Below are 230686 nucleotides of genomic sequence, written 5' to 3'. Positions count from 1 at the left end.
TGCAGGGCCTGTGCGGCCTGGTCCCAGTTGTTGACGTAAACGTTATTGTACCAGTCAGGGTGGCTGCTGAGCTTTCTCCGCCAGTTGTATTTGGAAGAATTATTCCCCCCGCTCTCCCTGAAAAACCGCACACCCGCATCACGAAGCCGGATCAAATCGCTTTCGGGCAAAGTCCAGTTGGGATCTGTGGACGAAAATGAGTTGTTGCGGCCGTAGAGATACGGGGAAATTGGCTTGACCTCGGCTGCTGCGTCGATAGCGACCTGGATTTGCCCGAAGGTGATTTGGGAAATGAAGAGCAGGAAAAAGACCTTGTCCATGTAGATTCTCTCTGATAATGTTTTGACGACGTCGCCCTGAGCGAACGGGCTGCCCCAGCGATCGAAGGTACACTACGTGTCACCCTGAGCGCAGTCGAAGGGCATGCACATCGTTGCGGTACGGACTGTCTTCGGCTACGCTCAGACTGACATTTCGGCTGCGCTCAGACTGATATTTCGACTGCGCTCAGACTGACATTTCCGCTTCGCTCAGACTCACATTTTGCATAGTGCATCACCCTGAACGGACGGGCTGCCCCAGCGATCGATGTTACACTATATGTCACCCTGCGCAGTCGAAGGGTATGCTACGTGTCACCCTGAGCGCAGTCGAAGGGCATGCACATCGTTGCGGTACGGACTGTCTTCGGCTGCGCTCAGACTGACATTTCCACTGCGCTCAGACTGGCATTTTGCATAGTGCATCACCCTGAGTGGACGGGCTGCCCCAACGATCGATGCTACACTATATGTCACCCTGAGCGCAATCGAAGGGTATGCTACGTGTCACCCTGAGCGCAGTCGAAGGGCATGCTACGTATCACCCTGAGCGCAGTCGAAGGGGGCATCACTTTTTCACAATCCTGAAATTATCTACACTACCATTAAAGGACGCAATGGCCACATCCGGCGTGCCGAACGACACTTTCAGGTCGGTGACTTTGGAAACGTCCGCAATGGTTGCGCCTGAGGCGTTTTTGAATTCGGTGAGTTCGATGACCGCCGTTCTCCACCCGTTAGTTTGATAGCCCGTAGAGGCATATACGGTGGAATTCCATGGTTGGAAAGCATACACATATTCGCTGCCGTCGGCGGTAATGGTGATGTCGTACTTTCCTGCCTTCCAGGGCTCGGCGATGTTATGTTCGAACTTGAACTGCCTGTCCGCCGCGGCGCCTGCCGGCAATTTAAAATCAAAATAACAGGTGGAGAACACCCAGGCATCGGCATAGCCGGTTTTGGGCAAATTCGTGCCTTTGATCCGCGAATATTTGCCCGCGATCGCACCGGCATCCGTGGCCGGAATGATCGGTGCCGCGCCCCAGCATACCTCCGAGCCCCAGGTAGTGGCCGGAACATCAAAATTGACCAAATGGCCGGCCAGGTCGTTCAATTTAAAGGTGGTCTTCGCCATCCCGAACTCGCCTTCCACGGTAATGATATCAACTGCCGCGGTAGCCGGCATTTTAGCAGTAATTTGCTTTGCCGTACTGCTAACAACCTGCAAAGCAGTTGTGCCGAGTTTCACAGATTTGATATTATAAAAATAATCCCCGTTGATCACGACCGTCCCATTCGCTTTCACAAACTCCGAATATAATCCCGAAATCACCGGCGTAGGCGCTGTAAGCACGAAATCGTAGGTCGCCTCGCCGCCTTTGGTCAGCACTTTGATCTTATTGGGAACCGCCGCATCCACCGCCTTCGTGGGCGCATTGACGGGTATGGTCACAATGATATTCGAGTTGCTGCCCAATGCCGCATTAAAACTCGCTTCGAAATCATTGAAATACACTTTTAAAACACTTCCCAGGTTCTGGCCCTGGATCACGATCAGGCTGCCGGGTTCAGCCGCATTCAGCGAGCTGTCGGCCTTGGTCGGATCGAGCAGACGTACATTACTGATCGCCGGTGCGCCGTCGACGTCATCATCGTTGCAGCTCTGGAACGTTAGCAGCATTCCCGCCGCCAGCAAAAGCCCCAGCGCTGTTTTGCATATATTTTTAAAATTCATGTTCATCATAGATTTGGGTTAATCAACAAGTTTGCTGAAATCGAAAGCGACCGGCTCGTTCTTCAACGAAGGTGCATTCACGATCTCGGCTTCCGGGAATGGCAGGTAAAGCGTAGCAGCCGATAATGGATAATACTCAGCCGGTGAATACACTACATTGTATTTCTTCGGATTAGTCGAACCCGCCACATAGGTCATGGTATAGTTCTCCTTATGCTGAGCAGCGGTGTAGGCGATCGCTTTGGTTGGGTTAAAATAGAACCAGCGAACGACCTCGTTCCATGAATTGCCTTCGAAGATCGTCTCAATGCGCCTTTCCTGGAAAATATCCTCAAAAGTCAGCGTGGCTTTGACAGGCATACCGGCCCGTTTGCGTACCGCGTTGAAATACTCAAGTGCTTTGGCGTCGGAAGTATTTGCGCTGTTGCCCAAAACGGCGTCGGCGTAGATCAGGTACACTTCTGCCAGGCGCAACATGTAGGAATTGATATTGGCCGCCATAAACCCGCCAAGCCCGCCATTATCCGCCGGAGAGCCGATAATGTACTTTTTAATCGCCGACAATGCCGTTGGCCGGTTGTATTTCAGCCCACCCGTCGATTTCTGAATATTGGTATAAACATCGCCATCGAACATCCCAATGGCCTTTCTCCGCAAAGAATCCGCTGGGTTTTCCGTAAAATATTTCACAAGATCCGCCGAGATACCCTGCGCCGCACCCCAGCCATCACCCGTTCCGGTGATGTTGGCATCATAAGCGAAATAGGCTTGAAACGAGTTGTTGACGCCCCAAGGGCTGCTTATCGGCATCCATTGCAGCGAGAAAAGGCTCTCAGGATTGTTTTTGGAAGCATTGTGGTTTGCACTTTCAAACAACTCGGCATAAGTGGCTGCCAGCGACAGGCCGCTTTTGGTGATCACGCTTTCGGCATAATACTTCGCGCTGTCCAGATCCGACTGGTTGCGGGTGCCGTTCTGATTAAGTCCTGCACGCATCAGGTACATCCGGGCCAGCATGCCTTCTGCGGAATATTTGGTCAAACGCCCCTGATCTGCCGTAACAGGCAGGTTTTCAGCCGCGAAACGATAATCCTGAACAAGCAGCTTCCACACGTCCTCAATGCGGTTACGAACCGGCGCTTCGTTGAGCTGCGCCACATTGTCGTACACGATCGGTACCGCGCCCCAGTTGGTTACCAGGTAATAATAGGCCGTAGCACGCATAAAGCGGCATTCACCCAGCCCCTGCGCCTTCACAGCAGCCGAAGCAGTGCTTCCCTGCGCTTCGTTGATCGCCTTGTAAGCGTTGTTGCTCTGCGCGATGATCTTGTAAAAAGACTTGTAACCCGGCAAAAGCGTGCCCACGTCCGTGGAAGAGATTGCGTGCTTGATGTACGAGGTACGGTCGTTGGAATTCAGGTTACCGGCACGGGCCTCCTGGAACGCCATGTTAGCCTTGTCGTTGAAATCGAACCACACGATGTTGTAGAGTGGAGCAGTCCCGGCCAGGATCTCTGCATCTGTTTTATAAAAATTACCCGAAGTAAGTGCGTCCAGCGGTGGGCGGTCGAGAAAATCCTCGCCGCATCCCTGCATGAGCATCAGTGCTCCGATAGCGGCTATGAGTCTGTATTTGAATTGCATATGAAATGTTTTTGAAATTGGACGAAAGGCTATCTACTTAAAAGTCAGCCATCAAACCGAATGAATACATGCGCACGGACGGGTAACGGCCTGTGTCAATACCGGCCATTACAGTACCGCCGTAGTTGACCATCCCGATCTCAGGATCATATCCTTTGTATTTCGTAATGGTAAACAGGTTCTGCGCACCCACGGAGGCTTTCAATCCCTGGATAAAGAGGCCTTTCAGCACCGACTTCGGGAAGTTGTAGCTGAGCGTGATGTTTTTCAGGCGCACATAGCTGCCGTCTTCAATGAAGTTGGTGTTCATCCGGTTGTTACCATTCGGATCGCCCGGGGCAATGCGCGGGATGGTGTAGCCGGGGTTGGTCAAAGTGGCGGTTTCGGCGTCCGCCACGTTGTAGCTGCTTGGACGTGCGTAATTCGCCACCGATTTCCACTGGTTACCAAACACACCGCCATTACCCGGCACTTCGGCGCGGTAGCGGGGATAGTTGAGAATGTCGTTCTTGAAGCTTCCGGTCAGGAATGCATTAAGTTCGAAATTCTTGTAAGTCATGTTGCTGTTAAAACCGAGCGTGAATTTCGGCCACGGGTTACCGATCACCGTCCGGTCTTCGGCGTCGATCAGCCCGTCGCCATTCAGGTCGCGGAACTTCGTATCACCTATCCAGGAGCCAGTAGCCGGATTGACCGTCATTTGACCATTGGAAGTCTGGATCGCGTGGTTTTTGATGTCGTTGCCATCCTGGAACAGACCGTCGGCAATGTAGCCGGTGATCATACTCGCAGGCTGACCTACCTCCGTTTTGAAACCAACTGAAGTGGCATTCCAAACAGGCGTGATCGGGTTGAGCAGCGAAGTCACCTTGTTGCGGTCGAACGAGAGATTAATGCCCGTCCGCCAGTAAAAGCCGCCTTTGTCGATATTGACGGTATTCAATGTAAAACCAATACCACGGTTTTTCATCGAACCGGCGTTCACAGCCGGCCAGCTCAGGTAGCCCGGCGAGTAAGCAATGTCGCCACCGTACGTGAATGGATAGGAGTTGACGGTGATCAGGCTGGTAATGTTTTTGATATAAGCATCCACGATCAGCTCCACGCGGTTGCTGAACATATGCAGGTCCAGACCTCCGTTGATCACATCATCCTTTTCCCAGGTCAGGAACTCGTTGGCAAAATTGGAAGCCAGAAAACCCGTTCCCCAGCCCGTCGGCACGGTTTGCAGGGTCGAGAAAATGGCATTGCCGCCGCTTCCCTGGTTACCCGAGCGACCGATCTCAAACCGCAGTTTCAGGTCATTGATCTCATTCACACTCTTCAAGAACGGCTCTTCCGAAAGGCGCCATGCTACCGAAACGGCTGGGAAGTTACCCCACCGGCGGCCTTCGCGGAAGGCAGACGAGCCATCCATCCGGTAAGTTCCCTGCAAGAAATAGCGCTCGTTGAAGCTGTAATTGACACGCGCAAAATACGATTCGCGTGAGCCTGCACCCTTGCCGCTGTTGTTGCTTACATTCGAGATTACCGAAGCATCACCACCGGAAAGCTCCTCAATGGTATTGGTAATGAATTTCTTACGCGTACCAGTCAACGACTCGTAGGTGTATTGTTGCGCTTCGTGGCCGGCCATGAGGTTAATGCCGTGGCGACCGAGTTTTAAATCATAGGTCAACCGGCTGTGCAAGCTCCACCAGTTGTTGGTGTTCACCGAGCGCGTCGAGGTGGCCGCATCCTGCGATACCACATAACCTCCGATTGTATACGATGGATGGAAGGAGTAGTACTTCAAAAATTCCGCGCTACCATTGGCTTCGGTGTGCCATACCAGGTTTTTGGCGAGTTTTACATCCGCGTAAAGACTTCCGAGAATCGAGGTCCGGCGGTTATAATCGTTGTAGATCTTTGAGATCATCACCGGGTTGGTAAATTGGAACTGCGTCGAAACGGGTCCGCCCCAGCTGCCATCGGGATTGGTCACCGGTACGCTTGGGTTTTGATCCAAGGCAAGCTGAATAATGCCGCCGTTATTCACATTCACCTTTTCCTCCGTAAGCCCCACGTTGATGTTCGCACCGATTTTCAGCCAGTTACGGGTCTGGTTTTCCAGGTTCAAACGGCCATTGTAACGTTTGAAACCCGATCCTTCCACAATACCTTTCTGGTTGAAATACTCGCCGGAGAGATAGTAGGTCGTCTTTTCGGTACCGCCACTCAGGCCGATCGAATACTTTTGCAGCGTTGTAGGGCGGAAAAGAGCGCTTTGCCAATCGGTACCTTCTCCCAGCACCGACGGATCTGCAAACTGGGGTTCGGTAGCGGTGCTGCCCACAGCAGCAGCCTCATTTCTGAACTGCGCATACTCCCGCAGGTTCATCACGTTAATATGCTTAGGCTCTGCCTGCAAAGTTACCAGTGAGTTGAAGGTAATTTTGGCTTCGCCTGCCTTACCGCGCTTGGTGGTGATCATCACCACCCCATTGGCACCAACCGCACCATAAATAGCCGTGGCAGAAGGCCCTTGCAACACGTTAATGGTCTCAATATCATCCGGGTTAATGGACGAGAGGATATTGGAAAAACCCGTCGGACGGTTGTTCGGGTCGTCTTTCATATTGTCGGGTTTGATCTGCACGCCGTCTATGACATACAATGGCTGCGTCGTACCCGTGAGGGAGCTCAAACCGCGGATCAGTACGGATGGTGCCGCGCCGGGTTGTCCGGAGTTTTGCTGCACCATTACGTTCGCCGCCCGGCCCTGTAGCCCTTGTTCAAGTGAAGTATTGATGGTCTTGCTAAGGTCTTTGCCCGAAACGGTGACCTGCGAGCTCGAAACATCCGTCTTTTTCATTTCCCCATAACCCACTACCACCACCTCGTCGAGGGCCGAAATGCTTTCTTTTAGTTTAATGTCGATTTTCGTCTTGTTGCCAATCGCCACTTCCTGGGTTTCGTAACCAATGAACGAAAAGACCAGCGTGTTACCCGAAGCAGCCTCGATGGAAAACTGGCCCTCGGTGTTCGTAGTCGTTCCGTTGGAAGTGCCTTTGATGACCACGCTCGCGCCCGGGATTCCGTCACCGCGTTCGACAGAAGTTACCGTACCCGTAATGGTGCGTTTTGCGTCGGTTTGCGCGAAGGCGCCTACCGCAGCACCCAGGATTCCCACTGACAGAAGAAGAGGTCGCAGCAACCCGGCCAGGTAGCGCAAGCCCCGCTTTGCCCGCCTTGTTTCGTAAAAATTGTGTTGCATGTTGTTTGATTTTAAAATGACTATCTGCTCCAACCCGACTTAGACTTTTCCGATGCCAAAGGACAGCGCACAGGATTTGGTACAAATCGAATGAATAGTTGGACAAATGTGTCACCAAAAAACATGTAGCAAGGGCTCCATATGTTTACAATTAGGGTGTCATTTGTAAACCGGGACGAAAAAACAGGCTATTTTTTCACTATTTATTCCATTTTGGAAGCCAACGGAGGAAAATCCGATGAGCAAGTATTGAGCAGGTGATTGCCGGGCCATATGAGAGGATCACACTGATATATTGCACTATTCTCATTTACTCCTGCCCGACGTGCTGCTTTCGGTATTCGGTCGGCAGCATCTGATACTCCTCTTTGAAGAGCTTGGCGAAGTATTTGGGATTGTTGAAGCCGATCTGATAGGCGATCTCCGCGACGGTGAGCTGGCTCTTTTCGAGCAAGCTTGCTCCCCTTCGCATGCGGATAATGCGGATGAATTCGATAGGTGTTTTGCCAGTCAGCGAGAGGATTTTTTTATAAAGGTAAACCCGGCTCATCGACATGGCGTCGCTCAGCTCCTCTACCGTAAACTCGGGGTTGGCCAGGTTTGCCTCGACGGCTTTTACGGCGTTGTTGACAAACTGCTCATCGAGCGAGCGAATGGCGACCTCACTCGGACGGATCTCCACATGCTGCTGGAATTGCCGTTGTAGCTGCTCACGCTGCCGGATCAGGTTGGCGATCCTGACCCGCAATATATCCAGGCGGAAAGGTTTGGTCACGTAGGCGTCCGCCCCGGTCTGGTAACCTTGGAGCTGCTGCTCTTCCTCCGCGCGGGCCGTGAGCAGCACCACCGGGATATGCGAAATGCGCCGGTCGGTTTTGATGGTGCGGCACAGCTCGATACCGTCCATTTCCGGCATCATGACATCGCTCACGATCAGTTCCGGTATTTGTTCCAAGGTTATATCGAGGCCTATCCTGCCGTTCGCGGCTTCGAGCACCTGATATTCTTTTTGAAATACTTCTTTTAAATACTCCCTGAACTCATCGTTGTCTTCCACGAGCAGCAGCACAGGTTTGGCTTTCGTGCCCTTTTCTCCTGGAAGGTCTATTTCAATACTCGCCTCTTGCACCGGCAATACGTCCGTGAGCGGGATCGGTGCCGAACGTGCCTCGCTCTCGCGTAAGGGCAAGGTCACGATAAAAGTACTGCCTTTGCCTACTTCGCTTTCCAGCTGGATGCTCCCGTCATGCATCTTAACAAACTCTCCGGCTATGGAAAGGCCGATGCCGCTGCCCTGGTTCATGATATTTTCGGGCATGGGATGCTGGTAAAACCTTTCGAAAACCTTCGCCTGCGCCTCCACGGGAATGCCAATGCCCGAGTCCTCGACCCTGATTTCCAATGCATCTCCATTCTCCGAGGGCATTGTACGCAGGCGGACAGTCACCTGGCCATTCTCCGGCGTGAATTTGAATGCATTCGACAGCAGGTTGTACATTACTTTGGACAACTTATCCTGGTCAAAATCCGCATACCGCGATTCCACCGCGCTTTCGAAGCGGTAACGGATGTGCTTGTGTTCCGACAGCTCCGAGAACGTCTGGGCGATTTGGCGCACAAAACGTACAATGTCGCCCCGTTCGGGCATAAAACGCGTTTCTTCTACTTCCAGCTTCTTGAAATCCAGCATCTGCGTTACCAGGTTGAAAAGCCGCTGGGCGTTCCGGTGAATGAGCGATAATTGCCGGTGTACCGTGTGATCGGACCGAATGTTTTTAAGCAGATTTTCAAGCGGGGTGAGCATGAGCGTGAGCGGCGTGCGGAACTCGTGGCTCACATTGGTGAAAAACTTGATCTTCATCATATCCAGCTCGTGCATTTGCTGGGCATAACGGCGCTCCTGTTCCAGCTTGAAATTCATTCGCTCGCGTTCGATCAGTACCCAGCGTGCGACCATCAGCGCCCCCGCCACGAGCAGGAAATAGAGAATATATGCCCACGGCGTCCGCCAGAAAGGCGGCAGGATCACCACTTGCAGGCTCCGTTCGGTAGCGAGGCCCGCCCCTTTCATTTTTACTTTGAAAGTGTAGGTGCCAGGGTCAAGGTTGGTGTAGGTAACCCTGCGGGTGTCGTCGGCCTCAAACCATTGGTCGTTAAAACCTTTGAGACTGTACAGGTAATTATTTTTCTCCGGATGAAGGAAATTCAATGCTGCGAATTCGATCGAAAAAACATTCTGACTGTATTTCAGCTCAATGCGATCGGTCAGCGATATCGATTGATCCAGCACCGATTCCCCGTTGTACAACTCGCCCGGCCTGATGCTTTTGTTGAAAATCTGGAAATCGGTGAGCGTTATTTTCGCAGCCGCCCGGTCGTCGGTGATCTCCGCGGGGTCAAAGATGGAAAAACCATTGGCACCACCAAACACTAGTTCGCCACTATGAAGACGGAAAGCTGCATTTTCGTTGAAGCCGCGCCCCTGCAACCCATCGACCTCATTGAACGTACGCACCTGAAATGCGGTAGGCACTCCGCCCGTACGCCTGGTAACCGCGCAATTGACCAGCCCTTTGGGCGTTCCAAGCCACAGGTTTTGCATATCATCTACAACTACCGTCAAAATGTGGTTGTCCGGCAGCCCGTGGCGGGTGTCGTAGGTCACGAATGCATTGCGGCGGGCATCGTAGCGGTTGAGGCCCTCCGAAGTACCGATCCAGATGTTGCCGAACCGGTCCTGTGCCAATGCGGTGATCGCATCGCTGCTCAGGCCGTCCTGATTGCCTTCTCGGTAGGCATAGTGGACGAAACGGCCGGTTTTACGCATCAGCACATCGATACCATTGGCAGTGCCGATCCAGAGATTGCCGTCCCGGTCTTCCAGCATGGCCGAAATGTAATCCGAGCTGACGGAATTCGGCGCCAGCCGCCTGTAATGCCTGAATGTGCTTTTGTCCCGGTCGAGCAGGTCCAGCCCGTCGGCCATGGTACCTACCCACAAACGTCGCTGCGAATCCTCGAAGATTTCCCACACCCGGTCGTCGATTAAACTTGTAGAATCGGCTGGGTTATGCAGGTAACGGGTGAAGTTTTTTCCGTCAAACCGGTTGAGGCCGCCAAAATAAGTACCTATCCAAAGCACATTGGCCCTATCCAGGAACAAACTGACAATCACATCGTTACTCAAACTACTGCGATCGCCAGGGATATTCCGGTATTGCCGGAAGCTGTTATTGGTGCGATCATAATGGATGAGGCCGCCACCGTTCGTGCCGATCCAGAGATTCCCGCTGCGGTCCTCGGTGAACACATTGACGTCATCATAAGGCAGGCTGCGCGCATCACCCGGCGAGTGCTTAACGAGGGAAAATTTGAAGATATTCCGATGATAGGCGCAAAACCCTTTTTTGAATGTCCCTGCCCAGATCATCCCGGTCGGGTCTTTGTACAATGCCTGGATTGTATTCTGGCTGATGGTACGGGCATCGCCGGGATCGAACAGCAATGTGGAAACCGTCCCGCGCTCTTTGTCCAGCACATTAACTCCCCCATGGTCGGTCCCAACCCATATTTTGCCGTCCGGACCAGAGAGCATGGTTGTTACGGCGTTGTTATTCAGCTTGAAATCGGATGCGGCGGTATGGGCAACGCGCAAAGTGTTGTTTTTGTAATCGAAATTAAATGCGCCTGTCGCCGCTTTGACGATATACACCCAAGGTTCGCCATCGTCGTCTACAAAAACCTTGTGATTGGACAAATTGCCCAGCTTTCGGTTTTGCAGCAAGGCGCTTTGTATCGTTATGCTATGCGTGCCGGCATCCACACGCGCCAGGTAACCGTCGTCGCAAACCACCCAGAGATTACCTTCGGAATCTTCATCGAAATCGGAGATCATGCGCTTCACCGGCCCCGACGAATCCTCGGAAGGACCAAACCTGACTTTCAGAAGCTTTTTGGAGGCCGTCAGGTATTTCAACAGCCCGAGCCTGTTATGGTTGACCCAGTAGTCGCCGGAGCGGGTTTTGATAATGCGGTTAAAATTGGCGTCGGGAAGCCCAAAACGCCGGGCTGCCTGGTCGGCATTGCGATCGATACGCTCTGCAACCGGGTCGTAGATGTTGAACCCGACGCGGGTATTGATCCAGATAGAACCTTGCGGATCTTCGAAGAGCGCATTGATCTGATGGTCCGAAATACTTGTTGAATCGGCCTGATCGTGCTTGAAAACCCGGAAAGAATATCCATCGAAGCGGTTGAGGCCGTTGGCTGTGCCGATCCACACAAAACCCCGGCTGTCTTTCAGGAAGCAATTCACCTGGTTATGCGAGAGCCCCTGTTCGGTGTTATAACGCGCAAACTGGTACCCGCCGGACTGGGCCGCACCATGCTGCATCCATCCCAACAGACCTACCAGAACCATCCAAAAACATCGGCACCACATTCGCATTGAGGGAAAACAAGAACCTGAAATTAATCTACCCGTTCTAATCCTCAAAATACGCGAGGGCGTTGTTTGTTGGTGGAATTTTGAATGAGTGAATGACTGAATGATTGAATGTACTGTTTATTTTCCATTTCAAAATTCCTCCATTCACTCATTCACTCATTCAATCATTCAATCATTCAGTCATTCAAAATTCACTATTGCACAACCACCTTCACGGTATCATTTACTCCTGATCCCGTTGTGAAATTGACATAGTACAAACCGGGTAGCAGACGGGTTTTGGCAGTAACGACCAGCTCGTCGCCGGATTCTGCGGGAGAAACGGTTACTTGAATCTGCTCTCCCAAAACGCTGAACATTTTTACAGAAGCCTTATTCACGTCCTTGCCAGAAAGTGTGAACTGACCTGCGCCCGGATTAGGAAACACGATAACGCTCTTGTCCGAAGAAGCCGTTTTAACGGCGATAACGCGTGACATTTCCATATTTCCATTGAGATCCATTTGTTTAAGCCGATAGTAGTAGATCTTGCCTGATTCGATCTGATGGTCGTCAAAGCTATATGTGCTTTGCTGCGTAGTGGTAGCATTTCCTTCCACGTAACCAATGGCTTCGAAATCACGTCCGTTTCCGCTTCTCAGCACTTCAAAACCTTCGTTATCTGTTTCCTGGGAGGTTTTCCAATTCAGAGTGACCTTGCCGCCATTCAGATTTCCGGAAAACGAAATGTAGGTAACCGGCAACGACTTATCCAGAAAAAGACCGACTAACACCGGGTCGTGATCGGCCGCTCGATAGTGGTCGCCACTGTACAGGCTGGCGACCTGACCGGTTGATTTGAACTCCGTATTGTAATCCAGCACGCTTGGCTCATCGGCATTGATGTGCCATTTGGCTGCGCCCGTAACCTGGTTCGAAAGTGACTTGCTGGCCAGTGCGTGGTCCAGCGAGCCAAATTGCCCGTCGAAAACATATGAATAAGATGAAGCGGGAAGCAAATTACCGTAACCTGCCGTTTCGAGAATCGTGATCGGGTTCTCCTTGGCGTAAGCATTCAAATCGCCGAGGATCAGATAATCCGGGTCGGTGGTTCCGGTCGGCCGCGTGGCCAGCCAGCTCGCAAGGTCCGTCGCCTGGCGGCTGCGCGTTCCGTTGGAGAATCCCTGCCCGTCATTGGCGTCGGCATCACCTTCGCCGCCCGAGCTTGATCCTTTCGACTTAAAGTGATTGACAACCACTGAGAACACTTCCCCATTTGAATTCTGGGTGAATGTCTGCGCCAGCGGACGGCGGCCGACCAGGTCAAATGCTGGGCTGGTGGTCAATGTGGCCGCATTGCCAAGCGGGGTGACTTTATCTTTTTTATACAAAATACCTACGGTAATTGCATCTGTCGAAATCGATGCGCCGGTGGTAGCGGGGTCAATGAAAGCATAAGTACCGCTGCCTTCCGGATCTGCATTCAGGCCGTTTTCCAAATCCTTCAATGCGGTGATTGGCGTAGCTCCGTTTGACTGGATTTCCATCAAGCCGATCACATCGCCCTGAGAGCGTATCAGCGCTTTTACGATTTTAGCTTTTTGACGCTCAAATTCCGCTGCCGTGTTCGCGCCGCGGTATTCATCTCCCGAAACGTCGAGGTTCACGAAGTAGTTAAGCACATTGGCACTTGCTATTCTCAGCGATGGCGTAGTTCCGCTGGCTGCAAGGCCTGGAATGGTCGCCGGACGTTCGTTGGCGGGTTGGAAATTAATGCCGGTAGCCGACTGGATGCGGTAGCCTTCGAGGCGCTCGTCGAGAATGCCGATGATGTTGGAAACCAGGTCGCCGCCGCGCAGTGTATTGCCCGCGCTCAACGGGTTTCCACCACGACCGAAAATGATCGGGTCCGGGTTCTGGCGGGTGCTGCCGTCGTCAAGGATGATTTGTCTTTTAGCCAATTCGCCCATATAAGCCGCATAGCCACTCACACTCGGCGCATTGAACTGCGTATACTGATCGAGACGGGCGTCGGTACCCGGCTGGTTGGTGGCACCATCCACCGATAGCAGTACCTGACCATAGCGTCCCAGTTCGAAGAATTCCGTCACTGCCAGGTTTCCGCTGTTTGCACTGAGGTCTGCCAACATACCTTCGTAACGTTCCAGATCGGCTACATTGGCAACTGGCAGTTTCACGGCTACCGGCGTTGGCAAGGACGAAGCGCCCAGGTTTTCAAATGTGGTAAGAGTTTTTATTTCGGTCAAACGCGTCGTAACGCCGCTGGTGGTAGATACGAAATCAATCACCTCTCCTGTCAAACGAACTTTGTCGCCCTGGCTCGGGCTTACTTCACCCACGGGGTCGGCCGATACATTGTACACAAAGATCGCTTCGGAAGTCAGCGGATCGCCGTCGGCGTCCGCATCTTCCTCCTGCACGTAGAAACCGCTCAATCCGGTAGCGCCCGGGAAGGTGCGGGTGACGATTCCTTCAATGGTGTATTCGCCTGTCAGCGCGGCAAGTTGTCCGCTTCCCTGGATAGCGCTGATTTTGGTGACGGTTCCCGGAGGTGCGATCGTGGTGAAATTCCACGTTTGCGCATCCGCGATCCCGGCAAAATCATTACCCGCCTCGTCGGCAAAGGAATTGGCTGTGAGTGTAATGTGATAGGAAGTCGAATTTACAAGCGTAACGCCCGAGATCGACACCTTTGCACCGGCCACCGTTACATTGGCCGAGGCGACATCGATCACCTGTGTAGTATTATCATTTGCATTGGTAATGGTAAAAGATCCTGTGTTTTTCACCACATTCTCTGAAAAAGTCAGGCTCAATGCGGCTGTCGTCTGTACATTGATTGCATTGTCGGCGGGAGCTAGCGCGCTGATTGTCGGAGCCGTAATGTCCGGCCCTGTTACTTCCTCTTCGATCGAAACATCGTCCAGTGCAATCCTGTCTCGGCTGCCACTACTTCCTGCCGACTCCCAGTATACCCATCTTAGTTGCAGTAGTTCTATCCCGGCCAGTGAGTCCGGAAGCGCCAGTGAATACGATGCGGAGTCTCCAACGGTATTGTAGGTTGTGGTGGAAAAAACTTCACTCACGCTTCCCAAATTTGTAAAGTTGCCGGTATTACCTATTCGGGCCTGAATGGCAAGACTGTTATCACGACTGCCCTGCAAATATCTGATCCTGGCTTTCCATTTTACTACTAGTCCCGACTTGTCCCTTGTATCCAAAGCCACTACCACCGCTCCGGCGGGTGCGCTGTTAGAGGCCAGCATTCCTATTCCCAGGATCCCGTTTGTGCCTTCGCTGCGCCATCCGCCTGCGTTCTCACCGGCATTGGAGGCGAGCGCAACAAGATCAGCGGTGCCGGGAGATACCGGGCGTGTTGTTTGTACACTGGCAAAACGGTGTACCGCAACACCGGCCGGCAAAACCTGTGGCTGGACAGATGTTAAAGAAAATGGGATCGTTTGCGCTGTCGGCGCCGTCTGCGCAAATGTGGTAAAACAGGCCCCGGACAGGAGCACGGCCCGTAGAAATGCCGCTGTAATGGTTGATAGTAGTGTCTTTCTCATTGATCAAACGTGAGTTATGTGATATTCAAACCACCAAAGCTACCGCCCGCCCGTTTTCCCGGCGTGACCTCAACTTTAAATAGCTGTTAAGAAAACCCACGCCATCCGCAACTTAACATTGGGTTAACACCGCCGGATGTAGCTTTGCCGAAAGTCAGAAAACCGCTTAAAGCATTTGATCCACCACATGAAAAGAAGGGATTTTTTTACCAATACCGCCGCCAGTTTAGCATTGGGGCCGATGGCTATTTTTGGAAATGAAAAGGGTAATGCCGCTACGCTCAAATCCAGGTACTCTGCCAAAAACATCATTTTTATGGTGAGCGACGGCATGAGCACCGGCACGCTGAACATGGCCGATCTGCTACTCAAAAGAAAGGAAGGACGCGAGAGTGCCTGGATGAAATTGTATACCGAAAAAACGGGCCGGCGCGCATTCATGGAAACTTCTTCTTCCAACGCGATTGTGACCGATTCGGCAGCGGGAAGCTCAGCCTGGGGCGGCGGCCGGAAGGTGCCCAACGGCAACCTGAATGTAAATGCCGACGGAAGCTTCAACAAACCCATTTTACAGAAATTCAAAGAGGCCGGCAAATCCGTAGGCTGCGTGACCTCGGTGACCATTACGCACGCGACGCCGGCCGGTTTTTGCATTAACAACAAATCGCGCGGCGACGAGTCCGAAATCGCGGACCAATATCTCGACCTGAAATTCGACGTGATGATGGGCGGCGGTGCCGAGTTTTTCCAGGCCGATCACCGGAAAGACAAGAAGGACCTTTTGGGGGATTATCAAAAAGCGGGCTACCATGTGGCGCGAAACCGGGACGATCTGATGGCATTATCAAATTTGCAGAAACCGATTATGGGCGTGTTCTGTGAAGGCGCACTGCCCTATTCGCTGGATACATTCGAAAATGCGGAACTTCAAAAGGCAGTCCCGTCACTGGCAGAAATGACGCGCAAGACGCTCGAATTGCTATCGAAAAATCCGAAAGGCTTCGCCGTGCAGATCGAAGGTGGAAAAGTGGATTGGGCGGCGCATTCCAACGATGCGGGCGGGCTCATCTATGACCAGATCGCGTTTGACCAGGCGATTCAAATTGCCCTGGATTTTGCCGCAAAAGACAAGGAAACGCTGGTAATTATCACCACCGACCACGGCAATGCGAATCCCGGACTTTTCGGAAGCGATAAGCAATTCGACCTGTTCCAAAAATACAAGCACACCAACAACTGGATCATGGGCGACCTGAAAGAGATGCCTTCGGCTTCACAGCTGATCGAGCGGATCGAGTTTGCGCAGGGCTATGCTATCAAAAAAGAGGAAGCGGAAAAATTGATCGGTTTGCTGGGATCGAAAAATGAAAAAGGACTTTACATTGCCAACAAGCCGCTTTTCAGAGAATTTGCGATCATACAGTCGCGTTACACCGGCATTGGATGGGCGGGAATGGACCACTCGGCCGATTATGTGGAGCTCGCCATGTTCGGTCCGGGGAGTGAAAACCTGAACCCGTTTGTCAAAAACACCGAGCTGCATCATTTCATGCTCGATGCGACCGGCATTGCGAAAGTATAAGAATCGTCGGGGCAATGCAGCATTGCCCCGACCTTCCTATCTGATCAAATCCCTATACTGCAAATCACTGCATTAGTAACCCGGATTCTGCGTCAGGCCCGGGTTCAGTTCCCTTTCGGACTGCGGGATCGGCAACAGCAGCTTGTCTGGCGTTACATTGTACGAATCCGAGGTGAGATAGCTGTACTGCTTTTTCAGCTTCGCCCCATGTGCGGTCATCACCTCGATAGCCTTGCCGGTACGCACCAGGTCCAGCCAGCGGTGGTTTTCAAAAGCGAGCTCCACACGTCTTTCATGCGCGATAATGTCACGCAATGCCGGCTGTGCGGTCTGCGTAATGCCCGCAAGCCCTGCCCGCTTTCTCACTTCGTTAAGCGGCACTAGTGCATCGGCCGATTTCCCTTGTTCATTCAACGACTCAGCCAACAGCAGCAATGCATCCGAATACCGGTAAATAGGCCAGTTGTTATTGGTATTGTTTGGATTGGAATGCGGCCCGAGGAATTTCCTGATATATGGCACGCCTGTCTTACCGGTCTCGGGTACATATCCTACGATGCTTTTGCTGGCTGTAATGTTGAGATAGCTGCTCGTGTTATAAGTCCCCTCGGCGATCCCGATTGACGCATCGAGGCGCTTGTCGCCGGGCTCATAGGCCTCAATCATATCCTGGGTCGGGGTGTTCCATCCACCGTTGCCGGTGTTGTTGGTGGAAACAACCGTCGTGCCAAAAGTGGTGATCAGCCGCGTGTTGGTCGTTCTTGGCAGGAACTGGTAGACAAACGTACTAGGCTGCGAACCGGCCACTGTGCCTTCGAGATACTGTATTTCAAAAATCGACTCCTTACTGTTTTTGTTAGTGACCGAAAATGCATCCTCGTAATTCGCGTTCAGCCCGTAACCCATGGCGGGTAATGTATTGAGGAGCTGTGCTGCTTCTGCATATTTCTTTTGCGTCATATAAACCTCGGCAAGCAGCATGGTAGCGGCCCCTTTCGTAGCCTGGCCATTCTGCGGGAAACTCGCCGGCGCCGCAAGTTTGGCGATCGCATCAGTAGCATCCGCGATCACCTGGTTATAAACGGCATCGACCGGCGAACGGTCCACAAATGTATCTTCCACCTTTTCTATTTCTCTCAGGTAAAGCGGCACTTGCCCGAAATATCTCACCAACCTGAAATAATTGAATGCCCGGAGAAACTTTGCCTGCCCCTCGACCTCCGCTTTCGCAGCTTCGGGAATCGTAGCGCCAGCCAGCCTCGTCAGCACGATATTGGCTTTTGAAATAACGTTATAACAATGAAAGTAGACGGCATTGGTGTAGGAGTTGGTCGACTGGTCGGTGAAATCGCCAATGTTTTCGCGGTGAACGATCGCCGTCCCGCGGTTGCCCGCCACATATTCGTAATGCGAATTATCTGAACGCATTTCGGCTACGTAAAAATCATTGTCCAGCAAATCGCGCATCGGCACGTAGGCAGCGGTTACCGCCTGTCGGAACTGCGCTTCGGTCTGGTAAAATGTGCCTGCGGAAAACTGGTCTTTCGGCGAGAGGTCGATGAAACTGTCATTGCAGGATGTCAGGACAAACGCCAGCAGGGAAAGCCCGAGCAAATTGTTCTTTTTCATATTTTTTAGATTAAAATCATCATTTGAATGTCATTGTAAGACCCAGGGAGAATGTTCTCGGGATCGGATAAGCATTCTCGTCGATACCGATACCATTCGTCGCATTCAGACCGTCGAAACTGATCTCGGGGTTCATGCCGGTGTACTTCGTAAGCACGAAAGCCTGTTGAACGGAGGCATACATACGCAACTTTCTCAGTGCTAGTTTGCCTTTCATATCCATGGTGTAGCCGAGCGAGATGTTTTTCAGGGTCAGGTAGCTGCCGTCCTCGACCCACTGGCTGTTCACTGAGCGACCAATGCCCGTGGTACCGGATTTGGTCCTGGGATAAACGCCTGAGCCAGGGTTTTCCGGCGACCGCCAGCGGTCGGACACTGCTGCAAGTGGCAAACGCGAACCATCCATGTTCGTCGAATAGGCCCATTTGGCGGCATTCAGAATTTCACCACCCACGGCACCGGACATGGTCATGCTTAGATCAAAATTTTTGTATTTAAAATCATTGATAAATCCGAAGCTAAAATCAGGCGTCGGGTCGCCTATGAACGTGCGGTCGGCTACGTCGTCTATCTTGCCGTCCCCATTCAGGTCGCGCACTTTGATCGTGCCGACATCGGAGGCACTTCCGTATTTGGCGGAGTTTGCGAGATCTTCCTGGTTTTTATATAATCCTTCAAATATAAAACCGTAAAACTCACCCAGGCTGTGCCCTGCCTGCTGGCGGAAGTAATCGGAAGTTACCGTGTTGTTACGGCGGATAAAGCCCGGGGCCACGAGCGATTTGATGATATTCCGGTCGAACGAAATGTTGAGCGTCGAATTCCACGTCAGCGGACCAGTCAGGTTTTTGGTATTGATCCCGATTTCATGCCCCCAGAATTTGAACACCCCGACATTGTACTTAATGGTCGAAAAGCCGGAAGCACGCGGTATCGGCCGGTCCTGGATCAGCCCGTCGGTGATCTTGTTGTAATAATCGTAAGTAAGCATCACGCGGTCGTTGAACAATCCAAGATCAAGGCCCACATTGAATTGCTTGTTGCGCTCCCAGGCCAGATCCGGGTTACCGAGCGTATTAATGGTAAGCCCCGGTACCAGCACGCCGTTGAGAATGTAATTAAACTCCCCGAGGTTGGCGATGGACACGAAGTTGCCGAAGAAGTTATTCCCCGTTACACCATAGCTGGCGCGCAGTTTCAGCAAACTGATTTTGGGAATAGCCTGTACAAACGCCTCGTCACTCACGACCCAGCCGGCAGAAACGGAAGGAAAAAACCCATACTTACGATCGGCACCAAACTTGGAGGAACCGTCGCGGCGCACGGCACCGGAAAGCAGGTATTTCCCTTTGTAGTTGTAGTTCAAACGGGCAATCTGCGAGAGCAGCGAATATTGCGTCGTGTTCGAAGCCCCCGCGCTGATCACCGTTGCGGCGCTCAGATAAGGCACGTCGTCGCTGGGAAAGCCCGTTCCGGAAACCGAATTGCTGACTGAATTAAACTTCTGCGCCGAGTAACCTAGCAACGCATCAATGTTGTGGTCATTGAAAAAGGTTTTGTTATACTGCAAATTCGCCTCGGCTGTCCACGAATAGTTATCGACCGAGCTGCTCAATCCCGTCGCGACGGAATTGGTGGTGACGATCGAAGGCGAAAATTGGTTTCTCGTCTCCGCACCTTTATCGATCCCTACATTCGTTTTAAAACTCAAACCATCCAGAAACTCGTAGTCAAAATGGGTATTGCCCAGGATGCGCGTCGTAATGTAATCGTCTTTCGTGCGTGTGAGCTGTGCGTACGGGTTCAGGTAAGACACCATTCCCGGCGAGTTTACAAATTGAGGCATGGTGCCATCAGGGTTCACCGGCGCGAATAGCGGACTGGCTTCCAGCGTCTTCTGGAACAAACCACCCACACCATCGGTCGTCAGCCGGTTGTTGTGATCGATCCGGTAACTGGGTGCGATATTGAAACCGATTTTGATCTTGTTGTTGCTCAGCGAAAGGTCCTGGTTAAGGCGCAGCGAGAACAGCTTGCTGGAATTGTTGATCATCACCCCCTGCTGCTCCTGGTAACCCGCAATCACAGCCGATGAGGACCTATCCCGCGCCGACCTGACCGTCAGGTCGTAGGATTGGACCGGTGCCGAGCGGGTTAGCACGTCAAACCAGTTGGTCCCTATCCCATTGGATGCCGGATCCTGGTATTCCTTGTCGAGCGGTGTAGTTGCGGGGTTCAATCCTTCGTACTTCACGCGGTCCTCATATCGCTCTTTCATAAACTGTGCGAATTCCGTTGCGTTCATGGTCCTCGGAATACGGTTTTGCGGGATTTTCTGAATGCCGTAATTCGCATTGAACTCGATGATCGAATCACCCGGGCGGGCGTGCTTGGTGGTGATCAGGATTACCCCGTTTGCTGCGCGGGAACCGTATAAAGCGGTCGCCGAAGCATCTTTCAGGATCGAAAAGGACTCAATTTCCGATGGGTTGATGTTATTGATACTTCCTGTCACCGGCATGCCGTCCACTACAAAAAGCGGCTGTGCTTCCGAAAACAATGAGGCCGCTCCCCTGATCCTGAACGACATTCCCCTGCCTGGCTGACCGCTCGTCTGGGCGATCTGCACACCCGGCGCCCGGCCCTGCAATTGCTGGGCGAATTGCGTCACAGGCATATCCTGCAATCCATCCGCATTCACCTGCACAATGGCACCGGTCACCTCTTTGGTCTTTTGTTTACCATACGTAACCGTGACTTCCTTCAAAAGGCCGGCGTCACGCAAACTGAAATTGACGGTCAGGGTCTGCCCGCCGGTTACGACCACGTTACCGTTCAGCGCGCTCTGATAACCGATGAAAGACGCTTCGAGTGCATAAGTACCTTCCGGGATATTCAGTGTAAAAACACCCTGATCGTTCGCCATTGCACCTATGGAACGGTCGGTACCGCTGCCGTTGGTCCTGACGATCCGGATGCTCGCGCCGGGCAGGATCTCGCCCTTTTCGTCGGTTACCTTGCCCGAAACCTTCCCTTGCTCCGCGCTCTTGCGGGTATTTGCCCGGCTCACCGCAATCGTGTTGTTGACTTGTTCAAAGCGAAGCTGATAGTTTTCTTCCAGGTGTTTGAGTGCCTTGCCGAGCGGGGTATTTGTCACATTCAAACTAATGGAACCAGTCTTGCCTAATTCCTCGGAATACACAAAATTGATCCCCGATTGCTTGGAAACCGCCGACAATACCTCATGCAAGGTACCTTTGGAAATATGGATGGATACCTTCGCCGGGTCCTGCTGGCGCCCGTCGTGGTGGGTTGCAAATACCGCCGTTGATGCGGTCGCGAGCATTGCAACCAATGCCGTTCGTCGCCAGAACCGGTAAACGGAGTGAAATGAATAGGTCATGGAATTCATGATGTGAATAGATTGGTAAATTCGGTTGAGTGAAATAAGGGATGAGTGAAAATCAGGTGGATAGTATTATTCGATGATCACGACCTTGTCCTGGATTTTATAGGAAAAGCCGTCGCCCGAAATGCTGAGCAGTTTGAGGATATTGGCAAGCGATTCATTTTTGACTCTCAGCTGAAACCTTTTCCCGGCAAGCTGCGTATCGCGGATATCGAAGGTGACCCCGTAAACCCTCCCCAGCTCGGCGCTGATGTCCCGCAGGGTTTGGAATTCAAAAGACAGGGCCTGCTGTTGCCAGTCTGCCGCTTCTTTTGGATCAACCTTGCGCAGGCTGAATGAAGATAAAACATGATCGAAAATGAGCTGGTCACCGGGTAGAAGTATAGCCGGAGCGCCGGGCGCCGGAGCGCCGGGCGTCGGAACGCCGGGCGACGAAGCTTGCTTCTGCACGCCTACTTTACCGGTAGCGACAGTGACGCGTGAAACCGCGTCGTTTTGATAGGCTTTTACATTGAATGAAGTTCCTAAAACCTTCACGTCTATTTCCCCGCTATGCACGACAAAAGGATGAGCGGTATCACGCTTCACCTTGAAAAATGCCTCGCCGGAAAGACGGACTTCACGGGTTTCCCCGAAATGCGCGGGATAAGTAATGTCTGAGGCCGCATTTAGCTCGGCAACCGAACCATCGGGAAGGGTCACACGCCTGCGTTCGCCTGCCTTTGTTGCGACAGTGAACACCTGCGGCGCAGAAGGTTTTGATTTCAGGAAGAAGTAAAAGGCAAGTGATGAAGCGACCGCCACCAATGCCGCCACTTTCATAGCGGGCACCAGGGCCATAATCCGGCCGACGCGCTCTTGCCTTTGCATTGTGGCCACCTGGCCGATCGCCTTCCGGGCCGCTTCGAGGGATGCCCGCTCGATATCGTCCTCGCCGGGCAATTTGTAATGTTGTTCGTCAGATTGATTTTCCATACACCCATATCATCCGCGAAATGACAATGAGGTACCATTAAACAATCGTTAACAAACCTGTTAATTGTTAATAAAATATTTAAATGCATTCAAAGCGTGCATCAGGAAAGCAGGATACCGACGCCGATGTAGAACAGCGCCTGTTCCTTCCTGAGTGTCTCCTGCAATGCCCGGAGCGCCAGGCTGATGTAGTTTTTAACAGTTTGTTCGGAAAGGGACAACTGAGCGGCAATCTCCCTGACACTCAACCCTTCCTGCCGGCTTAATGCAAATACCTGCTGAACCACCGGCGACAATTTTCGCAACCTGTCTGCAAACCGGGATTCAAGATCGGCGGCAAGGATATCCTCTTCCGCCGACCATTGTTGCTCGCCGCCCACGGCAAGGATCGAGGCGTGGGCCGCCTTCTTTTTCTCACGTGCCAGGTACTCGTCCACGACCCTATAATGTGCCGCTTTGGATAAATACGGCAGGAAAGAATTGTCAATTTGAATGGTCGAACGGTTCTTCCAGAGCGAGATATAAATTTCCTGCAAAATATCCTTGGCAGTTTCCTCACAACCGGTTTTTCTGTAAATCTGGCTGTAAAGCTGCCTCCTGTGTCGGTGGACCACTGCTGCGAAAGCTTTCTGGCTATTTCCCTGGATCAACACAAGCAATTCAGTATCTGATAAATTCTCCACTTTGCGGGACAAGACGTTTCAGTTACTAAAAGTAAGGCGCGAGGATTAACTGAATATTAAAACAGTTTAATTCTGTTAAAATTTCTTACAAAAACTTTCAGCTACTAACGATTGTCCGATCTGATAACAGTGGGGCAGGAATAAACGAATCCTTAGTAAGACACAGGCATTCGAAATTACATTCGAATGCCTGTGTTTCACACCTAGTTAAATTTTAATTTCTGCGTCACGTTCTGCGCCACTTTCTTCCCGTGAACGAGACTTACCTCACAGGTTTTGCGGTAATGAATGCCCGCATACACCCGCGAGACGGCCGCCTCGGCTGCTGCCTCTTCAAAGGAATTGAAATGGCGCGGTGCAAAGGCAGGCAGATTGTAAGGTACATCGGTGAATGCATAGTTTTGGCCAAACAAAGAGGACAAAGTCTCTGCCGCTGCGGCCGACATTACCGAATGTCCGGAGGGAAATTCGGGATGCGGGGGCGTCGGGATGACAGTATTCCAACTTGGGCGGTTCATCACGCTACGTATAAAAGTCACCGGCCGCACGCCCTGGTGAACGTATTTTTCCTTGCATAGGCTAATGGCGGCATCGGACATGGCGATGCCCAACTGCGCAAATGCAACTGCCGCCTTGCCGAGTTTGGGCTTTTCTTTGGCCAATACCTGGCTCAGGATATTGTGCCAGGAATTATCGGGCCAATAGGTGGCGATGTTACGCTGCTCGGTGGTGAGGCTTTGCGAGATATTGTAAAGCTCTTCCGCTTGCTTGAAATAGGGCGAAGCCGGGTCCTCCGAATACGGGATCGGTGCGCCTTGCGGGGCATCCTGGTCGCTGTTGGCTACCAGCAGGCGTACTTTCCCCCAGTTGGAAAGAATGGCCGGGGCGAATGCGGGTGGTGTGGGCTTCCAATAGCTCGGCCCGGAGAGCGGTGTGTAAGGGGTGGCGTTGTCATATCCATCGGTTTTCGACCAGTTGAATATGGCCAATGCAATGCTGCGCCCGAATGCCGCCGATCTTTCCAGTTCTTCGATCGGGCGACTTTGCTTGTATACTTCCAGGTTGGCTGCTTCAAGCGAGTCGATTTTCGCCTTGTTCACGGCGGAAAGTCCCGGATGGATCGAGCGGTTGATCTCCGCCAGGGCTGCATTGGCACTGGCGGGCCAGTAATAAGTGCCTGACGTGATCTGAGGAAGCGCGGGCAGGTTGCTAAGCTGCGGGGCAATCGATTGGTAACCGGCCAATCCCGGCACGACGGATTCGTAGAGCGTAATACCGGAATAAGCAAACCGTCGTGCCAGAACGGGAGGCGGGGCAGGCATCGACTGGGCTATTTTCAGTTGCATGGTCAGCCAGGAAGCGGCTATTTCGGCGGAAAAACTACCGGCGTCGGGATTGTTTGTCGGTTCGTGGTCCGTGCAGGAAGTGGCCCAGAGCGTAGCCGCGAAGGCAAGCATCAAAATGCGCGATGCGCGTGTCAATTGTTTCATTTGTTTCATGGACTTTTGCATTGTTTTGGATTAAAAAAAATTGGAATGTAAGATGGTCATCAGGCTATCGCCCGGATATTTCGGTTAAATCAAAAGCTGCATACGGCGCCCTGTAGGTTCGTTTCAGCAGTTTCTGGCCTTCGTTATTGTTCAAAATCGACATTGTGTCCGCATCGATCCGGAGGTGCGCTTTTACCTGGTAGGCGATATCGGCGTAGATCACGGCGGCCGTGGTCCGATAGGCGTCTTCCAGCGAATTGGTAATGCCGTCATTGGAGTTTTTGCCGATCTGTATGGCAAATTCTTCCCACAGGCTGGTCGTCATCGCCAGGTATTCGTTCCAGACTTTTGGATCACCGGGATTGAATCGGATATCCCCATAGCTCGTCTTCGCGGAGCTGCCGACCGGGTGGACTTCCCATCCCATGTCACCGGCAAAAATGGTCGCTTTCTCTCCATAATAGTAGATGCCGTAGTTGCGATCGGGGTCCGGCGATACATAACCCCAGGTTTTGTGTGACCAGGTTACCGGCAGGCCGCCGAAATCAAAGCGTACGTCGAGATGGTCGGGATTATCGATCGCATCGTGGCCGACAATCCCGCCGGCCGCCGAGACCTCTCCGGGCAGACCAAGGCCCAGCACTTTCCTGGCGTTGTGTATATAATGTATTCCCCAATCAAACAAGATCCCTCTGCTAAAAGCACGCTGGCCCCGCCACATGGGAATGCTCTGGTCTGGTTCACACAAAAACTTCGATTTCGGTGCCGGGCCGCAAAAAGCGTCGAAGTCGATCGTCGCGGGAATGGGTTTTTCGACCAACCGGCCCTCATGATGATAAATATTGGCGTGTGCTCCCCGTATCTTCCCGGCTTCGCCGCTGGCGATGAATGCGCTCACCTCGTCGTTGACCCGCCCTTTTACCCTGGGAAAGTCGACCTGTACGACATTGCGGGCTTGCCTGTGGGCTTGCAGCATTGCCTGCCCTTCGCGGATATCGTAGCTGATCGGCTTTTCGAGAAACACATGCAAGCCTGCCCGGCACGCTGCAACAAAATGGAGCGCGTGCCAATGCGTGGGCGTGACGATCGCGACTGCCCCAAGGCCCTGCATTTGATAAAGCTGTTGATAGGAAGTAAACATTTCGGGCCGCTTCCCTCCTAGCCTGACCACTTCCTCTGCTGCATGTTTCGATGCTTCGAGGTTGACGTCGCACAAGGCAACGATGTCGAACTGTCCCGAAGCCAGCGCGCTTGGAATGATGACATTGGTACCCCAATTACCGGTTCCCAGAATGGCCAGCCTGATCTTTTTCCGGTTCTCCTGCCGTGAAAAGGGTATGATCACCGAGCCGGCCACGATGGCGCCGGATTTGATAAAGTCTCTGCGTTGCATTTGTTTTGTTTATGTTAAAGGTTAATTAATCCTGCCGCGCTCCTCATCGGAAGCTGACTTCAACGGCACTGATTTCAGTTTTCCGTTACCAAAATTTCTGTTGAAGGTGATCCTGATAAACCGGTTGTGCCAATCATAGCGGAAGTACAAATCCAGGTTTTGTTCGGGAAGATTGGAGCTGACCCTCCACAAATTGGTGTACAGGATATCGTCCATCGCCAGTTTCAGCGACGCTTTTTGCCCGAAATTTTTACGGATGCCGGCATTCAGTGATCCGGAAGGCAGAAATACCGATATACCGGATAAGGTTTTGGATTGATGTGTTCCCGAAATCTCAACAGCCAGTTGCCAGGGTAACTGTATGATGCTTGTTAAATTCAGGTTTGCACTGTACAGCTTGCGGCGCACATGGCCGGATGCCCTATCTGTTTTACCGGCCTGATACTGAGTCGTCAGCCCGCATTGCACGTCCCACCAGGAAGCCAGTTTGGCTGCATAGGCAGTGGTTAGGCCTGTTGAATTCAGAAATGCAAGGTTCTGCGAACGCATGATCAGATTGCCCGTCGCGTCTACTTCGGGCTGCATGAACGCAATTTCGTTTGCCGAATGGGAATGATAGGCCGCCACCGTCCAGCGACCAATGCGGTAACCCAGCCTCACCGCATCGGATACCGCCGGAAGCAATGCTGTATTGCCTGCGGAAAATGATTGGGTGCCCCAGAAAAAAACATATGGCGCGATATCATTATAGGTCGGACGTGTGATCCGGCGGGCGTAGGAAAGTTGTACTTCCTTTTCGGTGCCTAGCATGCGGGTGGCCGAGAAACTGGGAAAAAGGTATCCGTAATGCCTGTTGCGCTGGTTCAATCGCTGAGCGGTATATTCGTACCGGAAGCCTCCCGAGAGCTGCCACTGGCTTACGGGCTGCCATTTCGAAGAGATATAAATGGCGCCTGTCGTTTCATCGAGCCGTGCGTGAGAGCTAAAGTCCGGGTCGGTTATCCACCGGCTTTGTTCCAGCCGTTTTACCAGCACATCATTTTTCAGCACCGAAAACACACCTTTTAGGCCTGCCTCCAAAGAAAACGACTGGTTTTCTACGTGATAAAAATCCGCTTTCGCTACCAGGATCCTGATGGGCGTATCCTTGCTCAGGTCGATCATCGAACGTGATTCCTTGTGGTTGGTTTCAAACAAAACCATGTCGTAGTCCGAAGGATTGTCATTGTGATAATACAAATAGTCGACCCCGGCACCGATACCGCTTTTCGGACTTAGTTTGACCTGCACTCCGACAGCCGCTGCAAAGCTTTGCCATACATTGGACTCGCGGATACCGATTTGACTGTCCACGGCTGAATCCGGTTTCAGTTGGTTGATACCGTTTGTGATTGCGTCGAGCTGCCAGTTCCGTTTGTAACCTGTAAGCCCAACATTCAAAGTGCTGGCATTAGTCATCTTCCATTCGAGCCCTGCGCTGAGATTTTGCTGAACGGTCACATTTTTACGCCGACTTTTGTCCATGACCAAAATCCCGATCGCGTCATTCGCCGCTTTCCGTTCAAGGAGCATTGTATGCAGGTTACCATCACGTACAAGCGAATAGTCTGCAAACCAGGCCCGACGTTGTCCGCGATGATGCAGCGTAAAATTGGTCCCGAAGTTTTCCGCACCTTTCATTCCCAGCGTGAGCCCCGCAGAGCCGCTTGTACCCAGTTCCGCATTGCTTTTTGTCATGATGTGAATAATGCCTGCATTTCCCTCCGCGTCGTAGCGGGCTCCGGGCGTATGGATCAACTCGATTCGCTCGACATTTGCCGCACTCATCCCTGCCAGCATTTGTATCGCGGCATCTGCCGCCACCTGTACCATTTTTCCATTGATCATCAGCTGCACACCTGCCCTGCCATTCATCAAAATGCTGCCGCTTTGCCGGTTGACCGTCACACCGGGCGATTTCTGAAGTATTTCCAGCAAAGTATTTCCCGAAGAGCTGAGGCTGCTTCCTAGGTTCAAGACCATCCGGTCGCCCTGCTGTTCAAAAACCGGTTTGATGCCCCTGACAAGCAATTCATCCAATTCGCGGGGCTCGTTTTTATAGACGGTATCAGCTGGTTGCGCGCCGGTCTGCCCGTAGGCACCATTCAGCACGGAACACAATATGAGTGTCACTACCCGGAAAACCGGGTGCGGTAGGATGTAAAGTGTTTTCATGATTTCAGTTTCCGAGTCTGCCCCGCTCTTCTTCCGAGCCGGATTTCACTTTGAGGGTCCGAAGCTTGCTGTTCCCGATGTTCCGGGCGTAGGTAATGCGCAGAAATTGGTTATGCCAGTCGTAACGGAAACGAAGGTCCAGGCCGACCTCGGGGTGGTAAGTCCGGATGCGCCATTTGTTGGTATACAAAATGTCGTCCATCGCCAGTTTGACCGTACCATGCTTTCCCCATTTCTTTTGGATACCCGCATTAAGCGAGCCGGAAGGCAGGTATTCGGAGATCCCCGACATGTACCTTGAAATGAAGATGCCGGATAATTCGACGGAGAAGTCTTCTGGCAGCGAATAAACGGTCGTGAGGTTGGCATTCAACCCGACAAGGTCTTTGCTGATTTTATGGGACAAATGCATAATCCGGATTGTCTGGTAGTGCAATGTAAAGTTGCCCTGTATCTCCCAGCTGCTGGTCAGTTTCAACCCCTGCGAGCCCGATAAACTGATTGTTTTGGAAGAGGGTACGTTTTCCGACCGATAAATTAAAGTGCCCAGGCTATCGATTTGCGGCTGCAATGTGGCGACCTCATTTTTTACATGGTTGGCCTGGATGGAAATAGCGGACCTGCCTGCCACATACGACAATCGTAACGCATCGGCGATAGCGGGCCATAGCGAGGTATTTCCGGCGATGAATGTGTTGGAACTCCAGAATACACTATATGGGGCAATGTCGCTGTAAGTCGGACGGGTGATGCGCCTGGAATATGATATTTGCAGGTCGTGACCGGGTTTCAGCTCCTTTTTGATGAGCAAGCTCGGGAAGAAATAGCCATAGCGCCGATCGATCCGCCCGCTGGCCGTGCGTATGAACGTATGTGTATATTCGTAACGCATGCCGCCGGTCAACAGCCAGCGCCGCCCGCCCTGCCAGGTAGCAGATACATAAGCTGCGCCTACCTGCTCGTCCAGCAGCGAACGTTCGCTAAAAGCGGGATCTACCACCCAATCGGACGCAATCAGTCGTTGAACGACGACATCATTATCTAGCCCCGATACAAAGAATTTTACGCCCGTTTCCATGGTAAGAACCCGAAAAGCTTTCCGTTTATAATCTGCCCGTCCCACCCAGAAACGGATTGGCGTGGTTTTAGAGAGCTCGGTTTTTCGCGAATATTTCGATTGGCTTTGCTCGTGCAGTAGGGTCTGGTCGTAAGAGGAAGGGTTATCATTGTGGTAATACAGGTAGTCAACTCCAATACTCAGTTCGCTCCCGGTACCAACTTTCGCCACCATTCCGATGCTTCCCGCCAAACTTTGCCAAATGTTGGATTGCCTTACCCGCGTGTCAGCGATAGCCGTCGAATCCGGCAATACGCGGTCGGTATCGTGGATTCCGGCGGTCATTTGCCAATTTCTTTTGTAACCCGAAAACCCGAGGCTGAAAAGCACTTTTTCACTGGCCTGCCATTCCAACCCTGCATTCAGGTTTTGCTGGGTGGTCACATTATGGCGACGATTGCGAACGGTTATTTTCCGTCTGAAATCGGATGTCGGCGAGTTCCGCTCAATTTCCATGATATGCAGATTATGATTTCGGAGAAGCGCATAATCGGCCGACCAGCTCCATTTCCGATTGCGGTAGGTAATGCTGCCATTTGCGCCCAGTGTCTCAGCCCATCGTTGTCCCAAAGTCAGCCCGATGTTGGCGTTCAAGCCATGCTCGGCACCATGGCTGGTGACAATATTGATAATCCCGCCATTTCCTTCGGCATCGTGCTTTGCGGAGGGCGAATGGATCAGTTCAATCTTTTCGATATTACCGGCCATCATTCCGTCGAGCATCTGGATGGCCACATCCGCGGCAACCTGCATCATTTTTCCATTCACCATCAGCTGCACGCCCGTTCTGCCGTTCATCGCGATGCTACCACTTTGCCGGTTGATTGTCACGCCCGGCGCTTTTTGCAGGATTTCCAACACCGTACTGCCCGATGAGGAAATGCTGTTGCGGATGTTGAGGACAAGCCGGTCTGCCCTTTCCTCGACAAATGGCTTTCCCGCTTTCACCGACACCTCGGCCAGCGACTGAGCCGTACGTTCCAATACGAAGTCGGAAAATGTCGCATTGCCTTTCAAATTATAAGGTCCTGACACCCATCGTTCGTAACCAACGGCTGATGCGGCAATGAGGTAATGGCCCGGAAGCAGCCCATCGAGCATGAAATTTCCGCTGTCGCTGGCTATGACGCCCTTAACGAAAGCTGAGTCTGGCTTTAACAACTGCACCGTGGCGTAAGGCACATGTTCTTGCCCATCCGTAATCCTGCCCGCAATACGCACCTGCCCATAGAGCAAGGCCGGCGCGCAGGACAACAGCACCATAATTCCAGGCGGGCTGAGTAATAGAAACATTTCTTTCATTTTTCATGACTTTTTTGCCTACAAAAGTCATCCCCTAAAAGCTCCTGCACTTGTATTGTCGATTCAAATCCAGGTATTTCTGAGACAATGAGAAATGGGCTATTTCCCGGGGCTCACCATTACCTGGATCTGCATCCATAATACAATCCGACGCCCATTACTCCCGCTAATTTTGCTACCAGATTATTCATTTACTCTTTTCTCATTTATCTTTTAAACCATGAAAAAATTAGTCTTCTTAATGTATGGCATTGTCTCATATGTCATCTTCTTTGCTACCTTTTGCTACGCGATGGGTTTTGTGAGCACATTTTTGGTGCCCAAACACATCGACAGCACTCCACAAAGTCCGCTGGGTTACGCCTTGCTTGTCGACGCGGGCTTGCTTGCCGTTTTCGCGCTTCAACACAGCATTATGGCCCGGCCTGCGTTTAAAAAGTGGTGGACACGCTTTGTCCCCGAACCCATTGAACGGAGTACGTATGTGCTGCTGGCAAGCCTCTGTTTGATATTACTGTTCTGGAAATGGGAGCCGATCGGCGGCGTGATCTGGTCGGTCGAATCCGAAACGGCACGGCTCGTGCTTCAATTGACGTCCATGTTTGGTTTCACGATCGTGCTGGTGAGTACGTTTCTGATCAATCACTTCGACTTGTTCGGGTTACGACAGGTTGGATTGTATTTTACTGGTAAAACGTATCAATCGCTGTCTTTCAGGACGCCTTTCTTTTACAAGTACGTACGTCACCCGTTGTATCTGGGCTTTATGATCGCGTTCTGGTCTACCCCTGTCATGACGGCCGCTCATTTGTTTTTTGCCTTTATGACGACTACCTATATGCTGATCGCCATTCGGTTTGAAGAAAAAGACCTGGTGGATCATTTCGGGGCCAGGTACCAGGACTACAAGCGCACTGCCCCGATGATTATCCCTTTTGTCAACCGCGCCGACCGCAAAAAGAAATCGTTTGAATCCCATTCGCAGGCACTGAAATAATTGATAGTAAGCACCCATTTACCGTTTTTGGACCAACCCACTAATTCTTCTCCTGTGAAACCCTTATGGAGTATTCCGTAGGGGTTTCACCAAATTCTTTTTTAAAGCATTTACTAAAATACGACTGGTCATTGAAGCCCACGGCATATCCTATCTGCGTAATAGTGTCCGCTTTCTGCCGGATCAATTCAGCCGCCTTCTGCAAGCGCAGGTCACGGATGAAGTCGTTGGGGGCGAGTCCCGTCAACGCTTTCAATTTCCGAAGCAACTGCGTACGGCTAAGGCTCATTTCTTCCGACATCTTCTCAACAGAAAAGGAAACATCTTCCATATTTGCCTCAACGATTTCTTTCGCTTTCAGCAGAAACCGGTCGTCGATCGACATCTCCTCTGAGGAAGTAACGTGCACCCGTATACGCTCACGATATTTGTCGGCGAGTCTTTTCCGCAGTAAAATCAGGTTCCTGACCCGCACCGATAGTTCTTCCATCGAAAACGGTTTAATCAAATAATCGTCAGCGCCGGTTTTCAGTCCATCTATACGCGATTCCTGACCGCCTTTTGCTGTCAGGAGTATCACCGGAATGTGACTTGTCCGTTCATCCGATTTCACACGGCTCGTCAACTCCATTCCATCCAGGCCGGGCATCATCAAATCACTGATAATTAAGCCCGGCATCATCCTTTTTGCCTCATCCAGGCCAGCTGTTCCATCCGCGGCGGTATAGACGGTGAATTCGCTCTCCAGCTGTTTTGCCATGTAATTGCGCAGCTCGGGGTTATCCTCCACGATCAGTATCGAGTCCCTTTGCTCCGGATACTGAACCTCTTTTTCCGGATTTTCGGCCAACACTTCGGTAGCCATTTCGTTTACGGCATTGGCAGTTTCCGCACTGAATTCCTCCATGGGCAAATCGACAATCTGATCGGGCGAATAAGCTTCCCTGTCGACCGCCAATGCTACCGTAAATGTGGTGCCCTTACCCACTTCGCTTTGAAGCGCAATGTGCCCGTGATGCAAATTGACGAGCTCCTTTACCAGCGCGAGCCCCAGCCCGGTACCGCCCTGATGATCTTCCACAGTTTGCCGGGATTGATAGAAGGATTCGAAAATCCGTTCTTGCTCGCCGGGTGCAATGCCTTGTCCCGTATCGGAAACCTTGATCTGCAACCAGTTTCGATCTTCTTTCTCGATCATATAGGCCGAAAAAACCACTTCCCCACGGGAAGGCGTGAACTTGAATGCATTCGAGAGCAGATTGATGACAATTTTTTCGAGCTTGTCGGCATCGAACCAGAAGGAGTGCCCGTGAAGGTCCTGGTTATTGGTGAATTTGATCTGCTTATGCTGGGCCAGCGATTCGAAAGACGTCGCCAGGATGTACAGGAACTGTGCGAGATCGCCCTGCCGGATTCGCAATTCCATTTTGCCGGCTTCCAGCCTGGACAGGTTCAGCAACTGATTGACCAGCTCCGCAAGCCGGCTGGCATAACGCTTCATGATCAGCAATCCTTCCCGCTCTGCTGGCGGCGTCTTTTTGATTTGCTCTTCCAGCGGCGTAAGAATGAGCGTCAGGGGCGTGCGGAATTCATGCGACAGATTGGCAAAGAACCGCGACTTGATCCGGTCCATTTCTTTCAGCTCTTCTGTTTGCACCAGGATTTTCTCTGTTCTCTCCCTGACTATCTTTTCGAGCGCCAACTTTTCATTTTGCAGGTTTCTTTCCCGAAAACGGATAAACAGGATCGTCAGGCCGGCAATGGCCAGTGCATAGCAAGCATATGCCCACCATGCACGGTACCAGGGCGGCAGTACCGTGAATGCCAACTGATCTTCGGCACCCGTTTCTCCGTATACATTTTTGCCCCGGACCCGGAAAATATAGTCGCCCTCCGGCAGGTTTGTAAAATCCGCAAACGCTTCCGGCGACCACGCCGACCAGCCTTTGTCGAATCCTTCAAGATAATACTGAAACTGATTCTTTGCCGAAAGATCGTAGCTGGGCAACGCAAACTGGAAACGCAGTACATCCTGCCCAAATGGCAGGGACATTTGAGCACCGGCCCCCTGCCGGAATTCGATCAGCGAGTCCTTTTTGATAAATACCTGGCGGATCAATGTTTTAAAACCGGGTAAGGGCTCGTTTTGCCATTGCTCATTGAAAAGTGCGATCCATTTGTTGGAGCCCAGAAACACAATGCCTTTCCCGGTATCGTGTATTTTGGTAATCAGCGCGTCCGAAAATCTTCCCGAAACCGGCAATTCATGGATTTGGCCGTTATCATACTGAAATACGGGGCTCCGGGAGTTGTCATAAAGTGTGAACCACATTTTGCCGCCACCACCCTCGACAATTTCGTTGATCCATGCGCCCTGATAACGCCGCATAACAGCCGTAAGCTTCGAGTCTTTCTGAAATCTGCGTTTTTGCACCTCGTAGCGGAATGCGGCTTCGTCCGTCGAAGCGTAAACCGTGTTCCCTACCCTTTCCATTGCCCTGATTTTGTTAGAGGAAAGACCAGTGGAAGTGTCATGGTGAATGACAGTAAAATTTTCTGAGAGCGTATTGGGCCCGTCCTTCCAGGTTAATTCATAAATGCCGTTACGCCGGGTATTGACGAATAGATTGCCACCACGCCCACGGGCAAAGTTTTCGGCATAACCTTTGAAATCCATTCTTTTTTTGCCCGGCTTCCACTTGCCGTCGGTATAAATGAGTTCGGTCAAGCCCAGGCCTTCCAGGCCGACAAACAAATGACCGGGGGGCGTCTCACCGTGATACTCCTCTGTCCTCACCACATTTTCCTTCGCCACATGATCCAGCCGCCCGTTGGTGCCCAGCACAAAAATACCGTCGTAATTGGATACAACCAGCTGGTTCCCGATAGCCTGACAATGCATCGTCAGGTTGTCGATACCGGGTATTTTTTGAAACCGATACTTGGAAGCGCCGTTCGATGCGAACTGGTTCAGCTGAAACAATCCCTTGCTGTTGACCGCATAAATTTTGTCATTGAAATACTCAATATCAAACGGGTTCTCGTCCAATCCGTTGTTTTCGTTCAGTACCCTCACCGGCGAGTTAATTTCCAAACGGCTGATACCATTGTCGGTAGCCAGCCATAAATCCTTTTCAGCATCTTCGAACACGTAATATACTGCGTCGCTCGTGAGTCCCTCCTTCCGGCTTACATTACTTCGGATATGGCCGCTGCTGTCCATTAAATAGAGACCGGTGCCGGTGGTGGCGAGTGCATACAACCCATTCGAAAGCAATGCGCCATGGTAAACCGCATCCGCTATGCCGACAACCCCGTGCTCCGTCGTGAATGGTTTGAGGCTTTGTCCGTCATAAAGATAAAATTGCTTGCTTTGCCCCATGGCGAGCATACTGCTTTTGCCGTAAGGCAGCAACGCACTCAAACCCATTCCGTTGAATTGCGCCCCTCCCGGTGCTTGTTTCAATGAATCGGGCCCCATTTTCATGAGTCCTACCTCGCTTACGCCCACGTACAGCTCGTCACGGATCATCCATGCAAAGCCAAGCGTCCCGATGCCGCTCCGCCATACCTTAAATCGGCCACCCGACCATTCCAGAATGTGCAGGTCACAAACAAAGTAGACCGAATTCCGGTTGGCAAAGGTGAACCAAACGTTACCAAAATCGTGGTAGGCACGGTTGATCTTATTTTTGAGAGAATGAAAAACCATTTCATTCCTGCCGTTGGGGGCCAGGTACCCTATTTCGCCGGAGCCTCCCACGTAAATCCTGCCAGACGCGTCCTTGGCCAGCGACCTCACCGGGTTGCCTTCCGTTGTTTTGATCAACTTCCAGCGGGAACCGTCAAATTCGAGCACACCAAAGTTATTGGCTGTGTAAATGATCCCATTGTCGCTCTGCACCAACGCCCAGTTTTGCATAGCAGCCTTATAGTCGTCGGGGGTGTATTTTGAAATAAAGGGAACGCTCTGCTCCCAAACAGCGTGCAGGGGCCGACTGGCAATCTGTGCAAATATATGGGGACTAGTCGCCAAGGCGACCAGCAGCAGGATGTGCTTCATAGGTTAGACAGGAATAGTGCTGCAAATTAGAACTATCCGGCGCCGGAACTTAGCGCTCGTTCGTATTTTTACTTAATGGAAAAAATAGACGGCTTTCTTGATCGCTTTAAACAGAACCGAACACTGCCTGTCAGGGTGGTGTCGCCCGGCTTTGGGCATGTGCCGCCAGAAGAAGCCAAAAAGTTTGGTACGACAGTCCGTACGTCCTATTACTTCTTTTTATTCATGATGGACGGAAGCAGCCGGCACGGTGTTGATCTGCAAGATTTCGAGGTGAATAGCAACGAGCTCCTGTTTGTATTACCACACCAGGTACACCGGTTCCCCGTTACTAAAAAAGGGTCCGATTATTTCAAAATCGGCTTCGAAGAAAGCTGCCTGTCGTTGCTACCAAGGCAATATCCCTTTCTCATTAATCCATCAAACAACCCGAAAATCAGGTTTTCGCCGGCTGCTGCTGTGCGCGTGAAATCCATTTTTGAGAATCTTCTTGAATTGTTAAGTAGCTGGGAAACGGAAGCGGACCTGATCCTGGCGCATTTAAACAGCCTGCTGACAGAAATCAACGCAGCTTATTTTGCCGCCGGCAAAAGCCCGGTCGACCACAGGCTTTCCAAGTTTATCGATTTCAAGCTTTTTGTGGAGAATAACCTGACCGAGCATCCCAAGGTCGAGGCTATCGCAGCGCAGTTGCTGCTAAGCCCCAATACGCTGTATGGCATTGTTAAATACTATTCCGGCTTTTCGCCAAAGGAGTTTATCATCAACCGGCTCATTCTGGAAGCACGCCGACGGCTTTATTACAGTGAAAACTTCTCAGTGAAAGAGTTGGCATTTGACCTTGGCTTCAACGACCCCGAATACTTTTCCCGTCTGTTCAAAAAGGTAACCGGCAAAACCATCGCTGCGTTTTTCCAGGATTTGTCCGGAACCTAAGTCGTTTTGTCCGGCCCTGTTCATTTTTCCCGGCGGACCTTTGTAGAAACGCTAAAAACTACAATAATGAACAGAGAACTTGGAAAAAATGGCCCCCTCGTATCAGCGGTTGGCCTGGGATGTATGGGAATGTCGGGTGCCTACGGGCAAGCTGATGAAAAGGAATCTATTGCAACCATTGAAAGGGCCCTTGATCTCGGACATAATTTCCTGGACACGGCGGATTACTACCGGGTCGGCCATAATGAGGAATTGATATCGCAAGCGATCAACGGAAAGCGCGAAAAGGCTTTCTTGTCGGTAAAAACCGGGCAATTGATTACTCCCGGACCTAATGGCGTTATGGGGCCCGGCCCTGTGAGCGGCCGCCCTGAGTATATCCGTAATGCAGTCTTTTACAGTCTGCGCCGCCTGAAAACGGATTACATCGATCTTTACACCCAGGCCCGCGTAGACCCGGATGTTCCGATCGAGGAAACCGTCGGTGCGCTGGGGGAGCTGGTACAAAAAGGGTTGGTACGCTACATTGGTTTATCCGAAGCATCTGCGGGTTCCATCCGCAAGGCCGCTGCCGTGCACCCTATTACCGCCTTGCAGATCGAATATTCGCTGTGGACGAGGGATATTGAGGCTGAGATTTTGCCAACCATTCGTGAGCTGGGCATTGGTTTGGTGGCTTATGCACCGCTTAGCAGGGGATTTTTGAGTGGAGAAATCCAAACGCCGGAAGATCTCAAAGACAGCCGCGTAAACATGCCTCGCTACCAGGGTGAAAACTTTTATAAGAATCTTGAACTGGTTGAAAAAATAAAGGCGCTTGCCTCAGAAAAGAGTTGCACGTCGTCACAGCTAGCCATTGCCTGGGTGCTGGCACAAGGCAACGACATTATTACCATTCCCGGCACCAGGCGCATTCAATATCTTCAGGAAAACATTGCCGCCGAACATCTGACGCTCACCCCGGACGATCTGCAAAGCATTGAAGACATGATGCCTGCCGGCATTGTCTCGGGCAAGCGTTATCCCGAAAAATTCATGAATGCTTTGAACAGGTAACGACCACTTTCTGATCCGTACAGGCAAGTAATTTGAGCCGTGGAGGAAATCGGCCGGGGGCGATAACAGCTCACCTTTGTATCGTTAAAATCAAAACAAAGATGACAACGACCATAAACCTCGGCCAGAACGGCCCTCTTGTTTCTAAACTTGGATTAGGCTGTATGCGCATGTCGCCCGTGTGGGGAGGCCCGGCCAATGACGAAGCTGAAAGCATCGCAACCATTCAAAACGCATTGGACAGCGGCATTAACTTTCTAAACACGGGCGACTTTTACGGTGCCGGGCACAACGAGCTCCTTGTCGGCAAAGCCATCAAAGGCCGCCGCGACGACACTTTCATCAGTGTCAAGTTTGGGGCGATCTTTTACAATGGTCAATGGCTTGGGCTGGACCTCCGTCCGATAGCGATCAAGAATTTCATCAACTATTCGCTTGTACGTTTGGGAATAGAGACGATCGATCTCTATCAGCCTTGTCGGCTCGATAACAGTGTTCCGGTAGAAGATGTGATCGGCACCGTGGGCGACCTGATCAAGGAAGGTAAGGTCCGTTACCTCGGCGTTTCCGAAATTACCGCCGACCAGTTGCGCAAGGCGCATAGCATTCATCCCGTGACGGCACTGGAAATCGGCTATTCACTCGCTGACCGGCAAATTGAAAGCGACCTGCTTCCTGCCGCCAAAGAACTGGGCATTGGGGTCGTGGCCTTTGCCAACACGGCGGAAGGCCTGCTCACCGGCAACTTGCAGGCACCTCTTCCTACCGACGACTATCGCCTTCATTTTTCCCGGTTCCAGGGCGAGAACCTGCTCCGGAATCTTGAAAAAGTTGAACTATTGAAGCAAATGGCTAAGGAAAAAGATTGCACACCTACACAGCTGGCCATCGCCTGGGTCAATGCGCAGGGCGACCATATTATGCCGTTGGTGAGCATGAGCCGCAGATCAAGGTTGCCAGAAAACATGCAGGCGATGGACATCGCCCTCAGCACGGAGGAGATCAGTACGCTCGACACCCATTTTGCGCCCGGTGCGATACTTGGCGGCACCTATCTTCAGCGATAGCAGGCAATAACCAAAGCAGGGCATTAAAAAAGCCCTGCTTTTGATATATTTACGGTGTGACAAATCCAACTGAAATACTTCCGGGCGTCATTTTCTATTCTTATCTCTCAAAGGAGAGAAAAGACAAAGTGGCGTTTCTCGAAAACAATACACTGGTCATGCAGGTATCGGGTCGTTTTTCGCTCCAAACTGCTACACAAAAGATTTCAATGGGCGCGGGCGAGATGCTGCTGATCCAAAAGAATCAATTGGGAGAAATTACCAAAACCCCGCTCGACGGCGAGGATTACCAGACGATCGTGATCTCGTTACAGGAGCATTTGCTCCGGACTATTGCCCTGGAAGAGCAGGTGGAAATCGGGCATAAGTATTCAGGGCCTCCTAATGTGCACATTCCGGCAAACGACTTTCTGCGGGCATTCTTCCAGTCGGTAGTGCCTTACGTCCGCAATCCGGAAGGGGCCATTACCGCGCGGCTCGGCATGCTCAAAGTGAAAGAGGCCGTATATCTGCTCATGCATACCAAACCCGAGCTGGAAGAATTGTTGTTCGATTTTTCAGAACCCTACAAAATGGACCTGGAAAAATTCATGCTCAGTAATTTTCATTACAACATCCCGGTCGAAAAATTTGCCCGATTGACCGGAAGAAGCCTCGCCGGCTTCAAGCGCGATTTTCAAAGGGCATTCGGCATGGCCCCAAGGCATTGGCTCCAAGAAAGAAGGCTTGCTGAAGCCAGGCACCTTATCGAAACCAAGCACAAAAAGCCGTCGGCAATTTATCTCGACCTTGGATTTGAAAGCCTATCCCATTTCTCCCATTCATTCAAGAAAAAATTCGGCAAGGCACCTACTGAATGGTTGGTTTAGATACGGAGTAAGTATGGATATTTACAAACCTTATCCATAGATGTTATGCCAAACTCTACCACATCAGCCTTTGTTGTCAGGGGTAACAACTCAAATGCCTCGTTTCAATTAACCATTTGGCGCGGAGAGGGCATGTGCCTCCTGGCCATGAACTGGAAGAACGGTTCCCCTCCTGATGATTTCGTAGGATTCGCACTGGAATTCCGGGAACCTGATAAAGACCGGTTCTTTTCTATCAAGAACAGACTGTCTTTTCCCGGAAGCGGCAGCGACGGTAAAAGTCTCTCGACCAGGCTGTCCCCGATCCAGAAATTCCGTTGGGTCCATTTTCCATTCAATGCGGAGATGGATGGTGAATTCACTTACCGGGTGACTCCGGTATTTATGAATTCCAGTGATGAACTGAGCTACGGCGAGTTCCAGGAGGCAAAAGTTGCTTTGAAGCGCCACACTTATGAGGGACAACTCAATGTAGCATTTACCAGGGGATTTGTCTCCTCTCAGGCATTTGTGGACAACTTCGTCTCGGAGGGCACATCGCTTACGGATCTGATCCCCGAACTGGCGCGGGATGGCCTGGACTTTACACCTTCACACCCCAAGACGGACGTGGCCTTACCCTGGATGGGCTTTGAAGCCCGACGGGAAATTCTGAGGCTTCTGGATGATGCGATCGCGGATGAATCTGCCCGGGTGAAGGTGATAGCCTATGATCTTAATCTCCCTGAAATGGTCGACAAGCTTGTTGAACTGGGAGACCGTGTTCAGGTCATCATCGACGATAACAGTCAGGATCACGGTGAAGAAGGTTCTGCTGAAAATAAAGCGGAAATGCGGCTGGCTGTCAGCGCCGGAGCGGCGAATGTGAAGCGGCAGCACATGGGCCAGCTTCAACACAACAAAACGATCATAGTCAACTCAGATACTGTTAAGGTGGCTGTCGGCGGCTCGACCAATTTTTCATGGAGAGGTTTCTATATTCAGGCAAACAATGCATTGTTTGTTTATGGCGCACAAGCCATCAAACCTTTTGAAGACGCATTCGATCAATACTGGCTTTCGGACAGTGTCTCCGAGTTCGGACAACACGGCGCGGCAACATGGACGGCATTGGGACTTGCGGACGTTGACGCCCAGGTGACGTTTTCGCCTCACTCACAAAACAATGCTGTACTGAATTGGGTGGCTAATGATATCAGCAACCATGTTTCTTCCAGCTTGTTGTTTTCCATCGCCTTCCTTTATCAGACACCCGGCGCTATCAAAAATGCCGTGATAAAAGTGACGGCCGACAGTACCAAATTCGTCTATGGGATGTCAGATAAAAAAGTGGGAGGTATAGAGGTGTTGAAGCCGGATGGAAATCTGGCACCACTTTCCCCCAGCGCATTGGAGAAGAACGTACCTGTACCTTTTAAAGCGGAAATTGCCGGCGGTGGCGGCGTACGTATGCATCACAAATTTGTTGTCATCGATTTCGACAAGCCTACGGCAAGGGTTTATCTCGGATCCTATAACTTCTCAAAGGCTGCTGATAATACCAACGGAGAGAACCTGTTCCTCATCAAAGACAGGCGCGTTGCAGTGGCATATATGGTGGAGGCGATCCGACTATTTGACCACTATCATTTCCGGGCACTTCAACGCGACCGAACGACCCGCACTAACAAACTGGAGCTGAAAAAACCTCCCCGGCAACCCGGAGAACTTCCATGGTGGTCGGACGACTATACTGATCCCAGGCGGATCAAGGACCGGTTGCTATTTTCAAAATAGGGGGTGATACAATTTTGTACCAACCCCCTGCGTGCCTTCGAAAATCATTTTAAGCATCGATAGCGTCATACACGATCACTTTTTCCCAAAGATGACTGCAATCCTTGATGAACTGCTGGTGGATCGGGTGCGTCTGGTAGCTGGCCTGACCGGCCAGATCTTCAAAGAACATCAGCTCGGACACTCCCCAGCTGTTGTCCACCACATCCCGTTTTTCAGTACTCGCCACTACCCCAATGCGTAATTCCTTGATGGCTTCGATCTTTCTCAGCGTTCTTAGCCCTTCAATGATCCTGTCGCGGTCGGCGATGGAGCCGGGGTTTTTAAGCCAAAAAAAGACGTGGTGAACGAGTGGGTATTTGGCTTTTCCGACGTTCATTGGAGCTGCTATTGCCGCGGCCGTACCAGCTGCTATCGTAACGGAGCTTGCGAGAAATGTCCGACGCGTGTTGTTCATAACTAATGTTGAGGTATAATGAAAAATAAAAAATTGACTAAATGATAAGCAGCTCGATTTTCTTGTCAAGGATAAAGCTGGTCTCGCTGGAAGAGTCCGCGATGAGAGCTTCGAAACCTATGGAACAAAATCTATGGCTAAGAGTGTGTCGATGAAACGACCAAGATAGAAAGGAAACTTGGCTACTAAAAGTCCGGAAGGTCATTTCTAAGATTGAGCACCGGTTTCCATTCGAAGAATCGCAACCATTGCTATTCTCGGAACCGGAAACAGAGATCTCCTTCCCCAATGATCTGATCATCGCTTTGCGTAATCCAGTCGTCATATTTATAGGCAAAGACAACTTTACCAACGCGGCGATTTACAGATCCGCTGCTAACAGCATCGAGAGGTTCGTTTATGGTGCTTGCCTTCATTTCGCAAGGGCTGGGCCATTCAAACCTACAAACGGTAGCGCAGTTACCTTGCTTCATTTGAATACAAGCAGACGAGGAAGTATTTGAATCCTTTTATACCTTGAAAACAAGAAAATAGCGATATTTAAACCATCAATGAGAGAGCGTCAACTCCTGATAGTTATGGAAAGCAAAACATATAGTCAAGATAGAAAGAGATCGACCGACCCGGGCATAGTGAGTCGATCTGTGCTAGAGATGTTTTTACATTTCATACTATCTTTCCTGAAATAAGCTATATCAGGAAAATCTCAATGATTAAACAAAACGCCACAAATTCCCTCTGAATGCACGGAAGCAGGAATAAATGAAGCCGGGCCGTTTCCTTCAACCGGATCCGACACTTTGAGCAACCCGTAAAAACAGTCACTCTCCTCATCGTAGTCCAATGGGCGGAATTCAAGAGTTTCATAACCTTCGGTTTGGGGATCTCGGTCATATTCAGCTCGCAAAAGCATAATCTTCACGATCCTCGATTCGCGAATCGCCTCCTTCAATTCTGATCGATTCCTGGCGATGTCTTTGGCGTCCATAATAATTGCGAGAAACTATTAAATTAAGGCAAAATGATCATCTATAATAATTTGCCGCCAAAACCCGCTTAATAATTGCCGGTCAGATATCGACTCTTTCATTTGCGCATTCATGCTGCATTTAACCGCCGCGGCGCAAAGGCCGCAAACGATAGCATGTATACGCACTATAAAAGTTGGTGGCACAACGCCCGTATGTGCCGAGCCGGGAAGAGGAGGAGAAGACGTTACCACCGCGGTCTTCGAGATGCTTTGCAGAACACGACTATTTTTTCATAAAGTCATCCACATTCACTTTCTGAAAATACACCCGTTCTTTGTCCTCAGCCGTTCCGCTGCCCGCGTAGGCGATCAGCAACTCGTTGTTAACCAATTTGACGACCGGAAATGTTGCATAGCCCAATTTGGAGGTCAGATGTGCCGTTTTGAGCTTCTCGCCATTGGGCGAACGCACCTCCAGGCCAATGAGGCTCCCGTTTTCGGTATGCTCGTCCCAGACAATCGCCTGGTTCCCGTTCTTCAAAAGCTGGATTTGCGGATGCTTGCCAGCGGTGCTGTTGCCTACGGCGTTTTTAGCGGAGAATGTTTTGCCATTATCTTCCGAGGAAGCAAAGAATACACCTTTTCCTGCGCCCATCGTGTACCATACGAACGACAATGCGGAGTCCGTCTGCACGATGGCCGGGCCGGTGTGCGGGCAGGCGCTGATCACCCAGTTATCGGGGCTGATACGCTCCGGAGTCGAAAAGCTCTTGCCATTGTCCAGCGAAACAATGTGGACCATGTCGCGGATGGAATCGTTCAGGATCTTGCGGTAAGCCACGTGCAGGCCGCCGGTTTTGTCAACGAACAGGTCGGTGCGGCAGCATTGGCATACGGTTTCATCAATGGGCTTTTCGCCTTCGAATGTATTGCTTTGGCCAAAAGTGGCAAAGTAGAGCGATGATCCTTCGTGTTTGGTATTCTTCCGACTGTCGAGCCAAACGGCGCCCACGGTCCCGCCTGGCAGAATTTCCAGGTCGAAATAGCGCTGGTCGATGCTGTTCTCGGCAGGGCTTAGCGGCGCGGGCGTTGTCCAGTTTTCACCGCCGTCGGCCGATGAGCTGTAAAAAATGAGGCCGGAATATTTGTTTTCCGGGTTCGGATTGGCTACCCCCCAGGCTGCGATGATCCTGCCATCGGGTGACAGGATTACCTTCGAGAGATTTTCACCATGCGGTTTCACTTTCCCGCTGCCCGGCACCGTGATGGTCTTACCAAAACCATTTCCATTTGAAACTTTAAAACACAACACCGCCTCCGAATCCGACAAGGTGCGTATCCAGCTGAAAACCGCCGCCGTATCCCCGCTCGTAAACAGATAGGGACAAGCACCTGTAAATGTGCTATCTACGGTGTTTTCAGCCCCCGCAATGGCCTTTTTGTCCGATTTTCTCTCAGCAGCGCACGCTGCCACCAGTAACAAGCCAATGCAATAAATAATGTTTCTCATCCGGATTTTCAATTGATTTTATAGGCGATGCCAACATTCCTGCTACGCAACTGTCCGGGCCGGTAAGTGGTTCCCCAAACGCTCTTCTCGATCGTAGACGCGTAGTTTACATTGCCAATATTCAGGCAATTTACCCAAAGTTCTACGTTTTTGTACGGGTAACCGTCCCGTACATTGAAAACATTGCAGCCTTTGTATTTCCCGTGTTTTAGCTGCCGATTGCTCACAATGCGGGAAAAGACTCTTCGAGGAGCGGGAAGTCACACGCCGCTTTACCGGAAGAACCAATAAAGCCCTGCCATCAGCACAGCAATACACGCCCAGCCCAACCAGACTTTCCGACGGTCGTAGCTTGGCTGGGAGGCGTATGTTTCTGTCAGCGTTGGTAATGAAGTGCCGGTGTGCCCTTCGGGAAACAGCAGGGAAACGGTTATCATAAAAACCATCAGAATGGCCGTTAGCAGGAATGTCAATAGCATGAAGTGAGGCCAGAAAGCCTTGCTGGGAAAATCGGCGATCTGCATAGTCCCCACGCAGATGCAGAGGACAGAGCCAAAGTACAAGGTCAGGTCCGCAGCGCGGCTGGTAGCCTTTTTCCATGCGACGCCCAGTAAAAACACCGTTGTCATCGGTGGCGCCAGGTAAGTTCCTACGGCTTGCGAGAGATCAAAGAGCCCTTTATCGACCTTCGACAGCAGGACTGACATCAGTAATGCAATGAACGAAGAGACGATGATGACCAGCCGGCCCACCGCCCGTAATTTGCCAGGGGAAGCGTTGGGCTCAATGATTTTTGAATAAACATTTAACGAAAAAACCGTACTGAATGCATTGATACCCACGGCAACATCGTATACCAGCGCGGCGATCAATGCAGCGAGTGTAATACCCACCAGTCCGACAGGAAGCAGATTGGCCGTCATGACCAGATAAGCATGGTCGGGGTTAGTGAGGTTGGGAAAGAGAATAAGGCAGTAAATGCCCGGTAGCAAAAAAATGAAGGGTACCACGGCTTTCAGGGCAGCGACCAGCATAACGCCGTACTGGCCGTGCCGGATGTTTTTGGCCGCTAACGTCTGCTGGACGATCGTTTGGTCGGTACACCAATACCATATCCCTACGACCGGATAGCCGAGGAGAACCGCATGCCAGGGATAAACCGGATCGCTCGCCGGGCGGAAAATCGTCCAGAACTCTTTTGGCGACCGGCTGACCACCTCCCCTATCCCACCGATCCGGTCAATGGCGATCACACCGACGATCAGCGCTGCTACTGTCACCACCACGGATTGCAGCACGCCGGCTTTGGCAATCGCCCCGAGGCCTCCTGTGGCAGTAAAGCCGGTAGCCAGCAACGTGGCGCCTGTGGCCGCTATCCAAAACGGGACATCGAGGATCTGCGCGATCACAAGTCCGCCGGTAAGCAGCACAAAACTGACCGATACGATCAGTGTCGAAATCATGGAATAATAAGTGAGGAACGTGAACGAACGCTGGCCATACCGCCGCAGCAGGAACTCCGGCATCGTGCTTACCTTCGTCGCGAAGTAATGCGGGACGAATACCATGGCGAGCAAAAGCAGGAACCACCAGGCAAGCCAGTCGAAGTTGGCCGCTACCATGCCAGTGGTGTAGGCCATTCCCCCATAACCCACCAGCATTACGGGACTTACATTGCAACTGAAAATGGACAGGCCTACATTATACCATTTCGATGACCTGCCGCCGAGAAAGAGGTCGCTGGCCGTTTCAATGCGTCGTTTGCGGGAAAGGTAAAGACCCAACCCGAGGAGCGTAACCAGATAGAGCATGATAACGCCCGCATCGATTCCACTAAGGACCACTTTTTCCTGCATAGGCCCGTCACAAAGTTTTTCTTCTGATCAGCGCATTGGGCAGAATGACCTGGATCTTCTGCTTTTGCATGATGGCCTGGCCCGCCAATTTACCCATCAGGGCAAAGTCGGTAGAGTAAGTGGTAATATCAACAAACTCCTTGGCAGGCTCATCGTTGACCGACAACAGGCCAACATCTGTGCCCATGAGCAGCTTTTTGCTCTTGCATTCTTTCAGGATCGACCACATCGTGTAGTTGTCGAGGGTAAAATAGGCCTTCCCTTTTTCGACCGAGCCCGGCACGAATTCGCTGATGATCTGCCCCTGAATACTATAATCGTGCAGGAAACGCTTGAAAGAAAACACAATCTCTTTCGGGTCGAGGGATTTGGGGGAATGATAGAAAATAATCTCGTCGAACGTCCTGATCTTGTCTGCCAATGTCTCAAGCGCCGTGTAGGTCGATCGCTCAAATTCCTGTGCGATGTAGCTCACGTCACCGTCCAAAGGCTCGAAACGGTCAAATAGCAGCAGGTTGCTCCGGGGAATGGTTTCCAGGATCTCGCGCGTTTTGCGGTGCGGAATCGGGGCCACCACGTACATACCATATTTTCCCTTAATCTGAAACAATGTGCTTTCCAGAACATCGACGCTGCCGTGATGGAAAAATACATCCAGATGTACTTTCTTGCCAAGTTCCTGCCTGAAATTCCTGTAAAAAAGTTCTTCAAATGTATCGAGGTTGTACATAACCAGCGCTACTTTCATGAACTGGCTCGTCTGGGCGTTGGTCACATAATAGCCGATCCTGTTTTTGGATTCGACCACGCCCCTGTCTACCAGTTCCCCATAACCCTTTCGGATGGTTTCGCGGGAAAAACTCAGTTCCTGAATCATCTGATTGACCGACGGCAGCAAGTCGTTCGGAGAGACGATCTTCTGGTCGATCGCATTGATGATCCCCACCACGATCTGGTCGTGTTTGGAATAGGAAGTCACCTCACGCAATTCCTTTATTTTATCAAATATGCTATCCATTCGGCGGTTATTACTTTCGTTCGGAGTTTGATCCGGACCAATTCGTAAAGCTAAAACTTATTTATTGACTGAAAACTACCCGCTATGCACGCCTAAACGAAAAATATACCCCTGTAACCGACCATCGACGATCACAGGGGCTGGTCGCTAGTCGACCCGCGCAGCAACCTGCTGGTTGGCGGCCACGCTCACATCCACGTACGACACCGCGCGCGAACCTTTGACGACCGTCTGGCTGGCTTTTCGTCTTGCTCCGTTCACTGTAATGAACGGATGCTTCCCGGCAAACATCACCCGCCATTGGATCGTCCCGGAACCTGCATTGTGCAGCGATGCCCGCTTTTGGCTCTCGGTAAGCGATATGGTCCGCTGTAAAACAGGCAGGTTATCGATGGTATGGGTATCGGCTGCACGCCCGTTGAACAAAGTCGTGATCCTGTTCACACGGGCATCCGCATCGATTCCCATGATACCCTGGACAATGCCCTGGACAGCCCCGTAGGATACCTCCGGGTATTCCCTTCGCTTCGTGGCAGGGTCAGTCAGATGGAGCACCTGGCTACGGATCTGTTCTGGATAACCATATTGGCCGAGCACGTAGGGGAAATAGGATTGATTTTCCATATTCCAATCCCGCGCCAGGATCTGCCCGATCACTTTGCGCGTTCGGGTGGTGTCCTTCAATACATCGAACCAGAGCAGGAACGTTTCGCCTTCGGTATAACCAAACTTTCCTGCCGACGAATAGTAAGTGAAATACTTATCTTCTTTATCACTCCACCATTGCTTTTCGATATGTTGCCGGTATTGTTCGGCCTTTTGGTCAAATATGGCAGCTTCGGCGGTTTTGCCATCGAGGCGAAGCATATCAGCGTAGGTTTTCATGCCACGGGAGAGCGCAGCCACCAGGTCCACCCCCATTTTCAGGTCGTGCACGCCCTCCGAGTACGAAGCCAGTCCCCGGCAGCGGTGAAAGGAATCATCGTCGTTATAGGCTGCATGGGCATTCGGGTGAAGTGGCCTCGATAGGAGCGAATCCGGCTGCAATACCCACCGCTCCACATACTCCCGGACCGATTTCCGGTGAAAATCCGCAAATTGAGGCCCATTGACATAGCGCTTGTCTCCCGTCCACAAATAGAGCTTCCAGGCTGCATTCAGCACATCGAAGTTGGCATTGAGGTTATACCAAAACTCTTCATCGTTGCGGTAATCTTCCGGCGCGGGCTTTCCTTCCTTGTTGATTTCCCAGTAGGAGCACCAGTCTTTGCCGTCGGATACATTTTTTGCAAACTGTGAAAACATATTCTGGTTTGCCTTGCCCAAGCCGAGCATTTCCGCCGCCATGGCCTGGTGCGACACATCCCGCATGCAGAATGCGAACCGCGTGGGCAGTGCGGCTTCATACCAGTCGCCCACCGGATCGGACGGGTTGCCACGATGGCTGAGCGCCATTTCACGGGCCCTTTCGAATGCGGTTTGCAATGCGGTATCCGTCGACCTGAACCCGAGGGTTTCGCTTTGCGCCAGACAGCCCTGATGCATAGCCAGGCATATGGACGCGGTTGCGATCAATCTGATCATTCTTTTCGTTTTTATTTAAAATACAATCTTTGAATAAAATCTCCTTTCGGAATATTGTTACCTCAATTATAATTCGGATTCTGGACCAGCGACGGGTTTCGTTGCAGCTCGGTGCGCGGTATCGGATAAAAATACAGCGCAGGTTGCCAAACCCTTTTCTGCACATTGGCCGACTGGTAGGTAAATGTGCCGTCGGGCTGCTTCGTGATGATCACGCCCAGGGCATCTTTCGAACCGGTTTCCGCAATTCCCCACCTTCTGATATCAAAGTACCGGTGGCCTTCAAAGCACAGCTCGATGCGCCGCTCCTGCCGGATTTTCTCCATCAATGCCGCCCCGGACGCATTCACGGCAGGCATTCCTGCCTTTTGCGCCCGCAATTTGTTCAGATAGGCAAGCGCCTCGCCGTCTTCACCCAAAGCCGCGCAAGCTTCCATATAGTTTAAGTAAATCTCCGAAAGCCTGAAAGCTACCCATTGCGATGCCGCATAATCCTGCTTTTGCCAGTCGACAGACTCATCCACCATTTTCCGCATCACATAACGCGTCTTGGATGCATTCCAGGGCGAATAGGGACTCTGCGGAGAATCGTCCCCCCCTTCGAAAAACTGCGTAGTACGGCCTTTAAACTGCTGGTTGTTCGCCAGAATGGTCGCATAAAACCTCGGATCACGGTTAGCGTAAGGATTTTTGGCATGCACGGGGTTAGTCCAGCTAAAAGGCGTCCCGTCGGCCATTTCGAACGCATCGACCATTTGCTGGATCACATTATAAGCGCTGTATCCTTCATAACCATTGGGGCTAAGGTCGCGACTCACGGTGTTGTAGCGGTCGGCTTTCACCAGGCCGCTGTATACCCTCGCGAAAATCACCTCCGGGTTGAAGAAATCCAGGTAAGTCTTATTGTAAGTACCATTGGCTGCATTACCGTACAGCGCATAGGACACACCCTTAAAATCAATCACGGCCTTAGCGGCTTCCCTGGCCTGTTGCCAGAGCTGTCTATCACCCGAAGTATTGAAATAAGGGCTTGCCGCGTATAGCAGCAATCGTGATTTGAGGGCCAATGCAGCCCCGGTAGTGGCGCGGCCTTTGTCCAGATCTGCCGAGTAGGCCGCGGGTAAAAGCTGCAATGCCTGCCCGATGTCGGCCAGGATAAAATCCTTCGTTTCAGCCCAGGTGGCACGTTTTTCATCGAAGGTTTGGTCGTTGACATCATACACTTTGGTAATCAGCGGAACGCCTCCAAAGCGTTTCAACAGCTCGAAATAAGCCAATGCCCGCAGGAAATGGACTTCGCCGCGCATTGTGCGTACGGCCTGTCCATTAGCCACGGTATCCAGCTGGCCTACGTTCGTCAGGAACACATTGCAATTGCGGACCGACGAATACAGGTCGCCCCAGCGGTTCAGCGATGAAGATGATTGGTTGTCGGGAGTGGCTTCGCCTTGCACATAACTGTTTTCGTTCGTCCAGTTGAAGTTGCCATAGAGCTCGTCGGTCTGCGCGCCCCAGCCGAAGCCGCCGTCCTTGTAAGCCAGCACGGTCTGGTCGTAAATGCCGTTGACAAATACCTGGGCCAGGTTCGGGTCTGTCCATACGTCGGATTCTGAATAGGCATTCAGGGGTTTCAGGTCGAGCACATCCTTGCAGGAGCCCATCATGAGCATGCTGGCCGCAAGGGAGATGTTCAGGAATATTTTATAGGTAGTTTGAGGTTTCATTTGGGCAAAGGATTTGGGTTAAAAGCTGATATTCGCGCCCAGGTTCACGACGCGCTGCTGCGGGTAATAGTAACCTGAACTGTTAGGGATCTCGGGGTCAAAAGACGGCCCGAATTGGTCAATGGAAAACAGGTTACTGCCATTGATATAGATCCGCGCGCTGTGCATTTTTGCCTTTTTCAGCAAGCCGGAAGGCACCGCAAAACCCAGCTCCACATTTTTTAGCCGAAGGAACGACGCATTGCGAAGCCAGAAATCCGAAGTCAGCGTGTTCACGCCCCTCGACGCGCCGGTAGGGCCATTGAAATTGCGCGGGAACTGGTTGTCGCCCTCCTGTTGCCAGCGACCATCGAAAAACTCGCGTGCCATATTCAGCCCCGCCGGTGCGAGGTACGATTGTGCCCTGGCCTGTCCCTGCACAAAAAGCGAAAGGTCCAGATTACGCCATGAGAAACCCAGCGATGTGCCATAGATCAGCTCCGGCGTGCGGACTGAGGATTGTCTTACCTGATCCAGGCCATTGATCGCGCCGTCGCCATTGATATCCTTGTAACGGATGTCGCCGGGCGCGGTATTGGCAGGGTGCGGAGTCGCGTCGATCTCCGCCTGGTTCTGGTACAAGCCATCGGATTCATACACGAGCCAGGAGTCGATCGGGATGTTTGTTTTGCACTGATAGGAAGGCACACTTGCGGCTTCATCCATGAAAATGACCTTGTTACGGGCGAAAGTAAGGTTGCCCCGGATATTGTAACCAAAGCTCGTCCCAATCGTGCCATTGTAATAGGCTTCCACCTCAATACCCCGGTTGAGTACCTTTCCAAGGTTCTGGTTCGGCAATGTCAGTCCCGTGTAGCCCGGCACGGACTCGCTGCGTGTGATGAGGATCCCCGACCGCATGGAACGGAAATAGTCGACGGTCAGCCCAAGTTTTCCTTTCAGAAATTGGGCGTCCAATGCCACATCGGTAGTGGTGGCCACTTCCCAGGTAATGTCTTTATTAGGGGTCGGGCCGGGTACCAATGAGCTGACCTGAGAGGCATTCGGCCCAAGCGAGTAACCGAAACCGCTTCCCAGCAGGTAAGTTTGGATGTAGTTGAATGCAGAAACGGCATCATTACCGGTCTTACCCCACGATCCGCGCAGTTTCAGCTCGGTAATGCCTTTTGCATTGAAAAAATCCTCCTGCGAAATACGCCATGCCGCCGAAACTGCCGGGAAAAAGCCATAACGTTTGCCTTCCGGGAAGTTCTGTGAGCCGTCGTAGCGCATGTTGTAGTCAAAAAGGTATCTGTTTTTGAAACCATAAGATGCCCGCGCAATAAAATTGTTACGGCCCGTCTGCGCCGCCGTGGAATTGTTCTGCTGGCCGATCAGGCTTCCCGCCGAAAGTTGGTCGAGCGAGTTGCTGAGGAAATTCGACCTGAATGCGCTGATCTCGTCGGCATTGCCCTCGAAACGTTCATAAGCCGCGAAGCCTTCTACCGAATGATCGCCAAACCGGTTGTTATAGCCCAGCCGGATGTTCAACAGGTTCTGCTTCAAATTGCCGCGCAGCTCCGACAAGCTGGGTTTGGTCGCCGAATTGATCTGGGTGTAAGTGCCGGAAGCGCCGTCATAACGGAAAGCGGGGGGAGGCGTTTTGGTAAATGACCTGGTTTTTGAAAAAGTAAGGTCATAGGCATAATAACCATCTACAAACAGACCATCGGCGAGTTTGGAAAGGTCCCATTTGAAATAGGTTTTGGTTTGCAGGAAATCGTTGGTAGCCCGGCTGTATCCCGCTTCCCCTCCTGTGATATACACCATGCTGTTGTTAGGCCCGCCGCCGATCCCGGGCCCCACGAGGCCATTCGGGTATACGGGAACGAGGTACGGATAAGCAAGCCAAAGCTCCCGGAAAATCGCCCCGGCATTGTAATTGCCCACGGCGGAATTACGGAATTCGTTGCGGTAAAGCACGTCTACGCCTATTTTCAGGTTATCGGTAACGGCAATATCCACATTGGCGCGTGCCTGGGCTTGTTTGTAGTAGGCCGCGTCTTTTTTGTAAATACCATCCTGCTTCTGGTACTGGCCGGAAAGAAAATAGGTGACCTTGTCGGTGCCGCCCCGGAGAGAAATTACCTGGTTGTGCTGTAATGCCTGCTTTTTCATGATCGCATCCCACCAGTTGGTGCTGGGGAACGATAACGGATCGGAACCGTCTTTGAATTTCTGCAAGGATGCGTCGGGCCAGGTCTGCGTTTGGCCGATCATCTTATCGTACTCGTTGGTTGCCACCGCATACTCATAAGAGTTCAGCATTTGCGGGACGCGCGTGGCCTGCGTGAGCGACCAGTTGGTACCAATGGACAGCACCGGTTTCCCAGCCTGCCCGCGTTTCGTGGTGATCAGGATCACACCATTTGCCGACCGCGCCCCGTAGATCGCCGCCGTCGCGTCTTTAATCACCGTGAACGACTCGATGTCGGCGGGATTGAGCCGCGCGAAGCCTCCCGAACGGTCGGGAATGCCGTCGATCACGACCAGCGCGCCGGTGCTGCCGAGCGTTGCCTTCCCGCGGACGAATATTTCGGCATTGTCGTTCCCGGGCTCGCCACTTCTGGTATTGGCGATCAGGCCGGGTACGCGGCCGGCGATGGAGTTGGTAAGGTTGCTGGCAGGCGACTTTTCCAGTTCAGATCCTTTGATCGTCGATACCGATCCGGTGAGGTCTGCCCGTGTTTTTGTTCCGTAGCCTACCACTACCACTTCATCGAGCGCCTTGGTATCGGCCTCCAATAGCACGTCCAGTTTACTTTGCTTCCCCACCTGGATCTCGCGGGGAATGTAGCCGATATAAGAAAAGACGAGGATAGCATCGGCAGAGGGCACATTGATCGAGAAGTTACCGTCCGCATTGGTAGATGTACCACCGTTTGCGCCCTTGATGATCACACTTACACCGACCAGCGGGCCGGAAGCGTCCGTTACCCGGCCCGAGACCGGAACCTGGGCCCTGACCGTCGCGGTGCAAACGAGCAGCACGGCCAGGAGCAGTGGAAAAAAGCGCGTAGAGATAGTCATATGAAAAAGGGTTATGAGTGAATCTGGACTGCCCAGACCGGTCTCCGGATACCGCCTGGCACACTCCTACTGTCTAATTTTTTATCAAAAGAACACAATTTTTATTTATTCTATACTATTCTATACTATTTTTGGTAAAATATTTTTCACATTAGTGCAAATCGGCCTCATAAGTACTAAACTGGCTATATCACTATTATTAAGTATCATTCTGACACATATATCTTGCTCATTCCTACATCTTCTTAGCCTATACTATTCTATGCTTTTAAATTATTGGTACATTTACCCCCAGATGACATTTTTAATAATACACAGCGCAAGCGGCACCATAGGCAATGAGTCGTCTCATTCATTTTTAAATCAATCCAACTTCATGAAGCACCTATTTCTGAATATCCTGCGCGCGGCCTGCATGCTCACCGCACTTGCCGGCAACGGGCAACCCGCACAGGATAACCGATGGACGATCCGTCAGAACGGCGGGATACAATGGAACGTGACCGGGCGGCTGCCGCACAGCGACCACATCGAAATGAGCGGCGAACAGGTATCGCTCTGGCTGGAATATGGGGTTGATACACTGGGCCAGCCGACAGTCCGGAGAACCGTCATATTTCCCTCTTTCCGGCTGAAACCCAATGACACCCACGCCAGCCTCATGCGCACATTCACGGACGCGGACCTGCCTGCGTTCCTGGTCGACGGCCAGCCATTGAAGCCCCGGTTACTGAATGGCTCGCATCTGCCCGGCCTTCGGGAAACGGTCGGGCAAATCGTGTTCGACGGGGTTCTTGAAATCCAGAGCTTGTTAAAGCCAGTGAAGGCAGCCAGTTCTTCAAAAGGATTGGTGCTGAAAAGAAAGCTGTTTCCGTCCGTCAAACGGGCGGCCGCTTTCGAGCGATTTGTGTTTATTAACCAGAGCGAGCGAGCGGTAACGGTCGCAATGGAATATAAATACACCGAAACGAGAACAGACACTTTGCTCAGCGTCGACGGCCCGCTTGCCGTCGTTCAAAGCACAGGCGACGATGGCTCGAAAAGCATTCAGCCCGGCGATTCGGCGGCTTTTCAGGTCACTTACCAGGCCGTCCGCCATTTGGAAAAACCCACGTTGCCCGACGCCTGGCAGGAAGAGCAGCAGCGGCGGGAAAGAGTGGCCGCGATATGGAACGGGCTCGAAATCCAAACTCCCGATCCTGTGCTGAACACCGCATTCGCATTTGCAAAACTACGTGCGACCGAAAGTATATTCAAGACAAAAAATGGCTATGTAAACAGTCCCGGTGGCCTGACCTACTACGCGGGGATCTGGGCGAACGACCAGGCGGAATATGCAGGTCCGTATTTCGCATACGCAGGCGACCCGCTCGGCGCGGAAGCATCGGTTACGGCCTACGACTGGTTTGCCCGGTATATGAACCCCGCGTACAAGCCTATTCCGAGTTCGATCATCGCCGAAGGCACGGGTTACTGGAACGGCGCAGGCGACCGGGGCGACCAGGCAATGATTGCTTATGGTGCAGCCAGGTTTGCCCTGGCCCGGGGAGATGCCAAAACGGCGAACAGGCTCTGGCCGCTGATCGAATGGTGCCTTGCTTTTTGCTACAAGAAGATCAACGCGGAAGGGGTGGTGGATTCCGACAGCGACGAGCTCGAAGGCCGTTTTCCTGCCGGGAAGGCGAATCTGGCTACGAGTTGCCTGTATTATGACGCCCTGTTGTCGGCCGCGATGCTCAGCAAGGACCTTGGTAAACCGAAAGCACAAACAAATTTATACCTCGAACAAGCCGGAAAGCTCAGAAAAGCCATTGAGGCGTTCTTCGGTGCGGATGTGGCAGGCTACCCTACCTACCGGTACTATAATGGCAACACCACTTTGCGATCGTGGATATGTATGCCGCTCACCGTGGGCTTATTCGAGCGGAAAGAGGGCACCGTCAATGCCCTGTTCTCACCCACATTATGGACTTCGGACGGCCTAGCCACCGAGGCCGGAAGCACCGTTTTCTGGGACCGCTCCACGCTTTACGCACTTCGTGGTGTACTTGCATCCGGCGCCACCAACAAAGGCATCGATTACCTTACTTATTATTCCAACAGGCGATTGCTCGGAGAACATGTACCCTACCCTGTGGAGGCCTATCCAGAGGGGAATCAGCGACATCTTGCGACGGAAAGCGCGTTGTATTGCAGGATATACACCGAAGGTCTTTTCGGCCTGCGCCCAACCGGCCTGCATTCATTTGCGATCAGCCCCACGCTGCCGTCCAAGTGGAATTTTATGCGATTGCAGAACGTCGATGCCTTTGGTGAGAAATTCGATATCGTTGTCGACCGGCAGGCCAGAGACACCAAGGTAACCATTCTCAGACCGGGCAAAGAGACACTTTCATTCGACTGGAATGGGAAGAAACCCATCCAGGTCAATCTTCATCAATGATTCCGGGATCGGATAAATTTTTTGAAATGGCGCCGGCCCGTAGCTCTACTTCAAAATTTTCCGATGTAATTTCTTACGATTTGCTTCCAGCGATGGGATCAACTAATGCATTATAAAAAATAGCTCTGCTCTACTTTCTCCACATTACTTGCGTAAAGCTGCACTTCATATCGCTTCCCATTGAGCGCCAGAATACAAACCGGCCTGCTTCCCTTCTGAATAAACCGTATCGCCGACCTGTTCAGGATATGGCTCTTGCCAATGCGCAAAAACCGGTCGTCGGGAAGCAGCTTTTCGATCGCATCAAGCGTTGTATTGGGGACATTGATATGCTCGAACTGTGTACAATAAACGTTGATCTGCCGGTTAGCCGATTCACAATACAAAATGTCATCAATATCGATGCAATGAAAAAGCTGGGAGTTCTGAAAGACGAGATGGTTGGCCTTGTAACTGGCTTGAATACCCGTTTCCAGTAAGCCGGAAAGTTCATTCTCCTGCTCCTTTGCGGCTTGCCATTTGTTAAAGAAGATCGAAAACTTCTGTTGCAGCATCTCGGGATCGATCGGCTTCACTACGAAGTCGGAATGGAAATAGGGAGCCGCTTTTTGAACGGCCGTCAATGCTTCATCGGGATAGCCCGAAACAAAAATCAAACCATAGGATCGCTGCCTGTTTGTCAATTCTTCGAGCAGGTCAAAACCGCTTCGGACCGGCATTTTAATGTCGAGCAAAATTAGATCCGGCTCTTTTTCCAGGATCAGTTCGATGCCGCTGCCGACGTCCTCTGCTTCGCCCACGACGACGGCATTCGGAATACCGGCCAGCATGCTCACCAGTGTTTCCCTTACAAAAAATTCATCGTCGATAATGGCGACTTTCGCAACTAATTGTTTCGTATTCATCATTTAATTGAGTGACTGATCATTGGTAACTGCTACCAGTTCCTCCGGTGGCAGTATCGGATACAGCGGCAGAAATGCTTCTGCGCAAACTCCGTCTTCGCCAGCCTCCCGGCGGTCGGAATGTACTTGGTAACTTTGGGGAATATTGTATTGATTTAGCTGGTCGAAAAGCGCTTCGTTGATCGCCAGGCCCCTACCGGTGGACCTGCGGTTGTACTTCTTCGCATTTTCAAGGCCCACGCCGTCGTCCTTTACCGTGATGTGCAACCGGCTTCCCGCTACTGCTATGCCGATATGCACCGTACCCCCCTCGGGCTTGTTTTCCAGCCCATGTTTGATCGCGTTCGAAACGTACCCCTGGATCAGCATCTTCGGGATGATGGTGTCCATCGGCACATTGACGTCCACTTCCGTCTCTGACTGGATGCGATGCCGGAAACGCACTTTTTCCAGCTCGAGATAGTTGCCGACGAAATCCATTTCTTCTCCCAAAGTCCAGAAAACCTGACTGCCGCTCAACAGCTTATGCCTGAAAATACTCCCGAACTTGGCCAGGTAATGCACGACTTTTTCGGACTCATTCTTGTAAAGCATGGATTGCACGGCGGTCAGGAAATTAGATACGAAGTGCGGATCGATCTGATTGGTGATCGCCCTCATTTCCAGCAATGCGCGCTCGCGCCCGGCTTCGGCCAGCTCACGGCTCATGCCCGCTTCGACATTCCGCTGCTCCGATGCTTCCAGTTCCAGCTCTGTAACCCGTTGCTTGGCACGCAGGATCTCCTGCTGGCGACGCGCCTGTTTCTGTACCTCCCTGAGAATGAAATAGAAAATACAACCTGCAATAGCCAATGCAAGTAGCGTTCGAAACCACATTGTCGCATACCAGAAAGGCGCTATTTCAAATTCCTGCACGATATCTTTTGTGTTCCACATGCCATTAGCGCGCAGCACTTTCAGCGTGATCCGGTATTTACCGTCCGAGAGGTTTTTCAATGGAATACTGCTCCGCTGCACCGGGTCCGACCATTCCAGCTTAGGGTCAGGGTTGTCGAGCCGCTCAATTTTGTAGGTGTAAACCGAATTGGCCAGCAAGTTCTGGTGATTCGGTTCGAGCAATTGTATTTCCAGGTCTTTTAAATAGGGGCTCAGTCTGAGCGGGCCGTTTCCTGGTCGGTAAACGCTGGCCGACTGCACATCCCGGAACGCCCTGATACCCGTAGGAACGCGGTTCAGAAGGTTTAAGAGGTCGTTTTCGGGAATCATCATCAGCCTGTCGTGTGTCGCCATCCACCATCTTCCGCAATTATCCCGAAAGCAGGCGTGCGATACGCTTTGCCCTTCATAGCCATTTTTATGGTCAAACCAGCTGATCCATTCCTCCCCATTCCGATAATATTTGTCCAGATCCAGCACATACAATCCCTCAATAGCCCCGAGGAGCAGGTACGATCCGCCAAGAGGCTGGCAAAAATTGATAACCCTTCTCAAATGCGAACCAGCTACGCGCCGGAAGTGCTTGTAATCGTAAATCCACAATCCTTCATCGGTAGCGAGCCACATATTGCCGCGTGCATCGCGGTGAAGGTCAAAAACCATCCAGGAAGAAAACTGCTGCGCGGCATAATGCATCGTTTCGAACTTCGCAGACTTGCCGTCCCAGATCACGCAGCTGTTTTGCCCTGCAATCCAAAACCGGCCGAAGCGGTCCTTCTCAATGTCATAATAACCCGTCGAAGGAAGCGCCATCCGGCCAACGAGCGCTAATGTGCGCCGGTTGTAAATCAGCAGCATTTTGCTGCATGCAAACAGGTAACGGTTATTGGCTACGTCGTCGTAAAAACCCCGGATATTGTTACCTGTCTCACTGGCGGGCAGCTTGCGGTAATTTTGACCGTCAAACCAGAGCAATCCTTTACCCCCTACCGAGGAAAAGATCAGGTTCCCGTCTGCGTCGCGGTTGGTAGCGGCGATAAAATCTTTGACCGGAAAGGTGCCAAAATAGGTGCTGTCCGCAACAATCGTCCCGTTTACGAGCCTGCTCAGCCCCTGGCCGCGAGACGCGAACCACATCGTGCCGTTCCGGTCTTCGGTTACCGACACGGTTTCCTCGGGTAGCCCCACGGAATGATCGAAATAGCGCCAGCCGCCACGGATAATGCGGTTGATACCATTGATGGTCCCGGCCCAGAGGTCACCGTTTTTGTCAAAAATCATACTGCGTACAGTCGCCGTTTTGACGCCGGAATTGAAAACGTCGTCGCCATCGTACCAGCATATATGGCCATCCTCTCCTGGAAATGCGATTTCGAGTTTGTCGCTGATTGCGAATACTTCCATTTTGCGGATATCTGCCGGAATGCTGACCACTAACTCAACACCCTCCGGTTTAAGCCGGAAAGCGGCCGAGTTGGTCAATGCGAAAAGCTGACCGGAAGGGCTTTGCAAGATTCGCCTAACGGTTCCTTCGATTGCTATTAAAGACATTTTTTCATCTTTCCATTGCCAGAGCCGCCCGTCTTTGGTCACAACCAGCAAACGTTTTCCGGCCCAGTCGGCACGCATATCCACGATCTCCGGTTTGCGGCCGGCGAACATCCGGCTAGTCATGTCCTGCACTTTGTCTCCCTGCAAGCAGGAAATGCCGTTTTCGGTAAAAGGCGAATCGGGCAGGCCGGCAAACCAGGCGCGGTTTTGATGATCGACGGTCAGAAAAGAGGTCCCAACCCTATTGTAATGTGGCGCATAACCGACCACCGTGGTATCGACGTGCAGTTTGAGGTCTGCCGACATTTTCAACTTGTACAGCTTATTCCCGGCCACCCATATCGTCCCATCCGGGCCGACAGCCAGGTCATTAATGAGTCCCTTGGGCAATTTCGGCAACTTCGCGGAAGCGATCAGCTGCTGTTCCTGGTCAAAAAAATCCAGCCCCCAATCGGTTGCTACCCAAATGCGGCTTGCGTTATCAGGTTGTAAAAAGTAAACCCTGACATTATCCAGTCCGTCGGCAATCGTATAATGCTGTTGCGCGAGTTTGTGCGCACAAGCGATCATTGGAAGAATGATCATCAAAAAGACAGGAAAAACCTTCCGCAGGTAATGTCGCCGGGCCATGGACGTAAAATCTTGTGTGGCACTAAGTTACCAAAAAAAGAAGCTCCACCAAGCCCCCCGGGTCCCAACCGCGCCAAACCCCCGATTGACCGTTCCAAGTTGCGATTTCGCGGGTTAAAAGTTGAGCGCACCTCTTTTCCGGTGTGTCTTCCAAGGGCATTATACCGCCCGCAGACCTTGGGTCAGTATTCACCCTAAATTTTCCATTCTCCATTTTCCTGCAATACTTTTCTCAACTGATAATGAACTTATTAAGCGGTAAATACGAAAAAGCACCGATAGGAATTCATACATCCAGACCCCGGTTTGATGAGCCGTTTCCGGCATTTCGTCCGTTCCCGAAAACCGGCTGCTGCATTGTGCATTTCGCCGCTATAATTTTGGGGCAGTCAAACAACAAAAATTTATTAGTCATGAAAAATCTAAAACGATTCGGCTTCCTGCCGGGAGCTCCTGCGCAGCTATCATCCTGTGAATCTGATGATATACAAGAGGAAATACCAGTACCGGTGATCCGTTTCACAGAAGTGCTAGGTAGCGGCGACATTGCTGTGAAACCAGCGGAGTTCCGGGCGCTACGCCACTAACAAGGCTGCAACGGCTGTCTCCCGAAATAATACATTTTAAGCACCCGAGTTTTTATCCGAAACCGCACAAAACGTGCGTCCAATCCATTTGCCACATTTAAAACAAAACCATAATACAATGAAAAATTTACGATTATTAGCCATTTTAACACTAGTATCATTCTTCGCAGCCTGCAACCGTTCCAACGGCGTAGACCCGGACGACAACGTTCCTTTTTTAAAGGAATATTCCAATAAGGTTATTCTGGATTGGAACCAGGTAGCATTCAATGCAATGGGCGGTGCCACTTACCAGCACTCGCTGGTAGCATCCCGCGTAAATGCCATGGTGCATCTGGCGATGCATGACGCCTTGAATGGCGTTGCCCCCGCTTTTAAAACTTACGCATTACAAACCCGCGACGCCGCAGCCGACCCGATCGCCGCAGCCGCCACAGCGGCATACGATGTGCTGCTGGTTTCGTTTCCCGACAAAAAGACCATGCTCGATTCCGCACTGACGGTTTCCCTCGCGACCGTGAAGGATACCGATAAACTTGCCCGTGGAAAAGCCCTCGGCAAGGAAGCCGCGGCTGGGATTATCGGTTTGCGTAAAAATGATGGTGAATTACAGGACCCGATCGCGCCTGTAGAGCCTTCGACGGTGCCGGGGATTTTCCAGGGTGTGCCGCCTATGAGCTTTATTTTTGCGCCTTTCTGGAAAACCATGAAGCCGTTCGGGTTAACTAAGGCAGACCAGTTCCGTGTTGCCCCACAACCCGCGCTGACCAGCAAGGCCTACGCAGATGGGCTGGAAGAAGTGAAGAAAATGGGCGACCTTGCCAGCAAGAACCGGTCGGTGGAACAAACTTCCTACGCCAAATTCTGGTATGAGTTTTCAGAGATCGGCTGGAACCGCGTCGCCAGGGTTGCTGTCATCAAACAAGACCTCGACCTGATTGGTACCGCACGGCTGTTCGCATTGCTGAATATGGCCCTGGCCGATTCGTACACGGCTGGTTGGGATTCAAAATTCCATTACAATTTCTGGCGTCCGTATACTGCTATCCGTGAGGCTGAAAACGACGGGAATAATGCAACCAGTCCAAACAAAACCTGGGAACCGCTGATGGCCACTCCACCCGTGCAGGATTACCCATCCACGCACAGCGCGCTCGGTAATGCCGCAGCAACCGTTCTGGCGGGCATTCTTGGCGACAAGGTTTCATTCACGATGAGTTCCACCACCGCCGAACCGGCCAAGCCTACAAGAACTTTTGAAAGTTTTAGCCAGGCCGCAAAGGAGAATGCCGATTCGCGCGTGATGGCCGGGCTTCATTTCCGCTTTTCCTGCGAGGCAGGCCTCAGTTTGGGGAGCGACATTGGCGGCTGGATTTTGAAAAACCACTTGCAGCCGCAAGCCAGATAATTTCCCGTTTGCGGGGGCGAGCATGCTCCCGCAAACCCTTATCGGATTTAACATGAAACAAATTATCCCTTTTATCATAAACCTGCCGGTTTACCTGGCATGGATCGCCTGCACACTGGGTTCCATCGACCTCATGGCACAAACAGACACTGCAAACGCCGGCAAGCAACGTGTGCATTTGCTCCGTGAGCTGAACGTCACCGATTACCGCAGCCGTTTGAGCGAGTCCCTTCCGGAAGTAAAGGGAACCTATTTATTCGCCGGGAAGCGCAGCGAGGTTGTCCGGCTGGGCGACATTGATGCAAACATCGCAGAAAAAAATGGCCGGCAACTCTTCGCGCGGATACCGGGCGTGTTCGTATACGATATGGATGGCACGGGCAATCAGCTCAACATCGCCACGCGCGGCCTCGACCCACACCGCTCGTGGGAGCTGAATGTACGGCAGAACGGTGTGATCACTAATTCGGACATGTATGGCTACCCTGCGAGCCACTATTCGGCACCCATGGAGAGCATCTCGCAAATCGAAGTCGTACGCGGCACGGCATCGTTGCAATATGGCGCGCAGTTTGGCGGTATGGTCAATTATGTGACCAAACAGCCCGATACTACCCGGAAAATCAGTTTTCAAAGCATCAATTCGGCCGGTACGTACGGGTTGCTGAGTTCTTACAATGCATTAGGAGGCCGGGTTGGCAAGTGGACTTATTACATTTACCATTACAACCGGCATTCGGCAGGTTACCGCGAGGGCAGCCGCTCCGATGCGAATGCGCAGTTTGCCAGCTTGCGTTATCAGGCCACCCAAAGACTGGCATTGAAGGCCGAAGTTGGCCGATCGGCCTACACTTACAAGATCCCGGGACCGCTTACGGATTCCATGTTTCATCAAAACCCAAAGCAGGCCACACGCGAGCGAAATTACTTCCATCCCGATATTTGGGTACCCTCCATTCAGCTCGATTGGAAAATCTCGGACCGCACTCAGCTGGCGATCGTGAATTCGGCAGTATTCGGAACGCGAAGTAGCGTCCAATTTGATGCCCTCGCCAATATCAGAGACACCATTAATCCACAAACCGGACAGTTCAAGCCGCGGCAGGTCGATATGGACGGTTTTAAAAGCCTGACTTCGGAAGTGCGGTTGCTTTATAAATACAGCCTGTTCCAAATTCCGTCCACGCTTGCGGCCGGGTTTCAGGTCATGCGCAACGATTTGCATCGCCGGCAGCTCGGGCAGGGAACCACCGGCTCCGATTATGACCTCACCTTAACCAAACCGTTTGCAAGGGATTTACATTACAAGACTGAAAATGCCTCCATTTCTATCGAAAACCAGTTTAGGCTTACCTCGCGAGTAATCGTTTCGCCAGGCTTGCGTATTGAGAGCGGTACGACCAGGATGTCGGGCAGGATCAGCTATTACAGGCCGGAAAATGTTCCGAACAAGATCCGGCACCGTTTTGTATTGCTGGGAATAAATGGCCAATATAACCTGGGCGACGAAGTGCAGCTTTATGGCGGCTGGTCGCAGGCTTACCGGCCTGTTTTGTTCAAAGATATTATCCCGGCTAGCGTTTATGAAAAGGTGGCCGATAACCTCAAAGATGCATCGGGTTATAATGCGGAATTTGGTTTTAAGGGAAAATGGCGGGGTTTCTATTTCAATATCGGGCTGTTTGACCTGATGTACCGCAACCGCATGGGCAGCCTGGTGATGAACGGGGAAAATGGCGACACCTATATTCTCAGGACCAACGTGGGCGACAGCAGGCACATGGGTGTGGAAGCCCTGGTCGAAGGCCCGCTTTTGAATGTCGGCAAGTTCCGGATGACCTGGTTTTCTTCGACCTCGCATATGGACGCCCGCTATCGCAACGCCCGTATTTCCGCCGGAGCGGACAACAAATCCATTGACGGCAATAAAGTGGAATCGGCGCCCGACTGGACCAGCCGCAACGGAGTGACAGCCGCATTCAGAACTATCAGGCTGACGGTACAATACAGCTACGTGAGCCAAACCTTCTCCGATGCCCTGAACACACCCGTCGCACAGCCCACAGGTGCAAAAGGTCCGGTACCCGCATATAGTTTGTGGGATCTGAATGCCAGCTGGCAGATCAGCCCGGCCATTTCTGCGAGAATGAGCGTCAATAACCTTTTGAACAACCACTATTTTACCAAAAGACCGGTATTCTACCCCGGCCCGGGAATCTGGCCTTCGGATGGAAGGAGTGCGGTGTTTTCGGTAGAGATTAACTTGGGTGGTTGAGGCCGCCCCCGCTGTGGCAGGAGGCTCCCACCAACCTCCCGCTAGCGGCTGGAAGGGCTCACACCATACGTTTTACCCGGGGCCGCACCCATATAGAATACCAGTTCACCGCCTGCGATCACGTCTTTGTGCAGGATGTAGGTGTAAGGGTAAGGTTTTCCGTTATATTCTATTTTTTGGATGTATTTATTCCCGGCACTGTTATTATTGGTTTTGATCGCAAACGTCTTTCCGTTTTCGAGGTGAAGTTTAGCCGAATCGAACAAGGGCGAGCCGAAAAAATATTTTCCCTCCATCGGATTAACAGAGTACATTCCCAATGCACTGAAAGCGTACCAGGCGCTCATCTGCCCGACGTCCTCGTTGCCGGCCAGGCCGTCCGGACTGGCTTTGTAGAATTTCCCGATCACTTCACGGACCAGGTCGGCAGTTTTCCAGGGCTCTCCCAGGTAGTTATACAGATAGGTAATATGGTGGCTGGGCTCGTTGCCGTGCGCATACTGTCCGATCAGGCCGGAAATGTCAGGCGCGGTGCCCTCGTGCAATTTGGAAGATATGGTAAACAGGCTATCCAACCGCGTTTTGAAGGCTTTCTGACCACCGAGCAGGGTAATTAACCCGTTTACATCCTGTGGCACCAGGAAGAGGTACTGCCATGCATTACCCTCCGTATAATCGGAAGTCACAGGCACCGAATACAATGGATCGAAAGGCCTGCGGAATTTCCCGTCTGCAAAGCGGCCGTTGAAAAAGCCGGTCTGCTTATCGTAATAAAGCTTGTACAACTGACTTCTTTTTGTGAAATATTCCGCGTCCGCTTTTTTTCCCAATGCCGAGGCTACCCTGGCAACACCTGCGTCGGCTATGGCATATTCCATCGCCCAGGCAACGGACTCGTGCATTTTGTCGGCCGGTATGTAGCTGAGTTTTTTCAGGTATTCGAGCCCCATGGAATCCCTCAGGGCCGTGTGCTTCATCGCCTGATAAACCAGCTCGCGCTGATCGGCCGGAATGATCCCCTTTCCAAAGGCGTCCGCCAGGATAATAATGGCCGGATTGCCCACCATACAATCCGTTTCACTGCCCACGAGCGGCCATACCGGAAGACGCCCCTGCTGCTGGTGAATCGCCAGCATGGATGCCGTAATGTCCTTCACCAGGCTTGGCCGGACGATCGACATAAACGGGCCCCATCCCCGGTAAATGTCCCATAACGACATGGTGGTGTAGTTCTTGAAAGGGGCATTTTTGTATACCTTCTTGTCGGTTCCGAGATAGTCGTTATTGGCGTCGTTGAACAATGTCGGTCCCAGGAACATATGGTAGAGGGACGTGTAAAAGATTTCCTTGTCGGTGTCGTTTTTTGTTTCCACTTCGATAGCACCCAGCGTTTTCTCCCAAACCTGGTCCGCCCGGAGGCGAAAAGCGTCAAAGCTGCCTGACGGAGCTTCCGCATTCATATTCGCCAACGCATTTTCCTCGCTTATCGGGGATAGCGCCACTTTTAAAACCATATCCGGGTTGCTTGCGGCGTCGAAATACAAGGCTGCCCTGGCGCGTTTGCTTTCGACTTCCCGGCCGCTTTGGAGCGTGCTATCGTTGTAAAATGCGGCTTTCAGAATGGGCTGCGATGTCCGGATGGCAAAATACAGTCGCTGATCTTTGGACCAACCGGTTGAAAAACGGTAGCCGGTGAAAGTAGAGTCGTTGACCTGCCTGATAAAGGTCTTGACGGGACTGTCCCAGTTCATGGCAAAGCCGAGATCTACCAGAATATGGGCATTTTCGGTCTTATTGTAATGATATTGATGAATGCCAACCCGCTCGGTGGCGGTCAGTTTTGCGTCTACCCCGTATTTATCTAAATGTACCTGATAAAACCCGGGATGGCACACTTCCGATTTTTTGGAAAACAGCGAACCGTATCCTGTTTCAGGCTTTTCAAACTGCATCGGACGCAGTTGCAACGGCCCATTCGCTGGAACGATCATGATGTCGTTGAGGTCGCCGATACCCGTCCCGCTCAGGTGCGTATGCGTAAAACCCAGTATTTCCTGGCTGATGTAATTGTAACCCGAACACCAGTCCCAGCCGTTGAACTCATCCCAGCTGCGTCCTATCTGGGTTGGCCCAAGCTGTACAGCGCCAAACGGCACATTCGCACCCACGAAAACATGCCCGTGCTCTTCTGAGCCGATGAATGGATTGACATAACCGGTTAAGGGTCTGGCTTGTGCATGTATCGAATGGTTTGCCACCAAACCGATCAGGCCCGCTGCGATAACATGCTTCACTAACTGCTTCATCTAAGAGGAATTATTTGTACTGGAACTTCAAGCGGTGTGCGTATCCGGGAAGGCTATATTTACAAAGTATTTAAAAAAAGCCGGTTTAATTGAAATATTTTTTAAAAATACAGAATTTCGATGAATTGATGTGTCAATGCGTGAAGAGAGAATTGCTGAAAGGGTGATGGGTGAGGCCGGGCTTTCACGGGAATTGGCGTGTGATGTAATTTGTTTCCAACTGTTTTGCCTGTTTTGTTATCTATGTAGCCAGATCACAACTAATTTCATTCCCGTGAAAAAGCTATACTACTTCCTGATAATCCTCTCCATTATAACGTCCTGCAAAGACAAAGAAATCGAGACGTTCGAAGGCGTCCCCGGGCCCAATGTTGGGGATACTAGCATTTATAATTTAAATAATTACCGGTTGACGAAGATTTTAAATTTCAGCAAATCGGATTCCGAACAGCCTTACGGATTTGTAGAATTCATCTACGATGCAAATGGAAATCTGACACGAGAATCCTTCATCGATAATCCTGATTTACTATCTACTTATAAAACATATACTTACCAAAATGGGCTAATGGCCACGCAGAAAATATTCGATGGTGTAGTCAACAGTCTCACGTTATCAAGAACAATCAAATATATCTATCAGGACGGCCTGCTGGTGCAAGAAGATGCCGTCGGGGCCAGCGGTGAATTGCAGCAATCGGTTTACTATGTTTATACTAATCGGAGACTTTCCGAAACTTACAAATGGACCGAGTCATTGGGAAAACATCATCATTACAAATATGCTTACGACGGCCGGGGGAATGTGATAAAACTACAAGTGTACATGTATTACGCTGAACTTTCATATACCGAAAACTACACTTACGACGCCCTGAACCGGAAGATTAAAACGGAAAGATCTAACCATCAGAACATTCCCGAATCGATTACAGTAGCCGAATATAAAGACAACAATACGTTGCCTTCCGCAGAAATTAATCAGGATGCGCAGGGGAATGAAAGGTCCAGACGAACTTTCGCGCTGGATGTTGCCGGAAACCAAATTCAAACTTTAATGGGAAACAACATCGCCAGTAAGAGAAAGTATTATGGAAAACTCCTTCGCGAAGAAATCCGGTATTCCCGTCAATTTGGTTTTGCCGAGTTTGGCATGACCCGGTATGAGTACGAGAAAAAATAGCCAAGTAGTTATAGAACAATTGCTCGTGAATGTTTTTTCCGTCTTGCCATTACTAGAACTGATACCGCGTATAGTTGCGGACGTCCCATTCTTTATGGTGTGATCGTAATGCCAAGTAACATAAGAAATAACCTCGCCGATTGCTGCTTGCGGTTTGGGACTCAACCGAAATTTAATCAGGATGACTTGGGATGTTGCCGGACCGGATTGCGGTCAACAACTTTTCTCCCGCCTCAACTACTGATTTTGTCGATTTTTCTCAGTTAGTTTGCCCTGTTTACCGGCAAACCCATGACACTTGTAGAGCGATCGGATTCACTTGATTTTCTGACGGCGCAACTCCGGAAGGCTTCTGAAAGCGAAGGGCATTGCGTGTTGATCTGCGGGGAAGCCGGGATTGGGAAGACTTCCCTGACGAAGGCTTTTTACCATGAGCATAGTCCCACGCACAAAGTCTTCACCGGTACCTGTGACGCATTGTTCTCTCCCCGCCCGCTGGCCCCGCTGTACGACATCGCCATGCAAATGGGCTATGATCTGCACCAAAGCAGGGAAAAAGCCGAAGACCGCGTCGACCTTTTTACGAAATTCTTTCACGCCATAACCGCGACGAAGGAGCAGACCATCGTGGTATTCGAAGATATTCACTGGGCAGACGAGGCGACGCTGGATTTTGTCAAATTCTTCTCCCGGCGCATTGCCCAGACCAGGTGCCTGTTCCTGCTCACTTATCGCGATAATGAGATTTCATCCCGGCATCCGCTCCGGAATGTGCTCGGCGAGATGGTTGCCGGAACATACAGCCGGTTGCCATTGTACCCGCTCTCGAAGGAGGCGGTCGACAAGCTGGCGGAGGCAAAAGGTCACCGGGGAGAGGATGTGCATGGCATTTCGGGAGGTAACCCTTTCTATGTCAACGAAATTCTGGCAAGTTACAGCCCCGGCGTGCCCGACAAGGTCAAGGATTCCATTCTGTCGGTATATTTGAAACAGAATGAAAGCACCCAACGTGTTTGGGAGATCCTTTCGGTAATGCCTACCGGGCTCGAATTTGATCATTTGCTCAATCTGGACCCGGCGTTCGAGCCGGCCATTGAGGACTCGTTGTCATCCCGCATCCTGAATCTGGATAAGGGAAACCTGGTTTTTAAACATGAATTATACCGGCGGACAATAGAACAATCCCTTTCCCCTCTCCGAAGAATCGCCCTGAACAAGCAGATATTGCAATCTTTCCGCGGTGTTTTTGAAGAACGCGGGCAGATCGAGCGGATCATTCACCTTGCAAAAAATGCGAATGCGCACGACCTCGTGGTGCATTACGCGCCTGTGGCAGCGGCCCGCGCAGCCACAATCGGCGCCCATATTGAAGCTTCCAGGCTGTACTTGTCGGCCATTGAATACTACCAGGGCAATGATATGGATATGTTGGTGCGATGGTATGAAGCCTATGCTTATGAATGCTATCTGACCAACCAGATCAAAGATGCGATCCTTTATCAGGGAAAAGCACTGGCTGTCTGGAAAGACAAAAACGACCTTTTGAAAATGGCCAACAGCCTGCGGTTTCTTTCGCGGCTGTGGTGGTTTGAGGGCAACCGCGAACAGGCCGAAAAGTTTGGTTTTGAGGCGATCGATGCGTTGGAAGGCCAACCGGTATCGGCTGTAAAGGCAACGACGTACAGCAATATGTCGCAACTGAAAATGCTTTCCGACGAGGTCGACGATTGTTTATTCTGGGGTGAGAATGCGATCGCGATGGCACAGGAACTGCATAATGAAGAAATACTTTGCCATGCACTAAACAATGTCGGCACCGTTTTGCTCGGCAAGAAGGACACGTCCCTGAGAGGCTCGGAGCTATTGAACAACAGTCTTGAAATCGCATTAAAAAACGCCTACCCCGAACACGTAGCGCGGGCTTACACCAATTTGGGCAGTACCCAGGTAATCAGCCGCGACTACGACACTGCACGTGTATGGCTGGATAAAGGTATTGCCTACTGCCGGGAACGCGAACTGGACTCGTGGGTGAAATACATGCTGTCTTTTAAAGCGCGGCTTGCCCTCGAAACCGGCGAATGGGACGAGGCCCACCGGATTGCTACCGGCCTGCTCGAAAATGAGCATCAAACACCGGTCGTAAAAATCAGTGCATTGACGGCACTGGCCACCGTTAAAATGCGCAGACGGGAAGCCGGCGCACCGGCTTTGCTCGCGGACATGAAGGCAACCGCATTCCTGATGCAGGAAGCGCAACGGATCATTCCGGTACTGACCGCATTTCTGGAATACGAATGGATCACCGGCGAAAACCTCATCGAACAGGAAACGCTCGCCAATGCAATCCGGCTGATTGAACAGACTGACAATAGCTTTCATAGCAGCGAGTTCCGATTTTGGCTAAAAAAAGCAAGAAATCAGCATTTGAACCTTCCCCAGGTATTTTCCGGATTTGATGTAACCACAACGGCTGCCATTAGTGAGGCTGCACTGTTCTGGGAACAGGCGGGGTGCGCGTACCAGCAGGCACAAATGCTATTTGAGGGTACAGAAAAACAAAAGAAACAGGCATTGATCCTCGTGCAAGATTTGAGCGCGGTGGCTGTGTACGAAAAAATGAAACAGCAAATGCAGGCCGAGGGAATCCAGCAAATTCCGCGCGGGATGCAACAGGCTACCCGGCGGAATCCCGCACAGCTGACGAACCGCGAACTGGATATCCTCCAAATGCTCGCCAGGAACCTTCAATACAAGGAAATTGCGGATTCACTTTTTATTTCCGTTAAAACAGTAGGCCATCACATTTCTTCCATTTTTCTCAAACTCGGCGTGAATTCAAGAGGAAAGGCCATTTCGGAGGCGCACCGGCTTGGAATTATCAAAAGCTGAACTTTCTTTTCCCTACAAGACCGAAAAATAGGGAATTCCCGATCGTAAAATAGGGAAAAGCATCCAGAACGCCCCGGACGCGACAGGCTTACTTTGCAGAAAACAAATCATCTAAAAGTTATGAAAAAAATGATCCTTTCTGCACTGGCATTCAGCGCCTTTGCTTTTTCTTGCGGCAACGATTCCAGCAAAGTCATCGACAACCCGGATCAATCTGCAAAACAAAATCTTTATCTGGACGTCCATAACCTGGAACCGGGAAAAGTGACGTTCGAAGCCGTAGCCGAGGCGCACGCCAAGGACCTGAAGACGCAGGGCAAATACGGCGTTAAATTCATCAAATACTGGGTGGATGAGAAAGAAGGCAAAGTATACTGCCTGGCCCAATCCCCGGATTCCGCTTCGTTGTACCACACGCATAAGGAAGCGCACGGGCTGGTACCCGACCTCGTACATGCAGTGTCCGATGGCGTGGAAGCCGCACCCGGTGCTGGCGCCGACCTCTACCTGGATATCCACTACCTCGGGGCAGGCAAGGTTACCGCAAAGGCCGTGGAAGAGGCCCATGTAAAAGACCTGGCCACACAGGGCAAGTACGGCGTGAACTTCATCAACTACTGGGTCGATGAGAAAGCCGGAGCGGTAATGTGCCTCTCCAATGCCAAAGACGGCAGCGACGTTGTGAAAACCCATAAAGAAGCTCACGGGCTACTTCCCGACGAAGTGCACCGCGTGAAGCAAGGACAATAGCAATAGGTTAGGTTTGTAAGGCAGTTTTTGCTGCCCCGGCATTAGACCAGGGCAGCAAACTTTGTTTTACCAGCGTGATCGTCTGCCCTTATACCTGCGAATACTCCGTCGCAACCAAAAACGCATTGCTGATCTTGGAAATCGTATCCGCATACTGCGCATCCCCGACCAACTTTTCCCATTCCGGATCAGCCACAAACGCGCCCCACCCTTTATCGCGTTCCTCCATATTGTCGCATGCAATCAGGTAGGTAAGGCGAGGCAGCTTATCCCCGGCGATTACCTCTCCGAAAAACACAGGATCCAATTTCGCTCTTTTGAAAATGGGATACTCCCCGTCATTGAACATCTTGATCTTTCTTTTGACGGCATCCTCACTGTAACCTTCGTAAGTCCGTAATTCAAATATCTTGGATTTTCCCGGGGCGACCAATGAAGGCCAACCATCGAAAGCAACCATTAATGAGGAGGTGAAGCGGCTGTACAAGGCTTTGCCCGCAGGTACGCTATTGTAGGCGGCGCTGTTTTTAATGTAATCCGCGTCGGTTTTTAGTTTGAGGTTGATAGAAAAGTAGCTTTCAATGGAAGAATATGGTGTCAGCAAATAGATTTTTGCCGGGTCCGACGGGTGCCATTCCTTGAAAACGCCCACGGTTTTTACACCATGCTTGTTCAGTGCAGGAATCAGGGCTGTTTTGAAATAATTTTCCAGTTGCGTCTGATCAGCGCCGAAGCGCATTTCGTATTCGCGCCATTCGTATACTTCCTTTTGTGCCAGATGATTGCTGCCTGCTAATGCGGTGTTGGCTGTGGATGCGGCCGCCGCGGTAACTGCCAGCGAGGACTGGATAAATTTTCTGCGTTGCATATTGGAAATGGTTTTATTGGTTGATTACTCGTCTAATAACTGGGTTTGAAAAGCGCATCGGCAGCATGGCTTAAAACAATAAATCGAATGTGCTTTTTGCATTGAGCACGGCCGGGCCGATAAGGTTTAGCATGGCGAATGTCAGGAATTTCATCTGCGACAACCTGATGGAGGTCGTCCCCCAGGTCATCCGAAAATTCCTGACATTTCTTTCACGTATCACTCAACGGTCAGTACCAGCCGGGCTCGCCGCATTCTCTACCACGTCGCTGATCATCTTGTTCACCAAGAGCCATTTACCTTCTATTTTATGAAAAGATAGGTATTCATGATAAAGGAAATCATACATTTTTACCCTTACCTCAGCCACGGCAATGGAATTGGTAACCCTTATGTTGAGCACTTCTCCTTTGAATGGTTTGCCCGAATCTTTTGGGCTCTGGCGATGCGCTACACCATCCAGGTATTCCGGCAGCGTTTTCGCATAAGGTTGTCCCTTTACATCGCCCCAAAGCAGGGTTCCAGGATGATAAATACTACGAAGCTGTTCCACATCGCCGGTATAAATCCCATTGAAATAGTCGTTTTCCAATGTTTGTGAAATGATCAATGAATCTTCATTTGACGTTTTCATTGTCTTCGGATTTTGAGCCTTGCCATTGTAATGCAACAACAGCAAGGCGATGAATATTAAATTTCTCATTTGATGGATAATCCTTGTTTTCCGCGAAGTGATTGAAACGCTGCGCGTAATTCATCAGTAAAAGCCTCTGGCTGTTCCCAGGCCGCAAAATGCCCGCCTTTATTCAGCTTATTAAAATAGATCAGTTTGGGATAAGCCCGTTCCGCCCAAGTGCGGGGCACCGCATAAATCTCGTCGGGAAAAGCACTCACGGCCACGGGGATCTTCAAACCTCTTGGATCGAAAAAGCCGCCCGTAGCTCCCTGCGAAGCCTCCCAATATAACCGGGCCGAAGTAATGCCAGTGCGGGTAAGCCAGTACAAGGTAATGTTGTCCAGGATATCATCCCGCGTAAGACCCTCCTCTTTTCCGGCAAATACCCGCGTAATGAGTTTATAGCTCCGGTCGTCATGATCCAGCATCCAAGCGGCGAGGCCTACTGGCGAATCATCAATGGCGTACAGGGTTTGCGGCCGGAGGCTCATTTCACTGGCATAGCCCAATCCTTTCTTGTAAAAGAAATCCAGTTGCGCATAGGCATTTCGTTCATCTGCCGAAAGCCCGACGGGCAAGGTACCGGTAGCCAATGCTTTCGAAATTTCGGCAGGGACAGCGGCTGCCATATTGGTGTGGATACCGAGCAATCCGGGAGGGGCGATCAGCGCCATATTTTCGGAGATCGCATTACCCCAGTCGCCACCCTGTGCCACGTACTCCTTGTAACCCAGCCGGTTCATTAGCGTTATCCACGCTTTTGCCACCCGCACAGGGTTCCATCCCAAATCGGAGGGCTTGCCAGAAAAACCGTGGCCAGGTATTGAGGGAATCACCACATCAAAAGCATCTTCCGCTTTGCCGCCATATTGCACGGGATCCGTCAGCGGACCGATGATTTTAAGCTGTTCAATGACAGAGCCCGGCCAACCGTGGGTAATGATTACCGGTAATGCATTCCTGTTCTTTGAACGAACATGGATAAAGTGAATATCCACGCCGTCAATGTTGGTGACGAACTGGGGAAGGGCATTCAGCCTGGTTTCAATTTTGCGCCAGTCATATTTTGTGGCCCAGTAGTCGGCAAGGGCCTTCATGGTGGCGCTTTGCACGCCCTGCGTTTCGTCTTTTACTAATTCCTTGTCAGGCCACCTGGTCGCGGCTATGCGATGTTTGAGGTCAGCGAGCTCCGCATTGGGAATATGCACCTGATATGGACGGATGGCTGTATCCGCAACCGTGGTGGTCTGGGCGGTTACCGGGGCAGCTATCGCTAATGCGCCAGCCAGCAAACCCGTGGTAATCAAGAATTCGGCTGCCACCCGAAGGCTAAGCGCCCGGAGGGCGCCCGCCATTAAAATTATTTGCTTTTTCATTTTGTTTCGTATCTAAATTCTGACACAAAGGAATAGCATGACAAAGGCGGCATTACGTGACCTATGTCACAAATCGAAGGCCTTTCCTAATTCTCCCAATTAGCGGCTGCCAGGTAGGTCATGCCCGTACAGCCACCTCCTGCGAAAGGATCTCTGTCGGGCCGGGTGTGCTCAAAACCATATGCTAATTAACTGTATCGTCTATAAAGAAAAGCGGTCGGTCTTTCCTTCGAATACATTCTTGTAATAACCATTACCGGGCCACAACGGCTTGATAAGGCCGCTTTCCCAGTCTGAGAGATCCTTTTTTAATTCGCCTACCTTGGCTGCATTCGCCGCTGCGAGGTTATGTAGTTCTGCCTTGTCATTTTTGAGATTAAACAGTGCCGTTATCTTGTCTGTTTGGTTGATAACCAACTTCCAGTCACCTTTGCGAATCGCCTTGTTGCCGCCGGAACGCCAGCACAATGCAGAGTGGGGAGCTGGACCTCCGTCGGTATTCAAATAAGAAACCAGATCTACGCCATCATAGCGTCTGTCTTTGGGTAGTTCCGAGGCAGACACCGCAGCGGCGGTCGCGAAAATGTCCAGCGAACTTACCGGCGTTTCGACCACGCTTGCGGGCTTCACCTTGCCCTTCCATTTCAAAACGAACGGCACATTTACGCCGCCTTCATAAAGAGACATTTTGCCTCCGCGCAGGGGCGCGTTGTCGGTCGCGTGCGTGTAAGTTGCGCCGCCATTATCGCTTAGAAAGAAGATCAGGGTGTTTTCTTCCAGGTTCAGTGCCTTTACCTTGTCGTTAATTTCCCCGATTGCTTTGTCCAATCCGGTAATTAATGAATAATAAACTGCCTTGTTAAGGTCGTTTACGCCCTTGGACCGGTAGTGATCAACATCCTTTTGATAAGCCTGAAATGGCGTATGCGGCGCGTTGAAAGGAACATACAGGAAAAATGGCTTGTCTTTATTTTGTTCAATATACTGCACCGCTTCTTTTGCCAGGGCATCGGTATAAAATTCTTTCACCTCGATGATCTTGTCGTTACGGCGCTTGGCGGCCGCGCCGGTGGTACCGGTCTCCCATATATGTGAGTCCATCACGCCCGGATGGTGGACGTTAATCGTTTTTGTACTGTCATCGAAATACGAATAGGCCTCATAAAACCCATAATGGTAGTCGAATCCCCGACGCAACGGCAAAAACTGCTCGCTGAATCCCTGATGCCATTTACCGACGATACCTGTTTGATAACCGTTCTTTTTTAATAGATCGGCGATCGTGATTTCCTGCACCGGCAACCCTTGCTGCGCAATGGCCTTTTCGCTGGGCACCTCGTCGTAGTCGATAAATTCAAGCTCCTGAAGGTCGATGAGATTGTTGGCCGCCCATTTGATGAAACGGTTACTACGATACCGGTTTACCGGTTGCAGCTCGTAACCAAACCGCTGCTGATACCGGCCGGTAAGAAGTCCCGCGCGTGAAGGCGAACAGATCGGCGCGGTCACGTAGGCTTCATTGAACAGCGCACCTTCCTGCGATAGCGCGGTAATGTTGGGCGCGTCCACGATTTGGTTACCATAAATCGGGAGGTCTGTCTTACCCAGGTCGTCGGCTACCAAAACGATAATGTTGGGCCTGCGCAGACTGGTGTCTTTTATCGGCTCTTTCAGAAATATCTCTTTCGCTTTGATCGCCTCTTCATCCTGTGGGATCTCGAACCGGTCGCTGCCCAGCGGCCAGAATGCCCAAAATGCCAGGGCGGTCAGGATCAATGCGATTGCAAGAAGCGGTTTGCGGAATTTTTTCATGATTTGACTACTTAAAGGAGGGATATAACCGGAACATTACTCGGCAAAACTCGACCGCAATTTCACCGCCCAGCGGCCATCTTCCCGGGTGAGCACGTACAAGCTTTCGTATGAGCCCACTGCACTGCCATCCTTGCGGTAACGTGTAAATTTGGTATCCACGTGCACCTTATCGGCCGAAGCCTGGATGATGTTCCGGTGGTCCCATTTGCTGTAATCCCAACCCGCCTTAATGAGCGGGCCGAATACCTTGGCGGAGTCGCGCAGCCCGGCCTTTTCCAGCACCGACATTTTGCCGCTGGCCAACCGGTAATGCGGAAAATGATAGGTCCCCTCCCAACCTTTCAGGTCTTTGGCATTAAAGGTTGAAAGGTAGGCATCCAGCACGGCATTAATTTGTGCGGTTTCCTCCTTGGGCAGCTTGTGAGATCCATCGCGCTGCGCCCAGGCTGTCAGAGTATTAATGAGGAAAAAAGTAATAACAAGGTAGAGGTTTTTGCGCTTCATTGATGGATAGGATAAGTTTTTGAAATCATGCCGGACCTGGCTGATTTCAAAGAAAGTTAAAAATTATATTAATCCATAGACTTAGTATATTAATATTTTCATGTTATTTCTGACCACTCATTGCTTTGCTCAATCGCAGAAACGAAGAACTTTTTTGTTGTTCACGGCGGTTGGGATTATGCCAAGAAGAAGCTGGACGAGGTCTTGGGTTTTCCAACGGTACGGCATTAGGCCAGTCGTTTCAAAATCCAAAGGCACTTGCGGGACCTTGTTTTTAGTTAAGATGTATTGTTTTCGCTTTGGGGTGAGAACTGGTCGAATGGCAATCTGATCAGGCCGTGAGCATACCGGACATACAGCAACTGCACCCGACTGCCAGCCCGGAGACATACTCGAATACAGTGATGGGGTGCAGTGATGCTGCACACTACCGTTGCCAGTTACAGACCCGGATAACTAGCCGAGCTCAGGATCGACCTGCTCGATCAAGTTTTCTGACGGCTTTCTCAATCCATTCTCTTTCAAAATTTCCCCAATTGCACGCGCCATATCGATCGAAGCTTCGATCTCCGCTTTGCGAATGGCGACACTTTCAATGTTGAAGCCGAAAGGAATATTGCGTTCCAAGCAAAATGCGGTAAGCTGTGAGACGATTTCAAGACAAATGCCTACCGATTTTTCCAGCATATCCTCTGCCGCTTTCAACTCCTGCTTTAACTGGTCTGGTATATGGATGCCCAACCAGGTCATAAAATCCAGCGTCTTTTCGGAGCCGCACGCGGTGATTGTAAATATGATAGTCGGTGGCGCAATTTGTTTGCTTTGGCAGCTGGCATAAAGGTCTTCAACTACCTGCTTCGCGTAATCCAGGTTAAACACACACTGTGAGATGAAGTAGGACACCCCGCAGTTCATCTTGTCGAGAATCCTGACATCCTCGTCCTTCAAGACTTCGTGCCGCTCGGGAATGGTTACCGCGCCGATAACCGACGTATCACGATGCTTTTCCCAGATCTGGTATGCTTCCGGCAGACTGGTTTTGACCGGAAAATCCGGGGCAGGCACGCCTACAAAAACAGGGTAGAATTGTCGCCCATGCAGTTCTTCCAGCCACGCGGTGAGCTCTGTGGGAGAAAATTTGCCGGCAGGACGGTAAATGATTTTTGGAATATTCAGCTGACCCAAATGCTCCGACGCAAAGGCAAGAGGATCGAGGGCGTTGATAAACGGAAACGGCCTCTCCTCTGTGGTCCTGGCCGATTCATCCTGCACGTCATACACCACGAGCGCGTCGATATCGAGGGAAGACAAGCGATCGACGGTTCGCTGTGCAATTTCCGCAACGCGTTCGGGGGCGGTACCGGCCTTGGGAGGTGTGATGCCGTAAAGCATCACGCCAGATTCTGCTGATTTAATCTTTTGTAGAAACATGATGGTATTTGAATTACGGCTTAAAGCTGTCTCTTCTTTCTTTTTACTATTAATGGTGTGGAATATACCCTTCTCAATGCGTGACCGGCCATGGCTACTGTCCGAAGTATTCCGCGGAATTATTTTCTGTTTCATGCAGCCTCACCGAATGCAGGAACACGCCGTCATAACTTTCCACCGGCGTTTTCAACTGATAGAATATCTGCGCGCACAGCATTTCGGTGGTGGCCATTTTACCTTTCATAAAATCAACGTCCAGGTTGAGGTTTCTGTGATCAACCTTTTCGATCACATACTCGTGGATAATCACTTTTAGCTCCTTTAAATCGATCAGGTAACCTTTCTGGTCATCGATTTCACCTTTGACTGTCACAAAAAGCGTGAAGTTGTGTCCATGCCAATTCTGGTTGGCGCACTTGCCGAACACTTCTTCATTTTTTTCGGCGCTCCATTCCTCCCGGTACATCCTGTGCGCGGCGTTAAATGTTTCCCTGCGCGTAACATAAATGAACATGGTTACTTTGTTGGTGAGAAGGCAGGCATTACCGCCCGCCTTCTCTTTGTTAAATAATGCTGGCAGTTTCGATTTGCTCGCGGGCTTGTCTGGCGGCAGCTACCATGTTTTCAAGGGCAGCTTTCGTCTCTGGCCATTTACGTGTTTTCAAACCGCAATCGGGGTTCACCCATAGGTTTTGCGCAGGCAACAGGCCTGCCGCCTTGGCCAGTAGGGAGGTCATCTCGTCGGTGGTTGGTACGCGTGGGGAGTGAATGTCATACACACCGGGACCGATTTCGTTCGGATATTCGAAATGGGCGAATGCCTGCAACAGTTCCATTTGCGAACGCGAAGTTTCGATCGTGATCACATCGGCGTCCATCGCCGCGATATGCTCGATAATATCATTGAACTCGCTGTAACACATGTGCGTATGGATTTGCGTACGGTCTTCAACCCCGCTTGCTGTGATCCTGAATGCGCGGACAGCCCAATCCAGGTAATACGGGCGTTTGGACTTCCTGAGCGGCAACCCTTCCCGGATCGCAGCCTCGTCAATCTGGATAATTCCGATCCCCGCCTTTTCCAATGCCAGCACTTCGTCGTGAATTGCCAATGCGATCTGGTTGGTAGTGACCTCACGCGGCTGATCGTCGCGCACGAACGACCATTGCAGGATCGTCACCGGGCCGGTGAGCATGCCTTTCATTGGCTTGTCGGTCTGGGCCGCGGCAAATGTGCTCCAACGAACGGTCATATCCTCAGGCCGGCTCACATCGCCGTAGATAACCGGCGGCTTCACGCAGCGGCTGCCATAGCTCTGCACCCAGCCGTTTTTCGTAAACAGGAAACCTTCCAGTTGCTCGCCGAAATATTCCACCATATCGTTCCGCTCAAATTCACCGTGGACCAGGACGTCGATCCCGATTTCTTCCTGCCAGCGGATGGCATCGATGGTCGCCTGCTCGATCGATTGCTCATACTGCTCAACAGTAAGGTCGCCTTTCTTGAATTTGGCGCGCAGCTGACGGATGTCGTCCGTTTGCGGGAACGAACCGATCGTAGTGGTCGGGAAGGAAGGCAAATTGAAACGCTCGCGCTGAATTTGCTGACGTACCGGAAATGCACTCATGCGTGTAGCACCCGCTTCGCTAATGGCTGCCACGCGATCTTTCACCACCTGCTTGTGTACCTTCTCAGAGGATCTTCTGCTTGCGATAGCCTTTTTGTTGGCTTCCAGCAAGGTGTTGTTTCCTTCGGCAATTTGTCTCAGGTCGCTCACCTCAGCGAGTTTTTGCCTGGCAAATGCCATCCAGTTTTTAATTTCCGGGTCGAGCTCAGTTTCCAGGTCCAGGTCGATCGGGCTATGCAGCAGTGAGCAGGACGGCGCGATAATCAAACGGTCCGCACCCAATTTTTTAACCGCCCGATTGATAAGACCCAATGATTTTTCATAGTCGTTCTTCCACACATTACGCCCGTCGACTACGCCCACGGACAGCATAAGCTGATCCGGAACCAATGCGAGCACTTCATCAAGCTGCTCCGGCGCGCGGACCAGATCCACGTGCAATGCGTGGACCGGAAGGCCTACCGCCAGCCGGGTATTATCCAGCAATGCTTCGAAGTAGGTGGCCACCAGTAGTTTCACACCACTTACCTGCTCCGCAATGCTGCGGTAAGCAAATTCAAACGCCTCTTTCTCCTTTTTAGAAAGATCGAGCGCCAGCGTTGGTTCATCCAGCTGTACCCACTCAGCGCCGAGCTTGCCCAGGCGGTCGATGATCTCAACGTAAACAGGAACCAGGTTCTTGATCAGATCGATGCGCTCGAAGCCTTCTTCTTTTTCTTTACCCAAAAGCAGATAGCTCACCGGGCCAATAAGCACTGGCTTGGCTTTTTGCCCAACCACCTGTATGGCCTTTGTGTATTCATTAAAAATGTTTTCGTTAGAAATCCGGAATTGCTGATCGGCTTTAAATTCCGGTACGATATAGTGGTAATTGGTATCGAGCCACTTCGTCATTTCCATCGCCGTGATATCGAGTCCGTTTTTCTGATAGCCGCGGGCCATAGCAAAATAAAGATCGACTTCCCTATTGTCGCCTGACTGAGAAAGCACCGCCTGGTAACGCTGTGGAATGGCGCCCAACAACAGGCTTGTATCCAGCGTCTGATCGTAAAGACTGAAATCGTTACATGGAATGAGATCGATGCCGGCATCCAGTTGTGTTTGCCAGTTTTCTACTTTGATCTTCTCCGCAATATGGCTTAGCGCTGCGAAACCTATCTTGCCTGCCCAGTATTGTTCACAGGCTTTTTTGAGTTGTCTTTGTCCACCTATCCGTGGGTAGCCCAAATTTTGTGTTAGCATTTCCTCGATTGTTTAAATAGTTAAAGTGGTTTGCTGGCTTGGCAATGATTGAATGAGTGAATGAGTGAATTGTTAAGGTTTGTGTTTGAATTTTGCAAAGGATTAAACATCTACGCAAAGCTATAAACGCAAGATTTAATTTCTAAAAATTGTAATTATTTTAGATAAAAAATACAATTTACTCAACATGACTAGATTATTTATCTTTTTGGAATGTACAATATCAGCCATAATAGATGAAAATTCTACGACCGAATTAGGGTAAGCCACTTAAAACAAAAGAGGGCCGTCTTGCGACGGCCCTCTTCATTATTCGATAATTTAAACGACTACTACGATTCGCACGACTGGCAGGTTACCAGGCTGGTCACCAGCTCTTTGGACACACTTTGGCTGCGCTGGTAATACAACGTTTTTACACCCAGCTTCCAGGCTTCGATCAAAAGCTTGTTAACCTCCTTCACAGGCAGATTGGAAGGGATGTTCAAATTTAGGCTCTGCGCCTGATCCACATACTTTTGGCGGATCGAAGCCTGCTGGATGATCTCCAACTGACTGATCTCCTTGAAGGTCTTGAAAACATCTTTTTCCTCGCGGGTAAGTTCGTCCAAATGCTGCACGCTGCCGTGGTTGAGCATGATGGTCCGCCAGGTTTCCTCATTATCAATGCCCTTTTCGGCCAGCAAGGCTTTCAGGTATTTGTTTTTGCGCATGAAGTTGCCCTTCGCGAGGCCAGCCTTATAATAGTTGCTTGCAAATGGCTCGATTCCCGGCGATGTCTGACCCAGAATGGCCGAAGAAGAAGTGGTAGGCGCAATGGCCAGCAAGGTCGTGTTCCGGCGGCCATAGCCTTTCAAAAGCTCAGGCTCTCCGTAAATCAGCGCCAGTTCCTGTGTTGCCTTTTCCGCCTTTTGCTGAATACCCTTGAATATCTGCGTAGTCAGTTGCTTGGCCTGCATGCCTTCGAATGGGATCATATTCTTTTGCAGATAGGAGTGCCATCCCAAAACGCCAAGGCCCAAGGCACGGTGACGTCTTGCAAAACGGTTGGCAGCGGCCAGGAAGTGGTTGCCTTCTGTTTTCTGGATAAACTCTTGCAGCACCGCATCCAGGAAAAAGATCGCCAGCCGCACCGCGTCCGTGTCCTTCCATTCATCGTAAAGCTCCAAATTCATCGAAGACAGACAGCAGATGAAAGATTCGTCTTCGCTGGAAGGCAGCATGATCTCCGAACACAGATTGCTCGCATTAATACGCAGATTATGGTCTTTATACACCTGCGGCTTGTTGCTGTTCACATTGTCGGAGAAGAAAATGTAAGGCAAGCCTTTCTGCTGGCGGGATTGCAAGACCTTCGCCCAGATTTCCCGTTTCTCCATATCCCCGTCGATCATCTCCTGCATCCAGTAATCGGGCACGCAAACACCAGAGAAGAGGTTCTGGATCGGGTGGCCAATATCTTTGATCTGCAAAAACTCCTCGATGTCGTCGTGATCAATGTCCATATAGGCTGCAAACGCACCTCGGCGGACGCCGCCCTGCGAAATGGTGTCCATTGCCGTATCAAACAACCGCATAAAGCTCACCGCCCCGCTGCTTTTTCCATTGTCGGTCACCGCACTCCCGCGGGCACGCAGGTCACCAAAATAGGCAGAGGTACCCCCTCCAATCTTGGTTTGCATGATCACCTCTCCAAGCTTATGGGTAATGCCTTCGATATTGTCCGGCACGTGCACATTAAAACAGGAGATCGGTAAACCGCGCTCGGTGCCCATATTTGCCCAAATGGGCGAGCTGAGGCTCATCCAGCCCCTTTCTATCATTTCCTGGAACGCCTCTTTCAACTCCGGGCGGTACAATCGCCTGGCGGCTGCGGCGCAAATGCGTTCGATCGCGCCTTCAACGGTTTCTCCTTTCAGCAGGTAACCGCGGTTGAGTACCTGTTCGCTTTCGGTGTTTTTCCACCAAAGCTTTTCCATTTCGTATCGGCTGCTCACCCCTTCGAGCAAACCTGGCTCTGCTACTTCCATTTAATTTCTTTGATTGATGTCTTGTTGAATATCGATGTGCTAAAACAGATCGTAGGCAGAAATGCTTTTGTCGTGTTTGGTGTAGTCTACCGGCCGTTTCGCGAAGAAATCGTCGAGACTGTTGGCGAAAACTTCTTCCTCGAACCATTGCAGCAAGTGCACGTCGGCGATGGCGAGGTTGAACTGGCGGTCGATGCCGATCTTTTGCAAGCTGTCGTCGGCACGGTACTTCATGAAGTCGACCAGGTCATTCTTTTTAATCGTGTCGATTTCCTCTTCCGCGAAAATCCAGTCGATAATGCGCGACTCGACTTCGATCGACGCGCGCACCAGCCGGGTGATCTCGCCCACCATCTGCTCGTCGAACATTTCCGGAAATTCTTCCTTGATCTTGTTGACCAGGTAAATGCCGGCATTGGCATGTATCTGTTCGTCAATGGAAGTCCAGGCGATAATGTTGCTCACATTCTTCATCAGGCCCTTGAAGCGTGTGAAGGATAAAATAATAGCAAACTGGCTGAAAAGGCTCACATTTTCGATCAGGATAGAAAACAGGATCAGTGAAAAAGCATAGTCCTTTTTGTCGGTCGATTTAGCATTTCCTAATGCCTCGGTGAGGTAGTCGATGCGCTCGCGGATCACCGGCACCTTCACCAGCGCTTCGAACTCGTGGGTATACCCGAGCACGTCAAGCAGGCGGGAATAGGCCTCCGAATGACGGAACTCGCATTCGGCAAAGGTGGTACCCAGGCCATTGAACTCAGGCTTGGGCAAATGCTGGAACAAATTTCCCCAGAAAGATTTTACCGCCACCTCGATCTGCGCGATCGCCAGCAGGCTGTTCTTCACTGCACTGCGGTCTGCCAGCGACAAATGAGAATGAAAGTCCTGCACGTCCGCGGTAAAATCAACTTCGGAATGCACCCAGTAGGCTTTATTAATCGCTTCTGTAAATTGTAATATTTCGGGATATTCGAAAGGCTTGTATTGTAACCGTTTGTCGAAGATGCTCATATATTGGGCCAGTTTTTTTGTTTTTAATCGTCGAAGCCACTCACTAACAGCTCCCTTATAGCGAAGTAATTGCTATCAGCACTAGTCGTCAAATCACAATTTTCATTGAAAATTGACCGCAGAAGAGTGGGGATTCAGTGGCGAATTCGGTCAACAATGTTACAAAATTGAAAATATAATCGAAAATTTTTGTTAACTTTTTTAATTTTAAAAAAGATTAACACACTGTTTATAAATGTTTTAACATAAAATATTTGTAAACTTTTCCTCAGAAATAGAAAAACAGAAGGTTTCAATATTTACTATTGAAATTATTGACAGTAACAGCACCATACCTGTCACATGGCTGAATACATATTACTCTAAACGTCAATGGGATACCATTGCGACTAAGTAGCGCATTAGCGTGCGCGGGAGCACGTGAGGAAGAGTAAGTCGCAACGAGCGTCGGCGATAATTGTACAAATTGACTATTAAGTTGAGGAATGCGGTTCGATATCAGTTGAGCAGACAATCAACGCCAACCCACACCTATACCCACACCGGCATGTGAAGCCAGAACATGAGGCAACAATGGCGGTGTATAGCATATTTTTAGCGCATAAATCCATTTACTGGTCACCATATTGAAGCGAAAACCGGCCAGGCCGCATGCCCGCACACGCGTGTAGTATGGCTGCGCGGCGGCATATTGAGCACAGAAGAAGAGGATCAAAAAATATCTCGGGAACACGTGTTGCGGCTTTGCCTCTTAACGGTTGAAGAAGATATGTAACTATGTTATCGGTTACATTTTTGATCTGTGCAATTAGTTGCATGCTTTATTTGTAAGATGACGGTTGTGGACCTGTAATTTGACCTATCCAATCCGACATTACCTTCAAAGCCATGGGCGAAAATGTCTGTGTACTCCGCCGATATTCCTCTGGACCACCGGTCTTACATTCCTGAAACAAATGGTTCAGGCCAGGTAATTCAACCAGCTTAACGTTTTTGTTCCCGTTTTTCCGGGTGGCATTGGCTATTCCTCTGAGGTGTTCTTTTGGAGGCACCTGATAGTCTTTTTCACCATTCAATGCCAGTATGGGACATGCCACTTTTTCGAGGGCAGGTATCGGATCATACTTTACCAGTGACTGTGTCCAGATTGACGACAGGTTATTAATGGTTGCAGTGCGCGACTGTTCAAGCGATGCGCTATCCGTAGTGAATGCAGATACACTGTCCAGATTTGCCCTGATGTAACGCGTCAATTCCTGGCGCAAAGCGACCCGATCGGTGGATTGCTTTACGATTGCCAATGCACCCGCAAAAACTTCCTGTGCTTGTCGGATTCGTGCTTCGGGATATTTACGGACGCGATGTAAAGCGGCGATCTGTAACAATATGGCAGAATCAACCGGCATTCCAGGTCCCGCAAGCATGATGATAAATGCAATGTCCTTCGACCGCGCGGCGACCATTGGGGCAATCATTCCTCCTTCACTATGGCCCGCCAGCCCGATCTGACCGGGGTTAATCTCCTTCCTCGTTTTTAGATAGTCAACCGCACTTTCGGCGTCGGTGGCAAAATCGGCGGTGGTGGCCGCCAGATGGTCGCCTTGCGATTGATTGATACCCCGGTCATCAAATCTCAGCACGGCAATGCCGTTTCTGGTCAAATAGTCGGCTATAACGAGGAAAGGTTTGTGTCCCAGAAACGCTTCGTTCCGGTCGCTGGCGCCACCTCCGCTGAGCAAGACTACCGCTGGAAAGATGCCCTCGCGCGTCGGCAATGTCAGTGTGCCCGCAAGCTTGATCCCGGCTCCCGGATTTTCAAACCTTACTTCTTCCTGATAATATGGAAAAGGCGGCTTCGGCTCCTGTGGCCGAAGATTGACGGTTTCCTTGCTAAGAATGGATCGGTCCAGAAAGAAAAGGAATGCAGCCGACGCAAGCACGATCGCTGCCAATTCAAACGAAGAAATTTTTTTCATGACCAGAACCGGACTATATTACTGCAAAGCAGTTACTTAGTCCGGTTTACTATTAAAATTGCGACTTCTTACCCCGTCTTCCCGGTTCATTACCCCTCACCTACCAATTCTTGAATGTCCTCAATCAACGTCTGTAAAGAATTGGTTTTTTCAATAAATCGATCAACACCTATTTTCGAAAGTTTGTCGCGCCAATGGTCGGGAATAGCAGTAGAATAGATAACAATCTGAGGGCTGTCGAACCTTTGGAGCCTTTGAAGGTGCTGCAGACACTGGTCACCTTCAATTCGAGGCAGCCTTAAGTCGATCAGAACATAACCGGGCGACACGACTGAGCTTTTGCTAAAATGTGCAATAGCTGATTCACAATCTGAGAAAAACAACGAATGCAGTGGCCGGTCAAGCTCGCCAATAGCCATTTTGAGTATTTCCTGATCATCGGTGTCATCATCAATCATTACCAACAAGCCCTTATTTCCCATATATCTAATTGCGGTCAGTTCCAAGTTTCGGCGATAAGCGCTAAAATCATGCCCAAAAAATCAGGGAAGTGTCTGTGATTTCAAATATCAATTTTTCAACCTTTTTGATCTTGAAATTTCACAGCCCGCCATTCACCCTCTTTAATTCCGAAAACCCGGTTATGGCGAGCGTTTAGCAAACGGTTTCGAAATCCGCGACGACTGAAACTAGGTGTGGTAGTTTTGAATCAGTATATTAGAGACAATATGGACTATCCAAAAAGTGACTTCGCCCAGGACATCCGACGGGTGTCCCAAATCCAGATCGTTCCCACTCTGCTTGACGTAATCTGCGAAACCACCGGGATGGGCTTTGCCGCAGTTGCAAGGGTAACCGAAGACCGGTGGATCACCTGCAGTGTCCGCGACGATATTCAGTTTGGCTTGGTCCCCGGCAGCGAGTTAGAGATTAAAACCACGATTTGTAATGAAATCCGTGATTCGGGGCAGCCCGTAGTCATTGATCACGTACAGGCAAATGCCCTATTTTGCAGGCACCACACTCCTTTGACGTACGGATTTCAAAGTTATATCTCCTATCCTATTTTTCTGAAAACAGGGTCATTCTTTGGCACCCTTTGTGCGATAGATCCAAGTCCCGCCCAACTGGATAACCACAAAATAAGGGGCATGTTTGCAGCATTTGCGGATCTGATCTCATTTCATTTGCAGCAAATAGAACTTTTGGAACATAGTGACCACGCTGTCCGAAACCTAAGCCGTCAACTCATCAACTCGCTGGACGAAAACAGACAATACAGGCATATTTCAAGTCACACGCTCCAAGAACCACTTCGCAAGTTGCGGATCTTCAGCGGAATGCTTGTAGACTCAATCAGAGGCCAGCACCTCGAAAAGGCCGAGCAACTGGCGCTCAGGATAAATAGCGGGGCAGAAAGGTTTTCAACGCTGATCAAGAACCTTTCAAGTTTTGCGAGCCTGGAAACAAGCGAAAGCAAAATCCAGCCTACCGACCTGGAATATATTGTTGGATTGGTTTGTGCACAAATGCGTTCGGAGCTCGAAGAAAAGAAAGCTACTATCCAAGTGGGCGTTCTCCCAACCGTTACCGGGATACCCGACCAGCTTGAACAACTATTCCATCATTTATTTGAAAACGCGCTTAAATTCGCTAAGGATAGCGTTCCACTGACACTTTCAATTCACTGTAAAGCAATTGTTTACTATGAAAACGCGGGAGGTGGCTTGCCTGACGGACAGTATGTCGAGATTTTGATCACCGACAATGGTATAGGAATAGAACAGTCACAGCTTGAAAAGATTTTTGATATGTTTTCACAACTGACGCCTGACCCCCGTGAGCTGAGCGAAGGGATTGGCCTGACGATCTGTCGAAAAATAGTCAGAAACCACTCCGGCCAAATATCGATCACTTCGCAGGAGAACGTCGGAACGACCGTTTCTTTGACCCTGCCTGTTGAACAGACATTTAACGAATATCACACTATCCAATTTTGAAGAGGTGACTCTCGTCAAGCTCCCAAAAGTTCCTTCCGAAATAGGTCTTTTCTGAAATAGGTCCATTTTGCCTTATTTTTTGACCCCTTCAGATTTATTCAAACTGACCAGATTCTTCCCAAAAATGATATTTTCGCAAGCCGGCGAGAGCGCCATGTCTGGAATTAATTAATACTAAAAGAACTAACAATGAAGATCATCAGCATAGTACTTATCTTAATATCGGCATATCTGAGCCTGAAACACGGTTGGGACGCTTTCCGGCCAGCCACTCCTGAACAGGCTAAAATGATGGCGGACCTGGGTATCAGTAAAAGTTTTGTTCCGTATGCAGGCGCATTGTCTATAATTGTCGGACTATTGCTAATTTTCCCGCAAACCTTCTTTATCAGCAATGTTCTGAATGCAGTTATTATTCTTCTGATCATGGCTTTTTCCCTAAGGGCAGGAAATGTCAAAACAGCCTTGATCGAAATACCTTTTCTAGCTCTTCCGTTGCTGTTAATCTGGTTGAAGTACCCGTTTAAAAATTGAACTTGTAAAACGGTCGATACAAAACCATATAGGATAAAATCGATCATGAGAATTTCGTCGATATTAACCACAGTATTCCGTACTAATCGAATCGTGGGAAACTTGTGTTATTTTCAGATCTATGGAGCCTATCACCCTTACCAAAACGCAGGCAAGGAATATCATTATTAATGCTGCCGGACTCGCCCGGAAGGGGCAGTTCGGAACGGGTATCGAAGCTGTTTACCGGTTGATCGACCATCTGGGTTTTGTTCAGCTGGATACGAACTACGTTGTGGAGCGTGCCCACCATCACGTCATGGCCGCCCGCATTCCTGACTATCAAATTGAATGGCTGGCCGAGCTTTGTAAGGATGGCAGTATCTTCGAGTACTTCACCTCGGATGCCGGCTATCTTCCCATGCACGATTTTCGGTTTTCACTGCCTGTTAAAAAAGCCTTCAAGACGCAGCGCCAACCGCTCACTTCACAGGAAGTTAATTTAATGAAAGAGGTTCTTGACCGGGCGGAACGGGAAGAGTCGCTCATGGTCGGTGATTTTGAAAACGACCGCCTGGAAGCCAGCTCCGGCTGGTGGGACTGGCGACCGGCCAAAGTGGCCCTCGAACGACTTTATCTCGATGGAGACCTGATGATCAATCGCACGAAAGGGTTCCAGAAGGTATATGTACTGCCGGCTAACACAGTGCCGCGGGACACAGACCTCACCATGCCTGACGGCGAGGAATACGCCCGCTTTGTGATCCGGCGTACGTTGGGAGCGCTAGGTATTGCTTACGCCAAGGAAATGGCTTGGCGTGCCCGTCATGTAAAAGGTAACCTGGTTAAGAAGGAACTGGAGAGAATGGTATCGACCGGAGAGATAAAAACAGTAATCGTAGAAGGCCTGAAAGGTCCGCTCTACATGTTGCCCGATCAGGAAATGGATGTTCAAATATCCCGGGACGTTTTCATTCTTTCACCATTTGACATACTTAACGTTTTCCGTCATCGCTTAAAGGACTTCTTTAATTTTGATTACCAGATTGAATGCTTTGTCCCTGCACCGAAACGCCAATACGGCTATTTTTCGCTACCTGTTCTGGCGGGGGAAACATTTATCGCCAGAATGGACGCCAAGGCAGATCGTAAACGAAAGGTATTGATCGTCCATAACCTGCATTTTGAACCCGTTGACCTGGATCAAACCACTATTGAAAAGTTCATCCATTCGCTTAGGGCATTTATTCGGTTCAATCAATGTCGGGACATTGTTTTTAAGAAATCGAATCATGAAAACTACCTGGAAGCGATCATCGAAAGTTTTTCTGAATAGTTTATTTAAAGCATCAAAATGCCCAAGGCAATAAGCATTATCAAAAGGCAACACAGCTAACCGCTAAACCTTTCAAAGAAATGAATAAAAAAATAACTGGCCAGCATATCGTTGATGACATTCGTTATTCCAATAGCCGGTTTTTGGGCTGAACATTACATTCAAAACGCTACGATGACACCTGCTCTCTTTGCCAGGTGGTTCATTTTTTAATTTGTTTAGAGAACTGATTCACTACTTCCTTATCGTAGCCGTAGAGCACGACGTTAAAAGTTGTTTATATAAAATGATTTACCAATGAATATAAAACAGTTTATTCGTATCATTGAGGAAAAGCATTTTATCACTTAAACAAAAACAAACTATGAGACAGACAATCTTTGCATCACTGCTTTTCCTCTCTGCATTATTTATCTCTGCCTGTAAAGAAAATCCGGTGGAAACACCCGAATCCGAAAGCGCTAAATTGATAGATACAAATCCAGAAGCAACAGCCCGGATAAAAGCTATAATAGGCGCTAATATCACCAAGAAAGACGCCCCTGGCAACGCCAGGACTTATGGTTCTGCTACCTGGTATTTTACCCAATATGGATATCAATATACAGGTTCTGTGACAGCATATAGCTTCCCTGCAAATGTATATGTCAGCAATAATAATAGTTATCCGATTATAATAGCTGTTACAGGGCAACTTCAAATTATGAACCCGTCACTATCTTGTTCGGGCGGTGGCACTTGCATGTATGATGACAGCCCTGTTTATTACAATAGTAACGGCTATACTGGCGGAAGAATAATTTTAGGTCCCGGAGTCTCAGCGACTCTAAATTTTGGCGCAAAAATTAAAACTACGAGTGGAGTTGAGGGTTGGCTGCAACTCGAACACATCGCGCCATCCTTTGTTTCCGCGAACTATACGGACGATTATCTTTATGTAATCAGAGGCTCACTCTGACCATCATGTTTTCGTAACACTCATATGTATCCCGGGATACCAAGCCCGGGATACAAACAAGCAGGGCGTCGCGCACCGGGGCAAGCCGCATTGCTCCTCAGAACTGACTCCCTCCGGGCCCGCTCTGCAACAACGGTAACTTCTGTGCCTTCAATCGACAGTGGCAGAGATCCATCGGCCTTAGCCTTCATTGTTCTGTCCCGGTTCGAAAAGCATTGCTGTACAAAAGCAGTTCTTACAGTTTTTGCTGATCAATGTCGCGTGGTTCACGCAACTTTTGCAACCTTCCCAAAACCTTGAATCTTTGGTTATCTCAGCATAAGAAACGGGTTCGAACCCAAGTTTCGAATTCATTTTCATGACTGCACTACCAGTGGTAATGCTGAAAATTTTGGCATTCGGGTAAATTGTTCTCGAAAGGTCAAAAATCCTTTGCTTGATTTCCCAGGCTACCCCACGCTTTCTATACGCTGGTGAGACGATAAGACCGGAGTTGGACACGTACTGGCCATTCTCATACACTTCAATATATGAAAAGCCTACCCATTGATTGTCGCCATTAATAGCGATAACAGCTTTTCCTTCCATTATCTTGTCAATGAGCTGCGAGGGCTCCCTTTTTGAGATCCCACAGCCACGGGCAATGGCAGAATCATGCATTTCCTGACAAATTTGTTCGGTATAAATAAGGTCGGCCTCGGTTGCAAGCCGGTAAACGATTGGATCTTCCGTCGCTTTTTCCGGCTCTGGTTTCGACACCGTCCTCTGGGTATCAGTGATTTTGGGGTTCAAGAAAAGGCTGTAAAAGTCGGCGGGTACAAAAAACCGGAGCCTTTGTCTCTTTTGGTCACTTTCAGTCAGGAAGTGTCCGAAAGTGTTTATGAAACTCAATTTTGTAAATAGCCTGATCTGATGATTTCCGTGGTGAAGCAAAACATGCGCAAGCGCAAAACATCTGTGTGAAAGCTTTAAATCGTCTGCCTCAATGGCAAGTTTTGTAATATAAAAAAGACGCTCGATAGACAAGCGAACTTCGGAGGCTATGATTTGGTGTTGGTTGTCTGAACGAAAATGGGCAAGCCTTCCAAACATCAGCGGCAGCCCTTTACCTAAATAGTCCATTGTTAGTAGTTACATGTTGATCCGGATACTACAAAACCAAGACCCAAAAATCACCACATTTATAACTCGTTTTCTATCAGCGACATACTTGCAATGCCAGGCATTCCGAAGCTCTTGCTACCCGATCAAAATGATAATTCGTCTCAATTTGAAAGCGATTTGATCATTACGGTCACGCATTCGCAGCCACCTCTACCGCCGCCAGTTTGAAATAGAAAATACTGCCGATACCCAACTCACTTTCGACACCGATTGACCCGCCCTGCGCCTCGATAAATTCCTTGCTGATAGCCAGGCCCAAACCGGTTCCCGACTTCTGGCTGCCAGGTACCTGAAAATACCGATTGAAAATCTTTTCACGATACTTCTCATCAATACCCTGCCCGCGGTCTTCCACCGAAAAATTTACATACTGGCGATCTGAACTCACCAAAATCGCAATCTCCGCTCCCTCGGTTGAATAGCGGATGGCATTGGTCAGAAAATTGATCAACACCCAGGAAGTTTTTTCCAGGTCGGCGCGGACGGTCGGTAAATTGGGTTCGATCCTGGCAGCGAGTGTGATATTTTTTTGCTCTGCCTGGAAATGCACCGCATCTAGTGCGTAATGCCAGATGGCTTCCGGATCTGCTATCTGGATATTGAGCTGAATATTTCCTGTTTCAACCTGCGACATATTTAATAGCTCACCAGTTATTTTCAGCAGGCGCTCGCTATCATCCCTGATCGACTCTATCAATTGGGCCTGCTCGCTGTTGAGATTACCAACATCGGGGCTTTGCAATAGTTGAAGACTCATTTTGATGGATGAAATAGGTGTTTTGAGCTCATGTGAAACGGTCGCAATAAAATTGGTCTTGGCCGAATCGAGTTCTTTAAAGGGCGTAACGTTTTTCAAAAGGATTACTTTTCCAATGCAAACACGGTCTTTTTCCCCCGTCGGTACGATGCTGATATCGATCACCTCCTTCTCAAAATAACTTTCCTTCTCATCCGCATATATTTTGAGCGTATTACCGTCCTTCAAAAGCGTCCCTTCAACAGGCTTGCCCTGCCCGGTCAGCGCCCTTACAAGATCGTTCCTTTCGGAAAGCTCCTGAACCGAACGCCCGATCATTTCGCTCATGGACAGGCCCGTGATTTTGATTGCCTCCTGATTTGCAAACAACACAATGCCCTTCTGGTCCAGGCCAATCACAGGCTCGTGCATATTGTTGATCAGCGCCTCGGTTCTTTTCTTTTCGATCAATAGCCGCGCCAGGTTGCTGTCGTCATACTCTTCCAGCTTTTCGGCCATGGCATTGAAAGACAGTCCAAGCTGGCCAAACTCATCCTTGCGGTCAAAACTGACCCGGCGCGAATAATTCTTGGCCGCGATCTGCCTGATACTCTCGCTGAGCTCGACAATCGGATTGGCGATATTTCCTGGCAGGTTTACAAATAAGGTCAGTGAAATGATCGTGCAGGCTGTCGCCGTCAGCACGATCCAGAGAATGGCCGAATCAACCGTCCCGTTAGCGACATCGTTTTTTGCCCTGATCGCCTCCATATTGATCTTGATCAGTCCCAAAATATCCTTGCGGAGCACCGCGGGAAGCGTATCAGGCCGGGTGCTGGTGCCCAACAGGTTAAAATGTGTTTTGATCCGCTCTGTGGCCTGCTCCTCCCCCGGTTCGGTCAGGTTACCGAACTGTTTTTGCAGGTTCATTTCAAACGAAACCCTTGCCGAGGGCTCCCTGATCTGGTCCAGGGCCAGCATCATGTTCCGCGAATACTCCAGGGTATTATAATTGTCCATCAGGATGTTCGCGGTCTCATCTTTGAGCTGGTACACATGGCGCGAGGCAACCAACGATTGCAGCAGGATCAGCACGAACAAAATGCCCAGGCTTAATCTTAATTTAGGTTTGATATTCATCATTTTCACAGTTGAAAATTCAGGACAGGATGACAAGATCGATGTCCGAACTCGTTAGCTTTTTCAATAGATTATTGAACAGGTTCGTCGCCAGGATCACCCTGATCAGGGTAATGTGCGGTTTTCCGATACAGATGGTGGTGACCTGCCGCTGCTCGGCAGTTTCGATGATCGCACGCGAGACATTCGAGCTGGAAACACGTATGATCTCAGCACCCATTTCGGTGGCCAGCTTGAAATTATTGATCAGATGCCGCTGTTTGTCGAGCGGTATCCGGTCACGGCTTTCCGCGGGAGTCTGCACATACAAAAGCAGCCATTTGCTGTTGTAGTAACTGGCCAGCCTTGCGGTTTTCCGGATCACGTGTTTAGCGGTAATTTCATTTGAACTAATGCAAGCCAGAAATTTTTCCCTGCGCTGCGCGGTGGGCTTGGGCACTTCGGTGTCCACCTTGCGCTCGACCTGGCTTGCCACTTCTTTCAGGGCCAGCTCACGCAACTGCAGAATGTGATCCGAACGGAAAAAATTGGTGAGCGCAGTTTGGATCTTGTCTTGCCGGTAAATCCGGCCTTCCTTTAAGCGGGTGATCAGCTCGTCGGCAGTAAGGTCGATGTTAACCACCTCATCGGCCGCTGCCAGCACACTGTCGGGAATGCGCTCCCGCACCTCCACACCGGTAATTTGCTTAACCTCTTCGTTCAGGCTTTCGATATGCTGGATATTGACCGCGCTGATCACATTGATGCCCGCATCGAGAATTTCCATCACATCCTGCCAGCGCTTTTCATTTTTGCTGCCCTCGATATTGGTATGGGCCAGCTCGTCGACGATCACGATCTCGGGCCTTAAACCGATCACAGCCGGCATATCGAGCTCCTCCAATTCCTTGCCTTTGTAAAAAAGCTTACGTCTTGGAATGACCGGCAAGCCGTCGAGCAGATCATGTGTTTCCTTCCGGTTGTGCGTCTCGATGTAGCCAATCTTGACATCAATCCCGTTTCTGAGCAGGGTATGCGCCTCTTGCAGCATGCGGTAAGTTTTACCGACGCCGGCACTCATCCCGATGTATATTTTAAATTTTCCCCGCCGCGATTTTTTAATCAGGTCAAGGAAATGCTGGGCACTGGGGTTGGACTCGGACATATCTGAACTAAATGGAGGTTGGAAACAAAACAGCCTTTCGGGTGTTTGCCCGAAAGGAATTCGATTTTTAGCTGTTGCTGGCAGTATTCTATGTCAATTTACTAAAATGAAATAGCGAGTGAGGTAGTTACGAAAGTATCGTTTTGGGCCGTTGAGCTGTCGCGCTCTGTAAAGATTGCGTCCTTGCTGCTCAGCGTACGCGCTTCAATTCTCCAAAGCACATTAGGCATCACCGCGTAGTCCAGGTTGGCCGAAAGTCCCCAGGTTTTGAATCCCTCTGGCGTCCCTGTTGCGATGATCACCCCTTTCTTGTCCTGAAAATATTCGCCCCTTAAAGCTACATTGACTTTCGATGAAGGGGAATAACGGACGATCATCACCGGCACCAGCCAATGGTTGGAGCTGCTGCTTCCTTTCTGCTTTTGCTCGGTACCATAATCCACCCCGGCAGTAATGCCCCACCTCTGGCTTAGCTGAAAAATGCCGTACACATTGTGATAGTACCGCATCTGGCGGACGCTATCGGGCTTGTCGTTACCGATGAATGTACTGTAATTGAGCGTTACGGCTGCCGATGGCTTATAGGTAACCTGGGTACCGAATGCGGGTGTTGTGTTGCCATCCACCCTTTGAATGCGCTGCCAGCCGTTCAGGTAGAGCGCAGCCAGGTACAGTTTACTGTCATCGGTTGTGTAGCTGAGTCTGGCTCCGGACTCAAAATACGGTGAGTTTTCAGCGACCAGGCTCCGGGTCAATGTCCAGTTATCCTTGCCGATAGCGCTTTCAAATCCGATATGAGAAGACATAATGCCCGCATCAAGCCATAGGTTTGCTTTTTTGGCAAGCTTGATCCCGGCATTGGCCTCATAGATGTTGCGCAGCACACCCGGCTCGGCAGCATAGTTGGCATTCATGTAAGTACCTACCGCCAGCGCCAGATTGGCCCTTACGCGCTCGCTGGTGTAGGCTCCTTTGATAAAACCCAGGTTCAGGTTTACCTCTCCCGCGCGGTTGAAATTGTACAAGAAAGAGGGGGCCGTATTGTTTCTGGGGCGATTAAAATCATGGTTGTAATAGGCTTCCAGGTACCCACTTATTGTAAAGGACGGGACAGTACTGGTCGAATCCTGGGCTTGCGCAGTCTGGAAAAAGGCCAGCACCAGGGCCATTAAGAGAAATTTTTTCATCGGTTGGTATGGAATGGGTGAACCGGAAAGCCTTGCGGCGTTTCCGGCCACAGTATTGGTTAAATGCTGCGAATGCCTGCCAGCAACAGCATTATTTGATCTGATCCAACGCCAGGTTCAGCTTCAATACATTCACATGGGACGGGCCGAAGATTCCCAAAAGCGGCCCTTGGGTATGTTTTTCAATCAGGTCGGCGACTGTGTTTTCGGAAACCCCACGCACTTTGGCAATGCGCGCTGCCTGCACCCTCGCACCGGCTGGGGAAATATCCGGATCCAGGCCGCTACCACTGGCAGTCACCAGCTCAACAGGAACATCCTCTTTGTTCACACCCGGATTGTGTACCAACAATGTATCAAGACGCGTCTGAACGGTTTGCAGATACTCCGGATTGGACGGGCCTTTGTTACTGCCCGCACTACCAGCCGCATTGTAATCGACTGCCGACGGACGGGAATTGAAATACTTGTCATCCGTAAACTGCTGGCCGACATTGGCGTAATATTTCTTACCACCAGAGACGACAACCTCCCCTTTTCCATTGTTGGGGGCAAGCTGGGCGATCGCCCAGACGATCGCAGGGTATACCACGCAGAAAAGGACTAGCGTGGCCACGGTAAGCCTGATTGCAGGCAAGATATTCGTTTTCATTTTCTTGTAATCTTAATTTTTGGGAAGACCGCCCCTGTTTGGACCGGCTTGTTTTATTAAATCCAGATGCTGACCACCAGGTCGATGAGCTTGATGCCGACAAACGGGATCAACACGCCACCCAATCCGTAAATCAGCAGGTTTCTGCGCAGCAGCGCGCTCGCTCCGATGGGCGTGTATTTCACCCCTTTAAGCGCCAGAGGAATCAGGATCGGGATAATCACCGCATTGAAAATGATCGCCGAAAGGATCGCACTTTCAGGGCTGTGCAGGTGCATGATATTCAGGCCTTGCAGCGCGGGAATGCTGGCGATGAACAGCGCCGGGATAATGGCGAAATATTTGGCCACGTCGTTTGCAATCGAGAAGGTCGTCAGCGTACCGCGGGTCATTAGAAGCTGCTTACCGATTTCGACGATTTCGATCAGCTTGGTCGGGTCATTGTCCAGATCGACCATGTTCCCCGCTTCCTTGGCAGCCTGTGTACCACTGTTCATCGCCACGCCTACATCGGCCTGCGCCAGGGCAGGCGCGTCATTGGTCCCATCCCCCATCATCGCGACCAGGCGACCTCCTTCCTGCTCTTTCTTGATGTAGTTCATCTTATCCTCAGGCTTAGCCTCGGCGATAAAATCGTCGACACCGGCTTTCTGCGCGATAAATCTGGCTGTGAGCGGGTTATCACCAGTTACCATCACGGTTTTGACACCCATTTTGCGCAGGCGCTCGAAACGCTCGCTGATACCTGTTTTGATAATATCCTGTAACTCAATCACCCCGATGACACGCTCATTTTCGGAGACCACAAGCGGCGTACCACCATTGTTTGAAATTTCCTTCACTTTCGATTCTATTTCCTCGGGGAAACGGTTACCAGCACCTTCGGTCAATTTACGGATCGAATCGAAGGCCCCTTTCCTGATGCGGGTGTCATCGAAATCTACACCCGAGCTGCGGGTTTCGGCAGTGAACTGGATAAAAGTAGGATTGTTCAGATTATAGCTTGAAGGCGTCGCATTGGCCAGTTCCAGGATAGACTTGCCTTCGGGTGTTTCATCGGCAATCGAGCTCAGTGCAGCGGATTTTATAAAATGAGCCTCCGTAATGCCACGGGCGGGATAAAAGTTGGTCGCTTTACGGTTGCCGATGGTAATAGTCCCGGTTTTGTCGAGCAACAACACATCGACGTCACCGGCCGTCTCGACCGCCTTACCGGATTTGGTGATCACATTCGCCCGAAGCGCACGGTCCATACCGGCAATACCGATGGCTGAGAGAAGTCCGCCAATGGTGGTCGGGATCAGACAAACGAATAGTGAGATAAATGCTGCAATTGTGATCGGCGTATTGGCATAGGTAGCAAATGGCTGCAAGGTGATACAGACGATCACGAATACCAGGGTGAAGCCTGCCAAAAGGATCGTCAATGCGATCTCATTGGGCGTCTTCTGACGGGTTGCACCTTCTACGAGCGCGATCATTTTATCCAGGAAGCTTTCACCCGGCGCGGTCGTCACCCGCACTTTGATGCGGTCGGAAAGCACCTTAGTTCCTCCGGTGACACTGCTCTTATCCCCGCCCGATTCACGGATGACAGGCGCAGATTCACCAGTGATCGCACTTTCATCGATCGTGGCAAGCCCTTCGATGATCTCGCCGTCCATAGGAATGTTGTCTCCGGCTTCGCAAATGAACACATCGCCTTTCTTCATTTGAGCGGACATCACCTCGCGGGTGGCCACATCAAAACCGCGGGCATCGCCGATCACCAGCTTGGCACGGGTCTCCTCGCGCGCCTTGCGGAGGCTGTCGGCCTGGGCCTTACCCCTGGCTTCGGCGATCGCCTCTGCGAAGTTGGCAAATAATAGCGTGGCGAAAAGGATCAGAAAGACTATAAAGTTGTAGGCAAAGGAGCCCTGCGCGTTTTCACCGGCCACGATCCAGAGACTAACGACGAGCATTACTACCGTTCCGATCTCCACAGTGAACATCACCGGGTTGCGGAACAACAGACGAGGATTGAGTTTAACGAACGATTGCTTTATCGCTTCGTTGACAAGCTCCTTTTGAAATAAGGATGCACTTTGATTTTTCATTTCAATATTGATATTACTTCATGGAGAAATATTCAGCGATCGGGCCGAGTGTCAGGGCAGGGAAGAATGAAAGGGCAGCAATGATAACGATCACCGCAAGAACCATCACACCGAAAGTAGCCGAATCAGTTGGCAAGGTACCCGCACTTTCGGGGACGAATTTCTTCTTCGCCAGAAGCCCTGCAATGGCAACCGGACCAATAATAGGCAGGTAACGCGACAAGATCAGTACGATACCGGTGGTAATGTTCCACCATGGATTGTTGTCGCCAAGGCCTTCAAAACCACTGCCATTGTTAGCCGCCGACGAGGTGTATTCGTATAACATCTCGCTGAACCCGTGAAAACCGGGGTTATTCAAATTGGCGGAGGTAATCCCGGGGAATGCTGCTGCCAGCGCGGTGCCAGCCAGGATCATCAGCGGGTGCAGCAGGGCCACGATCATGGCAATTTTCATTTCGCGCGCCTCAATTTTCTTTCCAAAAAGCTCCGGTGTACGGCCTACCATCAGACCACTGATGAAGACTGCAAGAATGATAAAGATGAAGAAGTTGAGGATACCCGCGCCGCAACCGCCGTAGAAAGCATTGGTCATCATCGCAAGCAGCTGGGTCATTCCCGAGAGCGGCATGGTGCTGTCGTGCATGGAATTGACCGAGCCCGTCGAAATAACGGTAGTGGCTATACTCCAAAACGCAGACGTTGCGCTGCCGAACCGGACCTCCTTGCCTTCCATCACCCCCGATGAGATATCGACGCCCATTTTACCAAGAGCCGGGTTACCGTTGATCTCCCAGACCATCGTTGGGACAACCAGGAGTAAAAAGCCCGCAGTCATTACCCCAAATACCATCCAGCCAAATTTCTTTCTTTTCAGGAAATACCCGAATGAGAATATCATGGCCAGCGGAATGATCATCTGCGAGAACATTTCCAGCATATTGGTGAAGTAGTTGGGGTTTTCAAGCGGGTGTGCCGAGTTGGTGCCGTAGAACCCACCGCCATTGGTACCGAGGTGCTTGATGGCCACAAAACCGGCAACCGGGCCCGTCGAAACCTGAACGGTGTCACCCTGCATATTGACGATTGTATCCTTGCCTTCGAAAGTCATAGGTATTCCGTTGAATGCAAGGATACTACCAACCAGGATTGAAAGAGGCAGCAGAATCCTTGTACACGACTTGACGAGCAGCGCCCAAAAGTTACCCAGCTTCTCGGTGGTGCGGTTTTTCAGTGCGATAAAAACGATCGCGGCCGCAGCCATACCTGTTCCCGCACTTACGAATTGAAGGAACATCAAAAACAGCTGAGAAAGGTAACTAACTCCGCTTTCACCCGAATAGTGTTGCAGGTTACAGTTGACGATAAAGGAGATGCTGGTATTAAAAGCGAGGTCGGCTGTTTGGTCGGGGTTAGCGTCCGGGTTGAGTGGTAACCAGCTTTGGTTCATTAAAACAAAAATCCCCAGCAGGAACCATACTACGTTGATCGTCAGCAATGCGAACATATGCTGCTTCCAGTTCATTTCACGCTTTTCATCGATACCGCTCACTTTATAAAGGAGCTTGTCAAGAGGATTAAAGACCGGGTCGAGCAGCGTTTTGTCCCCGGCGTAAACTTTCGCAATGTAAGATCCGAATGGGATTGCCAAAACCACCGTGATGGCAAACATGGCAATGACGCCCAATAATTCTGTATTCATTTATCAGAGGTTTAGTCCGGTCCTGGCCCTAGTTTCCTTGGTTGCCATTTCCGGTCAGGTTAAAATTTTTCAGGTTTGACAAGTACATAGCACATGTACACAAACACGAGGATCGCGACGATCAATAGCGCTGCCATAATCAGATTTTTTCAAAGTAGTTTACCGAACCATAGAAGATTGCAAAGCACAATAGCCCGGCAAGAATTAAGAGGATTGTTAACATGATTAAAATGGATTGGATGAATATTAAGAGCATTTTTTTCGATTATCTAAACTGTCATTACCAGTATCTAACAAGACGGTGCCCAGAAAAAAACAAAAACACAACTACTTGTTTTACAATGAAATACCTTCAAAACACAGACTCAGACGCCTCGAAGACCTTATCAAAATGATAGGGTGTTCTCATTTTTTGATAGGACGTCTGATAATGGTCCGTCAGGATAATGTTGCTGATATATTTGACCGATAGGCTGCTGGTTGGTTGCCACTGCAACCAGCACGGCAGACCGCATTTCGGCCGGCATTGCGCCTAGCATGAGGACCGCCGACAGACCGTCGAGTGCAAGGACCTGTCTTCGGATACGTTTCATTGCATTCATTTCCAGGGCATTTAATGTTCATCTTCTGACTCATTCTCCCTCTCCCCCGCCTCATCATCGGACGGGCCGGGGTCATCCCTGCTGAGAATATCCATGGCTGTAATAGGTTTGTTGTAACCCTTCCGGGATAATGCGTTCTCACGAAATTCTTTGCGTAACAGTTTCGGGAGCTGCCCGATGAAGTAAGAATAGACTTGAAACCGGGTAATCATAATCGTAACTGAAATCTGTGTCAACGCTGGCCGGCAACTTGCCATGCCAAATCTGCTTACAGTGAAGCCAAACCCGTGCCCACGCTCAGTTTCGAAAACAAATTACCTGCAAATGAAGTATTTACATTTTTATACTAATTACAACCGGCTATCAAAATGATACAGGACTATCAAAAAGATCGGGTCGGGCGGGAAATATTTGCGGGCTTATTTCTCTGTGCCTAATTTTTAAATATAAATACCTGATTTTAAGAAAAATAAACTAGCTTGACCTCTAATCTTGCCAGGCTACCATGGTGCAGGTCGCATTACGCTTCTCGCTTGCCGCTTTGCTCTTCTTTACGGGAGTAATGAATCTTTCTGCACAAAATCCAAAACTTGAAACGGTTAGTATGCCCCCGGGCATTGATCCTCATGAGATCGCGGATATTCGTCAGGATGAGAGAGGTTACCTTTGGCTTGCCACCGGTTCGGGACTACTCCGCTTTGATGGCTATACCTGGAATGTTTACCAACACGACCCGAAAAATCCCAAGTCTGTGGCCGGGGATAATGTCCGCACCGTTTGCCCCACCCGCGACGGACTGATCTGGATCGGTGGGTGGAGCGCGGGACTGGATTGTCTTAACCCGGAAACAGGAGAGGTCAGGCATTATCAGGTTATCAAACGAAAAGACTACAAGTATGAAGACAACGCTATCAGTGCGCTCCTGGAAGACCATTTGGGCAATCTCTGGATCGGGACGGCCGGCGGGTTGTATCGTTTTGAGAAAGCAACCCAAAAGTTTATTCCATACTTATCTGTTGCCAACAATCCCCGGACTTTAAGCGACCCACACGTCAGCCGTATTTACGAAGACAGACAAGGTACGATCTGGGTCGGAACGGGCGATCAGGGCAGTACCAAAATCATGGATGGCGGCCTCAACAAGCTCGACCGGAAAACGGACACATTCACGCGGTACCGGCACAGTCGCACCGATTCGAGTAGTCTGGTAGAAAACAGGGTATTGGCTATTTTTGAAGATAGCCGGGGAACCTTCTGGGTCGGAACAGGCGGGGATGGCTTACACATACTTGATCGCAAAACAGGTAAATTCACACGATACCCTTTTCAGGAAGCACATACTGACAGACTCAGCAGGCCTTTTCACAAAGAAAAGAACCTTCGTCAATTCGCCTCAAACGGAATCCGGTTTATCACGGAAGATGCGGCAGGTGCGATCTGGATAGGAACACTCGACGCGGGTGCAAACCGGTACGATCCGAAATCGGGACTTGTAACATCATTCAAAACACCCGCGGAAGGCTTGCCGGATTTTAACCTTTTTTCCGCCTGTCGCGCGCGTGACGGTACGCTTTGGATGGGGACCATTCCAGGGCATCTGATCAAGATCACGACAACCGACGGCCCGATCAAACTAGTAAAAATGCGTTCGGGTGTCCATTATTTTGAGGAGGATTCCACGGCTACGCTTTGGATCGGCACGATTGCCGGGTTGACGACCGGTGATTTTATCTCGAAAAAAGCCGATAACTGGTTAGCTCAGGCCGCAAAACAGACAACACTCCTGACCGATCATGTGACGCGGTTAAATTCTGACGGACAAGGAGATCGCTGGATTTCAACCTGGAATAACGGATTATATCGTTACCAGCACTCTTCCCGCAGATTTACCCACTATCGGCACGATCCATCCAATGCATTCAGCATCAGCCCCGGAGAAGCTGCCGGTTTTTATCAGGACCGCGCCGGGACAAACTGGGTTTTAACTGCCGGCGGCCTGGACAGGCTGGATAGTAAAACCGGGACATTCAGCCACTATCGCCATCAAGACAAGGATAGTAGTTCCATTAGTAATAATTACATACTCACCGTTTTAGAAGACCATAACGGGGCATTCTGGGTTGGGACTAATGGCGGCGGGCTCAATTTGATGGACCGGGCGACAGGTAAGTTCAAACACTTCCTGCCATGGAGCACCGTGACCGATCTTGTCGAAGACGCTGCGGGTACGCTCTGGGTGGCCTCAACAACGGGACTGCATTATTATGACCGCAAACACGGCTTTTTTGTGGCGTTTAAAGATCCCGGGTCGGCCAAGCCGCTCCCATTTGTAAAAGCGTTGTTGGAAGACGACAATGGCGTTCTCTGGGCGGCGATGTCTACCGGTATTGGGGCCATAAGTGCCAATCGCCGGTCTTTACGCTTGTTTGGGATTAACTACGGTATTTCGCCCGGGGAAGATTTCTTCTTTGGGGCTGGCTACAAAAGGCGTGACGGCCGGATTTATTTCGGAAGTATGGAGCGGTACTTTCATTTCCATCCGGAAGAATTACTGAGAGAGCGCCCAATCGCCCCGATACTGAACTTCTCTGCTTTTCGGGTTCGTAACCAGGTGATCACGTTTCATGGCAACTCCATCGAGCTGGGCCATGATCAGAATATTTTTTCCATTGATTTTGCGGCAATCGACTTTCGCCACCCCGAACTTCATTTATACGCCTACAAACTCGAAGATTACGACCCGGAATGGCATTCTGTGAGCGCCGAACGTACCGCCAATTATGCGAATGTGCCGCCCGGTAAATTCAAATTCCGGGTGCGGGCAGCCAACAGTGACGGAATTTGGGTCGAAAAGTCCATTACCATCCTGATTTCACCTCCGTGGTGGCGCACCGGATGGGCTTATGCATTATATGCGTTGATGCTCGCAGGGCTTTTCTTCGCTGGGTGGCAGTTTTTGCTCCGGCGAGAACGCACCAAAACGGCATTGAAGATCCGCGAGATAAAAGCACAGCAGCTACTGGAAATCAACCGTCTTAAATCTGATTTCTTTGCCAATATCACACACGAATTCCGCACGCCGCTTACGCTCATTCTCAGCCCATTGGAACACTGGCTTACCAATATGCCGGATTCCGACCCCTACGCGTCCCCGTTCCGGAGTATGCAAAGAAACGGAAGGCGATTGCTGCATTTGGTCAATCAATTGCTTGACCTGTCAAAACTCGAAGCAGGCAGGATGCAACTGGATGTGCAACCCGGGGACCTGATCCATTTTGTAAAGCGCGTAGCCGGTTCGTTTGTGTCTATTGCCGGCCGGAGCGGCATCACATTCCGGATCGTAGTCCCGGAAGGAAGCCTTTGGTTAAGTTTTGATGGCGATAAACTGGAAAAAGTTCTGAACAATCTGCTTTCCAATGCCTTCAAGTTTACACCCAGCCATGGTCAGATTTTCATATCGCTGCAAATATCGCCAATACCGGAAATTCAGCGCGAGCCGTCTGAAAAACCTTTTGTTTGGGTTGAATTAAAAGTGACAGACAATGGTCCGGGACTGCCGGCCGACCAGCTTGAACGGATTTTCGACCGCTTTCATCAGATTGACAATTCGCTCGCCCGCGAGCACGAGGGTTCCGGAATTGGCCTCGCCCTCGCACGTGAACTGGTTGAATTGCACCAGGGGCGCATTACCGCATCCAGTTCTCTGGGGCAGGGAAGCGAGTTTGTCGTTTCCCTGCCGCTGGAAATGCTTCATGCTGCTCAATTTGTTCAGCAAAGTACAGCGCCAATCGAAGCAATGAGCATTCAATCCGATGAAGCTGCCGACGCGCCGGTGTCCGATGAACCGGCATCAATAATTTCGAATCAAGATCCGGAAACTCCGCTGGTGCTCATTGTGGAGGATCATGCAGATCTTCGTGATTTTATAAAACACGCACTTACAGAACATTCTGGCTGCCGAACAGTCGAAGCAATCAATGGTGCCGAAGGATATCAACTGGCGCAGGAGCAAATTCCGGATCTGATCATTTCCGATATAATGATGCCCAAAATGGATGGCATCGAGCTGTGTCAACGTCTGAAAACGCACCAGAACACGAGCCACATTCCAGTGATTTTATTGACGGCCAAAACTTCGGTAGAAAACAGATTGCAGGGACTGGAAACCGGTGCAGACGATTACCTTACCAAACCATTTGAAGTGAAGGAGCTATTAATCCGCGTCGGCAACCTCATCGAAGGCCGTCGCCGGCTCAAAGAACGATACAGCCGCGAGGTGGTTTTGCAGCCTGTCAACATCGCCATATCTTCCGTCGACGAGCAATTTCTGAGTCGTGCCATGGCTGTTATTGAGCAATTTATGTCTGATGAGAATTTCAATGTAGAAACCTTCGGGAAGGAGATTGGCATGAGCCGGATGCAATTGTACCGCAAACTGCAAGCTCTAACCGGCCAATCGCCCAGTGATTTCGTGAAGACGATCCGTCTGCAACGTGCAGCGCAATTGCTGTCGGCCAACAGCGGTACGGTATCCCAAATTGCCGATCAGGTCGGTTTTACCTCGCATTCCTATTTTTCCAAATGCTTCCAGGAGCAGTACGGCAAGACGCCATCTGCATTTGCCGCCGAGCTGGACCGCAGCCATTAACTGGCACCTGCACCAAGACGTATAGCCATTATCGGTTACCAGTTTGACAGCTTTTGTTACAAGCGTTACAAGATTTTCCCATTCCAAATTTTCTGGTTTCTGCACGTGACGAGATTGCCACATTGAGGGCTGATCTTGCTAGCTCCTGGCTGTGTGAGACAGTTACCTTCGTGAATACTTATCACGGATCGAAAAATGAAAACTTACCCGCGCAATCAGGAACAGGCATTATTGCTAATCCTGACCATCACCTACTGGATCGTTTTCCTGGCAATCTGCTGGTTTTCGTTCGACAGTGTGTTACGGTTCTTCATTTACATTCTGTCCCAAACAGATATCACCCTACCTCGGCCATAATCACCCTACATTCCGAGAATGAGCATTCAGTATATCAAATCGAACCTCTAACACCTGCATCATGGAAATTCAATTAGAACATAAAAATCCCCAAAGCATCACCATCCATAAAGGCCGCTACTTTTTTGTTTCAATGGCCATTCTATTCCCTATTCTGGTTGCACTCGGGTTTGTCCCGGACTATCAGATGATCATCCAAGAGGAAATAAAAGTGCATTGGTTTTTACATGTGCATGGCCTGATCATGACGGCGTGGATGGGTATTTTTCTGGCCCAAACCCTGCTGGTAGCAAATGGCAATATCAAACGTCACAAACAGCTAGGACAGACCGGTTTTGTATTTGGCATACTTGTCTGGGTATCGCTGGTAGTCGTCACGGTCCGTGCGCTGATCGTCAATAATCCGCCGGAGCCTGGCGGACAGTTTGATATTCTGTTCATTCAGTTGTACTTACAAATTCTGTTCGGAATTTTCTTTTCCTGGGGAATGCTGGTCAGGAAGAGGGCGGCGGCTCACAAACGACTGCTTTTCCTGGCGACGATGATCGTCATACAAGCCGGTATTGACCGGATCCGCTTCTTGCCGGGCATTCAGGAAATCCTTTTTATCCGCTTTATTTATTTGGACATATTACTGATCCCCTTGTTCGTTTACGACTGGCTCAGCTTAAAACGCATTCACTTTATCACATGGTTTGGCACTTTGCTCATCTGTACATTGCAAACCGGCATTGTGTTTGGCTGGGGCTCGCCGGCCTGGCACCGGTTCTGGTACAATGCGATCACGCCATTGGTGGAGCGGGTGGTAGAAGTGAAACTTACCGAGGCGCAAAGTAACTTGCTTTTGGGTAACTACGGCGACGACAAATGGCACTTAACCGTCAGCCGCGAAGCCGGAAAACTCTATTTGCAGCTTCCCGGACAGCCCAAGTGGGAGCTCGGCGCCGCATCAGAAACGGACTTATTCCTCCGGGCCGATTCCTGGAAACTCCATTTTGAAAAAGGGCCCGGGGGGAAAGTGACCAAGTTGGTGAACGATCAGATTTTCAAGGTTTGGGAAGTGCCGAGAATGCGCTGAGCCGGGCGAGTTGCCGCGCCTACCGCTTTCGGCCGATCGCCTCCCCAATGTTGGCTATTTATTGATATCATCGTTTTTAATTCCTCGCTTATTCTTTTTAATCGCATCTTTCAGCCTGCCAAAGTTATAAGTGAGGTTGATGTTGAACGAACGAAAATAGTCCCTGCTACTGCGGTACTGGGTGAATGTTGTCCCGACCGCCCGAACCGCGTTGGTCCGGTAGGTAGTAAACGGGTTGGCGACCATGACAGACAACGATAGCTTTCCTTCGATGATCTCTTTTGTGACACCGAACGATGATGCAAGCAGGCCATTGGCCTTTTCCTGCGGGGACCTGAAACTGCGGCTCACCGGATTCAGACTGGCGTTGATTCTCCATCCTTTTCCTAACCGATATGCCGTGGACAGCGTAACGTTGTATTGAACGATCCGGGTACTTATTCGCGACGGCGGGTTGCCCACGGCTGCAGATATAAAGGTGAGCATACCGTTGACATTGATATCCCAGTTTTTGGTGACGGGATACCGGGTACTCAATGAAAAGTCAACCGCATCGCCCGAGCCGGTGTTTTCGTAGGTACTACGGCTGATATTGGCAGAAGAATCAAACCTTGTAATGCGAAAATCAATGTTGCGCACAAATGTGTAGTCCAGACCTAGATTCAGCGAAACCTTTGCCGACACGCCATAGCTTAGCTGAATGCGGTTGAAAGTATATGGACGCAAGTTCGGGTTACCGCTCGTTTCCACATTGGGGTTTGAACGGTCGACGAAAGGGTTAAGACGTTGGATACTGGGTCTGGATATCTGCCGGACAAAGCCGATCTTTACCATTCCATTATTTTTTAGTTTGCGGCTTACAGCCAGTGAAGGTATGACATTGGTATAACGCTGAGCGACCGTGGAATTGGTTGAAAGGAAATCAGCCTTGATCAACGTCTGCTCTACTCTCACACCGGCACGCAAACCCCAGTTACCCAGTGCGTATTCATAGGAGTTGTAAGCACTCAACACATCCTGGTTGTAACTGAACCGATTGCTTAGGTCAGGATCCATTTCGAACTGGCCGTCGTTGAACGAGCGGTACTCAAAATTACTGTTGTTCCGGCGCAGAATGGCCTTTAAACCAATCTCAGCATTGACCTTTTTGACAGGCGAAACATAGTCGAGCTGAAACGACTGCTCGTCAAAACGCTGGTCATTCAGCTGCTGGTAGTCAGGAGATTCATAATTCCTCCTATTAGTCAATGCAACCTGGTCATGCTGGTCATCATCATAGCCATAATACCGATAAGATATCGTCAAGAGCCGGTCCTTGCCTGCCTTAAAACCCAGCTGATAGTTAAATGCAGCGTCGAACGAACTTCCCGACAAGGCGTTAGCTGCATTCAGGTCGTAACCTTGCAATGCACCTGCGTCGAGCAATGACCTTTGGCTGACGGTTGCCCGTGTCCGGCTACCGTTGATGTTAAGCTGGCCCGTTAGTAAATGCCGGTCGTTGATTTCATAACTTACTTCATAGCCAAGGTACCCGCTTCGCTGCCTGGACCGTCTTTTTCCAGCCTGATTAAGCATGGTCGGCTCCGGGCCAGGTGTCACCCGGTCGAGTTCGTTATCCGTTAACGGTATCCTGTATAGGCTTGCGCCGCCCAGTACAGATATGCCAAGCTTCCCCCTTTGGGCCGACACGGATCCACCCAGCCCAGGCCCACCTACCGGAAAACGTTCGCTAAGGGTTATCGAGCCCTTAACGCCATTTTCGAGGCTTTTGCTGGTAACAATGTTGATAATACCGGCCATTCCTTCCGCATCGTATTTGGCAGGCGGATTGGTGATGACTTCAATCCGCACAATACTTGAAGCAGGCATGGTGCGCAGGACATCTTTGGGGTTTCGCTCGACCAAACCGGAGGGCCTGCCATTAATAAACACCCGGTAGTTACGGCTGCCTTTCAGCAAAATGTTCTCATCTCCGTCCAGCGATAAGAACGGCACCTTACGCATCATTTCCAATGCATTGTACACCTTGCTGTCGGGATCAGCCTGCAAATCATAGGTAAGCCGGTCGATTTGCTGGGTAACAATGGGCCTGGCGGCTTTCACGAGCACTTCTGTTAAGCCGATCGCCTGGGGGACCAATAAAACAACACCCAGATCACGTCCCATACCGACACTATCGTTCAGAATAATGGGCATTATGACTGTCTTATAGCCAACCATCGTCAACACCAGCGAGTATACTCCCGGCTTGATATCCGCTAACAAGAAGGAGCCGTCGGCTTTCGAATAATCAGCTTTCATTGTTTGACTACTATCGGAAATCAGCGATACCGTGACAAATTCCAGTGCTTGCTGCGAGGTGGAATCGGCCACTTTGCCTGAAAGCCTGTATTCAGTTGACGCAATCTGACCGCGGCAGGTTATAGGCCATGCCAGCACTGTGGATATTATGATAAAAGCCAGTATGGCTAGTTGTTTTGTTTTCATAGCTATGATAGTGATTGTGATAAAAGCCGTTTCGATGAGGCACAGAAGCCCTGTGTCAGCGCTTTGCGAGGACTGGTGAGAAACTGGAAAATTGCGGTGGGTTATACTGCCGGTCAGCGCCTTGGCATGCGCAACATGTAATGGTAGGTCAGAAAGCCGATGGCAAGAAAAATCGCCTCGACGCCGTACGGCAAAGGCGACTCATTTAATTTAAAAGGTAAAAATTCGATCACAACCAGACCGATACCTCCGAACAGACTTAAGACGCCCCATTTGAGCGGTTCCGGCGGTCCGAAAGACGCCAGACTTTTCAGAAATTCCAATGCATTATCGTCAATAGGCCCTGAATCCAAAACTTGTTTGCGAAGGAAGAAATTAAATATTGCCGAAATGACGTAGGCAATTGCTATAAATAAGACGATCCCGCCCATAAGATTCGATGTTAGATTGCTTAATGGCCAGTAGACGGGCGCTACCGCTGAGAGGTTGCAATATATTTGCCTTTATTTCTGCAACTTTTGGAAGCAAGCCCCCGTCTACTGCGCATGTTCAATGAAAAGGAGGTCGTCCTGAAGATACAACATGGGGATATCAAAGCTTTTGCGTTACTGGTCAATCAGTACGAACGGCTGGTCTTTCACGTGGTTCACCGGCTGACCCTGGATCAGGCTGACGCCGAAGATATTTGCCAGGATGTATTCCTGAAAGTCCACAATCATTTGAAGATGTTTGCCTTTCAGTCGAAGTTATCCACCTGGATAGCCCGCATTGCTTACCTGACTGCGATAGACTATCTGAGAAAGTACCGAAAAATGAGAACTTCCGAGCTTACTGACGACCTGGAACACTTTCATCTTACAACCGTGACACCCGAGCAGGTGCTGGCCGAAAAGGACATAACCCATTATGTACATCAATTGATTGCACAGCTGCCGCTTCAATACAGAACAGTCTTAACCTTATATCACCTGGATGAGTTTTCATATCCGGAGATAGAACTGATTACAGGTATGCCGGAAGGAACTGTAAAAAACTATCTTTTCCGTGCCCGAAAACTGCTTAAAGAAAGCGTTGAACTTTATCTTAAACACGAAAATAAATGAATGAACGGGACAAACGTATCCAGGCATGGCTGGATCTTAATTCACCGGCACCTTTGGATTCAGATAATGCCACAAAAGAAGATTTGAAGGCCTACGAACTGGTTTTTGGTGCACTGAACAAAGAACCCGCCAAGGGCTTGTCCTACGGGCTTTCATTCCGGGTGGAACGGCTTATTTTCAAGAAAAAGCAGCAGGCAAGGCAAAAATTGCTCTATATGCTGCTTAGCCTGGTAGCCCTCCTGCTGATCATCGGCGCAGCATTCATTTGGCAACATCCATCGATTGCCAACCTGCCACAAATACTTCCCGGCACCTATCTCTGGCCACTTTGTTTTGGAACGGGCACAGCGCTATTGATCCAATTTCTGGAATACAGGCGTTTGAGAAAGAAGTGGTTAGCCAGCTCGATGGATTGATGCAGGAGAACGTGCCGCAGGAAATGCCGGGATGAGAACTGGTCAGAAACAGTTGCTCCGGCTGTAAATTCAAATGTGGTAGCGTAAAATAATTTCGCATCTTGTGTCATATCCATGCAGCGAGACCTCACAATTATGTGTAGGTTGGATGATTAAACCAATTATCCGACGATATGAAAAGAAGTAGTCTTGCTATTGCTTTGTTGCTGGTTGCATTCATTCAGGGATGTTCTCTTCAGGACCACGTTATACCTGAGCCTGGTATGCTCCCGGATGCGATCAAAAATACCATTGATGAACGTTATCCCGGGCATACCGAACTGGATCCATCCGTACTTGAAAAGGACAAAGTGTATCTGATCCGGTTCAGCCAGCATGGGGTACCATTTACGCTTATCTCCAACCGGAGCGATATTCTGGAAGCCCAACGAAAGGTAAATGGTGATTTGTCGGATTCCTTGAAGGCATTATTTGATGGAACAAGCGTTCAGGGGGGCACTTTCTTCAACGTGCGCGTTGCAGACGACCTGTTTCAGTCGGCTCCGGCATTTCCTCAGTATAATTTTGCCGATTATCAGCTCAATGGAGTAACCTATACCGCGAAAATAGTCGGTAAATATCCGCAGTTGATGGACCACATCGAGCATGTTTACCAGACACGCCATATCGACGACCTTCCCGACAAGATCAAGCAGTTTGTAAGCGATCGAAATACGCCGAACCCTGCCGCAATAGCCGCATTGCCGCTGCTCAACGACACCGATAAGGGTCACCTGTCCTCAAAGAATGAATTGCAGTTTGTGCAGGCAACAGTAACGATCCTTCATGGCGGCAAACGGTATTACGAGGTGGCGGTGACGTATTACGGCATGACACAGCTGCCGCTCCTGTTTGATGAAAATGGCGATCTGGTCTGGACTTCGTCATTCAATTTCCTCGAACGCTGGGAGAACCTGACTGCACCGACGTCGTTTGATACCAACCTGTCGTCCGGAGATATCGATGATTTAAAAAGCAGGTTCAGTCCGTCGGATCTGATCACCGGGTTCGATGCAAAGCAGCAGTTCGATTCGTGGAAGAACCGGTTCGCCAATGTCGATTCGTACAGCCTCGTCCTGGAACATACCTTGCCGGATACGAGGAAGGAATCGTGGACATTACGCTATGGCGCAGCTAAAAATGTGCTTTTGAAGAACTATTATGTCAATTAAAAACGCAACGGGATTCCTTTGAAGGCGTATGTCCAGCAACTGCATCAATGACTTTCCTAAAAAACCGGCTCCCCGGACAATTGCCGGGGAGCCGATTTTTGGAGCACCAGACGTGAGTGCATCAAAAATAATTGGGGTTAATCATGCATCGATCAATCAATTAATACCATGAAGCTGCCGATCAACGCAATTCTTGCTATGCTCACCATCCTGATATTGTCCTGTTCAGGCGACAGCACAAAATTGGGAAAACAGGTCGCGGGCACGGAAAAATTGCTCTCCGACTTTCCGCATTGGTGGGATTACCATTCCAAAAACATCAAGTTTTACAAGCATTTCACACCTTTCGATACCGATGCACAAGTGATTCCGCTGGACTCGTTTATGCAGAAATATAGCACAGGCGAATATGCGGTTTTGAAATACACCCAGGAGGATACAGCCATTCAGTATCAACTTAAAAAGTTAGACGTCGACACGGAGGAAACCATCCGCAACCAGCTTCGTGCGACGGCCTACAGTGATTTCGCAGATTTTCTCAAAATTGGCAAACCGCTGCAAGGCTTCGGATACAAAACGATCGATGGCCAGATTTTCGACGCGGCGACTACCGGCAACAAATTCGTCGTTATGAAATTCTGGTTTATCGGATGCCTGCCCTGCATTGCTGAAATGCCCGAGCTGAATGAGATTGTGGCAAGTAACCGCGCGCGAAAAGATGTGGTATTTCTGAGCATCGCCATGGATCCACGGAGCGCATTGCAGAAGTTTCTGAAAAATAGAAAATTCGATTATGCTGTTGTTGGCGATAAGAAGAGTTACCTGAACGACACCCTGAACATTAATGCATATCCCACGCACATGCTCATCGATAAACATGGTCGCGTTGCAGGCGTATGTAGCAATGTGAACGACTTGAAGGAAATGTTAGCCGCCCATGCTATTTCCCATTGATATAACCACTTTCCTGCATTGAACCGATTAAAATGCCTTCTGTAATTCTGCACAGGTATTTCAATCCATTATGCACTATCTATGCACAAAAACCAGCTTATGTCGAAACTGATTCCTTGTCGTGCCTGCAACCAGCCCGTCTCCCGGACGGCTGAGTTTTGCCCTAATTGCGGAGAAAAAGAGCCGAACCAAACCGTATTTAGAATTCAGTCCATATTTACAACCGTCATCTTTTTCATCGCACTGATATTTATTCTGTATCAATGCATTTCGTAGTCGTCTGGTTATTGCTTTTGACTAATGAATGCCAGGAACCCCATCGTAAACCAGTAAACGCAACGCGTCGGCATCCCGTAAGTGCCAGCTTCCCCAAGATATAGGGGTATCGCCGTTTGCATCTTTCGCTGAAGGGTTGGCGCCCGCATCTAATAACATTTTGATAATCGTCGTGCTTCCGTACGCTGCGGACCTGTGTAGTGGAGTCTCCCCTTTGAGATAAGCGTCACGCATGAAGCAGAGAGTTGTCTCACCTGGGAATGTTTTTTTATTTACATCAATGCCCGCCGCTATTAAAATCCGCACAATGTCCTCCCGCTCGTGCATTTCACTTCTTTTAGAAATGGTGTAATGCAAGGCATTCTCTCCGGTCTTTGTGAATGAGAAATTTACGTCCTCACCTTTATCCAATAGCCATTTTACCGAATTCGGTTTCCCATTGTACGCCGCATTACAAAGTAGGTTAGCATCCTCATATGCAACTTTGGCTCCCAACTCGTGAAATAAATCCAATGCCGTTATATTACCTTCCCACGCAGCGGTAAACATCGCAAAATTGCCCCATTGATCAGTATGGTTTATATCTGCTCCCAAGTTGACCATTCTTTCGACAGTCTTCAGATCACCAGCAGCCGCTGCCATTAACATCTGCTTGTTCAAATTATCCATAGGTATCAGGTTTTTGACAATGCCTTGAAAAACAAGTCAAGCCTTTCCAACATCCCGTGTTTCGTATTGCGTTCTCAGAGGGAAAGCGCCAGAGTACACTGTTAATTTACGCTACTTTTCCCGAACATACCAGGTATAGCTTCCATCGCACTCTATTGCCAGCACGTTTGGGTCCGACATTGGCGTGGTTATTTTCATTTCCATGCAAGGATTACATAGAACTAGACTACAATCGGCAGGATCCACAGTGGCTGCTGGTTTCGGAATAAACTCTTTACCATTGAACAAATACTTTGAAGGCGAGCAGCATCGCTGTCTACCTTGTTCATCAGCAATGACACCGTCATGACGTATCACCATGATAATTGTTTCATCTTTTAACACCGATTCAGTAATTAATGAATCCCCCACTGTCCGGCTGTAAGCAGTTACCTTCCATTTGCCTACAATGGAGGCAATTTCCGGTACCGGTTCCAGATCATTCGTCTTGCATTGACCAAACGCAATCAAGACTAAAATAAATAGCGATACTTTATTCATAATTCACTGATTTTTAATAGCAAGATGCCCGCCAAGCGCAAACAGTTGTAACCGGGAAACAAATAAAAAATTTCCTTGCGGGTGTAATGTTTTTCAAAATCGGCCACTAATAACACAAGGTCGCACTCAAAAAACGCATCGGGCATTGCGGCCAGAGCAATACAAACCAGGTGAGTACAGATTTTTACCACATATCGATTTCACCCTTTGCCGCCATCATCATCAAGATCTGTCGGGCGTATACTAATTCGCAGGAGGATTTTGAGGACTATTACCAGGAGGTTTGTCTGCAAATTTGGCGAACCAGGGATAACTTCCACGATCAATGCAAATGGTCAACCTGGGTTTACCGCATTTCGCTTAACGTGTGCCTGACACTGCTCAAAAAGAAGAAAAGCAATGGCCGAACGTTTTTCACATCGGATGTTTTACCGGATATGATCATTACGGAAAACCGGGCGTTTTGAGGACGAATCTCTCAACCAATTGTATGCTGCCATAAAATGCTTGTCGGAAGTCGACAGGGCGGTGATCCTGCTCTATTTGGACGAAAAGACTTATCAGGAAATTGCCGAAATTCTGGACACAAATGCGAACAATATTGGTGTCCGGGTGAACAGAATCAGGGAGCGTTTAAAAAAGATACTCGATGAAAAATTCGATTGAGGCCATTTGGAAGGAGGGCTTTCTGAATGAGACCAGCCTGGTTGCGCCCAAAATTAATGATTTATACAATCAGAAATCGAAGCACCTGGTTGACAAAATGGAAAGGATGTTCAGGATCAATTTGGTTGTGATTATTGGCACGGCCATTGTTTTCCCCTTGATATATTACGTGCTGGATGCCGTTTGGGAAGGTGCTGCCGGATCTTTATTACTGTTGCTAACGGCATGGTACAACAAAAGGCAAATAGATAGCATCAAATCTTTGGATCAGGGAGCAACCAGTCTGGAATATCTCAAATCTTTGGATCGATGGCTAAGGGACGTCTTCCTGAAAAGTGAAAAAATAGCCCGTTTCTCTTATCCGCTCTATTATCTGATTGCGATCAGTACAATATGGTCTGCCTGGAATAACCAGGGTCTGAACCTGAAAATACGTCACAGATTTCCGGACCTGCTAATTATCGGGGATATCTCATTGATAGCACTGCTGTTCGCAGGATTGACAATCCTGCTGATGTTCTATTTTTCAGCTAAGATTTACAGATGGGAAGTGCGCTTGATGTATGGGCGTGTGCTCGATAAACTGAAAGAAACGATCGCCGAAATGGAAAAATTGAAACAGGGTTTATAGTCAGATACATTACCTAATCAAAACAATAGCAAGATCATGGCAGACTATCAAGCAAAATCGACCAGCTCCTTGTCGTTTGATTTGACTCAAAACGGCGGATTAATTGGCAAACTTTCTTACAAAAGTTGGTTTACCTTCCATGCATTAGTTGAAATGGCAAATCATCCAACCTATCAACTTGAACCCAAAGGTTTTTGGGGCACAACCATTGAGTTAAAAGAAGCCGACAACCGGTTGCTAACCTTCACAATGAATTGGGACGGGGACATTGTTCTGCAAACCTATTTTAACAGGCAGGAGAAAGGCTACCTTTTTAAGCACCGGGGTATTTTCAAGGAATCGTTTGTACTTATTGACCAGGACAGCAATGAGCTTTTAGTAATGAAACCTGAACTGAAATGGAAAAACCTGACCTATGACTACCAGCTCACTACCGCTGACCGCTTTGAGTCGCTCGCCAGGAAGGAACTTTTTTTGTTGACTTGTCTGCATTGCGCCAACTATTATGTGTTCATGATTGCAAATGTTGCGGGTGCGTAACAAACTTGAATTTCAACCGATCGTGCGCCCGAGCATGTTACCTCGGGTCATTACATCAACAAATGAATCGCCACGAAGCACTGTATCCAGTGCCCGTTGTTGCTCGGTGAGTTGAGCATTAGTCGCCAGGATTCCATTTACACCAACTGCCAGATAATCGAACAGTTTCTGCTCATCGTGCCTGAACTGCGAATAAACCAGAAATTTAGCTTTCCCGGCCAGGGCCTTTACCCGCAGAAACTTCTTGCCTAGCCGTCCAACCGAGCGTGGGGCGTAAATAATAAGGTCGGGGCTTGCGCCCGATTGTAAGTATGCGGTAAGATCCTCACAGCCGACTTCATTGACTGCCGCGTCCAAATACGAATCGGATAAGAGTCGTTTAATGCCGGTAAGTTTCAGGTTTCGACCTGTTACAAGTAGTATTGTTCTCATAGGTGAATTTTATAGTATCAAAGGGCGCTGGTAATTTAAATTTTGTAAAGAAAAAATTCAACTTTTCAAGTAACGCTATGGTATAGCTGGCCCCTGGGAAAATGCGCCAAAAGACTATCAATCCCTTAAATTAGAAGCGTAGACCACTTTATGACCAAAAGTGCGTAGCGAAAATTCGACATTAAATCATATTAATTTTAGAAACTACTTCGTTCAAAAAGGGCCGTTTGATCAAATCACACAAGAAAAATTCATCGTAATATTGCAATTAATAACTTGTCTCCTATATTTGCAGCATGGGAGTTACGAAAACCGAAATATTCACTGAGCAGCAAAACCGGATCGCGGATCTGGCCAAAGCGTTCTCACATCCGGCCAGGGTTGCGATCCTGCAACTGCTGATCGCCAGAAAGTCCTGTGTTTGTGGAGACCTGGTCGATGAGCTCGAACTTGCCCAAGCCACAGTTTCCCAACATTTGAAAGAGCTGAAACGGATCGGCATCATTCACGGTGAAATCAATCCACCGCGGGTTTGCTATTGCATTAACCCAATTGTGTGGTCAGAAGCACAACAAGCATTTGGAACATTGCTGGACACCTTTACACTTACCACCTCCTGCTGTAACTAGGCAGGGTGTTTTTTTGAGCAAATTAATCGTAATATTACATTTAACCAATAGAAACCATGAGCCAACCGAGTCCGATGACATGGGGTGATTTCAAAAACACCCTCGAACAAAATCCAGATTTACACCTTCAATTCCAATACGAAGAAGGCAGGTTTGTCGATAGTTCTTACCACATCACCGAAATCAAGCAAGCCCCGATTGTCTCTGTGGACTGCGGCGGGCAAATGAACAGCTGGACAGAAGTAATTGTCCAACTCTGGGAGCCTTCTGTAAAAGCGGCAGACCGTTCCATGAAAGTGGGTAAGGCACTAAAAATCGTGAACCTGGTTGAGAAAACCTTGCCCCTGAACCCCAATGCAACCGTTAAGATCGAATTTGGAAATTCAAAGTTCGATACACGGCAAATGTATCCTGGTGAGTTTATTGCCGACGGTGAAGCATTCACGGTTAACCTTGTTCCGGACTTCACACAATGCAAGGCGCTCACCCGCAACCAAAGCTGTGGCACAACGTCAGCAGAAGCATCATGCTGTGCCCCTGCAAAACAAGAACTGGAATTAGTTACCTCGGATGGAGCCAGCTGCCAGCCTGGCTCCGGATGCTGCTAAGCAACCAACAAACACGATGACACTACAAATTGAAAATGCCCGGCCGGAAGAAAAAGAGTTGGTGATCAGCTTGCTCAAAGAAGCTGACCTTCTTACCGAAGATCTGCCAAATGGCCTGCCCGATTTCCTTTTGGCCAAAGAGGGCGGGGTTCTTGTTGGTGTCGCCGGCCTAGAACTGTTAGGATCCCTTGGCTTGCTGCGTTCGGTCGCTGTCAGTCCTTCTCATCAAGGCCAAGGTATTGCCGGCCAAATGGTTGAACAGCTTCTAGTCAATGCTGACCAGCAGGGATTACAAGCAGTTTATCTGATCACAAACACAGCAGTCCATTATTTTGACCGGTATGGTTTCATGCCTGTGGATCGCGAGCAAGTTCCGGAAGCAATTCAGCAAACCCGGCAGTTTAGCGGCCTTTGCCCTTCATCCGCTGTCGTCATGAAACGGAATTTAAAGCATCAAACCGCATGAATAACCCACGTCTTTCTTTTTTAGACCACTATCTGACCCTGTGGATCTTTCTTGCCATGCTGCTCGGCGTGTCAATCGGCTATTTTTTGCCTGGGACACCTGATTTCATCAACCAGTTTAATTCAGGTTCAACCGGTGCGCCGGGCGTCAATGTTCCACTCGCTATTGGCCTTGTACTGATGATGTACCCACCCCTGGCCAAGGTGCGTTATGCGGAGCTGCCAAAGGTGTTTAATAACACTAAAATCCTGGGGCTATCCCTGGTTCAAAATTGGATTATCGGGCCGCTGCTGATGTTTGGCCTGGCCGTGATTTTTTTGCCAGATAAGCCAGAATATATGACCGGGCTGATCATGATCGGCATTGCCCGCTGCATTGCGATGGTCATTGTCTGGAATGACCTGGCGAATGGCGACCGCCTGTATGCGGCAGGACTTGTTGCATTCAACAGCATTTTTCAAGTCTTGTTTTATTCGGTGTACGCCTATGTGTTCGTAACGGTTTTGCCACCTCTTTTCGGACTGAAAGGTTTTGATGTAAATATTACCATCGGCCAGGTCGCCCAGAGCGTTTTTATTTACCTGGGCATCCCCTTTTTGGCCGGTATTATTTCCCGGATTGTATTAAGCACGCTTTTTAGCAAAGACTGGTACGAGAAAAAATTCCTTCCGGCCATCAGTCCGATTACTTTAATTGCCTTGCTTTTCACGATTGTGGTGATGTTCAGTTTGAAAGGGCAGCTGATTGTGAGCATACCATTTGATGTCCTGCGCATTGCGCTTCCGCTGACGATCTATTTTGCGATCATGTTTTTCTCGGCTTTCTATTTGTCCAAGCGTGCAGGTGCGGATTATGCCAAATCGACTTCCCTGGCCTTCACTGCGGCAGGTAACAATTTTGAGCTCGGGATCGCGGTCGCTATCGCAGTATTCGGGATTGATTCCGGGGCGGCATTCGCTGCGGTGATCGGCCCGCTAATTGAAGTGCCTGTATTGATCCTGATGGTCAATTTCGCACTGAAACAACAGCACAAGTTTTCCAATTAACTAATTATTAAATGAGAATTGCCCTTTTTTCAGACATTCACGCCAACCTTCCGGCATTGGAGGCGTTTTTCAAAGATGTTGAAACCAGAGATACGGACGCTATCTATTGTTTGGGTGATCTGGTCGGTTATAACATCTGGCCCAATGAAGTTATCGACCTGATCAGAAAGCGGGGAATCCCTACCATTGCCGGCAATTACGACTTCGGGATCGGAAAAAGCAGCGACGACTGCGGCTGCGCTTACAAAACAGATGATGAAAAAGAGAACGGTAAAGTATCGATTGCCTTTACAAATGAAATCATCAAAGACGAGCAGCGGGCTTACCTGCGTACGCTGCCGGCACACATCCGTTTGGACTTCCAGCTGAACGACAAGCCCCTTTCGGTGCTTCTGGTGCACGGCAGCCCCCGCCGGATCAACGAATACCTTTTTGAAGACCGCGACGAAAAAAGCACTCTGCGGATTATGGAGCAGGCCAGTGCAGATGTGATGCTTTTTGGTCATACCCACAAACCTTACCACAGGGTGCTCGATTCAACACAAGCCGACGGCACCCATCATTTCCGCCACGCGATCAACATTGGATCGATAGGTAAACCAAAGGATGGCGATCCCAGGGGCGGATATGTAATCCTTCATATTAATGCAGATACATCAACATCAAGCAAAGAAGGTATTACGGTAGAATTTATACGCTTTGAATATGATGTTGAAAAAGCGGCCAAAGCGGTGGAAAACAGCATCCTTCCCAATGCCTATGCAGAATCATTACGGTTGGCAAAATGAACCCTTCCGTTTTGCGCAGTTTGCATCCTGCGGCATGGATGTTTTAAGGAAAGGAGCATTAACTAGCTTTATTCATCAAACTTATTTGTGTTATGTCCAAGACAGTCATAGGAATTTTCGAATATGAAAGTGATGCGCAAAATGCACAAAGTTACCTGCTCGCAAACGGCTTTGGGGAAGGCAATGTGGATTTTAAAACCGCCTCATACAAGGCGGGAGATAGTCCTTCGTCCGACGAAACGGATGACAGCTTTTTTGAAACAGTCGCTAATTTCTTTAAAGAATTGTTTAATGTAGATCATGACGAGACTGAACGCTACATCGAGGCAGGCAAACGGGGAACGATCGTCACGGTCCATGCCGCGAGTGCAGACGAGGCGGTGGCTGCCGCCCATATTATGGATGAGTACGGCGCTATCGATGTGACCAACAGCAGGTTTAATCCGCAGCCAGGCCAGGAATATGAAGATCCGATTGTCAATCCCCCCAGTGTCTCGAATGGTGAGGAAGCAACCCCCAAAAGTGTAGAGGCACGCGGGTTGTACCTAAAAAGCCGGATCATTGACCGGCCGTTACCGCATGAACGTCGCCTTCGCCACCAGCCCTACGCTGCTGGCGGTCCCGCAGGTACAGACCCCGAGCAGCAGGCAACAGAGCTAAACCAAACAATCGCTCAACGCGATGCGTTGATCAATGAAATAATTGATAACGACGAAACGAGGGTAAAGTAATATCAAAAAACCGCGGCTAGTTGAGCTAGTCGCGGTCTCATCTGAATGAAAGTTCCTCCAAGTGCGGCAATCTTACGAAAGTCGTACTGAATAAATCGGCTTTTGAATTCTGGGGCGCTTTCCCCCTTTTGTCGGATGCAGGCGGCTATTACCACTTTCACTGTCTTTCACAGCAAACGGATTTGTGCTAATATATACCTGGTCTGAGTTTGGATTTGAATTGAATTCCATTGCTTTAAATTTGTTGAGATGAAGTTATTTGCTGAACTACATATTTCGGATTAAAAATCATGCCAAAAGAGTCGTTGGCCCGCAGCTCCGTTATGCCAGCCACGCTACGATCAGCTTTTAGTAACCGGCAATGATTTCGTGCCGCTGACCGCCGGGAAAGACGTTACTTTGTTTCTCAATATGACTTTTAACGAGATTACTTCCAACGAGACACTGGTGACCCTATAACCCAGGTTCCCGCTGTTCCCGGCCAGACAAGCATTTCATCACCAATCCACTCAAAGCCATGACCAATCTCAACGCCGAAACCGAGTTCGTTAACCTGATGACGGTAGGCTCGGCTGCACTTCGAAAAGCAGCGGTCAGCGATCAGGCCAAGCAGTACATTCTTGGCAACAACACACTATACCAACTGTTTAGCAAAGCCGCTCACAGATATGTCGCCGGTGAAACGCTGGAAGATGCCATAGCGCGCGCTGCGCATTACAATCGGCAAGGGCTTGCCGCATCCATCGAATTTATGGGCGAGAATGTGGGGAATGAGCAGGAAGCGGTCACAGCAACCGGCGAGTTTCTGGCAATTTGCGAAAACATTGCGAGCAACGGGCTAACGTCCAGTGTGTCGCTGGATCTGTCGCATATTGGTCTGGCGCTTTCCCGGGAGCTCTGTCAGCGGCATTTGGATCAAATCTGTCAGAAGGCGAAAGAGTCGGGTATCGAAGTGATGATCAGCGCGGAAGATGCCGGGAAAACCGATGATGTGCTTGACATGTACCTTGGCGCGGCAGGCCGCCATGAAAACCTGGGGATCACCTTGCAGGCATATCTGCACCGGACGAAGGAGGATTTCAAAAAAGTAGTCGAAAAACCGAATCGCATCCGGCTTGTCAAAGGCGCATTTCAGACGGAAGAAGGCCTGTCGCTACCGCGCGGGGCCGAGCTGAATCGGACATACCTGGGTTACCTGGACTTGCTGCTAACAAACCACCATAAATGCTCGATTGCAACGCATGACCCGCTCATTCAGCAAGAAGCAGGCAAACTGATTTCGCAGCACCAAATGCCGGGCCATTTATATGAATTTGAAAGCTTGCTGGGGATTGCCACCAACCAACTGAACGAGCTAATGCAGTCGGGCCATCCGGCCAAAATTTACATTGTGTATGGCCACGAGTGGTATTTGTACTTGTGCAACCGCATCGCGGAGAATCCGATGAGCATATTTCTTGCCTTAGAGGATATGGTACAAAATTGAATTATAAGGGACAAATGAGATCAGGTTGAACATCAGGACAATTGATTTCCCTCAAGAATCACTCCAAAATTCTTTAAGAACCTTTCGCCCACCGGAATCTCCTTTCGGGCGATCCATACTTTCCTCTTTTGGAAGGCTTCCACTTTGTTGACGGACACAATAAAGGACTGGTGTATGCGGCAAAAGGTATCGCCGGGCAGGCGGGCCTCAATACTTTTTACGTTCATCCGTGTCAGCACCGGATTGGTTTTTCCTACCATAAATATCTTGACATAATCTTTCATGCCTTCGATGTACAAAATATCGTCAAACGGAATTTTAATGGTCTGATATTCTGACTTGACATACAGACTGGCACAGGCCTTCGTGAGGTCCGCTTTGGAAGAATCACTTTTGAGGGCATACAGGGCCTGAGCCCTGTCGACGGAAGCGACCAGTCGTTTGAAAGCAATGGGTTTCAGCAAGTAATCGAGTGCATTCAAGTCGAATGCGGAAACGGCAAACTGTTCGAAGGCAGTTGTAAAAATGATCAGTGGCGGATTTTCAAGTTCTGCAATAAACTGTAAGCCGGTGATACCAGGCATTTGAATGTCCAGAAAGATCAGGTCTATTGGAATAAGCTCCAATATTCTCATCGCTTCGAAGGGGCTTCTGCAAGTTTTTACAAGTTCCAGACCTGGAATCCGCCCCACGTCATCGGCAAGGATTTCCAGTGCGAAGGGCTCGTCATCCACGATCAGGCATCGCATTTTACCCATGGATCAAATTGTTAATTCTTAATTCAACTAAAAATATGCGTCCCAGATCATCGACCCGCAAACTGTGGTTACGGGGGTAATACATATCGAGCCTTTTACGCACATTCCGGATTCCAATGCCGCTTTGGGGCTCGGGCCGGTAGGCATTAAACTTTTCAAATATGCGGTTCTGACAGGTGAACAGCAGATCATTTCCTGCCAAACTAAGCCTAATGGATATCACCGATGACTGCTCGGAATCGATCCCGAATTTGAATGCATTTTCAACAAAAGGGATAAACAACAACGGCTCGATCTCTACCGCCTGGAAGTTGCCCTCCCATTCAAATTCGATCCGGGCCTCGGGATGAATCCGGAGCCGCTGCAAATTGACATATCTGCTTAAATAAGTGATTTCATCGGCTAGAAATACCTTGTCGCTACCCGCCTGATAGAGCATGTACCTGAGAATTTCCGACAGTTCAATGATCGAATCCTCCGCGCGATCGGATTTTACGCGGGTAAGCCAGCGGATGTTATTGAGCGTATTAAAAAGGAAATGCGGACTGATCTGCTGTCTGAGCAATGCCAGTTCAGCACTGGTCTTTTCTAAAAGAATACGCTGAGCAAATTCCTGCTGATGCAGCCGGTCGGCAACAACGGCCCAAAGAGAGCTGGCAAGAATGATCAGCGCAAATAACAATACGGTCGCAGCGAGCTGAAACGGCCTGAAAAACTCCTGACGTGGCAGCTCCTGCAATGTCGGATCGGTTTTCCGGGCCGTTTGCATGAACTTGGCCAGGTCGTCATGAATCCCCCAGAGAAATGTATTGTCGATGAGTAGTACCAATGCGAGGAGTATGCCTATGTACAGTGCAAAGCGCCCCAGATTGCGCGTGAGCAGCAGTTGGGGCGTGAACCTGTACAGGTTCAGGTAAAATATGGCGATCAACACCAGGTTGAAGGCGATTTTGGTTGCGACGAGGTAATAGAAATAGTAGGCCGGCAACTGATTGAACAACGGAGCCGGCAGAATAAACGGTGTAGCAAAAAAGGCCAGCCAGCCGCTGACATGCAGCCAAAAGCGGTGGTTCAAAAAAATCGGAATGAAGGCACGCTCAAAGTGGCTATCATATAGGAAATAACGGCAATTGTGAACTTGTACAGGAAAATGTACGCCTTTGTTGCATCGTTTTAGAAATAGAACTTTTTTCCGCGCCCGGATACAGCCGCAACGTTGAAGAAACCGACTACTGCGGACCCGTTCGCATTCGTGTTTACAATGTTTGTGGAGACATTGGCCAGCGGTGCCGATGTAAAAAGCTCCGAAATACCGCCCATCCGGTTAGCCTGCGAAACCACCTCGGCCAGGTAATTGAATGCAACCAGATTAATGGAATGCAGCTCGACATACACCGAATCTCCGTTCACCAATGGCGAAGTGGGCCGGTCGTCGTCATCTACATCGTTGGCATTGATCCCCATGCGTACAGGTGTGATAAAAGTGACCCCGTCAAACCCGCTTCCCGAACTTGTACCGGCGTCGTAAGCACTTGTAATTTCACTCGCTTTGTTAAGAAGACGGCCATTTTTGTAGGCACGTAACCAGTAGGTATCGCCTTTCCCGGCAATATCCTTTGCCCAAAATTCGGCCCGGTACATATCGTCCATCATTCCCACACCCTCCTGAAAGGATAATGTGAGGCTGTCCACCGGCGGGACGCGTTTCATCGTCGAGGTAGCGATAAAGGTTTCTCCATGATATTCTACTTCCAATGTATAGGCCGTGCCCACGCTACCGAGCACCTCGCCGTTTTGCGGCTGCCAGGTGTAAGCGCCGGTTTGGCTGGTTGCATCCTCGACAAACTCGTAAACACGCCCGTTGCTGTCAGTTACTTTTACTTTTGCCCCCGAAGCCACCGGTGGGAGGTTTTTATTATCGAAGTAATCCTGCGAAAGCGTGAGATGAATGCGCTGCGGCTCCGGTTTGTTGTTGATCCACGCGTCGATATTCAGCAAAGGGTCTGCCGATCCGGTGTCGATCGCGACCTCATCATCGCAAGACCAGCAAAACCATGCACAAATACATATGGCCATATGCCAAAAAGGTCGGGTATTGATGGGTAAATGCATATTGTCACTTAAAATTTGAAGTTATATGACGCCGACGGCACCATCGATCCGATGATCGAGACCCGGTGGGCTTGCGTTTGAATCGGTTGCAGGGCCGTTACCCGGTCGGATGACTGGCTGAAATAGGTCGAAAAGGCATTCCTGCGGCCATAGACATTGTAAACAGAGAACACCCAATAGCTCTTGTTCTTCCTCGGCCTACCATTGTTACGGACGGTCCGCCCCTCCATGCGCAGTGCCAGATCGAGCCGGTGATAAGCGCTTAGCCTGGCATCGTTACGGGTATTGTTGGTATTATAGGGTATTAAAACTCCCTGGGAAAGGTACCGTTGGTTGGGATACGTTGTCGGTGTCCCGGTCATGTATGCGAAATCCGCCGTGGTAGACCATTTTTCGTTGATCGTGTAAGAACCGACCACTTTCAGGTTGTGGGTTTGATCGAACCGTGTGGGGTACCAGCTGCCTTTGTTGATACCATCAACTTTCAGCTCCGAACGGCTGAGGGTGTAACTGACCCACCCGGTGATCAGCCCCTTTTTCTTTTGCAGGTACAATTCGAGCCCATAAGCCCGTCCTTTCCCGCTGAGCAGGTCCCCTTCCAGCCGGTCATTATTGAGCAGTTCGGCCCCGTTGATGTAATCGATCTCGTTGGACGTATTACGGTAAAACGTCTCTGCGGAAAATTCGTAATTCGCGTCGCGCCCCAGATCGGTGAAATAACCGAGGGTGTACTGGTTTCCGACTGCCGGCTTGATATTGTTCGTTGTCGGCGTCCAGATGTTCAGGGGGTTGGAAGCGCTGGTATTGGAAATGAAATGCACGTACTGCGCCGTCCGGCTGAAACTCGCTTTAATCGATGTCCGGTCGTCGAGCTGGTATTTGGTTGAAATGCGGGGCTCGGGATTGCTGTATGAAGCTATGGACTCACCACTGCCATAATGCTGCTCGGCAATAGCCGTGCGCTTTCTGCCGGGAATGGTGTCGTTGTAGGTATAGGCCGTACCGGGGCCCAGGTAATTGAAGTATGAAAAGCGGAGTCCATACTGTAATTCCAGACGGGAGCTCAACGCGACTTTGTGGCTAATGTATCCCGCCATTTCAAGCGCGTATTTCTTTGGCTGACTGCTGTCGACCGTCTCGCCGTTGGTCGTTCCGATGGTCGTCGAAGGATTGAATTGATAGTAAGAACTTTCAAGCCCGAATTTTAGCTCAGAATTCCTGCCGGTAAAATAGCTAAAATCAGGTTTTAAGACATAATTAGTGATCGATGATCGCCAGTCGTATTGATTGTTTTCGTCCTCGTTAAAGCCCAGGTTGTAATTATAATTGCTGAAAACGGCGGAGACATTGGAAAACCATTTGCTGTTGATGACCGAGTTCCACCTCAGCGTAGCCGACTTGTTTCCCCAGTTGAACTTCGCGTCATCGGACAAGCCGAAGTTGTCCCTTCCCAGAAAGCCCGACAAATACAACCTGTTTTTCTGGTTAAGGGTGTAGTTCGTTTTGACGGTGACATCATAAAAATTCAATCCGAAATTATTGCTCGTTAAGAGCGTGGACAATGCATCCACATACGACCTGCGCACCGCGATCAGGTACGAAGCCTTATCCTCGATCAATGGCCCCTGAACGGCCAGTCTGCTGAAAATAAACCCGATCCCGCCATCCACTTCGGTCTTTTTATTGTTCCCTTCTTTGAGCCGCACATCGAGTACGGAGCTGACGCGTCCACCAAATTCCGAAGGGATCGCCCCTTTGTACAGTTTGACATCTTTGACCGCATCGGGATTGAAAACCGAGAAAAAACCCAGCATATGCGACGAATTGTAAACCGGCGCCTCATCGAGCAGCACCAGGTTCTGCCCTACGCTGCCGCCCCTGACATTAAATCCAGATGAACCCTCCCCTACCTGGCTCACGCCTGGCAGGAATTGCAGGCTTTTGATCACATCCACCTCTCCCATTAATGCCGGCAGCTTCTGGATCGTCTTGATATCAAGCTTATTGACACTCATTTCCAGGTTCTTTGCACCGGAACTGCGGCTTTCATCGACGATCTTCACCTCTTCCAGCACTTTCGATAAGGGCGGCAATGCAATGTCCAGCGCCATGTTACCACGCAGGTCGACTTGCTTCACTATCCTTTCAAAACCCATATAGCTGTACTCAATGTGATAATTCCCCTGCGGAAGGGTGATCGAATAGAAGCCATAGGCATTAGTGACCGCGCCACTGGCTTTATTCTCGATCACAAAAATGGTGGCCCCGATCAGCGTCTCCCCATTCGAAAGATCCTTGATTGTGCCGCTGATGGTGAACCTGTTTTGCCCATGGGCCGCGAGGCTCGCAAGAAGAAGCAGTAGTAGTATTTGAATGCCGGGCCGGAAGGAAGTATTAAAAGTCATTTTACAGAAGTAAGTGGGAACGGTAATTTTTTCAGGCTGTTGGCATTCAGGATATACCCCAAACCGAAATTGAGGTTAAAACCGCGGATGGCGTCGACTTTGGCGGCGCTCTTGAACTGAGCCGAATGAATGTATCGAAGATGTGCCCCGACCATAAACCGCTTGGCGAGACGGAGATCGATACCCGTACCGATGGTCGTATGGAACACCATCCGCATTTCGGCATCGAAGTTGGGGCGAGTGCCCGAACTCATAGCGCCGGGATTCATACGCCCGCCAAATGCCATGGCCTGGATAAAGCCTGAACCCAGCAGGAAATAGGGGTTGCCGATCATTCGTGGCAGCGCATACTTAAAGCCCAATGTCAGTGGCATGATCATCCCGCCCCCGCTCCGGATTACGCCGCTTTCGGTCATCTCCTGGGTCATCGGCACTTTTAGCCGCCCGATGTCCAGGAACCACGCAATGGAGTCGTTCATCCATTTGGTAAGGTGTATATCGATAAATGAGTGCGCCTTGAAGAAGTCAGTGTAGGTACCATCTGTTTTCCAGGTCCTGACCGAACCCATCATGGCAACTCCGCCATACCGGACGTCGATCACCAGCCTGTTGTGCAGCCGGTAGCCTTTCAATGAATCGATCGGATCCAGTTTTCTGGGAAGTGACGGGTCTATCCAGAGCGCGTAGGTGGTATCTGCCTGGCCACGCGTTTTGAGGACATCGGCTACATGGCCCAGCGCCGCCAGTGAGTCGGTGCGGCCCGCCGTCCATGGCGAGAACGTCAGGGGTGTTTTCGGGTTTCCCGATCTGAACCTGTCTACCAAACACTCATTTTTCCCACTGCCAAGCACATAAACCCTGTTCCTGTCGCTGTGAAAATTGGCGTAGGTGTCGGTGATAATAGATTGAATGAACTGTATATCGTTCGCAGAGGAACTGTCGTTGCTGCAATCCCATTGGCCTTTGAGTGCATTCGGGAAAATGAATATAGCAGGCTCTCTGACCGACTTCCACGGAGCCTTCGCGAATGCCTCCCTGGCGCTTTGGCCGTTTTCATGTAAGACTATTACAACCGGTTTGTTGCTGTTCAGATCATAGTTTGTCGTGTTGGAATAAAAAAGATAGCTTCTGTTCAGCCCTTCGATCCTATTGACGAAGACGCGCTGGGCTCTTCCCTGTGAAAACAGGGTTAGCGAAAGCAAACATATGATCCAATAACTTTTCCATTCTAAAAATAACTGCATACACAAAGCGGGAGTGATAAACGGTCCGAATGACCATGATTACCCGTTCCGCAAAGCTCAGCGAAGGTATTTGCCGATATTCATGCACTTTTTGTATACATTCAAGGCTCTTTTTAAAATTCCGTATTCTTCAACCTTCTCATTTACCATTTTAATTTCCACGTTATGACGTGACCGTACTTTCACGCTGAACGCCTTTCAGGACTTCGTAGCTGTGAATACGTGCCTCAGGATCGTAGATGTGACTGGTAACCATCAACTCGTCGAGCTGTGTACGTTGTTGAAAATAGGCCAGATCCCTGCTGATTGTCTTTCCGTCACCGATAAATGTGTACTTCATCATTTGTCTCACTGCCGCCTCCTCATATTCTCCCCAAAGTCCGTCCATGTTTTCTACCGGTGGCTGCAAAGCCCGGCGTCTGCCAGTAATAATTCCGGTAGCCAGCTGGAAGAAAGAGGTTGCAAGCCGCTCGGCCTCCTCGTTAGTATCGGCGGCGATCACATTTACACAAGCCATTACATAAGGCTGGTCAAGATATTTCGATGGTCTGAAATTCTGGCGGTAAAGTTCTATGGCGGTCAGGAAATGTGTGGGTGCAAAGTGGCTTGCAAAAGCATAGGGTAACCCCAGATGGGCAGCCAGTCGGGCACTGTCGGTACTCGAACCTAAAATCCAGATCGGTATGTCGAGCCCTTCTCCGGGGATAGCGCGTACCTTGGAGCTTCCATTTTCTGCTGAAAAATAGGTTTGCAACGCCATCACATCATCGGGAAAATCCTGGGCGGATTCCATGTAGTTACGCCTGAGCGCGCGGGCGGTAACCTGATCTGTTCCGGGGGCACGCCCAAGTCCCAGGTCGATGCGGCCCGGGTAAAGTGACGCAAGGGTGCCGAACTGCTCGGCAACTACCAGCGGCGCATGATTTGGCAACATGATGCCGCCGCTGCCGACACGGATTGTATTTGTGCCGCCCGCAATGTAGCCGATCAGTACCGAGGTGGCCGAGCTGGCGACACTTTCCATATTGTGGTGTTCGGCGAGCCAGTACCGTTTATAGCCCAGTTCTTCAACGCGCTGCGCAAGCCGGAGACTATTCCTGAATGTGGTGGCTGCATTATTTCCCTCTGTGATCGGCGCGAGATCAAGAATGGAAAATGGTATATCTTGAACAAGTTTGTCTGCCATGTCGATTTATAAACTGTAAGAATGTCGCTAGTAAAAACATTTAATCAGCTTGTGAGTTCCTTTTACAAAAAGTAACGGCTCACCGGTACAACTGCTCACTGGCCGGGTACAGATTTCCCAGGCCCCACCAATGGCTAAACGGCATACCATTGAGGCGTATACCACGGCTTCCCCCAGTTACCAGGGCAACTTTGTTCCTAACTTTTTCATTTTATAGTATCTATTGCTGAATTATGTGAGCAACTTAGGTTCGGCGCCTATATATTTGCAAGTAAGTAACGAAATAGCAGGTACTAACAAAAAGGTAAGAAATGAGAAAAGAGACATCCACCAACGCTATAAATGAGAAGCGTATTATCGACACTTGCGGTATGGCCGTATCATTGCGGGTAATGGGCGGCAGATGGAAACCTGCTATTTTGTGCCGGCTGGTCTGCGGCACAATGCGCTACAGTGAATTAAGAAAATCCATCGAAGGTATTTCCGAAAGAATGCTGGTCGCTCAGTTGCGTGAACTTGAGCAGGATGGCATTGTCCGCCGGGTTGTATACGCCGAAGTTCCACCGCGGGTAGAATACGAGATCACCGAACTTGGTAACACCATGCGACCTATGCTTGACGCTATGGCCGAATGGGGTACAATGCACCGCGATTTTAGTGAACGCCAACCGGTCGACGAATTTAAGTTTTGAAAACCCATCTCTATCGCTTCGTATGACCGTCGCCCTGTCGGTCCCCGCCTAACTTTCCATTTTTGATCGCAGTCGAGACGTGCGAGACCTTATCGTCAAGGCCCCGATGTTCCGGAGTTAAGTCCGTCTTATCGCCTAACTGTCATTTGCCGCTCTGAGCCTTTGGGCGGAAATTCTTGCCACGGATATTGAGCAAACAGCCCCCGGCGATGCGCTTTGCGGGTCAGCAACAAACCCGGGTTGGTTTTTGGTGGCACAATTTTATAGGGCAGGCGGTCGAATTGACGAAAACTAACTGATCCGGAAAATGATGGAAACGAGTAAAACCAACCAGGAAAGCTATTTCCAGGTCGCCGACGGTGTCTGGGGAATGAAGGACATCTTCGTGAATGTATATTTTGTGTCCACTGCGGAGGGATGGGTACTCGTTGATGCGGGTCTCAAAAGCGCTTACAAGAAAATAAAAGAGGTGGCAGCAATGCTTTTTGGTGAAGGCGTTGCCCCGCTGGCAATCGTGCTAACCCACGGGCATTTTGACCATACCGGTTCTTTGGAAGATCTCCTTAGCGACTGGGAAATACCGGTCTACACGCACCACCTGGAAATGCCGTACCTGACGGGCAAATCGGCATACCCGCCAGCCGACTCGTCCGTGGGCGGTGGCTTAATGTCCGCCATGGCCGACCTTTACCCAATTGAACCCAATAACCTGACCGGAGAAGTTAAATCCCTGCCTTTCAGCGGTGAAATCCCACCACTTCCGCAGTGGCGCTACATCCATACACCCGGCCATTCACCCGGCCATATCAGCTTGTGGCGTGAAGAAGATAAGGTAATGATTGTTGGCGACGCATTTGTTACCACAAAACAGGAATCGGCCTTCTCCACACTGACCCAGACGAGGGTTTTATCCGGCCCGCCTAAATACTTTACCTGTGACTGGCAACTTGCGAAACGTTCGGTAGAGACATTAGCTTCATTGCAACCCGAGGTGGTCGCGACCGGCCATGGAAAACCTATGCAGGGACAACAGATGCAACAGGACTTAAGGAGGCTAGCTTCTGATTTTGATCGCAAAGCTGTGCCGGCGCGTGGCAGGTACGTGCGCGAGCCAGCCATCACCAACGAGTACGGAGTTGTATCGCTGCCACCCAAGACGCTCGGCTTGCCTGAGAGGATCGCAATCGGCGCCGCGCTGGTAGCCATCGCCGGATTGGGCTACGTCATCGGGACTGACGTTGCCAGAAAAAGAAAGCTTGTATTGTAACCAACCACCACCATGCCATCAGAATTAATTAATCATTGCGGTCAGATCCTGAAAGAACAAGGGCTGACCATTGCTTTTGCAGAAAGTGTTACTGCCGGGCGGCTGGCCGCCGAGTTTTCGTTAACGGAATATTCGGGCAGCATCTTGAAAGGCGGGCTCGTCTGCTATGACGCAGAAGTAAAAAAAGATGTTCTGGGCATTAGTCCCTACTTAATCGAAGAATTTACCCCCGAATCGGCGGAGGTTACAAAAGAACTGGCCAATCGCCTGAAAGACCTGATTAAGTCGGACGTTCAGGTAGCGGTGACGGGGCTTACCACGCCCGGTGGAAGTGAAACGCCACAAAAGCCGGTTGGCACAATCTTCATTCATATACTGATAAGGGGTGGCTCGCTGGCGGTGAGAGATGTGTTTGAAGGTACGCCGGAGCAAATAGTTCTGCTGGCGGCCGACCTGGCTGCCTCAACGATCACCAATGAATTGAAACAGACAACAATATGACCAAGATCCATATAGGTTACCACGCTTCTCACGAGCAGTTCAAACCAAGTGAGCTGACGACATATGTCAGGCAGGCCCAGCAGGCGGGTTTTACAAGTGCGCTCAGCTCCGACCATTTCTTTCCGTGGAGTGAAACGCAGGGTGAAAGCGGCTTCGCGTGGAGTTGGCTTGGAGCGGCTATGCAGGCAACGGACCTGCATTACGGAATCGTCAATGCACCCGGCCAGCGCTATCACCCCGCTATTATCGCGCAGGCAGTCGCCACGCTGTGCGAAATGTTTCCGCAGCGGTTCTGGATCGCGGTGGGCAGCGGACAATTTCTGAACGAGCACATCACCGCAGAAAGGTGGCCAGCCAAAGGCGATCGCAACCGAAGGCTTAAAGAATGCGTCGATATCATGCGCGCATTATGGGCAGGAGAAACGGTGACGCACGACGGTCTGGTGCAGGTTTATGACGCGAAGTTATACACACTGCCCGGCTACATGCCTGACATCGTAGGCGCTGCGCTCACGGAGCAAACGGCGCGGTGGGTCGGTGGCTGGGCCGACGCGATGATCACCACATCGCGGCCGCAGGTGGAATTGAAAAGAATGATCGACGCATTCCGGTCAGGAGGCGGGGAGGGCAAACCAGTTTACCTTAAAGTACAATTGTCGTACGATACGACCCTGGAAAAAGCTACACAGGGGGCTCACCAGCAATGGCGAAACAACGTATTTGCGTCATCGCTCCTATCTGATATTCGATCTCCGGTGGGTTTCGATGCAGCCGGAACCGTAGTAAGGCCCGAGGATATGGCGTCGGGTGTCAGGATCTCCGACAGTGCGGAGCAGCATGTGGAGTGGTTGTCCAAAGACATCGAGGCGGGCGTATCGCAGCTTTACCTCCACAATGTAAACCTGAACCAGTCTTACTTTATTGACGAGTTTGGAAGAAACGTGATCTCTCATTTAAACCGCCTCGCCTGAAAAATTGCTGTCCCGATCACCAGACTGATGATTGTGGTGAGCACAAAATCTGCTGCCAGCTATTGACTTTATAATGCATTTCATGGATCACTGGCCAGGAATATCGGGTTACGTATATTGGTCACGGCCGCTACCGCTCCGGCTGTCAGTGTTTTGCCACACATGATGGCTGCATCGGCTTCATGTGTACCTTCCGAGGTGAAAACCGAGCCTTTGCCTGCGTTGAACAATGGATTGTTTTCCAAAGCCATCACCGACTTTTCTACTACTTCAATGGCATTGCGCAATATTTTCTACGAAAAATATAAAAACTATTGCTTTCCTGAGTAAGAGCCGCCACTTGACAGGTCCAAATCTGCTGGCACATTTATTCATACCCGCCTCCATCCGATTTTCAAGTTAGTGATCATCCATAATTATTTAAGTTTTTGCAAACGTTATGAAAATCATTGATATCCGTTACATGCGTGGCCCTAATATAGGGTCGGTTCGCAAGAACAGGTTGGTAGTCATGAAGTTGGACCTTGAGGAGCTTGAAGAGATGCCAACCAACAGGATCGAGGGATTCTACCACAGATTAAAGTTGGCAATGCCAAGCCTTCAAAGCCATTATTGCTCAGAAGGCCATGCCGGCGGCTTTTTTGAAAGGGTAAAAGACGGGACTTGGAAAGGTCACGTCGTCGAGCATAGGGCGCTTGAAAGAATTACTCGGCGGGGCAGGAATGCTTGTTCCGGCCGGCATGACCGTGAGCAGTGAAGAAGAGGTTTTGCAGGCAGTAGCCGAGCTCGGCTACCCGCTGGTGGTCAAACCGCTGGACGCCAATCAGAAACCGGGTCACATTTGATCCCCATTTACGCGACCCATGGTGATCCGGTGCACCTATTACAGGGTATTTCGGCAAAGTTCAATATTTGACAGATAACGGCGCGGTTTTTGTAGCATTTATGGCCTTGCTTCACTGGCGCTGATCGTCCTGCCCTGCACCGGGCTCACCTGACTTTTAATCCTCTGGATTTTTCAACTAAACAGGACGGACATGGATTTACAAAACTCTCATTGCGATAAGGTTAAGGTGGTTTACTATACCTATCCACAGTGCGCAGCCAGTTGGGCTATGCAGCGAACCTGGGAAGAACTTCTAACAAATTTTAAAGAGTTTGTAAGCCTTCAGATTTGCATGACAGGCGTTCCCCAACTTCCCGCTTTGGGTCACGAAACTGCCAGAACTGCGAAGGTTCCGCGTGATATGGCCTGCCTGGCGGTGAAAGCAGCATCACTACAGTCCCAATGGACTGCTGATCTTTACCTGGCAGAACTCAGGAAAGCATGTATGGTCGAGCACCAGGATATTTCGAAGCTAGACGTGCTGGTGCAGATCGCCCGGCAAGTAAGCAAAAACAACCGTGGAATATTTGATCTGCATCGTTTCGGACAAGACTTCGATAGCAGAGCATGCCGTCAATCCCTTTATGAAGACCAGCAAAAAATCAGGATAAACAATATCACAGAATCACCTACCCTGACCTTTACAATAGATGGTAAGGGGATTAAAGTTAGTGGTTACCAACGCTATCAAAGGTTTGCTGATATCTTACATAGTCTCTCTGCTCGGGTGCAATTCGCAGGCAGTGAACGGCCTGAGGCGCAAAAGTACCCGGTATGGCGCCAATAAACGCTTTCTTTTGTAGCAGCCATTTCAGAGCAGCTGTGCAAAGAATACCATCACTTATTCGTCCCCGCCCGTTTGGTCTCTTCCAGGGACTTAACAAAAAGTTCGAACCCACTTTTGACCGATTGCGGTGCATGCTTAAATGTGTCCGAAGAAATCACCTCTGTTAACCTGCTGTGGGCATGGAGAATGGAAGCAATCTGCACCCCAACCGACTCATCGAAGGATTCGAGTTCTTTGCAAAGCTCTTTAATACTCCCGTTCGCATGTTTATACAATTTATTCGCGTAGTCATACGCGCTCGTTTTCCTTGAATCGCCATCGGCATCTACCCACACAGCACCGGAAGAACCTATCACCTGAGGGTTCCACACACTGGAAACACGTGAATAGGGTTTCGGGATGATCCAGAATGGGTGGGATGGATCGGGCCCTTCCGCGATGGCTACGAAATACGTGTCCTGGGAGCCGGCTGGCACCGTCCAGCTTCCCTCCCATTTCACACCATTCTTTCCATTTTGGTTAATGCGGGCTTCACGTATCTTTTTTCCGTTGGCATACAATGTAATCCGGTCCGCTTTGATCCAGGAAGGCGCCAGCACCCGGGCGGAAATTTTCAAATCTTTGCCTGATAACGGCGCAATGTCGCCCGGGCCGTATTTCCCATTCACCTTGATTTCGGCCAGGAGCCCGAAGCTTACCATTACCCGGCCGGCCAAAAGTTGATCGGTCGCTTCACCAACGTCGATTTTTCCGGTTTTGCTATCCTCGCACCGGATATAGGTTCTCCCCTGCCCCACCAGATACCGCATTACATCATGGGAATCACTCGAACCGATTGGCGTCAGGAAATGCCCTCTGTTGAGCAGGCCAAACCAGTCCCTGTACAACTGCATAATGTCCCTTTGCTGCGCACTCGAATTCATCACCTCCATTGCATTCGCTGGCAATTGCCAGCCATCCAGATCCTGTCCGGCTATCGAAATGTGCCGTGATGGGCCAAATGGCTGGAAATTGTAGAAAATATTGCGGCCATGATTTAAGACGATCACCTGTTTATTGCTGCCCAAAGCTTTGGAGACCGATGTCCAGTCTTTCACCTGATGATCCGCCGTCTTAGCATCGTCTGCCAGGGGAAAAACATTAAAATGGCCCACCTTGGTGGTAAACTCGTTGCCGGTGATTGGAGTAAACACCGTGTCCAGCCCCATTTTTCGAATCAATGGCTTGGCATCGTATACCATATTATGATCCGTAAACACAGGCAGATCGATGCCTTCGCCGGCAATGCTCAGCAACCGCTCCTCCACCGTCGCGTCTCCATGGCCCGAGTTCGTGAAGGTATGAATGTGGGTATCCGAAGATACCCATCCTTGCGTAGGCACTTCTTTGCTGAGGATGAATTGATAGTTTACAGGTTTGTCCTTTTTAACTTCCAGCAATAGGGAATCCACGCTGTACTCAAATCCACGGCTTGCATACAGTTTGTATTTTCCCTCGGGTAAGGAGAATGATGCCTTTCCGTTCCCAGTATAAATACACCCTGTCCGTACCGCCAATGGCTGCCCTGGTGTCACCCGAACAGGTTGCAGTGCCATTTGTAATGTAGTAATGGTAATCCTTGAAGGAACCGGATGGTTAAGTCCTTTATCCAAAACGCTCACGTTAACCTGCACTTCTTCCAGTAGCCGCTGCTCCGGGCGATCGAGCAACTGAATGTCACCGACCAGAATATCATCCGGCAACAGCTCCGCTTTTCCGGATAAATCGATGCATTGAATGGTGAGAATGTTGCCGGTTGCCTTCAAAGCATTCGGCGGAACAGATAAATACCGCACCCGCGCATTTTCATCCTGATCCAGCTTTCCAAGTTCGTGGCCGTTCAGGTTTACAACCCACCGGGCCTTCACGTCCTGCTGCCTGAGGCTAAGCGTTGTCTCGGATGAATATTCTTTTGCGTCAAAAGTGATAGTGAGCTGCTTTTGCGGTGTTCCGGTGAAACTATCCCATTCACGCTCCGCACCTGCCCGCAGGTGGTGAATCCGTTGATCCACCACCGAACCTGCAGCGATTACCTGCCGGTTGGCCAAAAGCAAAAAAAACGCAATCAGGCTAATTTGAATGATATGCATATGTTTCAGATTACCAGTTCGGATTTTGTGTCAATGCAGGGTTCAGGTCACGCTCTTTCTGGGGAATTGGCCAGAGATAATCCCTATTCTTATTGAAAGCCCTTTCAAAGGCAGGTGCTTCAATGGTTTTCAGGCTTCCATTGTCGACATAGGTCATACCGTATACCTTGCCGGGAAGTACCTCTTCTGCCATGCGCCACCGGCGTAAATCGAAGAAGCGGAAACCCTCGAAGGCCAACTCGACCAATCGTTCTTTCCGCACGATTTGCCGCATGATCTGCTGGGAAGCCAAATCTTTCATTGGAGGCATGTTGACGTCGCCTCTTTGACGAACCAGGTTAATTGCGTCCAGCACACTTTGATCCAATTGGTTCAGCTCGATCTTCGCCTCAGCGTAAGTCAACAATATCTCTGCATAGCGCATCAACACGATATTGATCCCGCAATTAGCAGGCTGCGCCAGGTCCTGGGGGTTAATATACTTCTTCAAAGTGAAGCCTGTGGTTGAGGTTATATAACTGTAACCCACTGCATCAGCTGTGCCGCTGCCAGGATTGGGATTATAAATCTTCCCATCCGGCAGCTTTTCCCCCGTTACAAAAACGGAGTATCTAAGCCGCGGATCCCTGTTCGAATAGGGGCTTTTAGGATCAAAAGCACTTTCCGGATCTGTAATGTCCTTCCCATTGTTCATTGCATATGCATCGACAAGGTTTTTGGTTGGTACAAATGAATTGGTACTAGCCTGCTGGCTGTAAGGAGCCATAGTTGCAAACACATTATTGTTATAATTATCCTTAATAAACTGTTTGTCAAGAATTACTTCCTGGTTGTTCTCAGCTTCATAAGTAAACAATTTTTCGTAGGAAGGATATAAGCTATAAACTTTTAGATCCATCACTTCCCTGGCCGCTGCGGCTGAGCCTTCGTAACGCCCTGCATACAACAACGCCCTGGCTTTCAGACCCAACGCGGCCCCCTTGGTGATACGTCCTTTCTGCTGCGGAGCAGATGCCAGCAAGCCAGCAGATTCGGTCAGTTCTGAGGTAACAAAATCCCAAATCGCTTCCACCGGAGCGCGTTTAACCTGTCGGCTTTCTTCCAAAGAAATTTCATCGGTGATCAGCGGAACATCGCCGTACAAACTGGCCAGTTTCAAATACAGGTATGCCCTTAAAAACTTTACTTCGCCTTTCAGCAGACTAATTTTCTTCGGGTCGGCACTTTGCACCTTATCAATATTGCTGAAAAAACTGTTTGCAGCCCGGATCCCTTTGTAGGCATTGGTCCATTCCGACAGTATTTTCGCATTCAATGCGTCGGTCTGTCCTTTTTCGATCAGCGCCTCGGTGGCAAAACTCTGGTTTGTATGCCCGATGTCAGTCATTCCGTCCCAGCTAAAAATGCCGGGGCCTTCCAGGTAAGTGTAGATCGCATTGGCTGCCATGGTAGCATCCTGCTCCGTTTTCCAGAACAGCTCGACCGGCAAACGGTCATTGGGTATGGTTTCCAACAGCTCCCTGTCACAGCCTGACGCGGCTGTCAGTAGCGTAATTGCAATGATATTTCGTAAGAATGTATACATGACCTTTTTGAAGTTTTCGGTTTTCACATTAAAAAGAAAGATTGACGCCTAAAGTGTAGAGCGAGGTTTGCGGATAAACCGCTCCCCTTCCCGACACCGTTTCGGGGTCAAGGTTCCATTCATTCAGTTTGGAAAAAGTCAGGAGGTTCGTTCCGGACACGTAGACGTTCATTCGCTGGATGAAAGCCTTCTCGGTCAGTTTCGAAGGCAATTGATAAACAAGCTGAATGTTTTTCATCCGTAGGTAAGATCCGTCGATCATCATTCGGTCGGAGGACGAAAGGTTTCTGAGATCCGACTTCAATGGGCGCGGAAAGCGCGCATCGCGATGCTCGGGCGTCCAGTAGTTATCGGTGTAAATGGCGTGGGTAAAGCCTTCATTATTCCCCATTTCAGCCAATGCACCGGCCAGCCGCGTTTTTACCTGGGCAGCTCCCTGAAACAAGATGTCCAGAGAAAGGCTTTTGTAAGAAAGGTTAATAGAGGTCCCGAACGTGTATTTTGGAAAACTGTTTCCCAGATACTTCCGGTCGCTGGGGTTAATGATGCCATCTCCATTGGAATCAACATATTTGACATCTCCCGGTTTGGTACCCGCTACAAGGGTGGGGTATTTGGCTATTTCATCTGCTGTTTGAAACAATCCGTCGGTTTCATATCCCCAATGCGAGTTAATGGGGTAACCTTCACCGATGATAAAAATGGGGTCGGTTTCATCTGCACTGATATAAGGACCTGTTCCTGCAAGGCTCACCACTTTATTCTTGTTGATATTCAGATTGGCATTCACATCCAATGCGAACTGCCCCCATTTGTTTTGAACCCCCACCGAGAATTCCCAGCCGTTATTATCGACCACTCCTGCATTCCTTGCCGATGGATTCAAGCCCAGCGTTCCAGGAACGGGGAGCACCAGAAGAATGTTGTCGGTGCGCTTTCTGTAATAATCTATGGTAAGTGAAACCTTATTGCTAAATAGCTGCGCATCCAAACCGACATTGGTCTGGGTAGTTGTTTCCCAGGTCAGATCGGGATCGGCGAGGTTGAGCTGGGCATAACCGGATGCCGGCGTGCCGTCAAAGGTGTAATTGACAAGGCTCAACGTCGGGAAGTAACTGTAAAGCGCGACGGCCTGATTACCGTTTTTGCCCCACGAGCCTCTCAGTTTGAAATCATTTACATAAGCCCCAAGCTTCTCCCAAAACTTTTCGTTGGAAGCGCGCCACCCCAGTGACATCGACGGAAAATAGCCATATCGCCTGTTTTGCATGAAACGTGACGAGCCGTCATACCGGCTGTTGACTTCTAAAAGGTATTTGTTCTGATACGCGTAATTGATCCGGCCGAAAAATGAACGCAGGCCCCATTGATAGTCAGCCCCGCCATTGTTTTTGGTATTGTCGTTGGCGCCCTGACTGAGTGACTGAATGTCGTTGTTATAAAAGTTCTGACGAAATGCATTGACATTGTTTCCCTCATTACTAATCTGCGAATAACCCCCTAAAACGCTGAATTCATGGCCGCCAAACACTTTGGAATAGGTCAGCAGATTATTAATCGTGATCTCACGCGAAAAGATCCTGTCCTCGGTCAGGGAATTCATCAGGACATTTTTCTTGACGATATCCTTATTATAGTAATCCCGCACCTCATATTTGTTGGCGAAAGATTTGGTCATTGTGTTGTTAAACCGTGCTGCAAACTGGGTGGAAAACATCAAATCCTTCGTAATGGCCCAGTTCCCTTTGAAATTACCGATAATATAATCGTCATTGGTTTTGGAAACGCCTGCAATCTCCGCATACATCAAGGGATTATGGCCCTGCGCGCTTAGTCCGTAAGTCCCATCCGGATATTTCGGAACGGCCCATTGGCTCGAATGGAACATGCGGTTGTAAATATTCTCGTAGCGGTTGTTGTCATTGACCAGCGATGTGAAGTAGGTGTAGCGGTAGTTTAGGTCTGTATTCAATGTGATTTTGGAAGACAACTTAAAATCCGTATTCAGCCTTATCTCACTGATTTTCGACCCCGAATTGGGGACGATGGCGTCCTGGTTCTGGTGACGCAAACTCAGCCGTGACTTCACGCCTTCACTTCCCCCGCTAATTGATAGTGAATGATTTTGCTGAGGCGCGACGCTGTAAAGTGTATTAAACCACGTGTTAGGCAGCGGATATTTGAGCCTGTCGGTCGCATTTACATATTCCTGGATATACTCTTCGGTATACTTGGGTGCCACTCCTGCATTGACAGCCCCCACGTTCAGCATACGCATGAAGGCCTCCAGACCCATGTGCTCCGGTTTGTTATTCGCCTGCTGCAAGGCGTAATATCCATGGTAATTGACCGCCAACTTCCCCGACCTGCCTTGCACGGTGGTCACCAGAATGACGCCGTTCGCTGCCCGGGAGCCATAAATCGCTGCCGACGAGGCATCTTTCAGAACAGACACCGACTCAATGTCATTGGGATTGATATCTGCCAGTCGCTGCTCAATGCCGTCCACAATCACCAAAGGATTATTGTCGCTTAATGTTGTAATTCCCCGTACCCGGACGGTCGTGTTAGATTTCCCCGGCGCGCCACCGTTGTCCACGATAGTAAGGCCCGGCAGCTGTCCCTGTAAAGCCTGTTGGATATTAGAAACCGGCCTTCTGACCAGGTTTTCCTTCTTAATGGTACCCACCGCGCCCGTCATGCTTCCTTTCTTTTGCGTCCCATATCCCACCACGACCACTTCGTCCAAAACCTGTTTGTTTTCCTGTAATACCACATTCAAAACCGACTGCGCCTGAACCGCTATTTCCTGCGAGACATAGCCGATGTAAGAAAACACGAGGGTGCCGGATGCCTCGGGCAGATCCAGGGCATAATTCCCTTCGACGTCGGTGGGAGTGCCGATGTTGGTGCCCTTCAATACGATATTGACGCCCGGAATTGCGCTGCCAGAAGCGGATGTGACCTTGCCCGAAATTCTGAAGGCATGAACCTGCGTCTGCCCCGCCGGGCTTTCAAGTGAACCGCTTTCCTGTTTGGGTGGAATGCGGTAAATGATGACACTTTTATCCAGTTGCTTATAGGCGAACGGCATTCCTTTCAACGTAAGGTCCAGCGCCTCACTCACTTTATAGCTTCCCCTGGGCAAGCTCACCGATTTGTAGGAACTGATGTCATACTCGTTGTAAGCGAAATTCAGCTGGGTTTGTTCTTCAATTTTTTGAAACAGCGATTTGAGCTTCTCGTTGCGCAGTTCTAACGTAACACGTATGTCTTCAAGCTTTTGACTGCTAGCCGGCTTAGCCAGCAGCAGCCCTATGCTCATCAAAAGCAGAAACACATAACAAAAACTCGCCCGCATTATGAATTGCAGATTACGGTTGTGAAAAAGAGCGTACAACCCTCCCTTTCCCAAACCCTTGGGTTCAGTAACAAAAAAATTCATACTTTGCATTGCTTTTAAGATTGGAACATGATTTTACAAGCACTCCGATCCATCCGGCCGCAATCCGGGTGGATTTTTTGCTTTCCAGTCCGGAACGGACTGGCGTTAAACAAGGCTAACTATCATTAATATACGTCATCATAAAATATATTCCTTCTGATATTTACTGGCATGATGTTCCTCCATCCAATGTGACCGACCCGTCGGCCTGGAAGGTGTAGGATATTTGATTTACTGCTGCAAGCACTTTGAGAATATGTTCCAAATCTTCGCCGTTTAGAAAAGAGGCGCTGACATGGCACTCTTCCAGCTTTTGATTGGTTAATGCCATCTTCACATTAAACCTTTCACTTATGATAGAGATGGCCTCCCGCATCGTCGTGTTGTCCAGAATGACGAATCGGTCTTTCCATCCTGCAATGAGCCTTGCATTCACATTTTCTTTCGTAAAATCGTTGGTAGATGTGTTGACAACGATCTGCTGATCAGGCGTTATCACATCGTATGTTCTGCTCTGATCCCCTACTTTCACCTTCCCTCTTGTCACCGTTACCCGCACTTGCTGCTTACCCGCAGAGGTGGCAATATTGAAAGCGGTCCCAAGAACCGTTGTTTTGATCTTTCCCGTATGCACCACAAATGGCCTGGCCGGATCATGTTTTACATCGAAAAAGCCTTCCCCGGAAAGTGTAACCTCACGCCCGTCTTTTCCAAAATTATCCTGACTGTAAGTCAATTCACCGCCATTGTTCAGCAGCACCGTACTCCCATCAGGTAGGTGTATCCATTGCTTGTCGGTGAACTTCGCAAGATGCATATCAGCCGCCGGAGCACTGCTCACTTTACGCTCAATGCTTACAGATTCATTACTGGAACGTCCGTTCAAAAACCACCAGGATCCGAATGTAACACCGGCAACAACCGCCGCCGCAGCGAGCCAGCTTTTCATATGTAATACCCTCACTTTCCCAACATTCTCCACGCCGATCCTACTCCTTAGCTTTTCATCATAGATGCTATCCATCCGATTTTTCTCTTCCTCGGAAGCAGGCAAAACCATCTCATTGTGAATGGCTTGTAATATGTCATATCCTATTATATCATCATATTCCCCGGTGCCGATAAGCCGGAATAGTTCAGCTGTCTCGCTTTTTGAAGCAGTCTGATTCAGGTAACGGTTGAGTAAAGTCTCGAATCTATTCATGAATTTTTCGCTGGCTCGCCCGCCAATCCAATGTTAACAGACCGGCTTCAACAACCCGGTTTATGTATAAGAGAATAAAAAGGAAAATGGTAACTAGTGGCTGAGGTTTTTTTTCTCCAAAAATTATTGAAGGAGCAATGAAATCAAATACACTAACCCGATCGTGTATTGTTGCAGGCGTAATTTGATGGATTTAAGCGCAGCTGTGATGTGGTTATTTACGGTACTTGCCGACAGGTTCAGAATTCCTGCAACCATTTCATGGCTCAGCCCCTGAATCTTCGCAAGTTCAAAAGCGCGTTTCTGCTGAGGTGGAAGCTGTTGAAGGGCTTTGTCAAGAAGTTCCTGATAATGGCCGGTAGCATCGGGTTCATCGACGTTCACCCTTTCAGCAAATTCGGAATTCGCTGTTAATTCCTTCGCCAGGTCTTTAATATGTTTCAAACAAAGATTTTTTGTCATGAAGAACAGGTAACTCTGAAAAGCCCTGATTTCCCGAAAATCAGAACGCTTATTCCAAATTGCAAGAAAAATCTCCTGCACGACATCCTCTGCCATGTCGGCAGATTGAAGATATCGGTAGGCTACCCTGTATATGGTGGTTGAATAATGGTCGTACAGCTGCTTATAGGCATTTTCGTCCCCGCAGCTCACCCGAATCAGCAAATCTGCTTCATTAGGTAGTGGTTTCTTATCCAATTCAATGTTGATTTAGGCCTGTCAAAAATATTGAAATAGCCAAAAAAAACAATAAAATACTGATAACATATAACAATAATATAACACGTCGGGCGGACAAACTGGTAAAGTCAGATTGAAGTCAGAGCCGTTGTACAATCAACAGCAGCAAGGCTAATAGCGCATTAATGCAATTCCTTTCGCATTTTGAAATTTGTAATCCATACATCGTGTACCCAATTTGTGTTTTCTGACACAACCCTGAAGCCTTGCTTCTCAAAGAACGGCCGCGCTGTTTTACTTACATCAGATGTCAGTGACATTGAACCGAGCTCGATAGCTCTTGCCTCCAGTTGGCCGTAAATAATTTGAGCAACACCCTGGCGAAGGTAATTTTTGCTGGTGTACATAAAATCGATATAGGAGCCGTTTTCCAGTGAACCAAATCCGGCCAGGTTCCCATCGACTTCCGCGACAATGAAATACTGCGTCTGGATTGCAGCCGTCCACCGTTCCTGGTTTTCTGTGCCCCGCTTCCACGCGTTACGTTGGTCGCGGTCATAGTCGCTGGCACAAGTGTAGTCAATTGTCTCGATGTATAAATTCTGCATCATTGTACAGTCTCCCAAGGTTGCCTTCCGCAGTGTCATTGATCCCACTGGATTTCCTTCTCTCATGATTTGTGCCTTTATGGACGTTGCAGCCCCATAGTTATCTGTATGTCATTTCACCAGTTTGACCGGCGTTGCCGACAGCTGAATAAAGCGGCACTGATTTGCCTTGAAACAAACCAGTGCTCGCTTTATGATCATCTCTCCCTATAAACCTTGAACGTACCTTCCAGCGGAACCTGCTCTTTCCAAACACCCTTTTCGGCGAGCATGGTCTTGAAGCTGCCTTCCACATAGCCACCGGGCCCGTCGAACCGGGTAATGGTGATACTGCCGGCGGGGTATGCGGCATTGCATCCGTAGCAGGTATATGATACCGACTCGAATACCTTATTCTCATAGCCCCGGCCCCGGCACAGCTCGATGCGGTTTTCGGACGAGATCTTGAACTCGCCAATGCCAGCCGGTGCACCTACATATATTTCGATGTAACGGTTGCCCGAGTGGTTGCCGCGGATAAGCAGCTTATCGGCTTCCAGCCGGATACAGCCGGTTGCATCGCAGTCGCCTTTATTGATGGATTTTTCCCCCATAAACTGAAAGGTTAACAACTGCTCAATTCCACCGGACGGCGTTGCGAGTAATGTAAAATTTAAAAACAATAAGTGAAAAATGGTGGTAAGCATCATGGCCAGGTATAGATTGTGGATTAAAAATTAACTGGGAGGTAAATCTAGCTGATTGCTTGGGTGCCCGGAAGACGGAATGTTTTTAACTGCCGGTTTTAGTAGTCAGGCCATCGGGAAATTATCCTGAATTGTGGCCAGCGTCGTTTCGTCGGCCTGTATCACAGGGAAATTTGATATCTGGATCTGCTTAAAGTCCTCAAAACGGTGCTGACCTGCGATGTCGTCGAAATAGATTGTGGGGGACGGTTTTCTGTATGACGAGCAAATAAAAGAAGGAATCGGTACCGACCGGAGCTTTGAGAAAGGCTTATACCATGATTGCTAGTCACATTAAATGGAATTACCTTGCAAGCATATCTGCATCGCACGAAGGAGGATATCTGACGAGCTGCCATTATGCCAAACCGCATTCGGCTTAATGGCTGTAAATCCTCCCTTCCGGTGAGTTAATACTTTCTTAAAAATGGGGTAATGGGCCGCGCCCCTGTTTGCTCGTGATTTGCGTATGAAAAGATCAATAGCCCTGATCCTGGCGATAACCAGCCTTATTTTTTCTGCCTCGACCGTTCGTATTCCGGTTGATTCTTCCATCGGGATTACGCATACACTGGTATATTTCAAGGAAGGGGTTAATGATTTTGTGGTGGCTAATGAAAAATTGTACTCGGCGGTCGAGGGATTGAATGCTGAGCTTTCAACACTCGCTCAGGCACGCGAGGCGCTGGTTGCATGCAGGCGCAGCTATAAGCGGATTTCATTTTTCACCACTTATTTTTTTCATAGCGAAACGCGCTTTTACAATGCGGCCCCTAAATTTGAAGTTGAAGAGCCGACACTGGAGCTGATAGAGCCCATGGGTTTGCAACAGATCGAAACGCTGCTTTTTGACGACGATGTACTGGTCAACAAAAGTACGCTGCTCGTACAATCCGAGGCAATGCTTACTTCCGCCCGGGATATTCGCTCGTTGCTTTACGGCCTTGAAATTGACGACGCCCGGATTCTGGAAAGCGTTCGCCTCGAATTGATCCGGATAGCTGCATTGTACATTTCCGGTTATGATGCGCCATTGCTAAAAACCGGTATAGCAGAGACCATGGACGCGACGGAAGCATTGCAGGCTATCCTGAAACCTTATTTGAAGGCTGATCCGGAGCAAGGCAAACAGCTTAATTCTTTAATGCGTACATCCCTAGACTATTTAAACACCCACCTGGATTTTGATTCATTCAACAGAATGGAATTCCTCACCCGGTTTGCATTACCGATGCAGGAAGAACTGAACAAATTCATTGCCAGGCTGGGGCTAGCGATCAATACAACACAATATCTGAACTACGGGGCACCGCATATTTACAGCAAGAATGCGCTGAAAAGCTGGGCTATTAACGGAACCGATTCGGTGCAAAGAAAGGCGCTGGCAGATTTGGGCAGGACGTTGTTTTTCGATAAGTCGCTGTCGGGAAACGCCTCTACCAGCTGCGCCACCTGCCACCAACCACAGAACTACTTTGCCGATTTACAAAAGAAAAGCCCTTCGCTCGTCCGCGACTCGGTCCTGAAAAGGAACACCCCTACCCTTTTATATGCAGGCCGGCAGCACACGCAGTTTTGGGATGGCCGTGCTGCGAATCTCGAAGATCAAATCCACAATGTGGTTTTTAATCCACTGGAAATGAATGGAAGTGAGGAGTTGAGCAAAAAAGTGTTCCAAAAGGATGAATACAAATCGCTTTTTAACGCTTCATTCCCCGGCAGGCATGTGCGGGATTGGGGCATTAAGGAAGTGTCAGAGGCGCTTGCGGCTTTCGTCGATCAGCTGGGCCCGATGAATTCGCCTTTTGACCGGCATATCAATGGACAGCACACTGCGTTGACAGACCGGCAGGTAAATGGCTTTAATCTCTTCATGGGCAAAGCGCAATGTGGCACCTGCCATTTCCCTCCGTTTTTCAACTCGCTGCTTCCTCCGCTTTTTGACTTATCGGAGGTTGAGGTTCTGGGCGTTACAGCCACGGATGATCTTAAGAGCCCGCTACTCGACCCCGATTTAGGCCGCTTCGATCTGTACAAGATCCCGTTCTACAAAGGAGCTTTCAAAACGCCGACTGTACGCAACGCTGCCAAAACAGCTCCGTATATGCACAACGGTTCCTTTAAATCTTTGGCAGGCGTAGTCGATTTTTACAACAAGGGCGGAGGCAGAGGGTTAGCACTGCCCGTGGAAGAACAAACACTATCCGCCAAACCATTAAACTTGTCCGAAAAGGAGAGCGAAGACATTATCCTGTTCCTCGAATCGCTGACGGATTTTAATCCTGAATACCATTCTCTTTCAAATTAATCCAATATGAAAACAGTCAGAATTTTACTTTTCACCCTACTCTTTCCATTATTATCCATTGCCCAGGAGACCCAACCCGCCAAAAAACCGGCGTCTAAGAAAAAAGGGCCATTGGGAATCCAGGCCGATCTGCTCAGGGGACCTTATCTGCAAATGGCGACACCGACCAGTATGACGGTACGCTGGAGAACCAACGTGTATGATCGCAGCCGGGTAAAGTATGGTCTGACAAGCGACAATCTGAATATGCAAACCGACGACTCCACGCTGGTCAATGAGCATATCGTGACTTTGAAAGGCCTCAAACCGTCCACAAGGTATTATTATACAGTGGGTAACCTGGCCGACACCACTTTGCAGGGCGATGAGGACAATTACTTTTATACCTTTCCTGAAACGGGCAGTGATCAGCCGATTCGCGTTGCCGGTTTCGGGGATTGCGGAAATAACTCCATCAACCAGCGGGCGGTAAGGGACCAGGTTGTCAAGTACCTTGGCGATAAATATCTGAATGCGTGGATTTTAATGGGTGACAATGCATATTCGGACGGAACAGATGCCGAGTTCCAGGCAAAGTTCTTCAACCTATACAAAGACAAGATGCTGAAAAAGTATCCTTTGTATCCTGTGCCTGGAAACCACGATTACCATGATTTTAATTCGTCCCCGGCCAATGACCAGAACAAAATAGCCTATTATCAGAACTTTTCCCTTCCAACGAACGGCGAAGCGGGCGGTGTGGCCTCCCACACGGAGTCATACTATTCCTATGACCTGGGTAACGTCCACTTTCTTGCCCTGGACTCCTATGGGCCCGATAAAAAAGGGCAGCACCTATTCGATCAACTGGGTGAGCAGGCCGAATGGGTCAAAAAAGATCTTCAAGCCAACAAGAACAAAAAATGGGTCGTGGCCTATTGGCACCACCCACCCTACACGATGGGTTCGCACGATTCGGACAAGGAATCATTGCTGGTTAAAATCAGGGAGAATTTCATCAAAATTCTGGAAGACGAAGGGGTGGACCTCATTCTTTGTGGTCACAGCCATGTGTACGAACGTACGAAGCTTATCAAGGGATATTATGGAAAAGAGGCAGATTTCGATTCCAAAAAACATGAGCTCAGCACATCGACGGCCTTGTACGATGGTAGCAAGAACTCGGCGCCGTATTTGAAAAGCAAAACCAACACCGATGGCACCGTATACGTCGTAAGCGGGTCGGCCGGCGCATTGGGCGGGCATAAGGAAACCTATCCGCATAATGCCATGTACTATTCCAATAATGAAGTGGGTGGCGCAGTGATGCTGGAAATAGAAGGTAACAGGCTGGACCTGAAATGGATTTGTTCTGATGGGAAAATTGGCGACCACTTTACCATGATGAAGGACATCAGCAAAAACGACGAAAAAATACTGAAACAGGACAAAATGCTTCCAAAGCAATAACAGGCCGTCACTGGCATAATTTTCGAAGGCCGTCGAACCGTTTTGACGATTTGCCCATTTTTACGGTCTCGATTTATGCCATTTCTTCGCTTATCCCAAATTTACCCGACAGCATTTAGTCTGCTCATTTTAAACAGTCCCGGCCATTGCCAGCAGGCCGGGACAGAAAAATTCAACAAAAAGGTCATCGCCAATGGCCTTTCCGACCCGTGGGAGATCATATTCGGGCCGGACCTTCATTTGTGGGTGACGGAATCAAAAGGTTACCGCGTGCTCAGAATCGATCCGGCGACCGGTGCCAAATGAAGCCGCTTTTGGCACGCTTTTTAAAGCAGCGCGCGATCAATACCATCAAACAAAAACCATTTATGAAAAAGTTAATCATGGCTATCGTTGCGTTAGCCGTATCGACAGCGGTCACTTTTGCACAATCCACCACCAATTCGACTAATCCGAACATCCGTTCGGACGATACAAGTAAACAAAACACATCGTCTGACAGAAGTACAGTTGGCCCACGCAATACCAGCGATGGCACCGGACACAGGCGGCAGGGCAAACCCGAAAAGGCCACGCAGGCTGGCAGGGCAAGCAATGCGGGTAGCAGGAGTAATGCAAATAATGAATCGAAGGTAAGTACGGGTGGCAAAGCCACCCAAGGGTACCAGTCGAAAGGCACAGCTGATCCTGCCAACCAGCCGGCCCAAAGCCGGATCGGTACGCGCCCATCGGGAGACAGCAGCGCCGTCCGCAAAGGTGGCGCCAAGAAGGGAGGTGACATAAAGCCGTCGCAGCAAAATGATTAAAAACAGGTGATTGTTGTTAGAGTTCGTTTCAGTAAACAAACAGGCTTCGAGCTATGCTCAAAGCCTGTTTTCTTTTTTACGATGGAACGGTTTTTATAAGGCGGCTGGCTGCTTAACTGATTATTTACTAAAATCACAAGTCAATGGAAACCAAAACAATTTATATCGCAGCAGTACTGCTTCTTACAGCTGGCGCACTCTCGGCGCAATCCACCTCAGGCCAGACCAAACCCAAGCAATCCGGTTCGGAGCAAAAAAGCACGGCCACAGACGAGGCTGCCAAGCCATCTAAAGGTAGCAAATCGAGCGCCATTACCAGTGAGGCTACCACCGGCACACCTCCTACCCACATCGACAAAACCAACAGCGTCCCCCCTGCTAGCAACCCGCAAAATACGGGCGTGAATGCAGCAAACAGGAAAAAGGCTGACTCCACAGTTCAGGGGCGCCTGGATAGAAACGGCAACGCATCGAAGAAACAGGGTCAGCCGTCTCCCAAACAGCAGGAGCGAGAAAAAGCACAGCCTTGAAAAGGACAGGCCCTACCTTTCAGGTTCGTCGGAATTTGTCGTATCCCTGCCCGGTAGGGTCAATTTTTGCTCGTCACTGTTTTCGATATCCTTCCTTGTACTAACCGGGCTGGTATCTTTCCCTACAACGGACGTGTCAATTGGTGTTCCCGTTCCCGCCGCTTCTTTTGCATTATCGTTTTTTGTGCAGCCCACCACAAGGAGCGAGGCTATTATCAAGGTTGCGAATGTCTTGGTTTTCATCTTTACAAATTTTTAATGAAAAATATGAAGACCTGTTTAAAAGGTAGAACCGTTCACACCGTCGGCATTGGGGTCCACCACTGCATGCGCATTGTGGTCAGGCGAGTACTTTGTCGTCAGTAGCCCGGCAGATATCTCGAACAGACCCATGATCAAATGGGGTAAATAGACCTGATCTGCGAACCCAAATAGCCACGGCGATGCTGCCAATAGCGCTCCGGTCAATATGTCTACGATCAGGTGAATCCGCATTGGGATACTTCTTATCATGCCTCCTTCATAATCGGTAAAAATTGACATGGTAAGAGCCGTCGCAGCTACCGCAATTACCGTCCATACCGCCGGCACCGACTCGGTAAAATCGAAAATCCATGGAGATGCCAAAAAGAAGATTCCTGCGATATAGTCGATCTTGGCATGCATACTTGTGCTGAATACTTTCATTGCGAGCGGAATTTATGGTGAGTAATTGTCGGCATTTGAACAGCCGTAAACGTCAGAGCAGCGCCACTGTAAAAATCCGTTCCAGGCCAATGCTATTGGTACGGTTTTTATCATTCCGCCGTGCGGTATTATTGGGTTAACGAGCTGACGGGAATCAGCGAGACATTATGAAAAAAAGTTCTAGTAGAAAGCTACTGCAAATTTCACTGGCGATTTGTGCACTGGTTCCTATTTTTACCGGCCTGCTGGGTATGGCCGGAAATAATAACCCAATTTATCCCGAAGCCGAACGGCCTGCCGGTCTGCTGCTGGATAGCAATCTTCGTTTTCTAAATGGCCTTTCGGTCGGCATCGGAGTTTGCACTCTGTCGATTATTCCCGACATAAAAGGAAGGTCCACAGAATTGAGGATCATCTGCACTGTCATATTTTTCGGTGCGATCGGCCGCATACTGTCAGTTGCCAGTTTCGGATTTCCACCGCCTCCCTTCGGCATTGTTGCGTTTTTCGAACTAATAATCCCTCCGTTGCTCGCATATTGGCAATCCCGGATTGCCAATTGAGTGACACGGGCTAGCCATAATAAAGAAGATAGGCGAATGGCGACCAAAGGATTCGGCAAAAGTGCCGAATCCGAAGCGATTTAAATAGTTAGAAGTAAGTATTTCGGGACCAGACAGATATAGGGATTTTTGTGCACAACAGCCCAACTTCTTATACCCGTTTTTTATGAAACCGCCCCTCAAAAAATCGCTTCTCCCATTCATTTTTCTTCTTGGCCTGTTGTGCCCATATCTTCTCAAAGCGCAATGGCAGTCCATTGGCAGCGAAGGATTTTCCACAGGTACTATCTTTCGGAACAGCATTGCATTCGCATCGGACAATACGCTGTATGTAGCCTATTCCGACGCTGCGAATGGTCAGCGTATAACTGTGAAGAAATTCGTTTCGGGAGCGTGGACAACCGTCGGAAATACTGCGTTTGCGGGAGGTCAGGGCGGGCAGATATGCTCTATGGTACTTACCAAGGCCAATATTCCATATGTGGGCGTAGTGAGCGGGACCGATCTTCAGGCGTCGGTATGGAAGCTGAACGGCAGTGTCTGGGAAAAAGTAGGAACCGACATTTCGGATAATATGGCCGGCGGCATTGAAATCGCGATCAATAGCGCGGACGAAGTTTACGCGATGTATAAGGACGAGTTTCGTTTGGGTAAGGCAACTGTCAAAAAGTACAATGGTGTCGTCTGGGAAACAGTGGGCGCTGCCGGTTTTTCTGAGGACGGCATTCAATCGTTTGATTTTGCCATCGACGGCAACGGTATCCTTTATGCTGCCTACGAAGACCTTGCCCATTCGCTCAAAGGAACTGTTCAGAAATTCAACGGTACAGCCTGGGAGGTTGTAGGTACTGCGGGTTTTACAACAGACTGGGCCAAATGCATTTCACTGGCGATCAAGAGCGATAATGTCCCTTATTTTGCTTTCCGCGACTCAGGTACTTTCAATCGTGCCAATTGTATGTGGTTCAATGGCACAGCATGGGAACTGGTTGGGCCTGCTACGGGCATTTCACCTTCTGCGATAGATAATCCCGGCGGGTACATTGCGCTAACTTTTGACCGCAACGACAAACCTTATCTTGCCTACCACATTAATTCAAGCCCTTTTTCAATCACCGTAAAAAGCTTTTCCGGCACGACCTGGGACCTGGTGGGCATCGCGAATTTCACCGGCACTACCGTGGGGGACCTGAGCATCGCCATGGACGCATTCGATAATCCATACGTGTCTTTTCAGGATGGCAGAAACGGTTTTAAAGCAACAGTTGCAGCATTTATCGTCAATAATCCCATGCCTGTGAAGCTTACGGCTTTTACCGGAAAGTACATACCATCGGAAAAAGCCGTGTCCCTCGAATGGACAACTTCGGAGGAGTCAAACAGCGACCGTTTTGAAATTGAGGCTGGTGCCGAACCAACCAAGCTGCATAAGGTTGGTGAAGTTGCCGCCAGAGGAGAACATACAGGCATTACTAACTATGTTTTTTCAGATCGTGAAACAGCAGGGAGCACACTGTACTACCGCCTCAAGCAGATCGACCTCGACGGCAGTTTCGTTCATTCCAAAATAATCAGCATTTCAAAACCGGACAGCGATGATCTCCTAGTATTAGAAAATCCCGTCCGGAACGATATAATCAGGATCAACACCAGCTACCAGCAGGGCAAAAAGGTAAAGTTGGAACTCCTGAATACTTCGGGACAGCTGTTAAGGAAATGGGTAATTCCTTCTCAACCGGAATTCCGGCTCGACGCTAGCGGACTGGCTTCCGGGCTCTATATCTTGAAGTTTGAAGATCAGGATGATATCCGGAATATACGGGTCGTGAAACAATAGGTAAACGTCAATACCCGCAGAGTCTGGAAAGCCAAATCCGGCCAACAGCGAAAGGTTTGCTTATCATTCGCTCCGCAATGATTTCACTGGATTCATAAGGGCCGCTTTCACACTTTGGAAACTTACAGTGAGCAGCGCTACGGCAATAGTTGCTATTAACGCCAGCAGAAAAATGACCGGACTGAGAGAAATCTTATACTCAAAATTCTTCAGCCAGCTGGCCATTACCCACCACGCCACGGGCGTGGACAATACAAATGCGACGCTAACTAACTGTATAAATTCCCGGCTGAACAGCCACAGAATACTACTCACGCTGGCCCCAAGTACCTTTCGAACGCCAACTTCCTTCGTTCGTTGCGCCACCATGAACAAGACAAGCCCATACAACCCCATACAACCAATAAGCAAGGCAATTCCGGCAAAGAAGTTGATGAGCCTACCCATCGTCTGCTCCTGCTGGTAGGCTTGCTGAACCTGATCATCTACAAATTCCGCGTCGAAAAAGCTATCGGCATACACTCGATTGTAGGCCCTCTCCAACTGACTCAACGCCCGGCTGTAGTGGGTGGAACGCAGCTGAATGTTGGCCGAATAAAAGCCACTGGCCAACGTGGTCAGAAACAGCGGCTCGATCTTTTTCCTGAGGTCCGACTGATTGTAATCTTTCAAAACACCGACAATTTCCAGGGGAGCAAAACCACCTTTATGCAAGAACTTGCCCACCACATCCTCTGGTCGGCGGAAGCCCAGCCGGTGCATGAATGTTTCGTTGATGAGCGCTTCGCGCATCGTGTCGGAAGGTTGCAGGTTGCGTCCGGCAGCTAATTTCAAACCATACAAACCCACATAATTGGCATCAATCCAGGTCTGTTGCGGTGCATATGGCTCTTCACCAGGGCGGGTGTCGAAGCGGACGCTTGTTTGGCTGGTCCAACCCGACTGGGGAGGTCCGCCCATTGAGTAGCTGAACTGGCTTACATCGGGCAGAGCCGTAGCCAGGTTACGAAATGCACTCATTTTACTAAGATCCTGCGCCGGCAGGTTCGGCAGGCTCACCCTCAGGATAGCCTCCTTGCGGAAGCCCAAATCCTTCGTCTGAACATAGCTAAGCTGGTTGGCCACAACAATCAACCCGACGATGAGCATTTGAGAGATTGCGAACTGCGTCACAACCAGTCCCCGTCTGAGAGAAAAACCACCTACTTGCTGCGTGGTGAGCTTTCCAGCTAATGCAACTACCGGACGGAAACCCGCCACGACCAACGCCGGGTAAAGACCCGCCAGCAAAATGACCATCGCCACCAGAAGGAGCAGCCATCCTATTACCGACGGTGAAAAGTAGAATGTAAACCGGAAAGGGCCGTGCAGGTAACTATGTGCCAGTGTATGACCGTACTGAAATATAACCATCGCCAAGGCCACGGCGGCTAGCACAATGAGCGTTGTTTCGCCCATGAATTGCCAGAATAGCTGGGTTTTTGTACTGCCCAATACCTTCCGGACGCCTACTTCCCGTGCCCGGTTGAGCGCTTGTGCCGTAGCCAGGTTCACAAAATTGATGCTCGCCGTACCGATCAGCAATAGGCCAATCAGCGCCAAGGACAGTAACAACCCCCGGCTAACACCCCCATATTCCGCCGATAAGTGCATCGTGCTGAAGGGTATGGCCGGGTAGGACGTTTCCTTAATGTTCTTGGGATTATATTTTTTGACGAACGATCGGACCTGTTGGTTCCAATCAGCAGCCGTAAAGCGGTCGTTGAAAAGGGCGTAACAGTGGGTACTGCCATTGGTATTGTCAAAGGGTTGATCTTCGGGGCGGGCACCGAGCTGCTCTTTTACTGAGCCCCAGGAGGCCATAATCGAGTAAGCCAGATCGGTATCATCCCGGTAGTCGGCGAACACACCTACCACGCGGGCAGGAATACGGGCATCCAGCCGGACCGTCCGGCCTATCACGTTCGTTGTCGTACCAAAGCATTTGCGGGCCATCTCGGCGCTCATAACCACGGTGCCCGGCTGGCCAAGGTCATCCGGGCCGCCCGCTATCCAGTTGTAATCGAAGATGCGGAAATAGGCCGGTTCAACAAACGCGCCCTCGTGACTTTTGTCCTTAATTTTCTTATCTGCCTGGTTTGGAACGGGCACTACTACCAGAGGTGAGTACCACTCTTCCAGCATGGCAACGTGTTCAAGACCGGGATAGTCGTTGCGAACTGCCTGACCGAGTGGATAAGGGACGCCCTGAATATTGAACTGACCGGAAGACGATGTAAATCGGGATGTGAATTGATAGATCCGGTCGTAATTTCGATGGTGACGGTCGGTTTGGTAGTGGAAGCGAACAAGCGCAAAAATCAGCAGTGCACAGCCTATTCCAAGTGCCAATCCTGTTATGTTAATGAAAGCGTACGCTTGATTCTTGCGCAAGTTTCGCCAGGCGATTTTAAGATAGTTTAGTAGCATATTCGTCAATCGTGATGCTTTGGTTACACCCAACAGAGGTTTCCTACCCTACTGATTCAATTATCATACCACTATCCTAAAACTAGGCTATAATGACCGGAAGGCCGTTAAGCTAGCCGAAATGTACGATTTCGGACAATGTATGTCCATTATTACAAGGCTTATAAAACATATTTTCTAGAGACGATTTCTGCTGACGGGAATCATCATTTGTCAGGAAAGCGATGCATTCCCCTGGATGGTAATTTTGACAAGCCGGTTGACAACGGCGTCACGGCAAGTACATAACCGTGGCAGACAGGGATTGGCGTTTTTCCTGACTTCAAACTATTGAAATATTTCCCTGCGGTGGTTGAGCCCCCAATCCCGCATGGCTTCGATAATCTGACCAAACGTGCGGCCATAGTCGGTAATGGAATACTCGACACCAATGGGTTTAGCGTCGATCACGGTGCGGTCCAGGAGTTTGTTTATTTCCATATCCTGCAATTCTCTGGAAAGCATCCGGGGCGAAATGCCAATTTCCTGAGCCAGGGCTTTGAACCGGTAGGGCCGCTCTTTGAGTGTCAGTAGAATCAGCACCTTCCATTTTCCTCCGATCAGATCGAGCGTATCCTGTACAGCCCTTCGGTTGCGGCTGCATTCCTGTTTGCTTAATTGCTCCATGCTACATTTTATTATCGGTATACTATATGTAACCGATAACAAAAGTATATCATATCAGGCTTATCATTGCACATTAATGTAGAACAGATAGATATGGAAACTTACTTATGGATTTTACGGGCTGTTTCACCCCTGTTTTTCCTGATGCCCGGCATTAGGAAACTTAAAATGTGGCAAGAAGAAATGGTCAGAACAGGCAATATCACCCAGGATCAATCGGTGTATTTCCCCCGATTCATTGGTGCATTGTTGGTCACAGTAGCTTCACACATCTTTTGAAACCATGAAAATCCAAATATTAAAATCGGCAGACCGCGGACAAATGCGGAACGCAGTATTCGAAGGCTGCACCTTGTTCAGCAACGGAATGACCAGTACGAAGCTGCCGCAGAGCTTCGGGGCACTCTATGTTTTTAACGATGATATCCTGTACCCGAAAAGCCATCTGGGCATGCACCCGCATAAAAATGTGGAGATTGTTACGGTGATGATTTCCGGCACCGAATCACACCGGGATACACTGGGAGCGCATGAGGAGTACCATGCCGGTGATGTGCAATTGATCAGCAGCGGAAAAGGTTTACATCATGAAGGGGGCAATGTTTCGGATACCGACAATGCACGACATTTGCAGATATGGGTGGCACCCCGCGAGCTTGATTTGATGCCGTCGGTGCAAGTGCTAAAATTCGGGCAAATGTCTGACAGAGCAGGAGAGAAACTGCTCGTTTCGCCGGATGGTGCCGCCGATTCGTTGACGATCCACCAGGATGTATGGATATATCAGACAGGCATTCAACAGGATCGCCCCTACACATATCGATTAAATGATGGTCAAAACGGGGTACTGATTTATGTGCTTCAAGGAGGCGTTACGATCAACGGCGTTGAATTGCAAAAGCATGACACGGCCTTTGTTACCGACACCAACGCTCTGGCAGTGAGCTCCCTGTCGGCCACCTCAGATATGATCCTGACCGAGACCATTCTTTAAGAGGTTGCCTTATCTCCCCCAAACACGTGTAAGGGTAATTTAGGCGAAACATATAAAGTGAAATAATCTTTTAAATTGCAGACTGATTCTGAAAAAATACGAACCTGGGGACGCTTGATGAAGAAAATAGGATTTTTATCGTTCGGGCATTGGTCTAACCACCAGGCTTACAGGACCCGGACAGCGAGTGACACGTTGCTTCAATCTATTGACCTGGCGGTTGCTGCCGAAGAAATCGGTTTAGACGGCGCTTATTTCCGCGTACATCATTTTGCAGCTCAGTTAGCATCGCCATTCCCTTTGCTTTCCGCTATCGGTGCCAAGACAAGCAAGATAGAAATTGGGACAGGTGTAATCGACATGCGTTATGAAAATCCACTGTACATGGTGGAAGATGCCGGCGCTGCGGATTTAATTTCGGAGGGGCGACTGCAGTTGGGAATCAGTAGAGGTTCGCCGGAACAGGTAATCGATGGGTGGCGCTATTTTGGGTATGAACCTGCTGACGGAGAAACCGACGGAGATATGGGGCGTCGCAAGGCGTTGGAATTCCTTGATAAGCTCAAAGGTGTAGGATTTGCGCAGCCAAATCCGTACCCGATGTTTCCGAACCCACCGGGCTTACTAAGGCTGGAACCATACTCAGAAGGACTGCGGGAACGTATTTGGTGGGGAGCCGCTTCTAATGCCACTGCTGTTTGGGCGGCCGAAAACGGAATGTACCTTCAAAGCTCAACTTTAAAAATCGATGAAAGCGGCAAGCCCTTTCATGTGCAGCAAGCCGAGCAAATCAGGTTGTATAAAGAAGCCTGGAAAAACGCCGGACACCAGCGTGAGCCGAGAATTTCGGTAAGTCGGTCTATTTTTGCTTTGGTGACCGATCAAGACCGCTATTTCTTTGGCCAGGAAGCCGATCGGCGCGACAAAATTGGAATGATTGAACAGGACAAACGCGCGATTTTCGGTAGAAGTTATGCTGCGGAACCAGAGCAACTCATAAAACAATTGGCAGAGGATGAAGCCATTCAGGAAGCGGACACGGTTCTTTTGACAATACCCAATACATTAGGAGTTGATTACAACGTGCATGTGCTGTCTTCCATTTTAAAGCATGTGGCCCCCGGACTGGGGTGGCGCTAATCTTGGCCTGGCAACAATTGCCATTCTTTTAGATTGTGAAAGAATGGCAATTGTTGCTTTTGTCCTGCCAGCGCAGCTGAGCACGCAGCGCAGTAAATGTCATAGCGATTGTTATTTGTAATCTGGAAAGCCTGCTTATTAAGTTGACAGATGCAATGATGCTACATAGCACTTAAAATACGCGCTAATAGCGAGATGATGATAATAGCGCCGGTTGTCCAGACCTTAACTTTCCAAGGACGATACCGAAGTGCATAGAAGATTCCAATAGTCAAACCAATCGCAATTAAAAACGAAATAAGATGGTGGCCAAATGAATTCTCGTCACTATGCAGTACCGTTCGGAGTAGTAACCGGAAAATTGAATCCAGGCTGAAAAAATTCAGCATATAAAGCCACAAACCCCATTTTTTCTCTCGCTGCTGCGTCTGTTCCATATATCAGTTACTCTCCAAAATACAACCAAGCGACATCACACGGCCCGAGAAAGGCCAGCGCCCCGGGCGCAGAAATATACTTCTATTTGCAAGTCTTAAAGAACCCGATCCAATTTAAGCTTTTTCTATTGTTCTACCACTAGTGGAAGTCACTGTCATTTGATTGCCAAAGTACCGTACAACGATCATCATTCGCCCTGGGGTGCCTCCGGACCAAGAGCGTTTAACTGTATGGTATGGACGGAGGATCAAACTATTTCATCCGAAAGGTTATAAACTACCCGACCTGCGGGGCTATTTGTAACCGGCGCAGGCAAGGTGCCTGTGGGCACCGTATTGGAAAGTCCCAAGACAGGACTTCCGGTTAACCCGGTCATTACCACAACTGACGGAGATCATACTCATATGAGACGTGGAGTCAAGGCCGGTTAATGTTTTTGTAAACTACATCATTCGGTGTGAATGGTCATAATCTTATGATATCCATTTAGTTTGAGCTTTCAATGCTGTCAGCTCTGCCATATGCTTAATTTCCAGCAAACTGTCTTCGATGTCTTTTTTGCACCGACGATCTTTTGTGTGGATGTTACTAAAAGAAGAGCCGCCCTTTACAAGGCAGCTCTTCTTTGGTACTTTACAACTAAGCTTTTGCTATGTTACAATTAAGCTTTTGCTACGTCGCGTAAAGCTTTGATCTTGTCGTGTGCCGCGTTGATCCCCTGCGCCTGGCTTCTCACAATTTCCTGCGCTTGCAAAGGGAGTTCGCTGCTGCTCAAAGCATCCTGATATGCTTTTTTAATCGCATCTTCACCACGTTCGGCTTCCGACAAGATGCTAGCCCGATCGCTTCCGCCAAACAAGGATTTCACGTCGATCCACACCCGGTGCAGCGCGCCACTAACACTTTTATCGTCTTCCAGATGCGGGGCAGAACCGGCTATTGCAGAAAGCTCCTGCACATTTTTACGGCTTTGCTGGGCATATTCTGCAAAGAGCGTTTTCAAATCTACATTTTCATCATTGATATCTTCAATCACTTTGTCAAAGCCAGCTACCCGGTCATTATTAATTTCAATCAGATCGCTGAGGATACCATTTGCACTTTCAATAGTTGCCATGTTGATTATAGTTTGTTTCAGCCAAACCCGAACGAATACCGTGCCAGACATTCAAGTTTGCATGCTGGCCCAGATGCCGAGAAAGCTTTTGATAGTATCACAGCGCTGGGCTGAGCTCGACGTATGTGCAGCGTAACCGCCTCCGTTTGCTCAATAGTTCTACCGTTTGCACAAATGCCTCCTGTTGAGCTTTGATTTCCATTTAGTTTTGGGCAAATCTATAAACCAACAGGAAATGAAGCGTTTAAACTATTTTAGCTTGCTCTTATTCATTTGTCTAACGTTTCCGTCTTTCGGGCAGGAAAAGCTCTGGACAGAAACAGACCGTCAGTTCACCATCGACCAGTTCAATCGGACCCGCGATGAATTGGTAAAAGAAACTGAAAATCTCACACCCGAACAATGGGCATTTCGCGAGTCTGCGGATCGGTGGTCTATCGGGGAAATTGTGGAACACCTCGCCTTATGGGAAATTATCTGGGCGCGGGAAATCAGCATGGGGACGCGGAGTAAGCCGCAACCGGAACTGAACAAATCGACCAGGCCCGACAGCTACTATTCGGAATTTATTATGGAAACAAATCCCCACGTGGCAGCAGATATTTCCGTTCCGACAGGTTTTATCAAAGGAAAGGATAATCTTAAGTTTTTTCTGAGCCGCCGTGAGCAGAACGTTGCGTTTTTAAAAAAGACAGAAGTAGATATGAGGGCACACTTTGAGCTGACAGCTACGCCGAACCCAAGAAATATGCATCAGGTATATATCTATCAATGGGGGCATGTTGACAGACATTTAAGGCAGATCCGGAAAGTAAAAGCGGACCCAAACTTTCCGAAGTAGATATTATTTAAAAAACATCGGCGGCTTGGGGCATCTTGCAGATGGAAACCCTTCGGGCCCGCCCAGCATCCTGGAACCAAGATGTAAGTCGGGCCCGGTAGCCGGTTAGCGTTCAACTTTTATGAATGCAACACCTCTACCCCGTTAATTTGCCCACTCGGGATTTTGCAGAAGCACGCCGTCTGAATTATCTATTTCTATTTGTGGCAACGGTTGATAGTAGTTTTTGGGCCTCACCCATTTAGTTCTTCCTATATCCGCGGGAAATACTTTTTCCGTCTTCAACAAAAAGGTTGTAAGGTCGTAAATCCCCGCTTTGTCCCAACGCAACAAATTCTGGTACCTGCAATTTTCCCCTGCCAGCTCGACCCTTGATTCGTGGATCAACGCATGGATATCTGCGCCAGCGACCGGATTAAGGCCTGCCCTTTTTCGTATCAGATTAATTTCGGCATCTCCTGCGCCCTTACCGTTGAGCCGAATCTTGGCCTCCGCAACTAAAAGATAAGTTTCCGCCGCCCTCAGAAAAGGAATGTTGAGCCCATGGTTAAATGTTTCGGGAGTAACCCAATCCATAAATTTAAAATAACTGTGACCTGTGTTAGAAAGCCCGGGAATGTGTTCAACCCTTACACCGGCCTGGCTAACAAACTCCCCGTCGGAAACAATCGTTGTCGTTTTACGCTTATCACCCTTTTCAAACTCCTTCACCAGATCAGTCATTGGTTCATTGAAACCATACATACCCCAAGGCCGGGGCCCACGGTGTTTTGACATCAGTTCCTGGTTGATCCAGGACATATCGTTCATCATCAGAAAAAGATTTTCCCCGATATTCTCATTTCCTGTTCTGAAAAGCGTCAGGTAATCGCTGGCCAGTGGGTAGTTATCAATTACGTTCTTTCCGCTGGCAATAGCCAGGTTCAGGTTCTCACTGTCTGCATAATTTTTCGCCAGACTCATATAAACAGAAGTCATCAGCGCCCAGGCCGCTCCCTTCCCTACGCTGCCAGCAACATTGCGCAAGGGCAACAGGCCGACAGCGGTATTCAGGTCTTCCAAAATGAACTTTGCCAAAACCTCCGGTGACTCGCACTTGGGCAGATTATATTCGTTTTTCAAGACATTTTCTTCTTTAATGATAGGGACCTGTCCATGAATAATATACAACCTGTAATAAGCGTAAGCCCGCAGGAAGTAAGCTTGCCCCATAATGGAATTGTAGGATTCGTCGCTGATGGCACCGGCTGCTTTTACTTTTGGCCCATTGATAATCACACCGTTCGCCCGGCTGATCACCTCGTATTTATATTGATAGGTATCCTTAATTTTAGAATTGGACGGATCGGTGTTGTAGGTTTCGATTTCTTCGTCCTCGGCATGGTCACCGGCCCGCCAGTGATCGTCACTCTGATTGTCGAAAAAGAGCTCGTCCATACCTAATGCGCGCGTGGCCCAAGGCCCGTATACACCAGCAATCGCATCCCGCAAGTCGGCCTCGGTCTGCCAGTAATCTTCGTCCGTGCGGCTACCCACCAACTGCTGGTCGAGGATACTATCACAAGAAAAAAGCAGTAGCCCAATTACTACCAATATTGTATAGTTTTTCATTTTAAGTAAGGCTAGATTGTTTTAGAATGTGATATCAACTCCAAATACAAGGCTTTTGGACTGAGGCGTGTTATTCAGGATTACACCCCGGTTCAAATTGTCGCTACCGCTTTCTTCCGGATCAACGCCATCAAACTTCGTGAATGTCAAAAGATTACGTCCGGATAAATACAGCCTCAGGCGGGACATACCCATTTTCCTGGATGCAAACTCAGGGATTGTGTATCCGAGGGTCGCATCTTTCATTCTCACATAATCTCCATTTTTAAGGCCCAGCTCCGAAACACGGTAATTGTTGTTGGCACGAATGGTCGACATCCTGGGATATTTATTTGTTGAACCTTCCCCTGTCCACCTTTCGTACGATATCGCGTCCATATTGCCACTCTGGGTCGGGTCGATCCCGCGCACCATCATGGCATCATAAACCTGGTGTCCCAAAGAGCCGCTGAAAACGGTCGAAAGATTAAAACCTTTGTAGCTGACACCCAAATTGAACCCCAGCAGTACTTTCGGGTTTGGATTCCCGATGTTTACCCGGTCTTTTTCGTCTACGATATGGTCCCCGTTGACGTCAACGAAACGCACGTCACCGGGCGTAATGTAAACCTTCCGGGGATCCTCTGATATGTTGGGATCGCCGTCTACTTCTCCTTGGTTCTGATATATCCCGTCCGTTTTCCAGCCGTAAAAGGTGCCAACTGCCTGGCCCTGATAAGTCCTGTTGTATTCGTTCGAGGAGATGTATTTGGCTTCACCATACAATTTGGTCACCTCATTTTGCAGGAATGTCAGGTTCAGGCCCAGGTCGAAGTTAAATTTACCCACCTTGCCGTTGTAAGACGGCTCAATTTCAAGCCCGTAATTCCGCATTTCCCCAGCATTGAAATCGGGAATTGACACGGTCCCCGATGCCAGAAGACTTGGAAGGGGGATCAGCATATTCTTTGTCCGTTTGTCGAAATACGCGATGTCCATGTTGAGTTTATTATTGAACAGACCCAGTTCGAGGAGCACGTTCAGCGAGCTGGTCGTTTCCCAGGTGATGTCGGCATTCGCAAACGAAGCCAGCCTGGTCCCCGTTAGATTGGTACCTCCCAGCACGTATTTGACGTCTTTTTGGTATACGTTCAGATATTGAAACGCGTCGACGTTCTGATTTCCCAGCTGGCCCCAACCCACGTTAAGCTTCATGTTGGATACCATTGCATTGTCTTTCAGGAAGTTTTCATTTGAGATACGCCATCCAGCAGAAATCGAAGGAAAATAACCCCATCTTTTCCCCTCCGCAAATCTCGACGAACCATCGGCCCTGAAAATACCTGACACATAGTATTTGTCCCTGAAACTATATGTCCCGCGAAAAAAAGCGGAGGTCAGTCCGGTCGTCGGATATTCACTGCCTTCCACTCTTGTAGATGCCGCATTCGACATGACCAACTGGCTCTTGATCGTCGAGGCAAATCCCAGACCGGTCATTCTGTTCCAGTTGCTGTTATCGATCTGGCCCGAAATACCCAGCGTCGCTCCAATGTGGTGGTCGCCAATGGACCTGTCATAATTGGCGAATACTTCCCCCAACTTGGTTACGGCTTCATTGTTCGCATCTTCAAGCGTTGGTGCCGACTCACTTCTCGACTGCTCAGGCGTAATGTTCTGGAACCTGTCGGTACCCGATGTGGTCCGCTGGTAGGATGCTCTGGCGCTCAATGTAAGTGCTTTGGTTACGTCGAAATCCACCTTGGCAGTGATGATCGTTCTGATCTCATCGGTATACCACCATTCTTCTTTCGCCTTGTAAACAGGGTTCCACATGTCGCCGAGTTGCGTGCTGGCCTTTCCTGAACCATAATTACCATCGTCGTATTTGATCGGGATAGCAGGCATAAAGCGGTAAGCTGAGTAAATCGTCGTTGAAGTTCCCGAGCTTCCGAGATCATCCTGCACAATCCTGTTCTTCCTGCCCGAGATCCTTACATTCTCTTCCACCCTCAGGCGATTCGATATTTTTTGGGTGCTTCTCAGGGAAAGCCCCAGGCGTTTCATGTCGGTGGTGATGAGCGTGCCCTCTTCGCCCCGGTAAAAGATATTGGCATTAATTGTTGCATTCTCTGAGCCTCCGCCAATGGTTACATTGTAATCGGTAAATAATCCGGTGCGGAACATGGCGTCCTGCCAATCGGTACGTGTCTTATTATAGTACTCGTCTGCCCACGGAGAATTCTGGTCCAGAGGAAGCCCGTCCATCGCATATCTCTCACGTTTAAGCTCATACAGCTTTTCTGCATTCAGGACAGGATATTTTTTGATAAGACTATTGAATCCGGTTGAAGCATTTAACCGCACAGTCGTTTTCTGGTTAAAACCCGCTTTTTTCGAAGTCACCAGTACCACACCGTTGGCAGCTCGTGTACCATAGATGGCTCCGGATGCTGCGTCCTTCAATATTTCGATAGACTCAATCTCTGCCGGGGCCAGTTGCCCCAGAATATCAGCACTTACCGGCACTCCATCCAGTACGATCAGCGGCTGCGTATTGTTGATCGTGCCCACTCCCCGAATCCTGATACTAGGCGTTTTTCCGGGAAGCCCCGACGACACAAATTCAACGCCCGAAGCCCTGCCCTGCAAAGACAAAGCGACATTTGACGCGGTAGAGGTTTCAATATCCTTGCCATCAATTTTGGCGATAGAGGAGGTTATTTCACTCTTTTTCTGAGTTCCGTACCCTACCACCACCACCTCACCCAGCGCTTTAATGTCTGGCTTCAAGATCACATCCAGCGAAGGCACATTTCCAACTGCCAGTTCCTGGCTTTCATAGCCCACAAAACTGAAAATCAAAACAGCTGAATTGTCAGGCACATCGATCTGGTAATTTCCTTCTCCGTCCGTAGTCATTCCCCTGGAACTGCCTTTGACGACAATGCTAACACCCGGGAGGCCAACTCCATCCTGGCCCTTAACTGTTCCCTTGATACTGATATCAGCCTCTTTTGCATATGTTTTTTCAATCAGCTCTTTTTCGGTGCCGAATCCTGTCGGTTGCGTGTCACCTGCCGGGGCAATTTTTCTGGTCAGAACGACCTGGTTGCTTCTGATAACCTTATATTGTATACGTCTCGGAGCAAGTACCTGCCGGAGAATCTCATCCAGCGTTTCATTTGTGAATTCAAAGTTGAGGCGCTCATCACTGGAAACGACATCCTTCTGGTAAGAAAAAATGACGTCCACTTCTTTTTCAAGGCTTTTCAAAAAGGATTTCAAGGTGCCACCTTTAACGGTCAGCGTCAACCTTTCTTTAAGGAGCTCCTGCGAGAATGCGGGTGCCGCCAGGCTGCTGCCAGCCAGTACGCACAAGAGAATAAGCTGAATGGAAGTGATCCTCATGACCCTGAAAACCTCTTTTCTGGTAAACAATATTTTCATACTTTTGAATAGTTTGTTTTCTAAGACAAAACTGTTTGTCAACAGCCGTTCAGGCGTTGGCTGAAGGAAAGGGATGTCCCCACATTCTTTTCCTTTTTTATTACATCTTCGCAAGGGTGCTTTCTACTTCATAGGCAGATGGATTAATCCTACAGAGGGTTCATATTTAACGTATTATTACAAACAACCGGTTGATTCAATAATGATCTGCGCATCTATTTCCTTGTGCGTCGCACCAATAGTCTGACAAATTAAGTCAAGCTTGTCGTTGAGTGATTCACTTCCAAAAACGGTACTGATAATGCACGATGCCAGTATCTCTTCATTATAAATGATCTTGATGCCATATAACGCTTCGAGCTCCGCCAGAACCTGGCCCACAGGCACTTCCTCAAACCGCGTTCTCTGATCCCCCGCCTGAGGTCTGAGCGGGACAGGACGGTCCGACAGACGTTTAGAGAGAAACTCTTTTTTACGGTCAAACACAGCCTTTTGATTAGGTAGCAATACCACGCCGTTGGCTTCGCCTCTGTCGACGCCCATATGCTTTGGGTTGAACACGGATACTTGTCCGATACGGACATCTACACTTGCAATCCGCTCAGAATCAAATGACTTAACCACAAAACTAGTACCCAATACCCTGGTTACAAGTTCATTAGAATACACATAAAACGGTTTATCAGGATTTCTGGCCACTTCAAAAAAGGCTTCCCCGCTCAGGAACGTTTCGCGGCTGTCCCGTCCGAAATGCAGGGGATAACTCAACCTGCTGTTTTTTTGCAGGGTTACCACTGTACCATCTTCCAACCTTATTCTGACTGGATTTAGGGATTTGTTTACCTTTTCGGTCATCTCATACCGATTTTTCGCCCTGGAAACCAGGTCACCGTAGCTCGTTTCCTGCGGAAATCTGCCATTCCAAAGCATCCATCCAATTCCTGCAAAAATAAAAACAGCAGCAGCCCACTTTAACCAGCCGGCGCTCCAACGCCTTTTTACCGGCCATTCAAAAACCGAATCCTGCAATTCGATCTCTCTCAGGATACGCCTTAAGACGTCCTCCTCATTCAATTCCAGCGTTCTGTTTTCCTCCTCGTCCCGCAACTGGCAAACTATCCCGCGTGCTTTTTCAATCAGGCCCTTCTGTAACGGAGATACCAGCAGGACATGCTGCCAGTAGGCGTCATCTTTCCCTGTCAATGCCCATTGGACAAAGGAATCATCATTAAGAAAATCCTGTAATTCAAAGTTTTTGTAATCCATTGGTATAGTGCAAGTCCGTAATAATACAGAGACATGCATTTTCAGAAATTAACCCACCGTCCCAAAAAATATTTTCATTTTTTTCAGGGATAATACCAGAACTAAAATTCGAGCGAATTCAGGCGGTACGAAAGTGAGAGGCAAAAGCGATCAGCAGTGGGGAGATCAATTTAAGCGTAAGGCGAAGGACGGTATAAGCCTTGAAAAGCATATTACTGGCAGCCTGTTTATTAATTCCCATGACCTGGGCAATTTGGTCAAGGCTCATCCCATGATAAAATCTTAGGTTGATCGCTTCCTGCTGTCTGGGGCTGAGATTAGAAATGGCATATTTTACTTTTTGGGCCTGATCCAATGTATGTTCGTCATCAATCATTTGCTGCTCGGAAGACAGTGATACAAGGTGGTCCAGGAAATCGTCCATATTCTCGGCCTGATCGAAGATATCATTGCGTGAATTCCGTGTCAGCTGATTCCGCAGGGCCCGGAGCAAATAAAACTTTGGGCTTTCTACATGCCCCAGGTTGCCGAGCTGCTCTCTTCTCCGCCAGAGCGACACAAAAAGATCCTGGACTGCATCTTCCAGTAAAAGCACGTCGGAGGTAAACCTGGACCCATAATTGGCCAGAATTTTGAAATAATATTGATAGATTAACACAAAGGCCTCCTTGTCGCCATTTTTAAACGACTGCCAAAGTTCGGCCTCCTTCAAATTGCCTAATGAGTTATCAGACCTCATGCTGCCCACAAATAATATCGATAGAAAACAATGTTACAAACGTTGGCCGCTCTGAGGGCATCCACCATCGACAAGTCCCGGGAAATTTAAACCTACTCAAAAAGAGCAAATTAAATCTTCAACAGGTTTTATCTTCCGCGCAAGCAGACCATTGTGAAATGCGATGATTCGAGTCATTCTGTTTAGCGCAAAGTTTCCAGATAGTTCTTCAACTCGTTCAGGTAAGGCAGGTATATATCTTTGCTTCTCTCAAGTTTGCCAAAGTTGCGGATTCCCCAGTAGCCCGACATGACAAACATCGTTACTTGCATGGCGTTTACATCTTTACGAACAACGCCGTTCGCTTTCCCCAGCTCAATCGAGTCGGTCATTGTTTTGGTCCATTGCCGGGTCAGCTCATTTAATGCTGTATTGAAATCTGCATTCCAGGATGTCATCTCGTGGGTCAAATTAGAAGCCGGGCAACCATACTCAACTTTGAGAAATTCGTTTTCTATCAGAAGGTGATACATTAACTGATAAATAGCCACTAAGGGGTCCTCGCCAGTTTGCAGGGGGCCGATAAAGCTGCTGGAGAGTGTCGGCTTCAAAAGCTCGTTGATAATCGATACGCCCATTTCGTCTTTGTTTTTGAAATGGTAGTAGAAAGCTCCCTTTGTAACCTTGGTGGTCGCAATGATATCGTCGACGCTGGTAGTTTGATAACCCTTCGCGTATATCAGCTCAAATGCTTTTTCCAGAATAGTCAGTCTGGTCGCTTCTGCCTTTGTCATTTGATAAATCAAATATTTAGTCGTCAATGATCCTGCAATTTCTAAAAGAAAATGGATCACTGGTCATTATGCAGACTTTTGATATACTCTTTGATCAGCCGAACACCTTCTTCGTCACGGGTGGTGGTACCGATCTTAGGCATGTGGTATTCGCCCATGGTGCTCATCCGGATGAGCATGTTTTCTTTGTTATAGGCAATACCCGTCTCTTCAAATGGCGTCGCATAGTTTAGGTTTAACGACGTGCTTTCAGCAGAACCCGTTTCACGATGGCAATGGGCACAATTCATTTCCAGATAGGCCCTGGCCCGCGTCGTTAATGCCTGTGAGGAATCCCTGTAATCCGGAAGAGAAGCAATTCCCGAAATGGCCGCATGTCCAAATATCCCTCTGTTGATCAGGTAGGTTAACTGGTTAACACTTTTGCCTTCCACCTGAATATCGATATTCAGGTTCCGGGCCTGTGGGCCGAGCGGGACCAGTTCATCACCCGACCGATGACAGGTCCCGCAATCTTTTTGCGTTGGAATTTTGTATTCCAAATGGCGGTGTTTCCCCAATTGGTCCTCAAAATAAACTGGCACGATGGCCCCCTCCGTCAACAGCTCCGCGTCCGTTTGCCCGGCGTTCCACCGGTAAGTAGCAGCATTCCATTTCTGATCGGAATACAGCAGCAGCCGGGTTTCGATAATCTTCCTTCCGCCGTTCCCGGACTTTGAATAATAGAATGTCTTCGCGATGAGCGTTCCGTTTGGAAATACAGGCAGTCCCTCTCCGGCGACGACCACCTTTGTACCATCCGGAATTTTTATCAGCCGCTGCTTTTCGGCATAGTCCGTGAACAACGGCGAGCCTATCTGCAGCGGCACCACGTTTCCGGCTGGTACCATGTCCGATAAATTGCCTTTGAACAATTCATATTCCGACAGCTTCCCTTTGAAAGAAATATTGTTGCTGATTGCTTGCGTACCATGGTGGCACGCCGACAGTAAAATCCCGGCCAAAATCAGCCATAGCAAATCGCCCCGTCTCGCGCGCTGTTTGGCTGCTATTTTCGAAAAGGCCACTTCAATCTTTACGGTTTTCCCAGATAGATTGCTCACGGGCGAGGATATACCTATCAACATAAAAAGTCCCGAATGGAACGATGCAGGCAATAAGGACCTTCCACGAAGTTTCCGAAAACTTCCAACGATAGGTCACACCGGCACTTAAAGTTGTCAGCACAAACAGCGTGAAAAGCAGGCCGTGTATGGGCCCGATTAATTTGACGAGCGCGGGCTGGCCGCCCCAGTATTTTAAGGGGACGGCGATGAAAACCAACACGATCAATGAAATCCCTTCGAGAAAGCCGAGTATTCTCAGGCGTCCTATGGGCGTTTTAAGCAGTTGAAACATAAGCAGCAGGTGTAAATTTAAAATGATCTGAAATAAGGACGGTTGGCCAGTGGAGAGAATGGCCAGGGAATCGCTGCGAGGATGATCAGCAAAGCAATTGCAAACCAGATAAGCATAGTCCTGAATTTTTGCTGGTCTGAAACCGCCCGCTTCGCTCTGGCCGATCCGATTGTGATTACCACCACCGCAATGAGCATTAAGGCAATGTGCACCAGCCGAAAGAAGGTGTGTTCGCTCACGAGCCTGTTAACTGCGGCTTCGGCAACATTGAACTTTACTACCGGGCTTATCATATACAATGAAAGGCCTAACAGTAGCTGAATGTGGGCGATAGTGGCCGTAATATGCCTGACGGCATTGTTGGGGCCAGAAAACACCCTGTCCGACCGCAGACCGGTCCAGGCAATCCAGATCGCATAGAAAAGACTTGCGAGGACTAACCATCTGTTGATTGAGTGTAGGGAAAGAAGCGTCTGATGCATTGGCGTATTTTTTTCAATGCAAAGCTAATCCCAAAACATACTATTTAGTATGTTTTAATGACCAGATCATTAAACTTATTTTCAATACCCTAATAACCAAAAGGATACAAGCCAGCTGAGATGTTTTAGTTTTGGAAAAAGCAGGCCTTCGCATAGGCCGTATTACCAAAGATTGCTACGCACCCGGCCTTGCGCCACGACAAGGTTCCGGAACCCGATGTGCTTTTAATAAATAGCGCAAAACACGACGTCATCGCATTATCGGTCTTCTATTTTGCTATTTTTACAAAACCACAATGATGCGGAAGCAGCGCATCGGAATTAAATATCTGCCCTTATGATTGAAAAGTCCTCAACTCCTACCCTATTTGAATGGGCTGGCGGAATGCCTGTTTTCGAAAGGCTGACAGAATTGTTCTATCAAAAAGTCCTGAATGACCCGCTTTTGGAGCCGGTCTTCAAGCATATGTCGCCGGAACATCAGCTGCATGTCGCACATTTCATCGCGGAGGTACTAGGCGGCCCTACCTGGTACAGTACAGCGGAGGGCAGCCATTTCAGAATGGTTCAAAAGCACCTGGCCAAACATCTCACCGAGCAACACCGCAGACGCTGGGTTTCGCTCCTTTTGGAGACCGCAGATGAAATTAACCTGCCTGACGATCCGGAGTTCCGTTCTGCATTTGTCGCATATGTCGAATGGGGTACACGAATCGCGGTCATCAATTCCAACAGCGACAACCTGCAAATGGAGCCCGACGAACCGATGCCTAAATGGGGTTGGGGTGTTCCCGGAGGTCCTTATCAGGGATGATTCTCCCTGTCACGAAAAGTTTTTTCGAGCTCACGGTCGACAGTCAATAAAAACCTGGTAAAGTTGAATACGAGCTTACTCCTTTGGGTAAGTCACGGATACCGGTTATAGAGGTTACGGCCCGGCGGGGAGAAACCAACCGCGTCACGCGGGAACCTTTAATTCAGCAACCTGTGGCACCCTTAAAGTAGTCGCAGCTGGATGTTGCAAAACAATGGATTTTATCTGCGAAACGGCTTTGAAGTATCGGCCGACTTGATTGCGGTCGACCAGAAATTGAGCAAATTCTCGAAATAAAAACGCCACCCGGTGATGTCCAGCGGTTTGACAAGGTAAGCGTTTGCGTCATGCCGGTAACAGTCATCGATGTCCTGAGCACTATTTGAATAAGTGAAAACAACGATTGGCGTGTTTTCCAAATGATTGGCCTGCATCGATTTTCGAATGCTTGATAACAGTTGCAATCCATCCTCGCGCTCGGGCAGGTAGAGGTCTATCAGGATCATATCTACTTTCGGCAGAAAAGCAACCAGTTCATGATGAGCAAAAGCCAGTGCCCTCTCCTTGGTGCTGATCCTAACCAAGTTGTATCTCATCGAGCTATTTCTCATCGCGGCATCGAGAAGGTACCAGTGATCGTCGTTGTCTTCAACAACAATAATTGTTTTGCAGTCAGCACTTTCAAATGCAGGCGTCGAAGCGGCCCATCGGTAGTTATTCAAAAAACATAGCCCCACACCACGGGCAACATGCTCATATTCGGCGAAGGATACGGGCTTAACAATAAATGCGTTAGCCCCCAGATCATATGCTCGGCTGATCATCGCCTGATTGGTAGTGGTTGAGATCATGACCACCGGAATATGCTTATGCGGTTTGTCACTCTTAAGGTGGACAAGCATTTGAAGGCCGTCTATCCGTGGCATGTTCATGTCCATCAGGATCAATTTGGGACCATTAGGAGCGTTCTCTAAAAACCGCAATAGGTCATGGCTATGTGCGACATCGACAATCGTAATCGGGCTGATTGACTTTTCAAGCGCTTCGCGCATCAACATCCGATCGTCTTCATCGTCATCTACAAGAAAGATCGTTTTATACTCTTGCATATTGTAAAGTTACGGTCGGCCAGGATGATAGTTCGCGAGACTATTTGTAACGCTTATGGGATTCACAGCTGATTTTTCCGAGGAGGCTTACATTGCAATAACTATGCCAGTAAAAAGAAGTTCAGAAATTGATAGTTACCGGGCCTGCCTCTGAAATTACTTTCGGCGAACTATGGAACTTCCGCCACATTTTTCCATCCGGAACAGTTACTTGTGTTGTGGGTTCTAGACAAAGTGATCTAATGGTTCAATTATTTCCTTAAAGCGCCTATTGAAACCGGCTTTAAGCTCGGCCAGGAAAGTAGTTAAGGTTTTTACCTACCTTAACGCTCGTAAAGTTGACCCGGATAACCACTTGACTGGATGGACAAACGAAATATAATTGTCATATAGAGAGAATGGAAGACAGCCTTTAATGCGCCATCCGTGGAGTAGACGAAAGCATTATGCTGCTTAATCATTTGGGTGACCATTTCGCCGAAGCTAACCAGACCAGGCTTGCAGCACGGTATTTTCAAAAGGCCCAGCAGGCCGGGCAGCGCACGGAACTTGTGCGGCAAGCAGTGCTTCTGAAAGGACAACTGAGCATCGAAATACTGACCCAACAAGACGAAGAGAATTGAAGAGGAGACGGCAAGACAATCAATTACCCATTGGGAATATTAATACAGTAAACAAAGTTAAACTGGACCAGTAAGTGAGCAAGAAAGAGTCAAAAAAAGCGGAAACCAACGAAAAAGAGGCTGACTCCGGACAAGATATGCAGCTTCTTGTTGTCGGCATCGGGGCCTCAGCCGGTGGCGTTGAGGCACTGATCGAGTTTTTCGAGCAGGTAGCCGCAGATTCGGGCATGGCTTACGTGGTCATCCTGCACTTATCACCAGACTACGACAGCCGCCTGACAGAAATTCTCAGCCAGGTTTCATTAATTCCTGTCACCCAGGTTATAGAAAACGTGCATATACAAGCCGACCATGTTTATGTAGTGCCACCCAATAAGCATTTGCACATGCAGGATGGGCAGATCATTGTATCCCCTAACTTGCATCAGGAGGAACGTAGGGCGCCCGTGGACATCTTTTTCCGTTCCCTGGCGGATTCCCATGGGCCGATGGCAGTCGGGGTAATCTTGTCGGGCACAGGCGCAAATGGATCGATGGGCTTGAAGCGGATCAAGGAGAATGGGGGCGCTGTTTTTGTACAAAACCCCCGCGAAGCCGTCTTCAATGAAATGCCGCGTCAGGCGATTGCGACGAACCTGGTCGATGATGTTCTTTCGGTGGCCCAAATCCCCGAAAAACTTGTCTCCTACCGTGATAGCCTCAGAACGGTGTCAATCCGGGCGGAAGCCGAGCTGCGCCCGGAAGACCAGCAACAGGCGATGCGGGAGGTGTTCGCCCATTTGCGGCTTCGAACCGGCCACGACTTTTCCAATTACAAAAGGCCGACGCTTATGCGCCGCTTCGAAAGGCGAATTAATGTCCGTAATCTTGCCGACCTTCCGGCCTATGCGACCTTTTTGCGCGAACATCCTGAGGAAACCCAGGCTTTGCTTAAAGACCTGTTGATTTCTGTCACCAACTTTTTCAGGGACAACAAGCCTTTTTTGGCCTTGGAGCGGGATATTATTCCGATACTTATCCGGGAGTCAAATATGGATGTTATCCGTATTTGGGTGGCTGGCTGTGCCACGGGTGAAGAGGCGTATTCGTTGGCCATGCTGATGGCCGAAAAAACAATGGATATAATCGACGCGCCTAAGGTGCAGATATTCGCAACGGATATCGACGAGGCTGCGATTGCCATTGCGCGGGAAGGCCGCTACACCCTGAATGATGCCGCGGATATTCCACCCGAGCGGCTGCGCAGGTTCCTGGTGCCGGACGGCGACGATTTCAAGGTTCGCCAGGAGATCCGCGAGATGGTCCTCTTTGCCCACCATAATGTATTAAAAGACCCGCCTTTTTCGAGAATTGACCTGGTCACGTGCCGCAATCTTTTGATCTATTTCAACCATGCGGCACAGGAGCGGGTGATGGAAACTTTCCATTTCGCTCTAAGACCGGGTGGCTACCTGATGCTCGGGCTATCGGAGACAACTGACGGGGCTGGCGATTTGTTTGCTACTGTAAGCCGGGAAAACCACATTTACCAGAGCCGCCCCGTTTCGGTCCGCTCCTACCCCGTGCCGGACAATAGCTTGCTGATACCTTCCGGAAAAAAAACGATGCAGGATGCTCCAATACCAAAAGACAACCGGCCCCTGCAAAGCCGGATCAGCTTTGGCGATCTGCATCAGCAGCTCTTGGAACAATATGCCCCGCCATCGATCATTGTCAATGAGGATTACGAAATTCTACACATATCAGAACGTGCAGGGCTGTACTTACATGTTGCCGGAGGAGAACCGTCGAAAAACCTGCTAAAACTGATCCGTCCAGAGCTGCGCCTTGAACTCAGAACTGCCTTTTATCAGGCTGTTCAGCAGAAGGCAAATGTAGAGGCACCCAATCTTAAAGTAAGGATTGACGAGAAGACACAAACCCTGACAATGCATGTGCGTCCGGTACTGGATGAAGATGGCAATGCCAGGAGCAACCCAGCCAGGGGATTTTTACTCGTAATCTTTGAACCGACCGGGCAGCAAACCGGAGCGACGACCAGTGTCCTCGCCTCGGAGGAGCCAATGGCGCGGCAACTGGAAGAAGAACTCGTCCGGATCAAGGCGCAGCTACGCAGTTCAAATGAGCAGCACGAAACACAGGCCGAAGAGCTGAAAGCCTCCAACGAAGAGTTGCAGGCCATGAACGAGGAACTGCGCTCAGCGGCGGAAGAACTTGAAACCAGCAAGGAAGAGCTGCAGTCGATCAACGAGGAACTGTCGACGGTCAACCAGGAATTGAAGGTGAAGGTAGAGGAAATCTCCATGACGAGGAATAATCTGCAGAACCTGATCAACTCCACTGACCTTGCAACCCTGTTTTTAGACCGGAGCCTTCGGGTCAACCTGTTTACCCCCGCTGCCCGCAATATTTTCAATTTGATCCCGTCCGACAGTGGCCGACCTTTAACCGATATTACCAACCGGCTGGCATATGATGAACTGGTGCAGGATGCAGAAGGTGTACTCCAGAAGCTCCAACCAGTCGAGCGCGAAGTCGAGACCACCGACGGCAGATTGTTTTTAATGCGCGTGCTTCCATACCGTACCGCCGAGGACCGGATCAATGGTGTTGTGCTGACTTTTGTTGACATTTCACGGCGCAAGGCGGCGGAAGAAGCCGTCCGCCAGTCAGAAGAGCGGATGCGGCTGGTTTTTGAAAGTGCCAGGGACTACGCTATTCTTACGCTTGATTTTCAACGCAATATCACCAGCTGGAGCCCAGGGGCGCAACATATAATGGGATATCCGGAAGCAGAAATACTTGGCAAGTCCGGTGACATTCTCTTTACTCCGGAAGACCGGCAAAACGGCGTTCCTGACTATGAGCAGCAAACCGCTCGCGACCATGGACATGCCGAGAATGAGCGCTGGCATGTGCGCAAGAATGGTACCCGCTTCTGGGGCTCAGGATCAATGTCGTCCCTGATGGATGCGCATGGCAAAATACTGGGATTTGTAAAGATCATGCGGGACCTGACCGAGAAGCGGGCCGCTGAGGAAGCAAGCTCTTTTCTGGCCGCCATCGTCGAATCCTCTCAGGACGCGATCATGACTGTCAATTTTGAAGGCGTCATCACCAGTTGGAACCGTGCCGCCCAGGAACTATACGGCTACTCAGCGGTTCAGGCCATCGGCCACCCATTGACCATGCTTACCTTGCCGGAAGATCTCGACCAATTGCTAAAGGACACAGAGAAAATCAAAATTTCTAACAGAGTTGAGATTTTTGATGCGGTCAGGATCAATAAAAACGGCAGGGAAATGCACCTGGAAGTAGTTATGTCCCCGGTAAAGAATGCCACAGGGCAAATTATCGGTGTTTCTACCATTGCCCGCGATATCACATTGCGCAAGCAGGCCGAACATGCCCAGGCACTCAAAAACCTTACCCTTCAGCAGCAAACCGAGTCACTGGCCCGCACCGGCAGCTGGGAGTTTGATAGGGCAACTGCGGAGTTCATCTGGTCGGAAGGCATGTACCAATTATTTGGCTTGCAAACGGGGGTACCGGTCCATCCGGGCATTTATGAGGACTTTACAGTAACTGCCGACAAGCAAGTGGCCCAGCAGTTCACCGACTGGCTCAAAGACGGTCGGGATCCTATCGATGTAGTGCTGCGCATTCAGGCCGACAATCTTGTTAAGTACTTAAAAATAAGAGGCGTCCCACTGCCAAGTGAAAGCGGACCACCCGTCAAAATGTTAGGGATCGATTGGGACATTACCGACCAGGTGCTGGCCCAGGAACAGATCAGGCAAAGTGAAGCACAACTCAGGACCCTGGTTGAAAACACGCCCGATGTGATTACGCGCTGGGATTCGAACCTTCGTCTGCTCTTTGCGAACAGTGCTTTTATCAGCAAATCCGGGCAAGAGCTTGAAAACCTGCTCGGCAAAACCAACACCCAAATGGGACAACCTGACGAAATTGCGGGCCCATACATGGACAAACTTCGTCAGACCTTTGAAAGCGGCCAGCCGCAGGAGCATTATAACTCGTTTCCAACACCAAAAGGGCATTTTGACTATTACTCACGGATGGTACCCGAGCGGGGATCCGACGGTTCGGTCAAAAGCGTACTTGCGATAGCGCGCGATATAACTGAGCTGCAAAGCGCCCAAAGGCAAACACGGCAGTTGGCCGAAAACCTGCAGGCTGTACTGGACGCCTCGCCAGCCTGCATTGGGCTGTTGAAAGCCATCAAGTCTGAGGCGGGTGATGGTAGTGTGACCGGGTTTCAATTGGCCGTAGGAAATCAGAAGCTCGCCGAGTTCTTTGCCGAGCCGCTTCATGAGCTGCTTGGTAAACCAGCTGAACATTTCGAGACGTTGCTGTGGGGCTCTGAAACGCTTGAATTTCTGATGCAGGTCTATCACGAAAACACCCCGCGTTACGATGAAAAACATCTTCGTACGGACGGACAAGAGCGTTGGCTTGCGGTGGCCGTCAGCCGGCAAGATGATGGTGTGGTGCTGACCGGCCTTGACATTACCCAGCTCAAAGAAGCTCAGGCACAGCAGCAGTTCTGGCTGGGTGAGTTGGAGAATGCCAGCGAAAATGCTCAGTCGGTGGCCCATCTTCGCGATGCGCTAAAAGAACGGGGCGAGTTGCTTAGGTCCGCCTCTCATGATCTGCGAGGGCAAGTCGGTGTGATCGCTTCGGCCGCCCAGCTCCTGGGGATGTCCGGTAGTGAAGCCGATAACGGCGCTCTGATCCAGATGATCCAGCGGAATACAAAGCAGATGACCCAGCTTATGAGCAGTCTATTGGATTTTGCCCGACTAGAAGCCGCTCAGGAAGTTATTCACGTAACCCACTTTGATGTGTCAGCACTCCTGCACGAGCTCGTTCAAAATACGCAGCCATTTGCAGATGAGCGCGGGTTACGCCTGGATGCCCAGGGACCGGCCGACCTGAATGTGCTTAGCGACCCAATACATATCCGCCGCATTGCGCAGAACTTACTGCTAAATGCCTTGAAGTACACCAATGAGGGCGGGGTAACGGTCAGTTGGGAAAGGCTGACTGAATTTCCGGGCTGGTGCTTAACAGTTGTCGATACCGGGCCGGGCTTAACTGCCAAGCTACTTGCCCGGTTTAGAGGTGAAATTGAAGAGCTGGTGGAGGATGAACTTGTCATTACACCGAGCCGATCCGCTGGTGAAGGCATTGGTCTGGCTATTGTCACCCGCCTCTGCGTGTTGCTTGGCGGCCAGCTTGAGGTTGACAGTAATCCTGATGAAGGCACCCGCTTCAAAATCAGCTTCATTGAACTGCCTTCAAATGATAACGACAAGAAATAGCTTTAAAACTGCTGACGACATACTATATCCATTGATCAATGCTCAATCCAAACCTGATTTATTTAGTAGACGATGACGCGGACTATCGCTTTTTAGTCGAGCAAGTTTTCAAAATGTTTTTACCGAATCATCAGGTGTGGTTCTTTACCGACGGTTCCGAGCTGGTTGATAACATGGACCCGCTAGCCAATCAGCATTCTGATACTCCCCGCGTAATTATCCTGGATATAGACATGCCTGTGTTAAATGGCTTTCAGACACTTTCGAAATTGAAACGTCATGAATACTGGCAGGCAGTACCTGTGATCATGATGACCAACCGCGATCAAGCAGAGTTTCGGGAAGAAAGCTTCCGTTTAAGGGCAAGCGCGGTTTCATTGAAGCCGATGAACATAGTTGAAATCAAAGCTATAATGACCAAAATTTGCGACCATGAAGGCGACTTTACGGCAATATTCGCCCAGTGAACGCTAGTCAGTACTTGGGAGCCGGGCCGTCAAAACTGAGAGCTGGTCTGGTTCGGGAGCCGTAAAAAGAGCCTTTGTATCGTCACTAATCAATAGCGTTTTAGGCTTTGCTCCATCCAAACTTTTAGGGCAAATGAAATAAGGGGCACGAGAACCCTTAAGTTAGAATAGCTCAACTAAATCCCTCCCCTTCCGGCGCATTTTCGCTGTAATCTTCGATAACGGGCAGATGTTCACCTTCTGTATACCCACTTTTGGACTGGGTGTACCTTTTGTATACCCGTGCGATTAGGATGGCTAACGCCACCATTCCTAAGTTTGCATCAGTCGAATCTGAGCAGCTTTGCATCCGTTGATCATGAGGATTTTCACAAACAATTATCGGTAACAAGGGAGCACCATTCGCAATGCTCTAGGTCGGATATTGACTAGAACAATTCCAGTTCAAACAATTTAAACAAGAAGACAATTGCCATGAAAAATGTTCTCACGAGTACCACAGTCCTTTCACTTTCTATTTTTAGCTGCGAAAAACCGAATGACGTAACGGCCGATGGCGGCGTTACACCCACAATGGCTGGTTATGAGGCCGTGCCAAACGCAACTACGGCAGCGATGCAGGTTGGCGGCACGACGCCGAAACGAAAAACACCTGTTCCGCAATTTAATTGGAAATATGTCCACACGGCAACCGTTCCGCTACTCAAAGGACTGAAACTGACCAGTCCGTTTTCGATCGTGGATGAGCATGCAGGAGATATCAGCTGGGGAGTGGGGTCCAATTGCTATTATGCGATCAATACCTAATCGATGCATTTGGCCTACCAAACTCTCACGCACCGATAGCACTGACAATGATCGTCTTCTGGGTTCTTTGGACTTTTTGTGCAGGCATACTGATCGTCCTACTTTATTTTTTCAGAGACAGCGTATATACGACACCGGGAGGCCCGCCGCCATCCTTTTATCGGGCAGCGATCGTAGTCATCGGATTGCCGGTCATCGTGTTGCCGACAAGTTTGTGGCTGGTTAACCGTGGCTTTTACGTGTCAGCAAATTTGTTGCTCGCGATACCAGATTTACCGGGGCTGGCATATCTGCTTTGGCTGCTGTTATACCAAATCTCAAATGGTCGTAAAAATTAGTTCGCGACTATTTCGCTGACAGTACCATTCTCATTTTTTTCTCAAATACAAATAAGAATTAGTCATGAAAATCTCTATCTCTACAAGACCAACTATTTACTTCCCATCTAAACTGGTAACCCTGCTGCTGTTTGTCCAGATTTTCGCCGCCCACGCACAGATTGATTGGACGAGCCGCCAGATATTGCCCGACATTACGCTTTATGATGTGGCTTATGGCTCCGGAAAGTATGTAGCAGTGGGCCAGTCAGGAATGATCCGGACCTCACCCGATGGCATTAACTGGACAGAACAAACATCGCCGGTCGGCAAGACCAGAAATTTGAGGCATATTGTATTTGCCAATGGATTTTTCGTGGTGGTGGGAGACAGCGGCACAACTATGACCTCAACGGACGGCCTGAACTGGTACCAGCATAATTCAGGAACAGACCGGAATCTGTACAGCATTGCTTACGGCGCCGGCACTTTCGTCGCCGTGGGAACACTCGGCTGCCGGTTAACTTCGACAAATGGCATTGACTGGACCAATAGATCAGATGCCCAGCAATACAGTATCAATGACGTGGTTTACGGCAACGGACTTTTTGCAACGGTAGGCGAAAATGGTATTTTGAAAACATCCAATGATCATGGCGCAACATGGACTGCCAGGGTTTCGGGAACAACAAACACATTGCTTGGCATCGCTATCAACAAGTTCGGACGATTTGTAGCAGTGGGAATCAAAGGCACCATCATTTCCTCGGTAGTTGGCAATGTGTGGAGCTCACATCAACTCGCTGATCAGACATTGATCCTGAAAGCGATCGCATCGAATCCAAACAGCGGAAAGTTTGTGGTCATGATCCAAAACAGAAATAAGATCCTCACCTCACCAGACGGTGTTTCCTGGAATAACCCACTCATTTCAACCGCAATTGATCAGAGCCTTTTCGGCGTGCGCTATCTCCAGAACCAGTTCCTGGCCACCGGTGCCGGTTGCATGTTCCGCTCATCGAATAATGACGGCGTCAGCTGGACATCCGCAACAATTAATTACTGGAAATTCCAAACCGGTGGTTCCGCTTATGGAAACGGCCGCCTCGTACTGGTTGGCGGTACGAATAATGGCGAATTTTATGGAACTCAGCGCAACCTGATCGTGACCACGACAGATGGTGTAACTTATAAGCCGTCGGAAACCATTCACTTGAACTCTGGCGCTAAATTTTTTACCTCTGTTACATTTGGTAACGGGTTATTTGTTGCAGTGGGCACTGATGCAATCATCCAAACCTCGACCGACGGTTTGAAATGGAGTTATAGTCGCGTAGAATTTGGACAAGAGCTTAACAGCGTGGCATACGGTGGTGGCAAATTCGTTGCAGTCGGCGAGAATGGCCTCATTCTATACTCCTCCGATGGCAAAAGCTGGTTTAAGGCCGTAAGCAAGAGCAGCTACCATTACAAAGGTGTGGCTTATGCGAACGGAATGTTCGTGCTGGTCGGGTTACAGGGAGTGGTGGCAACCTCAACGGATGGGAACAAATGGACATTCAGAGCCAGCGGCACGGCGTATCCACTGGAAAGTGTAACGTATGGAAATGGTAAATGGGTAGCTGTGGGCCTAGGCCAGTCCGTTGCTACATCGTCCGATGGCAAGCTTTGGACGGCAACCAGTAATGCCAACAGCGATATCGACTACCTGGATGTGGTGTATGCCAATAACCAGTTCGTGATTTGTGGAAGGGATGGTAAACTGTTCCGATATGTTCCAGGTGTAGCGTGGACTGCCCTGAAAAGCAAACTTGCCATTGACCTGGTGACCATTACCTATGGAAACGGCATTTTTATCACCGGCGGAATGGGAGCATTGCAAACGTCTCCTGGCACCGGCTCTCCTGCCCCGGCACAACAAAATGCATTTTTAGCTGACCAAAATACGCGTCAGACTTTCGCCAGCGACAGCACAGGCATTGAGAACTTTGCGTCCGAAGTTGAATTCAAGGCTACTACTTTTCCGAATCCGATATCAGATCAATTTTCAGTGAATGTGGAAGGCGCAACCGGCGAAACGATACGCCTTCAATTGTCCGACCTCTCGGGCCGGACGATATTCGACAAAGTAGTGAACGCCCAAAACGGAGCTTATCAGGAAACGATCCCCATGCCACAAAAACAAACCGGACTATACCTCATGCGGGTGAGCACACCCACCCAAACGCAAACTTTGAAGATTTTGAAGAAATAGCGCTCATACGAGGGAGTTACCCTGGGAGGGGACCTGCCGAAAGTCAGCGGGAGTCCAAGGACCTATCCGGGCGACAGATACGTTAAATAAGCTTATTGGTCATTTAGGTGCGAATCACTTATTAGTCTTTGCAGTTACAACTATATTCGCAAAATAAACAGACCGGCGGCTACGTCTCAATGAAAATATCGCTCTACTTCCTACTCCTTGCTACTTTACCTGTTTTTGCACAGTCTCCCAAAATTGACAGCCTCGAAAATCTCTTGACCAAAGCGCAATCGGACACCACCCGTGTGAACCTGATCTTTGAAATCGCAATGGAGTACTGGAGTACTGCTCCAGAAAAGACATTGGCCAATGCAGAAACCGTGTTATCGGTTTCTCGCAAGATAAAGTACCGGAAAGGGGAAGCGGACGGTGAATATGCACTGGGTGTTTACTACTGGCAAAAAAACAAATACCCCGAAGCGCTCGCTCATTATTCGAAAAGCGTAAAGATTTCGCAGGACATCAAAAATCAGATTGGTGTCGGCAAAGCCATTGCGAGTGCAGGGATCATCTATGGAGAACAAGGGAACTACGGTCAGGCGCTGGATAATTATTTACAAGCCCTGGCCATTTTCCAGGCGCTCAGGGATCAGAAACGCAGTTCCAACATTCTCAACAGCATCGGCAATGTCCATAAAAACCAGAAGAACTATGACGAGGCGCTGAACTTCTACAAGCAGGCGCAGGCGATTTGGGTCAAGGCGGGTGACCGCAAGTCGCTTGCGGGCTCCTACATCAATATCGCTTCCATCCATATCCGAAAAAAGGATTTCGATGCGGCACTCGCCAGTGCGAAAAAAGGATTGGATCTCTTCGACCAGTTCAAGGACACAAATGGCCAGATCATTTGCCACAACAATCTTGGCGAGATTTACTTCCAGACAGGGAAATATGACTTAGCCGAGGCGGAATATGAAAAGGCACTGGCTATCAATCAGGAATTTCAGCGGAAACCCGCGATGGTCAGCTCCTATAATGGTTTAGGCCATGTGTATTCCAAAACCAATGCTTTTCAAAAGGCGCTTACGAGCTATCATCAGGCGGAGGTGCTGGCCAGGGCCAATGGGATACGACCGGCATTGCAGCTGGCTTACGAAGGTTTAGCGCACGTTTACGGGCAGACAGGCAATTTCGCCCGTGCATTTCGCTTTCAGGAATTGGCGATGGTTTTAAAAGACTCGCTATTCAACGAAGAGAATACTGCGAAAATGACCAACCTCCGGGTGCATTATGAAAACGAGCGGAAGGAATCGGAGATTAAACTGCTGCAAAATGAAAAAGACCTGGGAGATGCCACCCGGAACACCATTATGGTGGCATTGGCCGCGATACTCACATTGGTGGCCCTGGCTTTTAACAGACAACGGCTTAAAGTTGCCAAAAACAAGGAACTACATGCTGCTCAAAGGGCCCTTGCAGACATTCAGATCCAGAATGGTCTTGAAAAAGAGCAGCACCTCCAAACCGAACTGGAATTCCGGAACAAGGCGTTGACCACCCATACTTTGAACCTGATCCAGAAAAACAGTATTCTGGAAGATATTCGCCAAACGGTTTCGCAGGCATTGAAGACCGGGCCCAGGGATGAAAACACACCGCTATTCAGCAAGCTTATCAATCTGATCGATTACAGTTTCAACCTCGATAAGGATTGGGACGAGTTCAAGACCTATTTCGAAGGGGTTCACCCCGATTTTTTCTCTAAACTTAAAAAAGCCAATCCCGAACTAAGTGCAGGCGAGCTCCGGCTTTGTGCGCTCATCAGGCTAAACCTCAATTTAAAGGAATCGGCGGGGCTGCTCGGCATTTCGCCGGATAGCGTGAAAACTGCCCGCCACAGGCTTCGAAAAAAGCTGAAACTGGGTGAGGAAGGCAATTTGCTGGATTATTTGATGAGCATTTAAACCCTGATCACCTATTGTATACCTCGTTTTCTTGGTGTTGCCGATTAAAATCAATCTCTTTGATCAGGCAAAATCTTCGTAGTTTATAAACAGACAAACCGTGACAGACCGAAAAATATTGATCATCAAAACAACTTGGAGCTACGCCATTTCGCAGCCGGAAATAACGGGTGAAATGTTCTATGAGGCGCTCTTTGAAATCGATCCCAGCTTGCAGGCCATGTTTCCCCGCGATATGGAGCAGCAGGTAAGAAAACTTACCGACATGATCACCTACATGGTGAGCCGGTTGCAAACGATGTCCGAAATTCAGAAAGACATCGATGCCATGGCTATCAGGCATGCCGGATACGGCGTGCAGGATGCGCATTATGAGACGGTGGGAAAGGCGTTGTTACAAGTGCTGGAACAGCGTCTCGAAGACCAATGGGATGACGAGGCCAGCCAGGCGTGGAACGACCTTTACGATATGTGGGCGACGTCCATGATCAAGGCTGCACATCAGGCACGATAGTACCGTTTAGTATGGACCATAGGCCCTGCCCGGCGATCGATGGTCGGACGTCGCACGTCGCACGTCGCACGTCGGTAATCCTAGCTCCTTGCCCAGAGATAGCCGACGATAAATGCAATGATAAAACCGATTGGCCCGTAAACGAAAATACAGGTCATGCTGGCTTCAACACCCCTATCGTGGCCATTGGAAGAAAACTTCCCTAACAAATAATAGCTGAGGGCCGCCAGAATCGCGTAGCCCAGTAAACCGGCAAGAAATGCAATCCCAAAGTTTTTCATGGTGTAAAATGTGATTAATGAATATTCCTGTTAATCTGCAAACCAGCGAAGGACCAGTAGGAGCAACGACACGAGCGCGAGCGCGGTGATCTTTGTCCATAGGTAAGGTGCCACATTGAGCCCGATCATCGCCAATAAAAGCAAAAAGCCGACAATTTTAATGATCCATTCCGCCCCCGGCATTTCATGGCTGGGGTTATTGGCCTGCAAAAAAGCCCACACTACCGATGACCCATATAGGACGATCAATATCCAATTAAGATAAGTAATGAGTTTGATAGTTGACATGTGCGGTTCGATAAATGTAAATATGCCTGAGGGCCTAAAAAAAGGTCTTCTCTGCTCCTTCTCGCCCTATGGCCGAAGGCGATACAAACGTAGAAAGGAACGGAAGCGATGGCAACTTTTGTAGGTATACAAAAGGTGATCACGACCGTTTATCTTTCGTATATCCTATTTTTGGGCTATTGACCTTTTTGCGCACTCGTCAAATTTGCTACCGGTTTTTGCCCAGCCAAGGCTTGCATGGCATTCAGAAGCAGGCATTTCTGTTGGCTAAGGATATTGTGATCGGATTCTTTAAGCGGTATACCAGAATTGCGGAAATGCAAACCACCATTTACTTTCCTGAATGGATCGTTTGGGAGGATCAACCGCGTGCGCTGATTTCCTCGCTATAAAAGGTTCGAAGCCAAACCTTCGATATTGATAAACATCAATGAGTTTCGGAATCAGGGCAGATAGCTTTGTCACACTCCATGGAAGGACAATGCTAATCAAACCTGAAACAAATGAAATTCAAATATCAAAAATTAACACAGGCCCCAACAGGGCTAACAATTTCTCGCCTACCTACCTGTCATGCAAGTGGCTTGACCATGCTGTTCATGCTTTTAGCCGGATTAAGCTTCGGCCAGGGATATATCGAAGGAGTGAATGTAAGTTATGAGCACATGCCTATGAAGATTAAAACGGAGGCAGGGGATCAGAAATTTACAGGCAGCAATCTAAAGATCGCTACCACGATACCCATCTTTCTTACACCCAACAAATCCAAATACCTGCTGGTTGGTGGCAACCTGGAAGCTTTCCACTTCTCTGGCACCCATCCCGATTTTGAAGTGAAAAAGGTTTACAGCATCTCGCCCACACTGGGTTACAGCACAACGGTCAGCAAGAATTTCAACCTCACAGCATTGCTCATGCCATTTTTGAGCAGCGATTATAAAAATGTAAAAAGCTCTGATATCAAGTTCGGCGCTATCGTAAGAGGAAGCTGGAAGGTGAGTGACAACCTGACCTGGAAGGGTATAGTTGGTTACCGGAGGCAGTTCTATGGCCCGCAATATATCGTGTTGGTTGGTATGGACTGGAAGGTCAATGCTAAGTTGTGGATATTTGGCGATTTGCCGCATAGTGCTACTGTCAGTTATGCGGTTAACAAAAAGGTCAATGCCGGTTTCAATCTGTTTGTACAGAATTCGACCTACCGGTTAAACGATCAACGGCGCTATTTCGAATACAACACCGTAAATCCCGGCCTTTTCGCCGAATACTATATTTCACCTGACTGGGCAATCCGGGCCACTGCGGCGTATACCCTGATCCGGAATATGGAGATCTATCATAAAAATGATAAGGCGGATGGCTTTATTGACTTCTACGAACTCGGCAACCGCAAAGACCCCATCAACCCCGAGGTAGCCGGCGGCCTTAGTTTCAAAGTAGGCCTGAGTTATCGAATCGTTCCGGGAAAACACTAACCCTTCATTTTACAAATTGTTATTATGAACAGTACATTGATCGGCCTGGCCCTGGGCGGCATGCTAAGCTTATTTGAAATTGATCCCGCACATTCTCGTTTTTTACCTGCATCGACTTTAAAAAGTCGCAGGCATCTTGCTGAGATTGTGATAGATACCGTGGCTGAAATAAGCGTCTTTCAAAAAACAGGTAAGATTTTAAAATCACCGGAAGATGCCCTCTCGCTAGCCAGGTTTGATAAAGGCGGGCAGGTACACACCCTCGCAGTACTTGAAGATGACGGCGAACACGTAACGGGCGTAGATATAAGTTCTGAATTAAAGCGCTACGATCCGAATTCGTTTAATGTTATAAAAGATTTGGAATTCAATGATGTTGTACGGCTGATCCGCGCCAGTACAAACAAGGTCGCAGTGAAATACGAAGACTTGCTGCCCAGTGTGGCGGGGGATACCCATTTGGCGATTGGAATAAATTATGCGGATCATGGCAAGGAAACCAACCAGGTCCGACCGTTTATGTTTCCAAAATATGTGAATACCGATCCAGTCGTCCACCAGTTGACTTATACCAAAGGTTGGCTTTTGGACCATGAAGTCGAGCTTGGTGTTGTATTCCCGAAGGCCGTCTGTTCACCCGCAGACCTTAACCAAATCATGATCGGCTTTTTGGTTGTCAATGACTTTACCGACAGGGCTACATTGATGCGGAAAATGGATAGTCAGAATGTAACAGGTGGTAAAGGTTTTCCTGATGCTAAAAGCAAAAAAGGATTCTTGCCGACCGGCCCCTACTTGGTGATTCCAAGAGATTGGCGCGCATTTGTAAACCAACTGGAACTGAAACTATCAGTCAATGGGCAGCAGCGCCAGCATGGAAGTGCAAAAGATATGGTGTGGAACATTGAAAAGATCGTCGAACAATCACTATCTGTAAAGGGAGAAAAGAAAAGTTACTATCAGGATAAAATGGTCAACCTATTTGAAGGAAACTGCATTCCGGCGAATAGTATCATTATCACCGGAACGCCGTCAGGAGTTGTATTCAATGCCCCGGCCAAAGGCTTCATTATCGGGACGGTCACCAAATACATATTCACCGGTGGATTTTTCAGGGCGAAAATGCATCCCTATATTTTGCAGCAATATTTGAAAAGGGAGTTAAAAAATCCGCGCTATCTTAAACCCGGGGATGATGTAGAAACGTCAATTACGTTTTTAGGCGCGATTAAGACCCACGTTAAAGAGTAATTGATAGTCAAGTGATTTAGGTTAAATTAGATGTGAACTTCCGGTCTTCAAAATCGAAGGTTTACATGCTAATGACCAATTATCAACAAAGTAGATGCATATGACCGATCCTGGATCCCTGCTAAAAATAGAGTCTTTTATTCGAACGATCGTTCAACCTAATGAGCAGGAATGGGAAGATTTTACCAGGATTGTGAGATTGAAGAAATTGAAAAAGAGGGACTTGCTACTGGAAGAAGGCCAAGTCTGCAATTTTATTGCTTTTTTGAATTCTGGCGTCTTGCGCGAATATTCCTTTCAGAACGGGAAAGAAACTACCGTGGACTTTGTCAGCGAAAATCAGTTTACCAGTGACTATCAAAGTTTTATCATGCAGGTTCCATCGAAACAATACCTGGAGGCGCTGACAGACGTGGATCTGCTGATTCTGAAAAAAGACTCGATCAATGCACTTTTTGACAAATACAAGATTTGGGAACGATTCGGCAGACTAATCATTGAAAGGGTTTTTTGCAGCGCAGAGGCAAAACGCAAAAACATTCTTTCGACTACGCATGAAGAGCAATATCGTGATTTCACCGCCAACTATCCGCAAATAGTCCAGCAAGTGCCACAATACTACATAGCGTCATATCTGGGCCTTAGCCCGGAGCATCTCAGCAGGATCAGAAAGAAGATTTAACATACGACTATCCAATCCTTCGCCTGAAACGCTGTATTACAATAGCGAAATTCATTGCCGGGTTTAAAGTCTGACGCTCGTTTACAGCAGCGAAGCAGGTAGTACAGTCCGGTTTTGATGATGGTGTCCGGATTACTTGCTCAACTTTACCTGACATTTTAAACAAAGGAAATTGACGTTTTGAACAAAGCGGCTGCGCCAATGACCAGGTAGTTTTGTCCTATCATATTTAACTATAAAATGACATGGGACAAAACAATTATCAGGGAGCCTTACAGCAGCCGATAGGTTCTGGGTTCGACGCTACATCCACAGCTGGTGATGTGATCACGGGGGTTGACCTTACCGGAAAAATCGCGATCGTGACCGGCGGAAATGCAGGCATTGGCTTAGAGACCACAAAGGTTTTGGCCGCAGCCGGGGCTACTGTGATCGCTGCTGGCAGGGACATAGAAAAGGCACGGAAACATCTGGAAGGAATTCCGAATGTGGAATTGGGGAAAATTGATTTCATGGACCCTGCTTCTATTGATGCATTTGCCGAATCTTTTCTCGCAACAGGCCGGCCACTACATTTGCTGATTAACAATGCGGGCATCATGTGGGTGCCTTTGCGCAGGGATGGTCGTGGTATCGAATCGCAGTTGGCCACCAATTACTTGGGTCAATTTCAGCTTACCGCCCGTTTATGGCCTGCGCTGAAAAAGGCTAATGGCGCGCGGGTTATCAATGTATCTTCGCTCGGCCACCAAATGGCCCCATTCAACTTCGAAGACCCCAATTTTCTGCACCGTGAGTACCAAACATTGCAAGCTTACGGACAATCTAAAACAGCAAGCAATTTGTTTTCCGTTGAGCTGGATCGCATTGGTAAACAGTTCAATATAAGAACATACTCGTTGCATCCAGGCTCCATACACGGGACCGAACTGGGCAGAGAAGCGTCACTGGAACTTTTTCAGCAAATGGGCTTTGTGGATTCAGAAGGTAATCTCTTGCCAGAAGTATTAGCATCTTTAAAAACGATCCCCCAGGGGGCAGCCACTACGGTTTGGTGCGCTACCAGCCCGATGCTCGGCAATATCGGTGGTGTTTATTGTGAAGATGCGGATGTGGCTGAGCTGAGCCTGGGAAGCGAAGGGGGACAGCACGGTGTGAAACCCTATTCACTGGACGAGATTAATGCGAAGAACCTATGGAGGTGGAGCGAACAAATAACCGGCATTACATTTGAACGTGCAGACGAAAACGGTATCTTGTAGCCAATCACATGGACCACATTTCAAAATATCTAACCAAAGAGATCAAGCTTTCCAGCTATGAGGATAAGCTTTTTAAATCCGACCTGATTTTCGACGATCACATGCTTATCTGGTTTATTTCCGGTGAGACCAAGATCATACAGGCACACGCAACCTCTTATTTTAAAACAGGCGACATATTTTTGATTCCCAGAAACCAGCTGGCGACCATTGTTAATTATCCCAAAAACGGACAGCCTCACAAAACAGTGGTCATGCATTTATCTACCGAGCGGCTGAAACGGTTTTACGAAAAAATAGATGTAAGCCCCAAAAGTAGTGCAGAGCCAAAAATTTTCAGTTTTACCAATCATCCACTTCTGGAAAGCTGCCTAACTTCATTAATACCGTATTTTGATGTGAGTGGCGAATTTCCCGAGAGCATCGCCACACTGAAAATTACCGAAGCAATTACAATCCTTAGGGAAATTGACAAGACAGTTGACAGCGTGCTGGCAAACTTTGATGAACCCGGGAAAATTGATCTGATCGATTTTATGCAGCGAAATTTTATGTTCAATATGCCGATGGAAAAGTTAGGTTATTTAACCGGCCGGAGTTTGTCGACATTTAACAGGGATTTCAGGAAACTTTTTAATGCGACGCCACAGAAATGGCTAACAGAAAAAAGGCTGGAACTGGCTTATTATCAGCTTGCGGAAAAGAAGAAAAGACCCACAGAGGTGTACCTCGAAGTAGGTTTTGAAGATCTCTCTCATTTTTCTTTTGCATTTAAAAAAAAGTACGGGATTGCTCCAACTCAATTTGCGGCATACAGGAAACTGAACAGCCCCAACTGATGAAGCACTTCCACCAGGCCAGCCTGGCATACGCTACGCGTCATCAACTCAGGCGAACGTCTCCGCACGCGTATGGCGCGGAGACGTTCACAGCAATGCGTCAGTTTCAATACCCCGGGTTTTGAACCAGCGCCGGGTTAAGCAGCATCGCCGAGTTGGGGATTGGAAAAATGCGCTTGTTTATATCCGAATCGGTTTTGAAGCCCCATTTGCCTTCATACTTGCCGTACCGGATCATATCGTTGCGGTGCCACATTTCGGAAGCGAATTCCCGGATACGTTCTTCGTAAACGTTTTCCAGCGTAAGGCCCGTAAGTGCGGCCGCTCCGCGCGTCGTGCGCACGGTGTTCACCAGTCCCAGCGCAGTCGCTCCCAACGTAGGTGATCCGCCGCGCTGAATGGCCTCGGCTTTCATCAGAAGGGCGTCTGCGTAGCGGAAAATCGGCACATCGTTGTTCTGGTTACGGTTAAGCGAAGAAGCGTCGGGGTAGAACTTGATGTTCCGGTAACCCATGTTCCAGGCCAATTCGTCATTACCCACGTCAAATGATGCTACGTCCTGACGCAGCTTTACCTCCGGAGTAATGTTTACCTGGTACGTAAGTGGCGCCGACGGGTCAGAGCCTGCATAGAATTGGTCGTACCCCTTCTTGGTAGTGGTCACCATCACCGGCGAGCCGTCGGCAAAGTACTGTGGCCCTGTGAGCCATTCCTTGTTACGGATGTCGCCGGCATTGTTGAAATGCTTGTAAAATTCAGGCAGCGTGGAAACAGCCGCATCCGGCGTAAACGGCATTTTGTACTTAGCCACCAGCCCGCGCGGAATATCGTAGCGTGAATGCAAGTTCGTAGCACGGAACGGGAAACTGTTGGTTGCCGTCGCATCGAACGCGACCGCGAAGATGAATTCCTTCATTTGCGGCCCGTTGTTGGGGTAGAACATTTGCAGGTAGGAAGCGGACGGTTCCAATGCAAACTTGCCGGAGCTGATGATCGCGTCACAGGCAGCGATACAGTCGTTGTTGCGGTTGGTACCCGTGTAGATCTCCGCGTTCAGGTACATTTTCGCCAGCAATGCGTGCGCCAGGTACTTCGTAGGCCTGCCGTAAGTCGACACGTCCACGGTTTCACTCAAGTCGGGCAATGCGGCTTTGATTTCGCCTTCTACAAATGTAAAAACTTCGGCGCGAGGCACATTCGGATGCGGGCTGTAATCGCCATATTCAGTAATGATGGGAATATTGCCAAAGCTGTCCATCATCCAGAAATAGGCCAGCGCCCGCACCATTCTCAGCTCTGCCAGCATTTGCTTTTTGGAAGCACCTTCGGGCATGTTATTGCCGAGGATCGAAAGCGATTGGTTGACAGTCCCTATAATCGTACTCAGCCAAACCCAGTTACCGTTCACGGTACTGTGATCTTTGGTCCAGGTATGGTAATGCAGGTCTTTAAACTCCGCCCCATTATACCAGTTACCGCCTTTGGCAGGAAAAATGGCTTCATCGGTCGTGAGGGTTTGCAAATGGAAATACTCGACGGAAATATTACCGCGCAGGGCCACATAGGCAGGACCGGCAGCGCTCACAAACTGTGCATCCGTGGTCGGAAAAACTTCGGGTGTAAGCTCGGAAGTAACAGGAACATCCAGGTCATGACAGGCGAAAAGGGTTCCGAGGGCCATGACGGAGCAAATGGATTTGATATAAGATCTTTTCATGATAACTCGCATTTTAAATCAGAATGACACATTTACGCCTAGCAGGAAAGTCCGGGTTTTGGGATAGAAATTGTTGTAATCCACCCCCGGTGCAATACCGCCCTGGTTAATCTCCGGATCGACACCCTTATAGCCAGTGATCACGAACAGGTTGTTCACAGATGTATACACGCGCAGGTTTTTGAGTGACGGGCCGAGGTTTTTGAAGTTGTAGGCCAAAGTCGCATTGTCGAAACGCAGGTAACTTCCGCTTTCCACAAACCGCGAAGAGTAAAGGTACGAGTTGAAATCGGCCATAGACTCGCCCCCGGCGTCGGCCAGGATGTTGGTGTACTGAGCGGTGTTCGGGCGGTAAAGGTCGGCGCGGGTCGCGTTGAAGATCTTGTTGCCGAACGCACCGCGGAGGAACACATTCAGATCGAAATTCTTGTATTTAAAATTGTTGGTCCACCCGGCCAGTAGCTTTGGCTGTGCGTTGCCGATGTATTTGTAGTCCACCCCGATGATTGGCGTGGTGGTCAGATTACCGTCGCCGCCCACATATTGCGATACGCCCGCCGCATTCTTGCCTGCATATTGCAGCGAAAAGAACTGGCCCAATGGCTTGCCGGCTTTCAGGATTTCCAGCGAGTGACTCGATTGCCCCAAACCTTCCGGATAAGCCAGCAGTACCGAATCACCACCCGCAAAAAGCGGGTTGGAAAGACTGGTAACAGTATTCTTGTTATGCGCCAGGTTCAGGCCGGTGTTCCAGCTGAAACTGTTTTTGTTTACAATGCTGGCATTGATATTCAGCTCGATACCTTTGTTACTGATACTGCCGCCATTGGTGGTGATCTTGCCGGTAGGAACCAGGATCGGATCCACATTGTAGGAATAGATCATCCCGGTGGTGTTCTTGTTGTACAGTTCGAGGGTACCGCTCAGTTTGCCGCCTAGCAATGCGAAATCGATCCCCAGGTTGCTGGTGGCTGTCTTTTCCCACTTTAAATCCGGGTTTGCCGCCTGAGTGGGTCCCAGTGCCGCGGTAAGTGCGCCCTGATAGTAGTAGGTCCCAAGACTGCCCGAAAGGAACTGCGTGGTGTAGGCACCGAAGCCGGTGGCATTACCCGTTACGCCGTAGCTGGCGCGCAGTTTCAGTTCCGTAAAGAGTTTCTGGCTGGCCATGAAGTCCTCCTCTGTCACCCGCCAGGCCACACCAGCGGATGGGAAGTAGCCCCATTGGTTATTCGCCCCGAACACCGAGCTGCCATCCCTGCGGACCGAGCCCTGCACAAGGTATTTGTCTTTATAATTGTAATTAAAACGCGCGAAGTCCGATATCAGGCGGGTTTGCTGGTAAATACCGTCAGGCCCGAAACCGACCTGAAAGCCTGAAATGCCGTACGGATTGCTCAGCGCTAGGTTGTTGTAACCGATGTTGTCTACCGGCAGGTTGCTCGTCGTCACCTGAAACCCTTCACCGATTATATAGTCCTGCCACGAATAACCTACCACCGCATTGATGTTATGGTCGCCGAAATCCCGGTTCCAGGTCAGGAATGTTTCCAGGATCTTGCTCGAATTGCGGTAGGAAGTCCTGCCCGCCTGTCCATTGGTCCCGAACGACTGCTGGGAGTGGTATCCCAGTCCCGGCTCGGGATTGTCGTACATGTTGTTGTAGTGACTGGTAAAATACTTGTTATAGTAGGTACCTCCCAGCGATGTGGTGTTCAGGTAGGAAAAATTCAGGTCGTAGGTCAATCCGAAGGGAAGTTTTACCTGCGAGGTGAAGCTTCCTGTCAGGTTGTTGGTCTTTGTCTTAGACTCGCTGTTGTTGAGCATCGCCACCGGATTGTAGTAATCGGTGTGTTCCAGGTTTTCGAACCAGGTGCCGTCCGCGTTCCTCACGGGCGATACAGGCAGGTACAAGGCCGATTGCAACAATACCGTGTTGCGGAAAGGAATGTCTTTCGCGGTGCTACTGGAGTTGGTGACCGTAAGCCCAAGCTTCAATTTGTCCTTGAACGCATATTGCTCAACGGCCAGCCGACCGATCACCCGCTGCAACGAACTGTTGAGCAAGATACCCTGCTTATCGACATAGTTCAGGCTCGCGCTGTAAGTACTCCTCTCCGTTCCACCGCTGAACGAGAGGTTATGGTTGGTAGAAACCGCCGTTTTCCGTTGAATGGCCGACTGCCAATCTGTATCGGCTCCGAGGTCGTCTTTGGGTGAAAGGCCGATTCCATTCTCGTCGAGAAACGAGCGCAGTTGCCTACCAGTCATCATTTCGAGCTTATTGGAAACCTTTTCAATGCCTACAAAACCATTGTAGGAAATCTTCAAATCGCCCTTTTTGCCACGCTTGGTGGTCACCATGATTACCCCATTAGCGGCCCGGTTACCGTAAATAGCTGTTGCCGCCGCGTCTTTGAGAACGTCGATAGAGGCGATGTCATCCGGCGCAATGGTAGCGATGTCCGCGCCCGGCACGTTATCGATTACGTAGAACGGGCCTTGCGAACTGTTGATGGTCGACGCACCACGGAGCACTACGGCTGCCGGTTTGTTGGGGTCTCCGCTGGCTGTAATGTTCAAACCCGCCACTTTTCCTTGTAAAAGCTGGCCTACATCGGTGATGGCGCCCTTGTTCAACTCCTCCGACTTCACGGTGCTCACCGCACTGGTCAGTGTCTTACGCGATTGCGTTCCATAACCGATTACCGCCACTTCACCCAATGTCGTATTGCTTTCGGTCAATGTCACGGCAAAACTCGTCTGCTTCCCCACGGGCACTTCCTTGGTCGTGAAGCCGATGTAGGAAAATACGAGCACGTCGTCGGTACCGGCATTGATCTCAAACTGACCGTCGGTATCCGTGGTTGTACCCATTTTGCTGGCTTTCACAACTACCGTCACTCCGATAAGCGGTTTGCCGTCCGGGCCCAGCACCTGGCCTTTAATAATTTCCAGAATACGTACCGGTAGCGTAGGCTTCGGCAACTTTTTGGCCTGCAAAACCACCGTCTTGTCCACGATCGAATATTCCAGCGGTTGGTTCACCAGGCATTTGGCCAGCACTTCTTCGAGCGAGCTTTCCCGCATGGAAACCGTCACCTTTTCCGATTTCCGGATCAGCTCGGTCTTGTACCAGAACGAGTAGCCGCTCTGTTTTTCAATTTCCTTCAATACCTTTTCCAGCGGCGCATTCTTCGCCAGAATGGTGATCTTCTGCGAAAAGCTGCTGGCGCTTACCTGCATGCAGAATGCGAGCGATATCATAAAGATCAGTTTCATAATCCGAATGGCCCTGAAAAAGGGAGAGCAGGGAGGTCCTTCATGGGCATACGAGGGCCTTATCCCCTTTTGGATAAAAGAGTTGTGGTTCATACTTTTGTCTTGAGAGTTGGTACTAAACAGTAGGACATTGTTTACAAGTGCCGGGCTCTTGCAGGATCGGGAGCGGTTGCAACGTTCCCGATCTTTTTTTACCAGAGGCCGGCGGAGAAAGTCGCTATTCGGTCATAGGCAGAGGGGTTATGGTGTTACAATAATGGTGTTGTCTTCAATTCTGAATTTCACCCCGCTCAGCGAGAGAATTTTCATCACAGCCGATACATTGGAGTTGCGCGGGAGCCGCCCCGTGAAGTTCTCACCCCGGCTATTGCCCTCGTATCGCACCCGCACATCATACCAGCGCGAAACCTGCCGCATAATGCTTTCCAGGCTCTCGTCTTCAAACTGGAAATAGCCGTTCTTCCACGAAAGCTCCTTTTCCATATTCACATCATCCACGACGCGCACGCTACCCGTGGCCGCGCTGATCCGCGCCTGCTGGCCGGGTGCGAGCATTGCTTCCCGCCCGTCGTGTGTCACTTTCACAGCGCCTTCGAATAATGTCGTCCGCATGATCTTCTCGTCGTCATAGGCCATTACATTGAAGTGCGTCCCGAGCACGACGATCTCCGTAGCCCCATTTTTTACGACAAAAGGCATTTGCCGGTTGTGCGCTACCTCGAAATATACCTCTCCGGTAACCTCCACATTTCGCTGCTTGCCGGAGAATGCTGTCGGGAAGCGCAGGCTGGAAGCCGCATTGAGCCATACGCCGGTCCCGTCGGGTAATACGATGTGAAACTGACCGCCCTTGGGCGTCGAAACAGTATTGAATACCGGCTCGTTTTCGGGAATCTCGCTGGATTTGTACACCAGCTGCCCTTTTCCCGACTGGGTGACGCTCGTACCGCCCTGGCTGGCGAGCAGTCCGTTGCCGGCGCTATCGAGGGTAATGCTCGATCCGTCGCCAAGCGTGAGAATCGCCCTGTTACCGCCGGGCGGGATGTCGGCTAACTGGACTTTCGCGACTCTCCCCTGCTGCACCACATCGCGGCTGCCGCGGTAGCTCGCCCACCAGTATACGCCGAAGCCGATCACCAATGCCGCGGCGACCAGCTTCGGCCACAACCAAGTAATACCACTTCTTTGTCCCACCTCGTCTGCCTGCTCCCAAACCGTGTCGGCCGACGGGAAAATATTGGCTAAGATACGGTCGGAGACAGCTTCGGGCATGGCTTGCTCCGGCTCGAACCGCTCCCAGGCATGTTCCAGCGCCTGGACAAAGCGCTCGTCGTCCGGGTTCAGCCGAACCCATTCAGCCAGTTCCCGTTTCTCCGGCGCGTCCAACGTTCCGTCGATCAGTTTTTTTATTAAATTTTTGATCCGCTCGTCAAGCATAAAATTTCTTAGTTCCGCCCACCGCCATTATTTAATTTGGCTATTCAGGTATTCTTTTAATTCAGTTGCAAGCAATTTTTTCGATTGCCAAATAAAAGACAACTGGCGGAAGGCCAGGGACTAGTCATTGGGGAAATTTTTTGATTTATTTTTTCAGTGAGAGCAGCATCGCGGCGACAAGCAGCGAATCGGCATGGCGGCGGAGTTGGGTACGGATGGTCGCCATAGCCTGTACAATGTGGTTTTTGACCGTATTGGGGGATATTTTGAGCAGGTCAGCGATTTCTTCGTGACTTTTCTCCTCCTCTCGGCTCAGGCGATACACAGCCCGCTGCTGGGGTGGCAAGGTATCCACCACCGACCGCAAAACCTGTTCAACCTCTCTGGCGGCCAGCATTTCATGTACATTATTGTTCCCCGGCTCCCCATTCCTGAACATTTCCGAAACAATGGCCGTTTCATGCGCCACTCGTTTGAAGTGGTTGAGCACATGATTTTTGGACATGCGAAAAAGGTAGCTGTCGAAATTGTCGATCGAAGCCAGCGAGATGTGATCCGCCCAAAGTTTCATAAAAACATCCTGCACAATATCTTCGGCCAGCATTTCCGAGCCGGTGAGCCGAAGCGTGTAGCCATAGAGTTTGCTTTTGTAACGATAAAAAAGCGCGACGAAAGCAGCCTGACTGCCCTGTGAGGCAGAGAGGACCAGGTATTTGTCGCTATCCGAATATGTCTCGCTCAAATCTCAAACAGAACTAATAACCAATAAGTAACCAGCAGACAATATATTGTTTGGAAAATTACGAAAAGTTAAGCGAAAAACCCCCATCGACCTAACTAAGAACCAAACAAAAGAACGACTACCCCAATTCGATGGAGCAGCCATTCGCCACATTTTATGGCCATGCATTTCAAGACGGCATTACTGCGGGCGAACCACTACTGAGGCTCCCTTATTAATATTCAGTGTGGTAACGTATCCATTTCCGGCCTTCGTGCTTTTTATCTGCATACCCGATACCGCAATGGGAACGCTGGTCCGCAGCCGGCATGGCTGGCCGCTCAGCGATTTGATGCGCGCCTCAGTGAGTTTGCCCGCTTTCCAGGCAATGTCGAGCTCAAATCCCGACCGGACTTTCAAACCGCTTACCTGACCCTGCTTCCATGCAGCCGGCAGCGCCGGCAGCATTACTACCTCCGACAAATGGCTCTGAACGAGCATTTCGGCCATTCCGGCGGTACCGGCGAAGTTTCCATCGATCTGGAATGGCGGATGCGCATCGAAAAAATTGGGATAGGTCCCGCCGCCGCGTGAGCTGCCCTTGCTGTTATCGGTGTATTGCATAAGCTGTCGGATCAGCTTGTAGGCGTGATCGCCATCCAGCAGCCGTGCCCAGAAGTTAATCTTCCAGCCTTTGCTCCAACCGGTGCCCACGTCGCCACGCACTTCCAGCGTTTTTTTGGCAGCTTCGAAAAACTCCGGCGTTTCGGTGGAGATCCGATGCCCGGGATGCAAGGCAAACAAATGCGAGACATGCCGGTGGAGGGTGTCGGTCTCCTCAAAATCCTTAAACCATTCTTGTAACCTGCCCCTTTTGTCGATTTTGAGCGGATACAGCTTTTTGCGCTTTGCAATCAGCAGGTTCCTGAACTCGGCATCGGTCCCGAGTACTTGGCTGGCGTCAATGAGGCTCGAAAAAAGGTCGTCGATGATGGAAATATCCATTGTTGTCGCGATCGAAACCGCCGCCTCTCCACCTTTGGGATCTTTGAACAGGTTCTCCGGGGAAGTCGCCGGTGCCGTTACCAGGTAGCCATCCGGGTCTTCGACCAGCCAGTCGAGCGTAAAGATCGCGGCTTGTTTCATCACCGGATAGGCTTTGTCTTTGAGAAAATCCTTATCCTGCGTGAACCGATAATGCTCCCAGAGGTGCTGGCAAAGCCAGTCGGCACCCATAAACCAGTTGGCCCATACCGGATCGCCGTCGCCCACGTTACCCACCGGGTTCGACTGGCCCCAGATGTCCGAATTGTGGTGCGCAACCCAGCCTTTTGCACCGTAAAACTCCTTCGCGGTGGTTGCACCGGTTTTGGAAAGGTCCTGAATCCAGGCTAGCAACGGTTCGTGCATTTCCGACAGGTTGGTCACCTCAGCCGGCCAGTAGTTCATTTGGGTATTGATGTTTATCGTATAGTTGGAGCTCCAGGGCGGGCGCATTTCCTTGTTCCAAATCCCCTGTAAGTTGGCAGGCGGGCCAGCCGGGACGCCCGGAAGCGCCGGCCGCGAGGAGGAAATCAGCAGATACCTGCCGAACTGGAAATAAAGCGTTTCCGATCCAGGGTCGTATGCACCTTTTGAATAGGATTTCAAACGTTCATCGGATGGTAAAAACGTGTTTTGATTGACACCTGTCGTGTCTTCAATATTGAAACTCACCCGGTTAAAAAACGACTTAAAATCCTTTAAATGGTTATTTTTAATCAGATTATAGCCCTTGGGCAATGCCTTTTGCATAAAGCCGGCAGAGAGCGCCTTCTCATCTTTGCCGTCGCTATCGGGACATTTATCGAAACCATTGAAACTGGTCGCGGCAGAAAGATAGATAATCACTTCGGAAGCATCTTTCACCTGAATGCCGGAGGAAGATGTCACAACCTCCCCATCTTTGCTCACTGCCTTGATCCTAAACTGGAACCGCATGCCGTTACAGCCAGTAGTATCTTCGTACACGATCGGCTGACGTCCGGGCGGGTTGTAGTAGTTCGGATCCACATGTGCAGGTGCTTTCCCGCTTACCACGAGCTCTTTGATCTTGGAAACTTCTGTTTGATAACGCAACTTGCTGCATGCGGACACTTTGAAATTCAACTGCCCGGCCTTACTTGCAGACAAGCGAATGGCGAGGATATTGTCCGGGGCCGAGACGAGGATTTCCCTTTTATATTCAACGCCGTTCACGGTGAATACGGTACTCGCCAATGCGTTACCGATAAGCAGGTCGCGGTAATAGCGGGAGGGTTTGGCGCCTTTGAAATCGTGGGTGATTTTTAAATCACCCATTGGCATATACGACTCGGTGTACAGGCCCTGCATTTTCTTCAGCAACTCATTGGCGAGCTGGTAGTCCTGACTTTCGAGTAATGCCTTGCGGACTTGCGGCAGATAGGAAGCCGAGCCCGGATTGACATTGGTTTTAACAGGCCCGCCCGACCACAGCGTACTTTCGTTCAGTTGAATAAGCTCCTCCTCCACCCCACCAAAAACCATGGCACCTATATGCCCATTCCCGACCGGCAGGGCCTCTATCCATTCATTGGCCGGTTGGGCGTACCAGAGTTTTAGCGAATCGGCTTTTTGAGCAGCCACTGCTGGAATGCACCAGCCTGAAATAGCCAGCGAGAGTGCTATTCTTTTAAGCGCGATTTTCATCCGTTTACGTGATCTTTGGTTAAAAGTCCTGGAAATTGGGCACGGCATCTCCGCCGGCGCTACCTATAAAAGGTGACCCAACTTAACACATTGATTTCTATAAATAAAACGCGGAGCAGATAATGGAAGGCAAAAGGTTACCGGCTTGGAGCCGGCTAGCGGCCAATCCGGGTTTCAATTATTCTTAATTTTTGAGTCGATGTCAGCCAAAATCAACGATTGGCGACATCCATTTTTTATTTTGGTTTATACTGTAAACTAATTTATATTTGCAACAGACTATTAACAATCATATCATGAAAAAGCTCTTTACAATCATTTTGCTTTTCGGCGGCTTTCATGCTGCCACTGCTCAGGACGATTCGCAGCCTGCGCGCAAGTTCGCTTTCCTGGTCGGCTCGTGGCACGGTACGGCGTCTGTCAATCTCGGCCCCAACTCGTGGAAGACAATCCAACAGTCGGAGGATGTGAGCTTGCGGCTAAATGACAACGTCATGTATGTGTCGGGCACAGGAACCGAAGACCAAAAGGTCGTTTTTGAGGCAATCGGCCTCATGTCCTTTAATAAAACTACAAAAAAGTATAACTTTCGGGCTTACCGCGAAAATGGCATGACAACTGATGCATATGTGGAGTTTAAAGGTGAGAAATGGTTTGAGTGGGGTTTTCAGTTAGCGAACGGGGCAAAAATGCGGTACAATACGCAAGTTAGGGCTGACGGTCAGTGGCACGAGCTGGGTGAGTACAGTCCGGACGGTGTCAAATGGTATAAAAACTTTGAAATGACCCTTACCAAAGCCAACTAACCTAACCGCGACAATTGTTTCGACAGCAAATGGAAAATGAAAATGTAATGTCTGAAAAAGATAGTCTCCGGATTATCCAGGACATGATCGACGCCACCAAACACTCTCTTCTTCAGGACGGGGTCATATACATTTATTGGGGTTGGATTATTCTGTTTTGCAGCCTTGGCGAGTATCTGTTGATGCTGACCACTTTCAAGTACCCTTATCTGACCTGGCTTGTGATGCCGTTCGCCGTTTTTCGTTATATGCACTATGTAAAACAAAGAAGGGCTGGTAGCCGGGTCAAATCTTACATCGACGAATACATGTCGGTGCTGTGGCGTGCATTTATCATTTCCGCTTCAACAATCCTTTGCCTGTTCCCGGTTATCGGCTATGAAAGGGTCCTTCCCTTGATCATCATTCTTTATGGTATCGGGACGTATACCTCGGGAGGCGTGCTGCGCTTTCCTCCCCTGACTTACGGTGGCCTTGCGAACTATCCTCTTGCTATCGCGGCCTTTTTCACTTCATTTCAGAATCAATTGATCATACTTTCTATTGCGGTACTAGTCAGTTATATCATTCCCGGATATCTATTGAAGGCGAACTTTAAGAGCCGTAATGTTTGAAAATTTAGACCCTTTACTTCATCAACAACTCAGGTTGGCCATCATTTCCCTTCTCATGAATGTAAGGGAGGCGGAATTTACCTACATCCGGGAAAAGACCGGAGCGACTGCGGGAAACCTGAGCGTGCAGTTATCGAAGTTAAAAGAAGCCAATTACATCGAAATCAATAAGAGTTTCAAGGATAATTACCCGATGACTGTCTGCTCGATCACGGACACCGGCAAAGCGGCGTTTGACACGTATGTTGCCGCTCTTACAAAATACATAGGAAAACACCAGTAGATATAAAAAGGAGTCGGCCTGCGCGGGTTAAGACGGAATTTCCGCCGAATGGGGGAACGTCAATGAAAGGAGCGTTCCCTTACAGACGGACAGTTCGATTTTTGCGCCCAGACAACCCGACAGCTTCTTGACAAGAACAAGCCCCACTCCTATTTCCTGCGTAAGTTCGCGGGCACCGCAGAGCCAGTCGGCGATAGCCGCGGGCATTCCGTCGCCATGATCTTTCACGACTATCCTGGTAGCATGTTCCGTTTCCTCGGCACTGATTTCAATGTCACAACCCACGCAGTGCTTGCTGGCATTATCCAGTATGTTGTGAACTACAATGGACACCAGTGAAGGGTTCGAAAACAGGCACACAGCCTCCGGCACGGTGACTACTATCCGGTTCCTGTTTTGACTGAAAACACCCGAAAGACCGTTCACAATGCCCGTAATGAGGGAACCGACATCAAATTGCGTGGCTGCAATAGCATTTTCCGTCAGATAGGTCTGATAGAAACTGGTCAGCTCTTCAAGCCTACCACATATGGCTGACAATGATTGCCCGATTCCGTTCGCAATCAAGAAGGCCAGGTTGGTATCGTTGCCAAGAAGCGCCTGCTTCAATTTACCCACCGCACAGTCCATAAAATTCAACGGCGACTTGATGTCGTGTGATAATGAAGCCAGGATATATTCACTAAGGTCCTCTTTTTCGCCATCCTTATGAGGTGACATAAACCCGGCATTACCGGGAAAGGCTGAAATGTAGTTTTGCTGTGAACGCATGAGTGGGGCTAGTCCGGGACGGAGAATTATGGGGGAATTATCAATATCGATTCAGTATCACAGGTTGTGAACACTCACGGGCGGCCGGATAATTTTCGATGAGCCCGCAAAGGTCGACCAGGTTGTTAGCGCCCACTTTCTGCATGATCCGTTTTTTATGTGCGCTAACTGTGGAAAGTTTTAGCCGAAGCCGTCTGGATATTTCCGTATTCTGCTTTCCTTCAATCAGCAGGTTCATCACTTCAAGCTCTCTGGGTGTGAGCGAATCAGTAAAAGGTATCACCAGTTCATTCGAAGCGAGCAGCGATTGAACCAGCATTTCCTGTAAGGCATCACTCAGATAGCGTTTACCTCCCAGAACCTTTCGCAGCGCTTCGCGGAATTCGCTATCGCCGGCATTTTTTGAAACATATCCGTCCGCCCCTTCTTTCAAAAAGGTCATCGCATGATGTTTTTCACTCAGCCCGGACGAGATTAATATCCCTACGTTTTTTTGGATACTTCGCAGCTTCGGTATCATCTTCGCCCCTCCTCCACCCGGCACCTTCACATCCAGGATAATTAAATCTATTTCCTTGGTAGTAAGCACATCGATAGCATCCGGAAATGTCCGCGTTTGAACTATATCACATTCCCCGACCACGTCCCTGGCGACTAATGCAATTCCGATACTCACCACCGGATGGTCTTCGACAATTAAAACATGCTTCATAACGCTAAAATGTATGTTTTGTAAGATCTGAATGCGATTACAGCACCTCCGGCGGACATCCTCTTAACAAATATAAACTACTTTATGATATAAACCAAATGCTCACTTTCGTGAATCAGCTTCAAGGCCCACCGCCAGCGCGTCATCGAAATATTTTATGGTCAGGATGGTTTTAGTCTACAAGGGAGAACAGCGCGGAAGCGTAGTTTTGGGTGCGAAAACAACCTCCGATGTGAACATACTGATTGTCGAAGACCAGCCGATTTCGATGCTCGGCCTGACCCTGGTACTGTCCGAGTCCTTCCCCAATGCGTACATACAAAGCACGAACCGAATTGAGCAGGCCTATCCTATTCTGGACCTGATCAGAGTCGATGTGTTGATCGTTGATTCCGGTTTACTCGGTGATCCTGCCCACCGAACTGTCAGCAGAGTTTTAGAACATCAGGCCGCGACCCGGATAATTGTCTGTACGATTTCCGTCTGCCAAAACACGGTTGAGGACCTGCTCTCATTCGGGGTCAGCGGAATAATAAGCAAAAAGTCGAGCGAAACCCAGTATGAGCAAGCTGTACGCAAGGTGATGCAAGGCGGCCGGTACTATGGAAAATTTTAAGGAAACTACGTTAAAAACCTGATCACAAATCAACTATGAACAGCAAAAAGACGCCGCGAATTCATCGGCTTTTATTCCTTATATTCTAAGTTGAAAGTGCACCGGAGAACCAAATCCATACAAATAGGAAGCCATTAAATAAGTCCGCATTCAACATATCTATAACGACAGGAAATGAAAAAAACTGAATTTCAATTGGAACGAATGATTCTGTTTAGCGATGCTGTATTTGCAATAGCAATTACCCTCCTAGTCATCGAAATCAAAGTGCCACATATTGAGCGGCAGATAAATGACGACTCAATTCTCCATTCGTTAATCCACATTCTGCCTGAGCTGTTAGGCTTCATTCTAAGTTTCTTTACCATCGGCATTTACTGGTCAGTACATCACCGGATTTTTGGCACTGTAGAGAATTACGATATAAAGCTGATCTGGATTAATATGACATTTTTGTTCTCGATCGTGCTGATGCCTTTTACGACCGCGGTGTATAGTCACTTTTATCAGCCCAATGTCATCATACCACATTTAATTTATACAATCAACATCTGTTTGACCGGAGTCCTCACCATTATCCTGATTAGCTATACGAACAATCCTGCATATTCCTTAAAATCCAAATACGACTCTAAGGGCTCTGTCACAATCCAGAATATGCGGGCATTGATGATGCCGCTGGTTCTGGTCTTCGGCTTGCTAATTTCAGCCTTCACCCTTCCCTGGATTGGCAGGATGTCACCATTATTGATTCCGGTCTACCTATTCTGCGTTAATAAGTTGACGAACTCGAACTCTTCCAGGTAGACTGCGCAAGCTAAACTACTATCCCATACGACTATTTAAATCATAAAATACCCTTTTTCAACAAAGTCGAAAAAGGGTATAACTATTACTCAACGTTGCGCGAACCCGAGCAGTTCGCCCACTTTACCCCTCATTTCCTTTCTCATCTTGCAGAGCATCCCGATGCCAGCTCGCCCTTGCTTTATGCTGCGATAGCATATTTCACCGCACTAAAAAGAATTTCGAAGCGGTGCATTGCCGGGCAAAAAACAACTTTCATTTACAATGTGTATTTTGAATTGATATCGAATATTAATCCTCCATACTGCCAATCATTATGACCTGATTACAACACCCCTACCCGACAATATCAAGTAGGGGATGAATCACCATGTCAACATTCACAGTTATGATTGAAACCCATGTGTGCAGTGGAAAACAGGAAGGTTTATTAATTTGATTGAACAAAGGTAATGATACGCAGATAAAGCATTTGTAGAATATCAGCACATTGAATCTTCGCTATTTCTATGTATTGAATCGCAAAAATCTACCATCGTATTAAGTATCAATTAAGAACTATTCCGACGAAATTACTTCCGGAAAATTCCAGTAATAAGAGCAATCAATTTTCCTAAGCTTGTCCGCAGTAGATAGCCAACAAAACCATTACTCCAATAGATACTTTCAATAAAAATACAGATTAATTCGACATTCGAATCGATCATAGAAAACAGCCAAACCCGTACCGTATAGGATCATACGTTGTACCAGTCGGCATGCAGGTATTTCCATAGGCAATTTTACATGCAAACCAAAGCATCAAGGCTTTGACTTAATTCCGAATTGCGGGCCTATTAATCCGGGATACCATCTGCTTTAATACATAGTATTTGTGCATTTTCCGCATGACTGCATTCTACAAATTAACGCATTGCGATCCATTAAGTTTGTCTGGCCACAACAAAAGGGCTCCGTATAACTTACACAATGCATTTGTATAACTAAATTCAATCAGCTTTATGAAAAAGCATTTTACAATCTCTACCCTCTTGGCATTTACGCTGATAAGTATTACGCGGGACGCCAACGCTCAGTTAAAAATTGGAAAGGAGCCCACTACAATTGATGCCGGTGCATACCTCCATGTCCGATCGGAAAATGATAAAAATTTCATTATCGAGAAAGCGACGGGAATAACATCGACGACTGGTGGGGTTCGGATTAATGGGGGAAATTTTTCTGTTCTGGATGGAACAAACTCAACACCATCCGTTTCAGTAACTCCCAGTTCCGGGATCAACACTCCGGGCATAGTTGGTTTAAACAATGTTAATTTCTCGGTAACCGGACCGACAGCTCAAACTCTATCCATTACCAATCAAGCCAATCTGAATATAAGCGGCGGTTCCATTTATGTCCAACCAATTGGACCTAATGCCCAGGGAAGGTACTTTTCGGCGAACTCTAATAATTCCGGAAAAGTAATAATCAATGATGGAACTGCGAAGCCTAACTATGTTTTGACGGCAGAAAATATCGGAGGGCAAGCTTCGTGGAAACCACTTCCTTCTTCATCCAAAACAGCTACCAAAGTCACGGTCTCTGCTCAGCAGGGAGCAGGTGTTCGTTATACCTTAAAACATGACGACAAAGGAAACCCTGTCCCCCACGACGATGAATTCCTGATGTCGCAGGTTTTTTATGGAGAAGCCACAACAGACATTTTTCTGGCAGACGCTATCATACATTACAACGCTGCCAATACCGGAGGTCGGCTGGGGTTTGCAATAATAGTTAAAGTAAATGGTCAGCAGATCGGTCCGGAGTATATAAAAAACGAGGAAATTGGAAGCGGATGTTACGGCAACTTTCTTAACATCAAATGCCATATTCCGCAAGATAAATTTTCAATTGGAACCAATAACCCCAATGTTCTGAGCATCTATGTGAAAGGAAAAAGAAATACCAATCCGGGGGACGTAATACTTGGGATTGGCAGATCTTCGAGTGACGGAGACAACAGTTGTGGCGGCCTCGCCAATGTTGCCAACAATCAAATAATCCTTACCGCATATCACAAAATTATTGAGTAAACGTGCTACTCCAATGGTAATTCAAACTTTCAAATGAAAGCACAGAAACTGCATGAAAATACATAACAAACAGCCTTAGCATTTTACTTATGGGATATACTAATTTCTACAATTTAGCCAGAGACAATTACAAGCACTTTCTTTTTGTTGTGCTCTCTTTGAGTGGTGCTTCTGCGTGTTTTGCCCAGGAAGGCAGCCAGGGGAATTTGTCTGTTGGTGCCGGGTCGCAAATTACATTTTTCGGCAATCACAACTTTTTGGCCGGAGCAAGTGGCGCACTGCCAGGGAAAATCGTCACCGAAAGAGCCAAGGAACGGATAAGCTATGTCAATTTCTCCGGCGCAAATCTGACTTCATCGGGGGCCGGCGACAATGCTTTTATTGATGGATATGTCCGCCATATGGGCGGCGGGCCATTTGTCTTTCCAACTGGCGACAATGGTCGGCTGGGGCAGTTTTCGGCGTCAGGAGCGGATATTTCGGGGGCTTACTTCTATGCGAACCCGAGCGTGGCTGTCACCAGCAACGTATTCACAGGAACGAACTATCCTGCCCTCCCGCTGGGGGCGCCTTTCAATACCGATAACATGGGTGCGCATGTGTCGAAGGTAAGCGATATAGAGTATTGGGATATTGATGGTGCCAATCCTACAAAAGTGACGCTTACATGGAGCCCCAAAAGCAACATAAGTTCTCTGACAAGCGCCTCTCTTTCCAAACTAGCCATTGTAGGGTGGAACCGAACCGTAGAGAAGTGGGAATTCATATCATCCTCGGTGGATGCGGTCTCCGTGCTTGGAGGGGCAAGCACTTTGACGTCGGGCTCGATTACCACCACTTCCGGCATCGTTCCTGACACTTACGACGCGTATACATTTGCCTCAATATCAGCCGCGGATCTGACGCCGGCGCAGTTCTTCTCTGTCCAGAATATCGCTGCCGGCCAAACCATAGACTATGTGGTCGCAATCAGCAACGTTGGATTACAGGAAACATCCGGCCTGATCGATTTTCAAGTGACGAATTTTCCTGCGGCATCGGGACTTGTCGTCACGCCCAATACTGCCACGAAAGTTACTATTGACGGAGATGTCCTGCCGCTGAGCAACGCTGAGTTCAATATCGCGACTTCGACGCTGAGATTCACCTTCAATTCCAAACCGGGAGTCGTTATTGCCAATGGAATGGTCAAATTCCTCGGATTTAAAATAGCCAGAAGCGGAGGTGCAGTTGGTTCTGTGAATAGCACGGTCACCATTACGAAAGGTACCGGTGGCGGAGAAACCCCCACTCAAAACAACACTATCGCCAATTCGATTACTAAACTATAAGCGCTCTATGAAAAAAAATATAATGTTTGCCTTGTTGCTTACCTTCGGCGCGATTCAAGCTGTATTCGCCCAATCGGGGGATTTGGAGGTGGTGTCGGTAGACCCGGAAGTGTCCCCGCTTCAAAGAGGACAGACTACGCGATTGGTTATCGCCGTTAATCAAAACGGGCCCGACGACTTACCGGTCGGCTCGGCACGGGTAACAATTTCGATCGACACGAGGTTTATCAACTGGGTTACACCTTTAAATATCACCGACGAGTGTGGAAATATCTGGACTGTTCAAACCACCAATGTTACACCAACAACAGCCGCCGTTCAATTACGGAACAACAGTGGAGTCCTTGCGAGCGGTATGAGTTGCCTGATTTCATTGCCCATCGTAGGCGTCAGTGCAGGCGATGCAGCGATTACGGTAGGTTCCACGGTATTTGGGCCGGGTGTAAGTGATCCTAACGGGAATAATCAGGCAGCTACCAGTTCGATCACCGTGATTGAAAATACGCCCGTCGCGCCCCGTGCGGTCAACGACATGCTTCTTAACGTCAAGGATACTGACCCGCCGCGGATGATTGCGGTTCTTTCCAATGATATAGCTAACACCGATCCGATCGATCCGGCCCGCGTGAGGCTAATTGACCCCAGAGGCAATGAGGTTATTACATTGACTGTTGCCGGAAAGGGTGCTTTCGCCGCAAATCCGGACGGTACGGTTACATTCACTCCGCAAATCGGTTTCAGCGGATCAGTGATAGTGTCTTACAATATCAAGGACATTGCCGGGCGTACCTCAAACCAGGCGACCATCACCGTGGACGTGAGCCTGCCTGTCACATTAGTGAATTTCCGCGTAAATAACGAAGGGAATGCCGCCCTGCTTGAATGGGCTACGTCCGAGGAAACCAACAGTGATTGCTTTGAGATCCAGCGGAGTGCGGATGGCAAATCCTGGGCGAAGATTGGCAAGGTGCCATCGCAAGGTGAAAGCAAAATTCTGAGAAGCTATTCATTTGTTGACGACACGCCCTTTTACGGTGAGAATTTGTATCGGTTGCGCATGGTAGATGCAGACGGGACCTTCGCTTTCAGTTCGATCTCATCCGTGCATTTTGGAGGCATACCGCTGTACGTATATCCTAATCCGGTGGCCGTATCGTTTTCCATAAAGGGAGAAGCTGAGTCATTTTCTGATCTCAGCATCCTGGACCTGTCCGGAAAAGTGATATATGAAAAGCGTTCGGAAGAAAAGGCCGTCGATGTAAGCGGTCTGCCGAATGGATTTTACGTGGTTCGTGTGACGATGCGCGACGGGGGCACCTGGACCCAGAAGATTATGATCAGGAAGTAATCCGTCAAATCTTCGGTTTGTTTGGTTAGCGAATTTCATAGCAAGTTTCCCCGCGCACTTCAAAAAGGGGAGCTTGCTATGTTTCTCTTTTTATTCATATAGCGGCATCCGAGTAACAACAGGCGGTTGAGTTCTTCGGATAAGGACAATCATTAGAAAAATAGTTGATTACAGTTTAAATGAATTCTTCCCAGCTTTCAACGCAAACGACTTGCCCTTCCAGACAAATTTGCCCGATGTCTTTTCAGGTAGAGTAATATCGGCTTGCATTGCTCCTTGCTTTACTTTATACGTGACTGATACCGCCCCATTCGGATGCGGCATTTGGCCGCTGATATCTTCGATTGAACCTAAATGTGGCGTAATTAACACTTTGGAAAAACCGGCCGCGTCGCTGTCAATGCCTAAAATTGTTCGGAAAAACTCGATGTTCGGGCTTGATCCCCAGGCATGGCAATCCGATCGTGAAGTGCTCACATCAGAAGTTTCGGCCCAGGTGGTCAGTCCCAGATCCATATTTTCACGCCATTTGCCTAGCCAACTCATGTAGTCATTTCCTAAACCAGCCTTGGTAAGTGCCTGATGCAGATAGAATTTGAAATAAATCGACGCGGGTGCCAGGCTTGTATCGGCCAGCATTTTGGTAGCCAAAGGTTTCGCCTGATCAGCAGCTACGATGCCAGAAAGAATTGCCAGGGAATTGGCGTGCTGAGAGTAGCTATCTTTTTCAGGAGTGTTGGCAAACAGCCCTTTGCCTGCGTCCCAATATTTAGCCTGAATGGTCTTTTTTAATTGCGCAGCACGCGCGTTGTAATGAGCTGCCAGATCTTTCAACCCCAAATTGCCTTCCAGCTCCGCCGCCAGCTGGTAGGTCCAGAGCAGCTGCATGTCCAGCACTGCCGACTCGCCATTTTTACCAACGGGTGCCATCCCAAAATCCCAACCCTTTCCTTGTGACCAGTCGGTAAAAACCCAGTAGGGCACATTTTTCAGAGATCCGTCAGTTTGTTGATAGCGTTCAAAAAACGAGAGGACTTGCCTCGCTCCCGGAAGTTTGTCCTTTATAAAAAGACTGTCCGACCGGTATTTATAGTAATCATGCAGCATGGCGACCCACCACAACGAGAATGTCGGTATCTGCTGGTGCAGGTCTGTGGGATAGCGGCTTAATGTAATCCCCTCGGCGATGCGTGAATGGTCCATTAGGGTCAACGCGTTGCGGACGAGCCGGTCGTCGCCTGCATTATACATGGAAACCAAGGCTTGAATGCGGGCATCGCCAATGTATTGCAGCTGCTCGTAATATGGACAATCCATGTAGGTTTCAAAAGCGCAGAGCCGTGCAGTACGCCAGCCAATTTCCAGCATTTTCCCCATTTCGGCATTCTGGGTTTGCAGCTTTGCTTTTTGTTCGAAAGGATAACCCGTGAATGTGCCATACAGGTCGTCGATGATTAGCGGATCTGCCTTTGTTTCAATGCTGAGTTGCATATAGCGGTAAGTCCGCCAGCTGAGCGGTGTGAATTGTTGGCCTGCCCCGCCGTTGGAACGAATGCTGTCTGCCCTGCCAACGAAGATCTTTTCATCCACTTCATTGCGGTTGCCTTTGGGAAGCATTGGTAGTCTGGGGCTTTTCAGCACTTCTTTTTTTCCAACATAAAGACCTTCCGCATAACCTATGGAAATGCCCGCATCTTTTCCGCCGCTGAATTCCAACGTCGGGTACGCATTAGTCAAATGTCCCTGATCCAGCAAAATCGTCGCTTTTGTATTAGCCGGAATGGTGACGCTTGTTTTCGTTGCCGGAAAGCTTGCCGGCACCTGTACGCCTTCCGCTTTTCGTGTTGCAGCCAGGCGCTCAATGGCCATTTCCATTTGTGGGATCTGCGATTGCACCAGCATCCAGCCCGATGAATTTACAGCCGCATCCTTGGTCACGCCCGGCCCGATTTGACGCGCGTTCACCCATTTGCTGTCATCGTAACCCGCCTTTTCCCAGCCGCTCACATGCGCATTCATATCCACAAGCTCAGCCGGCCCAGCTACATAGTAACCCGGAACTTTCACCGGCAGAGGCTGATAACTTTCATCCTTGACCGTTTTCCAGCTTTCATTAGTATTAAGGACCTCCTCGGCTGCTGAATTCCCCTGCAGAATAAATCCGGTTAAATAAGAAATTTGAGATTCAGGTTTCAGGCGACCTTCATTCCAGACTACTGCCGATACCGTATTGCTGCCAGCATTCAGATACGCCGCAAGGTCGACCGTTTCAAAGTTCCAGAAATAAAGATCGCCCCGCGCCGGGCCCTGGGAGACGTGCTTTCCATTGACAAAAAGCTTGTAACGGTTGTCCCCTGAAACATGCACTACAAACGTGGCCGGTTTTGCAGCGAGCTCAACCGTTTTCCTGAATTTGAAGACACCATAATCTTTCAGCGTGAGGTCAGAGGCAGCCGTAAACCGGTTAATCGGCTTGCCTGGCCCGGTAATCCACTGCGCTTTCCATGGCTTCTGCGGCAGTTCGTCGCTGAGTCGTACAGCGGCACTCCGCTGGGCGGCAACCCGCTGGGCTGACAAATGCATCGTGCTAAGGATGAATAGCAATGCAGCTGCGTATATTTTTATTTTCATTGAAAATCCTTCAAAACGTTCAGGTTAAAAAAGAAAACATCCACTAAACTTTACCGATCGATCTCCACATGGCGAGCTCTTCTGAGAATCGGTTATTGATGACCTCACATTTTGTATCAATCCGCATAGTGGGGCGCTTTTCCAGGTTGTAGGCGGGCCATTCGGGGACATCTTTGGCTGCGGGTTTTCCGGTTCTTGCAAATGTTGTCCAAAGCTCTGCGAAATGACGGGAAGCCACGAAACGCTCCGGTTTGTTTCCTCCAAAAAAGCTTTCCTTGGGCTGAGAGCCGTCCCTCGGCGGAATCTCATTGTTGAATTTGAAAGAAATATCCATGGCGTGCGGCGTGCCCATGGCATAATCGGTGCCAGGTATCTTTTTCTCTGACTTATAACCAAAATTGTACAAATACGCCGGCGCACCATTCTGTTTTGCTTTTTTTTCTGCGATATCAACCGATCCGAGCCCCATCATGGAGATCGACGAAATAGCGACGAAAATGTCGGGAGCAGTCGCCTCAGGTGTTGCTTTACGGTAGGCGGCGATCAATTTTTCGGTGTCAGCCCCATAGGTTGGTTCCAGCTTTTTCTGTAAACCTTCGAAATCTATTTTGAACGATTCAGTATCCTTTCGCTCCCAGGCGAAGAAGGTGTATTCATCTTCATTCCAGCCGACGAGTAATGGTTTGTTCCGTGAAATTTCCGGAGCCGTAGGGTCAAATGGATGATGAGGAAGCACTTTTCCATCGACTACGGGGCCAAAACCACCCACCCGACCGCGCATGCCAGTGACGTTTTTATTTCTTTCGATGAAGGGCGGGACAAATGGTAGTTTCGCTTGCATCGCCAGCAGGTCGGCGGCAGGCACATCTAATAATTTCCGCCAATCTCTCTGTGCGATATTAAGTTCCTTCAACAGCATTGCCGTTGTTTCGGCCGCTGTTACCCGAGTAGTCATCCTGACGCCTGGACCGCTTTCTATGGATGCCTTGTTAAAATAAGGTGCTGCCGCAGGCATCGTATACAAGCAGGATGTTTTCGCCCCACCCCCCGATTCGCCAAAAATCATTACATTATCAGGATCACCGCCAAACTGCGCAATGTTTTGGTTTACCCATTTCAAACCTTCGGCAATATCCAGAATGCCCATATTCCCCGAACCTTCATACTCAGCGCCAGCAATTTCATCCAGGTAAAGGAAGCCCAGCAAGCCCAAACGGTGATTGGTTTGCACCACAACGACGTCGAAATTCCGCGCCAAATTAGACCCGTCCTGCCCGGGTGACGCGCCTGACCCAATCACAAACCCACCGCCGTGGCTGTAAAACATCACAGGCCGTTTTTTGTGATCGTTCGCTGGTGTCCACACATTCAGAAAAAGACAATCCTCCGAAGGAGCGGGCTCGTTACGGCGCGGAGATTGTATGGCAGGCGCTCCAAACTGTGTCGCGTCCCGCACGCCGGTCCACGGTTGTAAAGGCGCGGGCCTGCGGAACCTTCTGTCACCAGAAATTCTGCCACCATACGGAACGCCTTTAAAAACATTGACGCCATCACTTTTGATACCTTTTATTTTGCCCGTAACCGTTTCGGCCTCAACAAATCCATCCGGCCTGGTATGTGCCCTAAACCCGGAACCTATCGTCATCGCCGCGGTGCCTAATGAAAGTTGGGTCAGAAAATATCTTCTGTTGATTTGATGCATATGGAAGTTAATTGCAGAGTGTATCAGAATTATTTGATTACCAGCAACAATACAAGAAAATACTGTAAAAGTCTAATCCAAATTTCTTACCTGATGATGGGGATTTCTTACCTCCTGAACGACTAAAAAATAGGTGTTAATTTCCCGGTTGCCAGCCTGCAAAACCTGTTCTAATTTTGGCAATCACTTCAAAACACTTTTATGAATCTTTCAAATGAAAGGATGTATCAGGCCATTATCGAGAAGGATACCCAGTTTGAAGGGGTATTTTTTACGGCTGTCAAAACAACAGGTATTTTTTGCCGCCCCACCTGCACTGCCAGAAAACCTAAGATGGAAAATGTCGAATTTGTCTTTTCGGTAAAGGATGCGTTTCAAAAAGGATATCGGCCTTGCAAGGTTTGTAGGCCACTGGAATTTTTAAATCAGGCACCGGATATGATCCGTTCGCTTCTGGAGGAGTTGGCCAATGACTCCGCCTTGAAAATCAGAGATGCCGATCTAATTGCTCGCGGGCTTGAACCCAATTCGATCCGTCGGTGGTTTCTAAAAAACCATCAAATGACCTTTCATGCCTATCAACGAATGCATCGAATTAACTCCGCGTTCAAAAACATCCAGGAGGGGCAATCAATCACAACCGCTGCATTCGATTCCGGATTTGATTCCCTTAGTGGCTTCGGTGACTCATTTAAAAGCATTTTCGGATTTTCTCCGGCGAAAGGCAAATCACAACAAGTGATTGATTTGAAACGAATCGAAACACCCCTGGGGACCATGTTTGCGTGCGCGGTGAAAGCAGGTGTCTGTCTTTTAGAATTCACCGATAGAAAGATGCTGGAAACAGAGTTCAAAATTCTTTCGAAGGCCTTGAATGCGACAATAATCCAAGGCAAAAACGATCACTTCGAAACGCTGGAAAGAGAGCTTAGCGAATATTTCACGGGCAAACGAAAACAATTCACCGTACCGATGGTTACCCCTGGTTCCAGGTTTCAAAATATGGTCTGGGAAGCGTTGCGGGCTGTTCCATATGGTGAAACCGTTAGTTACCAACAACAGGCGGCAACGATCGAGCGGCCGGATGCCATACGTGCAGTGGCGAATGCAAATGGAATGAACAAAATATCGATACTGGTACCTTGCCATAGGGTCATCGGGACGGACGGCAGCTTAACCGGCTACGGCGGCGGCATATGGCGCAAACAGTGGCTCCTCGCCTTGGAGAAGGCCAACAAGTAACTTCCCATTTTTTTATCGTCTCATTGATCCTTACCATGAATACTCCACATTCAAGGTGGCTGATGCTATGCATCATCCTCACGGCTCCTTTACTCTACGTAGTAGACATTTTCATCGTCAATATGGCGATACCAGTCATTAAACAAAAGCTAAACGCCAGTCAGAGTGACATTCAACTGGTGATTGCCGGGTACTTGCTGGGAAGCGCTTGTTGCTTGATCCCGGCGGCGCGGGCAGGAGACTACCTGGGGAGAAAGAAGGTCCTTTATTGGGGAATGTTCGCTTTCACCATAACTTCCTGCTTTTGTGGCATGTCGCAAACCCCGACGGCATTAAATATCGCCCGCTTTTTTCAGGGTATTAGCTCTGCATTCATGGTAACGCAATCGCTTTCTTTGATACAAGAGCTATTCCCTCAGCCCGCAGACCGCGCAAAGGCCATTGGTTGGTATGGAATGACGCTCAGCATTGCGGCAATAATTGGGCAGATTCTTGGAGGATACTTCGCTGAACTTGAATTTACCATACCCGGTTGGCGGTTGATCTTTCTCATTAACGGCCCACTCGGACTGGCATCCATGTGGGCTATCGACAAATGGGTGGGTGAAAGCTGTAAATTGCCCATCAAGAAATTCGATGTTGCAGGGACAGTGATGCTAACATTGGCCATCGGATCGCTGATTTATGCACTCACGGCGGGCAGGGAAGCCGGTTGGGCGGCTTGGAGCAGCTTGGTCATCATTTTCGGAGCAGTAATGCTCGCGGCCTTCTTTTGGTATCAGTATTTCAAGATTAGCCGTAATGAAGAGCCATTGATGGATGTACGCATCTTCCGGCAGCGCCAATTTTTGATTGGACTAGGTGCCGTATTGTTTCATTTCATGGTGCACACTTCTTACCTGCTGATGATAGCTGTTTACCTTCAATCCGGACTGGGCATTTCGGCCTTTACGTGCGGTGCCTACTTTATTCCGCATGCACTGCTGTTTATGCTGTCCTCATTTTTGGCGTCAAAACAGCTTATGCGTTTTGGGAAAAATGTGCTCCTAGCCGGTTCGCTGATTATTATGACGTCCTTTATTTTACACATATTCTTGCTACACCATGCAGCAGCATTGACAATCATCTCACTTATCGGATTGTATGGCCTTGGAAACGGGTTGGTTCTTCCGTTCCTTTTGAATGTAGTATTAGACGAAGTGCCCACATCCGATGCTGGAATTACCTCCGGAATCTTCTCTACATTCCAACAAATCGCGTCCGCATTAGGAATCGGTATTATCGGTGGGGTATTTTACGAAAGCCTTACAGGAAATGCCTTAGCCGACTACAAAATTGCGCTAGACAATGGCTTAATTGTCGGATTGGCCTTCCTGGTAATTGTCTTTTGTTTGCTGGGACTCACCAAGGGTACTCGTGGTCGGGAATTGGCGCCAAGAAAAAAATCAGACTTTTGATACGGTGATGGAAGGTTGAGCACACACTCCCTTGTTCTCAAAATGTTTGCTGTTGTTTTGGAATGTGCTGCTATACCAATCATGCAGCGATAGCCTAGCCAAAATGCTGATGAAATGGGTGCAAGATTGAAGGTGTCATCGCTATTGGTAGTGCCTACTAATACAACTGGTTTACCAAAGTATAAAATTGATGGGTAACTGACGTGATGCATTGAGTTACTTCCTTTTATCAAAACAACCCAATTTACTGCTAGCTAAAAGCCCGTTTCTTGCTAAGTACAGAAATCATTTTTGCTAATAAGCAGTCTCAAAAAAGACCGCAGTATTTTTGGCATTGGCGTTGTGCGCCGACACGAAGACGGCTGTGATTATTTTACAATGCTTACGTAGACAATGACATGTACCACGTTACACTACGGCTTAAAGCGACATAATGATGACATTGGGATATAGCATAAAATCATCCCCAATCATTTTTTTGAACCGTCAATCAGATCAAAAGTGTATTGCAAAGCGACATCCATGCCATTGACATACTCAAGTACATCTGGAATTACCTTGTGATCAGGAATAACTCCCCGGTCTGTAAACGAGGACGCTTTGACTTGATTCACATATTTAAACCTTGGTATGATTACCTGAACATGGCTATTGGGCAGTTCTATTTTCATGGTTTGACCGGAGGTATTCCCATTATAGCCACCTCCTGTTTCTTCACCAATGAACGTCGCTTTCAAATTGCTTTTTGTAATGGCGCAGAATTCGGCAGTGGTTGAAAATGACAGGCCATTGATCAGGATAAATACCTTACCCCGGAAATTATATGCTTGTGGCTGTAAAGTCCCGAGTAACGAGTTTTCTTCCTTTGTATAAACCTTGCCAGTTGACTCAACTGATGCATAATACCGGAATGGTTTGCTAGTCAGGTAGGAATAGAGTTGCGCCCCATATTCATCCTGGCCGCCTGCATTGTCACGGAGGTCGATGATCAGATTTTCTACATTCTTTTCATTCAATTCTAAGAAGCTTTTGACAAGGAACTTCTCGAAATACTGGTCTGCTCCACCCAGTCGGTTTCTGTCAAAAGTTTTAATCGTTAGCAATCCCACGCCTCTTTTCGGATATTCCAGACTCAGCATCTGTTCGCTTTTGCGCCCGGCATTTATTTCGCATTCGAAATCACTGGCGAGCCGTGCCGGAACCTGGATCGTTTTAATATCGCCTGCAGTGCTTTTATAATTTACTGAGAATGAATCCGCAAACCCAAATATCCAACGGTACAGAAATGGAAAGGCGCCATTGTTATTAAGTGTCTGGTTTTTCTTGGTTTCAATACTTCCGTCGGATGGCAGATAGCTGAACAATTGCGCTCTGACTTCTAAAATCGGCTTATTGTCAATAGACAAAATTTCAGTTCCTACCGGTAGCCCATCGGTATTGTTACAGCTGATAAATGCCTTATCGTTAACAAAATATAGATAGAGCGGAAATAGTTTTGTCGATTCCAGATAGCTTTTGATCAAAAGTGAAGAGATGTTCGAGCCGGTATGTCCATCCTGAATTTCACTGATTGCGAAAAGAATCTTCCTGGCAAATTCCAGTCTGGTTTGCGGTCGTGTAATTGAAAGCAAGCAGCTGTCAAATACGGCTTGTAGCCTTTCTCTGGATTTATAGCGGTATAAGCCCGGGTGCTCACTTTGAAGATAGTCACGAAAAACAACAAAATCCATGGCCAGCATTTCCGGACTAATCAAAGCCTCTGTGCCTTGCCCAACGTCTCTGATGCTTCCAGCCCCCACAGCGGAGATCCGGGTAAAACAAGAATCTTTCCCGTTTAATAGTACTATAAACTCATAATCGTTACCGGGCAAAACAGAAAAGAAAATGGAGTCAATATCCGTGTAAAAAGTAACATTATGTTTAGAATTAGGCCTTAGTACGTAGTAAACGTCCGGCTTTACTTCCGGAGAAAGATTCCATATCCCTTCCCGAATGACGTACCCGTCTTTGATCTTCACATTTGTAGCAGTTGCTTTTATCACTGGCAAATTGTGCTGTGCAAAAATGCACGTGACCGGCAGATTGAACAGGAGAAAATAGACAATAATTCCCCTTACCCAATACGGGCTAGATTCGATCGATTTCATGATGTTAGTGATTGGGAGTGAGTACTATTTTTCCGAAAAACGGATATAGCAGTAGTAGCCGAAAAATGCAGCTGCAAGGCTGAATGCCATTATTGCAAAGGAATGGGTGCCCCAGGGTCGGGTGTAATGTACGAGCGTCAGGCCAAATCCAAGTCCGGCAAAAATGAAAGACCATTTGATGCCGGATTTTCGATCCTTTCCCGGCTTGTCATTCAAGATAACGGACGCTAGTTCTTCCGGAACCCTCATTTCCAGTGCCTTGCTCTTAATTTGGAAATCAAAAAAACGCCTGAACATTTCCAGGATAAACAGCATTGCAAGTCCCATGCAAATGACGGCAATGCCAATTTTAAGCATATCACTATCCGCAAATGCCTCACTAAATGATTGCGCATTTAAGACCGACGGGGCTAAACTGGCAAATAGGGTAAATGTTATCCTTTTCATGTTTTGTGCTTTATACCGGATTAGACAGTCCGGGAGATTTTTTGTTTCAAAATTCAATTGAAATTTAACTGCTTCATTTTTCCCTGAAATTCCCGGTAACTCTCGATGACCAGTAAGATGGTCAATGCGCCGGGGAAAGCCATTGCAGTATAAAGCACGACCTGGCTCCGGTTGCTAAACAGATCGAGTAATTGTTGGCCAAAAAGAAAAACCATCGTTCCCAGAAAAGCGGCTGAAAGGAACGAAATGCCAGAAACAATCAGTAATTGCCCAACCGGACTTGCCTTAGGTTGTACCAAATGCCCCATCACTACTTCGGGCAGATCGAAATCGAAAGCCGGCCTGGTCTGCTGTCCAACTGCATGGAATAGTAATGTATACTCACGGGCCCGCGCCTGACAGCTTTCGCAATGCCGGACATGTTCTAACGCGGCCGGATTACTGTCGGCCGATTGTAAGGCATATAGTTGAATTTCGGTATCGGTAAGATGGGTTGGTTTCATAATGTCCCGTTTTTATACGCTATTGACAACTGGTCCTTTAATGTTTTCCGTGCCCTGAAAAGATAGCTTTTCACCGTTCCCTCAGGAAGTTCAACGATCCGACCAATTTCGTGGTAGCTCATTTCTTCGTGGTGATATAGCGTGATTAGGATCTTGTAAAGCGGTGGAAGTTTATTGATCTCATTTTCCAGTATTCTTGACAAATCAGCATTCATCAGCTGCTTTTCCAGGTCACTTTCATAAATGTCCGACTGATCGGCGAATTCAGGTCGCCAATCGTTGGCTTCATTTTGCAAGTTTGAAAGATCAATAACAGTCAGTTTCCTTTTTTGCAGGTAATTGGTGCATGTGTTGAACGTGATCTGCCATACCCATGTAGAAAGCTTTGACTGGAACTTAAAACTGCCAAGCTTGTGAAATACTTTTAAGTAAACGTCCTGGGCAATGTCACGGCGGTCTTCCGCATTGGCCACCATTTTGAAAACAATCTGTGTCACCATCCCTTGAGTGCGATCGATCACAGAACGGAATGCCGCTGTGTCCCCGCGTAACACACGCTCGACCAATCGTTGGTCTGACTGTTTATCATCGTTATATTCCATTCCCAGGGTTAGACAGGATGGTGGCAGGAAAGTTGCAAAAAGCTAATCCACGCAGTTAAATGGGCACCCCAGCTTTTAATTACATTTATACACCATGTCTTTTGAATTAAATGTGCTGAAAAGGGCAAATATGCATATCAAAGTCGCAATTACAACCTTAATCCAAATGCCCTCCTGGTTCATAAATACCACCGTTTTCGCGCACGATCATTAAACGACAAATGGGAGAAGTAACCACGGACCGAAGCTCCCTGCCGGCTATGCACATATGAAGAAATATAGATAACTTCAAGAACCGAAGAGTTTCCTGGTTTGTACGGACAGCCCTGGGCCAGAGCTACGATATCCTGGAACATAAGTCACTAGATTATTGAACCCTGATTAGCTGAACGCCCAGCACTGGACGACCGTCAGCTGTAATGCCTTGTATCACGACCCGTAGCGTTCGTACGATGTCTGACAATGGAAAACGCAGCTGGCTATTTCCCTGACTATCGGTTTGTATCATAGGTTTCCAGTATAGCACATCCCGGTCATCAACGGGGCCGGAAATGGTGCTGGCGATTACACCCGCATCGTAGCGTGGTACATAAAATTCACGCTGCACGGATGGATATCCAATGAATTGAATCGGTTGCATACCCTCGTTCGGTTTCGTGCCTGCCTGCATGGAACGCGCACTTTTAGAGTAAAATGCAATTACCCCGTTACCTCCCCGAACCCCGTATATACCCGCTGTGCCAGCATTTTTTAGCAGTTCGACACGTTCAATGTCTCCTGGATTGAAGTTCATCAAAACGGTTCCGTCAGGGTCTTCAATCGGTAAGCCATCCATCAAAAACAAGGGCTGTCTACCGCCCCGAATGGACACCAGATATCCAGGGGGCGCTGTCGGGCTCTCTGGTGCTGCCACAGTTCGCAGTACAGTCACGCCCGCAAAGCGCCCTTGGATCATTTCATACACATTTGGGTAGTTTGGCGATTTCTCATTGAAAATGATCGTGGCATCGGCATGATTGTGTAAGCTCCGCATTTGAATATCATCAGGCCTTTCATTGAATTTCTGCGCTCGAACAGTCACTTCATTCAATTGTTTTGCCGTTTTATCGCGGTAAAATTCGGTGTTTGCCTTTTGCCGAGTCGAGGCTTGTTCCAGTTGAGCTCCCAGCATCGGCCACTTTGGCGTAGAAGACATTTTACTGAATTCCCATAATTTTTCGGGTCCCTCCTGAACCAGAAAGGCTTCTTTGCCAGACATTTTTCTTGAATTACGCCCCGTGATTTGCACCATTAGCGTTGCGGTATCGGCAATAGCCATTCCCGCCATTCGAAAACGCCCTTGCGCGTCAGCCGCTGCCGACCTTACGAACGATTGTCCAGGCTCTGCTGACGCCACAACAATCTGAGCGCCAGGTATGGGTTGATTTTTTGAATTCAGAATGCGGCCGCTGAGCGATACCCCACCAAGCGAATCGGCTGACGACGTGCCACTAACCCGCCGCCAGCCCTGCGTCAGTAGCAGGTCGTCGAGAGATTTACGAGTCTCTGCCGAGTGGTTCATTACGTATTGGTTAGGGTTTTCAACATGCCCACGCAGCTCTCCGGTCAGCAGCAGGTGTGCTGGTAACATTGCCTCGGTGGTATCAGCGGGCACTTTGCTGGCATCGGTAATCGCCGCTGACAAGGCTGCTGACACATTTGATCCGTTATCTTTCAAATTGACGCCCAGGATAACTTCTTCACGTGGCTGATATCCATTTTTATTAAACTTTAATGTCACACGAACTGGCGTGATGAATTCCGGCACAAAAAATAATCGCTCGGCTTGTGGCTTGGCTGTGACATCGTAGAGGGTGACTTGTGCAAGACCAGGCAACCAGCCAATCATCGGCAGGCTTATCTTCGCCAGCCCATTTTGCAGGAAAATTTTTCGCTGATCGACTATCTGACCGTATTGCTGAATCAGAATGTACACGGAGTCAGCAGCGGCCCGGTTGGAGCTCGTGATCGTTAATGCCAGACGGGCTGTATCGCTAATCGCATCGGCTGAAAGCAACAGCCCCTCGTTTTCGGTTTTTGGCAAGAGAATGTGCTGCAACTGGTTGTTATAGTTTACCTCTGCGTAGTAAGTCTGTTCCGGTCTGGGCTCCATTAATACGCTGGTCATTCCATGCTGATTGGTCTGAAACCGGACTACTTCAATGCCCACATTGTCAATAATACGTCCCGCAGTAGGCAAGCCATGACCATTCGGCTGTACGATCTTCACACCTACGCGGGCTGGTAACCCTGAAATCCAGCGACCACCTTCCGGCAAAACCTGAATGTCTAATTGCTGAGAAACGGAATCAATACTTGCTGGTAAGCCGTTCCGAAGCAAATTATGAATCGACACAGACCGCTCGAAAGCGGGGCGTCGCTGCCCGTCATCTTCATCGGTATAGGCGCGCAGGCGATACATTCCTGTCGTAAGGGTATCGGACAGGCGAAAATTGCCCTGACCACGTCCGTCTACCATGCGCACCCACTGGTGCTGCACTAGTTTTCCTGTTGCCGTAATCAGGTCGACGTGCATCGCTGTTTCACCACCGGCTCGCTGGTGACTGGGAGCATCAAGTAAGTACGTGCTCATCCAGAGCCGGTCGCCGGTGGCATAAAAAGGTTTGTCAATGTGTACAAACAATGAGGGAGCCAGCAACTTGAATCGCTCGTTGAAAGCCGCACTGATGTTACCCAGACAGGTGTCAGATGGCGCAAGTTTTCCCTGTGCAGTCAATGCACCGGTTATAGCTGGCTCCATCTCACTTTTTTCGGGTTTCCATTCGGCGGGCAACATGGTTGATAGCCTGTCATCACCCATTGAGCCTTCCGTTTCCATACCCTCAGGCATTGTAATGACTCCATCGGCAGTCATTTGCATCTGTCCGCTTGGCAGTTTCATTTCCGTATAAGCGTAGCGGGCGTCCGGATAGGGGGAGAAACGGGAGGAAGCCTTTGTGTAAAATACGATCAGTTTCATGGGCGAAACCAATCTGCGTTCAGTCGGTAACCGACCGGCTTGAATCACCTTGGAAACCTGAATGGGAATCAAACGTTTGTATTCGCCTACCGCAGCGGCAAGCGTAATGGTCCGACGTTCGACGGAGATTGGCTTAGTAACATCTTCCTGATAAATCATAAAGCCAGCCTGTTCGAAAGTTCCGTCTATCAGGCTGGCCATTAGATGTCGGGTAGATCCTAGGTAAGCAGTCAGCCGATTGCGCCGGAACCGGTCGGCCTGCCGTTCGTTTTCGGGTTTGAGTTCTTCGAACCGGGCAGTACCAGCAGAATAAACCTTCCCCGACGGAGTAGCATCGAAATGCTGCAAATCATAGATCAGCCTATAACCCAGTGCCTGATTATCAATAATTAACGGCTCACTAGCCGTCGCATACAGATGTTTTTTATCTTCCTTAAAGTTAAGAACTTCACTGTTTACAAGCAGGCACTGTCCGCCGAATGGCTCACCAAGGAGTTGCTTTTTAAACTGACGTAAATGTCGTGCCGACCGCTTCGTGTTGCCCCGTACAGTTACAGCATCCAGCATTTGTTCACTTGCTTTGAGCCGGAAATTGGCTTTTTGCGAAGAAGTATTTTCAAATCGGATTTTTTGCATAGCCGACTCATACCCAACAAATGAAGCAACAATTTCCACCGTACCCAGTGAAAGTAAAGTAAGGGTATATGTTCCCTTTTCGTCAGTGACAGCCCCTTGGGTGCTGCCGTTAACATACACACTGGCAAACGGCATCGGTTTTCCAGTGGTGGCATCCGTCACGTTGCCTGTGAGTACTGCACTCGTTTGGCCATAAGCCAGCAGTGGTGATCCTAGAAGAAGAACGGCAGTTATCCAGCAAGTGAAGAGTGAGTAACGCATATTTGATAAATTACTCTCTTTAAAAGAACTCCGCTACGTATATTATACTTTGGTTAAGGTGCAATAGCCCGTACGTTGCTGGTTCGACTCCGGCTAGGTTGACCAAACCGAACTATCTAGAGAATGCGCTCTATATCAAACTTCCTGGAGGAGCTTCTGGCATATTCCTTGGGCGAGACGCCAAACTCCTCCCGAAAACACTTGGAAAAATACGAAAGGTTGGAAAAGCCCACATCGTACATCACTTCGGATACATTCCCTTCATTATTTTCCAGTAGCAGGGAAGATTTTTTGATTCTGTATTTTTTAATGATTTCATTGGCAGAGAATTGCGTCAAAGTTTTCAGTTTACGTGACAAATGGGCTGAGCTCATGCCCATCTCCGATGCCAGCACTTCCACATTGAATTCCGGATCAGAAATGTGTACTTCAACGATACTCATCACTTTTTTGACAAACTTCTCATCCACATTCTCTTTGCCGTCCTCAACTGTCGGTGTCACGATAAGATTGTGACGGACATAAGCTGTCATTTCTTCTTTGCGCTGCAAAAGATTGCCGATCTGCGCATCAAGCAGTTCAATGTCAAATGGTTTGGTAATGTAAGCGTCGGCCCCGATCCTGATCCCTTCAATTTTTTGCGAAGTCAGACTGCGCGCAGTGAGCAATATTACCGCGGTCCGGCTAGTCTTGGGATTGCTTTTGAGCATTTTACAAAACGTAAGACCATCCATAATGGGCATCATTACGTCTGAAATAATTACATCCGGCAAAAATTGAATAGCTTTCCGCAAACCTTCCTCCCCATCACCAGCGATCACAAAGCGATATTTATCTTGAAGTGTGAGGCGGATAAAATCGACCATATCCGGATTGTCTTCCACAATCATCACCAGCGGTTTGTCAGCGCCGGAATGAAGTGGTTCGTACACTTCTGTATTCGAAGATTTCCCCTCGAACACCGGATAAGAATCCGGCTCAGTGCGTTCCACCGCTAGTTGCTCCACATTTCCTTTTGGGAGCAAAATAGTGAAAACACTGCCTTTCCCCGGCTCACTTTCGAGCTGTATTTCGCCACCGTGCATTTTCACATATTCCAGCGTAAGTGCCAGCCCGATCCCCGACCCCATTTCCCGTTTTCTGGATTCGGCGGTTTGGTAAAAGCGTTCGAAGATGCGTTTTTGGTCTTCTACTGAAATGCCTACACCGGTGTCCGAAATGCCTATTTGTAGTGCAAAATCGCCGAAATTTTCGACATTAATCATTTGAACGTCAAACGCAATACGCCCGCCCTTTGGCGTAAACTTGAATGCATTTGACAAGAGATTTAACACGATCGTTTCGATCTTTTCTGCATCCGCAAATATCTCAAATTCAGGTGTGTTGCTGGTGAATGTGTAGTCGACCTCGTGCCTCGCTGCTTTGTCAGCAAAATGTGAGTAAAGCTCCCGCAATAAGCCGATGATCTCAATCTTAGAGGTGTTGAGATACAATTTATCTTCCTGCATTTTCTTGAAATCCAGCACCTGGTTGACAACCCGCAGCAAACGGTGCGAATTCTTTTCAGCCAGGGAGATCAGCTTAAAATTGTCAGCATCCAGCTTTCCATTTCGCATGATCTGGTGAATCGGCGGCAGTATGAGGCTGATCGGCGTGCGCAGTTCGTGGGAAATATTGGTAAAAAATTGTTCTTTCGTTTGCTCTATTTCCTCGGCGTGGGCAATTTCAAGTTTGCTTATTTTCAGCTCATTTTCCAGTTTGATCCTGCCCGAATAGATCTTTAATGCAAAGTAGACACCCGCAACAATCAATAGCAGATACATGACCAAAAATCCTCTACTCAACAACAATGGCGGATTAATGGTGATCTCCGTCTCGCTTGTTTCATTGCTCCATATCCCGTTGTTATTGGTGCCCCTTACTTTAAAAGTGTACGTACCGGGTGAGAGGTTGGAGTACACCGCAAAGTTTTTGTTACCTGAAGTCGTCGTCCAGTTTTCATCAGCTCCTTCTAGCTTATAGGAATACGTGTTCATTTCCGGTTGCCAGAAATGCAATGCTGCGAATTTTAATTCCAGCGAGCGCTGTCCATAATTGAGCTCAATTTTTGACATATGGGAAATATCCCTGTCCAAAATCACGTGGTCATCGACTTTTTCACCAATTTCCACTTCCTTGTTGTTCAGCAACAAATCAGTCAAAACCACCCTGGGCTGATAACCATTTGGGATTGCCTTTTCTGGTGAAAATGATATGTAGCCATTGTCTCCTCCGAAAAACAACTCACCGGAGGCAGATTTGCCCACGCAACCCGCATAGAAACTTTTAATGGGCAGATTTTTATTGAGTGGGTAAAATTCTACTTTGCCGCTTTCAGGCGTAAATTTTTCCAGCGCAGTATTGGTTGCAACCCAGATATTGCCCTTTTGATCTTCCGTGATGGTGGCCCTGGCCATATTGTGGTTCGGGATCGCGTGAAAGGATGCTTTGTTTGTTGAAGGAACATATTTAACCAGTCCATTCTCTGTTGCAGCCCAAATGCTTCCGCTTTTTGCTTGAAAGAAGCTGCTCACCGTTTTGCGATCCGCGACCCTGGCAAAAGGAACGATCCTTTTCTTGACACCAGTTTTCAGATCGAGCCGAAAAAGCTCGTCAAATTCAATCAGCCAGAGCGATTCTTTGTCTGACAAAAATTGATCTGTCTCAGCCTTTGACACCAGTTCAAAATGCAGGTCTTTAACCGCTTTCAAACTTTTCGTCGACTTGAAAATCCCGCCTTCCCAGGTTCCTATGAGCAATGTTCCGTCGGGTGTTTCTACAAAATTGTTAATGTAATTGGAGCCAAGTCCATTTTTTTGCCCCGCAGTAACTGTTTCCATGGTCTGCTTCGCATCATCCCAGACATGAATGCCCGCAACAGTCCCGATCCAGATGCGTTCGTCCCGGTCTTCATGCAAAACGGTCACATTATTGATCATCAGACGTCCCGGCTCGGGCGACTCAATGCTGAATTTTCGGCTCTGACCATTTTCTGGATTAAAACGGATAACGCCGTGCAATGTGCCAATCCAGTAAATTCCTTTTTTGCTGACCAGAAAAGACTTCACCTGACTTCCAATCGTCTGCCCGCCAACTTGTTGTGTCACATGGTGGTATTGGTATAGATTGTCCATCTGATTAACCTTGCTGATCCCGTTGGACGTTACAAACCAAAGCACACCGGCCTGATCTTCAAATATTTGCCAGATCACATTGTTAGCAATGGAATAAGGCGATTGCGGGTTATGAAAATAGCGCTCAGTTGTGTTATTGATAGGGTTATAAATGTTCAAACCAAAATCGGTGCCCAGCCAGACATTGTTATCCTTATCGGTGTAGATGGCTTTGACTACCTCGTTACTCAGTTTGGTCCGGCTGTTCAAATTTTCATGGGCACCAGTAAATGTATTGAAGCGGCATAGGCCAGTCTCAGTCCCCACCCAGAGCAACGAATCATTTCCGGCAACTGGTTTAATGTCGCAGATCAGGTTATTTTGAACACTGAGAGCGCCTTTTCTTTTCAGATCAAAGGTTTTAAAAATGTGATTTTTGGGATTCAGCTGATTCAGTTGATCATAAGTGCCGATCCATAATGCGCCTCTTTTATCTTGAAATATCGTGCGGATCGTGTTGTGGCTGAGCTTGCTGTTTTGTGTGGTTAATGTGGTGAATGTCCTGTTCCGCAGGCTGTATTTGATCAGCCCGGTCATGGTCCCGATCCAGAGATTGCCATTAGTGTCTTTCGAAAAGCAACGTATGTTCGTATGCGTTCCTGTGGGAATGCGGGTGATGGCGAAAGTGATTGTGTTTATTTTACTCAACCCGTTTACAGTCCCAATCCAAAGATCGTCCCCGTCCGCATAAACTGTCTGCACGCCGTTGCTGGGAATGGAATTGGGTGTGCCGTCTTTCTTGAAAACCCTGAAATGATACCCGTCGTACCGGGCCAGGCCGTCACCGGTAGCAATCCAGATAAAGTGATTGCGGTCTTGTGCAACAGCATTGATAAGGTTAGTCGGCAGGCCCTCGCCAACAGAAAGTGTGCTAAAAAATTTCTCCTGCCCGTGCGAACACAGACACGCCAGCATTAAAAAGAAAACAATCCCCCACGTTCTGCTTATCCTGCCTGCCCGACACATTCTCTTTTGGCGTAAAAACTGACTTTCTGAACAAAAAATATAATAAATACCAGACAAATATCAGAAAATTATCGCTTTCCGTCAGATTATTTCTAATCGAAGTTGGACGGCGGATCTACCTTGCAACCATGAATTATAATGTAAAATATAAACTTAATCCATCAATTCCATGAAGAAAATATTACTGCTTTTGCAGATTTTCCTAATGACTTCCTGCACAATGCTCTTGGCGCAGCAAACGGTCATCAAAGGAAAAGTAACTGACAACACGGGCGGCGGCCTGCCTGGCGTAAACGTGGTTTTGAAAGGAAACACGAGCGGAACATCAACAGACCAGAACGGCGATTATTCACTATCGCTTCCCAACGGCGCGACTGGCGAACAGACGCTTGTTTTTTCCTTTATAGGTTATGTCAAACAGGAAATCGCGATCGTGAACCGGACTGTAATTGATGTAAAATTGCTGGTAGACACGCAAAATCTGGATGAAGTGG

The 230686-nt window shown here is 49.3% G+C and carries 176 protein-coding genes (2 of these 176 only partly in view); 77 read left to right on the top strand and 99 right to left on the bottom strand.

Annotated features, from left to right (window positions below):
* From LZD49_RS20700 to LZD49_RS20675, 6 genes are all read right to left on the bottom strand, one after another.
* On the bottom strand, positions 1-320 hold the start of the coding sequence (locus LZD49_RS20700) for a glycoside hydrolase family 44 protein (protein WP_234669526.1). It extends 1552 nt beyond the left edge of the window; the window shows 320 of its 1872 coding nt (coding positions 1-320); the start codon lies at positions 318-320; its stop codon lies beyond the left edge, outside the window.
* A 568-nt stretch (positions 321-888) separates the two neighbouring features.
* Positions 889-2055 carry a glycan-binding surface protein gene (locus tag LZD49_RS20695; RefSeq protein WP_234669524.1) on the bottom strand — a complete coding sequence of 389 codons (1167 nt, stop codon included), beginning with the start codon at positions 2053-2055 and terminating at the stop codon, positions 889-891.
* An 18-nt stretch (positions 2056-2073) separates the two neighbouring features.
* Complete coding sequence (locus tag LZD49_RS20690) at positions 2074-3699, bottom strand: RagB/SusD family nutrient uptake outer membrane protein (RefSeq protein ID WP_234669521.1); 1626 nt, start codon at positions 3697-3699, stop codon at positions 2074-2076.
* Between the two features lie 37 nt (positions 3700-3736).
* Positions 3737-6955 (bottom strand): TonB-dependent receptor, encoded by a 3219-nt coding sequence (locus LZD49_RS20685; protein WP_234669520.1) that lies wholly within the window; start codon positions 6953-6955, stop codon positions 3737-3739.
* 310 nt (positions 6956-7265) lie between these two features.
* The gene (locus LZD49_RS20680; RefSeq protein WP_234669518.1) at positions 7266-11396 is read right to left on the bottom strand and encodes a hybrid sensor histidine kinase/response regulator transcription factor; all 4131 of its coding nucleotides are present in this window, start codon (positions 11394-11396) and stop codon (positions 7266-7268) included.
* Between the two features lie 200 nt (positions 11397-11596).
* Positions 11597-14968 (bottom strand): ExeM/NucH family extracellular endonuclease, encoded by a 3372-nt coding sequence (locus tag LZD49_RS20675; RefSeq protein ID WP_234669517.1) that lies wholly within the window; start codon positions 14966-14968, stop codon positions 11597-11599.
* Between the two features lie 187 nt (positions 14969-15155).
* On the opposite strand from LZD49_RS20675, the gene LZD49_RS20670 reads away from it, so the two are divergent.
* Positions 15156-16550: an alkaline phosphatase gene (locus LZD49_RS20670; RefSeq protein ID WP_234669515.1), complete on the top strand. Its 1395-nt coding sequence runs from the start codon at positions 15156-15158 to the stop codon at positions 16548-16550.
* A gap of 72 nt (positions 16551-16622) precedes the next feature.
* Here LZD49_RS20670 and LZD49_RS20665 read toward each other — a convergent pair whose 3' ends face one another.
* The 8 genes from LZD49_RS20665 to LZD49_RS20630 all read right to left on the bottom strand — a co-directional run bounded on the left by LZD49_RS20665 (position 16623) and on the right by LZD49_RS20630 (position 30762).
* Positions 16623-18179, bottom strand: coding sequence for a RagB/SusD family nutrient uptake outer membrane protein (locus tag LZD49_RS20665; protein ID WP_234669513.1), 1557 nt, complete (start codon positions 18177-18179; stop codon positions 16623-16625).
* A gap of 19 nt (positions 18180-18198) precedes the next feature.
* Complete coding sequence (locus LZD49_RS20660; protein WP_234669512.1) at positions 18199-21591, bottom strand: TonB-dependent receptor; 3393 nt, start codon at positions 21589-21591, stop codon at positions 18199-18201.
* A 66-nt stretch (positions 21592-21657) separates the two neighbouring features.
* Positions 21658-22563 (bottom strand): FecR family protein, encoded by a 906-nt coding sequence (locus LZD49_RS20655; RefSeq protein ID WP_234669510.1) that lies wholly within the window; start codon positions 22561-22563, stop codon positions 21658-21660.
* Positions 22564-22664: 101 nt separating this feature from the next.
* Positions 22665-23246, bottom strand: a complete 582-nt coding sequence (locus LZD49_RS20650; protein ID WP_234669509.1) for an RNA polymerase sigma factor — start codon at positions 23244-23246, stop codon at positions 22665-22667.
* A gap of 203 nt (positions 23247-23449) precedes the next feature.
* A complete protein-coding gene (locus tag LZD49_RS20645) occupies positions 23450-24745 on the bottom strand; it encodes a vanadium-dependent haloperoxidase (protein ID WP_234669507.1) in 1296 nt (431 codons plus the stop codon).
* A 55-nt stretch (positions 24746-24800) separates the two neighbouring features.
* Positions 24801-26129 carry a Gfo/Idh/MocA family protein gene (locus LZD49_RS20640; RefSeq protein ID WP_234669505.1) on the bottom strand — a complete coding sequence of 443 codons (1329 nt, stop codon included), beginning with the start codon at positions 26127-26129 and terminating at the stop codon, positions 24801-24803.
* Between the two features lie 21 nt (positions 26130-26150).
* Positions 26151-28343: an outer membrane beta-barrel family protein gene (locus LZD49_RS20635; protein WP_234669503.1), complete on the bottom strand. Its 2193-nt coding sequence runs from the start codon at positions 28341-28343 to the stop codon at positions 26151-26153.
* A 4-nt stretch (positions 28344-28347) separates the two neighbouring features.
* A complete protein-coding gene (locus tag LZD49_RS20630) occupies positions 28348-30762 on the bottom strand; it encodes a TonB-dependent receptor domain-containing protein (RefSeq protein WP_234669501.1) in 2415 nt (804 codons plus the stop codon).
* Between the two features lie 220 nt (positions 30763-30982).
* Between LZD49_RS20630 and mddA the strand changes: the two genes are divergently transcribed.
* Positions 30983-31759, top strand: coding sequence for a methanethiol S-methyltransferase (gene mddA / locus LZD49_RS20625; RefSeq protein WP_234669499.1), 777 nt, complete (start codon positions 30983-30985; stop codon positions 31757-31759).
* Positions 31760-31799: 40 nt separating this feature from the next.
* Here the strand turns inward: mddA and LZD49_RS20620 are convergent, their stop codons facing one another.
* Positions 31800-35822 carry an ATP-binding protein gene (locus LZD49_RS20620; RefSeq protein WP_234669497.1) on the bottom strand — a complete coding sequence of 1341 codons (4023 nt, stop codon included), beginning with the start codon at positions 35820-35822 and terminating at the stop codon, positions 31800-31802.
* 75 nt (positions 35823-35897) lie between these two features.
* Between LZD49_RS20620 and LZD49_RS20615 the strand changes: the two genes are divergently transcribed.
* From LZD49_RS20615 to LZD49_RS20595, 5 genes are all read left to right on the top strand, one after another.
* Positions 35898-36758 (top strand): AraC family transcriptional regulator, encoded by an 861-nt coding sequence (locus LZD49_RS20615; protein WP_234669495.1) that lies wholly within the window; start codon positions 35898-35900, stop codon positions 36756-36758.
* A 66-nt stretch (positions 36759-36824) separates the two neighbouring features.
* Complete coding sequence (locus tag LZD49_RS20610) at positions 36825-37814, top strand: aldo/keto reductase (RefSeq protein WP_234669493.1); 990 nt, start codon at positions 36825-36827, stop codon at positions 37812-37814.
* A gap of 101 nt (positions 37815-37915) precedes the next feature.
* Positions 37916-38881: an aldo/keto reductase gene (locus LZD49_RS20605; RefSeq protein WP_234669491.1), complete on the top strand. Its 966-nt coding sequence runs from the start codon at positions 37916-37918 to the stop codon at positions 38879-38881.
* Positions 38882-38937: 56 nt separating this feature from the next.
* Positions 38938-39750, top strand: a complete 813-nt coding sequence (locus LZD49_RS35835) for an AraC family transcriptional regulator (RefSeq protein ID WP_234669489.1) — start codon at positions 38938-38940, stop codon at positions 39748-39750.
* Between the two features lie 45 nt (positions 39751-39795).
* Positions 39796-41526, top strand: a complete 1731-nt coding sequence (locus LZD49_RS20595; protein WP_234669487.1) for a phospholipase D-like domain-containing protein — start codon at positions 39796-39798, stop codon at positions 41524-41526.
* Between the two features lie 49 nt (positions 41527-41575).
* Here LZD49_RS20595 and LZD49_RS20590 read toward each other — a convergent pair whose 3' ends face one another.
* From LZD49_RS20590 to LZD49_RS20555, 8 genes are all read right to left on the bottom strand, one after another.
* A complete protein-coding gene (locus LZD49_RS20590; RefSeq protein WP_234669484.1) occupies positions 41576-41983 on the bottom strand; it encodes a Dabb family protein in 408 nt (135 codons plus the stop codon).
* Positions 41984-42689: 706 nt separating this feature from the next.
* The gene (locus LZD49_RS20585) at positions 42690-42971 is read right to left on the bottom strand and encodes a hypothetical protein (RefSeq protein WP_234669482.1); all 282 of its coding nucleotides are present in this window, start codon (positions 42969-42971) and stop codon (positions 42690-42692) included.
* 265 nt (positions 42972-43236) lie between these two features.
* Positions 43237-44463 (bottom strand): sialidase family protein, encoded by a 1227-nt coding sequence (locus tag LZD49_RS20580; protein WP_234669481.1) that lies wholly within the window; start codon positions 44461-44463, stop codon positions 43237-43239.
* Between the two features lie 272 nt (positions 44464-44735).
* On the bottom strand, positions 44736-46319 hold the full coding sequence (locus LZD49_RS20575) for an SLC5 family protein (protein WP_234669479.1): 1584 nt from the start codon (positions 46317-46319) through the stop codon (positions 44736-44738).
* A 7-nt stretch (positions 46320-46326) separates the two neighbouring features.
* On the bottom strand, positions 46327-47337 hold the full coding sequence (locus tag LZD49_RS20570; RefSeq protein ID WP_234669478.1) for a GntR family transcriptional regulator: 1011 nt from the start codon (positions 47335-47337) through the stop codon (positions 46327-46329).
* 147 nt (positions 47338-47484) lie between these two features.
* A complete protein-coding gene (locus LZD49_RS20565; RefSeq protein ID WP_234669476.1) occupies positions 47485-48921 on the bottom strand; it encodes a trehalase family glycosidase in 1437 nt (478 codons plus the stop codon).
* A gap of 62 nt (positions 48922-48983) precedes the next feature.
* Complete coding sequence (locus LZD49_RS20560; RefSeq protein ID WP_234669475.1) at positions 48984-50645, bottom strand: RagB/SusD family nutrient uptake outer membrane protein; 1662 nt, start codon at positions 50643-50645, stop codon at positions 48984-48986.
* 18 nt (positions 50646-50663) lie between these two features.
* Positions 50664-53714: a TonB-dependent receptor gene (locus LZD49_RS20555; protein ID WP_234669472.1), complete on the bottom strand. Its 3051-nt coding sequence runs from the start codon at positions 53712-53714 to the stop codon at positions 50664-50666.
* A gap of 376 nt (positions 53715-54090) precedes the next feature.
* On the opposite strand from LZD49_RS20555, the gene LZD49_RS20550 reads away from it, so the two are divergent.
* Positions 54091-56157 (top strand): hypothetical protein, encoded by a 2067-nt coding sequence (locus tag LZD49_RS20550; protein WP_234669470.1) that lies wholly within the window; start codon positions 54091-54093, stop codon positions 56155-56157.
* Positions 56158-56267: 110 nt separating this feature from the next.
* On the opposite strand, the gene LZD49_RS20545 is transcribed toward LZD49_RS20550, so the two are convergent.
* Both LZD49_RS20545 and LZD49_RS20540 read right to left on the bottom strand, forming a co-directional pair.
* A complete protein-coding gene (locus LZD49_RS20545) occupies positions 56268-57065 on the bottom strand; it encodes a LytTR family DNA-binding domain-containing protein (protein ID WP_234669468.1) in 798 nt (265 codons plus the stop codon).
* Positions 57066-60179 (bottom strand): histidine kinase, encoded by a 3114-nt coding sequence (locus LZD49_RS20540; RefSeq protein ID WP_234669467.1) that lies wholly within the window; start codon positions 60177-60179, stop codon positions 57066-57068.
* Between the two features lie 413 nt (positions 60180-60592).
* On the opposite strand from LZD49_RS20540, the gene LZD49_RS20535 reads away from it, so the two are divergent.
* The 3 genes from LZD49_RS20535 to LZD49_RS20525 all read left to right on the top strand — a co-directional run bounded on the left by LZD49_RS20535 (position 60593) and on the right by LZD49_RS20525 (position 64449).
* Positions 60593-60766: a hypothetical protein gene (locus LZD49_RS20535; RefSeq protein WP_234669465.1), complete on the top strand. Its 174-nt coding sequence runs from the start codon at positions 60593-60595 to the stop codon at positions 60764-60766.
* A 118-nt stretch (positions 60767-60884) separates the two neighbouring features.
* Positions 60885-62174 carry a vanadium-dependent haloperoxidase gene (locus LZD49_RS20530; RefSeq protein ID WP_234669463.1) on the top strand — a complete coding sequence of 430 codons (1290 nt, stop codon included), beginning with the start codon at positions 60885-60887 and terminating at the stop codon, positions 62172-62174.
* 52 nt (positions 62175-62226) lie between these two features.
* Positions 62227-64449: a TonB-dependent receptor domain-containing protein gene (locus LZD49_RS20525; RefSeq protein WP_234669462.1), complete on the top strand. Its 2223-nt coding sequence runs from the start codon at positions 62227-62229 to the stop codon at positions 64447-64449.
* A 41-nt stretch (positions 64450-64490) separates the two neighbouring features.
* Here the strand turns inward: LZD49_RS20525 and LZD49_RS20520 are convergent, their stop codons facing one another.
* The gene (locus LZD49_RS20520) at positions 64491-66755 is read right to left on the bottom strand and encodes a GH92 family glycosyl hydrolase (RefSeq protein WP_234669460.1); all 2265 of its coding nucleotides are present in this window, start codon (positions 66753-66755) and stop codon (positions 64491-64493) included.
* Positions 66756-67029: 274 nt separating this feature from the next.
* On the opposite strand from LZD49_RS20520, the gene LZD49_RS20515 reads away from it, so the two are divergent.
* The 3 genes from LZD49_RS20515 to LZD49_RS20500 all read left to right on the top strand — a co-directional run bounded on the left by LZD49_RS20515 (position 67030) and on the right by LZD49_RS20500 (position 71580).
* Positions 67030-67938 (top strand): hypothetical protein, encoded by a 909-nt coding sequence (locus LZD49_RS20515; protein ID WP_234669459.1) that lies wholly within the window; start codon positions 67030-67032, stop codon positions 67936-67938.
* Between the two features lie 291 nt (positions 67939-68229).
* The gene (locus LZD49_RS35720; protein WP_304488712.1) at positions 68230-70830 is read left to right on the top strand and encodes an AAA family ATPase; all 2601 of its coding nucleotides are present in this window, start codon (positions 68230-68232) and stop codon (positions 70828-70830) included.
* A gap of 120 nt (positions 70831-70950) precedes the next feature.
* Positions 70951-71580: a DUF4242 domain-containing protein gene (locus LZD49_RS20500; RefSeq protein WP_234669457.1), complete on the top strand. Its 630-nt coding sequence runs from the start codon at positions 70951-70953 to the stop codon at positions 71578-71580.
* Positions 71581-71668: 88 nt separating this feature from the next.
* Here the strand turns inward: LZD49_RS20500 and LZD49_RS20495 are convergent, their stop codons facing one another.
* The 12 genes from LZD49_RS20495 to LZD49_RS20440 all read right to left on the bottom strand — a co-directional run bounded on the left by LZD49_RS20495 (position 71669) and on the right by LZD49_RS20440 (position 86646).
* Entirely contained in the window at positions 71669-72448 is a 780-nt protein-coding gene (locus tag LZD49_RS20495) for an NIPSNAP family protein (RefSeq protein ID WP_234669456.1), read from the bottom strand.
* A gap of 223 nt (positions 72449-72671) precedes the next feature.
* Positions 72672-73082, bottom strand: coding sequence for a nuclear transport factor 2 family protein (locus tag LZD49_RS20490; RefSeq protein ID WP_234669454.1), 411 nt, complete (start codon positions 73080-73082; stop codon positions 72672-72674).
* Between the two features lie 65 nt (positions 73083-73147).
* Positions 73148-74500: an epoxide hydrolase family protein gene (locus LZD49_RS20485; protein ID WP_234669452.1), complete on the bottom strand. Its 1353-nt coding sequence runs from the start codon at positions 74498-74500 to the stop codon at positions 73148-73150.
* Between the two features lie 201 nt (positions 74501-74701).
* The gene (locus LZD49_RS20480) at positions 74702-76312 is read right to left on the bottom strand and encodes a sulfatase-like hydrolase/transferase (RefSeq protein WP_234669450.1); all 1611 of its coding nucleotides are present in this window, start codon (positions 76310-76312) and stop codon (positions 74702-74704) included.
* 36 nt (positions 76313-76348) lie between these two features.
* On the bottom strand, positions 76349-76819 hold the full coding sequence (locus LZD49_RS20475; RefSeq protein ID WP_234669449.1) for a hypothetical protein: 471 nt from the start codon (positions 76817-76819) through the stop codon (positions 76349-76351).
* A gap of 456 nt (positions 76820-77275) precedes the next feature.
* Positions 77276-78385, bottom strand: a complete 1110-nt coding sequence (locus LZD49_RS20470; protein ID WP_234669448.1) for a methylenetetrahydrofolate reductase — start codon at positions 78383-78385, stop codon at positions 77276-77278.
* Entirely contained in the window at positions 78345-78764 is a 420-nt protein-coding gene (locus tag LZD49_RS20465; protein WP_234669446.1) for a 6-carboxytetrahydropterin synthase, read from the bottom strand. Before LZD49_RS20465 ends, LZD49_RS20470 begins: the two co-directional genes overlap by 41 nt.
* A 49-nt stretch (positions 78765-78813) precedes the next feature.
* A complete protein-coding gene (gene metE / locus LZD49_RS20460) occupies positions 78814-81120 on the bottom strand; it encodes a 5-methyltetrahydropteroyltriglutamate--homocysteine S-methyltransferase (RefSeq protein WP_234669444.1) in 2307 nt (768 codons plus the stop codon).
* A 332-nt stretch (positions 81121-81452) separates the two neighbouring features.
* Positions 81453-83150 carry a ribonucleoside-diphosphate reductase subunit alpha gene (locus LZD49_RS20455; protein ID WP_234669443.1) on the bottom strand — a complete coding sequence of 566 codons (1698 nt, stop codon included), beginning with the start codon at positions 83148-83150 and terminating at the stop codon, positions 81453-81455.
* A 39-nt stretch (positions 83151-83189) separates the two neighbouring features.
* Positions 83190-84164 (bottom strand): ribonucleotide-diphosphate reductase subunit beta, encoded by a 975-nt coding sequence (locus tag LZD49_RS20450; RefSeq protein ID WP_234669441.1) that lies wholly within the window; start codon positions 84162-84164, stop codon positions 83190-83192.
* 821 nt (positions 84165-84985) lie between these two features.
* A complete protein-coding gene (locus LZD49_RS20445) occupies positions 84986-86140 on the bottom strand; it encodes a S9 family peptidase (protein ID WP_234669440.1) in 1155 nt (384 codons plus the stop codon).
* Between the two features lie 89 nt (positions 86141-86229).
* Positions 86230-86646, bottom strand: coding sequence for a response regulator (locus tag LZD49_RS20440; protein WP_234669438.1), 417 nt, complete (start codon positions 86644-86646; stop codon positions 86230-86232).
* A gap of 222 nt (positions 86647-86868) precedes the next feature.
* Here LZD49_RS20440 and LZD49_RS20435 point away from each other — a divergent pair, with 222 nt between their 5' ends.
* The 4 genes from LZD49_RS20435 to LZD49_RS20420 all read left to right on the top strand — a co-directional run bounded on the left by LZD49_RS20435 (position 86869) and on the right by LZD49_RS20420 (position 90947).
* Positions 86869-88140: an ATP-binding protein gene (locus tag LZD49_RS20435; RefSeq protein WP_234669437.1), complete on the top strand. Its 1272-nt coding sequence runs from the start codon at positions 86869-86871 to the stop codon at positions 88138-88140.
* A 189-nt stretch (positions 88141-88329) separates the two neighbouring features.
* Positions 88330-88674 carry a DoxX family protein gene (locus tag LZD49_RS20430; RefSeq protein WP_234669435.1) on the top strand — a complete coding sequence of 115 codons (345 nt, stop codon included), beginning with the start codon at positions 88330-88332 and terminating at the stop codon, positions 88672-88674.
* Between the two features lie 121 nt (positions 88675-88795).
* On the top strand, positions 88796-89989 hold the full coding sequence (locus tag LZD49_RS20425; RefSeq protein ID WP_234669433.1) for a winged helix-turn-helix domain-containing protein: 1194 nt from the start codon (positions 88796-88798) through the stop codon (positions 89987-89989).
* 364 nt (positions 89990-90353) lie between these two features.
* Positions 90354-90947 (top strand): hypothetical protein, encoded by a 594-nt coding sequence (locus tag LZD49_RS20420; protein ID WP_234669431.1) that lies wholly within the window; start codon positions 90354-90356, stop codon positions 90945-90947.
* 180 nt (positions 90948-91127) lie between these two features.
* Here the strand turns inward: LZD49_RS20420 and LZD49_RS20415 are convergent, their stop codons facing one another.
* The 10 genes from LZD49_RS20415 to LZD49_RS20375 all read right to left on the bottom strand — a co-directional run bounded on the left by LZD49_RS20415 (position 91128) and on the right by LZD49_RS20375 (position 101627).
* Positions 91128-92069 (bottom strand): hypothetical protein, encoded by a 942-nt coding sequence (locus LZD49_RS20415; RefSeq protein WP_234669429.1) that lies wholly within the window; start codon positions 92067-92069, stop codon positions 91128-91130.
* 172 nt (positions 92070-92241) lie between these two features.
* Positions 92242-93990: an ATP-binding protein gene (locus LZD49_RS20410; protein ID WP_234669427.1), complete on the bottom strand. Its 1749-nt coding sequence runs from the start codon at positions 93988-93990 to the stop codon at positions 92242-92244.
* A gap of 16 nt (positions 93991-94006) precedes the next feature.
* Positions 94007-95131, bottom strand: a complete 1125-nt coding sequence (locus LZD49_RS20405; RefSeq protein WP_234669426.1) for a sensor protein KdpD — start codon at positions 95129-95131, stop codon at positions 94007-94009.
* Positions 95132-95232: 101 nt separating this feature from the next.
* On the bottom strand, positions 95233-96318 hold the full coding sequence (locus LZD49_RS20400; RefSeq protein WP_234669425.1) for a porin: 1086 nt from the start codon (positions 96316-96318) through the stop codon (positions 95233-95235).
* Positions 96319-96409: 91 nt separating this feature from the next.
* Positions 96410-96970 carry a K(+)-transporting ATPase subunit C gene (locus LZD49_RS20395; RefSeq protein ID WP_234669424.1) on the bottom strand — a complete coding sequence of 187 codons (561 nt, stop codon included), beginning with the start codon at positions 96968-96970 and terminating at the stop codon, positions 96410-96412.
* Between the two features lie 56 nt (positions 96971-97026).
* The gene (gene kdpB / locus LZD49_RS20390; RefSeq protein WP_234669423.1) at positions 97027-99066 is read right to left on the bottom strand and encodes a potassium-transporting ATPase subunit KdpB; all 2040 of its coding nucleotides are present in this window, start codon (positions 99064-99066) and stop codon (positions 97027-97029) included.
* A 13-nt stretch (positions 99067-99079) separates the two neighbouring features.
* On the bottom strand, positions 99080-100768 hold the full coding sequence (gene kdpA, locus LZD49_RS20385) for a potassium-transporting ATPase subunit KdpA (RefSeq protein WP_234669422.1): 1689 nt from the start codon (positions 100766-100768) through the stop codon (positions 99080-99082).
* A 59-nt stretch (positions 100769-100827) separates the two neighbouring features.
* The gene (locus tag LZD49_RS36130) at positions 100828-100905 is read right to left on the bottom strand and encodes a potassium-transporting ATPase subunit F (RefSeq protein ID WP_409021343.1); all 78 of its coding nucleotides are present in this window, start codon (positions 100903-100905) and stop codon (positions 100828-100830) included.
* A gap of 249 nt (positions 100906-101154) precedes the next feature.
* Positions 101155-101370, bottom strand: coding sequence for a hypothetical protein (locus tag LZD49_RS20380; protein ID WP_234669421.1), 216 nt, complete (start codon positions 101368-101370; stop codon positions 101155-101157).
* Between the two features lie 11 nt (positions 101371-101381).
* Positions 101382-101627, bottom strand: coding sequence for a hypothetical protein (locus LZD49_RS20375; RefSeq protein WP_234669420.1), 246 nt, complete (start codon positions 101625-101627; stop codon positions 101382-101384).
* Between the two features lie 248 nt (positions 101628-101875).
* On the opposite strand from LZD49_RS20375, the gene LZD49_RS20370 reads away from it, so the two are divergent.
* From LZD49_RS20370 to LZD49_RS20360, 3 genes are all read left to right on the top strand, one after another.
* Positions 101876-106018, top strand: a complete 4143-nt coding sequence (locus LZD49_RS20370) for a two-component regulator propeller domain-containing protein (protein ID WP_234669419.1) — start codon at positions 101876-101878, stop codon at positions 106016-106018.
* 195 nt (positions 106019-106213) lie between these two features.
* Positions 106214-106375, top strand: coding sequence for a hypothetical protein (locus LZD49_RS20365; protein WP_234669418.1), 162 nt, complete (start codon positions 106214-106216; stop codon positions 106373-106375).
* A gap of 61 nt (positions 106376-106436) precedes the next feature.
* The gene (locus LZD49_RS20360) at positions 106437-107453 is read left to right on the top strand and encodes a hypothetical protein (RefSeq protein WP_234669417.1); all 1017 of its coding nucleotides are present in this window, start codon (positions 106437-106439) and stop codon (positions 107451-107453) included.
* A 54-nt stretch (positions 107454-107507) separates the two neighbouring features.
* Here the strand turns inward: LZD49_RS20360 and LZD49_RS20355 are convergent, their stop codons facing one another.
* Together LZD49_RS20355 and LZD49_RS20350 are read right to left on the bottom strand one after the other, a co-directional pair.
* Positions 107508-109940 (bottom strand): outer membrane beta-barrel family protein, encoded by a 2433-nt coding sequence (locus LZD49_RS20355; RefSeq protein ID WP_234669416.1) that lies wholly within the window; start codon positions 109938-109940, stop codon positions 107508-107510.
* A gap of 113 nt (positions 109941-110053) precedes the next feature.
* The gene (locus tag LZD49_RS20350) at positions 110054-110371 is read right to left on the bottom strand and encodes a hypothetical protein (RefSeq protein WP_234669415.1); all 318 of its coding nucleotides are present in this window, start codon (positions 110369-110371) and stop codon (positions 110054-110056) included.
* A 114-nt stretch (positions 110372-110485) separates the two neighbouring features.
* Between LZD49_RS20350 and LZD49_RS20345 the strand changes: the two genes are divergently transcribed.
* From LZD49_RS20345 to LZD49_RS20330, 4 genes are all read left to right on the top strand, one after another.
* The gene (locus LZD49_RS20345) at positions 110486-111043 is read left to right on the top strand and encodes an RNA polymerase sigma factor (RefSeq protein WP_234669414.1); all 558 of its coding nucleotides are present in this window, start codon (positions 110486-110488) and stop codon (positions 111041-111043) included.
* Entirely contained in the window at positions 111040-111459 is a 420-nt protein-coding gene (locus LZD49_RS20340) for a hypothetical protein (RefSeq protein WP_234669413.1), read from the top strand. Before LZD49_RS20345 ends, LZD49_RS20340 begins: the two co-directional genes overlap by 4 nt.
* A 173-nt stretch (positions 111460-111632) precedes the next feature.
* Positions 111633-112670, top strand: coding sequence for a hypothetical protein (locus LZD49_RS20335; RefSeq protein WP_234669412.1), 1038 nt, complete (start codon positions 111633-111635; stop codon positions 112668-112670).
* Positions 112671-112838: 168 nt separating this feature from the next.
* A complete protein-coding gene (locus tag LZD49_RS20330) occupies positions 112839-113624 on the top strand; it encodes a TlpA disulfide reductase family protein (RefSeq protein ID WP_234669411.1) in 786 nt (261 codons plus the stop codon).
* A 297-nt stretch (positions 113625-113921) separates the two neighbouring features.
* Here LZD49_RS20330 and LZD49_RS20325 read toward each other — a convergent pair whose 3' ends face one another.
* Entirely contained in the window at positions 113922-114569 is a 648-nt protein-coding gene (locus LZD49_RS20325; protein WP_234669410.1) for an ankyrin repeat domain-containing protein, read from the bottom strand.
* A 111-nt stretch (positions 114570-114680) separates the two neighbouring features.
* Positions 114681-115109, bottom strand: coding sequence for a hypothetical protein (locus tag LZD49_RS20320; RefSeq protein ID WP_234669409.1), 429 nt, complete (start codon positions 115107-115109; stop codon positions 114681-114683).
* Between the two features lie 170 nt (positions 115110-115279).
* Between LZD49_RS20320 and LZD49_RS20315 the strand changes: the two genes are divergently transcribed.
* Genes LZD49_RS20315 through LZD49_RS20300 form a run of 4 tightly spaced genes read left to right on the top strand, consistent with a single transcriptional unit; the run spans position 115280 to position 116946 of the window.
* A complete protein-coding gene (locus tag LZD49_RS20315) occupies positions 115280-115576 on the top strand; it encodes a sigma-70 family RNA polymerase sigma factor (protein ID WP_234669408.1) in 297 nt (98 codons plus the stop codon).
* Positions 115577-115616: 40 nt separating this feature from the next.
* A complete protein-coding gene (locus tag LZD49_RS20310; protein ID WP_234669407.1) occupies positions 115617-115775 on the top strand; it encodes an RNA polymerase sigma factor in 159 nt (52 codons plus the stop codon).
* Positions 115759-116406, top strand: coding sequence for a hypothetical protein (locus LZD49_RS20305; protein WP_234669406.1), 648 nt, complete (start codon positions 115759-115761; stop codon positions 116404-116406). The genes LZD49_RS20310 and LZD49_RS20305 overlap by 17 nt, the downstream gene beginning before the upstream one ends.
* Before the next feature lie 36 nt (positions 116407-116442).
* Positions 116443-116946, top strand: coding sequence for a hypothetical protein (locus tag LZD49_RS20300; RefSeq protein ID WP_234669405.1), 504 nt, complete (start codon positions 116443-116445; stop codon positions 116944-116946).
* Between the two features lie 12 nt (positions 116947-116958).
* Here the strand turns inward: LZD49_RS20300 and LZD49_RS20295 are convergent, their stop codons facing one another.
* A complete protein-coding gene (locus tag LZD49_RS20295) occupies positions 116959-117378 on the bottom strand; it encodes a hypothetical protein (RefSeq protein ID WP_234669404.1) in 420 nt (139 codons plus the stop codon).
* A gap of 296 nt (positions 117379-117674) precedes the next feature.
* Here LZD49_RS20295 and LZD49_RS20290 point away from each other — a divergent pair, with 296 nt between their 5' ends.
* From LZD49_RS20290 to LZD49_RS20260, 7 genes are all read left to right on the top strand, one after another.
* On the top strand, positions 117675-118007 hold the full coding sequence (locus LZD49_RS20290) for a helix-turn-helix transcriptional regulator (protein WP_234669403.1): 333 nt from the start codon (positions 117675-117677) through the stop codon (positions 118005-118007).
* Between the two features lie 56 nt (positions 118008-118063).
* Positions 118064-118615, top strand: coding sequence for a DUF6428 family protein (locus tag LZD49_RS20285; RefSeq protein WP_234669402.1), 552 nt, complete (start codon positions 118064-118066; stop codon positions 118613-118615).
* A gap of 16 nt (positions 118616-118631) precedes the next feature.
* The gene (gene arsN2, locus LZD49_RS20280; RefSeq protein ID WP_234669401.1) at positions 118632-119081 is read left to right on the top strand and encodes an arsenic resistance N-acetyltransferase ArsN2; all 450 of its coding nucleotides are present in this window, start codon (positions 118632-118634) and stop codon (positions 119079-119081) included.
* On the top strand, positions 119078-120127 hold the full coding sequence (arsB, locus tag LZD49_RS20275) for an ACR3 family arsenite efflux transporter (RefSeq protein ID WP_234669400.1): 1050 nt from the start codon (positions 119078-119080) through the stop codon (positions 120125-120127). Before arsN2 ends, arsB begins: the two co-directional genes overlap by 4 nt.
* A gap of 11 nt (positions 120128-120138) precedes the next feature.
* Positions 120139-120915, top strand: coding sequence for a metallophosphoesterase (locus LZD49_RS20270; protein ID WP_234669399.1), 777 nt, complete (start codon positions 120139-120141; stop codon positions 120913-120915).
* Between the two features lie 92 nt (positions 120916-121007).
* Positions 121008-121646, top strand: a complete 639-nt coding sequence (locus LZD49_RS20265; RefSeq protein WP_234669398.1) for a hypothetical protein — start codon at positions 121008-121010, stop codon at positions 121644-121646.
* A 517-nt stretch (positions 121647-122163) separates the two neighbouring features.
* Positions 122164-123132 carry a proline dehydrogenase family protein gene (locus tag LZD49_RS20260; RefSeq protein WP_234669397.1) on the top strand — a complete coding sequence of 323 codons (969 nt, stop codon included), beginning with the start codon at positions 122164-122166 and terminating at the stop codon, positions 123130-123132.
* 32 nt (positions 123133-123164) lie between these two features.
* Here LZD49_RS20260 and LZD49_RS20255 read toward each other — a convergent pair whose 3' ends face one another.
* The 6 genes from LZD49_RS20255 to LZD49_RS20230 form a co-directional block, all read right to left on the bottom strand.
* Positions 123165-123890, bottom strand: a complete 726-nt coding sequence (locus LZD49_RS20255; protein WP_234669396.1) for a LytTR family DNA-binding domain-containing protein — start codon at positions 123888-123890, stop codon at positions 123165-123167.
* On the bottom strand, positions 123883-124965 hold the full coding sequence (locus LZD49_RS20250) for a sensor histidine kinase (protein WP_234669395.1): 1083 nt from the start codon (positions 124963-124965) through the stop codon (positions 123883-123885). Before LZD49_RS20250 ends, LZD49_RS20255 begins: the two co-directional genes overlap by 8 nt.
* Positions 124966-125063: 98 nt before the next feature.
* Positions 125064-125966: a DUF4249 domain-containing protein gene (locus LZD49_RS20245; RefSeq protein WP_234669394.1), complete on the bottom strand. Its 903-nt coding sequence runs from the start codon at positions 125964-125966 to the stop codon at positions 125064-125066.
* A gap of 44 nt (positions 125967-126010) precedes the next feature.
* Positions 126011-128407 carry a TonB-dependent receptor gene (locus tag LZD49_RS20240; protein ID WP_234669393.1) on the bottom strand — a complete coding sequence of 799 codons (2397 nt, stop codon included), beginning with the start codon at positions 128405-128407 and terminating at the stop codon, positions 126011-126013.
* On the bottom strand, positions 128404-129651 hold the full coding sequence (locus LZD49_RS20235; protein WP_234669392.1) for a hypothetical protein: 1248 nt from the start codon (positions 129649-129651) through the stop codon (positions 128404-128406). Before LZD49_RS20235 ends, LZD49_RS20240 begins: the two co-directional genes overlap by 4 nt.
* A 163-nt stretch (positions 129652-129814) precedes the next feature.
* Complete coding sequence (locus LZD49_RS20230) at positions 129815-130837, bottom strand: LLM class flavin-dependent oxidoreductase (protein ID WP_234669391.1); 1023 nt, start codon at positions 130835-130837, stop codon at positions 129815-129817.
* A 311-nt stretch (positions 130838-131148) separates the two neighbouring features.
* On the opposite strand from LZD49_RS20230, the gene LZD49_RS20225 reads away from it, so the two are divergent.
* The 4 genes from LZD49_RS20225 (at position 131149) to LZD49_RS20210 (ending at position 134268) form a co-directional block, all read left to right on the top strand.
* Entirely contained in the window at positions 131149-131529 is a 381-nt protein-coding gene (locus LZD49_RS20225) for a helix-turn-helix domain-containing protein (RefSeq protein WP_234669390.1), read from the top strand.
* Between the two features lie 307 nt (positions 131530-131836).
* Complete coding sequence (locus LZD49_RS20220) at positions 131837-132796, top strand: MBL fold metallo-hydrolase (protein ID WP_234669389.1); 960 nt, start codon at positions 131837-131839, stop codon at positions 132794-132796.
* 12 nt (positions 132797-132808) lie between these two features.
* Positions 132809-133297: a CinA family protein gene (locus LZD49_RS20215; protein WP_234669388.1), complete on the top strand. Its 489-nt coding sequence runs from the start codon at positions 132809-132811 to the stop codon at positions 133295-133297.
* Complete coding sequence (locus LZD49_RS20210) at positions 133294-134268, top strand: TIGR03885 family FMN-dependent LLM class oxidoreductase (protein WP_234669387.1); 975 nt, start codon at positions 133294-133296, stop codon at positions 134266-134268. Before LZD49_RS20215 ends, LZD49_RS20210 begins: the two co-directional genes overlap by 4 nt.
* 80 nt (positions 134269-134348) lie before the next feature.
* On the opposite strand, the gene LZD49_RS20205 is transcribed toward LZD49_RS20210, so the two are convergent.
* Positions 134349-134555, bottom strand: a complete 207-nt coding sequence (locus LZD49_RS20205) for an isoaspartyl peptidase/L-asparaginase (RefSeq protein WP_310590496.1) — start codon at positions 134553-134555, stop codon at positions 134349-134351.
* Positions 134556-134707: 152 nt separating this feature from the next.
* Here LZD49_RS20205 and LZD49_RS20200 point away from each other — a divergent pair, with 152 nt between their 5' ends.
* From LZD49_RS20200 to LZD49_RS20190, 3 genes are all read left to right on the top strand, one after another.
* Positions 134708-135025, top strand: a complete 318-nt coding sequence (locus tag LZD49_RS20200; RefSeq protein ID WP_310590495.1) for a cyanophycin synthetase family protein — start codon at positions 134708-134710, stop codon at positions 135023-135025.
* Complete coding sequence (locus tag LZD49_RS20195; protein WP_234669722.1) at positions 134964-135113, top strand: hypothetical protein; 150 nt, start codon at positions 134964-134966, stop codon at positions 135111-135113. The genes LZD49_RS20200 and LZD49_RS20195 overlap by 62 nt, the downstream gene beginning before the upstream one ends.
* 192 nt (positions 135114-135305) lie before the next feature.
* Entirely contained in the window at positions 135306-135941 is a 636-nt protein-coding gene (locus LZD49_RS20190; RefSeq protein WP_234669386.1) for a DsbA family protein, read from the top strand.
* Positions 135942-135991: 50 nt separating this feature from the next.
* Here the strand turns inward: LZD49_RS20190 and LZD49_RS20185 are convergent, their stop codons facing one another.
* The 7 genes from LZD49_RS20185 to LZD49_RS20155 all read right to left on the bottom strand — a co-directional run bounded on the left by LZD49_RS20185 (position 135992) and on the right by LZD49_RS20155 (position 146186).
* The gene (locus tag LZD49_RS20185) at positions 135992-138070 is read right to left on the bottom strand and encodes a CehA/McbA family metallohydrolase (protein ID WP_234669385.1); all 2079 of its coding nucleotides are present in this window, start codon (positions 138068-138070) and stop codon (positions 135992-135994) included.
* 10 nt (positions 138071-138080) lie between these two features.
* Positions 138081-139655 carry a RagB/SusD family nutrient uptake outer membrane protein gene (locus LZD49_RS20180; RefSeq protein WP_234669384.1) on the bottom strand — a complete coding sequence of 525 codons (1575 nt, stop codon included), beginning with the start codon at positions 139653-139655 and terminating at the stop codon, positions 138081-138083.
* Positions 139656-139683: 28 nt separating this feature from the next.
* Positions 139684-143100 (bottom strand): TonB-dependent receptor, encoded by a 3417-nt coding sequence (locus tag LZD49_RS20175; protein ID WP_234669383.1) that lies wholly within the window; start codon positions 143098-143100, stop codon positions 139684-139686.
* A 163-nt stretch (positions 143101-143263) separates the two neighbouring features.
* Positions 143264-144304, bottom strand: a complete 1041-nt coding sequence (locus LZD49_RS20170; protein ID WP_234669382.1) for a FecR family protein — start codon at positions 144302-144304, stop codon at positions 143264-143266.
* A gap of 123 nt (positions 144305-144427) precedes the next feature.
* The gene (locus tag LZD49_RS20165) at positions 144428-145003 is read right to left on the bottom strand and encodes an RNA polymerase sigma factor (protein ID WP_234669381.1); all 576 of its coding nucleotides are present in this window, start codon (positions 145001-145003) and stop codon (positions 144428-144430) included.
* A gap of 164 nt (positions 145004-145167) precedes the next feature.
* Positions 145168-145596, bottom strand: a complete 429-nt coding sequence (locus tag LZD49_RS20160; protein ID WP_234669380.1) for a GNAT family N-acetyltransferase — start codon at positions 145594-145596, stop codon at positions 145168-145170.
* A 194-nt stretch (positions 145597-145790) separates the two neighbouring features.
* A complete protein-coding gene (locus LZD49_RS20155; RefSeq protein WP_234669379.1) occupies positions 145791-146186 on the bottom strand; it encodes a hypothetical protein in 396 nt (131 codons plus the stop codon).
* A gap of 601 nt (positions 146187-146787) precedes the next feature.
* On the opposite strand from LZD49_RS20155, the gene LZD49_RS20150 reads away from it, so the two are divergent.
* The 5 genes from LZD49_RS20150 to LZD49_RS20130 all read left to right on the top strand — a co-directional run bounded on the left by LZD49_RS20150 (position 146788) and on the right by LZD49_RS20130 (position 151411).
* Complete coding sequence (locus LZD49_RS20150; protein ID WP_234669378.1) at positions 146788-148626, top strand: cytochrome-c peroxidase; 1839 nt, start codon at positions 146788-146790, stop codon at positions 148624-148626.
* Between the two features lie 6 nt (positions 148627-148632).
* A complete protein-coding gene (locus LZD49_RS20145) occupies positions 148633-150075 on the top strand; it encodes a metallophosphoesterase family protein (RefSeq protein WP_234669377.1) in 1443 nt (480 codons plus the stop codon).
* 75 nt (positions 150076-150150) lie between these two features.
* Positions 150151-150381, top strand: a complete 231-nt coding sequence (locus LZD49_RS20140) for a hypothetical protein (RefSeq protein WP_234669376.1) — start codon at positions 150151-150153, stop codon at positions 150379-150381.
* 62 nt (positions 150382-150443) lie between these two features.
* The gene (locus tag LZD49_RS20135; protein WP_234669375.1) at positions 150444-150881 is read left to right on the top strand and encodes a hypothetical protein; all 438 of its coding nucleotides are present in this window, start codon (positions 150444-150446) and stop codon (positions 150879-150881) included.
* 143 nt (positions 150882-151024) lie between these two features.
* Positions 151025-151411: a hypothetical protein gene (locus tag LZD49_RS20130; protein WP_234669374.1), complete on the top strand. Its 387-nt coding sequence runs from the start codon at positions 151025-151027 to the stop codon at positions 151409-151411.
* Between the two features lie 12 nt (positions 151412-151423).
* Here the strand turns inward: LZD49_RS20130 and LZD49_RS20125 are convergent, their stop codons facing one another.
* Together LZD49_RS20125 and LZD49_RS20120 are read right to left on the bottom strand one after the other, a co-directional pair.
* Positions 151424-151654, bottom strand: a complete 231-nt coding sequence (locus LZD49_RS20125; RefSeq protein WP_234669373.1) for a hypothetical protein — start codon at positions 151652-151654, stop codon at positions 151424-151426.
* 36 nt (positions 151655-151690) lie between these two features.
* Positions 151691-152098, bottom strand: coding sequence for an SPW repeat protein (locus LZD49_RS20120; RefSeq protein WP_234669372.1), 408 nt, complete (start codon positions 152096-152098; stop codon positions 151691-151693).
* A gap of 167 nt (positions 152099-152265) precedes the next feature.
* Here LZD49_RS20120 and LZD49_RS20115 point away from each other — a divergent pair, with 167 nt between their 5' ends.
* Positions 152266-152661 (top strand): DUF4345 domain-containing protein, encoded by a 396-nt coding sequence (locus LZD49_RS20115; RefSeq protein ID WP_234669371.1) that lies wholly within the window; start codon positions 152266-152268, stop codon positions 152659-152661.
* Positions 152662-152827: 166 nt separating this feature from the next.
* Entirely contained in the window at positions 152828-154498 is a 1671-nt protein-coding gene (locus LZD49_RS20110; protein WP_234669370.1) for a T9SS type A sorting domain-containing protein, read from the top strand.
* Between the two features lie 63 nt (positions 154499-154561).
* Here LZD49_RS20110 and LZD49_RS20105 read toward each other — a convergent pair whose 3' ends face one another.
* On the bottom strand, positions 154562-156967 hold the full coding sequence (locus LZD49_RS20105; protein ID WP_255721088.1) for an ABC transporter permease: 2406 nt from the start codon (positions 156965-156967) through the stop codon (positions 154562-154564).
* A gap of 327 nt (positions 156968-157294) precedes the next feature.
* On the bottom strand, positions 157295-157633 hold the full coding sequence (locus LZD49_RS20100; protein WP_234669368.1) for a helix-turn-helix domain-containing protein: 339 nt from the start codon (positions 157631-157633) through the stop codon (positions 157295-157297).
* A 283-nt stretch (positions 157634-157916) separates the two neighbouring features.
* Here LZD49_RS20100 and LZD49_RS20095 point away from each other — a divergent pair, with 283 nt between their 5' ends.
* Both LZD49_RS20095 and LZD49_RS20090 read left to right on the top strand, forming a co-directional pair.
* Positions 157917-158627 (top strand): pirin family protein, encoded by a 711-nt coding sequence (locus tag LZD49_RS20095; RefSeq protein ID WP_234669367.1) that lies wholly within the window; start codon positions 157917-157919, stop codon positions 158625-158627.
* Positions 158628-158744: 117 nt separating this feature from the next.
* Positions 158745-159767 (top strand): LLM class flavin-dependent oxidoreductase, encoded by a 1023-nt coding sequence (locus tag LZD49_RS20090; RefSeq protein WP_234669717.1) that lies wholly within the window; start codon positions 158745-158747, stop codon positions 159765-159767.
* A 161-nt stretch (positions 159768-159928) separates the two neighbouring features.
* On the opposite strand, the gene LZD49_RS20085 is transcribed toward LZD49_RS20090, so the two are convergent.
* Entirely contained in the window at positions 159929-160204 is a 276-nt protein-coding gene (locus LZD49_RS20085; RefSeq protein WP_234669366.1) for a hypothetical protein, read from the bottom strand.
* A gap of 662 nt (positions 160205-160866) precedes the next feature.
* Positions 160867-161322, bottom strand: a complete 456-nt coding sequence (locus LZD49_RS20080) for a PA2169 family four-helix-bundle protein (protein WP_234669365.1) — start codon at positions 161320-161322, stop codon at positions 160867-160869.
* Positions 161323-161557: 235 nt separating this feature from the next.
* Between LZD49_RS20080 and LZD49_RS20075 the strand changes: the two genes are divergently transcribed.
* A complete protein-coding gene (locus tag LZD49_RS20075; protein WP_234669364.1) occupies positions 161558-162163 on the top strand; it encodes a DinB family protein in 606 nt (201 codons plus the stop codon).
* Positions 162164-162307: 144 nt separating this feature from the next.
* Here the strand turns inward: LZD49_RS20075 and LZD49_RS20070 are convergent, their stop codons facing one another.
* From LZD49_RS20070 to LZD49_RS20035, 8 genes are all read right to left on the bottom strand, one after another.
* Complete coding sequence (locus tag LZD49_RS20070) at positions 162308-163774, bottom strand: RagB/SusD family nutrient uptake outer membrane protein (RefSeq protein WP_234669363.1); 1467 nt, start codon at positions 163772-163774, stop codon at positions 162308-162310.
* Positions 163775-163795: 21 nt separating this feature from the next.
* Positions 163796-167203 carry a TonB-dependent receptor gene (locus tag LZD49_RS20065; protein WP_234669362.1) on the bottom strand — a complete coding sequence of 1136 codons (3408 nt, stop codon included), beginning with the start codon at positions 167201-167203 and terminating at the stop codon, positions 163796-163798.
* A gap of 177 nt (positions 167204-167380) precedes the next feature.
* Complete coding sequence (locus tag LZD49_RS20060) at positions 167381-168469, bottom strand: FecR family protein (protein ID WP_234669361.1); 1089 nt, start codon at positions 168467-168469, stop codon at positions 167381-167383.
* A 118-nt stretch (positions 168470-168587) separates the two neighbouring features.
* A complete protein-coding gene (locus tag LZD49_RS20055) occupies positions 168588-169208 on the bottom strand; it encodes an RNA polymerase sigma factor (RefSeq protein ID WP_234669360.1) in 621 nt (206 codons plus the stop codon).
* Positions 169209-169390: 182 nt separating this feature from the next.
* Positions 169391-169981 (bottom strand): TetR/AcrR family transcriptional regulator, encoded by a 591-nt coding sequence (locus tag LZD49_RS20050; protein WP_234669359.1) that lies wholly within the window; start codon positions 169979-169981, stop codon positions 169391-169393.
* A 56-nt stretch (positions 169982-170037) separates the two neighbouring features.
* On the bottom strand, positions 170038-171084 hold the full coding sequence (locus LZD49_RS20045) for a c-type cytochrome (protein WP_234669358.1): 1047 nt from the start codon (positions 171082-171084) through the stop codon (positions 170038-170040).
* Positions 171050-171379 carry a DUF3817 domain-containing protein gene (locus LZD49_RS20040; RefSeq protein ID WP_234669357.1) on the bottom strand — a complete coding sequence of 110 codons (330 nt, stop codon included), beginning with the start codon at positions 171377-171379 and terminating at the stop codon, positions 171050-171052. Before LZD49_RS20040 ends, LZD49_RS20045 begins: the two co-directional genes overlap by 35 nt.
* Before the next feature lie 17 nt (positions 171380-171396).
* Positions 171397-171861 carry a hypothetical protein gene (locus LZD49_RS20035; protein ID WP_234669356.1) on the bottom strand — a complete coding sequence of 155 codons (465 nt, stop codon included), beginning with the start codon at positions 171859-171861 and terminating at the stop codon, positions 171397-171399.
* Positions 171862-172198: 337 nt separating this feature from the next.
* Between LZD49_RS20035 and LZD49_RS20030 the strand changes: the two genes are divergently transcribed.
* Complete coding sequence (locus LZD49_RS20030) at positions 172199-172675, top strand: group II truncated hemoglobin (RefSeq protein WP_234669355.1); 477 nt, start codon at positions 172199-172201, stop codon at positions 172673-172675.
* A gap of 221 nt (positions 172676-172896) precedes the next feature.
* Here LZD49_RS20030 and LZD49_RS20025 read toward each other — a convergent pair whose 3' ends face one another.
* Complete coding sequence (locus tag LZD49_RS20025; RefSeq protein ID WP_234669354.1) at positions 172897-173784, bottom strand: response regulator; 888 nt, start codon at positions 173782-173784, stop codon at positions 172897-172899.
* A 446-nt stretch (positions 173785-174230) separates the two neighbouring features.
* Here LZD49_RS20025 and LZD49_RS20020 point away from each other — a divergent pair, with 446 nt between their 5' ends.
* The 7 genes from LZD49_RS20020 to LZD49_RS19990 all read left to right on the top strand — a co-directional run bounded on the left by LZD49_RS20020 (position 174231) and on the right by LZD49_RS19990 (position 186063).
* Positions 174231-174407 (top strand): hypothetical protein, encoded by a 177-nt coding sequence (locus LZD49_RS20020; protein ID WP_234669353.1) that lies wholly within the window; start codon positions 174231-174233, stop codon positions 174405-174407.
* Between the two features lie 74 nt (positions 174408-174481).
* Complete coding sequence (locus LZD49_RS20015) at positions 174482-179752, top strand: PAS domain S-box protein (RefSeq protein WP_234669352.1); 5271 nt, start codon at positions 174482-174484, stop codon at positions 179750-179752.
* A 38-nt stretch (positions 179753-179790) separates the two neighbouring features.
* On the top strand, positions 179791-180219 hold the full coding sequence (locus LZD49_RS20010; RefSeq protein WP_234669351.1) for a PleD family two-component system response regulator: 429 nt from the start codon (positions 179791-179793) through the stop codon (positions 180217-180219).
* A 474-nt stretch (positions 180220-180693) separates the two neighbouring features.
* Entirely contained in the window at positions 180694-181026 is a 333-nt protein-coding gene (locus tag LZD49_RS20005; protein ID WP_234669350.1) for a hypothetical protein, read from the top strand.
* 402 nt (positions 181027-181428) lie between these two features.
* Complete coding sequence (locus LZD49_RS20000) at positions 181429-183597, top strand: T9SS type A sorting domain-containing protein (RefSeq protein ID WP_234669349.1); 2169 nt, start codon at positions 181429-181431, stop codon at positions 183595-183597.
* 128 nt (positions 183598-183725) lie between these two features.
* Positions 183726-185549 (top strand): tetratricopeptide repeat protein, encoded by a 1824-nt coding sequence (locus LZD49_RS19995; RefSeq protein WP_234669348.1) that lies wholly within the window; start codon positions 183726-183728, stop codon positions 185547-185549.
* 100 nt (positions 185550-185649) lie between these two features.
* Positions 185650-186063: a globin domain-containing protein gene (locus LZD49_RS19990; RefSeq protein WP_234669347.1), complete on the top strand. Its 414-nt coding sequence runs from the start codon at positions 185650-185652 to the stop codon at positions 186061-186063.
* Positions 186064-186143: 80 nt separating this feature from the next.
* Here the strand turns inward: LZD49_RS19990 and LZD49_RS19985 are convergent, their stop codons facing one another.
* Both LZD49_RS19985 and LZD49_RS19980 read right to left on the bottom strand, forming a co-directional pair.
* Positions 186144-186344 (bottom strand): hypothetical protein, encoded by a 201-nt coding sequence (locus tag LZD49_RS19985; RefSeq protein ID WP_234669346.1) that lies wholly within the window; start codon positions 186342-186344, stop codon positions 186144-186146.
* A gap of 30 nt (positions 186345-186374) precedes the next feature.
* The gene (locus tag LZD49_RS19980; protein ID WP_234669345.1) at positions 186375-186632 is read right to left on the bottom strand and encodes a hypothetical protein; all 258 of its coding nucleotides are present in this window, start codon (positions 186630-186632) and stop codon (positions 186375-186377) included.
* Positions 186633-187231: 599 nt separating this feature from the next.
* On the opposite strand from LZD49_RS19980, the gene LZD49_RS19975 reads away from it, so the two are divergent.
* The 5 genes from LZD49_RS19975 to LZD49_RS19955 all read left to right on the top strand — a co-directional run bounded on the left by LZD49_RS19975 (position 187232) and on the right by LZD49_RS19955 (position 192141).
* Complete coding sequence (locus LZD49_RS19975) at positions 187232-188107, top strand: DUF6268 family outer membrane beta-barrel protein (RefSeq protein ID WP_234669344.1); 876 nt, start codon at positions 187232-187234, stop codon at positions 188105-188107.
* A 36-nt stretch (positions 188108-188143) separates the two neighbouring features.
* Positions 188144-189358, top strand: a complete 1215-nt coding sequence (locus LZD49_RS19970; RefSeq protein WP_234669343.1) for a fumarylacetoacetate hydrolase family protein — start codon at positions 188144-188146, stop codon at positions 189356-189358.
* 100 nt (positions 189359-189458) lie between these two features.
* On the top strand, positions 189459-190040 hold the full coding sequence (locus LZD49_RS19965) for a Crp/Fnr family transcriptional regulator (protein ID WP_234669342.1): 582 nt from the start codon (positions 189459-189461) through the stop codon (positions 190038-190040).
* A 245-nt stretch (positions 190041-190285) separates the two neighbouring features.
* On the top strand, positions 190286-191302 hold the full coding sequence (locus tag LZD49_RS19960; RefSeq protein ID WP_234669341.1) for an SDR family NAD(P)-dependent oxidoreductase: 1017 nt from the start codon (positions 190286-190288) through the stop codon (positions 191300-191302).
* Positions 191303-191310: 8 nt separating this feature from the next.
* Complete coding sequence (locus tag LZD49_RS19955) at positions 191311-192141, top strand: AraC family transcriptional regulator (protein ID WP_234669340.1); 831 nt, start codon at positions 191311-191313, stop codon at positions 192139-192141.
* Between the two features lie 106 nt (positions 192142-192247).
* Here LZD49_RS19955 and LZD49_RS19950 read toward each other — a convergent pair whose 3' ends face one another.
* The 5 genes from LZD49_RS19950 to LZD49_RS19930 all read right to left on the bottom strand — a co-directional run bounded on the left by LZD49_RS19950 (position 192248) and on the right by LZD49_RS19930 (position 202004).
* Positions 192248-193858 (bottom strand): RagB/SusD family nutrient uptake outer membrane protein, encoded by a 1611-nt coding sequence (locus LZD49_RS19950; RefSeq protein ID WP_234669339.1) that lies wholly within the window; start codon positions 193856-193858, stop codon positions 192248-192250.
* Between the two features lie 18 nt (positions 193859-193876).
* On the bottom strand, positions 193877-197230 hold the full coding sequence (locus tag LZD49_RS19945) for a TonB-dependent receptor (protein WP_234669338.1): 3354 nt from the start codon (positions 197228-197230) through the stop codon (positions 193877-193879).
* Positions 197231-197377: 147 nt separating this feature from the next.
* The gene (locus LZD49_RS19940) at positions 197378-198574 is read right to left on the bottom strand and encodes a FecR family protein (RefSeq protein WP_234669337.1); all 1197 of its coding nucleotides are present in this window, start codon (positions 198572-198574) and stop codon (positions 197378-197380) included.
* Positions 198575-198719: 145 nt separating this feature from the next.
* The gene (locus LZD49_RS19935; protein ID WP_234669336.1) at positions 198720-199316 is read right to left on the bottom strand and encodes an RNA polymerase sigma factor; all 597 of its coding nucleotides are present in this window, start codon (positions 199314-199316) and stop codon (positions 198720-198722) included.
* A gap of 180 nt (positions 199317-199496) precedes the next feature.
* Positions 199497-202004, bottom strand: a complete 2508-nt coding sequence (locus LZD49_RS19930) for a glycosyl hydrolase family 95 catalytic domain-containing protein (protein WP_234669335.1) — start codon at positions 202002-202004, stop codon at positions 199497-199499.
* Between the two features lie 296 nt (positions 202005-202300).
* On the opposite strand from LZD49_RS19930, the gene LZD49_RS19925 reads away from it, so the two are divergent.
* Genes LZD49_RS19925 through LZD49_RS19915 form a run of 3 tightly spaced genes read left to right on the top strand, consistent with a single transcriptional unit; the run spans position 202301 to position 203707 of the window.
* Positions 202301-202810 (top strand): hypothetical protein, encoded by a 510-nt coding sequence (locus tag LZD49_RS19925; RefSeq protein WP_234669334.1) that lies wholly within the window; start codon positions 202301-202303, stop codon positions 202808-202810.
* Positions 202811-202857: 47 nt separating this feature from the next.
* A complete protein-coding gene (locus LZD49_RS19920) occupies positions 202858-203424 on the top strand; it encodes a hypothetical protein (RefSeq protein WP_234669333.1) in 567 nt (188 codons plus the stop codon).
* Positions 203417-203707 carry a transcriptional regulator gene (locus LZD49_RS19915; protein ID WP_255721087.1) on the top strand — a complete coding sequence of 97 codons (291 nt, stop codon included), beginning with the start codon at positions 203417-203419 and terminating at the stop codon, positions 203705-203707. Before LZD49_RS19920 ends, LZD49_RS19915 begins: the two co-directional genes overlap by 8 nt.
* A 27-nt stretch (positions 203708-203734) precedes the next feature.
* Here LZD49_RS19915 and LZD49_RS19910 read toward each other — a convergent pair whose 3' ends face one another.
* Both LZD49_RS19910 and LZD49_RS19905 read right to left on the bottom strand, forming a co-directional pair.
* Positions 203735-204478 (bottom strand): sensor histidine kinase KdpD, encoded by a 744-nt coding sequence (locus LZD49_RS19910; protein WP_234669331.1) that lies wholly within the window; start codon positions 204476-204478, stop codon positions 203735-203737.
* A 40-nt stretch (positions 204479-204518) separates the two neighbouring features.
* Positions 204519-205190, bottom strand: coding sequence for a response regulator transcription factor (locus LZD49_RS19905; RefSeq protein WP_234669330.1), 672 nt, complete (start codon positions 205188-205190; stop codon positions 204519-204521).
* A gap of 166 nt (positions 205191-205356) precedes the next feature.
* Between LZD49_RS19905 and LZD49_RS19900 the strand changes: the two genes are divergently transcribed.
* The 5 genes from LZD49_RS19900 (at position 205357) to LZD49_RS19880 (ending at position 211367) form a co-directional block, all read left to right on the top strand.
* Positions 205357-205806 carry a response regulator gene (locus LZD49_RS19900; protein WP_234669329.1) on the top strand — a complete coding sequence of 150 codons (450 nt, stop codon included), beginning with the start codon at positions 205357-205359 and terminating at the stop codon, positions 205804-205806.
* A 174-nt stretch (positions 205807-205980) separates the two neighbouring features.
* The gene (locus tag LZD49_RS19895) at positions 205981-206613 is read left to right on the top strand and encodes a TMEM175 family protein (protein ID WP_234669328.1); all 633 of its coding nucleotides are present in this window, start codon (positions 205981-205983) and stop codon (positions 206611-206613) included.
* A gap of 1001 nt (positions 206614-207614) precedes the next feature.
* Positions 207615-208688, top strand: coding sequence for a hypothetical protein (locus tag LZD49_RS19890; protein ID WP_234669327.1), 1074 nt, complete (start codon positions 207615-207617; stop codon positions 208686-208688).
* 89 nt (positions 208689-208777) lie between these two features.
* Entirely contained in the window at positions 208778-210019 is a 1242-nt protein-coding gene (locus LZD49_RS19885) for a hypothetical protein (RefSeq protein WP_234669326.1), read from the top strand.
* A 7-nt stretch (positions 210020-210026) separates the two neighbouring features.
* Positions 210027-211367: a T9SS type A sorting domain-containing protein gene (locus LZD49_RS19880; RefSeq protein ID WP_234669325.1), complete on the top strand. Its 1341-nt coding sequence runs from the start codon at positions 210027-210029 to the stop codon at positions 211365-211367.
* 168 nt (positions 211368-211535) lie between these two features.
* Here LZD49_RS19880 and LZD49_RS19875 read toward each other — a convergent pair whose 3' ends face one another.
* Both LZD49_RS19875 and LZD49_RS19870 read right to left on the bottom strand, forming a co-directional pair.
* A complete protein-coding gene (locus LZD49_RS19875) occupies positions 211536-213998 on the bottom strand; it encodes an alpha-L-rhamnosidase C-terminal domain-containing protein (protein WP_234669324.1) in 2463 nt (820 codons plus the stop codon).
* Between the two features lie 43 nt (positions 213999-214041).
* Positions 214042-215700 (bottom strand): carboxylesterase/lipase family protein, encoded by a 1659-nt coding sequence (locus LZD49_RS19870; RefSeq protein WP_234669323.1) that lies wholly within the window; start codon positions 215698-215700, stop codon positions 214042-214044.
* A 201-nt stretch (positions 215701-215901) separates the two neighbouring features.
* Between LZD49_RS19870 and LZD49_RS19865 the strand changes: the two genes are divergently transcribed.
* Positions 215902-216942 carry a bifunctional transcriptional activator/DNA repair enzyme AdaA gene (locus LZD49_RS19865; protein WP_234669322.1) on the top strand — a complete coding sequence of 347 codons (1041 nt, stop codon included), beginning with the start codon at positions 215902-215904 and terminating at the stop codon, positions 216940-216942.
* Positions 216897-218399 (top strand): MFS transporter, encoded by a 1503-nt coding sequence (locus LZD49_RS19860; RefSeq protein WP_234669321.1) that lies wholly within the window; start codon positions 216897-216899, stop codon positions 218397-218399. The genes LZD49_RS19865 and LZD49_RS19860 overlap by 46 nt, the downstream gene beginning before the upstream one ends.
* A 470-nt stretch (positions 218400-218869) precedes the next feature.
* Here LZD49_RS19860 and LZD49_RS19850 read toward each other — a convergent pair whose 3' ends face one another.
* From LZD49_RS19850 to LZD49_RS19825, 6 genes are all read right to left on the bottom strand, one after another.
* Positions 218870-220546 carry a S41 family peptidase gene (locus tag LZD49_RS19850; RefSeq protein WP_234669320.1) on the bottom strand — a complete coding sequence of 559 codons (1677 nt, stop codon included), beginning with the start codon at positions 220544-220546 and terminating at the stop codon, positions 218870-218872.
* A 24-nt stretch (positions 220547-220570) separates the two neighbouring features.
* Positions 220571-220993 carry a hypothetical protein gene (locus LZD49_RS19845; RefSeq protein WP_234669319.1) on the bottom strand — a complete coding sequence of 141 codons (423 nt, stop codon included), beginning with the start codon at positions 220991-220993 and terminating at the stop codon, positions 220571-220573.
* A gap of 53 nt (positions 220994-221046) precedes the next feature.
* The gene (locus LZD49_RS19840; protein WP_234669318.1) at positions 221047-221496 is read right to left on the bottom strand and encodes a hypothetical protein; all 450 of its coding nucleotides are present in this window, start codon (positions 221494-221496) and stop codon (positions 221047-221049) included.
* Complete coding sequence (locus LZD49_RS19835; RefSeq protein WP_234669317.1) at positions 221493-222098, bottom strand: RNA polymerase sigma factor; 606 nt, start codon at positions 222096-222098, stop codon at positions 221493-221495. The genes LZD49_RS19840 and LZD49_RS19835 overlap by 4 nt, the downstream gene beginning before the upstream one ends.
* Positions 222099-222465: 367 nt before the next feature.
* Entirely contained in the window at positions 222466-226014 is a 3549-nt protein-coding gene (locus LZD49_RS19830) for a carboxypeptidase-like regulatory domain-containing protein (protein WP_234669316.1), read from the bottom strand.
* A gap of 116 nt (positions 226015-226130) precedes the next feature.
* Complete coding sequence (locus tag LZD49_RS19825) at positions 226131-230192, bottom strand: hybrid sensor histidine kinase/response regulator transcription factor (RefSeq protein WP_234669315.1); 4062 nt, start codon at positions 230190-230192, stop codon at positions 226131-226133.
* 169 nt (positions 230193-230361) lie between these two features.
* Here LZD49_RS19825 and LZD49_RS19820 point away from each other — a divergent pair, with 169 nt between their 5' ends.
* Positions 230362-230686: the 5' end (the start) of a SusC/RagA family TonB-linked outer membrane protein gene (locus LZD49_RS19820; RefSeq protein ID WP_234669314.1), read on the top strand. The gene runs 2762 nt beyond the window's last position; only the first 325 of its 3087 coding nucleotides appear in the window; its start codon is at positions 230362-230364; its stop codon lies off the right edge, out of view.

Origin of the sequence: Dyadobacter sp. CY261 (assembly GCF_021440085.1) — a bacterium.
Lineage (GTDB): Bacteria > Bacteroidota > Bacteroidia > Cytophagales > Spirosomataceae > Dyadobacter.
Note: the sequence above shows the minus strand (reverse complement) of the source record. Positions and strands in the feature narration are given on the sequence as shown.

Coding starts and splice junctions, on each gene's coding strand:
- LZD49_RS20695 (WP_234669524.1), bottom strand. CDS start 2,055: ATGAATTTTAAAAATATATGCAAAACAGCGCTGGGGCTTTTGCTGGCG.
- LZD49_RS20690 (WP_234669521.1), bottom strand. CDS start 3,699: ATGCAATTCAAATACAGACTCATAGCCGCTATCGGAGCACTGATGCTC.
- LZD49_RS20685 (WP_234669520.1), bottom strand. CDS start 6,955: ATGCAACACAATTTTTACGAAACAAGGCGGGCAAAGCGGGGCTTGCGC.
- LZD49_RS20680 (WP_234669518.1), bottom strand. CDS start 11,396: ATGTGGTGCCGATGTTTTTGGATGGTTCTGGTAGGTCTGTTGGGATGG.
- LZD49_RS20675 (WP_234669517.1), bottom strand. CDS start 14,968: ATGAGAAAGACACTACTATCAACCATTACAGCGGCATTTCTACGGGCC.
- LZD49_RS20670 (WP_234669515.1), top strand. CDS start 15,156: ATGAAAAGAAGGGATTTTTTTACCAATACCGCCGCCAGTTTAGCATTG.
- LZD49_RS20665 (WP_234669513.1), bottom strand. CDS start 18,179: ATGAAAAAGAACAATTTGCTCGGGCTTTCCCTGCTGGCGTTTGTCCTG.
- LZD49_RS20660 (WP_234669512.1), bottom strand. CDS start 21,591: ATGAATTCCATGACCTATTCATTTCACTCCGTTTACCGGTTCTGGCGA.
- LZD49_RS20655 (WP_234669510.1), bottom strand. CDS start 22,563: ATGGAAAATCAATCTGACGAACAACATTACAAATTGCCCGGCGAGGAC.
- LZD49_RS20645 (WP_234669507.1), bottom strand. CDS start 24,745: ATGAAACAAATGAAACAATTGACACGCGCATCGCGCATTTTGATGCTT.
- LZD49_RS20640 (WP_234669505.1), bottom strand. CDS start 26,129: ATGCAACGCAGAGACTTTATCAAATCCGGCGCCATCGTGGCCGGCTCG.
- LZD49_RS20635 (WP_234669503.1), bottom strand. CDS start 28,343: ATGAAAACACTTTACATCCTACCGCACCCGGTTTTCCGGGTAGTGACA.
- LZD49_RS20630 (WP_234669501.1), bottom strand. CDS start 30,762: ATGAAAGAAATGTTTCTATTACTCAGCCCGCCTGGAATTATGGTGCTG.
- mddA (WP_234669499.1), top strand. CDS start 30,983: ATGAAAAAATTAGTCTTCTTAATGTATGGCATTGTCTCATATGTCATC.
- LZD49_RS20620 (WP_234669497.1), bottom strand. CDS start 35,822: ATGAAGCACATCCTGCTGCTGGTCGCCTTGGCGACTAGTCCCCATATA.
- LZD49_RS20615 (WP_234669495.1), top strand. CDS start 35,898: ATGGAAAAAATAGACGGCTTTCTTGATCGCTTTAAACAGAACCGAACA.
- LZD49_RS20610 (WP_234669493.1), top strand. CDS start 36,825: ATGAACAGAGAACTTGGAAAAAATGGCCCCCTCGTATCAGCGGTTGGC.
- LZD49_RS20605 (WP_234669491.1), top strand. CDS start 37,916: ATGACAACGACCATAAACCTCGGCCAGAACGGCCCTCTTGTTTCTAAA.
- LZD49_RS20595 (WP_234669487.1), top strand. CDS start 39,796: ATGCCAAACTCTACCACATCAGCCTTTGTTGTCAGGGGTAACAACTCA.
- LZD49_RS20590 (WP_234669484.1), bottom strand. CDS start 41,983: ATGAACAACACGCGTCGGACATTTCTCGCAAGCTCCGTTACGATAGCA.
- LZD49_RS20585 (WP_234669482.1), bottom strand. CDS start 42,971: ATGGACGCCAAAGACATCGCCAGGAATCGATCAGAATTGAAGGAGGCG.
- LZD49_RS20580 (WP_234669481.1), bottom strand. CDS start 44,463: ATGAGAAACATTATTTATTGCATTGGCTTGTTACTGGTGGCAGCGTGC.
- LZD49_RS20575 (WP_234669479.1), bottom strand. CDS start 46,319: ATGCAGGAAAAAGTGGTCCTTAGTGGAATCGATGCGGGCGTTATCATG.
- LZD49_RS20570 (WP_234669478.1), bottom strand. CDS start 47,337: ATGGATAGCATATTTGATAAAATAAAGGAATTGCGTGAGGTGACTTCC.
- LZD49_RS20565 (WP_234669476.1), bottom strand. CDS start 48,921: ATGATCAGATTGATCGCAACCGCGTCCATATGCCTGGCTATGCATCAG.
- LZD49_RS20560 (WP_234669475.1), bottom strand. CDS start 50,645: ATGAAACCTCAAACTACCTATAAAATATTCCTGAACATCTCCCTTGCG.
- LZD49_RS20555 (WP_234669472.1), bottom strand. CDS start 53,714: ATGACTATCTCTACGCGCTTTTTTCCACTGCTCCTGGCCGTGCTGCTC.
- LZD49_RS20550 (WP_234669470.1), top strand. CDS start 54,091: ATGAAGCACCTATTTCTGAATATCCTGCGCGCGGCCTGCATGCTCACC.
- LZD49_RS20545 (WP_234669468.1), bottom strand. CDS start 57,065: ATGATGAATACGAAACAATTAGTTGCGAAAGTCGCCATTATCGACGAT.
- LZD49_RS20540 (WP_234669467.1), bottom strand. CDS start 60,179: ATGGCCCGGCGACATTACCTGCGGAAGGTTTTTCCTGTCTTTTTGATG.
- LZD49_RS20535 (WP_234669465.1), top strand. CDS start 60,593: ATGAAAAATCTAAAACGATTCGGCTTCCTGCCGGGAGCTCCTGCGCAG.
- LZD49_RS20530 (WP_234669463.1), top strand. CDS start 60,885: ATGAAAAATTTACGATTATTAGCCATTTTAACACTAGTATCATTCTTC.
- LZD49_RS20525 (WP_234669462.1), top strand. CDS start 62,227: ATGAAACAAATTATCCCTTTTATCATAAACCTGCCGGTTTACCTGGCA.
- LZD49_RS20520 (WP_234669460.1), bottom strand. CDS start 66,755: ATGAAGCAGTTAGTGAAGCATGTTATCGCAGCGGGCCTGATCGGTTTG.
- LZD49_RS35720 (WP_304488712.1), top strand. CDS start 68,230: ATGACACTTGTAGAGCGATCGGATTCACTTGATTTTCTGACGGCGCAA.
- LZD49_RS20500 (WP_234669457.1), top strand. CDS start 70,951: ATGAAAAAAATGATCCTTTCTGCACTGGCATTCAGCGCCTTTGCTTTT.
- LZD49_RS20495 (WP_234669456.1), bottom strand. CDS start 72,448: ATGCAACGCAGAAAATTTATCCAGTCCTCGCTGGCAGTTACCGCGGCG.
- LZD49_RS20490 (WP_234669454.1), bottom strand. CDS start 73,082: ATGAAAACGTCAAATGAAGATTCATTGATCATTTCACAAACATTGGAA.
- LZD49_RS20485 (WP_234669452.1), bottom strand. CDS start 74,500: ATGAAAAAGCAAATAATTTTAATGGCGGGCGCCCTCCGGGCGCTTAGC.
- LZD49_RS20480 (WP_234669450.1), bottom strand. CDS start 76,312: ATGAAAAAATTCCGCAAACCGCTTCTTGCAATCGCATTGATCCTGACC.
- LZD49_RS20475 (WP_234669449.1), bottom strand. CDS start 76,819: ATGAAGCGCAAAAACCTCTACCTTGTTATTACTTTTTTCCTCATTAAT.
- LZD49_RS20470 (WP_234669448.1), bottom strand. CDS start 78,385: ATGAAACAGAAAATAATTCCGCGGAATACTTCGGACAGTAGCCATGGC.
- LZD49_RS20465 (WP_234669446.1), bottom strand. CDS start 78,764: ATGTTCATTTATGTTACGCGCAGGGAAACATTTAACGCCGCGCACAGG.
- metE (WP_234669444.1), bottom strand. CDS start 81,120: ATGCTAACACAAAATTTGGGCTACCCACGGATAGGTGGACAAAGACAA.
- LZD49_RS20455 (WP_234669443.1), bottom strand. CDS start 83,150: ATGGAAGTAGCAGAGCCAGGTTTGCTCGAAGGGGTGAGCAGCCGATAC.
- LZD49_RS20450 (WP_234669441.1), bottom strand. CDS start 84,164: ATGAGCATCTTCGACAAACGGTTACAATACAAGCCTTTCGAATATCCC.
- LZD49_RS20445 (WP_234669440.1), bottom strand. CDS start 86,140: ATGAAAAAAATTTCTTCGTTTGAATTGGCAGCGATCGTGCTTGCGTCG.
- LZD49_RS20435 (WP_234669437.1), top strand. CDS start 86,869: ATGGACTATCCAAAAAGTGACTTCGCCCAGGACATCCGACGGGTGTCC.
- LZD49_RS20430 (WP_234669435.1), top strand. CDS start 88,330: ATGAAGATCATCAGCATAGTACTTATCTTAATATCGGCATATCTGAGC.
- LZD49_RS20425 (WP_234669433.1), top strand. CDS start 88,796: ATGGAGCCTATCACCCTTACCAAAACGCAGGCAAGGAATATCATTATT.
- LZD49_RS20420 (WP_234669431.1), top strand. CDS start 90,354: ATGAGACAGACAATCTTTGCATCACTGCTTTTCCTCTCTGCATTATTT.
- LZD49_RS20415 (WP_234669429.1), bottom strand. CDS start 92,069: ATGGACTATTTAGGTAAAGGGCTGCCGCTGATGTTTGGAAGGCTTGCC.
- LZD49_RS20410 (WP_234669427.1), bottom strand. CDS start 93,990: ATGATGAATATCAAACCTAAATTAAGATTAAGCCTGGGCATTTTGTTC.
- LZD49_RS20405 (WP_234669426.1), bottom strand. CDS start 95,131: ATGTCCGAGTCCAACCCCAGTGCCCAGCATTTCCTTGACCTGATTAAA.
- LZD49_RS20400 (WP_234669425.1), bottom strand. CDS start 96,318: ATGAAAAAATTTCTCTTAATGGCCCTGGTGCTGGCCTTTTTCCAGACT.
- LZD49_RS20395 (WP_234669424.1), bottom strand. CDS start 96,970: ATGAAAACGAATATCTTGCCTGCAATCAGGCTTACCGTGGCCACGCTA.
- kdpB (WP_234669423.1), bottom strand. CDS start 99,066: ATGAAAAATCAAAGTGCATCCTTATTTCAAAAGGAGCTTGTCAACGAA.
- kdpA (WP_234669422.1), bottom strand. CDS start 100,768: ATGAATACAGAATTATTGGGCGTCATTGCCATGTTTGCCATCACGGTG.
- LZD49_RS36130 (WP_409021343.1), bottom strand. CDS start 100,905: ATGGCAGCGCTATTGATCGTCGCGATCCTCGTGTTTGTGTACATGTGC.
- LZD49_RS20380 (WP_234669421.1), bottom strand. CDS start 101,370: ATGAATGCAATGAAACGTATCCGAAGACAGGTCCTTGCACTCGACGGT.
- LZD49_RS20375 (WP_234669420.1), bottom strand. CDS start 101,627: ATGGCAAGTTGCCGGCCAGCGTTGACACAGATTTCAGTTACGATTATG.
- LZD49_RS20370 (WP_234669419.1), top strand. CDS start 101,876: ATGGTGCAGGTCGCATTACGCTTCTCGCTTGCCGCTTTGCTCTTCTTT.
- LZD49_RS20365 (WP_234669418.1), top strand. CDS start 106,214: ATGAAAACTTACCCGCGCAATCAGGAACAGGCATTATTGCTAATCCTG.
- LZD49_RS20360 (WP_234669417.1), top strand. CDS start 106,437: ATGGAAATTCAATTAGAACATAAAAATCCCCAAAGCATCACCATCCAT.
- LZD49_RS20355 (WP_234669416.1), bottom strand. CDS start 109,940: ATGAAAACAAAACAACTAGCCATACTGGCTTTTATCATAATATCCACA.
- LZD49_RS20350 (WP_234669415.1), bottom strand. CDS start 110,371: ATGGGCGGGATCGTCTTATTTATAGCAATTGCCTACGTCATTTCGGCA.
- LZD49_RS20345 (WP_234669414.1), top strand. CDS start 110,486: ATGTTCAATGAAAAGGAGGTCGTCCTGAAGATACAACATGGGGATATC.
- LZD49_RS20340 (WP_234669413.1), top strand. CDS start 111,040: ATGAATGAACGGGACAAACGTATCCAGGCATGGCTGGATCTTAATTCA.
- LZD49_RS20335 (WP_234669412.1), top strand. CDS start 111,633: ATGAAAAGAAGTAGTCTTGCTATTGCTTTGTTGCTGGTTGCATTCATT.
- LZD49_RS20330 (WP_234669411.1), top strand. CDS start 112,839: ATGAAGCTGCCGATCAACGCAATTCTTGCTATGCTCACCATCCTGATA.
- LZD49_RS20325 (WP_234669410.1), bottom strand. CDS start 114,569: ATGGATAATTTGAACAAGCAGATGTTAATGGCAGCGGCTGCTGGTGAT.
- LZD49_RS20320 (WP_234669409.1), bottom strand. CDS start 115,109: ATGAATAAAGTATCGCTATTTATTTTAGTCTTGATTGCGTTTGGTCAA.
- LZD49_RS20305 (WP_234669406.1), top strand. CDS start 115,759: ATGAAAAATTCGATTGAGGCCATTTGGAAGGAGGGCTTTCTGAATGAG.
- LZD49_RS20300 (WP_234669405.1), top strand. CDS start 116,443: ATGGCAGACTATCAAGCAAAATCGACCAGCTCCTTGTCGTTTGATTTG.
- LZD49_RS20295 (WP_234669404.1), bottom strand. CDS start 117,378: ATGAGAACAATACTACTTGTAACAGGTCGAAACCTGAAACTTACCGGC.
- LZD49_RS20290 (WP_234669403.1), top strand. CDS start 117,675: ATGGGAGTTACGAAAACCGAAATATTCACTGAGCAGCAAAACCGGATC.
- LZD49_RS20285 (WP_234669402.1), top strand. CDS start 118,064: ATGAGCCAACCGAGTCCGATGACATGGGGTGATTTCAAAAACACCCTC.
- arsN2 (WP_234669401.1), top strand. CDS start 118,632: ATGACACTACAAATTGAAAATGCCCGGCCGGAAGAAAAAGAGTTGGTG.
- arsB (WP_234669400.1), top strand. CDS start 119,078: ATGAATAACCCACGTCTTTCTTTTTTAGACCACTATCTGACCCTGTGG.
- LZD49_RS20270 (WP_234669399.1), top strand. CDS start 120,139: ATGAGAATTGCCCTTTTTTCAGACATTCACGCCAACCTTCCGGCATTG.
- LZD49_RS20265 (WP_234669398.1), top strand. CDS start 121,008: ATGTCCAAGACAGTCATAGGAATTTTCGAATATGAAAGTGATGCGCAA.
- LZD49_RS20260 (WP_234669397.1), top strand. CDS start 122,164: ATGACCAATCTCAACGCCGAAACCGAGTTCGTTAACCTGATGACGGTA.
- LZD49_RS20255 (WP_234669396.1), bottom strand. CDS start 123,890: ATGGGTAAAATGCGATGCCTGATCGTGGATGACGAGCCCTTCGCACTG.
- LZD49_RS20245 (WP_234669394.1), bottom strand. CDS start 125,966: ATGGCCATATGTATTTGTGCATGGTTTTGCTGGTCTTGCGATGATGAG.
- LZD49_RS20240 (WP_234669393.1), bottom strand. CDS start 128,407: ATGACTTTTAATACTTCCTTCCGGCCCGGCATTCAAATACTACTACTG.
- LZD49_RS20235 (WP_234669392.1), bottom strand. CDS start 129,651: ATGCAGTTATTTTTAGAATGGAAAAGTTATTGGATCATATGTTTGCTT.
- LZD49_RS20230 (WP_234669391.1), bottom strand. CDS start 130,837: ATGGCAGACAAACTTGTTCAAGATATACCATTTTCCATTCTTGATCTC.
- LZD49_RS20225 (WP_234669390.1), top strand. CDS start 131,149: ATGAGAAAAGAGACATCCACCAACGCTATAAATGAGAAGCGTATTATC.
- LZD49_RS20220 (WP_234669389.1), top strand. CDS start 131,837: ATGATGGAAACGAGTAAAACCAACCAGGAAAGCTATTTCCAGGTCGCC.
- LZD49_RS20215 (WP_234669388.1), top strand. CDS start 132,809: ATGCCATCAGAATTAATTAATCATTGCGGTCAGATCCTGAAAGAACAA.
- LZD49_RS20210 (WP_234669387.1), top strand. CDS start 133,294: ATGACCAAGATCCATATAGGTTACCACGCTTCTCACGAGCAGTTCAAA.
- LZD49_RS20200 (WP_310590495.1), top strand. CDS start 134,708: ATGAAAATCATTGATATCCGTTACATGCGTGGCCCTAATATAGGGTCG.
- LZD49_RS20190 (WP_234669386.1), top strand. CDS start 135,306: ATGGATTTACAAAACTCTCATTGCGATAAGGTTAAGGTGGTTTACTAT.
- LZD49_RS20185 (WP_234669385.1), bottom strand. CDS start 138,070: ATGCATATCATTCAAATTAGCCTGATTGCGTTTTTTTTGCTTTTGGCC.
- LZD49_RS20180 (WP_234669384.1), bottom strand. CDS start 139,655: ATGTATACATTCTTACGAAATATCATTGCAATTACGCTACTGACAGCC.
- LZD49_RS20175 (WP_234669383.1), bottom strand. CDS start 143,100: ATGAATTTTTTTGTTACTGAACCCAAGGGTTTGGGAAAGGGAGGGTTG.
- LZD49_RS20170 (WP_234669382.1), bottom strand. CDS start 144,304: ATGAATAGATTCGAGACTTTACTCAACCGTTACCTGAATCAGACTGCT.
- LZD49_RS20160 (WP_234669380.1), bottom strand. CDS start 145,596: ATGATGCAGAATTTATACATCGAGACAATTGACTACACTTGTGCCAGC.
- LZD49_RS20155 (WP_234669379.1), bottom strand. CDS start 146,186: ATGGGGGAAAAATCCATCAATAAAGGCGACTGCGATGCAACCGGCTGT.
- LZD49_RS20150 (WP_234669378.1), top strand. CDS start 146,788: ATGAAAAGATCAATAGCCCTGATCCTGGCGATAACCAGCCTTATTTTT.
- LZD49_RS20145 (WP_234669377.1), top strand. CDS start 148,633: ATGAAAACAGTCAGAATTTTACTTTTCACCCTACTCTTTCCATTATTA.
- LZD49_RS20140 (WP_234669376.1), top strand. CDS start 150,151: ATGCCATTTCTTCGCTTATCCCAAATTTACCCGACAGCATTTAGTCTG.
- LZD49_RS20135 (WP_234669375.1), top strand. CDS start 150,444: ATGAAAAAGTTAATCATGGCTATCGTTGCGTTAGCCGTATCGACAGCG.
- LZD49_RS20130 (WP_234669374.1), top strand. CDS start 151,025: ATGGAAACCAAAACAATTTATATCGCAGCAGTACTGCTTCTTACAGCT.
- LZD49_RS20125 (WP_234669373.1), bottom strand. CDS start 151,654: ATGAAAACCAAGACATTCGCAACCTTGATAATAGCCTCGCTCCTTGTG.
- LZD49_RS20120 (WP_234669372.1), bottom strand. CDS start 152,098: ATGAAAGTATTCAGCACAAGTATGCATGCCAAGATCGACTATATCGCA.
- LZD49_RS20115 (WP_234669371.1), top strand. CDS start 152,266: ATGAAAAAAAGTTCTAGTAGAAAGCTACTGCAAATTTCACTGGCGATT.
- LZD49_RS20110 (WP_234669370.1), top strand. CDS start 152,828: ATGAAACCGCCCCTCAAAAAATCGCTTCTCCCATTCATTTTTCTTCTT.
- LZD49_RS20105 (WP_255721088.1), bottom strand. CDS start 156,967: ATGCTACTAAACTATCTTAAAATCGCCTGGCGAAACTTGCGCAAGAAT.
- LZD49_RS20100 (WP_234669368.1), bottom strand. CDS start 157,633: ATGGAGCAATTAAGCAAACAGGAATGCAGCCGCAACCGAAGGGCTGTA.
- LZD49_RS20095 (WP_234669367.1), top strand. CDS start 157,917: ATGAAAATCCAAATATTAAAATCGGCAGACCGCGGACAAATGCGGAAC.
- LZD49_RS20090 (WP_234669717.1), top strand. CDS start 158,745: ATGAAGAAAATAGGATTTTTATCGTTCGGGCATTGGTCTAACCACCAG.
- LZD49_RS20085 (WP_234669366.1), bottom strand. CDS start 160,204: ATGGAACAGACGCAGCAGCGAGAGAAAAAATGGGGTTTGTGGCTTTAT.
- LZD49_RS20080 (WP_234669365.1), bottom strand. CDS start 161,322: ATGGCAACTATTGAAAGTGCAAATGGTATCCTCAGCGATCTGATTGAA.
- LZD49_RS20075 (WP_234669364.1), top strand. CDS start 161,558: ATGAAGCGTTTAAACTATTTTAGCTTGCTCTTATTCATTTGTCTAACG.
- LZD49_RS20070 (WP_234669363.1), bottom strand. CDS start 163,774: ATGAAAAACTATACAATATTGGTAGTAATTGGGCTACTGCTTTTTTCT.
- LZD49_RS20065 (WP_234669362.1), bottom strand. CDS start 167,203: ATGAAAATATTGTTTACCAGAAAAGAGGTTTTCAGGGTCATGAGGATC.
- LZD49_RS20060 (WP_234669361.1), bottom strand. CDS start 168,469: ATGGATTACAAAAACTTTGAATTACAGGATTTTCTTAATGATGATTCC.
- LZD49_RS20055 (WP_234669360.1), bottom strand. CDS start 169,208: ATGAGGTCTGATAACTCATTAGGCAATTTGAAGGAGGCCGAACTTTGG.
- LZD49_RS20050 (WP_234669359.1), bottom strand. CDS start 169,981: ATGACAAAGGCAGAAGCGACCAGACTGACTATTCTGGAAAAAGCATTT.
- LZD49_RS20040 (WP_234669357.1), bottom strand. CDS start 171,379: ATGTTTCAACTGCTTAAAACGCCCATAGGACGCCTGAGAATACTCGGC.
- LZD49_RS20035 (WP_234669356.1), bottom strand. CDS start 171,861: ATGCATCAGACGCTTCTTTCCCTACACTCAATCAACAGATGGTTAGTC.
- LZD49_RS20030 (WP_234669355.1), top strand. CDS start 172,199: ATGATTGAAAAGTCCTCAACTCCTACCCTATTTGAATGGGCTGGCGGA.
- LZD49_RS20025 (WP_234669354.1), bottom strand. CDS start 173,784: ATGCAAGAGTATAAAACGATCTTTCTTGTAGATGACGATGAAGACGAT.
- LZD49_RS20020 (WP_234669353.1), top strand. CDS start 174,231: ATGCTGCTTAATCATTTGGGTGACCATTTCGCCGAAGCTAACCAGACC.
- LZD49_RS20010 (WP_234669351.1), top strand. CDS start 179,791: ATGCTCAATCCAAACCTGATTTATTTAGTAGACGATGACGCGGACTAT.
- LZD49_RS20005 (WP_234669350.1), top strand. CDS start 180,694: ATGAAAAATGTTCTCACGAGTACCACAGTCCTTTCACTTTCTATTTTT.
- LZD49_RS20000 (WP_234669349.1), top strand. CDS start 181,429: ATGAAAATCTCTATCTCTACAAGACCAACTATTTACTTCCCATCTAAA.
- LZD49_RS19985 (WP_234669346.1), bottom strand. CDS start 186,344: ATGAAAAACTTTGGGATTGCATTTCTTGCCGGTTTACTGGGCTACGCG.
- LZD49_RS19980 (WP_234669345.1), bottom strand. CDS start 186,632: ATGTCAACTATCAAACTCATTACTTATCTTAATTGGATATTGATCGTC.
- LZD49_RS19975 (WP_234669344.1), top strand. CDS start 187,232: ATGCTTTTAGCCGGATTAAGCTTCGGCCAGGGATATATCGAAGGAGTG.
- LZD49_RS19965 (WP_234669342.1), top strand. CDS start 189,459: ATGACCGATCCTGGATCCCTGCTAAAAATAGAGTCTTTTATTCGAACG.
- LZD49_RS19960 (WP_234669341.1), top strand. CDS start 190,286: ATGGGACAAAACAATTATCAGGGAGCCTTACAGCAGCCGATAGGTTCT.
- LZD49_RS19955 (WP_234669340.1), top strand. CDS start 191,311: ATGGACCACATTTCAAAATATCTAACCAAAGAGATCAAGCTTTCCAGC.
- LZD49_RS19950 (WP_234669339.1), bottom strand. CDS start 193,858: ATGAAAAGATCTTATATCAAATCCATTTGCTCCGTCATGGCCCTCGGA.
- LZD49_RS19945 (WP_234669338.1), bottom strand. CDS start 197,230: ATGAACCACAACTCTTTTATCCAAAAGGGGATAAGGCCCTCGTATGCC.
- LZD49_RS19940 (WP_234669337.1), bottom strand. CDS start 198,574: ATGCTTGACGAGCGGATCAAAAATTTAATAAAAAAACTGATCGACGGA.
- LZD49_RS19930 (WP_234669335.1), bottom strand. CDS start 202,004: ATGAAAATCGCGCTTAAAAGAATAGCACTCTCGCTGGCTATTTCAGGC.
- LZD49_RS19925 (WP_234669334.1), top strand. CDS start 202,301: ATGAAAAAGCTCTTTACAATCATTTTGCTTTTCGGCGGCTTTCATGCT.
- LZD49_RS19920 (WP_234669333.1), top strand. CDS start 202,858: ATGTCTGAAAAAGATAGTCTCCGGATTATCCAGGACATGATCGACGCC.
- LZD49_RS19915 (WP_255721087.1), top strand. CDS start 203,417: ATGTTTGAAAATTTAGACCCTTTACTTCATCAACAACTCAGGTTGGCC.
- LZD49_RS19910 (WP_234669331.1), bottom strand. CDS start 204,478: ATGCGTTCACAGCAAAACTACATTTCAGCCTTTCCCGGTAATGCCGGG.
- LZD49_RS19905 (WP_234669330.1), bottom strand. CDS start 205,190: ATGAAGCATGTTTTAATTGTCGAAGACCATCCGGTGGTGAGTATCGGA.
- LZD49_RS19900 (WP_234669329.1), top strand. CDS start 205,357: ATGGTTTTAGTCTACAAGGGAGAACAGCGCGGAAGCGTAGTTTTGGGT.
- LZD49_RS19895 (WP_234669328.1), top strand. CDS start 205,981: ATGAAAAAAACTGAATTTCAATTGGAACGAATGATTCTGTTTAGCGAT.
- LZD49_RS19890 (WP_234669327.1), top strand. CDS start 207,615: ATGAAAAAGCATTTTACAATCTCTACCCTCTTGGCATTTACGCTGATA.
- LZD49_RS19885 (WP_234669326.1), top strand. CDS start 208,778: ATGGGATATACTAATTTCTACAATTTAGCCAGAGACAATTACAAGCAC.
- LZD49_RS19880 (WP_234669325.1), top strand. CDS start 210,027: ATGAAAAAAAATATAATGTTTGCCTTGTTGCTTACCTTCGGCGCGATT.
- LZD49_RS19875 (WP_234669324.1), bottom strand. CDS start 213,998: ATGAAAATAAAAATATACGCAGCTGCATTGCTATTCATCCTTAGCACG.
- LZD49_RS19870 (WP_234669323.1), bottom strand. CDS start 215,700: ATGCATCAAATCAACAGAAGATATTTTCTGACCCAACTTTCATTAGGC.
- LZD49_RS19865 (WP_234669322.1), top strand. CDS start 215,902: ATGAATCTTTCAAATGAAAGGATGTATCAGGCCATTATCGAGAAGGAT.
- LZD49_RS19860 (WP_234669321.1), top strand. CDS start 216,897: ATGGCGCAAACAGTGGCTCCTCGCCTTGGAGAAGGCCAACAAGTAACT.
- LZD49_RS19850 (WP_234669320.1), bottom strand. CDS start 220,546: ATGAAATCGATCGAATCTAGCCCGTATTGGGTAAGGGGAATTATTGTC.
- LZD49_RS19845 (WP_234669319.1), bottom strand. CDS start 220,993: ATGAAAAGGATAACATTTACCCTATTTGCCAGTTTAGCCCCGTCGGTC.
- LZD49_RS19840 (WP_234669318.1), bottom strand. CDS start 221,496: ATGAAACCAACCCATCTTACCGATACCGAAATTCAACTATATGCCTTA.
- LZD49_RS19835 (WP_234669317.1), bottom strand. CDS start 222,098: ATGGAATATAACGATGATAAACAGTCAGACCAACGATTGGTCGAGCGT.
- LZD49_RS19830 (WP_234669316.1), bottom strand. CDS start 226,014: ATGCGTTACTCACTCTTCACTTGCTGGATAACTGCCGTTCTTCTTCTA.
- LZD49_RS19825 (WP_234669315.1), bottom strand. CDS start 230,192: ATGTGTCGGGCAGGCAGGATAAGCAGAACGTGGGGGATTGTTTTCTTT.